The organism is Aquabacter sp. DMC10, from assembly GCF_056314145.1.
In genome coordinates, this window is sequence record NZ_JBQUYX010000001.1 from 745,438 (window position 1) to 916,348 (window position 170,911).

Genomic DNA, 170,911 nt, shown 5'->3' on the forward strand with positions numbered 1-170,911 from the left:
CGCCCCGGACGAGAAGACTGCGTCGGACGCCAGCAGATTATAGGTGCCCACGTTGGACGCTGTGGTCGCCGTGGAGCTGGTGGAGGCGCTGGAGATGGTGTCCCCATTCACCAGCCCGTCGCCGCCCACGCTCACGGCCCCGGAGGTCGGATTGGCATTGCCATAGGTGCGGGACTGGCCGTCCGCCGTCACCGTGATGGCCCGCTGCGTCACATTCAGGCCGGAGGCATTGTTGGCATAGGTGATGGCATAGTTCGACGCCGCGCCGGACGAGAAGACCGCGTTGGACGCCAGCAGATTATAGGTGCCAACGTTGGACGCTGTGGTCGCCGTGGAGCTGGTGGAGGCGCTGGAAATGGTGTCGCCATTCACCAGCCCGTCGCCGCCCACGCTCACGGCCCCGGAGGTCGGATTGGCATTGCCATAGGTGCGGGACTGGCCGTCCGCCGTCACCGTGATGGCCCGCTGCGTCACATTCAGGCCGGAGGCATTGTTGGCATAGGTGATGGCATAGTTCGACGCCGCGCCGGACGAGAAGACCGCGTTGGACGCCAGCAGATTATAGGTGCCAACGTTGGACGCTGTGGTCGCCGTGGAGCTGGTGGAGGCGCTGGAAATGGTGTCGCCATTCACCAGCCCGTCGCCGCCCACGCTCACGGCCCCGGAGGTCGGATTGGCATTGCCATAGGTGCGGGACTGGCCATCGGCCGTCACCGTGATCGCCCGCTGCGTCACATTCAGGCCCGAGGCATTGTCCGTATAGGTGATGGCATAGTTGGACGCCGCGCCAGAGGAGAACACCGCGTTGGACGCCAGCAGATTATAGGTGCCCACGTTGGAGGCCGTGGTCGCCGTGGAGCTGGTGGACGCGCTGGAAATGGTGTCGCCATTCACCAGCCCGTCGCCACCCACGCTCACGGCCCCGGAGGTCGGATTGGCATTGCCATAGGTGCGGGACTGGCCGTCGGCCGTCACGGTGATGGCGCGCTGCGCGATGTTGGCGACGCCCACGAAGGTGGTGGCGCCACCGGCGGCATAGGTGCCGGTCATACCCGAAACGAGGGTGTAGGAGACGCCGGCATTGGTTGAGGTGCTCAGCGTGGTCGTCGGCGTGCCCGAGATGGTGTTCCAGGCATTTTTGCCGAGATAGCTGACGACGGCCGTCGCGGGATCATTCCCGTAGGTGCCCGTCTGCGCCACGCCGACCACACCGGAGACGCCGTAGAGCAGCGGCAGCGACGTGACCGTGGCCGGCGCCCAGACGTGCCAGTCCCAGCCCTGATAGCTGGACCAGTCATGCATCTGGGCGGTAGTGAGGCCGGTGCCGCCGGCCGAGCTGGCCTGGCCGGAGGTCTGCGTGTCCCAATAGGAGGACGAGATCGTCCCCCCATTGGCGCCGACGAATCCACCCTGCTCCACGCCGCCGGTCACGAGGCCGGTGGAATAACTCTCGGAGATGGTGCCGGCGTTGCTTCCGACAAAGCCGCCGATCGAACCGGTCGTCACCGTCACCGAACCGGTGGCATAGGACTGAGTGATGGTGCCCACATTCAGGCCCGCGAGGCCACCGGAGGCCTCGGCTCCCGAGACATTCCCACGGCCGAAGGACTGAGAGATGGAGCCGGCGCTGGTGTTATAACCCACAAGGCCGCCCACCGACATGCCGCCGGACACGGTGCCACTGGCGAAGGACTGAGAGATGGTGCCCTCATTGTGGCCGACCAACCCGCCCGCCTGGTCCCCGGTCGCCGTGACGGCGCCCGTCGCATAGGAGAAGGTCACGGCGCCATAGGACTCGCCGATCAGGCCGCCCGCCATTGTCGCCGCATTGACCGCTCCGCTGGCATAGGACGAGGTCACGGCCGAAGAGGTGTCACCCGCCAGGCCACCGGCCGTTGAGGCGGTGGCGGTGACGGTACCGGTGGCGTAGCTCGATTTGATCGCAGCGCCGGCGGAGCCCGCCAGGCCGCCGACATATTCGTTGCCAGACACGGCACCCGATGCCCAGCTGCCGGTGATGGCGGCGGACCGTCCCGCGAGGCCGCCCACCATGTAGCCGGTGCCGGTCACGGCACCGGTCGCGTGGGATTGCGACACCGCGCCCAAGGCAAAACCGACAAGCCCACCGACATAGTTGGAGCCCTGGACGGCACCGGTCGCAGACGAGGAGGTGATCGTCGCAGAGGTGGTGTAGCCGGCCAGCCCGCCGACGCTTTCGCCGCCGGTGGTGACGTCGCCGCTGGAGGACGACCCGGTGATCGATCCGGCTTCCACATAGCCGAACAGCCCGCCCACATAAGAGGCGGTGGCGTTCACATCGATGTTGCTATGGACGTTGGAGATCGCGCCGTGGGTGAGGCTCCCCGCCAGGGCGCCCACGGTGCCCAGGCCGCTGACGCTGCCGCCGGACAGGGTCAGGTTCTTCACGGTGGCACTGGTCGCACCATCCCCGACCTGCGCGAACAAGCCCACGCCAGGGTCATCCGGCGCGTTGATGGTCAGGTTCGCAATGGTATGGCCTTGCCCGTCCAGGCTGCCGGTGAAGGTGTAGCCATTATAAGCGATGGACTGGAAGCCCTTCCCGCCCCAGACGCTGGACGAGGTCAGCGTGCTGTTGGTGGCGGCAAGGTCGATGTCGGCGCCCAGCACATAGGTGCCGGACAGGTTGGTGTTCACCAGCTGCAGTTGATGGCCATTCATGATGGTGGCCACCCCGTTCACCACCGGCGCGGCTTCCCAGCGGCCGATGGGGCGCATGTCGCCGGTCTGGTACCAGGTGGTGGTGAAATCCCAGTCATAGTTGGTGTAGTTGCGCGCCTCCGTGCTGGTCAGCCCCGTGGCGCCGCTGGCCGAGGCGCCATTCAGGGCGCCGGACTGCGTGGTGCTGTCCGTGTCCCAATAGGCCTTGGTGAAGGTCGCGGTGCCGCTGCCGACAAGACCGCCCTTCGCCGTTGTGGCGCCCGTCGCGGTCACCACGCCGGAGGCATAGACGCGCGTCAGGGTGGTGTTGGTGCTCGCTCCCACCAGTCCGCCGGCGTGGGAACTGCCCGCATTGGTCGCCGTAACCGAGCCCGTGGCATAGCCGTCGGTGATGGAGCTGGAATAGGACTCGCCGATCAGGCCTCCGGCTTTGGAGGCGCCCGACGAGACTGTGGTCGCCGAGACGGCGCCCGTGGCATAGACATTTGTGAGGGTGGCACCGGTCGCGTCGCCCACCAGGCCACCCACCCTGGCGATGCCGGAATTCGAGACCATAGTGACCGAGCCGGTGGCATAGGCATTGGTGATCTTGCCCGATCCGGTCATCAGACCCACCAGGCCACCTGCTTGGATCCACCCGCCCGTGACGGCGCCGGTGGCATAGGCATTGGTGATGATGCTGGCGCCGGTGGCCTGCCCGACCAGACCTCCCACCGGTGAGGCTCCCGTCACCGTGCCCGTGGCATAGACGTCGGTCAGCGTGCCGCCGGCATTCGTCCCGACCAGGCCGCCGATGATGTTGCGGGTGGAATCGCCGACATTGCCGGAGGCATGCGAAGACGAAATCGTCCCCGAATTATACCCGACCAACCCGCCGGACTCCCACCCCAGCACCGCGCCGGACGCGCTCGACTGTGAGACGACGCCGGTATTGTAGCCGACAACGCCGCCCGCAAAGTTGGCCGCGCTGACCGCAACGCCCGAGGTGACAGAGGAGACGGTGCCCTTGTTGTAGCCGACAAGCCCGCCCGAATAGAGAATGCTGCCGGAAACACTGCCGCCGTCCAGGATCAGGTTCTCAAGGATCGCACCCGTATCCGCATAACCGAACAGGCCGGAATAATAGCCCCCGCTGCGGACGATGGTCAGGTTCGAAATTGTGTGCCCCTGGCCGTCGAGGCTGCCGGTGAAGGGGGTGGTATTGTCCCCGATGGACTGGAACCCGCTGGCGCCCCAGACGCTGGAGGAGGTGGCCGTGCTGGCCGTTGCGGACAAGTCGATGTCGGCGCCCAGCACATAGGTGCCGGCGAGGTTCAGCTTCACCAGTTGAAGCTGGTGGGCACTGACGATGGTGGCCACCCCGTTCACCACCGGAGCGGCTTCCCAGCGGCCGATGGGGCGCATGTCGCCGGTCTGGTACCAGGTGTTGGTGAAATCCCAGCCCACATAGCTGGAGGATTGGCGCGCCTGGGTGCTGGTGAGGCCGGTGGCGCCGGCGGCGGAGGCGCCATTCAGGGCGCCGGACTGCGAGGTGCTGTTCGTGTCCCAATAGGCGTTGGTGAAGGTCGCGGTGCCGCTGCCGACAAGACCGCCCGCCTCCGTCGTTCCGCCCGTCGCTGTGACGGCGCCGGAGGCATAGACGCGGGTCAGGGTGCCGCTGATGCTGGATCCCACCAGACCGCCAGCATTGGCTGCGTCATTATTGTCCGCAGTCACCGAGCCGGTGGCATAGCCGTCCGTCACGGAGCTGGAGTACATCTCGCCAATCAGTCCGCCGGCCGCGGAGGTACCCGATGAGGGCATCGTGACCGAGACATCGCCGGTGGCATAGACATTGGAGAGGGTGCCGCCGCTCAGGGTGCCGATCAGGCCACCCGCTTTGCCCTGCGACGCATTGGAGACCACGGTGACCGAGCCGGTGGCATAGGCATTGGTGATGGTGCCCCCGGTCATGTCACCCACCAGGCCGCCGGACTGCGTCCATCCGCCGGTGACGGCGCCGGTGGCATAGGCATTGGTAATGACGCTGGCGCCGGACACCTCGCCGACGAGGCCGCCCAGCGGAGAATTCCCCTGGACGGCGCCGGTGGCGTGGACGTCCGTCAGCGTGCCCCCGACATTGCTCCCGACCAGGCCGCCGACAGTATTGTCGGTCGTCGACCCAACACTGCCGGAGGCATGCGACGACGAAATCGCGCCCTGATTCTCCCCGACCAGCCCGCCGGAATTCCACCCGGTTACCGTTCCGGACGCACTCGACTGGGAGATGGTCCCGGTATTGGTGCCGGCGACGCCGCCGGAATAGCCCGCGGCGGCGACCGACACGCTCGAAGTCACCGAGGTAATGGCGCCCTTGTTGTAGCCCACAAGGCCGCCCGAATAGAAAAGGGAGCCGGAAACACTGCCGCCATCCAGGATCAGGTTCTGGAGGATCGCACCTGTGTCCGCATAGCCGAAAAGGCCGGAATAATTGTCTCCGCTGCGGACGATGGTGAGGGCGGAGATCGTGTGGCCCTGCCCGTCCAGGCTGCCGGTGAAGGGGGTGCTGTTGTTGCCTATGGGCTGGAAGCCGCTGGCGCCCCAGATGCCGGAGGAGGTGGCCGTGCTGGCCGTTGCGGACAGGTCGATGTCGGCGCCCAGCACATAGGTGCCGGCGAGGTTCAGCTTCACCAGCTGCAATTGGTGCGCGTTGGTGATCGTGGCGACGCCATTCACCACCGGGGCCGCTTCCCAGCGGCCGATGGGGCGCAGGTCGCCGGTCTGGTACCACGTGTTGGCGAAGTCCCAGCCCACATAGCTGGAGGACTGCCGCGCCTGCGCGCTGGTAAGCCCGACGGCGCCGGTATTGGCCGCATCACTACCGATACCGACGGCCTGGCCGGTGCTGTCCTTGTCCCAATAGGATTGGGAGACGGTGCCATAGCTCTGGCCAATGAGCCCGCCGATCTTGGTGCCCGTCCCGGAGACGGCACCGGAGGCGTAGGACTGCGTGACGCTGGTCACGGCGCCCACGAGGCCGCCCACATAATCGGTGCCGGTGACGGCACCGGTGGCGTAGGACTGGGAAATGCCCGCTCCAGCGCCGGCCTGTCCCGCCAGGCCGCCCGTATAGGCGGTGCCGGTCACGGCTCCGGTGGCGTAGGAATTTGAGACGGTGAAGCTCGTGCCGGTGATGCTCCCGACCAAGCCTCCGGTTTGTTCACCGGTGCTCGTCACGGCACCGGTGGCATAGGAATTGGTGATGGTCTCACTGCCCGAGCCGACGAGGCCGCCGGTGCCGTTTCCAGTATTGGTGACCGACCCCGTGGCATAGGAGCCGGTTACGGTGCCGTTCTGAAGACCGGCCAAGCCGCCCGCGTAATTTCCCGTCGCGCTGACGTTGCCCGTGGCAGAGGAGGAGGCAATGGACGCGTTCGACGATCCAACCAAACCGCCCGCAGAGCCTCCAGACGTGGCGACCACGTCGCCGCCTGCGGACGAACCGGTGATCGAACCACCGAAGGCATTTCCAACCAGGCCGCCCACGGCGCGTTCGCCGGTCACGTCGACGCTGGCATGCACATTTTGGACGTTGCCGGAACTCAGCGCCCCTATGACGGCGCCGGCGTTTTTCTTGGCCGTGATGCTCCCCCCCGCCAGGGTGAGGTCGTGCACGCCGCTTCCGCCCGCCAGCGTCGCGATCGAGATCAGGCCGACATATTCGCTGGTCGGGGCATTGATGGTCAGGCCCGAAAGGGTGTGGCTCTGCCCGTCCAGGCTGCCGGTGAAGTTGGAGCCGAACCCGATGGACTGGAACCCGCTGGCGCCCCAGATGCTGGAGGAGGTCAGCGTGCTGGCGGTGGCGGACAGGTCGATGTCGGCGCCCAGCACATAGGCCCCGGCAAGGTTCAGGTTCATCAACTGGAGCTGATGCGCATTGACGATGGTGGCGACGCCGCCCACCACCGGCGCGGCTTCCCAGCGGCCGATGGGGCGCGTGTCGCCGGTCTGGTACCAATCGGTGGAGAAGTTCCAGCCCGCATAGCTGGAGGACTGCCGCGCCTGGGCGCTGGTGAGGCCGACGGCGCCCGCATTGGACGGCTCGTTGCCGATGCCGACGGTCTGGCCGCTGCTGTCCGTGTCCCAATAGGATTGGGAGATGGTGCCGCCGGTGCGCGAACCGATCAGCCCGCCGATATTGCTGGCCGTGCCCGAAACGGCGCCGGAGGCGTAGGATTGGGTCACATTTGCGGTCGCAAGACCAACGAGGCCGCCAACATAACTCGTGCCGGTCGCGCTTCCGGTGGCGTAGGAATTGGTGATGGAGCCTACGGAATATCCGACCAGACCTCCGACCGTGCTGGAGCCACTGACCGCACCGGTGGCATAGGAATCGCTGATGGAAGAAGACCCGTTGACTCTTCCAACCAGTCCACCTGAGAAGTTGCCGGAATTGGTCACTGCCCCCGTGGCATAGGAGCCCGTGATGGCGCCCCAGCTATCCCCCGCCAGTCCGCCCACATAATCCCCGGCCCCGCTGACATTGCCGGTGGCGAAGGAGGATGTAATGCTGGAAATGGCTTCCCCGATCAGGCCGCCCGTATACCCCGCCACCGTCGCGACCACATTGCCGCCAGCGGACGAACCGATGACGGCCCCGCCGAACGTCAACCCAATCAGGCCGCCGACGATGCTTGTGCCGGTCACGTCGGCGCTGGCATGGACGTTCAGGACGGTACCGGAATTCATCCCCCCGATGACGGTGCCGACATTGGTCTTTCCCGTGATGCTCCCGCCCGCCAGAGTGAGATCACGCACGCTGTTTCCGGCCGAAAGTGACGCAATCTGGAACAGGCCCACATAGTCGGTGCTCGGCGCGTTGATGGTCAGGTTGGAGATGGTGTGGCCCAGGCCGGCGAAAGAGCCGGTGAAGGATCCGGTCACGACGGCGCTGGTATAGGTCGTTCCCGCAGCGTCGAGGTCCGCCGCCAGCGCATATTTCCCGGCGAGCCCGGAGGTGTCGATGGCGTCGATGGCCGCCATGGAGCGCAGCAGCGTGTAGCTGGACAGCGCACCGGTGGCGCCGATCTGCAGCGTCGCAGAGGTTCCGGACAGCGTGATGGGGGCCGCGACCGAATAGTCCTTGCCCGCGCCATACTGGATCACCAGCCCGGCATTGGTGCCGGTGGCGGTGATGGCGGAATTCACGATCACATTGCCCGCCGCCGCGAGCGTCAGCACGCTGTTCGCCGACCAGGAAATCGGCGCCGCCACCGTGATGTCGCCGGCCTGCGATCCGCCCGAGCCGGTGGAGACGGTGACGTTCGCGGTGGCCAGCGCGTTGGTGAGCGTCGTCACGTTCAGGACGCTGTTATCGCCAGTGGCGGTGAAGCCGGAGACATTGCTGTCGGTGCCGGTGGAGATGGTCAGGTTGTAGGGATCGAGCAGCAGGGTGCCGAACCGGCCGGCCGCACCCCGCAGGTCCGCCGTGCCGGCATAATCCAGCACGCCCTTGCCCGAGACCTCCGCATCGCCGCCGGCCGTGGTGCCGGTGGCGGAGATGGCGCCCGCGAAACGCGTGGTGCTGTCCGACCAGACCACCACCTTGCCGCCCGCGCCCTCGCGGCCGTCGGCGCGCAGGGACGCGCCGGTAGCCACCGACACGGTCTGCGCGGTGTCCACCACCTCGGAGACGGTTTTCGAGCCGGCGCTGGCGCCGCCCTGATAATCACCGCCCACGAGCACCGTGCCGCCGATGGCGCCGGAGGCATCCAGGTCCGCGCCACAAGCCAGCGCGATGTCGCGGCCGGTCACGATGATGGTCCCGCCCTTGGCCCAGGCGCCGGCGGCATCGGCCGTGCCGGCGGCGTCGAGCTTGCCCGAAACGCTCACCTTGCCTGCGGAGACCCGGATCTCGCCGCCCGAGGACTTGCCGCCGCTCTCGGCGCCGCGCGCCACCACCTTCTGGGAGACGGTGACCGTGCCACCTTCGCCTGCCGTCAGGAACACGCGGCCGCTCTTGGTCGCGACGCCGGTGGCCTTGGTGAGGCTCTCGGTATTGCCGGCCAGCGCATAGACATTGCCGCCGGAGGCGCGCAATTCCGCCTCGGCGGCCTTGATGACGCCGGAGGTCTTCACCTCCGTATCGGCGCCGCCCACCTTCACCACGAACTTGCCGTTGGACAGCGCGGTGTCGCGCACCAGCACCTCATAGCCGGCCGCGAGCGCCACCGTGCCGTCGGGCGCTGTGATCGTGCCGGTATTCTCCACCTTGCGGGCGATGAGGGCCACATCGCCGCCCAGCGAGCCGATCTGGCCGTAATTGATGACGCTCGCCGTGCTGGAGCCGCGGAACGTCATGTCCCGGCCGGCCAGGAAATCCGCGTCCGACACGTCATGGGTAGAGGCAATGAAGCGGCCGCCGGTGGTGATAATGCCGGTCGGCCCCACCGTGATGCCGTTGGGATTGACGAGATACAGGCTGCCGCTTGCCGACAAGGAGCCGTCGATCTGCGAGCGCGTGAAGCCGGTCACCCGGTTGAGCGTCGCGCCAGTGCCGTTCTCGAACCGGACAGACCCGCCCTGGCCGATAGAGAAGCTCGACCAGTTGATGATGGCATTGGGCGTGGTCTGGGTGACCAGCATGGCCCCAGCGGAGGGCTGGGTGATGGCGGCGCTTCCGGCCGTCACCGTACCGCCTGAAGGAAGGGTCTGGGCGAAAGCGGGGCCTGCGGTCCCGGCCAGAACGGCCGCATGGGCAACAAAGGCGACACCGGTAAGAAGCCATCGCGTCCGTCGGGCCAGGACGCGCGGCGCAAGGATGCGCTCGGCCACGACACAACCCACCGCCACGCCCGCAGCCTGCTGGACGGTCGCCATCGTCTTCCCCCACACGCTCACAGCGCCCGGCGCTGCGCCCGTGCCCCCGCACGGTTAACCCAGAGCCTAACCCACCCCCTTACCAAACTCCAGAGGTCCAATCTCCAATTACGCAACGTAAAAAGCCCCACCGCAGGAGCCGTAAGCCATTGCAAAACGAGGCTTCTGAGCCCCCCCCCGCGAGGCTCGCGGGCAACATGGCCAAAACTTAGACGGCGACCCGTTGTCATCGCACAGCGGGCGTGGCCCCCCTCAGCCGGCTGGCGCGGCCGAGGCGCGGCTGCCGAAGATGGCGCTGCCGATTCGCACATGGGTCGCGCCCTGGTTGATGGCCGCGGCGAAATCCGAACTCATGCCCATGGACAGGCCCTTGAGCCCGTTGCGTGCGGCGATCTCCGCCAGAAGGGCGAAATGGGGGGCGGGCACATCCTCCACCGGAGGAATGCACATGAGGCCGGCCACATCGAGGGCGAAGTCGCGGACGCACTGGGCGATGAAGGCGTCGGCCTCCTGCGGCAGCACCCCGGCCTTCTGCGGCTCGGCGCCGGTATTGATCTGGAGGAACACCGGCAGGCGCCGGTCCTGGCGCTCCATCTCCTGGGCCAAGGCCTGGGCGATCTTGGGCCGGTCCACCGAATGGATGGCATCGAACAGCGCCACCGCCTCGCGCGCCTTGTTGGACTGGAGCGGCCCGATGAGGTGGACGGCGATGTCCGCCGCCCCGTCCCGCAGCTCCGGCCATTTGGCTTGCGCCTCCTGCACCCGGTTCTCGCCGAACAGGCGCTGGCCCGCCGCGATCACCGGGCGGATGTCAGGGGCGAAAAAGGTCTTGGACACGCACACCAGCTGCACATCCGCCGCCGGCCGCCCCGCCCTGCGGCAGGCATCCTCGATCTCCCCGCGCACCTGCGCCAGCCGGTCCGCCGGCCCGTTGCTCTCGGCCATTCCATTCCCCATTCATCATGACGCAAGGTACCCCCGACACGCCTCAGCTGCGACTGGAGGCTAGCCGGCAACCTGTGGCATCCTGCGCGGGCATAAGCTGCCGCCCCTTTTGCCCTCGCCCGGCGCGCGAGGAAAGAGGCAAGCCTGGTGCGAGGGTCTGCGGCTAAGGGCCAGCGGGCAGTTTGGAGACGTTGGTGCCCCATGGCGGATAAGAGGCAGGCCGGTGCGAGCAGGAGCCGTCAGCCAGGCGCGAGCCTGCGGCTCAGGCTGGCCGCCTTGCTGATGCTGGCCGTGCTGCCGGTGGTGGGGGAGCGGATCTGGACCCTCGTCCAGGAGCGCGAGCGGCTGATCGCCGACAATCTTGAGGAATTGCGCGAGTTTGGCGAGCAGGTGGCCCTGGTGCAGCGCGAGAGCTTCGCCGCGGCGACGGCCGTCACCCAGGTTCTGGCACGCGAGGCCTCCCGCCTGAAGGCGGACCCGGTGAGCTGCATCGCCTTCATGCACCGCCTGACCGCCGATCTCCTGGGCATCCAGGGCGCCATCATCACCGACGCGGACGGGGTGGTGCGATGCGCCACCAGCCGGGCCTTGCTGGGCATGAACCTGTCCGACCGCCCCTATATGCGCCAGGCCTCTGTCTCCAACCGGCCCATCGCCAGCGACCTCATCCGCATCCGCGGCTCCGGCATTCCCACCGTGACCATCGCCGAAGCCGAGCGGGACGAAAATGGCACGCCCATCGCGTTTGCCGCCGTGGCCATGGACCTGCAATGGCTCTCCCGCGTCAGCGCGCTGCTGCGCCTGCCCCAGGCCGCAACCGTGGAGGTGCTGGATTCGGCCGGCGTGGTGGTGACGCGCACGCCCTTCCTGGACAGCGCCGTGGGCACGAACTTTGCCGATCACGCCTTGTTCCACGCCATCTCCCGGGCCAATGAGGGTCAGTTACGGGCCGTGGGCTTCGATGGCGTGGACCGCTATTACGCCTTCCTGCGCATTCCCGGCACCGGCATGCGCACGCTGGTCAGCATGCCCGCCACCGTCATCACCTTGCCGGCGGACGAGCAGATCGCGCTCACCATGGCCCTGACCTTGTGCGTCGGCACCCTCATGGTGCTGCTCGGCTGGTGGCTGGCCGAGCGCATGGTGGTGGCCCCGATCCAGCATCTGGCGCAGGACGTGCGCGACATGAGCCTGGACGGTGGCGCAGCGCTGGACCCGCCGGAAGTGCGGGAGTTCCGCCCCCTGGTGAGCGCCATCAACGAAGTGGCCGAGCGTCTGGCCGAACGCACGGCGGAGCTGCGCAACCATAATGGCCGCTTGGCGGCCCTTGCCCGGACGGACGGGCTGACCGGGCTTGCCAACCGGCGCAGCTTCGACGTGCAATTGTCCGCCGAATGGGTGCGCTCGGGCGACCGGAGCCATCCGCTCAGCCTCATCATGGTGGATGTGGACCACTTCAAGCTGTTCAACGACACCCAGGGCCATCCCGCCGGCGACGAAGCGCTGAAGTCCGTGGCCCGCATGCTGGCCGCCGCCTGCGCGGGCACGCCCCATCTGGCGGCACGCTATGGGGGCGAGGAATTCGTGGTACTGATGCCGGACACCGACCTCCCCAGCGCCACCGAGTTCGCCGAGAACGCCCGCCGCCTGGTGGCCGCGCTGGCCATCCCCCATCCCAGCGTCCCCACCCGGCGGCTCACCGCCAGCTTTGGCGTGGCCAGCGAGATCCCGGAAGCGACGGGCTCGCCGGACAATCTCATCTCCGCCGCCGACCAGGCCCTCTACGAGGCCAAGCGCCTCGGCCGGAACCGCGTGGTGACCAGCCAAATGCAGGACGAAGCCTCGTGAGCACGGGGGAAGGTGCGGTGCCCGCCCGCCCCGGCTGTGCCGCCCTGGCCGTTCTGCGGGCCGGGCCGGCCCTGCTGCTGGTGCGCCGGGCCAATCCGCCCGATGCCGGCCTCTGGGGCTTTCCCGGAGGCCGCATCGAATGGGGCGAGACCATCGCCGAGGCGGCAGTGCGCGAGCTGTTCGAGGAGACCGGCCTGACCGCGATGGCCGGCCCCGCCTTCAAGGTGCTGGATTGCCTCGATCGCGACGCCAGCGGCGCCCTGCTCCACCATTATGTGATGGTGGCGGTGCTCTGCCATCCCGCCCACCCGGACGCCCAGCCGGTCGCCGCCGACGATGCGCTGGAGGTGGGATGGTTCACCCTGGCGCAGTTGCGGGCCGCGCAGGCGACCCTCAGCGCCGGCGTGGTGGAGACCGCCGAAGAGGCGCTCCGGCTTTCCCCTTAACGGGCGGGTTCAGGCCAGGTCCAAGGCCTTCAGCGTCGCCGCCACCTCGGCCTCGATCTCGGGCCTGAGCGGCAGGAGGGGGCGCGGCGGCAAGGCGCGGACAAGGCCCGTCAGGCCCGCCGCCGCATAGATGACGCGCAGGCTGGAATGGCGGCGGAACAGGTCCCACAGCGGCGTCAGCCGGGCATCCAGCGCCCGCGCCCGGGCGAAATCTCCCGCCGCCACCGCGCGGGCGATCTCCAGCGCCGGGGCGGGAAAGAGGCCCGCGACCACGCTGAACCAGGCATCCGCCCCGGCCATCAGCGCCTGCGCGCAATGCCAGTCGGCGCTATAGCCCACGACGCAACCGGCGGGCACCACGGCCCGCAATTCCGCCAGATGCGCGCCGACCGCCGCCGGCTCGGGGGCGGTGCTCTTGATGGCCACCACCTCCGGCAGCTTGGCAAGCCGCGCCACCAGGGCCGGGGTGAAGCGGAAATGGGTGGTGGCGGGATTGTCATAGATGCAGAGCGGCAGCCCCGCCTCCCGCGCCACGGTGGCGAAATGCGCGAACACCTCGTCGTCGGTGAGCGGGGTATAGGACACCGCCGCCAGCAGCCCCGCCGTCGCGCCGGCTGCCTTGGCATCCTGGGCGAGGCGGACCGTCTCGTCGGTGCGCAGGGCGCCGATGCCCACCAGGACCGGCACGCCTTCCGCCGCCGCAAGACCCGTTTCGAGGGCGCGCCGGCGCTCGGCGCGGCTGAGGAAGGGATAGGTGCCGGTGCTGCCCAGAAGCCCGATGCTATCCACGCCGGCCGCCGCGAGGCGGGCGACGAGGCCGTGGAGGGCGCCGGCATCCACCGTGCCACCGGCATCAGCGGGGGTGATGGGGAAGGCGGAGACACCCTTGGGCAGCACGGTCACGACCTTTCATGGCGAAGGACAAGCGCCGCCACCGGGGCGGGCGCGCCGACCCTAGCCGCCGCGACGGCCCAGCGCAGCCGGTGCCGCCTTCACGTTTGGCGACACTTTCCCGCTGGGACGAGGCCAATTCAGACGGAGAGCGCCAGCCGCTTTGCCGTGCGCAGGGACAGGCCAGCGTCCGTAATGCGTTGAAGGGCGGGGCCGAGCGGCTCGCTTGCCACCATCATGTGATGGGCATTGGCATGGAGCAGCGTGTCGGGCGCCTCCACAATGGCCACATGGCCCGGCCAGAACAGTAGGTCGCCGCGCTGGAACGGCCCGTCCAGAGGAAGGGACGCGCCGAGCGCGGCCTCCTGCTGGTGGCTGTCGCGCGGGCATGGGAGGCCGCAGGCCGTGAGCGCGGTTTGCACCAGGCCCGAGCAGTCCAGCCCCAGCGCCGACCGCCCGCCCCACAGATAGGGCACGCCGAGGAAACGGGTGGCCACTTCCACGAAGTCCGCCTCCAACGTCCCGAGCGGCTCCAGGTGACCGGCGAAGATCGCCCCCCGCTCGGTGAAGGCGAAACGCCCATCCACCCGCCGCACCGCCACCAGGCTGCCGAAGCACAGGCCCTCCATGGGCGGCAGCTTGATGTCGGGGCCGGGGAAGAGAAAGGTGCGGCCCACCTTCACCTTGTGCGTGGGCTCCGCGCCCGCCGTCCAGAGCGCGGCGGTGGGCATGTAGCCCACGTAACCGTCCGCCGCCAATTGCACCCAGGACCAACCTTCCGCATCATCCTCGAAGACGGTCACGGCCTCGCCATAGAGCGCCTCGGTATCGAGGGCGGCCCCGGCATAGGGCTCGCGCCGCAGCGGCGCCAAGGGCACCACCACCCGGCGCTCCTCTCCCGCCACATAGCGGGGCGCGTCGACGAGGCCCCGCAGGCTTTCCGCCGCAAGATCTGACCGCGCCGGGGTGAGGCGCGGATCGCGCTTCTGCTCACTCATTCCCGTACCGCTCCGCTCATGCGCCGTACCGCTCCGCTCATGCGCCGTACCGCTCCGCCAGGAGCGCATCGAGGGCGCGGATGGTCTGCGCCTCCCCGCCTTCCGGCCGGCCGGGCTTGGAGGAGGGGTTCCAGGCATAAATGTCCAGGTGCAGCCAGCTCTTGGCGCGCTCCACGAAGCGGGAGAGGAACAAAGCGGCGGTGATGGAGCCGGCAAAGCCCCCCGACCCGGCATTGTTGATATCCGCCACCTTGGACTCGAGCATGGACATGTACGGCCGCCACAAGGGCAGGCGCCAGAGCGGATCGGCCACCGCCGTCGCATGCCGGGCAAGATCCTCCGCCAGGGCATCATCGTCCGTATAGGCCGGCGGCAATTGCGGGCCGAGCGCCACGCGCGCCGCCCCGGTGAGGGTGGCAAAATCGATCAGCAGGTCGGGGCTTTCCGCATCCGCCAGATCGAGCGCATCGGCGAGGATCAGCCGGCCCTCGGCGTCGGTATTGCCGATCTCCACCGTGAGGCCCTTGCGGGAGCGCAGCACGTCGCCGGGGCGGAAGGCGTCCGCCGAAATGGCATTTTCCACCGCCGGAATGAGCACCCGCAGCCGCACCTTCAGCCCGCGCGAGAGAATGAGATGGGCCAGCCCCAGCGCGGAGGCGGCGCCGCCCATGTCCTTCTTCATGAGCAGCATGCCGGCGGAGGTCTTGATGTCGAGGCCGCCGGTGTCGAAGGCGACGCCCTTGCCCACCAGCGTCACCTTGGGCGCGTCCACGGGGCCAAACGTCAGGTCGATGAGGCGCGGGGCGCGGGCGGCGGCGCGGCCCACCGCATGGATGAGCGGGAAATTCTCGGCCAGCAGCGCATCGCCCACGATCACCCGCACCTCCCCGCCATGGCGCGCGGCGAGCGCCCGGGCGGCGGCCTCGATGTCGGCCGGGCCGAGGTCATTGGAGGGGGTGTTGACGAGGTCGCGCACCAGGCTCACCGCCTCGAAGGTGCGGGTGAGCGCGGCCACGTCCAGATTCGCACTGGGCTTCAGGCGCACAGCCTTGGCCTTGGCGGCGGCGCGGTAGCGGTCGAACCTGTAGGTGCCCAGCGCAAAGGCGAGCGCGCCCTGGGCGGGGACTTCCCCTTCCAGGCGATAGGTGCCAGCGGGCAGGAGCCCCGGCAGGGCACCGAGCGCGAAGGCATCGCCCCCCTCGCCGGGCACGCCGAACAGGAAGCCCACCACCGCGCCGCCCTCGCCCGGCACCGGCAGGAGCTTGCCGCTCTCCCCGGCAAAGCCGGCCGCCGCCGCAAAGGCGCGGGCGGCGGGGGGCAGGCCCTCGGGCGGGAAGCCGGCGGCGCTCACGCACCACACGGGCAGGCTTTGGGCATCGGCGGGGGCCAGGAAGGCGGGGCGGGACGCGTCGGACATGGGACACTCCGGGGGCCGGACCCGGCCCCGCGAAACCGCCGGGCCGGTGAATCACTGGCCCGGACTTTACCTGAGCGCGCCGCAGACGCGAGCCGTCAGGCTGCGCCCATGAGTGCGGAGGAGGGAAAAATCAGGAGCGCCGCGCCCGCCAGGGCCACGCCATAGGGCAGCGAGGGCAAGGCGGACAGGCGCAGGCCCGCCAGCCGATGGCGCCACAGGCTGGCGGCCACCAGCCCCCCGCCCAGCAGGCCGCACACGAGGAGGAACAGCGGCACCTGCCCCGGATCAAGCCAGGGCACCACCGCGGCAGCAAGCTTGGCATCCCCCGCCCCCACCACGTCGGCGGCAAACAGCAGGAAGCCGACCCCCAGCACCCCCGCCCCCAGATAAAGGCGCAGCTTCAGGTCGGGCACCCCATGAAGGGCCGCCAGCAGGGCGAATCCCGCCACCAGGGCCAGCACCACCAGATTGGGAATCACCCGGCGGGCCAGATCGGTGGCGATGGTGGTGCACAGGGCCACCGGAAACAGGCCGAGCACCAGGACATCGCCGATGAGACTGGACGCGGGCATCGGCGCGTCAGTTTCCCGCCGCCGCGGCGGACGCCTTCAGGCGCACCAACGTAAAGCCGATCTGCGTGACCACGGTGATGATGGCCACCGACAGTCCGGCGGCGATCAGACCGTATTCGAGCGCGGTGGATCCGCGTTCTTCCTTCACGAAGCGGGACAAGAGAACCTTCATCGCGCACCTCGGCCGCCTCGGCGGCACATGTCTCCCCGCGGCCGAGGCCGCTCGATGGGAGGACGCTAGGGGGCGCCCCTTGCGGGCTGGTAAAGATCCGCCCATTGGGAAAAAAGGATGCTATTCAGCGTGCCCAATTCGTTAACGCGGCCGGGCGCGGCGGGCGTCCGGCCCCGCGGGAAGGCGCGGCCTGACGGCAAGGATATAGGGCGATCCGAGGGGGCGATGAACCGCCGGGCCGCCTCCCGCGCCCCTATTCCCCGCATTCCACCGGCACGGCGCGACGGGCGGGCCGGCGGTCGAGGGTGGCGGACAGGAGGCTCGCCAGCAGTGCCGCCACGGACAGTCCCACCGAGACGAACGGCAGTTCGCCATAGGGAATGCCATGGGTGATGGCCAGGGCGCCGATCCAGGCGCCGGTGGCATTGCCCAGGTTGAAGGCCCCCTGGTTAAGGGTGGAGGCCAGGTTGGGGGCCGCGGCGGCGGTGTCCACCACCCGCAATTGCAGCAGCGGCACCAGGGCGAAGGCCAGCACGCCCCAGATCACCAGCAGCACCAGAGCCGGCGCCGGCGACCGGGCGCCGGGCACCAGGGCGAGGAGCACCACCAGCAGTGCCAGGATGGTGCCGATGAGGGAGGGCATCAGCTTCCAGTCCGCCAGCCGCCCGCCCAGCATGTTGCCGGCGGTCAGCCCGATGCCGAACAGCAGCAGCGCGCCGGTGATGGCGGGCCGGGACAGTCCCGTCACCTCCCCCAGCAGCGGCGAGATATAGGTGAAGACGCAGAACAGGCTCGCCGAGCACAGCACCGAGATGAGCATGGCCAGCATCACCTGGCCGTTCCCCAGCACCCGGAACTCTTTGAGGATGCCGCCCTGCGCCATGGGCAGGCGGCCCGGCAGCAACACAATGAGGGCCGCCAGCGCCAGGATGCCGATGCCCGCCACCGCCCAGAAGGTGGCCCGCCAGCCCAGCCACTGGCCGAAGGCGGTACCCGCCGGCACGCCCAGCACATTGGCGATGGTGAGCCCGGCGAACACGAGGGCGATGGCCTGGGCCCGCTTTTCGTGCGGCACCAGTTCCGCCGCCACCACCGAGCCGATGCCGAAAAAGGCCGCGTGGCAGAAGGCGGTGACGATGCGCGCGCCCATGAGCAACCCGTAGGCCGGCGCCAGCGCGCACAGCACATTGCCGCCGATGAAGAGCGCCATCAGCCCCACCAAGGTGGCCTTGCGTGGCAGCGCGGCGGTCAGGATGGCCATGATGGGCGCCCCCACCACCACGCCCATGGCGTAGCCGGTGACGAGCAGGCCGGCGGCCGGAATTGAGACGCCGAGATCTTCCGCCACATGGGGCAGCAGCCCCATGACCACGAATTCCGTGGTGCCGATCCCGAAGGCTGCGACGGCGAGGGCGAGCAGGGATAGGGGCATGATCGACCGGATCAGATCAGGACGGCCCCCTCTTACGATGCCCGCTGCAATGCAGCAAGGCCCCTCCAGGTGGCACAAACGTGCTGCTTCCCTGCGTGATTTGCGGGCGATCCTCTGATTGAATGGCGCCGCCCTCAAGGACGATGCCATGCCGCTCCAGTTCAAGGACGACCTGTTCGATGCGCAATTCCTGCGCACCATCGGCCACACCTTCTATGGCGGCGCCGACATCGGCGAGTGCTTTGCGGTCGCCCGGCGCATCCCCAACGGCAATGTGGAGCGCTGGTACAGCGAATGGACCGCGCTGGCCCAACGTCTCTACGATGCCGGGCAGGCGAGCCTATTGGCCGGGCGCGGCGCCAGCGCCCGCGATGCCTTCCTGCGCGCCTCCAATTATTTCCGCACCGCCGCCATCTTCCTCCTGCAAGGCCCGCCGGACCCGCGCCTGAAGGAAGCCTATGAGCGCCAGCGGGAAGCCTTCGCCCGCGCCTGCGCCCTGATGCGCACACCGACGGACAGCGTGCGCATCCCCTTCGGCGACACCACCTTGCACGGCATTTTCCTGCGCCCTTCCGTCACCGACAAGCCGCGCCGCACCCTCATCATCACCGGGGGCTATGACGGCACGGCGGAGGAGTGCTTCTTCTACAGCGGAGCGGCAGCGCTTCAGCGGGGCTATAACGTGCTGGTCTTCGACGGGCCGGGCCAGGGCGAGGCGCTGATCCGCCACGGCATGACGCTGCGGCCGGACTGGGAGGCCGTCATCAAGCCGGTCATGGACTTCGTGCTCGCCCATGATCTGGTGGACCCCGACCAGGTGGTGCTGCTGGGCCTCAGCCTCGGCGGATACCTCGCCGCGCGGGGGGCGAGCAAAGAGCCGCGCCTGGCCGCCCTGGTGCTGGACCCCGGGCAATATTCCATCCTGGAGGAGGCCCGCGCTCGCCTGCCCGGCTTCATCGGCCGGCAGGTGCCCGATGGCAATGGTCTCGTCCTGTCCTTCCTCAACTGGCGCATGAAGCGGCTGATCGCCCATCCGACCGAAGGCTGGGCGCTGCGGCGGGGCATGTTCGTGAATGGGGCGGACAGCCCGCTCGCCTTCCTGAAATCCACCGCCGCCTACACTTTGGAGCACCTCGCCTCCGAGATCGCCTGCCCGACCATGGTGTGCTCTGCGGAAGGCGACGGCATCGGGGTCACCGCCAAGCGCCTGTTCGATGCGCTCACCTGCGTGAAGCGGCATGCGGTGTTCCAGACGGCGGATGGCGCGGGCGCCCATTGCGAGGCCGGCGCCCGCACGTCCTTCAACCGCGAGATGTTCGACTGGCTGGACGCCATCCTGGACCAGATCCAGGCGGGGTGAGCTCTTTTAGAGATCCACCACCAGCCGATCCGAGGCGGACAGCGCCACGCAGGCCACTAGCTTCCGCGCCCGGTCCGCCGGGCTTAGGATGCGGTCGCGATGGATGGGCGTGCCTTCCAGATAATCCACCTTGCAGGCGCCGCAAATGCCACCCCGGCAGACGCAGTCCAGCTTGATGCCGTCGGCCTCCAGGGCGTCCAGCATTGACAGGCCCGCCGGCACGTCGATGGACCGGCCGGAACGGGCGAGCACCAGGGTGTAGGGCCGCGCATCCGGGTCCACCACCAAGGGGGGCGGCACGAAGCGCTCCACATGCACCTGCCCCTCCGGCCAGCCTTCCGTCAGCGCCTCGAAGGCATCGGTGAGGCCCTGCGGTCCGCAACAATAGACGCGGCGGCCATCCGCCGGTGCGCCGATCAAAGCAGCGAGGTCCGGCCGGCCGGTAAGCGCTGTGTCGTGATGGACCACCCGCCCCGCCGCGACCAGACCCGCCAGGTCTTCGGCCAGGGGCGCCGCCCCGCGCGAGAGGAGATGGATCACGAAATCCGTGCGCCCCGCCTCCAGCAAAGCCGCGCCCGCCGACAAGAAGGGGGTAAGCCCGATGCCGCCGGCGACGAACACAAGTGGCGCGGACCCGGGGCCGCCCTCCAGGTCCAGCCCGCCGCGCGGCAGGCCGGCACCGATCTCCGTGCCCGGCCGCGCGTCATCGCACAGATAGAGCGAGCCGCCCCGCCCCTGCGGCTCCCGCTTCACGCCGATCACATAGCGGGCCTTGTCCGAGGGCGGGTTGAGCAGGGAATAGGTGCGCTTGTCCCCGCTCGGCAAGGTGAGGTCGATGTGGGCGCCGGGCCGGAAGGGCGGCAGGTCCCACCCCTCGGGATCGGTTAGCACCAGGCGGGTGATGTCGGGTCCGGCCGGCTCGGCCGCGCGGACCACCAGTCTGAGAAGCCGGGCCATCAGGAATTGCGCACCAGGTCGCCCACACGCACCACGCCGCCTTTGAGGATCTTGCAATTGAGCCCGGAGCGGTTGATGAGCGGATCGAAGATGGCCTTGCCGGTGATTTCCTCGATATGCCGGCACGGCACCGACAGGCGGGTCGCCTCCAAGAGCGTCTCGCCGAGCAGGAAGCGCCGGCCCACCAGATGGTTGAGCGGAACGCCCTCCACCGTCACATTGCGCCGGTGATCCTGCGGACCCAGCTCGATGCCGTGGTCGCGCTTCAGCGCCTCCAGGGTCTCGATCTCGAACAGGGTCACCTGCCGGCCTTCCTCGGGCCGCTCGGAATAGAAGCCCTCCTCCCGGCCGATCATGTAGCGATCGCCCTCGATGCCCTTGCCGGCGATGAGGGTGATCTCATCCACCGCCCGCATGGGCAGGAAGGCGCGGGCGGTGATGTGCAGGTGGCGCACGATGCCGGTGAAGGCGAGGATCGGCTCTGCGGGAGCGCGGGACAGGGTCTGGGTGAGCATGGTTCCTCCTTGAACACGGGTCCGCCGGGCCGGGGAACGGCCCGGCGGGTTGCCTCAGCTGATGTCCTTGCCGGCCGTCTCGGGGGCCTTGTAGGTGGCAAAGGCGGTGATGAGGGCGCACACGATCAGATAGATGGAGATCGGCCAGGTGGCCCCGCCGCTCCAGGTCATGAGGGAGGCGGCCACAAACGGGGTAAGGCCGCCGGAAATGGCCGCGCCGATCTGGAAGCCCAACGAGGCGCCGGAATAGCGCAGCCGCGCCGTGAACAGCTCCGAATAGAAGGGCGCGCCGATGCCGAACATCACCATCTGGCCGAAGGAGATGGCCACCACCACCGTGGCGGTGACGATCCAGGGGTCCTTGGTGTCGAGCAGCGTGAACATGGGGAAGGCAAAGCCCATGCAGAACAGGCAGCTCAGATAGAACATGGTCTTGCGGCCCCACTTGTCCGACAGCCAGCCGAAGAAGGGGATCGAGAACAAGGCGATGAAGGACGAGGCCATGACGCCGTTCAGAATGGTGGCGCGCGGCATGCCCAGTTTCTGGGTGGCGTAGGAGATGACGAAAACGCTGGCGATGGAGGCGTAGGAGATTTCGGCGATCTTCAGGCCCACGGCGGTGAAGAAGGGCTTGCGGTGATGGGCGAAGATTTCCAGCACCGGCATGCGCGCCACTTCCTGCTTGGCCTTCAGCTGGCGGAAGGCGGGCGTCTCTTCCAGGCGCAGGCGGATGAACAGGCCCACCGCGATGAGCAGGATGGACAGCAGGAAGGGAATGCGCCAGCCCCAGGTGATGAAGTCGCTCTCGGGCAATTGGGAGGCGACCGCGAAAATGCCGAGCGCGGCGAGATTGCCGATGGGATTGCCCACCTGCACCAGCGAGCCGAACAGGCCGCGCTTCTTGGGCGGTGCGTTCTCCACCACCATCAAGACCGCGCCGCCCCATTCGCCGCCAATGCCGATGCCCTGGAGGAAGCGCAGCAGAATCAGCAGGATAGGGGCGGCGATGCCGATCTGCTCATAGGTGGGCAGCAGGCCGATGCAGAAGGTGCCGAGCCCCATGATGATGATGGTAGAGGCCAGCATGGCCTTGCGGCCGTGCTTGTCGCCCAGATGGCCGAAAATGGCGGCGCCCAGCGGCCGGGCGAGGAAGCCCACCGCATAGGTGCCGAAGGCGGCGATGGTGGCGAGCGCGGGATCGCCCACCGGGAAGAACAGCTTGTTGAAGACCAGCGCCGTGGCCACCGCATAGATCAGGAAGTCGTACCACTCGACCGCCGTGCCGATGACCGAGGACCAGACGATGCGGCGCATGCTCGCGGACCCCACAGAGGGCGCGGTGACCGCCATTTGTTCGGTGATAGCCATTGGAAACCCCATCTGGAAGATTGTTGTGTGGGACGCAAACTCCCGGCCACCGTCCGGCTTCTGCGTCCGGGCGGCGTCAGGCTGACGCTGGAACAGAAAGAGGTGGCCGGGCGGTCAGCCCGGCAGGGCGGCGATGACGGCCACCTCCACCTTGATGGCGGGATTGGCGAGGCGGGCTTCCACGCAGGCCCGCGCCGGCGCCGCGCCGGCGGGTAGCCACGGGTCCCACACCGCGTTGAAGGCGGCGAAATCGCCAATGTCCGGCAGCCAGACATTGGCGGAGAGGATGCGGGCCTTGTCCGTCCCCGCCTCGGCGAGAATGGCGTCGATCTTGGCCAGCACTTCAGCCGCCTGGGCGCCGATGGGGGCCTCAAGGTCATCCGGCACCTGGCCGGAAACGAAGACGAAGCCGCCATGGACGGTGGCGGCCGAGAGGCGGGTGCCGGGTTTGATGCGGGTAATCATGGTTGGACCGGACCTCTCACGGTGTCAGGATGGGCGGGACACGCACTGTCATGCGCGCGACTTTCATGGCGGACGCCGACCTCCATTCGGGACCGGCGGCGGGGCGCTCGGGCGGCCCATGGCGGTGGTGTGGGTGCATCGAACCAAGTTTACTGACAGAAATCAACCGCCCAAAGTTCAACCAAACCCGCCGATGCCCGCGTTTTGGGCTTCAATGGGGGCATTTTCGTTGTATTCTCGGCGCAAACACACGGCTTGCCCAAACTTGGGTCGGCCGCTGCAAAAAATTTCCGCGAGTAAACAGGTTTACCTCTGGGCAGCCGATCCGGTGAGCCGATGGCGCGCTGGGGCCGGGGCATTCTGCGCCCACCCGCCGCGCCTTCGGTCAACAGACCGGCGCGACTTGAGCGGCGGTTGAAGCTATAAGACGGGCCAAGAGGATGGGCCAGGAAGACGGGCCAGGAAGACGGGCCAGGAAGACGGGCCAGGAAGATGCGCCAAGCGCAGGCGCTTGCCGCGGTTTAGACCGGCCCCCGGTTCAGGGGTCAAGGAAGGACGGATCAGGTGCTCGACATGTCCCGGGCCGACCGGCTCGGCCCCAATCTGAAGGAATTGCGGCTGGAGCGCGGGCTCACCCTCGACAAGCTGGCCGGCATGAGCAGCCTGACCCGGGGCTATCTCTCTTTGGTGGAGCGCGGCCTGAAGACGCCGTCCATCACCGCCCTCCTGCGGCTGGCCGATGCCCTCCAGGTGAACATCGCCCAATTGTTCGACATGAACGCCGCCCCGGCGCCCCGCTATACGCTCCACCGCGCCGCCGACCCGGACGTCTCCCCCATCGACGGCACCTTCGGCCTCACCCCGCTGGCGGCGGGCCGGTCGCGCAAGATGATGGAGCCCTTCCTCATGACCCCCTCCACCGGCCCGGCCACCAAGACCGGACCACGCTGGGCCCATGGGGGCGAGGAGATGCTGTTCGTGGTCTCCGGCCGCGTCTCGGTCAATCTGGGCGCCGAGGAGCTGGTGATGGAGAAGGGCGACTGCCTCTATTTCTCCGGCGAGATCAAGCACGAGGTGCGCAGCCTCGGCCGCCAGAAGGCGCAGGTGCTGGTGGTCATCGCCCTTCCCGCCGAAGAGGCCAAGCCCGCCTGACCTATGCCCGCGACAGCGCCACCACCGGGTCCAGTTGCGCGGCGCTCCGCGCCGGCAGGAAGCCGAAGGCGATGCCGATGAGGCTGGAGCACAGCACCGCCGCCACGATGGACGCCAGCGAATAGATGGGCGCGAAGGGCGAGCCCGCGAGGGCAAAGCCAAGCCCCACCGAGAGCGACAGGAGCACCCCCGTGACACCCCCTGTCAGGCACACCAGCACCGCCTCGATGAGGAATTGCTGGAGAATGTCGGACCGCCGCGCCCCCACCGCCATGCGCACCCCAATCTCCCCCACCCGCTCGGAGACCGACACCAGCATGATGTTCATCACCCCGATGCCGCCCACCAGCAGCGAGATGACGGCGATGGCGGCGATGAGAAGGGTCAGTGTCTGGGTGGTGGCGGTGATGGTCTGACGGATGTCGTCGGTGTTGAGGATGAAGAAGTCCTTGGTGCCGTGGCGCTTCAGCAGGAAGCGCGTGAGCGCCTGCTCGGCCAGGTCCATGGCCGCCTCGTCGCGCACCCGCACGGTGATGGAGCGCAGTGTCGGGCTGCCCAGGAAGCGCGTCTGCACCGCCGTATAGGGCAGATAGAGGGAGAGGTTCTGGCTGCCGCCGAAACCGGCCTGCTGGGGCTGCGTCACCCCCACCACCCGCACCGGCACGTCGCCCGCCAGGATCACCTTGCCCAAGGGATTGGTGCCGGGCGTGGCGAACAGGGTCTTGCGGGTGTTCTCGTCGATCACCGCTTCCAGCGCCCGGTCGCGCACGGCGCTGGCGTCGAAGAAGCGGCCGGACGCCAGCTTTGTGCCCTTGGCGGCGAAATAGCTCTCGCTCACGCCATTCACCAGCGCGCTTGCCTCCTTGGCGCCGTAGCGCAGCGTGCTGGAGGTGGAGACGGTGGGCGTCACCGCCGCCACGAAGGGCTGCTTGGCCAGTTCGTTGGCATCGGCCACCACGAGCGTGGTGATCTTGCCCGAGCGCATGTCGCCGAAATCCTTGCCGGCGAAGATTTCCAGCGTGTTGGTGCCCAGCGCCGAGATGTTGGCGAGCACCCTTTGGCGCGAGCCCTCGCCCAGCGCCACCACGCTCACCACCGAGGCGATGCCGATGATGATGCCCAGCATGGTCAGGAAGGTGCGCAGGCGATGGGCGTTCATGGAGAGCAGCGCCATGCGCAGCGCCTCCCCCACCCGGTCGAGCCGCGCCCGCCACAGATCGAGCGCGCGGGGCGCCGCCTCCGCCGCGGGAGCAGCAGGCGCGGCGTCCGCCACCGCCGGCCGGTTGGCGCGGTCGGCGATGATGACGCCGTCGGAAATCTCGATGATGCGCCGCGCCCGCGCCGCCACCTGCATGTCGTGGGTGACGATGATGATGGTGCGCCCGTCCCGGTTGAGGTCTTCCAGGATGCGGAGCACCTCCTCGCCGCTGGCGGTGTCGAGGGCGCCGGTGGGCTCGTCGGCGAGGATGACATTGGCATCATTCATCAGCGCGCGGGCGATGGAGACCCGCTGCTGCTGGCCGCCCGAAAGCTGGCTCGGCCGGTGGAACAGGCGCGCGCCCATGCCGAGCCGCTCCAGAAGGCGTTGCGCGCGGGCGAGACGGACGACGCTGGGGGTGCCGGCATAGACCGCCGGCATCTCCACATTGCCGAGCGCGGTCAATTCGGACAGCAGGTGATAGCGCTGGAAGATGAAGCCGAAATGCTCCCGCCGCAGCGCCGCCAGTTCGTCCGGATCGAGGCTGGAGGTCTCCCGCCCCGCGATCCGATAGCTGCCGGAACTGGGCCGATCGAGGCAACCAAGGATGTTCATTAGCGTGGACTTGCCCGAGCCCGAGGCACCGACAATGGCCACCATCTCGCCCGCCGAGATGGTCAGGTCCACGTCTTTCAGCACGCACAGCGTGCCCTCCCCCGCCGGGAACTCCCGACGCAGGCCTGACAGGACGATGAGCGGCGCATCCATGGTTCAGAACCCCATGGGGCTGGGCGGCCCGGAGCGGGTGGGGGTGGTCGCGGTCCGTTCCCCCGTCACCACGCGCTCGCCGAGGGTCAGGCCCGAGCGCACCTCCACCATGACCTTGTCATTGAGCCCGGTCTCTACCTGCCGGAGCGCGAGGGTGCCATCCGCCGCCAGCACCCGCACCGGATAGCGCCCATCGGCGGCGCGCGGCCCCAGGGCGGCGGCGGGAATGACCGGCACGTCGGCCGCGCTGCCGAGCACGATATGCACCTCGGCGGTCATATAGGTGCGCAGCCGGCCCTCCGGGTTCGGCACATCGAACACGCCGATATAATAGACGGCGGAGGAGGAGCTGGAGCTGGAGGTGGAACTGGAGGACGAACTGGTGGACGTGCTGAACGAACTGTCCGACACGATATTCTCCGGCGCCGGCTCGATGAAGCCGAGCCTGGCCTCGAAACGGCGGTCCGGCTCGCCCACGATGGTGAAGAAGAGCGGCTGGCCGGGCGACACCCTCACGATGTCCGCCTCCGAAATGTCCGCCCGCACGGTCATCACGTCCAACTGGCCGAGGATGACGATGGTGGGCGTGGTCTGGGCGGCATTCACCGTCTGGCCCTGCTGGCTGACGATGGCCAGCACCGTGCCATCCATGGGCGCGGTGATGCGGGTATAGCCCAGATTCGCCTCGGCGGTGGAAACAGCCACTTCCGCCTCGATGATCTGGGCATCCAGCGCCGCGATCTGGGCGGCGGTGGTCTTCACGCTGGCCTCCGCGCTCTCGAAATCCGCCTGCGACACCGCCCGCTGGGCGACCATGGTGCGCTGGCGGGCGAGCGTCTGGGCATTCAGGACCTGGGTGGCGAGCTTTTCCTCCCGCTGGGCCCGCACATTGGCGAGAGACGCCTTGGCCGTGCGCAGCGCGTTCTCCTGGGTGATGGAATCGATCTCCGCCACCAGGTCGCCCTTCGCCACCTTGTCGCCGAGGCGCACCTTCACGGAGGTCACCCGCCCGGAGGCCTGGGACCCCACCGCCACCAGGCGCGAAGGCTTCAGGATGCCGGTGGCGAGCACCGTCTCCTCGACGTTTCCCTTCATCACCTCCGCCGTCATGAAGCCGGCGGTGGGATCGGCGGCGAGCCGGCTCCGCAGCATCAGCCCGCCGGCCGCCAGCGCCATCAGGACGAGCACGATGAGAAGGAGCCGCCGTCGCCGGGGCGCACGCGCGGGCAGGTCACTGGCCATGGGTGGCGGGGTCCTTTGGCGGCAGGAAGTCGGGCCTGGCGAAGTGGGGGGCCATCTTGTCCACCACCTCCGGCCGGGAGGTGTCGACGAAGCCATCCCAGCCGCCGCCCAGCGCCTTGTTGAGGGCCACATAGTCGGTGGCGATGGCGACCTTGCTCTGGAGCAGGGAATCCTGCGCCGAATAAAGCGAGCGCTCCGCATCCAGCACGTCGAGGAAGCTGGTGGAGCCGCTTTCATAGAGCGCGCGGGCGAGGCGCGCCGCCTCGCCATAGGAAGCGGCGCTCTGGGTGAGCTTTTCCGCGCGCGCCCGCTCCTGGCGGAGCGCCACGGCGGCATTCTCCACATCCTCCAGCGCGGTGAGCACGGCGGACCGGTAGGTGATGAAGGATTGGTCGCGCTGGGCCTGGGTCACCTCCACCGCGGCCTGGAGTTGGCCGCCATTGAAGAGGGGAACCGTCAGGGACGGCCCGAAGGACCAGCTGATGGTGGAGCCCTTGGCGAGATCGCCGAGCTTGGTGCCGGTGGTGTTGATGGTGCCGGTGAGGCTGACGCTGGGATAGAGCGCCGCCTCCGCCTGGCCGATCAGGGCGGTGGACTGGGCGAGCTGCCGTTCCGCCTGCCGCACGTCCGGGCGGGTCGTGAGGATGGCTGCGGGCACGCCGAGGGGCTGGCGCGCGGGCGGGGCGGGAATGGGCGCGGTGGCCGCCAGCCGGGCGGACAGCGCGGTGGGCGGCTGGCCGGTGAGGACGCCGAGGCGATGCACCGCCTGGGCATAGGAGGTTTCAAGGGAGGGAATGTCGGCTTCCGTGCCTGCGGCGAGGCCCTCCGCATTGGACACATCCACCGCCGAGGCCCCGCCCGCGTCGAACTTGCGGCGGGTGAGCGCGGCGGTCTCCCGCTGGGTGGCGGCCGTGCGGCGGGCGAGCGCGGCCCTGGCCTGGTAGCCCCGCGCGGAGACATAATTGGAGGCGATGTCGCCGATGAGGGTCAGGAGGGTGGCGCGCAGTTCATCTTGCGCCGCCTGCTCGGCATAGAGCGCCGCCTCCGCGCCCCGGCGATTGGCGCCGAACAGGTCCAATTCCCAACTGGCATCGAAGCCGGCCTGAAACTGGGTATAGGGGCCGGAGACGGTGACATCCCCGCCGCCGCCCACATTGGAGCCGTCATCGCCGCGCGTGACGGTGCCGCTGCCGGTGAGACTGGGCAGGAGCGCGCCGAGGGACTGACGATAGGAGGCGCGGGCCTCCCGCACCCGCGCCTTGGCGGTGGCCACGTCCAGATTGCCGGCCACGGCCGCGTCGATGAGGGCGGAGAGGGTGGGATCGTTCAGCCGCCGCCACCATCGGGCAAGGTCGGGCACCGCCTCCACGCTCTTGGTTGGCGCGGCCTTTGATGGCGCGTGCGTCGTCGCCTCGCCCCATTGGGCGGGAACGGCGAGGGCCGGGGTCTCATAATCCGGCCCCACGGCACAGGCCGACAGGGCGCAGGCAAGGCCGAGGAGAAGGAGCGCTGCCGCCGCGCGCAGGCCCTGGCCGCGCCGGCCGGCCGGACGAGGCGCCCGTGGTGGGACCCATGGTGGGGCCAAAGAAAGGGCGAAGCGGGTCGAACGGGACGCGCAGACGGCCAGAAATCTCGGGACCACGCGTCTCGGCAAGGGACCATCCACAGGAGATCATGGCAGCCGGCCACAGCCGGCGTGAGCAGGCGCCGCGTGGATGTGCACCCGGCGGCCGATCCTGTGTGCCGCCCTGCCCGCTGTGAGGCAAAGGAAGAATTGTAAGATATTTCAGCCGTTTGTTGCTGAAGGTTTCGGCCAGACCGCAGGCCCCGGCGGGCGCTGGGGAAGGCGCTCAGGCCTCCGGGCCGGCGGGCGGGGCCAGTTCGCGGGAGAGCGCGGCCAGATGAGTGGCGGCGGCCTCGGTGGCGGCCTGCTCGATGGCGCGGTAGCGGGCGATGAGGGACAAGCCGAAGGGGGTGAGCACCGCCCCCCCGCCCCGCCGCCCGCCGGTCTGCGCCGTCACCACCGGCGTGCCGAACATGCTGTTCAGCTCCTCCACCAATTCCCAGGCCCGGCGATAGGACATGTCCATGGAGCGCCCGGCGGCGGAGATGGAGCCGAAGGCGGCGATCTTCTCCAACAATTCCACCTTGCCGGGTCCCACGCGCTGGCCGGGCGCGAGGTCGATGCGTACGCTCAAGGCCGCCATGGGTCCGCCTGGAAACGAGGAAGGACGCCCGACGGGCGCTCCGGTTCCGGGTCACTCTAGTGCACGCAGCAAGCCACGGGCAATGCGGCGCAAGGGGATAGCGCCCGAGGACGACGGGCGGCATGTGGCCCGGGACGGGCGACCACAAGGTCTTGCAAGGGCGCCCTCATCGGAGCCTGTGTGTCCCTCGCGTTCCCCAAGAAGGGCCGCACCCGTTCAGAGGCGGGCTTGCCGTCGTTATATCCAGATGGGTATAATGACAAACGCAAACCGGCAGCGAAAGTCAGGCACCATGGCGGGTCATTCGCACGTGCAGACGGATCACGTCTTCCACGCCCTCGCCCATCCGGCGCGGCGGGCGCTCATGGACCTGCTGCGGGAGGGGGACCGGGCGGAGGCAGAGCTTGGCCGCGCGCTGGACCTTGGCGGCGCGGAGTTGTCCGAGCATGTGGCCCGCCTGGCGCAGGCCGGCCTGGTGGAGCGGAAGGGCGATGCGCCGGACACGGCGCGCCTGTCCCTGGCGCCGGCGGCGCTCGGCCCGGTGGATGCCTGGCTCACCCCCTACCGGCCATTCAAGCTGGTGCGCATGGCCGATTTCCAGCGCCTCGTGGAAGCCGAGCGGCGCAACGGGCGGTAGGAGCCCTCACACGCACATGAGCGGGGCGCACAGGCGCGCGCGGGCGGCGGTGGCGGTGCCGGCGGCGCCGAGATAATCGATGCGGGCGCAGATCTGGTCGAGGATCGGGCGGGCCTTCTCCACGTCCTCCACGCTGCCGGCGGCAAAGCCCAGCATGCGGCCGGATTTCATCTCGCCCAGCGTGCCCAGCACCTGGCATTCCACGAAGGCGGCACCGGCCGCCTTGATGCGCGCGGCCCGGTCGGAGGCGCGGCCCGAGGGCACCTCGCCCATTTCCACCACCAGCTTGCCCGCCAAGGGCGCGGAGAGCAGGCCGCACGGGCCGTCATAGGCCTGCAGGCCGTCATGGGCCTCCAGGCGGGTGATGACCGCGTCGCACCGGTCCGCCAGCACGCAGGCGCCGCTCTCGCAGGCGCCCGCCGCGCGGGCACGGCCGCAGACCTCATCGGAATGCACCACCTCATGCCCCGCCGCCGACAGGCGGCAGGCCAGCGCCGCGCCGGTACGGGCGGGCGCCAGGATGGCGATGCGCAGGGCCGTTCGCCCGGCCGCACGCAGGGTCTCTTGCATGGCCTTCTCTCCCTGGCACCTCCCGGCGGCCCTCGGTCTGCGCCGAGGTTCCGCGTGCCATTCCATCCGGGCGCCGCCATGATGGCATGTGGCGTCCGGGATCAGTGTTCATCGGACCGCCCCGGGGCGCAAGCCCGAAGAAGGCCGCGCGCAAGTCCCCGGAAGCGAACGGCCTCAGTCGGCGGTCCAGCCGCCATCCACCAGCACGGACGAGCCGGTCATCAGCGAGGAGGCCTCGCTCGCCAGGAACAGGACCGCCCCCGTGAGATCCTCCACCTGGCCGAGGCGCCCCAACTTGATCTTGGTGAGCACGCTCTCCTTGAAGCCGGGCTGCTCCAGGAAGGGGCGGGTCATGGGGGTCTCGATGAAGGTGGGGGCGATGGCGTTCACGCGGACCTGGTGAGGGGCCAGATCCACCGCCATGGCCTTTGTGAGCCCCTCGATGGCCCATTTGGTGGAGCAATAGACCGAGCGCCGCGCCCCGCCCACCTGCCCCATCTGCGAGGAGGTGTGGATGATGGAGCCGCCCCGTCCCGCCTCCACCATGCCCCGCGCCACCACCTGGGCGACGAAGAAGGCGGCGCGGACATTGAGGTCGACGACGGCGTCGTAATCCTCCTCCGTCACGTCCAGGAAGGAGGCCGGCCGGTTGGCGCCGGCATTGTTGAAGAGCACGTCGAACGGGCCAGCGGCGCCGATCACCTCGCGCACGCGCGCCACGTCGGTCACGTCCAGGGCGAGCGCGGTCGCCTTCTGGCCACGGGCGCGGATGGCGGCGGCGGCCTCTTCGATCTCGCCGGCGGAGCGGGCGACGAGGGTCACGTCGGCGCCGGCATCGGCCAGCACGGCGGAGGCGGCAAGGCCGATGCCGCGCCCCGCGCCGGTCACCAGCGCGCGCTTGCCGGTCAGGTCGAAGGTCGGCTTCCTGGGCAGGTCCATGCCAGTCTCCTGAAGATGGGGGGACCGCGCCGGCCGGCGGCCGGGCGCGGGAATCGGAAGGCGCCCAACCCCTTACGGGATCGGGCGGGGCGATTGAAGCCTATCCGTGAAGGGGACCCGCGCGCTGGCCGCGCGGGAAACGGCGCCTATTCGGCCGCCGAGGCGTAGGGCACGTTGCGCCCGCCATAGCGGCGCACGCGCACATTGGCCTGCTCCGCATGGCCGGCAAAGCCCTCCAGCATGCACAGGCGCGAGCAATATTCGCCGATCATGGCCGACGCCTCGTCGGTGAGCACGCGCTGATAGGTGCAGGTCTTCAGGAACTTGCCCACCCACAGGCCGCCCGTATAGCGGGCCGACTTCAGGGTCGGCAGCGTGTGGTTGGTGCCGATCACCTTGTCGCCATAGGCCACATTGGTGCGCGGACCGAGGAACAGGGCGCCGTAATTGGTCATGTTGCGCAGGAAATAGTCCGGGTCCACCGTCATCACCTGCACATGCTCGGAGGCGATGCGGTCGGCTTCCGCCACCATCTCCTCATAGCTGTCGCAGACGATCACCTCGCCATAATCCGCCCATGCCTTGGCGGCGGTCTCGCCGGTGGGGAGGATGGCGAGGAGGCGTTCCACCTCGGCCATGGTCTCCTGCGCGAGCTTTCGCGAATTGGTGAGCAGGATGGCGGGGGAATTGGCGCCGTGCTCGGCCTGGCCCAAGAGATCGGTGGCGCACATTTCCGCGTCCACGCTCTCGTCGGCGATCACCAGCGTCTCGGTGGGGCCGGCGAAGAGGTCGATGCCCACGCGGCCATAAAGCTGGCGCTTGGCCTCGGCCACGAAGGCGTTGCCGGGACCCACCAGCATGTCCACCGGGGCGATGGAGGCGGTGCCCAGCGCCATGGCGCCCACCGCCTGGATGCCACCGAGGCAATAGATCTCGTCGGCGCCCGCCAGATGCTGGGCGGCAACGATGGCGGGAGCCGGCTTGCCCTGATAGGGCGGCGCGCAGGTGATGATGCGCTTCACCCCCGCCACCTTGGCGGTGATGACCGACATATGGGCGGAGGCGAGCAGCGGATACTTGCCGCCGGGCACGTAGCAGCCCACCGAATTGACCGGGATGTTCTTGTGCCCGAGCACCACGCCCGGCAGCGTCTCCACCTCGATGTCCACCATGGACTCGCGCTGGCGCTGGGCGAAATTGCGCACCTGCGTCTGGGCGAAGCGGATGTCGTCCAGATCGCGCGCGGTGAGCTGAGCAAGGCACGCCTCGATCTCGGCGTCGGAGAGGCGGAAATCCTCCCGGTCCCAGCCGTCGAACTTCACCGAAAGCTCGCGCACGGCGGCATCGCCCCGCGCCTCGATGTCGGCGAGGATGCCCTCCACCGTGGCGCGCACCTTCGCCTGGTCGTCCGCGCGCGCGGCGGCATCGCGGCCGCGCTTGAGAAATTCAGCCATGCTGGCGTCCTCCTGCCGGGCGTTTCGCCGGCCTTACTTGATGGCCTGCGGATTGATGGGCGAACCGGCGCCGCCGGGCAAGTGCATGGGCGGGGCGCAGAAGAAGAACTCATAGACCCCGTCGGCGGCGCAATCGGCGGCCAGGTCCTTCAGATAGAAGATCTCGCCCATGGAGATGCCGATGGCGGGAATGACCACCCAGTGCCAGGGCTGGTTGGCTTCGTCCGTCTCGTTGGGGCGCACCTCGCAGCCCCAGGTGTCCGAGCAGATGGCGGCAATGTCGGTCTCGCGGATCCAGTAGCAGGTCTCGAAAGCGAACCCCGGCGCGGCGCCGCCCGCATAGCCCGACCAGTCGCCCTTGGCGAGGCAGCGCTCCTGGTGGCCGGTGCGCACGATGACGAAATCGCCCTTGCGGATCTCCACCTTCTGGGCGGCGGCGGTGTCCTTCAGATCGGCGATGGTGATGGCATAGCCATCGTCCAGGCTGTCCACGCCCTTAAAGCGGGCCACGTCCAACAGCACGCCCCGGCCCACCATCTTGTCGCGCACATGCTCGATGCCAAGCTTCCTGGCGCCGCGCGCGTCCACGAGGCGGGCGTCATAGCCGTTGTACATCTTGTCATCGAGGAAGATGTGGCAGAGCGCGTCCCACTGGGTGGAGGCCTGGCAGGGCATGTTGATGGCGTCGTCCGCATAGCGAAGATACGGCGCGGGGGTGTCCTGGTTGCCGGCGGCGGCATCCGTGCCGGTGGCCAGCATGGTGTGGATGGGGTTCCACCGGCCGCCGAACAGGCCGGACTGGATGGGCTCCTTCAGCGACAGGCCGAGCGCGAAGGTCCGGCCCTTGCGGATGAGCTTGCCGGCATTGACGACATCCTCGGGCGAGACGTTGTTCAGCGTGCCGATCTGGTCGTCCGCCCCCCAGCGGCCCCAGTTGGAGAGCTTCTCGGCGGCTTCATAAATGGCGGCGCGATTGACCTTCACGGCGTCCTCCGAAATTTGTTATCGATCGATAAATACATGATGCTAGACTGAGCGCAAGCCCCGCGCCGGGGCGCCGTTCGAGGCCGCAAGGCTTCGGGGGGCGGCGATCAGGCGTCGAGGCCGCCGAACCCGCGCCGGTTGCATCCGGCGGGCGAAGCGGCTCTATGGACGGGCGGGATGGAACGGGGAGACGTGCGGGTGGCAGGCAAGAGGACGACGCCGGCAGAACCGGGCGAACAGGACCCCGCGGCCCCTCAGCTTCCTCGCCCGCGCGCCGAGCGCAAACGCCGCCTGCCCGCCGACGACCGGCGCCGGGACATTCTGGAAAAGTCCATCGCCTATTTCGCGCAAGTGGGCTTCGACGGCGGCACGCGGGAACTGGCCCGGCATCTGGGCACCACCCAGCCCTTGCTCTACCGCTACTTCCCCAACAAGGACGCGCTGATCCAGGAAATCTACAAGGTGGTCTATCTCGACCAGTGGCGCCCCGCCTGGGACGCTTTGCTGGAGGACCGCACCCGCCCGCTGCGCGAGCGGCTCCAGGCCTTCTATGAGGACTATACGGACGTCATCCTTACCCCCCAGTGGATGCGCATCTATTTCTTCGCCGGCCTGAAGGGCGTGCCCATCAATGAGCGCTATCTGGCTCTGGTGGAAGAACGCGTCCTGTCGCGCATCATCCGGGAGTTCCACCATGATTGCGGCCTGCCGGTGCCCGCCACGGTCACGCCCGAGGACCTGGAGATCGCCTGGGACCTCCAGGGGGGCATCTTCTATTATGGCGTGCGCAAATATGTGTATCGCTCGCCCGTCCATGTGGAGAAGCCGGCCATGATCTCCCAGGCCCTAGACGTATTTTTTGCCGGCTACAAGGAAGTCCTTTCCCGGCGCAACGGCCTTTAGAGCCGGGCTGAACCCGTCTCTATTCCATAAGTGAGAGTGCGCCGCCCCGGCGCAACGGCCGGCCCTCAGTCCTTCCGGCACATGTCCTTCAGCACGCCGAACACCGCCGCCGTATCCTCCTGGTTCCGGCCGGCGGCCAGCGCCGCCACATAATAAGGCACCGCCGCCGCCATGAGCGGGATGGGCGCCTTCACCTCCTTGGCAAAGTCCGAGATGAGGGTGAGGTCCTTGAGATAGACCTCCATCTTCATGGTGGCCGGCTCGTAGCACTCCGCGATCATCATGGGACCGCGCACCTCGAACATGCGGGACGTGCCAGCGCCGTCGCGGATGGCCTCGAACACCATGGCCAGGTCGAGGCCCGACGCCTGCGCCAGCAACAGCGCCTCGGCGGCGGCCAAATTATGGATGGTCACCAGATGGTTGGCCACGAACTTCATCTTGGTGCCGGCGCCGAAGGGTCCCACATAGCGGGTGTTGCGGGAAAAGCCGTCGAAGATGGGCCGCAGCCGCGTCACCGTCGCCTCGTCGCCGGAGGCATACAGCACCAGATCCCCCACCGCCGCCTGGGCGCCGGTGCCGCTGACCGGGCAATCCAGCACGGTCGCACCCTTGGGCGCCAGCAGGTCGCGGCAGGCCTCCTTTGCCTTCAGGGGGAAGGTGCTCATTTCCACCACCACGGTGCCCGGCCGAATGGCCTGGACGAGGCCGTCGGGGCCGCCGCACACGTGTTCGAGCGCGTCCACCGCGGGCAGCGCCACGAGGATGGTCTCCGCCGCCGCGGCAATGGCCGCCGGCGTCGGCGCCACAGTGCCGCCGGCCTCCGCCAGCGCCGCCCGGGCGGCCGGCGCCACATCGCAGCCGATCACGGGAAACCCCGCCGCCAGCAGGTTGCGGGCATAGGCAAGGCCCATGATCCCAAGGCCCACAAGGCCGACGAGGGGCTTTGGCGCCGCATCCGACATGGCAATGCTCCGGTTTGCGTGGAAAGGAGAAGGCGAGGGATCGCAAAAGCAGTTGACCGCCGGGCGGGGGGCCTTAAGCGGGAAGCATCCGCAGGCGCGCACCGTCCGGCTGTGCCCTGCGGGACATCTGCGCCAGCTTAGGGCCGGCTCCGTTTATCGACCGATCACAAACACGCGACAGCGTCCGCCTTCCGCCAACCTCGGCCGCTCCGCCTCGCGGCCCCGCCGCTCCCCTCATGAGGATCTTGCCATGACCATTTCCCTGACCCAGGCCGTCGCCGTCATCGATGCCGCCCTCGCGCGCGGCCGCGAGCTCAATCTCGGCCCGCTCACCGTGGTGGTGCTGGACCCCGGCGGCCACCTGGTGGCGCTGAAGCGGGAGGACGGCTCTGGCATCCTGCGGCCCGACATCGCCACCGGAAAGGCCTGGGGCGCGCTGGGCATGGGCCTCGGATCGCGCGAGATGGGCGAGCGGGCCGCCAAGGTGCCCCACTTCGCCAACGCCATCATGGCCGCCAGCGGCGGGCGCGTGGTCCCGGTGCCCGGCGGCGTTCTGATCTGGAAGGACCGGACGCTCATGGGCGCGGTGGGCGTGACCGGCGACACCTCGGACAATGACGAAATCTGCGCCCTGGCCGGCATCGCCGCCATCGGCTGCGTCGGCCAGACCGGCGCCAATCCGCCGGCCTGAGCGGCGCACAGGGGGCGGCGTGCCGCCCCCTTCAGCCCGCGCCGGGCCTAATGGTCGTGGTGGTCGTGGCCGGCATGGTCGTCCAGGTCCGGCAAGGTGAGGCCGAAGGTCTTCACCAGGTCCGCCACCTGCTCAGGCGAGAGATGGCGCGGGTTAAGGCCGCGCAGCAGCAGATAGAGCTTGGCCGTCTCCTCCAGTTCCTCCATGGCGAACACCGCCGCCTCCAACGTGTCGCCCGCCACCACCGGCCCGTGATTGGCCAGCAGCACCGAGGAATAGCGCCCCGCCAGCCCCCGGATGGCGCCCGCGACCGCCGGATCGCCGGGCCGGTAATAGGGCAGCAGCGCCGTGCGGCCGGCGCGCATGAGATAATAGGGGGTGAGCGGCGGCAAGGCGGCCTTGGGGTCGATCTCCGGCAGGAGCGAGAGCGCCACCGCATGGGTGGAATGCAGGTGCACCACCGCCCGCGCGCCGGAGCGGGTGTCATAGAGCGCGGTGTGGAGCGGGATCTCCTTGGTGGGCGCATCGCCTTCCAGGAGGCGGCCATGGGCGTCGAGGCGCGAGAGGCGGGCGGGATCGAGGAAGCCCAGCGAGGCATTGGTGGGCGTCACCAGCCAGCCGCCATCGTCCAGCCGCAGCGAAATATTGCCGGACGAGCCCGGGGTCAGCCCGCGCTCGAACAGCGACCGGGCGAACCGGCAGATTTCCTCCCGCAGCCGCGCCTCGCTCATGCGTGTCTCCCTTATGTGGGCCTCAGGCGGTGGCGCCGGGCACCAGTTCAAATCCCACGTCCACCTTTTGTGCCGGCGCCCCGGCGCCGATGAGGCGGGCGGCGATGGCGCCCACCGCCACGCGGGGGGTGCGCAAGGTGGCGAGCGGCTGCGGGGTCAGCCGCGCCACGTCGAGCCCGTTATAGCCGAACAAAGCGAGCCGCTCCGGCACAGCCAAACCTCTGGAGAGGCAAAGGAAATAGCCGCCCAGCGCCATGTCGTCATTGCAGAAATAGACCGCCTCCAGGCCCCGGGTCCGCGCCAGCAGGCGCTCCAGCCCGTCGCGTCCCAGCTCCACCGAGGAGGGCGCGGGGAAAAGCTCGCGCTCCGGCGGCGGCAGGCCGGCCTCGGCCAGCGCGGCCTCGAAGCCCTTCAGGCGCTTGGCGGCGCGGGTGTCGCGGACCAGGTCGTGGCCCACATAGCCGAACCGCCGATAGCCCCGCGCCAGAAGGTGGCGGGCGCTGGCATGGCCGGCGGCGTGGTTGGAAAAGCCCACCACGATGTCCATGCCCTCGCCGTCTGTGTCGAGCACCTCCACCACCCGCGCGGCGCCGCCCGCCAGCAGAACCCGCGTCTCGTCGGCATGCTCCAGCCCCGCCAGCATGAGGGCGGCGGGGCGCCAGGCTAGCATCCCCGCCACATGGGCAGTTTCCCGATCGGCATCATATTCGCTGACCGCGATCACCGGCTGGAAGCCTTCCTCTTCCAGCGCGCCGCTGGCGCCGCGCAGGAGGTCGGCAAACACCACATTGGCCAGCGAGGGCACCACGATGCCCACCAGCTTCGACCCGGCCGAGGCCAGCGTCCCGGCGATGCGGTTGGGCACATAGCCCAGCTCCCGCACGGCGGCGCGCACCCGGGCGCGGGTCTTTTCCGAGACCGCCCCCTCCCCGCGCAGGACGCGCGAGACGGTGCTCTCACCCACCCCGGCCCGTTCAGCCACATGGGCGAGGGTCACCGCCTCCCGCATCCGGCCCGACGCCTGTTCAGCCACCGCATCCACCTCCGCACCGCACCACTCTTCCATGCCGGAAGGGGGCGTCGCAAGCAAATTGGCAGCGCTGCCAAAAATCCGTTGGCAGCGCTGCCAACGCCTTCTATAGCTGTCCTCCCGACGCTCCGGTGCCGGCGGCCAAGCTGCCAGGCACCTCAAGGATCGCATCGGCAAAAAGGGCGGCGCGCCCCGGCGCAGGCGGCCGCCGGGAGGATTGCGCCCGGAGCCTTTCATGTCCGCCTCGCCCCATCCCGCTTCTCCCGGCGCCCCGCGTGCCGCAGTCATCGGCCTCGGCTCCATGGGCTATGGCATGGCCACCTCGCTCCTGCGAGCCGGCTTTGCCGTCACCGGCTTCGACGTGGCGCCCGAGCCCATGGCGCGGCTTCAGGCGGAGGGCGGCTCCGCCGCCGCAAGCCCCGCCGAGACGGCTGCCGGAGCGGACGTGGTGGTGAGCGTGGTGGTGAACGCCGCCCAGACCGAGGCGGTGCTGTTCGGGCCCGCCGGCGTGGCCGAGGCCATGCCCGAAGGCGCCGTCTTCATCTCCAGCGCCACCATGGACCCGGACGTCGCCCGCCGCCTGTCATCTGCCCTGGAAGCGCGCGGCCGCCTCTATCTGGACGCCCCCATTTCCGGCGGCGCCGCCCGCGCGGCCAAGGGCGAACTGACCGTGCTCGCCTCCGGCCGGCCCGAGGCCTTCGCCAAGGCCCGCCCGGCGCTGGAGGCCATGGCCGCCAAGGTCTATGAGCTGGGGGACGCCGCCGGCACGGGCGCCGCCTTCAAGATGATCAACCAGTTGCTGGCCGGCGTGCACATCGCCGCCGCCTGCGAGGCCATAACCTTCGCCGCCAAGCAGAATCTCGACCTCGCCAAGGTCTATGAGGTCATCACCGCCTCGGCCGGCAATTCCTGGATGTTCGAGAACCGCATCCCCCACGTGCTGGCGGGAGATTACAAGCCCTTGAGCGCGGTCGAAATCTTCGTGAAGGATCTCGGCATCATCCAGGACATGGCGCGCTCGGCCCGCTATCCCGTGCCGCTCGCCGCCGCCGCCTTGCAGATGTATCTGGCCGCCGCCGGCGCCGGCATGGGGCGGGACGATGATTCCTCCCTCGCCCGGCTCTATGCCCAGTTGTCCGGCACCACCCTGCCGACCTCCCAGCCCGAGGAGGCCTGAGCCATGAGCCTGCCGCTCGCCGCCATTGCCGACGACTATACCGGCGCCTCGGACCTCGCCAACACCTTCACCCGCGCGGGCCTGCGCACCGTGCAAACCATCGGCTTGCCCCCCGGCGACCTCGCCTTGCCCGAGGTGGATGCGGTGGTGGTGGCCCTGAAAAGCCGCTCCATTCCCTCCGCCGAAGCGGTCACACAGGCGCGCACCGCCCGGGACTGGCTGGAGGCGCGGGGCGTCGGGCACATCCTGTTCAAGGTCTGCTCCACCTTCGATTCCACCGATGCCGGCAATATCGGCCCCGTCACCGATGCCTTGCGCACCGATGCGGGCGCGCCTCTGGCGCTCGTGACCCCCGCCTTTCCCGAGACCTTGCGCACGGTCTATCAGGGCCATCTCTTCGTGGGCGACCTGCCGCTCGATGAAAGCCCGTTGAAGGACCATCCGCTGAATCCCATGCGGGATTCCGACCTGCGGCGCGTGCTCGCCCGCCAGTCCGCTCATCCGGTGGGCCACTTGCCCCTTTCGGTGGTGGAAGCCGGCGACGGGGCGGTGGCCGAGCGGCTCGCATCCCTCGCCGCCGCCGGCATGGGCGCGGTGATCGCCGATGCGGTGTTCGAGCGGCACCTGGAAACGCTGGGCCGCGCCGCCCTCCGGCACAAGGTCTCCACCGGCGCCTCGGGCCTTGGCCTCGGCTTGGCCCGCGCTTTGGTGTCTTCGGGCGCGGTGGCGCCCCGCGCAGGCGCGGCCCCCTTGTCTCCCGTGGGCGGGCCGGCGGCCATCCTGGCGGGAAGCTGCTCCGCTGCCACGCTGGAGCAATTGCGGGTGGCGGAGCGCACCATGCCCGTCCTGCGGCTCGACGGTGCCCGCCTCGTCACCGATGCGGAAGCGGCCGTTGAAGAGGCCCTCGCCTGGGCCAAGGCGCGGCTCGCGGCCGGCCCGGTGGTGATCGCCGCCAGCGACACGCCGGAAGGGGTGCGCGCGCTCCAGGCCCGGTTCGGGCGGGAGACCGCCGGCCATGCCATCGAGCAGGCCAGCGCCACCCTGGCCGAACGCCTGGTGGCGTCCGGCATCCATCGCCTCATCGTGGCGGGGGGCGAGACCTCCGGCGCGGTGGTGGATCGCCTGATGATCCCCGCTTTCCAGGTGGGCCCGGAAATTGCCGCCGGCGTGCCCGTGCTGGCCGCCCTCGGCACCCCCAAGCCCCTGCGCCTCGCTCTGAAGTCCGGCAATTTCGGCGGCCCGGACTTCTTCGCGCGGGCGCTGGTGCAGGTGCGGTGAGGGGGCTCGGGAGGGATAAGTCGCGGCGCGTGTCCTGGAATGGGCCGCGAGCCGTTTGTCACGTCTCTCCCGTCACTTGCGCCATCACGCAAGGCCCGATGCACCCTCTTCAGCTGTCATGGCCGGGCTTGTCCCGGCCATCCACAGAGAATGACCGGGCGCGCCCTTTCCGGCGTCGCACGAGCGGATGGCCGTGGATGCCCGGGACGAGCCCGGGCATGACCGAGCAAGGTGTATGGGTCCGCCGCTGGTCAGTCCGGTAGCGCTCCCCCCTCACCCCGCCGGATACAGCAGCCGCGCCATGTCCTGCCCCGTCGCACGCAGGCGTTCCGCGTCGCCGTGGACGCGCTCCATCACGGCGAGGCCGCGCGTGAAGGTCACGATGAGGCGCGCCGCCTCTGGCGGCGGCAGGGCGAGGCCGGCGCGGGCGGCGGGCCGCTCCAGGGCGGTGCCGATCGCGGTCTCAAGGCGGGAGAGAAGTGCCCGCACGCGCGCGGCGACCTTGGGGCTCGCCAGATCCCCCTCGGCGGCCAGCCGGGTGGTGAGGCAGCCGCGCGCAGCGTCGTTGAAGGTCATGTTGGCGATCAGCGTCTCGAACAGGCGCTCCAGGCCGGCGGCGCCCGGCGCACCGGCCAACGCCTCCGCCACCGCGCCGATGATGCGCGCCTCATAGGCCTCGAAGGCGCGCAGGAACAGGGCTTCCTTGTCGCCATAGGCGTTGTAGAGGCTGCCCCGCTGCACGCCGGTGGCCTCGGCGAGGTCGCACATGGAGGTGGCCTCGAAGCCCTTGCGGCGGAACACCGCCTCGGCCCGCGCCAGCACCTCGTCCTCCTCGAACCGCCGCACACCCGCCATCGTCGCCCCTCGCGCGCCCGCCTTTTCGGCTGGCAGTTCATTCTTGACACAAGCGTCAAACTTGACACTCATGTCAAGCATGCCACGGGGCAAGGGACCTTCCAAGAGGGCGACATTCCGCCTCCCGAAGGCCCGATGCCCGCTCTGGGAGGACGGCATGATCGAACTGCTCTACTGGACCACGCCCAACGGCCATAAGATCGTCATCGCGCTGGAAGAATTGGGGCTCGACTACAAGATCACCCCGGTCAACATCTCTACCGGCGACCAGTTCAAGCCGGACTTCCTGGCGGTGAGCCCCAACAACCGCATCCCCGCCATCATCGACCATGCGCCGCAAGATGGGGCAGGCCCCCTTTCGGTGTTCGAATCCGGCGCCATCCTGGAATATCTCGCCGACAAGACGGGCAAGCTCCTGCCCAAGGCGCCCCGCGCCCGCTTCCAGACGCTGGAATGGCTCTATTGGCAGATGGCCGGCCTTGGCCCCATGGCCGGCCAGGCCCATCACTTCCTGCATTATGCCCCCGAGCACGTGCCCTATGCCGCCCAGCGCTATGTGAAGGAAGCCAACCGCCTGTACGGGGTGCTCGACCGCCGGCTGGCGGTGGCGGACTATATGGGCGGCGACTTTTCCATCGCCGACATCGCCGCCTATCCCTGGGTGCGCTCCCATGCCCGGCACGGGCAGAACCTGGACGATTTCCCCAACGTGAAGCGCTGGTTCGAGGCCATTTCCGCCCGCCCCTCGGTGGTCAAGACCTATGAAATCGCCGGCTCCATCAATACCGTGCCCACCGTGAGCGAGGCCTCCCGCAGCCTCCTCTTCAACCAGACCGCCCAGCTCCCGGCCGGAGGCCCCGCATGACTGCTGCCGCTCCCCTGACCCTTTATGAACTGGCCGGCGCCGACCCGCGCCTGCGCTTCAGCCCCCATTGCTGGAAGGTGCGCCTGGCGCTCGCCCATAAGGGGCTGGACGTGGACGGCGTGCCGTGGCGATTCACGCAGAAGGAGGAGATCGCCTTCTCCGGCCAGGGCGCCGTGCCGGTGCTGGTGGACCAGGGCGAGGCGATCAGCGATTCCTTCCGCATCGCCTGCCATCTGGAAGACCGCTATCCCGACCGCCCCTCCTTGTTCGGCGGCGCGATGGGGCGCAGCCTTGCCCGCTTCGTCAACAGCTGGGCCGATACCGGCCCCATGGCCACCATCGCCCCGGCCCTGATGCTGACCATCTACCGCCGCATCGCGCAGGAGGACCGCGACTATTTCCGCACCTCCCGCGAGAAGCGGTTCGGCAAGGCCCTGGAAGAGGTGCCCGGCGACCTGGAGGCGCGCATCGCCGCCTTCCGCCAGACGCTCACGCCCCTGCGCGCCATGCTCCAGCACCAGCCCTTCGTGTGCGGCGACACCCATGCCTATGGCGACTATGCCGCCTTCGGCGTCTTCATGTGGATCCGCTGCGTCTCCGATTTGGAGGTGCTGGAGGAGGCCGATCCCATCCAGGCCTGGCGCGAGCGGATGCTGGACGCTTTCGATGGCCTCGCCCGCCGGGCGCCCACCCCGAAGGACTGCGGGCTGGCCGCCTGACCTGCTACCCGCCGGGGCGCCCTGCCCCGGCGGACCGGCTGGCGGGGGGAAGAGGTTGGGGATCAGGGTTTGAAATCGGTGTCCGATGCCGCCAAGGTGGCCGAAGCGAGGCTGCCGAGGAATAGCGCACGTGTCATCGGACCTGGAAACCTTGAACCCCCTTCTTCCGCGGCATTTCCGGGACGTTCTCGGCGCCTTCGCCACCGGCGTCGTGGTGGTCACCACCCTCGGCGCCGGCGGCCGGCCGGTGGGGCTGACCATCAATTCCTTCAACTCGGTCTCCCTGGACCCGCCCCTCATCTTGTGGAGCCTCGCCCTGAAGGCCCCGAGCCTCGCCGCGTTCCGAGCCAGCAACGTCTTCACAATCAATATCTTAGCCGAGCACCAGGAAGGCCTCGGCCGCCGCTTCGCCACCCCGTCCGAAGACAAGTTCGCCGGCGTCGACCATGCCCCCGGCCTCAATGGCGCGCCCGTCCTGGCCGACACGGCGGCCCATATGGAATGTCGCGTCTATGCCCGTTATGCCGGCGGCGACCACGAGATCTATGTGGGCGAAGTCACCGCCCTACAAGATCGTGGGCATGCCCCGCTGGTTTATCACCGCGGCGGCTTTCGCCGCCTGCACGAGAGCTGACCGCCCCTCAGGCCGCCCGCTGCCCCTGAGCCGTCACCTCCGGCGGCAGGGGAAGCGGCGCATTGGCGCTGTCCAGGAACTCCACCGTGGTGAAAACGAGGTCGGTCTCCCCCGTGTTTTCCAGGTCGTGGATCATGAAGCCGCCCGCCGGAAAGGTGAAATGCCGTGTATCGCCAGCGGCATAGGTCACTTCTGCCACGCGCCCGTCCGCATAATGGGAGCGCGCCGCGCCACCGGTGACGGCCGTCCAGAAATAGTCGAGCACATGGGTGTGGAAGCCGATGCGCTCACCTGGCTTCAGGGCCAGATGCCACACCCGAACCCGCTCCGTCTGCGACACCAGGCGCGAGCCCACCTGCCCGAGCCCCGCCCGCGCCTGAAACTCCGCCCGCCGCGCGGCATCCCAGCCGCTCGGGGCCTCCGGCCAGGCTTCGATCACATGCTGCCCCATGGCGTTTCTCCCGTATTTTCAAGCGGCTATGCCAGTGGAGACGGCGGTCTCCGCCATCACGCATTCCGGCTGACGATGGTGCTCTGCGGCCGCGCGTTCCTCGGCACTCAGGGGCTCGGTCTGCATGTAGGCGCCAAGCCGCCGCGCCCGCCGCACCACCGCCGCGCCGAACGCCACGCGCCGCTGTGAGAAGTCCTTGAGGGCGCTGGACATGTCGGCATCATGCCGCTCCAGCGCCGCCACCAGCTCTGCCGCATCGCTGGCCGCCTTGGTCACGCCCATGCCCACATGGGGCCGCGCCACGAAGGCCGCATCGCCCAGAATGACCGTATGGGGACCCAGATCGAGCCTGGGGCTCTCCAGGTCGCGGATGACCTGGATGAAGGGTTGGGCGGTGCGCGCCACCACCTCGGCGAACTGCGGCGAGAGGATCTCATAGGCCGCGCGCCGGGCGGCCTCCACCAGTTCGGGGCGGATGCGGTTGGGGGGAATGGATACGGGGTGGGCGACCCCCTCGCTGTCGGTCAGCAGATCGTGGAGGACGTCGGCAGGCGCGGGGCGATACCACACGAAGTTGAAGCGCCGCTGGCCCCGCTCCATGGATTCATCGGGACCGGCAACGGGATAGCCAAGCATCTGCTCGGTGGCCGGCAAGGTGAAAGCGAAATGATCGCAGAGGTCCGCGCGGGTGGCGGCGCTCAGTTCGCTCTCGCCCACCATGCCGCGCCAGGCGATATAGCCGGCATAGACCGGTTCCACCTTCGGCAGGAACTGGGCGCGAACCGTGGAATAGATGCCGTCGGCCCCCACCAGCAGGTCCCCCTCCGCCGTGGTGCCGTCGGCAAAATGGGCGCGGACACGCTCGGGGCCGTCCTCCACGGCCGCCAGATCGAAGCCGTGGTGGTAGGCCTCGTCCGGCAGCACCGCGCGCAGCAGGGCGTAGAGATGGCCCCAGGAGGTCACGATCTGCTCCAGCGGCAGTTCGTGGGTCAGGCGCCCGTCCCGTGCGAAGACCCGGCGCCCGGCCACGTGCACGCCCACCCGGGCATCGGCCGCATCCACCCCGCAGGCATGCATGAGGTCGAGCAGTTCCGCATGGGTAACGATCCCCGCCCCGCGGGCCGACAGCTCGCTTCCAGTGCGCTCATAGACATCCACCTGCCAGCCGGCCCGGCGCAACAGCAGCGCGGCGAAGAGCCCGGCCATGGAGCCGCCGATGATGAGGGCGCGCCGGGGCGCCGCCTTATTCCCGCCCATGATGTTCTCCCTGGCGGCCGCCCTGCCGATCGGGCGGCATATTGATCGTTTGATCAATCAAAACCCACCCAAGGGCCGCCGTCAAGGCTTATTGATCGGTTGATTACTTATTTGGCGCCAGCTCCGCGAACACCTCCGGCGCCCCGGCCAGGAATGCGCGCACCCGAAGGGCGATGTCGGCGTCCAAATCCGGCGGGCGCGGCATGCCGTAGATGAACTCCCGCACCCCCAGATAGAAGATGGCGGCGTGAAGCCCCCAGATCAGTTCCACCTCTTCGTCCCGCACCGGCGGCGCCAGCGGCAGGCCGCGCTCGTGGCGGATTTCCCGCGCCACCCGGTCGAAGGCGGCACCGCGCAGGAAGGTCAGGTAACGGGCGTTGAAATCCAAGCCCTTCAGGCCCGCGAACATGAACAGCCGCACCCATTCGTGGGTCAGCAGGAGGCGGGAATAGTCCTGGTAGAAGCGCACCAGCCGGCACTCCAGGGAGAGGCTGCGATCCGCAAGTTGGGCTTCCCATTCCGGCTTCCAGGGCATGAGGAACACCTCCTCATAGACCCGGTCCAGAAGGGCCTCCTTGCTGGGGAAGTAGCGGTAGAGCAGCGATTGGGTGACCCCGGCCTCCGCGGCGAGGTCCCGCGTGGTGCCGTCAAAGCCGTGGCGCGCGAAGAAGGAAATGGCGGCGCGGAGGATGGCAGCCTCCCGCGCCTTGGGATCGAGGCGCCGAGGGCCTGGCGGACGGGGCTGCGGCATGAGGTGCGATACGGTCCTGTTTGTCCCGCCATAGCACAGGCCGCCATCGGCGCGCAGCCTCAGCCCTTGTGGGCATGCTCCGGCTTTCCGGCCCGCTTGGTGGACGCCATCTTCTCCAACTCCGTCTCGTCCATGCTGTCATACATGGACTTGGACGCACCCTTCAGGTCGGACGGCTTCTGGTCGCCGCGCTTGGCGGACAGGGCGGCTCCCGCCGCTTTCTGCTGGGCCTTGGACTTTGCGGGCATGACGGTCTCCCGGCTGGTGGGTCATGCCAAGGGAACGCGGGGCGGCGGGCTTGGTTTCAGCGCGGCGCCCGTGCCGGATATGCATGGACCGAGGGGGAGCAGGGCAACATCGTCATACCATCGACGCACAATATGGTAATAAGCTGGAATTATTACAAACTAGGCATGCCATCATGATCCCTGGCTTCGCTGCCCGCCGCCAATTCTCCGACCTGAGCGAGAAGGAAATTCTCGCCCTCGCCATTTCCTCGGAAGAGGACGATGCCCGCATCTATGCGGACTATGCCGAGGCGGTGCGGGCGGAATATCCGGCCACGGCGCGCGTGCTGGAAGGCATGGCGGAAGAAGAGGGCCGCCATCGGCGCGCCCTGATCGGCGAGTTCGAGCGGCGCTTTGGCAGCCACATTCCCCTCATCCGGCGCGAGCATGTGTCGGGCTATTACGCCCGCCGCCCGGTCTGGCTGGTGAAAAATCTGGGCATCGAGCGCATCCGCAGCGAAATCAGCCGGATGGAAGAAGATGCCGCCAACTTCTACCTGAAGGCCGCGCAGCGGGCCACCGACACCAGCACCCGCGCCCTGCTCGGCGATCTGGCCGGCCAGGAGCAGGGCCACCAGGCCACCGCCGAGGCGCTGGAAGCAGCCAACCGACCGGAAGAGGTGCGCGCCGAGGAGAGCGAGAAGGCCCGCCGCCAGTTCGTTCTCACCTGGGTGCAGCCTGGCCTTGCCGGCCTGATGGACGGCTCGGTCTCAACCCTCGCCCCCATCTTCGCCACCGCCTTCGCCACCCAGAATTCCCAGACCACGCTTCTGGTGGGCCTTGCCGCCGCCGTGGGCGCGGGCATCTCCATGGGCTTCACGGAAGCCGCGCATGACGACGGTGTCATCTCCGGCCGCGGCTCGCCCCTCAAGCGCGGGCTGGCCTCCGGCATCATGACCGCCGTCGGCGGCCTCGGCCATGCGCTGCCCTATCTGATCCCGGAATTCTGGACCGCGACGGCAGTGGCCTGTGTCATCGTGTTCGTGGAATTGTGGGCCATTGCCTGGATCCAGAACCGCTACATGGAAACCCCGTTCCTGCGCGCCGTGGTGCAGGTGGTGGTGGGCGGCGCCCTGGTTCTGGCCGCCGGCATCCTGATCGGCGGAAGTTGACCGCGTCGGTCCTCCTGAACACGGAAGGCCGGTAAGCCCCGCAAGCTCTTGAGCCACATCATGGCCCCGGCCGTCGGTCAACGTCAGGCTGGCCCGAGAGGCACAGGAGGCGGCCATGCGGGCGATGGTGTTGGACAGGGCCAGAGCGCCTCTCACCTTGCGCACCCTGCCGGACCCGGAACCAGGCCCGGGCGATGTGCTCATCAAGGTGGGCGCCTGCGGCGTCTGCCGCACCGACCTTCACGTGGTGGACGGCGAACTGACCGAACCAGCCCTGCCCCTCATTCCCGGCCACGAGATCGTCGGCCGGGTGGTGGCGCTGGGGGAAGGCGTCAGCCACCTGGCGCTTGGCGAGCGGGTGGGGGTCGGCTGGCTGGGCCGCTCCTGCCAATGCTGCCCCTATTGCCGGGCGGACGAGGAAAACCTCTGCGACCACCCACTTTTCACCGGCTATACGCGCAATGGCGGCTTTGCCAGCCTGACCGTGGCCGATGCCCGCTTTGCCTATCCGCTGGGCGAAACCGGAACGGACGCTGAGCTGGCGCCGCTCCTGTGCGCTGGGCTGATCGGCTGGCGCACCCTGGCCATGGCGGGCGAGGGCAAGCGGCTCGGTCTTTATGGCTTCGGCGCCGCCGCCCATATCATCGCCCAGGTGGCGCTCTGGCAGGGACGGGAGATCTATGCCTTCACCCGCCCGGACGACGGGGCGGCCCAGGACTTTGCTCGCCGCATCGGCGCGGTGTGGGCGGGCGGCTCGGACGAGGCGCCGCCGCAGCCGCTGGACGCCGCCCTCCTCTTCGCGCCCGTGGGCGCCCTGGTGCCGGCGGCGCTACGGGCGGTGCGCAAGGGCGGACGCGTGGTATGCGGCGGCATCCATATGAGCGATATTCCCAGCTTTCCCTATCGCTGGCTGTGGGAAGAACGAAAGATCCTCTCGGTGGCCAACCTCACCCGCAAGGATGCCCACGACTTCCTGGCCATCGCCCCGCAGGTGGGCATCAAGACCGAGGTGACGCCCTATCCGCTGGAGGCGGCCAATGCCGCCCTCGACGACCTGCGCGCGGGGCGCCTCCAGGGCGCCGCCGTTCTGGTGCCATAGGGCATTGCCGAGCGAAGCGGGACCGCTTCGCGTGAAGGAAATGGCTCTCAAAACAAAGAGTTAGATCGCTTCAGCGCTTCATGGACATGCTGAAGCGATAAAGGGGGCCTCGCTCAGCGCTGCATCACATAGCTGCCCGGCGCCGCCATGAGGGGCGGATAGCCCGCCTCCGGGGCGCCCATGGCCGGCGGTGGCACCTCGGCGGAGGAATGGCCGGACAGGAAGCCCTGCCATGCGGACCACCAGGAGCCCTCCGTGGGCGGGGTGGCGGCAAACCACTCCTCCGGCCCGATGTAAGGGTCGCTCGCCACATGGCGGCGCACCCGATAATGGCGATGGGGATGGCCGGGCTCGCTGACGATGCCAGCATTGTGCCCGCCGCTCGCCAGAACGAAGGTCACGTCCGTGTCGGTGAGGTAATGGAGCTTGTAGACCGAGTGCCAGGGCGCCACATGGTCCCGCTCGGTGCCAACCGCAAAGATGGGCACGCGGATGTTCGGCAGAGCGACGGGATGACCATCCACCAGGTAGCGGCCGGTGGCGAGGTCATTGCGCAGGAAAAGTTCGCGCAGATATTCCGAATGCATGCGGTAGGGCATGCGGGTGGAATCCGCGTTCCAGGCCATGAGGTCGATCATGGGGGCCCGATCGCCCATGAGATAGTCACGCACCATCCGTGACCAGACCAGGTCGTTGGAGCGCAGCATCTGGAACGCGCCAGCCATCTGGTCGGCGGACAGATAGCCCTGGTCCCACATCATGCTTTCCAGGAAATGCAGCTCGCTGTCGTCGATGAAAAGCTGCAATTCGCCCGGCTCCGTGAAATCGGTCTGGGCGGCGAAGAGCGAAATGCTGGCGAGCCGCTCATCCTTCACCCGAGCCATGGCGGCGGCGGCAATGGCAAGCAGCGTACCGCCCAGGCAATAGCCGGTGGCATGGACCTTCGCGCCCGGCACGATGGCGCCGATGGTATCCAACGCGGCCATCACGCCGAGGCGCCGGTAATCATCCAGGGTGAGGTCGCGATCCTCGGCGGTCACATTGCGCCAGGAAATGCAGAAGACCGTGTGGCCCTGGGACACCAGATAGCGCACCAGCGAATTCTGCGGCGACAGGTCAAGGATGTAATACTTCATGATCCAGGCGGGCACGATCAGCACCGGCTCCGCCTTCACCGTGGGGGTGGCGGGGGCATACTGGATCAGTTCGATCAGGTGGTTGCGATAGACCACTTGCCCGGGGGTCACCGCCACCTCCTGGCCAGGCACGAACTTTTCCGTGCCCACGGGCGGCTGGCCGCTGCCGGTGCGCGCCATGTCCTCGAGGAAATTGCGCGCGCCCTGGATGAAATTCTCGCCCTTGGTTTCCTTGGCGCGCCTCAGCACCTCGGGGTTGGTGAAGGGCGTGTTGGAAGGGGAGAACATGTCGAGGGCCTGGCGCGCGATAAAGGACACCACGTCCTGGTGATGCTCGGACACGCCCGGCACTTCCCGGGTGGCGTTGTGCCACCATTGCTGCGTCAGCAGGAAACTCTGCGCCATCAGGCCGTAGGGCCAGCTCTGCCAGGCCGGATCGCGGAATCGGTCATCCCCCGGCAAAGGGGTGATGCAGGGCGGCGTGGCCGGATCGAGACGGGCGCGCATGGCATAGCCCTGGAGACGGGCCACCTTGCGGGCGAGCTTGAACCACAGCTCCATCTGCTTGCCCGGCGCGGCGGCCAGATGCGCCCCCCAATCCATCAGGGACAGGCCCAGCGACACGGGCGAGAGCCCCCCGGTGCCCCGCGCCGCCAGCGCCTGCACCATGCGGTCGAAGGCGCGGAAGCCCTCCTCGCCCAGCGGTGGCTCGAAGCCGGGCGCGGATTCCGGGAGGGCGGGAGGCGCAGTGCGCACGGGTACGGACATGGATCCATCCTGCGGGTGACCATCGGGGACGAGGCCAAGGTCCACACGCAGGAAGGCGCAAATGCGGTCTTCCCGGCGCGGCGTGCCCTCGCGCCGATCAGCCCGCCCCAGTCAGCGGAGCGGGAGGATCGGATGGCGTTCTAAGTGCCAGCAGGAGATGGCGTTCACCTTGCCCCATATCAAGAAGGCGGCCGGCAGGCGGGACGTGGGCGGACGCAAAAGAGAAAGAGGCTCCAGGCTTTGCGCGGAATAATCCACCTGGAGCCTCGTCCCGCGCCGTTCCCCCGAAGGCGCGGGAAGGGGAGCGGGACGATCAGATGATGAGGTCCACCTGCGCAGGATCGAGATGGCCGATGCCGACGAAGCCGAACGACACCGCGCCGCCGGTTCCGATCGCGCCGTTCCAGTCCGCGTTGCCGATCACATAACCCGAGGAATCGTGGGAGATGATCGTGGCATTCCAGATGTTCTCAATTTGGTAGGGCATGTCCACATGGACCTGCCATCCCTTCACCGCCGCCCCCTCATTGTCGATCACGATGGTGGCGTTGAAGCCGTTGCTCCAGCTGTCCACCACCTTCAGCGCGGCATCCAGGCTGTCGGAAGGGGTGGGGTCGGTGGGCGCGGGGGTGGTGGGCTGGGTCGGGGTCGGCGCCGCCGCGTCATTGTCGACGATGGTGGCGGTGCCCTTGGCGACACCCAGGATCGCGCCATGGGCATCGGTGAGCAGGACGGTGAAGGTCTCGTCGCCCTCCGCCTTCAGGTCGGAAACGATGGGGATGGAAATGATCTTGGTCTGCTCGCCAACGGCGAACTGGAGGGTGCCGGACTTGGCCACGAAATCCGTGTCGGAGGCGGACCCCGGCATGGTGTGATAGTCGACGCTCACCGCCTGGCTCGCCGGTTCCGAAAGGCTCACCTCGAACTGGGCGAAGACCGTGGGTCCCTCATCGCTGCCGTCGGGCACGTCGGTATGGAAGTCGAATTGGATGGGCTTCAGATAAGCGAGCTTGGCGGTGTTCACCGAGGTCCAGTCGCTGTTGAGGATGCCGCCGGTGTCGCCGGAATTGGGGTTCCAGGACCAGAAGGTCCAGCCCGGCCCGGTCGTGCCGGGCGCCAGATCTGAGACGCCGTCATTGTTGAAGTCGCCGGACAGATAGGCGGTGATCGCCTTCAGCCAGGGCGTATCCTTGGGATCGGTCAGGCTGGTGCCGAACTCGCCGATGTAAACGGGGGCGATCCCCTCCTTGTAGATATAGCCCCACATCTGGTCGAACTTCTCCGGCAGATGGTCGGCAAAGTCGGACGCCTTGAACCAGGGCTGGGCATAGACCGAATTGGGATAATCGTGGGCGGAGTAGACCAGCTTGTTGCTCACATCCAGGTCGATGGGCCGGTCGCGCACCCCCATGAGGTTGCCGCCCCACCAATAGTCGTTGCCCTTGTAACTGCCGACGCCCTCGACAAAGATCAGCCAGTTGGGATTGACCGCGCCGATGGCATTGCCGGCCCGCTCGGCGGCCGCTGCCCAGTCCTTGGCGCCCCCGCCGCCCCAGGTGCCGTTATAGGGCTCATTGTGAAGGTCGGCGCCGATGACGGTGGAGTCATTGGCATAACGGGCGGCCAGCATCTGCCAGTCGGAGATCCAGCCCGCCTCGGTGTATTTGCTGTTGTACCAGAGGCCGTTGTCGGACGTTCCGGCGCCGGAATCCGAGCGGTGATGGTCCAAAATGACCTTCATACCGATCTGGCCGGCATAATCGACGATCTTGTCCATGATCTGCAGGGCGCTGAGGCCCTTCAAATCGGGGTTCTTGTAGAAGTCGATGCCGTTGGGCGCCGCCGAACTGTGCAGCATTTCGGAGGAGAACGGCAGGCGGATGGTGTTGAACCCCAGATCCACCATCTGGTCCATCATCTCCTTGTAGCTGCGGGTCCAGATGCCGTGGGGCGCGAGGTTGGAGCTCTCGAAGCCGAACCAGTTCACCCCGGCGATCTGCACCGAATGGCCCTGCGCATCCACGATCTGGTTGCCGGACGTGCTGAACCAGCCGGAGGCGGCCGCGCCCTTACCCGGATCGCCTTCGGTCACCCGCGTGTCGGAGATGTTGAGCGTCGGCGTCGTGGGCGTCGCCACGTCGTCATTGGTGATGGTGCCGGTGGCGGTGGCCTGGGCGAGGGTGGCGCCCTTGGCGCCGGACAGCGTGACCTTGAAGCTCTCGTCCGGCTCCACCGTCCCGTCGCCGATGGCCGCCACCTGGATGACCTTCTGCGTCTCCCCCGCCGCGAAGGTGAGCGTGCCGGTTTGCGCCACATAGTCCTTGCCTGCGAGGGCGGTGCCATCGGCGGTTGCAAAGGTCACGGTCACGGCGCTGGACGCCGCTTGGGACAGGCTGACCACGAAGGTGCCATGGCCCGGGCTCGCAGCGCTGCCCTCGGCAAAGCTTGCACCGGCAATGGAAAGCGTGGGCAAGGGCGCCACGTCGTCATTGAGGATGGTGCCGGTGGCCACGCCGTCGGCCAGGGTGGCGCCGGAGGGCTTGGAGAGGGTGAGCGTCAGGGTCTCGTCCCCCTCCACCACCGTATCCCCGGACACCAGGACCTTGATGACCTTGGAGGTCTCTCCGGCCGCGAAGGTCAAGGTGCCGGTCTGCGCGGCATAATCGGAGCCGGCGCGGGCGGTGCCGTCGGCGGTGGCATAGGCCACCGTCACCGGGGCGGTCGCCGCCGCCGAGAGGGAAACGGTGAAGGCCAGCTCCTTGGTGCCCGACTGTCCCTCGCTCACCGAGGCATCGGCGATGGTGAGCGCGGGGAGCACGGGCACCGGATCGCCGCCCACCGCGGCCCCATTCAGGAGAAAGCCTGAAGCCTGGTGCCCCGCGCTGCCGGAACTGGCCTGAAAGCCGAAGGCCGCCTGCTTGCCCGCGCCCAGCGTCCCGTTCCACGCGGCATTCTGGATCACATAATGATTGCCCACATGGCTGACGATCACCGCATTCCAGATGTTGGTGATGGTGAAGGCGGCATCGAACTCCACCGTCCACCCCTTCAGCGCGGTGCTGCCGGCCTCCACCTTGATGTCGGCCACGAAACCGGCACCCCAATCATCGCGCACCACATAGGCCACGTCGCCCGCGGGCACCGGCGCCCCGTCGTCATTCACGATGGTGCCGGTGGCGACGCCGTCTGCAAGCGTGGCCCCGGAAGGCGCGGACAAGGTGACCGTGAAGGTCTCGTTCGCCTCCACCTTGGCATCGCCGATGGCGGCCACCGTGATGGTCTTCTGGGTCTCGCCCGGCGCGAAGGTCAGCGTCCCCGTCTTCGCCGTATAGTCGCTGCCAGCGGTGGCGGTGCCATCGGAGGTGGCGTACTTCACCGTCACCGGCGTCGTGGACGCGGCGGAGAGGGTCACCACGAAGCTGCCCTTGCCGGGCGCCGCCGCCGAGCCCTCGGCAAAGGAGGCATCGGCAATGGACAAGGTGGGCAGAACCGGCGCCACGTCGTCATTCACGATGGTGCCGGTGGCGACACCGTCCGCCAGGGTGGCCCCGGAAGGCGCGGACAAGGTGACCGTGAAGGTCTCGTTTGCCTCCACCTTGGCATCGCCGATGGCGGCCACCGTGATGGTCTTCTGGGTCTCGCCCGGCGCGAAGGTCAGCGTCCCCGTCTTCGCCGTATAGTCGCTGCCAGCCGTGGCGGTGCCATCGGAGGTGGCGTACTTCACCGTCACGGGCGTCGTGGACGCGGCGGAAAGGGTCACCACGAAGCTGCCCTTGCCGGGCGCCGCCGCCGAGCCCTCGGCAAAGGAGGCATCGGCAATGGACAAGGTGGGCAGAACCGGCGCCACGTCGTCATTCACGATGGTGCCGATGGCGACGCCATCTGCAAGTGTAGCCCCGGAGGGTGCGGACAAGGTGACCGTGAAGGTCTCGTTTGCCTCCACGGTGGTGTCGCCGAGAATGTCCACATGCACCATCTGGGAGGTCACGCCCGGCGGGAAGGTCACGGTGCCCGTCACCGCCTTATAGTCCGAGCCGGCCTTGGCGGTGCCGTCGGCGGTTGCATATTGCACCGTCACCGTCTCGCTGGAGGCCTTGTCCAGCGTCACTGTGAACATGAAGTGCATATGCTCGCCATTGCCCTCGCTCACGGCGAGGTCGGCAATGGAGATCTTGGGCGGCGTGGTGGGGGCGGTATCCACATCGTCATTGCGGATGGTGCCGATGGCGGTGCCGTCCTTCAGCGTCGCGCCGACCGGGGCGGACAATTGCAGGGTCACCGTCTCGTCCACCTCCACCTGCGCATCGCCGCGCACGCTCACCTGAACGGTCTTGGTGGTCTCGCCGGGGGCGAAGGTGAGGCTGCCCACGGCCGACACATAGTCCGTGCCGGCGGTCGCCGTGCCGTTCAGAGTGGAATAGCTCACAGAGACCGGGGTCGCGGCGGCGGCGGACAGATGCACGGTGAAGGTCAGGAGCGTGGTGCCCGACTGGCCCTCGGCCACGCTGGCATCGTCCACCGAGAGGGTGGGCAAGGTGGCCGGAGGCGTGGCGGCATCCAGCAGGCCCTGCCATTCCTTGCGGGCCGAAGCGTCCAGGGTGACGATATTGCTGAGGTCGAGCGCGTAGAGGGTGACGCCGGGCAAGGTGTAGGTCTGCTTGTTGCCCTCAATGGTGATGATGACGGAACCGTTTGCCTCGGTGACCGAGAACTCACTGGCCTTGAACCAGCCGAAGTCCAGCTTGTCGGTGGCGGGATGGAAATCGAGCGTGGTGTTGGTGCCGTAGTGCCACGCGATGGCATAGGTGGTTCCCGCCTGCCCGCTCGGCGGCGCGCCGTGCCCGGCTTCCGTCGGCCAGGCCTCGGTGCCGGCAATGGGAATATCACGCGCCAGCACCTGCGAGGCAGGCACGGTGCCGGTGAAGCCCAGTTGCTGGGCCACCCGGTCCTCATAGACCTGGGCGGAATGGAACAGGAAATTCTGGATGGTGAGGTCGGACACCTTCACGCCCAGCAGAATCAGCGCCTGACCTGTGCCCGAATTGGAGATCACCACGCCTTCGGCGCTGTCGGTCATATAGATCTGCTCGCGGGTCCCGAAATACCGGAAGTCCACGATGTCCTGTGCGGGATCGAAGCTCACCCGGTCCACCTGGCCGATCTCATGGGAGCGGGCATAAACGGTGTGGGGCGCCTGGACGATGCCGTGTTCCCAGGCGAGCGCGCCGCTCACATCCTGACGCAGATGGTCGTTCTGGATCGGGGTGAAGCTGTCGATGGTCAGCTGGCCCAGCGACACGCCCTGCACGATGGCCACGTCGCCGGACCAGGGATTCATGAAGCCGACGCCCTGCGGGGTATCGACGATGATGAAGTTGTGGACCGAATAATCGCCCAGATCGAGCTTATCCCTGGCCGGGTCGAAGCCGACAATGTCGGGGCCGCCGGGATTGACCGCAAAGACCCGCCCGGTGGACGCCGCCTGGTTGCTCACGCTGGCCATGTGCCTTCTCCGTCAGGGTGTCTTACCTAGGGAAGGGTTCTAGACGCGGGCGTGGCCGCGGGGCACAAGCCCGGCGGTCCCATTCGACCATCCTGGCGAAATACTCGACGGAACCGGCAGACACCGAGCGCAGGATGGCCCACAGCCCTTGCCCGCCACCCGTATTGCTTTATTCCTCTGCGTCGGGCGGACGGCCCCGACGCCACCCGCACCTGGGCCCGAGGGACGAGCCTTGATTGTCGAGATGATCCGGCGCCGCTGGCTGAACACCACCCCCTTCAATAGGGTGGAACTGGCGGGATGGGCCGCCTTCATCGTCATCGACCTGGTGATCCGCCTCGTCACGTACGGCGACCCGACCATTTCCGCCGTTCTTACTTTGGTGTCCGTCGCATTGTTTGCCGGCGCAACAATCCTGCTGCGCGCCTTCTACCACCAGAGCATCTTCACCCAGGACATGTCGCTGGGCACCGCTCTGAGGGTGATCGGCGCCTCATTCCTCGCCGCCTTCTTCATCATCACCGCCATCTATGGCCTGCGCCACGCCATGGGGTGGGACATACCCGCCTGGCGGCCCATGCAGGAATATTTCGCCCCGCTTATTTATTATTTTACCGTCGTCTGCGGTGCCAGCTTCGCCTATTTCTGGGTGCGCACGGAATGGCGGCGCCGCGCCGAGCACCAGCGGGCCGTCCAAGCGGAAGCGGAAGCCCTGCGGGCGGAGCTGATGCAATTGCGCCTGCAGCTCGATCCCCACTTCCTGTTCAATGCCCTGAACGGCGTGGCGGAGGAAATTCCCGAGCATCCCGAAGCCGCCCTGGGCATGCTGAACCAGCTCTGCACCTATCTGCGCCACTCCCTGGACAGCATTGGCGAGCCCATCACCACTGTCGCCGCGGAGGCCGAGGCCCTTTCGGCCTATCTGAAGATCCAGGAGGCCCGGTTCGGGGAGCGCCTTACGGCCCGCCTCCTGGTGGCGCCGGAGACCCGGCACCGGCCCATCGTGAGCTTCCTGCTCCAGCCGCTGGTGGAAAATGCCATCAAGCACGGCACCCGCCGCCACGGCCTGCGGCTGACCGTCTCCATCCTCGCCGAGGGCGAGGCCCTGAAGGTGCGGATCGAAAACTCCGGCACGCTTGCGGAGCGCAAGCGGCCGACCCGGCTGCGGCCGGGCATCGGGCTTCCCAATCTGCGGCGCCGGCTCGCCCTCCATTATCCCGCGCGCCATCGGTTCCGGCTCCGCGAGGGCGAACGGTCCATCTCGCCGGGGCGTGCTGCGCGAGAGGGAGATCGGGTGGTGACCGCGGAACTGATCTTGGAGGGTCCGCCATGCTCCGGGTCGTGATCGTCGACGACGAACCGCTGGCCCGCCGCGCCCTGCGGCGCCTGCTCAAGCCCCACGCGCGGGTGGTCGTCGCGGGGGAAGCCGACACGGCGTCGGCCGCCGTCGCCTTGGTGGCGCGCGAGCGACCGGACGTGATGCTGCTCGACATCGAACTGGAGCAAGGGGACGGGTTCGATCTCCTCGCCACGCTCTCCCCGGCGCCGCTGGTGGTGTTCGTGACCGCCCATCCCCAATATGCGGTGGAGGCGTTCAAGGTGCGCGCCGTGGACTATCTGCTGAAGCCCATCACTCAGGAGCGCTTCGACGAGGCGCTGAACCGGGTCTGGGCGCTGGTGGCGGGTCCGCGCGAGGGGGGCGAGGAAGCCGGTGTGCTGGAGCTGCGGACGCCCTCTCGCACCGTTCTCGCCGCGCCGGCGGACCTGTGCGCCATCCGGGCGGAAGGGGATTTCTGCCGCGTGCTGCTGGCGGACCAGCCGGCCGTCATGATCCTGCGCTCCCTGTCGCAGTTCGAGACGCAACTGCCCAACCCTCCCTTTTTGCGCCTTGACCGCTCCATTCTCATCAATCGCGACCGTCTGCGTCGGATCGATGCCCGCACGCGGGATGACGTGTTCCTTTCCTTCCAGGGCCTGCCCGACCCGGTGCAGATCGGCCGCACCGCCGCCGCCCGCCTGCGCGAGGCCATGGCTTCGGCGCGCTGAAGCCGGGCATGCCCCGCCCTTGCAAGCGCCGCTGCCCCAATCCACCGGGCGCGGCTGCTAAATGCTCAATATGAGCATGCCCCCTTGACGCCCCATTATGCTCAATCTAAGCATAAAGAAAGAAAGCCGACTTCGCTTCGGCTCATTTTTTGACGCCAAATATACTCAAATTGAGCATATGGGAGGAACCACCATGCTGCACCAGGCTTCCCCGGAGCGGGCGCTGCCCTTGCCCCATCTCTATGACAAGGTGCGGCGCCACGTGCCGGCCATGGAATGGTCCCTCCTCGCCGACGACGTGGAAGCGATCCTGCGCCTCAAGCGCGAGCGCAACGCCATCCTGCTGGCGCACAATTACCAAGCGCCCGAAATCTTCCACACGGTTGCCGACATCGTCGGCGACAGCCTGGCCCTGGCCCGCGAGGCGGCGGCCACCGATGCCGACGTGATCGTGCTCGCCGGGGTCCATTTCATGGCCGAGACGGCCAAGATCCTGAACCCGCACAAGACAGTCCTCATCCCCGACGAAAAGGCCGGCTGTTCGCTCGCCGAGAGCATCACCCCCGAAGACGTGCGCGCCCTGCGTGCACGGCATCCCGGCGTGCCGGTGGTGACCTATGTGAACACCTCGGCGGCGGTGAAGGCCGAGTCCGATGTCTGCTGCACTTCGGGCAATGCCCTCAAAGTGGTGGAAGGGCTCGGCGTGCCCAGGGTCATCATGATCCCGGACGAGTATCTCGCCCGCAACATCGCCGCCCAGACGCAGGTGGAGATCATCACCTGGAACGGCCATTGCGAGGTGCATGAGCGTTTCACGCCCATGGACATTGCCGAGATCCGCGATGCCTATTCCAACGTCACCGTCATCGCCCATCCCGAATGCCCGCCGGACGTGGTGGCCGCCTCCGACTTTGCCGGCTCCACCGCCGAGATGGTCTCCTTCGTCGCCAACAACCGGCCGGAGCGGGTGGCGCTGGTGACCGAATGCTCCATGGGCGACAATGTGGCGGTTCATTATCCCGAGATCGACTTCGTGCGGCCCTGCAATCTGTGCCCGCATATGAAGCGCATCACGCTCGCCAACATCCGCCGGGCACTGGAAACACTGGCGCCGGAAGTGACCGTCGACCCCGCGCTGATCCCCGGCGCCCGCGCCTCGGTCGAGCGCATGCTGGCCATCCGGTGAGCGCCATGGCCGACCCGAACGATCGCATCCTCATCGTCGGGGCGGGCATAGCGGGGGCGGCCACTGCCCTGGCGCTGGCGCCCTTGCCCGTGCTCGTCGTGGCGCCCACCGGCGTCAGCGCCGATGCCGCCACCACCCTCGCCCAGGGCGGCATCGCCGCCGCCATCGGAGCGGACGACGACCCCACCCTTCACGCCGCCGACACCCATGCCGCCGGCGCCGGCCTGTGCGAGGCCGCGCCCGTGGCCCGCGTGACGGCGGAAGGCCCTGCCATCATCGCCCGCCTTGCCGCCCTCGGCATCAGCTTCGACACCGACGCCCATGGCGCCATCGCGCTGGGGCTGGAAGCCGCCCACGGCCGCTCCCGCATCGTCCATGCCAATGGGGATGCCACCGGGCGGGCGGTGCTGGAAGGGCTGGTGGCGCAGGCCCGCCAGGCGCCGCATATCAGCCGGCGGACCGACCTCCTGGCCGTCCGGCTGGACGTGCGGGATGGCCAGGTCCAGGGCCTCTGGTGCCGCGACGGCGGGGGCCGGCTGGTGCATCTGCCCGCTCGCGCCGTGGTGCTCGCCACCGGCGGCATGGGCGGACTCTATGCCTCCACCACCAATCCCCGTACCGCTGTCGGCTCAGGCCTTGCCATGGCGGCGCGGGCGGGCGCGGTGCTGCGGGACCTGGAATTCGTGCAGTTCCACCCCACCGCCATCGCCGCCGCGAGCGATCCCATGCCACTGGCCACCGAGGCCCTGCGGGGCGCCGGCGCCATCCTGGTGGACGAGACGGGCGAACGCTTCATGGCGGACGTACCGGGCCGGGAACTGGCCCCGCGCGACGTGGTGGCTCGCGCCATCCATGCCCGCATCCACGCCGGCCACCGGGTGTTCCTGGACGCCCGCCCGGCACTCGGCGCCCACTTTGCGCGCCATTTCCCCTCGGTCGCCCAATTGTGCCGCACCAACGGCATCGATCCCGAGAAGGACACCATCCCCGTTCGTCCGGCGGCCCATTATCATATGGGCGGCATCAAGGTGGACGGGGCGGGCCGGACTTCCCTCGCCGGGCTCTATGCCTGCGGCGAGGTGGCCTCCACTGGGCTTCACGGCGCCAATCGGCTGGCCAGCAATTCCCTGCTGGAGGCGCTGGCCTATGCCAAATGGATCGCCGACGACATCGCCCACAGGTCCGCGCCCGCCGGGTCCGGCACCCCGGTGACGCCGGCCTCGGCGGCGGCCCTCGGCGCCCCCGCGCGGTCCATCGAGCCGGTCCGCGCCCTTATGGACGGGCACGTGGGCGTGGTGCGCGACGAAGAGGGCCTTTTGCGCGCCCTCCGGCTGCTCGCCCCCCGCATGGGCGAGGACGACGCCGCTCTGGTGGCCGCGCTGGTCACCCTCGGCGCGCTGGAGCGCACCGAAAGCCGGGGCGGCCATTTCCGCGCCGACCATCCCGCGACCGGCGCGCCCCGCCATAGCGAAATCACCCTGTCCGCCGCCACCGCCCGCCTTGCCGCGCACGGGGCGCACCCGCTCCGGGAGGCCGTCTGATGAGCTCCAGAATGCTTGATCCCCTGCCCGCCCTTCTCACCGAACCCCTGGTGCGCGCGGCGCTCCTGGAAGACCTCGGCCGGGCCGGCGACATCACCACCGAGGCCGTCATCCCCGCCGACACGCGCATGGCCGTGCACATGGCCGCCCGGCAAAAGGGCGTGGTGGCGGGACTGGACCTTGCCATCCAGGCCTTTCGGCTGATGGACCCGACGCTGGCCATTGATGTGCTGAAGGGGGATGGCTCAGATGTCGCCGCGGGCGAGCCCGTGCTGCGCATCGAAGGCCGGGCGCGACCCATCCTGAGCGCCGAGCGGGTGGCGCTCAATTTCGCCTGCCGCCTGTCGGGCATCGCCAGCGCCACCGCCGTGCTGGTGGAAGCCGCCCGCCCCCATGGCCACGCCCGCATCACTTGCACCCGCAAGACCACGCCGGGCCTCCGGGCGGTGGAAAAATATGCGGTGCGGGCGGGGGGTGGTGCCAATCACCGCTTCGGGCTCGACGATGCCATCCTCATCAAGGACAACCATGTGGCCGCGGCCGGAGGGGTTCAGGTGGCCATCCGCCGCGCCCGCGCCCATGTGGGGCATCTCGTTAAGATCGAGGTGGAGGTGGATACGCTGTCCCAATTGGAGGAGGCGCTCTCCGTCGGCATCGACGCGGTGCTGCTCGACAATATGGGGCCGGACACGCTCAAGGAGGCGGTGCGGATGGTCGGCGGACGGGCCATCACCGAAGCGTCCGGACGCGTGACCGCCCAGACCGTTCCCGCCATTGCCGCCTCGGGCGTGGACATCATCTCCTGCGGATGGCTGACCCACAGCGCCCCGATCCTCGACCTGGGGCTGGACGACATCTGAGCGGCGCGGGAGCGCTGAAAACCGTCCATGGGTCGCGCCCATGGACGGATGGCCTCACATGAAGACGCCGAGGGCCTGGAGATAAAGCTCCACGATGGCCTCGTGCTCGCGCCGCTTGTCCACGTCTTCCTTGCGGATCTTCAGGATGGTGCGCAGGGCCTTCACGTCGAAGCCGTTGGCCTTGGCCTCCGCGAACACATCCTTGATGTCGTCGGCAATGGCCTTCTTTTCTTCCTCGAGGCGCTCGATGCGCTCGATGAAAGACTTGAGCTGTTCCTTGGCAAAGCCTGCCGGGGCGTCGGAAGCATCGTCCGTCACGAGGGAAACCTTCTGGTCCTGCGGACGCCCCGCCGAGCCGCAAACTGTGCACGGATCGGCAGGCGCGCCTGAATTGAGCGGGGCGGGAAAGCCGCAAGGCCCCCGCGCGAAGGCTGGATAGAGCGCAAATCGCGGCGCCCGCGTCAAGGAAGCTTCCCCGCTATCCACCCCCTGTGGGCAGCGTGGGGCGCCTCCCCCGCCCGATGCCGGCCGTCAATGCGACGGCTTGGCCTGCGCCAACGCCGCCTTTTGCTCCGGGGTCGCCTCGACCTGATGGAGCGCCTTCCAGGCCTCATAGCTCATGCCATAGACCGCTTCCCGGCTCTGCGCCTTGGTGAGCGGCAGGCCCGCCCCCTCGGCCGCTTCCAGATACCAGTTGGACAGGCAGTTGCGACAGAAGCCGGCCAGGGTCATCAGGTCGATATTCTGCACATCGGTGCGGGTGCGCAGGTGGGAGACGAGGCGGCGGAAGGCGGCGGCCTCCAGCCTCTCGCGCTCCACCTCGGTCAGAGCGCTGGGGGCGCCGGCGTGTTCGCTCATAGGCATGTCCTTTCTGCACGCAAGCTGGGGCCTCATGGCTCCCCCTGCAAGAGGGGCGAGCCCGGCCCTCGGCTTGCCACACCCGTTGCCTCTCTCTTGCCCCGATCACCGCCGACAAAGCCGGCGCGCGGGGCCCCGCGCGTGTTGTCCCGCCCTGCGCGGCCATTGACGCTCGCCCATGGCGCGGGCACATCAGGGAACCGATGCGCCTGAGACACCTGCCCTTTCCTGATTTGCCCGTCATGCCCTCGCTCCGCGCCCTTGCGGGGCTTTTTGCGCTGGCGCTCGTGCTGCTGCCGCAGGCGGCGTGGGCGGACTTCCGGCTGTGCAACCGCACCCAGAGCCGTATCGGCATCGCCATCGGCTACAAGGACAATGAAGGCTGGATGACGGAGGGCTGGTGGAACGTGGCCTCCAATTCCTGCGAGACGCTGCTGCGCGGCGATCTGGTGGCACGTTTCTATTACATTTACGCGGTAGATTACGACCAAGGCGGGGAATGGTCCGGCAAGGCCTATATGTGCACCCGTGACAAGGAATTCACCATTCGCGGCGCCGAGGATTGCCTCGCCCGCGGCTTCGAGCGCACCGGTTTCCTGGAGGTGGACACCAAGCAGCAGAAGGCCTGGACCGTCCAGCTCACCGAGCAGAACCAGACCCAGGCCGACAAGGCCCCCTTGCCCCCGCCGCTGCCCGGCGGCGTGCCGATGCCCATTCCAGCCACACGGCCCAAATAGGCGGCGCGGTTCCGCGTCCGCCCCGACCAAGAAACTGGAGGATGCCATGAGACGCCAGCGCCGCACCAAGATCGTCGCCACACTGGGCCCCGCCTCCTCCGATGCCGCCATCATCGAAAAATTGTTCGTGGCCGGCGCGGACCTATTCCGCATCAATATGAGCCACACGCCCCACGACAAGCTGCGCGCCTTCGTGGCCGCCATCCGGGCCATCGAGGAAAAGCACACGCGGCCCATCGGCATCCTGGTGGATCTTCAGGGCCCCAAGCTCCGCCTCGCCACCTTCGAGGGTGGCTTTGCAATGCTGGAGCCGGGCGCGACCTTCGTGCTCGATGCGGACCCCGCGCCGGGCAATGCCACCCGCGTCCACCTGCCCCATCCCGAAATCCTGGAAGCGCTGGAGCCGGGCCATGGCCTGCTGCTGGACGATGGCAAGATCCGCCTCGAGGTGACGGAGGTCAGCCCCGGCCGTGCGGTAACGCGCGTGGTGGTGGGCGGACGCATCTCCGACCGCAAGGGCGTGAGCCTGCCGGACACCACCATCCCATCCTCCGCCCTCACCCCCAAGGACCGGGCGGACCTGGACGCCGCCCTGGAAGTGGGCGCCGACTGGATCGCCCTGTCCTTCGTGCAGCGCCCCGAGGACGTGGCCGAGGCGCGCAAGATCGCCCGTGGCCGGGCCGGCGTGATGGTGAAGGTGGAAAAGCCCCAGGCGGTGGCGCGGCTTGCCGAGATCATGGAATTGTCGGACTCGCTCATGGTCGCCCGCGGCGATCTGGGCGTGGAGATGCCGCTGGAGCGCGTGCCCGGCGTGCAGAAGCAGATGACGCGGGCCGCCCGCCGCTCGGGCACGCCGGTGGTGGTGGCCACCCAGATGCTGGAATCCATGATTAGCTCGCCGGTGCCCACCCGCGCCGAGGTCTCGGACGTGGCCACCGCCGTCTTCGAGGGCGCGGACGCCATCATGCTCTCGGCGGAAAGCGCGGCCGGCAAATATCCGGTGGAAGCGGTCGCCACCATGAACCGCATCGCCGAGGAGGTGGAGCGCGACCCCACCTATCGGTCGGTGCTGAACGCCCAGCGCTGCGAGCCGGACGCCACCACGGCCGATGCCATCGCCGCCGCCAGCCGGCAGATCGCCGAGACTTTGGACCTCGGCGCCATCGTCTGCTGGACCTCCTCGGGCGCCACGGCCCTGCGGGTGGCGCGGGAGCGGCCCAAACCCTTGACCATCGCCCTCACCCCCAATGTGGCCACCGCACGGCGGCTGGCCCTGGTGTGGGGCGTGCATTGCATCGTCACCGCGGACGCCCACGACGTGGACGACATGGTGGAACGGGCCAGCCGCAACGCCTTTTCGGACGGCTTCGCCAAGCCCGGCCAGCGCATCATCGTGGTGGCCGGCGTCCCCTTCGGCACGCCCGGCGCCACCAACATGATGCGCATCGCCTTCGTCCGGGAAAGCTGAGCCCGGGCGCACGGACGCTGGTCGGCCTTCCGGCCGGCGCCGCCTGCGTCCAGGGAAGCCTCAACGGCCGGCCGCTTTCACAATCTGCCCGGTCTGCGGGTCGATCTCATTGCCCTTCTCGTCATGGGTTGTAGCCCATTTGAGGAAAGCGGAGTGATTGACGCACATGCCGCCCGCGGCGGCCTCGGCCGCCGCGTCGGTCAGCACGACGGCGTCGCCGGAGGGGGTATCGGGCTGGGCCTCAACCGGACCCATGGCGGGCGGTGCCCCGTCGCGTTTCATCATATGTCGCTCCTTGTCCAAGCCTGGAACGCCCCGGCCTGCCTCGCACATCCTCGTCGGGCGGGGACGGCGGAGCGAGCGGTACGAGGCCAATCAGAGCCGCGCGTCAGGGCTTATGGCCCGGCATCGTCGGTCCGGAGGGGAGAAGGCTTCGGCTTGAGAATGTCGCGCGCCTTGTCGTCCCCGAAGAAGTCGCCCCGCGCGGATCCGCGCAGAATCATCTTGGCGGCCTCCCAGATCTCCTGGAGCCCGCCGCCGGAGGCCGCCTCGGTCTCCGCGTCGGTCAGCATTGCCGGGTCCAAAGGCGCCTGCGCGGCGCCCTTTCCCGCCGGAACGATCGTGTCGGCCATTCTGTCTCTCCGGTCTCAGCCAGCCGGGACGCGCCAGCCCTGGCTCAAGGCTTGTCGAACCGCCCGCCGATGCCGCCAGACATCTGCACCGGGCACGCGCCCTCCACCATCGTGGCGATGCGTGGGGACTCAGTGGCGGGTTTGGGAGCGAGATCCTTGAAAAGCTGATTCACTTCCGAGCTATCGCCCAGCTGCGCCTTATTCATTGCCAGCATGACATCCCCGTAGCCCCAGGTCTTGCCGCCGGCCGCAGCTTCGGCGGCTTCGTCGGTGATGGGCGCAGCATCTGCCGACGCGACGGCCTCCGTGCGATCAGGCGTGGTGTCGTGTCCCATGTGCCTCTCCTTCGATGCTTGGTGGTGGAGCGGTGGCCCCCGGTCACCGATCCTTGCCGGGAAGGGTGCCCGAAAGCTGGACGGGGCAGCCCCCCTGAACAACGGTCTGAAGAGGGGTCACCGGATCGGCAGGCTGGGGGACATGCGGCTCGATGAGACCTGGACGGAGGATTGGCCCGACCGGCAAGCCGGCACCGCTCTTTGCCCACATGTCCAAGAACTCCAGAAAGCCGCCTCCGGCGGCGCCTTCCGCCATCTCGTCGCTGATCGGCCGTGCGTCAGCGGGGGCGGCGAGGACCTGCTGGCCGTCCGGTTCGTGATCCTTGCCCATCCTGCCCCCCCTTTGACGACCTGTCCGACGTGCCCCCTTTGGGTCACGTGTTGCCAATGCCCGCCTCCGAACCACGCAGGTGGACCGGGGTCGCTTGGTCAGCGCTTCTTCGCGCCGGGCGTGCTCTGAACAGCTTGCATGAACTGATCGAGCAGCATCTTGCCGCGCGATACCTTCGTGTGCGTCAGGCGATAGAAGTAATGACGCATGCTGTTGCCGCCAGACACCTGGTCCAGCTCGTCTTCATCCAGCTGCCGATTGATCTGGGCTTCGCCTGTCTTCGCGATCTTAGGGTCCGACATGGCACAACCTCCGCGGAGGCGCCGCAAAATCTTGGCGCCACCTGTGCTCGCCACAGACAATGCCGCATCCCAGCGCTTGAAATCAAGCCCGGCGCAATCAAAAATCAAGAAATGCCGCGATATGAATAAGATAAGACGACACGGAAATACATAATCTTACTTTGTATTTCCTAGTCTTTCTCTGGCGGAATCAGATGTCCCGACCATCCACGGTCACAGCCAGTTCCTTGACCATGTCCTTGGCTCCGTCCAGATGCGGATTGATGGCGAGCGCCCGGCGGGCGGCGGCGAGGGCCGCCTTGTCGTCGCCCATCTCGCGCATGATGAGCGCGAGGCCGAACAAAGCGGTGTAGTGGCGCGGCTCGCGGGCCAGCACCTCGCTGATGTCGGCGAGGGCATCGCCGTAATCATCCTGAACGTAGAAAATGGTGGCGCGGCGGGCCAGCGCGCCCAGGTGATCGGGCGCGATCACCAGCACGGAGTTCAGCAACTCCACCGCCAGGTCATATTCCTTGGCCTCCGCCGCCAGTTCGGCGCGGGCCATCAGGAGATCGGCGCTGGCGCTGCCGGACTGGGCGAAAATGGAATCGATGCGGTTGCCCACCGCCTTGGCGCTCTCGTCATCGGGGGCGATCTTCAGCGCCTCGAACAGGGCATCCAGTTGCGCCCGCCGGTCGCGCGGGGGACGCGCGCGGGGGGCCGCCCCTTCCCGCGGCCCGCTTGCCTCGGGAGCGCCGGAGCGGGCGCCCGGGCCGGTGGTCTGCGCCAGGGTGGCCGGCGCCAGCAGGAGGCAGAGGGTGGCGGCCAGGACCATGCGCCCTGGCAACCGGCGCCAAGCGGCCGGGCGGGCAGGACGGGACAAGCGGTGCGGCATGGCAGGCAGACGGCGCATGGCGCCAGTGTCGACCGCGCCCGCAAAAGCGTCAACCGCCCCGTCCCTTTCGGGCGGAGCGGCTGAAATCACGAACGCTCGATAAGGCGGACGCGGCGGCCGTCAGGCCGGCATCATCAACCCTGGCGCGCCTTGTAGCGCTTCTGGGTCTTGTTGATGATGTAGATGCGGCCCTTGCGGCGCACCAGGCGATTGTCCCGGTGGCGACCGATGAGCGACTTGAGCGAATTACGGATCTTCATGACACACTAGCCTTCGGCCGACCGCGGCGCGCTTGCCGCGCGGCTCGTCGACACGTCTTGATGGAACGAGCCGGCGTGATACGGGCCAGGGGACGTCTTGTCAACGCCCCCGGGCCGCAAAGACCGCCATTCGCCAGCCCCGCACAGGGGAAAACCCCTTTGGCGCGACTCGCTTTTTGCCGGATCGCGCCGGACCCGATAAGCGCCCGATCACTTGCCCTGCAGCAGGGGCGCCAGTTCCTTGTCCAGATCCTCCGGCGAGAGGGCGCCGGACACCTTCTTGCCGTTGATGAAGAAGGTGGGGGTGGAATCCACGCCCAGTTCCTTGTTGGCATATTGGGCGCTGGCCTGGACCTTCTCCGCCAGGTCCTTGTCGGTGAGGCACTTCTCGAAATCCGCCTCGGTCATGCCGGCCTGCTTGTAGACCGCCAGCAGGCCCTGCGCCGGATTGGGGCTGAAGGCCCAGCTCTTCTGGGTGTCGAACAGGCTCGACACCATGGGGAAATACTTGTCCTGCGGCATGCAGCGGGCCAGCATGAAGCCAGCGGTGGCCACCGGGTCGAACGGGAATTCGCGCAGGATGAAATAGACCTTGCCGGTGTCGATATATTTCGACTTCAGCGTCGGGAAAGTCTTGGCGTGGAAGGCGGCGCAATGGCTGCAGGTCAGCGAGGCATATTCCACGATGGTCACGGGCGCGGAGGGATTGCCCAGCGCCTGCACCGGCAGAGGGCTCGCCGCCGGGTCCATCAGCTTGGCCTGCTCGACGGTCTGGGCGTTGGCGGGGGTGACCGCGCCCAACAGGTGCGCCAGGGGACCGGCGATCGCCGCGAACAAAGCGATCTGGCTTGCGCCCTTCAGGAACCGGCGACGGTGCAACAGCATGGAATTCTCCGAACATGGGAAGCGCGTGACGGCCGCTTCCAGGCCGTCCCAGAGGAAGCCCACGGCGCCGCAGCCGGGTGTATCGATCCGCCCAAGGGGCTGTCCCTCGTCTCGGTCGATCACCGTCCGCCCCGTGCAGAATGCCCGGCCACCGGCCGGCACCGCGTTATCCCTCAAGGATCAGACGTGGGCGTTTAACATGGCGCTCTTGGGGCGCCAATGCGCGCGCGTTCAAGATTTCCGGCGCTCGCGCCGCACCAGGGCGCCGAGCCGCGCAAGGGAGGCGGCGAGCCCTTCATTCTCGAACGTCCCGATCTCCTGCCGCGCCTGCGCCACCAAGGCGGGGTCGGGCTCCACCGGCCGGGGCGGCAGACGGCGGGCCGGCACCGGCCCCTGGCGCAGCGCGATGCGGGTGACGCAGCGCCAGCCGAAATAGGTGTTGATCCGTTCCACGATCTGGGGCGCCGCATATTGCAGCTCGATGGCATAGGGCCCTTCCACCCGCACCACCAGGGTCGCCTCCTGATTGCCATCCCGCGGCCACTGCAGCTTCAGCGGCATGGAGCGGGGGCCAAGCTCGGGGCCGGCAATCTCGTCCCAATGGGTGACGATCTCCACGGTGGAAAACCCGGCGCGTCCGCAGGCATCTGCAATGGTGGGGCCGACCAAGTCGGCCAGGGGCCGGGGACCGAAGGGCTTCCTCATCCTCATCCTTTCCCTGCGGATCGCACACCATGCCGCCGCACACGACATCTTGCCGGCCGCGCCGACCCCGGTCAGGGTGCCGCCCATGACGCGCGCCATCCTATCCCCGTCTCCGACCGCACAGAAGGCACCGCCGGACCCCGCGGCCCTGCTGGCCTGGTATGACCGCCACCGCCGCCGCCTGCCCTGGCGCGCAGAGGAAGGGCGCACCGCCGATCCCTACCATGTGTTCCTGTCGGAGATCATGCTCCAGCAGACCACGGTGAAGGCGGTTGGGCCTTATTTCGTGGATTTCCTGCGGCGCTGGCCTCAGGTGTCGGACCTTGCCGCCGCCCCCCTGGAAGAGGTCCTCTCCGCCTGGGCGGGGCTCGGCTATTATGCCCGCGCACGCAATCTCCATGCCTGCGCGAAGGCAGTGGTGGCCCGCCATGGCGGGCGCTTTCCCGCCGACGAGGCGGCGCTGCTGGACCTGCCGGGCATCGGCCCCTACACCGCCGCCGCCATCGCCGCCATTGCGTTCGACCTGCCGGCCTCGCCCGTGGACGGCAATATCGAGCGGGTGGTGAGCCGGCTCTATGCCATCGACACACCTCTCCCCAAAGGCAAAGTGGAGATCCGCGCCCGTGCCGCCGCGCTCGTGCCGCGCCAGCGGCCGGGCGATTTCGCGCAGGCCATGATGGATCTGGGCGCCACCATCTGTACGCCCAAGTCTCCCGCCTGTGGCCTCTGCCCTTGGATGGCGCCCTGCATCGGGCGCGCGGCGGGTGATCCCGCCCGCTATCCGGTCAAGGCACCCAAGGGAGAAAAGCCCCACCGGCAGGGCATCGCTTTCCTCGCCGTGCGGGCTGACGGCGCGGTGCTGCTGCGCACCCGGCCCGACAACGGCCTCCTGGCGAAGATGACCGAGGTGCCGTCCACACCTTGGGCGGCAGACCTGGCCGATCCTGAGGAACACGCGCCGCTGGATGCCCGGTGGCGGCGCCTGCCTGGCCGGGTGGAGCATGTGTTCACGCACTTCTCGCTCACGCTTCAGATCCTGCGGGCCGACATCCCCCTCGCGGCGCCGGCTCCCTTGGGGTGCCGATGGGTGCGCCCCGAGGGCTTTGAAGCGGAAGCCCTCCCCTCCGTCATGCGGAAGGTGCTGAGCCATCTGGTCGGATAGGCCCGCAGCGCGGGGCCGCGCGACGAGCGCCATGGCCGGCGCAGGCTCGGCGGCAGCGCCGAGGTGCCGATCGATGGCCCCTGAAGACTGAAGGATCGTTATGTAGACAGTTGCAGCAGGACGTTCGTGCTGAACGAAGGTCCGGCCAATCAACCGAGGCCCGCCCCCTTGAACGCCACTGCGGACGAGGCGTTCAGCATCGTCCGCGCCGGTATCACGTATGGCTTCTGCCACTCACTCAGAGCGCACGCCCATTTCCTCGCGCAGGCGGGCGCGCAGCACGTCGATGGGATGGCGGCGACCTTCCTGTTCCACGTGCCAGAAGGTCCATCCATTGCAGGCCTCCGCCCCTTGGGCGAGGGCGCCCATGCGGTGGATGGAGCCGACCGCCTGGGCGTTGGCCAACGCAATGGTGCCGTCCGCACGCACCACGGCGCGCACCTGGCCCTTGGAATCGGTGAGTTCCAGGCCCGGCGTCACCAGCCCGCGCTCCACCAGGGCGGAGAAGGCGACGCGCGGCGCCTCGCGGGCGCTGGGCGGGGCGATGAGGGCGGATTCGGGCAGCGGCTCCACCGCATCGATGCGGTCCTGCGCGGCCTGGGCATAGGTCTCGTCGCGCTCGATGCCGATGAAGCGCCGGCGCAGGCGCTTGGCCACGGCGGCAGAGGTGCCCGAGCCCAGGAAGGGGTCTAGGATCACATCGCCCGGCCGGGAGGCCGAGAGCAGCACGCGGGCCAGCAGCGCTTCGGGCTTCTGGGTGGGATGGGTCTTGCGGCCCTGGGCGTCTTTCAGCCGCTCATGGCCGGTGCAGAGCGGGATCAGCCAGTCCGAACGGACCTGCACATCCTCATTGCCGCCCTTCAGCGCCTCATAATTGAACACATAGCCCTTGGCGCCGGGATCGCGCGCCGCCCAGATCAGCGTCTCGTGCGCATTGGTGAAGCGCCGGCCGCGGAAATTGGGCATGGGGTTGGACTTGCGCCAGATGACATCGTTCAGGATCCAGAAATCCAGGTCCTGCATCAGCGCGCCGACACGGAAAATGTTGTGATAGGAGCCGATCACCCACAGCGTGCCAGTGGGCTTCAACACCCGCTTGGCGGCCAGCAGCCAGGCGCGGGTGAACGCGTCATAGGCCGAAAAGCTCTCGAACTGGTCCCAGTCGTCGTCCACCGCATCCACTCGGCTTTCGTCGGGACGCTTCAGTTCGCCCTGGAGCTGAAGATTATAGGGCGGATCGGCGAAGATCAGGTCCACCGATCGGGGTGGAAGGCTCGCCATCTGGGCGATGCAATCGCCGATGAGGATGCGATCCAGGCTCGAAGGGTCAACGGCAGTGTCCGGCTTCACCCGAGACTGGCGGGGCGCCCGGACGGGCGCCCCTTTACGCACCACACTCATATCGCATTCCCATACGCTACGCGGAACACGAGGGCAGTGTCGGGGGGCGGAGTGAAGAAGGGGTAAAGCGTGGACGCAACGGGAGGTTTTTTTGGCCGATGCGCCGGAAACCTCTATGCCGCCTCCCCCCATTACGTCGGTCCTAGACCTCCGACCACTGGCGCAGGAGGTTGTGATAGACGCCCGTCAACTGGACGGCGGAGGGATGGTTCGGAACGTCGTGGTTCAGGCGGATGATGGCCATGTCCATGTCGAACAGGAGCGCCCGGCGCGTCACGTCCCGCACCAGGCTCTGCGTCCAGAAGAAGGAGGCCACGCGCGCGCCGCGCGTCACCGGCGTCACATGGTGGAGCGAGGTGGCGGGATAGATGATGGCATCCCCCGCCGGCAGCTTCACCGCATGGGTGCCATAGGTGTCCTCCACGACCAGTTCGCCGCCGTCATACTCGTCCGGGTCGGAGAGAAAGAGCGTGGTGGAGACATCCGTGCGCATGCGCTCGCCGCTGCCGCGCAAGGTGCGGATGGCATTGTCCACATGGGAGCCGAAGGTCATGCCCTCCTCATAGCGATTGAACATGGGCGGCAGGACGCGGCGCGGCAGCACCGCCGACATGAAGAGCGGCGAGCGCTCCAGCGCGGTGAGCACCATCTCGCCCAGTTCCGCCGCTTCCGGCCCGCCATCGGGAAGCTGGAGGTTGCGCTTCACCGCGCTCGACTGGAAGCCGGCCGTGACCCGGCCATCGGCCCAGGCGGCGCGGTCCATCACCTGGCGACAGCGCGACACCTGCTCGCGGCTCAGCACATTGGGAATATGGATCATCATGGCGGGGCATCCCAAACGACAAAGCCCGCGCCGGGGAGCCGGCGCGGGCGGGATTTTCGGGCGGGCGCTCAGAAGGTGGCGCGCGCCGTCAGCGAGGCATAGCGCCCGGCGGCGGGCACCGCGTGGCCACCATAATATTGGGCGTAATAGAGCTCGTTGGTCAGGTTGTAGACATTGAGCTGGAGCTGGAGATTCTTCGAGATCTGGTAGCTCGCCATGGCATCGAAGTTCCAATAGGACGGCACATAGACCGTATTATTGGCGTTCGCGAACGTATCGTCCGCATAGGTGATGCCACCGCCAACGGTCAGCTGGGGCGTGATGTCGTAGGTGGTCCACAGCGAGAAGGAGTTGGGCGGCGTGTTCGGCAGTTCCTTGCCCACCGTCTGGAGGCTGGCGATGGTGGGGTTGGAGCCCACCGACAGGATCTCCGACTGAAGATAGGTGTAGCTCGCGGTGAGGTTCCACTGCTTGGTGATGGCCCCGCCGGCGCTGAGCGAAATGCCCTGCACCCGCTGCTCGCCGCCGAGCACGGTGGGCGGCAGGTTGGCGGCGGGATCGGTGGGCACGCGGGTGTTGGTCTTCATGGTGCGGAAGACGGCGCCGGTGAGCGTCACCCGGCCGTCGAGGACTTCCGCCTTTACGCCCGCTTCCAGCGTGTTGTTGCTCTCGGGGGCCAGGGTGACGGTGCCCGTCTCCAGCACGCCATATTCCGAGGAGGGGTTGGAAGAGGTGCCGTAGGTCACATAGAGATTGACGGTCTTGACGGGGCTATATACCACGCCCAGCCGATAGTTGAACAGGCTTTCGCTGTTCTGGAGCGCAGAGACCACCCCCGCATTGGTGAAGGCATTATAGGTGGTATCCGCGATGTCCCAGCGGACACCGCCCATCACCTGCCACTGGTCGTTGATCTTGATCTGGTCGCCCGCATAGAAGGCGACGTCCGTCATGTCCGTATTGTTGTTGGACGGCAGATAGGTGGCAAATCCGCCCACGCCTCCGGTGGGCGATACATTGATGGGATAGGCAAGCGAGGTTCGGCACATGGCGGCGGTGGGGCTGCACAGATTGGTGCGCCACTGGTCGCGGGTTTCCTTGGTCAGCTCCATACCCGCATTGAGCGTGTGCTCGAAGGTGCCCCATTTGAACTTCGCCACCATGTCCGTGAGGTTGGTGAGCTGGGTGTTATCGGTGACGGTGTTGAACCGCTGCATGCCGATGGTCATGGCACCGACGGGATAATTGTAATAGGCCGCCGGGAGCGGGCTCGTGAAGGCGGTGTTGTTGGCTGGGCCCAGGCTGCGCGGCGCCGTCACCGTGGCGTTGCGGTCGTTGGAGGTGTAGCGGGTGCTGTTGCTCAGGGTGACGAAGTCATTGAGCTCATGCTCGATGATAAGCGTCGCCATATTGGTGTCGGTGAGCAGGCGATCGCGGAACGGGCCGTTGGTCACGCCGTACCAATTGGAGCGATTGACCGGCACCGGCGGCGTGGCCTGGCCATTGCCGTAATAGCCGCCCACGGGCTGCCCGAAAGTCGCGGGATTGGCGCTCAGCGTCGGCTGCGGCAGGTAGGGCACGCCATAGTCCGGCACGCTGTCTTCGTGCTGGTAGTAATAGGACGCCGTGAGTGTGGTCTTGTCGCTCAGATTGACGGTGATCGAGGGCGCTACGCCCCAGCGGGTGGCGTTCACATTGTTGCGGTCGGCGGTGTCCACATCCTGCGCCATCACATTGATGCGGGCATAGATGTTGTCATTGACCTTGCCGTTGGCATCCAGCGTCGCCCGCCAGCCCTGGCTGGTATAGCCGGTCACGTCACCTTCCACGAAGGTGGCGTCCTTCGGCAGCTTCGACACCATATTGATGACGCCGCCCGTGGACCCGCGCCCGAAGGCGAAGGAGGACGGCCCCATGAAGACCTCCACCGCCTCGATGTTGAACATGTCGCGGGTGTACCAGCCGGTGTCCCGGATGCCGTCCCGGAAGATGTCGCCGCGGGCGGAGAAGCCGCGAATGATGGGGGCATCGCCCTGGGTGCCGCCCTCGCCGGCGGAGAAGGTGATGCCGGAAATGTTGCGCAGCGCCTGTTCGAGCGTGGTGGCATTCTCCTCGCGGATCACCTCCTGGGTGACCACATTCACCTGTTGGGGCATGTCGAAGAGCGGCACCGGCAAGCGGGTCACGCCCGTGGTGGTGGCCACATAGCCGCCGGTGTCCGTCTGTACCTGCACGGTGGGCAATTCGATTTCCCCCGCCGCACCCGCCTGCTGGGCGAGCGCGGGGCCAGCCATGGCCGAGGCCATGCCGACGCCCAGATGTAGCGGCCCCAAAAGGCCCAAACGGCCTGCATCCGCATGCTTGGACGCGCGGATGCCTCCAGAAAATCCAGCCGAACCCATCCCCACACTCCATCAAAATCTAAAAATGCAATGGCTTGTCGTAACGTCGCCTCAGTTCCCTTCTATGCTAAAGGTTTCCTGGACATCAATAAGCAACAAATAGATACGAATTAGACATATGCTAAACTACGTCAGGTTCCAGTTTTTAGTTATTTCAATTTGGAAAAGCGCTACATCCGGCGGATCGCCACCGAGGCTGGGCGCCGGGCAGACGAAGCCAGGGCTTTGTGCGAGACTGCGCCCATGAGCCAGAGCCAGCCCCCCTCGTCCGCGCCGCTCAGCCCCTCTGCGGCCCGGAACATCCCTTCGCCCGCCGATGCCCGCCGCGCCCTGGTGGAGCGCATCGACCGCACCTTGCGCAAGATCGAGCGGACGCTTGCGGCCGAGGCCGGCACCACCGGCATCCATGACGTGCGCAAGGCGGTGAAGGAATATCGCGCCCTGTTGCGCCTCATCGCAGGCGAAGAGGCGCGCGCGGCCCGCCGGGCGGCGGGGGACGCCTCCCGCGCCCTGTCCGCCACCCGGGACCGGCAAGCGGCGCGGGATGCGCTCCAGGTGCTGCGGGGTGCCGACCGCCTGGACGACGCCGACCTCGGCGTGCTCCTCCCCCTCATCGGCAGCGACGAGACCGCCTCAGGCGATGCCACCGCGGGCCTGTCTGGCCTCATCCGCTGGGTGGCCGAGGCCCGGGCCATCCATGCCAGCACGCTCGACCCGCTCATTCTCGAGGCGGACCTCATGGGCGGCCTGCGACGGGGTTATGCCCGCGCCCGCGCCGCCGCCCACTGGGACACGCCGGAACATATTCATGACCTGCGCAAGCGCGTGGTCACGCACCGCTACCAGCTCTCCTTCTTTGCCAAGCTCCATGGCGGCATTGGCGCCCTGCGGGCGGGCCAGGTGCAGGAATTGCGCGAGCTGCTGGGCACCTGCCAGGACATCGAGGCGCTCGGCGGCGTGGTGGAGCAGATCCACGCGCAGGCCCCCGACGCGCTGCCCGACGCCCTCCGTGACCGCCTCAAGGAGGCGGGCCGGGCCCATCAGGCGCAACTGGTCCGCGAGGCCAAGCGCACCCACGGCCGGCTCTTCCACCGCAAGCCCAAGGCCTTCATGGCGCGCCTGGAGCGCAAGTGGCGGACGGCGGCGGCCCGCACTTCCGCCTGACCCCGACACGCAGCACGCAAACCCATTCGCGCGGATGGGGGGTGCGCTTGACAATAATCATTCGTGTAGAAACAATCTAATCGACGGGAAGCAATTCACGATTTCCCGCGCCGCCGACAACCAGAGGGGCGGAGCATGTCATTTCAGGGGAACGGGGCCGCGCATGCCCATGCGCGGCAACAGCATCGTTGTGCCGCGCGCGGGGCCGGGACATGCCCGCTCCGGTGAAACTGACGGTGAACGGCACCGCGCACACCCTCGCCTTGCCTGGCGACACGCCGCTCCTTTATGTGCTGCGCAACGACCTCGCGCTCAACGGCCCGAAGTTCGGCTGCGGGCTCGGCGAATGCGGGGCCTGCACCGTGCTGATGGACGGCGTGGCGACGCGGGCCTGCGTCACCCGCCTCGCCAGTGCGGAGGGTCGCCGGATCGTCACGCTGGAAGGCCTCGGCACGTCTGAGGCCCCCCATCCGGTCCAGGCCGCCTTCATCGCCGCGCAGGCCGCCCAGTGCGGCTATTGCCTGAACGGCATGATCATGACCACCGTCGCCTTTCTCGCCCGCACGCCCACCCCCTCGGAAGACGAGGCGCGCGCGGCCCTGCGGCACAATCTGTGCCGGTGCGGCACCCATGTGGAAATCCTGAAAGCCGTGCTGCTGGCGGCGGAGCGCCTCGCCCACAGCGAGGCGGCCCCATGAGCGAGCCGATCGCCGATCCCAAGGCCCTGCTCACCCAATCGGGCACTCTTGCCGTGCTGCGCCCCGCGCAGGTGGTGGGCGGGCTGGTGCGCACCGCGGCACCGGCCGAGGGGGCGCTGGACCTCTTCCTGTTCCTCGACGAGACCGGCCGCATCCTCGCCTTCAACGGCCATGTGGACCTCGGCACCGGCATCCGCACGGCACTCGCCCAGATGGTGGCCGAAGAGCTGGACGTGCCGCTGGATCGCGTCACCATGGTGCTCGGCCATACCGGGGGCACGCCCAACCAGGGCGCCACCATTGCCAGCGACACCATCCAGGTCTCGGCGACCCCGCTGCGGCGGGCGGCTGCGCAGGCGCGCCATCATCTGGTGGCGCTGGCCGCGCAGGCGCTGGACGTGGCGCCGGAAGACCTCACCGTCACCGAGGGCATCGTCCATCCCAAGGCTGGCGGCAATGCGGGCCTGTCCTACGCCACGCTCCTTTCGGGCCGCACCGAGCGGCTGATGCTGGCGGACGCGGTGGCGCTGAAGCCCGTGTCGGAGCATCGCGTCATCGGCCAGCGCGTGCCGCGCGTGGACATTCCCGCCAAGGCGCTCGGCCAGTTCACCTATGTGCATGACGTGCGGGTGCCCGGCATGCTCCATGGCCGCGTGGTGCGCCCGCCTTATGCCGGCATCGATGCGGGCGATTTCATCGGCACCAGCCTCCTGAAGGTGGAGGAAGCCTCCATCGCCCATATTCCCGGCGTGGTGGCGGTGGTCACCATGGGCGACTTCATCGGCGTGGTCGCCGAGCGGGAAGAGCAGGCCGCCCAGGCCGCGCGCGAGCTGGTGGCGCAGTGGAAGCCCACCCCGCCCTTGCCGGATCTCTCCGACGTGGCGCAGGCCCTGCGCGCCAATCCCAGCACACCCCGTCTGCTCCTCGACCGGGGCGATGTGGACACCGCCCGCGCCGCCGCCGCCCACCCCATGGACCGGACCTATGCCTGGCCCTACCAGATGCATGCCTCCATCGGCCCATCCTGCGCCGTGGCGGACGTGGGCAAGGACGGCGCCACCATCTGGGCGGGCACGCAGAACCCCTATCCGCTGCGCGCCGACATCGCGGTGCTGCTGGGACTGCCGGAAGCGAACATAGACATCATCCGCTTCGAGGCCGCCGGCTGCTACGGGCGCAATTGCGCGGATGACGTGGCGGCCGATGCGGCGCTGCTTTCGCGGGCCGTGGGGCGCCCGGTGCGGGTGCAGCTCACCCGCGAGCAGGAACATGCCTGGGAGCCCAAGGGCGCGGCCCAGCTCATGGAGGTCAGCGGCGGGCTGAATGCCGACGGCACGCCGGCGGCCTACGACTTTTCCACCCGCTACCCCTCCAACGCCGCCGTCACCCTGGCGCTGCTGCTCACCGGGCGGGTGGCGGCCAACAATCCCGTCTTCGAGATGGGCGACCGCACCGCCATCCCGCCCTATGACTATGACCATATGCGCGTGGTGGCCCATGACATGGCGCCCATCGTGCGGGCGGCCTGGCTGCGGGGTGTGTCAGCCCTCCCCAATTCCTTCGCCCATGAAAGCTATATCGACGAACTGGCCGCCGAGGCCGGCGTCGATCCGGTGGACTATCGCCTGCGCCACCTGCACGACCCGCGCGCCGTCGACCTGGTGAAGGAAGTGGCGGATCGCGCCGGATGGGTCCATCGCACCGGGCCGCGGCGCGAGAGCGTGGAAGGCGACATTGTGCGCGGGCAGGGCTTTGCCTATGCGCTCTATGTGCATTCCAAGTTTCCCGGCTATGGCGCCGCCTGGTCCGCCTGGGTGGCAGACGTGGAGGTGAACACCACCACCGGCGACGTGGCCGTGCGCAAGGTGACGGTGGGCCAGGATTCCGGGCTCATGATCAACCCGGCGGGCATCGAGCACCAGATCCACGGCAATGTCATCCAGTCCACCAGCCGGGCGCTGAAGGAAGAGGTGGGCTTCGGCGAGACGGCGGTGACAAGCCGGGAATGGGGCGCCTATCCCATCCTCACCTTCCCCGAGGTACCGGTCATCAATGTGGTTCTGATGCCCCGGCCGGACGACCCGCCTCTGGGAAGTGGGGAATCCGCCTCGGTGCCTTCAGCCGCCGCCATCGCCAATGCCATTTTCGACGCCACCGGCGTGCGCCTGCGCGAGCCGCCCTTCACGCCCGACAAGGTGCGCGCGGCACTGGCCGGCACTGCGCCCCCGAAGCCGCCCCGGCCGGAAAAGGCCAAGCGCAACTGGTTCGCGCTCGCCGGCGCGACCATTGCGGGCGCGCTCGGCATGGCCGCCGTCGCCCTGCCCCTGCGCGGCGCCATCGCGCCCATCGCGCCGCCCGATCCGGCCTCCTTCTCCGCCGCCATGATCGCGCGTGGCCGCCAATTGGCGGCGGTGGGCGCCTGCGCGGTCTGCCACACCGTGCCCGGCGGCGTGGAGAATGCCGGCGGGCGGGCGCTGGAGACGCCGTTCGGCACCGTCTATTCCACCAATCTCACGCCCGACCCGGAGACGGGCCTTGGCCGCTGGTCCTATGCCGCCTTCGAGCGGGCCATGCGGGAGGGCATCTCGCGGGATGGGCGGCATCTCTACCCCGCCTTCCCCTACCCCTCCTTCACCAAGGCCTCGGACACGGACCTCCAGGCCCTCTACGCCTATTTCATGTCGCAGCCGGCGGTGCGCGCGCCGACGCCTGAGGCGCGCATGATGGCCCCGCTCAACATCCGCCCCCTCATGGCGGGATGGAACGCGCTGTTCCTGACGCCAGGACAATTGGAAGCAGACCCGACGCAAGCCCCCCAGTGGAATCGCGGGCGCTATCTGGTGGAGGGCCTCGGCCATTGCGGCGCCTGCCACACGCCGCGCAATGCGCTGGGCGCCGAGAAGACGGGGGCCGCGCACCTGTCCGGCGGATGGGCGGATGGCTGGGAGGCCCCCGCTCTCACCAGCCTGTCCGCCGCGCCCATTCCTTGGACGCAGGACGAGCTCTTCTCCTATCTGCGCACGGGTTTCTCCCGCTTCCATGGCACGGCGGCCGGCCCCATGGCGCCGGTGGTGCAGGAACTGGCTGGTCTTCCCGACGCCGACATCCGCGCCATGGCCACCTATCTTGCCTCCTTCTCCGGCCCGGCGGTGGCCGAGCCGGCGGCGCGGGCGGCGGAGCTGGAAGCGCAGGCGCAGGCCCGTCTTCGCCCCCTCGATACGCTGGGCGGCAAGCTCTATGAGGGCGCCTGCGCCGCCTGCCATGCGCAGGAGGGGCCGACCTTGTTCGGCGTGCGCCCGGCCCTCTCCCTCAACACCAATGTGCACGCGGCCCGGCCGGACAATCTCATCCGGGTGATCCTGGACGGCATCCCCTCCCCCGCCGCCCGGGATTTGGGCGACATGCCCGCCTTCCGCGATGCCTTGGACGACACCCAGGTGGCGGCGCTCGCCCGCTATATCCGCGCCACCTTCGCCCCCGAGGCGCCCGCCTGGGAGGGCCTGGAGGCGCGTGTCACGGAGTTGCGGGCCATGAAGGTGGCCCACTGACACCCGCATCGCAAAAAACCTAGGGTCAGGCCCCCGCCTTTGGCCGGCAAGGCAATTGACAAGGCCGCCCGCATCCATTTTCATTAGTATACAAACAAATTTTCACCCCGCCGACACGGCCCCGAACCTGCCCGGAAGTCCCATGAGCAATTTGATGGAAGAGCGCGTCCTCAGCGTGCGCCACTGGACCGACCGCCTGTTCAGCTTCACCACCACGCGGGATCCCAGCTTCCGCTTCCGCAATGGCGAGTTCACCATGATCGGCCTGAAGGTGGACGGCCGGCCGCTGCTGCGCGCCTATTCGGTGGTGAGCCCCAATTACGAGGACACGCTGGAGTTCTTTTCCATCAAGGTCCCTGACGGCCCCCTGACCTCCCGCCTCCAGCATGTGGTGGAGGGCGATCCCATCATCATCGGCCGGAAAGCCACCGGCACCCTGGTGCTGGACAATCTGAAGCCCGGCCGCACCCTCTATCTGCTGGGAACCGGCACCGGCCTTGCCCCCTTCCTCGCCCTCATCCGCGATCCCGAGACCTATGAGCGGTTCGAGAAGATCGTGCTGGTGCATGGCTGCCGGGAGGTGGCGGAGCTGGCCTATGGAGAAGAGATCGTCAGCGGCCTGTCCGCCCATGAGCTGCTCGGGGAAGAGGTCTCCGCCAAGCTCATCTATTACCCCACTGTCACCCGCGAGCCCTTCCGCAATCGCGGCCGCATCACCGACCTGATCGAGACCGGCAAGCTGTTCGAGGATGTGGGCCTGCCCATGCTGGACAAGGCGACCGACCGCGTGATGCTTTGCGGCTCGCCGGAAATGATGGTGCAGCTGCGCCACATGATGGAGGCGCGCGGCTTCGAGGAAGGCAGCAACGGGGAAGCCGGCGACTTTGTGCTGGAAAAGGCCTTCGCCGAGCGCTGAATTTTTGTCCTGCCCGGTCCCAAAGGCTGCTTTCCAAGTTTTGGGACCGGGCGTAACATTCGTATGCTTACAAATAAAACAAGCCTTCCAGGAACCCGAATATGGCCCATGATGCCCCGGGCGGCCCCGCCGGCCCCACCAAGCTCGTCATCCGCAATATCGGCCTTCTGCTGTCCGGCGATCTGGAAAAGCCGATCCTCGATGCGGACACCATCGTCGCCGAGAATGGCCGCATCACCGCCATCGGGCGCCTGAAGGACGTGGACACCGAGGGCGCCACCACCACGGTGGATGCCAATGGCGCGGCGGTGACCCCCGGCCTCATCGACAGCCATGTGCATCCGGTGGCGGGGGACTGGACGCCCCGCCAGCAGCAGCTCAACTGGATCGACAGCTTCCTCCATGGCGGCGTCACCACCATGATCTCGGCGGGCGAGGTGCATTATCCCGGCCGTCCCCGCGACGTGATCGGGGTCAAGGCCCTGGCCATCACCGCCCAGCGCACCTTTACCGCCTTCCGGCCCGGCGGCGTGAAGATCCATGCGGGCGCCCCCGTCATCGAGCATGAGATGGTGGAGGAGGACTTCAAGGAACTGGCCGCCGCCGGCGTGAAGCTGCTCGGCGAAGTGGGCCTCGGCGGCGTCAAGGACGGCCCCACCGCCCGCAAGATGGTGGGATGGGCGCGCAAATACGGCATCCAGTCCACCATCCACACCGGCGGCCCCTCCATTCCCGGTTCCGGGCTCATCGACAAGGACGTGGTGCTGGAGGCGGACACCGACGTGGTCGGCCATATCAATGGCGGCCACACGGCGCTGCCCGACGGGCAGATCCGCTGCATCTGCGAGGGCTGCAAGCGCGGCCTGGAACTGGTGCACAATGGCAACGAGCGCGCCGCCCTCTATACGCTGCGCGTCGCCCGCGAGATGGGCGACCTCCACCGCGTGATCCTCGGCACCGACGCGCCCGCCGGCTCCGGCGTGCAGCCGCTGGGCATTCTGCGCATGGTCTCGCTGCTGTCCTCGCTGGGCGACCTGCCGGCGGAACAGGCCCTGTGCCTTGCCACCGGCAACACCGCGCGCATGCGGGCGCTGGACTGCGGCATCATCGAAGTGGGCCGCTCGGCCGACTTCGTCATCATGGACACAGCCCAGCATTCGGCCGGCACCAGCCTGCTGGAGAGCATCCAGCTGGGCGATTTGCCGGGCATCGGCATGACCATCATCGACGGCATCGTGCGCACGGAGCGCTCGCGCAACACGCCGCCGGCGACCCGCGTGCCCTTCCTCGTGAAGGCCTGACGGCATCTGCACCGGGCGCGGGCGGAACGGTTCCGTCCGCTGCCGCCAAGATGAGCGCCCTATAAAGCAGCATGCCTCTTCCTTGTGCTTGACACTGCGGCCCATCTTCATTTTCATTAGTACACATATGAACTGAGCCGCAGGTCCGCCTGCCCAGCTTCATGCCCGGAGCCCCGCCATGCGCGACGACACAGCCCCAGCACCAAGCCCGGCGGACGCCAAGATCCGCTGCGATGCGTGCCCGGTCATGTGCTACATCAAGCCGGGCATGACGGGCGCCTGCGACCGCTATGCCAACCATGCGGGCGAGCTGGTCCGCGTCGACCCCCATGTGGTGCTGGACCGCACCCTCGCCCAGGGCGGCACGGTGGTGCCCTTCAGCCGGGGCGACGACTGGGACGGCAAGATCCTCTCCAGCCCCGAGACCTTCGTCACCGCCATCGGCGCCGGCACCACCTATCCCGACTATAAGCCCGCACCCTTCATCGTCTCCTCCCAGGTGGAGGGGGTGGACATGGTGACCGTCGTCACCGAGGGCATCTTCAGCTATTGCGGCGTGAAGGTGAAAATCGACACCGACCGCTATCTCGGCCCCGAGCAGGCCACGGTGCGCGCCCAGGGCGAGGCGGTGGGCCATGTGACCACCAGCGAATACGGCTCCCAGATGCTCTCGCTGGGCGGTGTCCATCACCTCACCGGCGGCGGCAAGAAGGAAGGCCGCGTCACCTGCGATGCCCTGCTGGACCTGTGCAACGGCAAGGCGGTGGAACTGACCATCGACGGCGGCGCCAGCGTGGTGGTGCAGGCCGGCAAGCCGCCCATCGTCAATGGCGTCGTGGAAGAGCGCATGCGGGTGGGCTGCGGCTCGGCCACCATTGGCATGTTCGCCAAGCAGTGGCTCGGCAAGGTGGACGAAGTGGTGGTGGTGGACGACCACATCACCGGCGTCCTGTCCGAGCACCAGGCCGGCAAGCTGCTGGACATTCCCGATACCGGCATCAAGATGAAGGGCCGCCGCTCCACCCCCGGCCGCTATTTCCAGGTGGCCGAGCCCGGCACCGGCTGGGGCGGCACCAATCTCACCGATCCCCTCGCCATTATCGGCCCCTTCGACCCAAAGGTGGCCTGGCCGGGCCTGCGCCTCTTCTTCATCTCCACCACCGGCGAACACAGCGCCTACTTCGAGCTGGACGAGGCCCTCCTGCCGGTGGAGAAGCCGCTGCCGCCGGATCTGGCCGCCTCTGCCGAGCGGGTGAAGGAGAATTGCGAGCCGGCTCTGTCCACGGTCCTCTTCATGGCGGGGGCCGGCGGCTCCCTGCGGGCTGGCGTCACGGAGAACCCGGTGCGCCTCACCAAGTCGGTGAAGGATGCGCTGACCTATGTCACCAGCGGCGGCGCGCCGGTCTATGTCTATCCCGGCGGCGGCATCACCTTCATGGTGGACGTGACGCGCCTGCCGGAAAACGCCTTCGGCTATGTGCCGACCCCGGCCCTGGTGGCGCCCATCGAATTCACGCTGAAGCTCTCCGACTATGAGGCCCTCGGCGGCCATATGGCGGAGGTGCGCCCGGTGGAAAGCGTGCGCGGCCATGAGGGCCTGCTGCCGCTGGCGCCGCTGCTGGACAATCCCTGGCCTTTGGCGCCCGAAGGCGCCAAGCGCTCCCACGGGTGACGCCATGACGCACGCCCGCCCCCTCCCCACCGCTCCGCGCGCCCCCCAGGTGGCGCGGCTGGCCGATGGGCGGCGCCTGCATTTGCAGGACGGCCCCATCGATTTGGTGATCGAGGCGGACGGGCCGGACGGTGTGGTGGAGGGGGCCTATGCGGCGGCGGCCGCCCGCTTTGCCGGCCTGCTGGACGAATTGTGCGCCGAACTTCCGGCCTTGCGAGCGGCCGCCACGCCGGAGGCCTCGCGCCTCCAGGGCACTGTGGCCCGGCGCATGTGGGAGGCGGTGCGGCCCTTTGCCGGCGCGCACTTCATCACCCCCATGGCGGCGGTGGCCGGCGCGGTGGCGCAGGAAGTGCTGGCCGCCATGGTGCGGCCGGGCCTGACCCGCGCCTATGTGAACAATGGCGGCGACATCGCCCTCCATCTGGAGGCGGGCGCGAGCTTCACGGTCGGCCTTGTGGACCGGCCGGACCGGCCGCGCATCGTGGGCACGGCGCTGCTCCAGGCCGCCGACCCCGTACGGGGCGTCGCCACCAGCGGCTGGCGGGGGCGCAGCTTCTCGCTGGGCATCGCCGATGCGGTGACGGTCCTGGCCGCGACCGCCTCGGGCGCCGATGCGGCGGCCACCATCATCGCCAATGCGGTGGACCTGCCGGGCCATCCGGGCATCCTGCGGGTGCCCGCGTCTCACCTCCAGCCCGACAGCGACCTTGGCGACCGCCTTGTCACGCGCGCGGTGCCGGAGCTTTCCGCCGCCGAACGCGCCGGCGCACTGGAGGCGGGCCTTGCCCGCGCGCAGGACCTCGTCCGCCGGGGCCTCATCCAGGCCGCCGCGCTCCACCTCCAGGGCGAGAGCGCCGGCACAGGGCCGCAGCTGAATCTGAACGCCCCTCTCCCGGCCCCGGCCGGCCATCCCCTCGCGCACCGCCAACAACAAGGGCCGTCTCATGCCTGACGTGAAGATCCGCAAGCGCCTGCTCATCCTGGAGGAAATCCTGCACGAAGGCGGGCCGGTGGCCGCCGTGCCGCGCAAGCGCGGCGCCATCCTGACCGTGATCGAGAATCCCTTTGCCGGCCGCTATGTGGAAGACATTGCCGGCTTCATGGATGACCTCACTCCGCTGGGCATCGCCATGGCCGGCGACCTCCTGAAGGCGCTGGGCGGCGACAAGGCGGCGGTGGACGGCTACGGCAAGGGCGCCATCATCGGCACCGCCGGCGAATTGGAGCATGGGGCCCTGTGGCACGTGCCCGGCGGCTATGCCATGCGCGAGATCCTGGGCGATGCCAAGGCCATCGTGCCCTCCAGCAAGAAGGTGGGCGGCCCCGGCACCCGGCTCGACGTGCCCGTGACCCATGTGAACGCCTCCTATGTGCGCAGCCATTTCGACGCCATGGAAGTGGGCGTGCCGGATGGCCCCAAGGCCGACGAGATCGTGCTCGTCCTGGTGATGACCTGCGGCCCGCGCGTTCACGCCCGCGTCGGGGGACTGGCCGCCGACAAGATCAAGGGGGAGGACGGCCTGCGATGAGCGCGAAGATCCGCAAGATCCTGGTGGTGGTGGAAGAAACCCTCACCGAGATGGGCCGCCCCGTTCCCCAGCCCGCCAAGCGCGCGGCGGCGGTGGCGGTGATCGAGAATCCCTTTGCCGGCCGCTATGAGGAGGACCTCTCCCCCCTCATCGCCATGGGCGAGGAACTGGGCGGGCTGCTGGCGGAAAAGGCCGTGGCGGCGCTGGGCATTGCCGGCCCCGACGCCCAGTCCTACGGCAAGGCGGCCCTGGTGGGCGAGAATGGCGAACTGGAGCATGCCGCCGCGCTGCTCCATCCCAAGATGGGCACGCCCGTGCGCAAGGTGCTGGGCAAGGGGGCGGCGCTCATCCCCTCCTCCAAGCGCCGGGGCGGGCTCGGCGCCGAGCTCGACATCCCGCTCGGCCACAAGGACGCGGCCTATGTGCGCAGTCATTTCGACGGCATGCAGGTGACCGTGCCGGACGCGCCGCGCGCCAACGAGATCGTGGTGGCGGTCGCCGTCACCACATCCGGCCGCCCCCTGCCCCGTATCGGGGGATTGAAGGCGGAAGACATCAAAGGAGAGGACGGGTTGCGTTAGACTGGCGCCGGGTTCGGCACCAGCAGAGCGGCGGTACGTCGAATAACCAGAGGGGACGATCGCATGAAGACGTCGATTTCAGTAGCATTGGCGGCCCTTGTGCTTGCGACCGGCCTCGGCCGGGCCGTGGCGCAGGAGATCAAGGTCGGGGAGATCAACTCCTATTCCGGCCTGCCCGCCTTCACCGAGCCCTATCGCAAGGGCTGGCAGCTGGCCGTGGAGGAAATCAACGCCTCCGGCGGCGTGCTGGGCAAGAAGTTCACGGTCATCTCGAAGGATGACGGCGGCAAGCCCGCCGATGCGGTGACCGCAGCCAACGAGCTGGTCTCCAGCGACAATGTGGTGATGCTCACCGGCACCTTCTTCTCCCATATCGGCTTGGCCGTGGCCGACTATGCCGCGCAGAAGAAGATCCTGTTCCTGGCGGCCGAGCCGCTCACCGATGCCATGACCTGGGCGAAGGGCAACAAATACACCTTCCGCCTGCGGCCCTCCAATTACATGCAGGCCGCCATGCTGGCGGAAGAGGCGGCCAAGCTCCCCGCCAAGCGCTGGGCCACCATCGCGCCGAACTATGAATATGGCCAGTCGGCGGTCCAGGTGTTCAAGCAGTTGCTCTCCGCCAAGCGCCCGGACATAGAGTGGGTGAGCGAGCAGTGGCCCCCGCAGGGCAAGATCGACGCCGGCGCGGTGGTGCAGGCGGTGGCGGCGGCCAAGCCGGACGCCATCTTCAACGTCACCTTCGGCCCCGACCTCGTGAAGCTCGTGCGCGAGGGCAATACGCGCGGCCTGTTCAAGGACCGCACGGTGGTCAGCCTGCTCACCGGCGAGCCTGAGTATCTCGACCCGCTGAAGGAGGAGACTCCCGAAGGCTGGATCGTCACCGGCTATCCCTGGTACGACCTGAAGTCGCCGGCCCATGACGCCTTCCTGAAGGCCTACCAGGCCAAGTTCAACGACTATCCCCGGCTCGGCTCCATCGTCGGCTACCTGACCATGAAGGCGGCGGCCGCCATCATCACCAAGGCCGGCTCCACCGACACCGACAAGATGATCGCCGCCGCCGAGGGCCTGTCGCTGGACACCCCGTTCGGCCCCATCGTCTTCCGCGGCATCGACCACCAGTCGACGCTGGGCGCCTTCGTGGGCAAGACCTCGGTGAAGGACGGCAAGGGCGTGATGGTGGATTCCGTCTATCGCGACGGCGCCGCCTACCTGCCCTCCGACGAGGAAGTGAAGAAGCTGCGTCCGCAGAACTGACAGGACGCTAAAGCGTCAGGCGACGGCACCGCCCGCCCGGCTTGCCTCCGGGCCGGCACCTCCCCTCCGCCCGCGCCTGGGCAAGGCCACGTCATGGCCGGGCTTGTCCGAAAGTCGTCCTTTGACGACTGTCGTCTTGCCTGCGGAACCCGCAAATATGCGGGTTCCGGCCATCCACGGGGCTCCGCCAGGTGCGGGCACAAGGGAGAGGCGTGGATGCCCGGGACAAGCCCGGGCATGACGCTCACCGGTTGCTGATCCCTGACCTTTTCTGATCGCCGACCGGCTCTTTTAAGGATGGGCCCGGTCCATCGAGGGCGCGCTTTGCCCCTCCGAACCTGACGTCACAACGAAAGGCCATGCCGTGGATTTCATCGTCGTCCAGGCCCTGACAGGTCTTGCCAGCGCAGCCTCGCTGTTCCTGGTCGCCTCCGGCCTGTCGATCATCTTCGGCGTGACGCGGATCGTGAATTTCGCCCACGGCGCCTTCTACATGCTGGGCGCATACCTCGCCTACACGCTCACCGAGCGGCTTTCGGGCACGTTCGGCTTCTGGGGCGGCATCGTCATTGCCGCGCTCGTCATCGCGGTGCTCGGCGCCCTGCTGGAAATCGTGCTCCTGCGCCGCATCTACCGGGCGCCGGAGCTCTTCCAACTGCTCGCCACCTTCGGCGTGACGCTGATGGTGCAGGACATCGTGATCCTGATCTGGGGTCCAGAGGACCTCATGGGCCGCCGCGCCCCCGGCTTCCGGGGCGCCGTGGACATCATGGGCCAGATGGTGCCGGCCTATGATCTTCTCCTGATCGGCCTCGGCCCGGCGGTGCTGGGCCTCCTGTGGATCGTCTTCCACCGCACCCGCTGGGGCGTGCTGGTGCGGGCGGCAACACAAGACCGCGACATGGTGGCGGCGCTGGGCGTTAACCAGAAATGGCTGTTCACCAGCGTCTTCGCACTGGGCGTGTTCCTGGCAGCGCTGGGCGGCGCGCTCCAGATCCCGCGCGATGCGGTCAGCCATTCCATGGACCTGCGGATCATCGTGGACGTGTTCGTGGTGGTGGTAATCGGCGGCCTCGGCTCGGTCACCGGCGCCTTCATCGCCGCAGTGCTGGTGTCCGAGCTGAATGCCTTCGGCATCCTCATCTTCCCGAAGATCTCGCTGGTGCTGGTCTTCCTGGTGATGGCGGTGGTGCTGGTGATCCGGCCCTACGGCCTGTTCGGCAAGCCGGAAGGCCCGCAGCGCTCGGCCATCGGCCTGTCCGTGCGGCCCTGGCGCCCGTTCTCGCAAGCCGAGCGCCTGGCGGTGGGCGCGGCGGTGCTGGTGGCGGCAAGCCTGCCCTTCTTCCTTGGCAATTACGCGCTGACCGTAGGGTCGGAGATCCTCATCTTCGTCCTGTTCGCCGCGAGCCTCCACTTCCTGATGACGGTGGGCGGCCTCGCCTCCTTTGGCCATGCGGCCTATTTCGGCCTCGGTGCTTATGGCGCGGCCTTCATGGTCAAGCTCGCGGGCGCGCCCATGGAGGTGGCCCTCCTGGTCGGCCCGTTCCTCGGGCTTGTGGGCGCGGTGCTGTTCGGCTGGTTCTGCGTGCGCCTGTCGGGCGTCTATTTCGCCATGCTGACACTCGCCTTCGCCCAGATCACCTGGTCGGTGGCGTTCCAGTGGGTGGAAGTGACCGGCGGCGACAATGGCATGCTGGGCATCTGGCCCGCCGGCTGGGCGTCGCGCCCCGCCCCCTTCTTCTGGATGGTGCTGGCGGTGGTGACTTTGGGCGTCGGCGTGCTGCGGCTCCTGGTGTTCTCGCCCTTCGGCTTCTCGTTGCGCGCCGCCCGCGACAATGCCCTGCGCTCCGAGGCGGTGGGGCTCGACCGCAACGGCACGCAATGGGTGGCCTTCATCGTGGCCGGCACCTTCGCGGGCATCGCCGGTGCGCTGTTCGCCTTCCTGAAGGGCTCCGTCTTCCCCGACAATCTCGCCATTCCCATCTCGGTGGACGGCCTGGTCATGGTGCTCTTGGGCGGCATCGAGACGGTGTCCGGCGGCGTGGTGGGCGCGCTCGTCTACAAGGCGCTGTCCATCTGGCTCATCAGCAAGACGGAATTGTCCAAGCTGGTGCTGGGCTCCGTGATCGTGCTCCTGGTGGTGGCCTTTCCCAAGGGGATTGTGGGCTTCCTGGAGGATTTGCGCCATCGCGGGCGACCCAAGGCGCCCGACGGCACCGGCACGGAAACCGCGCCTCTCGGCGCCCAGAAGGCGGAGGCGGCCCGATGACCCGTCTGCTGGAAGTGGAAAAGCTCGCCAAGTCCTATGGCGGGGTGCATGCGGTGCGCGGCGTCTCGTTCGGGCTGGAGGCGGGGGAGATCCTGGCCCTCATCGGCCCCAACGGCGCGGGCAAGAGCACCTGCTTCAACATGCTCAACGGCCAGATCCGCCCCAATGGCGGCGCCATCCGGCTGAAGGGCGAGAATATTGTCGGCCTGCCGCCCCGTGCGGTGTGGCGGCGGGGCGTCGGCCGCACCTTCCAGATCACCGCCACCTTCCCCTCCATGACGGTGCGGGAAAACGTGCAGGTGGCGCTTCTGTCCTTCCATAAGCGGGCCTGGTCGCCGCTCGGCTATGCCGGCGCCGCCCATCGGGCCGAGGCCGACCGGCTGCTGGCCATGGTGGGCATGGAGGCCCAGGCGGGCCGGCCCTGCGGGGAACTGGCCTATGGCGACCTGAAGCGCCTGGAGCTGGCGGTGGCCCTGTCCAACGACCCCGGCCTCCTGCTCATGGACGAGCCCACCGCCGGCATGGCGCCGAAGGAGCGCGTGGACCTCATGCGCCTCACCGCCGCCATCGCGCGGGAGAAATCCATTGGCGTGCTCTTCACCGAACACGACATGGATGTGGTGTTCGAGCATGCGGACCGGGTGATGGTGCTGAACCGGGGCGAATTGATCGCCGCCGGAACCCCCGCACAGGTGCGCCAGGACCCTCAGGTGCGCGCCATCTATCTGGGCGAGGGCCTGCTCTATGACGCCCGCCACCGCGAGGGGAGCGCCGCATGAAGCTCGAAGTCACCGGCCTCAACAGCCATTACGGCCCGGCCCATATCCTGTTCGACGTGAGCTTCGAGGTGGGCGCGGGCGAAGTGGTGGCGCTGCTCGGCCGCAACGGCGCGGGCAAGAGCACCACCTTCCGCTCGGTGGTGGGGCTGGTCGCCGACCGCTCAGGGCAGATCCGCTTCGACGGCGCCGACATTTCCCGCTTGCCCACCTTTGAGATCGCCCGCCGGGGGCTGGGCTATGTGCCCGAGGACCGGCGCATCTTCACCGAGCTGACGGTGGAGGAGAATTTCGAAGTGGGCCGCCAGCCGCCACGCTCAGGCGTTGCCGCCTGGACGCCCGAGCGCATCTACAAGCTCTTCCCCAATCTGGGCGAAATGCGCCGCCGGCCGGGCGGCCATATGAGCGGGGGCGAGCAGCAGATGCTCACCATCGGGCGCACCCTCATGGGCAACCCGTCCCTCGTGCTTCTGGACGAGCCGTCCGAGGGCCTCGCCCCCAAGATCGTGGAGCAGATGGCCGACGCCATCCTCACCATGAAGCGCGATGGCATCAGCGTTGTGATTTCCGAACAAAACCTTCATTTTGCCAAGCTGATCTCGGATCGCGCCTACATCATCGAAAAGGGGCGGATGCGCTTTTCCGGGACCATGGCGGAGCTGGAGGCCAACCCGGAAATCCGCGACGCCTATCTTGCGGTGTGAGGGCGCCTGCCGCTCCCGTCGCCGGATGTCATCCAAACGGCGGCGCCAGGGCCGCCGGATCGGGAGCCGGATGAACCGGGGGCGTGAGCGCCCCGGTGCGCCGTCTCCAAGTGCAGACAGGAATGGTCGGCCCGCAGGCCAAGCGCCGGGCCGGCGTGCCGAGAAAGAGGGCGGGGAGTGAGCACCAAGCCAAAGGCCACCGCGCGCCCACACGCCCGCGGGCCCTCCTACCAGTTGGACGCCCAGGTGGGCTTCCTCCTCCGCCAGGTGACGCAACGGCACACCACCATTTTCGGCGCCCGCATCGGCGAGGACCTGACCCCCACCCAATGGGCGGCGCTCGCCAAGCTGCATGAGAAGGGGCCGAGTTCCCAGAACCTGCTGGGCCGCCTGACCGCCATGGATGCCGCCACCATCAAGGGCGTGGTGGATCGCCTGGTGAAGCGGGGGCTGGTGGAAACAAGGCCCGACCCCGAGGACGGCCGGCGTCTCGTGGCGGCCCTGACGCCGGCGGGATTGGAGACGGTGGCGCGGGCCATGCCCAATGCCCTGGCCATCACCCAGGAGACCCTCTCGCCCCTCACCCCTGAGGAGCAGGCGCAGCTTCTGGCCCTATTGGACCGCCTGCGCTGAAGGCGCCTTCTCATCGGTCACTCGCTCAATTGCCCTGGCTGGATGCAATCTTCAGGGCTTCAGCGTTGCATCTTGCTCTGGATGGGCGGGTAACCAAACTTTCGTGAGAACGCGCGCGAAAATGCTGCGGCGCTGCCATACCCGACCCTGGGGGCAACCCATTTGACGCTCCGTCCCGCGTGCAGTTCAGCCCGGCCCAGCGCCAGGCGCCACCCATTCAGATAGGCCCCGGGCGGTTGCCCGATGGTCTGCTTGAAGGCCGCGATAAACGGGCCGCGTGACATACCGGCAATGGCAGCCAAGTCCACGATCTGCCAATTCCGCATGGGGTCGTCATGCATGGCGACCAGGCTCGCATGGAGTTTGGGATGGGCAAGCCCTGCCAGCAAGCCGGCATTGACGGTGCCGATCGCGATCGCCTTGCGGATCGCCAGGACGACGACAATTTCACACAGCCGCGCCTGAATGGTGCCGCCACCGCAACGCGCGACCTGAACCTCCGCCACAATCAACTCGGACAGTCCGAGCAATTGCGGCTCGTCGGATAATGCGAAGCACAGTTCCTCGGGCAATGCGCCGACCAACGGATTAGCGCTGCCCCCAAAATCCACCTTGGCGGCAGCGCAGAGCGTCATCCCATCCGGTAGCGCGGCAGTGGCCCGTGCTCGGTAAAGCAGATGGGTCGGTCGACCGGACCAATCGGCATCGACGATCAGCAGATTGGCCGCCTCGGCTGAATCGCAATGCGTGGCGCTGAGCGCAAAGGCCTTCAGAAAAGCCGTCAGCCGATCATGCTTTCCCGGGATACGTGAACTTTCGATCATGCAACTGATCTCTTTCCTGATCGCAAATCTCCTATTCTGTCGTGGAAGGACGCACCAGCCCGCTGCCGATAGAACGGACAAGAGACCGCATGACACAGGACTCCGCCGCCAAATTCGACGCCGCCCGCGCCGGGGAATATGCCCGCCAAAGCCGGATCGCCCTGGCTGGATATGACGCATGCCATGAGCTTTCCGCTTGCATGTTGTCGGCAACCTTGGGCGAAGGAAAGCCGGCGCGGGTCCTGGTGGTGGGAGCCGGAGGCACAGCGGGCGAAATCATCGCCGCCGCACGGCTGGAGCCAGGATGGTCCTTTGTCGCCGTCGATCCGTCGCCACCGATGCTGGACCTTGCACGCACCCTTTTGATCGAGGCCGGCGTGTTCGATCGGGTGGCAACCGTTCCGGGCACGGTTGCCGATCTGGCACCCTCCCCGTTATTCGACGCTGCGATCATGATCGGCGTGTTGCACCACCTGAGGGGTGATGCGGCCAAGGAAGATCTTCTGGCGCAGATCGCAATGCGGTTGCGGCCCGGCGCGCCTTTGGTCGTTGCCGGAAATTACCGGGCCTACGCTTCGCACCCCTTATTCATGGCCGCTTGGGCGACCCGTTGGCGCATGAACGGCTCGGGGCCGGAAGAGGTGAAGGCCAAGATGAGCAGGATACTGGAGGGCGCAGAGCCGCCTCGGTCAGAGGAAGCGGTGATCGCTCTGTTGACAGAAGCAGGCTTCGAGGAACCTGTGCGGTTCTTTGCGAGCTTGTTCTGGGGCGCCTGGCTGGCGCGACGCCTTCCGACGACCAAGAGCATTTCAACGCTTCCATGAAATGCGGAAATGCCCTGACCGGCGACGCCCGTCCGGATGCAAGAAGGCGGGCATGGGACCCACGCCCGCCTCTTTGCCTCGCGTGCCAGCTCAAGCGGTGGCTGTGATCGCGGCGCCCACCTTCTCGATCAGCTCGCCCACCTGCGCCTCGGAAATGATGAGGGGCGGGGTGAGGGCGATGGTGTCGCCGGTGGAGCGCACCATGATGCCCTGGTCGTGGAAGGCGGTCTCCAGCGTCGCATAACCGCGCAGCCCGGGCGTGCCCGCCTTGGGGGCGAGGTCGATGCCGGCGGTGATGCCCACCGTGCGGATGTCCACCACGCCGGGCTTGTCGCGCAGGCTCATGACCGCATCGGCCCACAGGGGCTCCAGGCGCTTGGCGCGGGCGAACAGATCCTCGCGGGCATAAAGATCCAGCGTCGCCAAAGAGGCGGCGCAGGCCAGCGGGTGGGCGGAATAGGTGTAGCCGTGGAACATCTCGATGACGTGTTCCGGGCCCTTCATGAAGGCGTCGTGGATCTTGCCCCGCACGATGGCGCCACCCATGGGCACCGCGCCGGCAGTCACCCCCTTGGCAAAGGTGATGATGTCCGGCACCACCCCATAGCGTTCGGCGGCAAAGGCATGGCCGAGGCGCCCGAAGCCGGTGATGACCTCGTCGAAAATCAGCAGGATGCCGTGCTTGTCGCAGATCTCGCGCAGGCGCTGCAGATAGCCCTTGGGCGCCGGGATGACGCCGGTGGAGCCGGCCATGGGCTCCACGATCACCGCCGCGATGGTGGAGGCATCATGCAGGGCGACGATGCGCTCCAGCTCATCGGCAAAGTGCGCGCCATAGTCGGGCTCGCCCTTGGTGAAGGCCTGGTGGGCGCGGTCATAGGTGGTCGGCAAATGGTCGACGCCGGTGAGCAGCGTGCCGAAGGCCTTGCGGTTGGGCACGATGCCGCCCACCGAGATGCCGCCGAAGCCCACCCCGTGATAGCCGCGCTCGCGGCCGATGAGGCGGGTGCGCGAGCCCTGGCCGATGACATTCTGGTAGGCCAGCGCGATCTTCAGCGCGGTATCCACCGCCTCCGAGCCGGAATTGCAGAAGAACACATGGTCGAGATCGGCCGGCGCCAGCGCGGCGATGCGGCTCGCCACCGTGAAGGCGGCGGGGTGGCCGAACTGGAAGGTGGGGGCGAAGTCCAGCTCCGAGGCGGAGGCGCGGATGGCCTCGACGATCTCGTCGCGATTATGGCCGGGATTGGTGCACCAAAGGCCGGCGACGCCGTCCAGAATGGGTTTCCCCTCCGGCGTGTAATAGTGCATATCCTTGGCACGGGAGATCAGCCGCGGACGCTTCTTGAAAGCCCGGTTAGCAGTGAACGGCATCCAGAAGGCTTCCAGATCGTTCGGCACGACTCCCGTCACCACCCGGTCCGTCACGTCATCCAAAGCCATGATTGTCTCCTTGCCGCCCGAAGGGCAGATCCACCGGCCTCATAATCGCCGTGGTGGTGGGAAGCTATCAGGGCCGGGGACGGGAGGGAACACGTCACGTCAGCCGGGGTCCGGCCGGTGCTATGCGGCGGGCTCGAAAAATGGCATGAACTGACTTAAGGTCAGGTATCGCATCATGGCCGCCCGGCAGGGGGGCCTGTTCAGACATCGTGTGAAGAACAACGTGACGAACACGTCCCTAAGCTCAGATCTGCCCGAGGATCAGGCCACCTCTCCCGATGAGGTGCGGGCGGCATTGGCGCGGCTGCTGGGCTCGGAAGAGTTCGTTTCCTCCCCCCGCCTCGCCGACTTCCTGCGCTATGTGGTTGAAACCACGCTGTCCGGGCGGGCGGACGAGATCAAGGGCTACACCATTGCCGTGGAGGCCCTTGGCCGCCCCGCTTCCTTCGACCCCCAGTCCGACCCCATCGTCCGGGTGGAGGCCACCCGCCTCCGGCGTTCCCTTGAGAGGTATTATACAGGGGCCGGCGCCACGGATTCCATTGAGATTTTCATCCCGAAGGGGGCCTATGTCCCCCTGTTCCGCCCCCGCGCCGCACGCCCGGACCTGCCGACCGAGATCGCCCCGCCCCTCGCGCCCCAAGACACACCCGCGCCAGCCTTGCGGCAGCGCAAGCGGATTTGGCCCACCTTGCTCGGCGCGTGCGTCGCCGCCTTCGCGGTGATGGCCGGAGCCCTTTTTCTGCTCGCCCCCACCGTGGAAAGCGGCCCCTCCTCGGTCACCATCGCCTTCGGCAACCGCGCTCTGAGCCCGGCCGATCTTGCCGACCGGATGGGCATGCCGATCCTGGAAGTGCGGCCGTTCGAGATGTCCGGCAGCGCGGCCCCCGCCTCCGACGAGATCCACGCGCTCGAGGCCCGCATGCGCGACGCGTTCGCCCGCTTCGATTTCGTCGATGTGGTCACCCCCGGTTCGGACGCCTCCGTCTCCGAATGCCGCGGCGCCCCGCCCCGCTCCGTCTTCTCGCTCGGCGGCCTCGCCGAGAAGCATGACAATGGGACCCAGTCCCTCCTGTTCCGCCTGACGGACCGGTGCAGCGGCGTGATCGTCTGGTCCACCGAGATGGACGGGCTTCGGCGCAGCGCGGACCTGGAGCAGAAGGTGGTGCGCGACGTGGCCACGTCAGTCATGCAATTGCATGGCGTGCTCCCCACCCGCGCCCGCGCGCAGGCGAAGATCGACGCGCCTGCCTCCGGTTTCTCCTGCATCGCCCAGACCTTCGCCGTCATCCGCGGCGAGGACGCCGGTCAGAGGCCGGCAGCCCATGCCTGCATTGACCGGCTGGTGGCCCATGACAACGGCTATGGCGTGGTCCATTCGCTGAAGGCCTATCTGCTCTTGAGCGAAGTGCGGGCGGACCTTGACCGCGATCCCGATCCCGCCGTGCTCGCCACCATCGAGGCGGAGGCCGACATCGGCGCCGATCTTGCGCCCAACAGCGCGTTCGCCGCCCGCATCCTGGCCATCGCCGCTTTCGCACGGGGCGATGCCGAGGAGGCCCTCGCCTCCGCCGACAAGGCCCTCACCCTCAACCCCCTCGACTATGACACGCAGGCGTCCGTGGGCACGATCCTGATCGGCCTCGGCCAGCCGGAACGGGGGGAGGCCATGCTTGTCGGCGCCCGTGAGCACGGCGCCACGCGCAACGCCAATCAGGACGCCTATCTGGCCATCGCCGCCTTCCTGACCTCCGATGCGAAGATGGCCAACACCTTGCTGCCGCTGCTGTCTGCCAAGCCCTCCATCAGCAACCGCATTGGCTTGGCTCTCGCCCTGCGCACGCTCGGGCGGACGGAGGAGGAGGAGCAGGTGGTGTCCGCCCTGGTGCGCGACGCCCCCGGCGGCTTTGCCAGCGTGCGGCGCGCCATCCGCTATCTGCTCCCCAGCGAGCAGACGTCCGGCCGCGTGATCGGAGAAATCGAGGCCGCCGGCCACGTCCAGAGCGACATCGAGCCCCATATGTCGCGCGGCTGACCTCACGCGGGCGGCACAGGATCTGCGCTGCCAGGCCCGGTCCGACACACGGGATGGATACGCCAGACGCCAAAGCAATCAAGCGTTTGCCTGTGCGCAAGCGCCGCTGAAGCCGTCACGGGAGGCCCGCAGGACCTCCCGTGACGGCCCATAGGGGCCGCACGCCTCACAGGATGAAGCGGCTCAGATCGGCATTTTTCGCCAGATCGCTTACCCGCTGGCGCACGTAGTCCGCATCGATCACCACCTGTTCGCCGGAGCGGTCGGGAGCGGTGAAGGACAGATCATCCAGCACCCGCTCCATCACCGTCTGGAGGCGGCGGGCGCCGATATTCTCGACGCTGGAATTCACCTCCACCGCCGCATCGGCAATGGCTTCCACCGCATCGGGGGTGATGTCGAGGGTGACGCCCTCGGTGGCCATGAGCGCCACCTGCTGCTTGACGAGGCTCGCCTCGGTCTCGGTGAGGATGCGCACGAAGTCGGCACGGGTCAGGGCTTCCAGTTCCACCCGGATGGGCAGGCGACCCTGAAGCTCCGGCAGGAGATCGGAGGGCTTGGACACATGGAAGGCGCCGGACGCGATGAAGAGGATGTGGTCGGTCTTCACCGGTCCATGCTTGGTGGAGACCGTCGTGCCTTCGATCAGGGGCAGCAGGTCGCGCTGCACGCCCTCGCGGGAGACATCGGCGCCGGAGCGCCCTTCCCGGCCGGCGATCTTGTCGATCTCGTCCAGGAAGACGATGCCGTTATTCTCCACCGCATGGATCGCCTCCTGAGTGGTGGCCTCCTGGTCAATGAGCTTGTCCGCTTCCTCGGTCAGGAGGAGCGGATGGGCATCCTTCACCAGCACCCGGCGGGTGCGGGTGCGCCCGCCAAAGGCCTTGCCCAGCATGTCGCCCAGGGAGACCGCGCCCATCTGGGCGCCGGGCATGCCGGGGATTTCGAACATGGGCATGCCCTGGCCACCGGCCTGGACCTCGATCTCCACTTCCTTGTCGTCCAACTCCCCGGCACGCAGGCGCTTGCGGAAGGCCTCGCGGGTGGCGGAGGAGGAATTGGCGCCCACCAGGGCATCCAGCACCCGCTCCTCGGCGGCCAGATGCGCCCGGGCCTGCACGTCCTTGCGCTTGGCATCGCGCACGAGGCCGATGCCGACTTCCACGAGGTCGCGGACGATCTGCTCAACGTCCCGGCCCACATAGCCCACTTCCGTGAACTTGGTGGCCTCCACCTTCAGGAAGGGCGCGCCGGCAAGACGCGCGAGGCGGCGGGAAATCTCGGTCTTGCCGACGCCGGTCGGGCCGATCATGAGGATGTTCTTGGGCAGCACCTCCTCGCGCATATGGCCTTCGAGCTGCTGGCGGCGCCAGCGGTTGCGCAAGGCGATGGCCACCGCGCGCTTGGCCTTGCCCTGGCCGACAATATGGCGATCGAGCTCGGAGACGATCTCGCGGGGGGAAAAGTCGCTCATGGATTTTCTTTCGTAACGCGACAAGCGGTCAGCGGCGGACGCGACGCTCAGCCGCCGATGGTCTCGATGACGATGTTGCGGTTGGTATAGACACAGATGTCTGCGGCGATCTCCAGGGAGCGGCGCACGATCACCTCCGGATCCTCTTCGCGGTCGAGGAGCGCCCGGGCGGCCGCCAGCGCGAAGGAGCCGCCCGAACCGATGCCAGCCACGCCCGCTTCCGGCTCCAGCACGTCGCCCGTGCCGGTGAGCACCAGCGTAATATTGGCGTCGGCCACGATCATCATGGCCTCCAGGCGCCGCAGATAACGGTCCGTGCGCCAGTCCTTGGCCAGTTCCACCGCCGCGCGCTGCAACTGGCCGGGATACTGTTCCAGCTTGGCTTCCAGGCGCTCGAACAGGGTGAAGGCATCGGCGGTTGCCCCCGCGAAGCCCCCGATCACATCGCCCTTACCGAGGCGGCGGACCTTGCGGGCATTGGCCTTGAGCACCGTCTGGCCGAGCGTGACCTGGCCGTCGCCGGCGATGGCGACCCGATTGCCCTTGCGCACGGAAACGATGGTGGTGCCGTAGATGGTGTCGGGAGAGTGCATTTGGGGCTCCGATTGCGCCTCTTACTTAAGGCGTTCCCGCGCCGGCGCAATGTCCCGCCTCCGCCGGATGGCCAGGCTCACCCCAGGAGAAAGCCGCGCACGGCTGCGGCAAAGGCTTCGGGTGCCTCCACCATGGGGCAATGGCCGGTCTGCGGCACCTGAACGCCCCTGGCGCCGGGAATAGCGGCTATGAGCGCATCGGAAAAGGGCTGGGCAAAGAAACGATCGTCGGGGCTCGACAACACCAAGGTCGCCGCGCGGATGGCCTTGATCCGGTCGAGGGTGTCCGCATCGGCGCAGGCCTGCGCCTGGCGGGTGAAGCCCGCCACCGGCTGGAGGGGACCGGCCTCCACCGTCGCCTTGGCGATGTCGCCGAGCGGCACCTTGGCAAGCGTGTCGCGCCCAAGGGTGAAGGTGGCCAGCGTCGAGACATAGAGGATCGGGTCGGCAATCTCCGTGCGCAGGCGCACCAGAAGGCCGAGCAGTTCCCGCGTATAAAGGTTCTGCCGCCCGAGCGTGTTGCACAGGACCAGCCGATCCACCCGCTCGGGCGCCATGAGCGCCAGTTCCTGGGCGATAAAGCCGCCCATGGAATGGCCGATCACATGGGCGCGCTCAACCCCCGCCGCATCGAGCACCGCCAATGCATCGCGCGCCATGTCGGTGACGCGATAGCCAGCCGAGGCCTGCGAGCTGGCGCCGATGTCCCGGTTGTCGAAGGCGATGGAGCGCAGGCCCTTCAAATAGGGGCGACTGAAGGACCAGAACGCCCGGTCCGCCGAAAGGCCGCTGATGATGAGCAGCGGTGCCCCCTCCCCCGCCACGTCATAGGCGAGCATCAGGCCGTCATTGGTGGCAAACTGCGACATCGGAGCCTCCTCACAGGGTGTAGAGCTGTTGGGCGATCAGCAGGATCTGGCACCCCAGCGCGGTGGCCAGGAAGGCGGCGTGGAAGCGCGGGCTCTTCGTGCGCATGGCGATCAGGCACCCGGCGATCAGCAGGACCGAGACCGAGGCCTGCAGCCCCCCGACCATGCGCACGTATTCCATGCCCTTCAGCGAGGTATCGACCATGTCCAGCATGTGGGACAAGGCTAGGATACCGAAGAACCAGCGGCGTTTGGCATAAAAATAGGAACTGTAACTGCCATATTCCCCCAGATGGTCGGGGAACAGAATGACGCACATGAAATAGAAGACGCTGGCATAGACCAGGACGAAGAAATAGATGGCAAAATTCCACTCGATCCAGGACAGGCGATACTCCCACCACCAGAACATGACGGCACTCAGCAGCGTCACCACTGCCCATCCCAGGTGGATGCGGCTGATCTGATGCTCATGCGGATGCTGGATGAACTTGGCGATGCCGCTCAGGATGCGGGTCACGGACAGGCCCAGGATCATGCCCATGACCACCCGGACATGGACATAAAGCTGCGGATCGGTGGCGAGGGCCATTCTTCGTCCTTCTCTCGACGCAGGGCGCATAGAAAAGGAGGCGGTGCGGGGACTCAAGGGGAATTGACCCGCCTGTCCGAGGGCCTTGTCGCGCGCGCCCAGATTTCCTTGCACACCCGCGCGCCGCGTCATGCAATCGCCATATGGCGTTGCAGCACCCAAACTGCTAGAAGGCCCGGCCTTGGAGGAGTTCCATGCGTAAGGCCGAGATCGTCCGCGAGACGAAGGAAACGAAGGTGCGCCTGTCCGTCGACCTCGACGGCACGGGCCGTAGCCACATGGCCACGGGCATCGGCTTCCTGGACCATATGCTCGACCTCCTTGCCCGCCACGCCCGGTTCGACCTGGACATCGTGGCGGAAGGCGACCTGCATGTGGACTTCCACCACACCACCGAGGATGTGGGCATCGTGCTCGGCCAGGCGGTGCGGCGTGCGCTCGGCGACATGCGCGGCATCACGCGCTATGCCGATCTGCACCTGCCCATGGACGAGACGCTGACCCGCGTGGCCCTCGACATTTCCGGCCGCCCCTACCTGGTGTTCCGCACCACGTTCAGCGCCCCCAAGATCGGGGAGTTCGACACCGAGCTGGTGCGTGAATTCTTCCAGGCCTTCGCCTCCAATGCGGGCGTGACGCTGCACGTGGAGACGCTCTACGGCGACAACAACCACCATATCGCTGAAAGCTGCTTCAAGGGCCTTGCCCGCGCGCTGCGCGCGGCGGTGGCCATCGATCCGGCCGCGGCCGGCGAAATTCCCTCCACCAAGGGCGCGCTCGGCGTCTGAGCGCGCGCGTTCGGAGAGCGACTGCGGAGAGCGACTGCGGAGACCGACATGGCCGTCTGGAGCGTCCTGACCCTGGACAAGGTGAACGACACGCCGATGCGGAGTGCCGAACAGGTGGTGTTGGTGCGCGAGAAGGTCTCCCTTCTGGCCCTCCTGTTCGCGCCGCTGGTGCTGTTGCGCTACCGTCTCTGGCTGGCTTTTGCCGGCTATCTGGCCATCAGCTTCAGCGTCGCGGTGGGCGAATGGGTTCTCGGCATGCCTGAAGAGGTGGGGGCGGCAATCACCTTCGGTCTCCACCTCCTCGTTGCCCTTGAGCTTGGCAACCTGCGCATAATGAAACTGCGCCGACTTGGTTATGAAGAGGCGGGCGTCGTGGTCGGCCGCGACCGCGACGAGGCAGAGCGCCGCTTTTTCAAGAACTGGACGCCCCGGAGCGCCAGCGCGACCCTCATCCCGCCCCGGGCCAGCCGGCCGGGCGCATCCATCATCGGATCCTTCCCGGAGCCGCGTGCATCATGACCGTCGCCATCGTCGATTACGGATCGGGCAACCTGCACTCCGCCGCGAAAGCGCTGGAGCGGGCCGCGCTCGACCTCGGCGCGCCGCGGATTGCCGTGACCAGCGACCCCGAGATCGTGCGCACCGCCGACCGGGTGGTGCTGCCGGGCGTGGGCGCCTTCGCCGATTGCCGCCGCGGGCTTGATGCCGTGCCGGGCATGGTGGAAGCGCTGGAGGAGGCCGTGCACCAGCGCGGCCGGCCGTTCCTCGGCATCTGTGTCGGTCTTCAATTGCTCGCCGAGCGCGGCCTCGAGCACGGGGAGACGGCGGGCCTTGGCTGGATCAAGGGCGAGGTGGTGCGCATCGAGCCCTCCGACCCCGCCCTTAAGATCCCGCACATGGGCTGGAACACGCTGACGCTGGAGCGCGTGCACCCGCTGTTCGACGGCATCCCCACGGGCCGCGATGGCCTCCATGCCTATTTTGTCCACTCCTACCACATGCATGTGGCTGACCCCGCCGACCGGCTGGCAACCACCGAATATGGCGGCACCGTCACCGCGGCGGTGGCGCGCGGCAATGTGGCCGGCACCCAGTTCCATCCCGAGAAGAGCCAGAAGCTGGGCTTGGCTCTGCTCGCCAATTTCCTGAAGTGGCACCCGTGATCCTGTTTCCTGCAATCGACCTCAAGGACGGCCTCGCCGTGCGCCTGGAACAGGGCGACATGGCGCGCGCCACCGTGTTCAACCGCGACCCCGCCGCCCAGGCGGGCGAGTTCGAGGCCATCGGCTTCCGCTATCTCCATCTGGTGGACCTCGACGGCGCCTTTGCCGGGCGTCCGGTGAACGGGGCGGCGGTAGACCGCATCCTGGAAACCGTCTCCATTCCCGTTCAGCTCGGCGGCGGCATCCGCGACATGGCGACGGTGGAAGGCTGGCTGGGCAAGGGCGTGAACCGGGTCATCCTCGGCACCGCCGCCGTGCGCGACCCCGACTTCGTCAAGGAAGCCGCACGGGCTTATCCCGGCCGTGTGGCCGTTGGCCTCGACGCCCGCGACGGGCGGGTGGCGGTGCAGGGCTGGGCGGAGACTTCCGACCTGCCCGCCGAGGACATTGCCCGCCGCTTCGAGGATGCCGGCGTTGCCGCCATCATCTATACCGACATTGCCCGCGACGGCCTGCTGAAGGGCCTGAACATGGACGCCACCATCGCGCTGGCGGACGCGGTCAACATCCCCGTCATCGCCTCCGGGGGCCTTGCCTCCCTGGCGGACGTGGAAGCCCTGATCGAGCCGCGCGCCGCCAAGCTCGCCGGCGCCATCACCGGGCGCGCGCTTTATGACGGCCGTCTCGACCCCGGCGCCGCCTTGGCGCTGGTGGCCGGCCGGGGCTGAGGACCGCCATGCTGAAAGTCCGCGTCATTCCCTGCCTGGACGTGAAGGACGGGCGCGTGGTCAAGGGCGTGCAATTCGTCGACCTGCGCGATGCCGGCGACCCGGTGGAGGCCGCCCGCGCCTATGACGCGGCCGGCGCAGACGAATTGACCTTCCTCGACATCACGGCCAGCCACGAAAATCGCGGCACCATCCTGGACGTGGTGCAGCGCACGGCCGAACAATGCTTCATGCCGCTCACCGTGGGTGGGGGCGTGCGCACCGTGGACGATGTGCGCACCTTGCTGCATGCGGGCGCCGACAAGGTGTCCATCAACACCGCCGCCGTGAACCGCCGCGCCTTCGTGGGCGAGGCGGCGGAGAAGTTCGGCGAGCAGTGCATCGTGGTCGCCATCGACGCCAAGAAGGTCTCTGCTCCCGGCGAGCCCGACCGCTGGGAGATCTTCACCCATGGCGGTCGCAAGCCCACGGGCCTCGAAGCCGTGGCCTATGCCCGCGAGGTGGTGGACCTCGGCGCCGGCGAAATCCTCTTGACCTCCATGGACCGGGACGGCACCGGCCTCGGCTTCGACGTGGCGCTCACCCGCGCCATCTCGGACGCCGTGCATGTGCCGGTGATCGCGTCCGGCGGGGTGGGCAATCTCGACCATCTGGTGGAAGGCGTGCGCGAAGGCGGCGCCTCGGCGGTGCTGGCCGCCTCAATCTTCCATTTCGGCACCTTCACGGTGCGCCAGGCCAAGGACCGGCTTGCGGCGGCGGGCCTGCCCGTGCGCCTCGACGGCTGAAGCGGGGAGCCACAAGCCATGTCCGACGACCGCGTGACGCTTCTGGATCTCGAACGCATCGTCGCGGCACGCGCCTCGGCGGAGGCAGGCAGTTCCTATACCCGCACCCTGCTCGACAAGGGCGTCGCCAAGTGCGCCCAGAAGCTGGGGGAAGAGGGCGTGGAGACGGTGATCGCCGCCTTGTCCGGCAGCCATCAGGAGCTGATCGGCGAAAGCGCCGACCTCCTGTATCATCTTGCCGTCCTGCTCCATGCCCGCGGCGTGGCGCTGGATGAGGTCCATGCCGAACTGGCGCGGCGCACTGGGCAATCCGGGCTCGCGGAAAAGGCGTCGAGAAAGCAGGGCTGAGGCGCGCATGGGGGAGACACGCAGCATGGACCAGCGGCTGGACCTTCGTCTTTCACCCTATCGCACCTTCACCCGTGCCGATTGGGCCGAGTTGCGGCGCGACACGCCCATGCCCTTGCGCACGAATGAGATCGTGCGCCTGCAGGGCCTCAACGACCGGCTCTCGCTGAACGAGGTGGAGGAGATCTACCTCCCGCTCTCGCGCCTCCTGTCGCTTTATGTGGGCGCGACGCAGAAGCTGTTCCGGGCCATGAGTGACTTCCTCGACCATGGCGCGCGCGGCGAGGGCAAGATGCCCTATATCATTGGGGTGGCCGGCTCGGTGGCGGTGGGCAAGTCCACCACTGCCCGCGTGCTCCAGGCCCTGCTTGCCCGCTGGCCCAACACCCCGAAGGTGGACCTCGTCACCACCGACGGCTTTCTCCTGCCCAATGCGGTGCTGGAGAAGGAAGGTCTGATGGAGAAGAAGGGCTTCCCGGAGAGCTACGATCTGCCCCTCCTCCTGTCCTTCCTCTCCGACATCAAGGCTGGCCGTCGGCCCGTGCGCGCGCCGCTCTACAGCCACTTCTTCTACGACGTGATGCCCGACCAGACGGTGGAGGTGGACCGCCCGGACATCCTCATCGTGGAGGGCCTGAACGTGCTCCAGACCGGGCGCCTGCCGCGCGATGGCACGGGCATTCCCTTCGTCTCCGACTTCTTCGACTTCTCGGTCTATATCGACGCCGACGAGGACGTGCTGGAGCATTGGTACGTGCAGCGCTTCATGCGGCTGCGGGAGACCGCCTTCAAGGACCCCCTCTCCTACTTCCACCGCTATTCCAAGCTCACCGAAGAAGAAGCCCGCCAGACCGCCCTGTCCATCTGGCACCGCATCAACCTGCCGAACCTGCAGGAAAACATCCTGCCCACCCGCCAGCGCGCCGATCTCATCCTGCGCAAGGCGGGCGATCACGAGATCGCGGAAGTCAGCCTGCGCAAATTGTGAGGCCACGCGCCCGGCTGGGCTCCGCAATCCGGCTGCGGTCGGGTTGATCGGCTGGCCATGCCGCCGATCAACCGGATCGTGCGCGCGGACATGATCCGCCCTGCCCCCAAGGCTGCGACCAACGGATCTGAATGTCGGAAATTGGAGCGGGCGATGGGAATCGAACCCACGACATACAGCTTGGGAAGCTGTCGTTCTACCACTGAACTACGCCCGCGTTGACCGCACCATAGACGGCGGCGGGGTCGGCCAGCAAGAGGGGATGAGCCGCAATCCCCACCGCCGCGCGCAAGAGCGGTGCCCCATCGCGGGACGTCGGGACGTCCTCCAGGCGTTGCGAAGACAGCAGCCCCAGCTCCCACCGCCTGATTGCGCTCGGCCTTTGGAGAGGCCGGCAAGCACAACACCCACCGCAGGCGATTCACAGCGCGCCTGTCCGGCTCTAGACTCGGGCTTTAGCTCTCTCACCTCAGGCCTGCCTCATGTCCTCCCCGTTCAAGGCGCTCTTCCAGTCGTTCACGTCCACGGCCGACGGCACCGCCGGTGCGGCGCGGCTTACCGCCTTGCGCGGGGTGATGGCGGAGCGGGGACTTGCCGGCTACGTCATTCCCCGGGCGGATGCGCACCAGAACGAATATGTTCCGGCGCGGGAAGAGCGCCTGCCCTGGCTCACCGGCTTTACCGGCTCGGCCGGTACGTGCGTGGTCCTGGAGGACAAGGCGGCGTTGTTCGTGGATGGGCGCTATGTGCTCCAGGCCCCCGCCCAAGTGGACACCGCCGCCTTCACCGTGGTGCCGCTGGCGCAACGGACGCCAGAAGCCTGGCTGGAGGAGAACCTGCCGCGCGGCGCCTCGCTGGGCTTTGATTCATGGCGCACCACCCTCGACGGCCGGGAGCGCCTGGCCCAGGCCGTGGCGGCCGTCGGTGGCATTCTGGTGGCGGTGGAGCAGGATCTCCTCGACCCCATCTGGACCGACCGGCCGGCAGCGCCCGCCGCGCCCGTGCGCCTGCAGGACATGACCTTGGCCGGCGTGCCCGCAGCCGAAAAGCTGTCGCAGGTGCAGGCCGCGCTCGCCAAGGATCGCGAGGGCGTCGATGGCGTCCTCGTTTCAGATCCCCACAATACCGCCTGGCTGTTCAATGTGCGCGGAAGCGACGTAAGCCACACCCCGATCCCCCTGGCCTGGAGTCTCGTCCCCAAGGAAGGGCGACCCACCCTCTTCATCGACCCGGCCAAACTCGGCGGCGACGTGCGCGCCGCGCTCTGCGAGGTGGCAGACCTGTTGCCAGAGGAGGCCCTGGAGGCAACCCTTGCCGCATTCGCCCAGGGCCGGTGCGTGCGCCTCGACCAGGCCACCGCCCCGGTTCACCTGGGCAGCGTGGTGGAGCGGGGCGGCGGCCGCGTCTCCAAGGGGGCAGATCCGGTCACTCTCCTCAAGGCGTGCAAGAATGCAGCGGAGATCGCCGGAATGCGCAGCGCCCATGTGCGCGACGGCGTGGCCCTCGCCCGCTTCCTGCACTGGTTCGCGGAGACCGCGCCAAAGGGGGGCCTGACCGAGATTGATGCGGTGGAGGCGCTCGAAACCTTCCGCCGTGAGACCGGGGAGTTGAAGGACGTGTCCTTCCCCACCATTTCCGGGGCCGGCCCCAATGGCGCCATCGTTCACTATCGGGTGACGGAAGAGACCAACCGGGCCATCGGCACGGACGAATTGTTCCTGATCGATTCCGGCGCCCAATATCCCGATGGCACCACGGACGTGACTCGAACCCTTGCGGTCGGCACGCCCACCGCGGAAATGCGCACCCGTTATACGCAGGTGCTGAAGGGCCACATCGCCATTTCCCGCGCGGTGTTTCCAGAAGGCACCAGCGGCTCCCAGCTGGACCCGCTGGCCCGGCAATTCCTCTGGGCCTCGGGACTTGATTTCGAGCACGGCACCGGCCACGGCGTGGGCGCTGGGCTTTCGGTGCATGAGGGGCCGGCGCGCATTTCCAAGCTCGGCTATGTGCCGCTGAAGGCCGGCATGATCCTGTCCAACGAGCCCGGCTACTACAAGGCGGGAGCCTTCGGCATCCGCATCGAGACCCTTGTGCTGGTGGAACCACGGGCGCCGGAGGGCGGGGAGCGCCCCTGCCTTGGCTTCGAGGTGCTGACACTGGCGCCCTATGACCGCGCCCTGATCGACACCGCCCTTCTCTCCCCCGAAGAACGGGCCTTCGTCGATGACTATCACCGCCGGGTACAAGAGGAGATCGGCCCCCGCGTGGATGCGGCGACCCGCGCCTTTCTGGAGCGCGCGACAGCGCCGCTTTGAGCGGCGGAACCTTCACGGCACGCGCCTCGTTATCCCGGCAGACTTTTCGTCGGGAGGACGCTTCGATGTACACTATTTTGATCGTGATCCTGGTCTTGCTCCTGATCGGAGCCTTGCCCACCTGGGGCTATAGCCGCGGTTGGGGCTATGGCCCCGGCGGCCTCGTCGGCGTGCTGTTGATCGTGGTGATCGTGCTGGCCTTGACGGGCCGAGTGTAAGCGGGGGCCTTTCCCCGTCTCGCTTACCGGGCCATCTCCGTCCTGGCTATGGACGGCGACGCCTCTCGGCAGTTGGGCCGCGCCTGACGGTTCCCTAGGGACCGAAGGCGCGGCCTTTTTAATGTCGGGTCAGGAATCCGCGCCGCTGGTCTCGGCGGGAGCAGCGCCCCCCTCCTCCGCCCGCTCGGCACGCGAGCGGTAGCGGCGGCGGCGACGGCCGTTGGGATAGCGGTCCGGATCCTCGCTCGCCTCGGGCGCAGCGGCGTCGGCGGGCGTGGCCGGGGCCGCGTCGAGGGGCAGAGCCGGCTCGGCCTCGGGCGCTGGCGCGGCGGCGGGAGCGGCGGCCTCTTCCTCGCGGGCGGCTTTGGCACGGGATTCGGCGGAGCGGGAGCGCGGCGCCTTTTCCTTGGGCTCAGCCCGCTCCTTCACCGGCACCGGGACCGGCGCCGTGATGAAAGAGGGCAGGCCGAGGCTCGGCTGCTCTTCCTCCTGCGGGGCGGGGCGCTCTTCGCGCGGCGGCCGGGCGGCGCGGGGGGCGTATGCACCCGCATCCTCATCGCGGGAGCGACCGCGATATTCGCGCGGCGCGTAGCCCTCGCCGTTTTCCTCGTCGCGATTGCGACGCTGGAAATTGCCCTGCCGGTTGTCGCGGGGCTGGCGATCCTCGCGCGGCGCGCGGTCGTCCCGGGGCGCGCGGTCGTCTCGGAACTGGCGCTCCTCGCGAGGCTGGCGATCGTCCCGCGGCTGCCGCTCTTCCCGGGGCGCGCGATCGTCGCGATAAGAGCGCTCTTCCCGGTAGGGCCGATCCTCGCGGGGCTGACGATCGTCCCGCGGCTGACGGTCATCACGGGACTGCCGGTCTTCCCGGCCCTGACGCGGGTCGCGCTGGGCATAGGGCTCACGCACGAACGGCTGGGGCGCGTCGAGACCGCCCACATCGTCCATCTCGTCCTCGTCCATCTCGTCGTCAGCGCGGCCAAAACCGTTCTGCGGCGTATACTGGCCCTGGAGCGAGGCGATCAGGCGCAGATAATGCTCGGCGTGCTGGAAGAAATTCTCCGCCGCCACATGGTCGCCGGACGCCTGGGCGTCGCGGGCGAGCTGCTGGTACTTTTCCGTGATGTGATGGGCGGTGCCGCGCACCTTTCCGTCGGGCCCGTTCGACTCATAGACCCGAGTCGCCGGGTTGGAGCTGCGGCGATTGTTCCGGCCGCGCATGCGCTTCTGCTGACCATTTCTCATCTGGATCGTTCTCTACTGCCTCGGCGAACCCGCCGTTCTTCATCCCGCCCCGCTTGCGCGGACGGGACCGCACCCCGTTTCCCCTCCCCCCGCCGTCAGCGACGGAGGATGGGGAAAGGGCCCCTCGCTGCAGCCGCGCAGCGCCGCAGCGACATTCCACCGGCCCGGACGGGACAGAACCCGACGCCCCGCCCTCACCGCGCCCAATGACACGCGCACAGCGGCGCGTCCGGGTCTGCACGGCGCTGAGCGCAAAGCCTTGTCAGGATCAGTTCGACCATGAGCCCCGCCCCGCGCTTTCGCGCGGCCAGCACGCCCTGTCATCACGCAGCCCGGTCAAAGCCAGGCGCATGAGAAAGTGGCAAAAATGACCGAACCGTGGAGGCCCGCAATGGCGCTTCGCCCGTGCGCCTTCGCGACACCGTCTCCGACCACACCCGACCCCATATGAGATTTCGGGAGCGCGCTTCAGCCATCCCGGCCAAATGCTTCGGTTCGACTCCTGCCAGCGACACTAGCCAGTTCACCGCCCGTGTCCAAGGAATTTTTGCGCGGGCCGCCTCACATTTGCGCTGCCGCAACGCCAGTTCACACGTGGCTCGCAAGGCCGAGGACCAAGGCCCGCGCCACGCCTCCAAGGTCCCGCCGGGCAGGCCCGAGGACCTCCAGCCCGCCCGCGCGGGCGAGGGCGGCCACGTCCGCCTCCTGCCCGATCCCCAGTTCCAGCACACCATGGCCCTGCGGCGCCAGCAGGCCCGGAAGGGCCGCGAGAATCCGGCGATAGGCCTCAAGTCCGTCCGGTCCGCCGTCGAGGGCCGCCTGAGGATCGTGTGCGCGCACTTCGTGTTGGAGCGTGGCGATGTCGCGGCTGGGAATATAGGGCGGGTTGGAGACCACAAGGTCGAAACGGCCGCTCACCGCCTCCGCCCAGTCGCCCACCAGCACGACCGCGCGGCGTGACAGCCCCAGTCGCGCCAGATTGTCGCGGGCCGTGCGCGCCGCCTCGACGCTGAGATCCACCGCCACGCCGAACGCGTCCGGCTTCTCGGACAGCAGGGCCGCCAGAATCGCGCCTGTGCCGGTGCCGAGATCGAGAATGCGCGGCGCCGGGGTGGCGTTGAGCACGTCAAGCGCCGCCTCGACCAGGGTCTCCGTGTCGGGACGGGGGACCAAGGTCGCAGCCGACAGACAGAAGGACAGGCTCCAGAATTCCCGCCGTCCCAGGATGCGGGCAATCGGTTCACCCGCAAGACGCCGCGCCAGCAACGCCTCGATGCGGGCAACGCTCGCGGCGTCCACCGGCACCTGTCCTTCGGTGACGATTTCGGTCGCAGACAGCTGAAGGGCTTCCGCCATCAGCACCCGGGCGTCCAGGTCTGGCGTGTCCACGCCCGCATGGGCGAGCCGCGCCACCATCTGCCGGCGCAGGGCGCTGCGCGAGGGGGCGGCCACCGGCGTCAGTTCCCTTCCGCCGAGGCCATCAATTCCGCCTGATGCTCGGTGATGAGCGGGTCGATGATGTCATCAAGCGCGGTGCCGGCAACCACATCGTCCAGCTTGTAGAGGGTGAGGTTGATGCGGTGGTCGGTCACCCGCCCCTGCGGGAAGTTATAGGTGCGGATGCGCTCGGAGCGGTCGCCGGAGCCCACCTGTCCACGGCGGTCGGCGGCACGGCTGGCCTCGCTGCGCTGGCGTTCCTCATCCAGCATGCGGGCGCGCAGCAAGGCCATGGCGCGGGCCTTGTTGCGGTGCTGGGAGCGCTCGTCCTGCACGGCCACCACGATGCCCGTAGGCAGATGGGTGATCCGCACCGCGCTCTCGGTCTTGTTCACGTGCTGGCCGCCCGCGCCCTGGGCGCGGAACACGTCGATGCGCAGGTCCGCATCATTGATGGCCACGTCCACCTCTTCCGCCTCGGGCAGGACGGCCACGGTGGCGGCCGAGGTGTGAATGCGGCCGGACGCCTCGGTCTGGGGCACGCGCTGGACGCGGTGGACGCCCGATTCAAACTTCAGCCGCGCGAACGCGCCCTTTCCGTGCAGGGCAGCGACCACTTCCTTGTAGCCGCCCATGGTGCCTTCGCTTTCGGACAGCACCTCCACCGTCCAGCCCTTTTCGGCCGCATAGCGGGAATACATGCGAAAGAGATCGCCGGCGAACAGCGCCGCCTCGTCGCCGCCGGTGCCGGCGCGCACTTCCAGGATGACGCCGCGCTCGTCCATGGCGTCCTTGGGCAAGAGGGCGATGCGCACCGCCTGCGTGAGGCGCTCCACCTCGCCAAGCAGGCGCTGCTCCTCGCTTTCGGCGAGCGCCTTCATCTCCGCGTCCGAGGTGGGATCGGCCATCAGCTCGCGGGTGTCGGCGAGATCCCGCACGGCGGCCCGCAGGGCCCGGACCTCGTCCACCACCGGCGTCAGGTCGGAGAACTCGCGCCCCAGGCGCACATATTCCTCGCCCTCCGCGCCGGCGGCGAGCAAAGCTTCCACTTCCGCATGGCGGGCGACGAGGGCGTCGAGCTTGGCCACGGGCAGGCCGGTCTGCTGCAGGTCCGAGCTCATGGGCGCGTCCTGCGCAGGGCGGACAGCGGGAAAGACAGCGTCAAAGGGACATTCCGCTCAGTTCGGCAAAGGCCCGCAAGGTGGAGCGCACATCCACCAGGCCGGACGTATCCTCCAACAGGGGCAGCAGCACGGAGCGCGCCGCGGCCACGTCGAGCTGCAACAGCGTGGCCTTCACCGGGCCGATGGCCGCTGGGGACAAGGACAAAGAGCGGTACCCCACGGCCGCAAGGGCGATGGCCTCCAGCGGCCGGGATGCCAGTTCGCCACACAGGGTCACCGGCTTGCCATGGCGCGCGCCGGCTTCCGCCACCATGCGGAAGGCCCGCAAGGCCGGCGGCGAGAGCGGATCGAAACGATCGGCCACGCGCATGTTGGCGCGGTCCACCGCGAACAGGAACTGCACCAGATCGTTGGAGCCGACCGAGAGGAAGTCGACCCGCGAGAGCACCTCGTCGAGCTGGAACAGGAGCGAGGGCACCTCCACCATGGCGCCCACGAATACCCGCTCCGGCAGGCCATGGCCGTGCCGGCGCAAATGGGTCATTTCCCGTTCCAGGATGGCCTTGGCCTGGTCGAACTCGGAAGCGGCCGCCACCATAGGGAACATGATGCGCACGTCGCGGCCCGCCCCGGCCCGCAAAAGCGCGCGCAGCTGGCTGCGCAACAGGCCGGGACGGTCGAGGCCGAGGCGAATGGCGCGCCAGCCCAGCGCCGGATTCTCCTCCTCCACCATGCGCATGTAAGGCAGCACCTTGTCGCCGCCAATATCGAGGGTGCGGAAGGTCACGGGCCGGCTGCCCGCCGCATCCAGCACCGCGCGATAGAGCTTCAGCTGCTCCGAGATGCGCGGGAAGGTGGACGCGATCATGAACTGAAGCTCGGTGCGGAACAGCCCGATGCCCGAAGCGCCGGTCTCGGCGATGTGGGGCAGGTCCACCAGCAGGCCGGCGTTCAGGTTCAGTTCCACCGCCACGCCATCCTTGGTGACGGTGGGCTTGTCACGCAGGGCCGCATATTGGGCCTGACGGCGGGCGCGGAAGCGCGCCTTCTCCGCATAGGCGGCTTCCACGTCGCCGGGCGGGCGCAGATGCACCTCCCCGGCCTGGCCGTCCACGATCACGGGATCGCCAGGGTCGGCAAGGCCAGCGGCATTCTCCACCTGGCCCACGGCGGCAATGCCGAGCGCGCGGGCGACAATGGTCACATGGCTGGTGGTGCCACCCTCTTCCAGGACGAGGCCCCGGATCCGGGTGCGGTCATAGTCCAGCAGTGCCGCGGGGCTCATATTGCGCGCGACGAGGATGGCATTCTCCGGCAAGTCCGTGCGGTCGGAGGCGCGGCCCCGGCCGGTCAGCTCCCGCAGCAGGCGGTTGGCCAAGTCGTCCAGATCGTGCAGGCGCTCGCGCAGATAGGGGTCGGAAGCGCGCATGATGCGGGCGCGGGTGTCGGATTGGACCCGTTCCACCGCCCCTTCTGCCGTGAGGCCGGACATCACCGCCTCGCGCATCTTGTGCATCCAGCCCCGGTCATGGGCGAACATGCGGTAGGCTTCCAGGATCTCCCGGTGCTCGCCGGCCTTGGAGAGGCCGTCATCCTCCAGCAGCAGGTCGATGGAGGCGCGCAGCTTGCCGATGGCCGCATCGAGACGGGAGGCCTCACGCTGCACGTCGTCGGCAATGACATTGGTCACCACCACCCGCGGCTCGTGCAGCACCACATGGCCAAGGCCGAGGCCATCGGCCAGCGCCGTCCCCTTCAGGTGCAGGGAGCGACGCACGGCCGGCTCTGCCCCTGGCTTGGCGAGGGCGGTCAACTCGCCGGAAGCGATCATCTCCGCCAGTACCATGGCGGTGGTCTGGAGCGCCTCGATCTCCTCCTCGGCATAGGTGCGCCGGGCGCGGTTTTGCACCACCAGCACCCCGAGCGTGTTGCCGCCCCGCAGGATCGGCACGCCGAGGAAGGAATTATAGACCTCTTCGCCCGTTTCCGGGCGATAGGAGAATTCTGGATGGTTCTGGGCATCGGAGATGGCCAGAGACTCGGCCTCGCGGGCCACATGGCCGACCAGGCCCTCGCGCACGTCCATGACCGTCTGGTGGACGGCGTCCCGGTTCAGACCCTCGGTGGCGTAAAGCTCCAAGGTCTGGTCGACGCGCAGCACATAGACCGAGCAGACTTCCGCCACCATATTGGCAGCGATCAGAACCACGATCTTGTCCAGGCGGTCCTGCGCGCTGACCGGCTCCGCCATCACCTCGCGGAGCCGTCTCAAGAGCACGCGGGGGCCGCCGAGCGCGCCACGCATCGGCCGATCCTCAAAGAGTAAACCGGGGACCGCGTACCCGGATGGGTTGCAGGTGGCGCCCCCCGCGCCGGGTCATGCGCCCAGTCAGAACGTCAGCTATCCAGTCCGTATAGCGAATGCAGAGTCCGCACCGCAAGCTCGGTATAAGCCGCATCGATCAGGATGGAAATCTTGATCTCGGACGTGGTGATGGCACGGATGTTGATGCCCTTGGCCGCGAGCGCCCGGAAGGCGTCCGCTGCAACGCCTGCGTGCGAGCGCATGCCGATGCCGATCACCGACACCTTCACCACGTCGGTCTCGCCTTCCAGCGTCTGGTAGCCGATGGCCTCCCGCGCGGCGCCAAGCGCCGCCTTGGCGCGCTCGAAATCGGCGGTGGGCACGGTGAAGGTGATGTCGGTGAAGCCGTCTGCCGAGACGTTCTGGACGATCATGTCCACATTGATGTGCGCCTCGGCCAGCGGGCCGAACACGGCCGCGGCAATGCCCGGCTTGTCGGCGACGCGGCGGATCGAGACCTGGGCCTCGTCGCGGGCGAAGGCAATGCCGGTGACGACCTGGGATTCCATCTGCTTGGCCACGATTTCCTCCTCGTCGCAGATCAGCGTGCCGGCCGCTTCCACCGTCTTCATGTGCGGGGCGTCAGGGTCCTCGAAGCTGGAACGCACGAAGGTGCGCACCTTGTGCACCATGGCGAGCTCCACTGAGCGCACCTGGAGCACCTTGGCGCCCAGCGACGCCATTTCCAGCATTTCCTCAAAAGCGATGGAGCCGAGCCGTCGGGCCTTCGGCACCACGCGCGGGTCGGTGGTATAGACACCGTCCACGTCCGTATAGATGTCGCAGCGCTCGGCGCCCAGCGCCGCCGCCACCGCCACCGCGCTGGTATCGGAGCCGCCGCGACCGAGGGTGGTAATGCGCCCCGACGGCAGGTGGATCCCCTGGAAGCCGGCGATCACCGCCACCTCGCCCCCATCGATCTGATCGCCGAGCGCCTCGCCGTTGATGTCCAGGATGCGGGCGGAACCGTGGGCATCGTCGGTGGAAATGGGGATCTGCCAGCCCTGCCAGGAGCGGGCGTTCAGGCCCATGTTCTGGAGCGTGATGGCCAGGAGGCCGGAGGTCACCTGCTCGCCGGACGCGACCACGGCGTCATATTCGCGGGCATCGTGCAGCGGCGCCGCCTCGCGGCACCAGCCCACCAGCTCGTTGGTCTTGCCGGACATGGCGGAGACCACCACGGCGACCGAATAGCCCGCCTCCACTTCGCGCTTCACATGGCGCGCCACATTGCGGATGCGATCGATTGTGGCGACCGAGGTGCCGCCGAACTTCATCACCAGCCGAGCCATGGCTCGTGTCTTTCTATTCTGATCTGGGAAAGGGGTGGAACGGGCGCGATTTCGCGGCGCGCCGGGCCGCCGTCATTTTCGGGCGGTGCGCCCGGTTCGACGGCCTACGGTGCGGGAGACGGCTCCAGCGATCTCCAACCGGTCCAACATGACCCTTGTCCTCCCGGCGCCGGCTCCATCGGCCCGACGCTCGGCGTCTCCCCGCCGGCCTAGTGGCCGACGGGTCGCCTTGATGCGAATTGGTCGCCTAAATAACGGGCCCGGCGGCGGTCGGCAACCGGGGGAATTGCACAGGCGCGCCCGCCCTCACAGCATGGAGGGCAGCACGCGGTCCGGCGGACGGTGGCCGTCCATGAACGTCTTGATGTTGACGATCACCTTCTCGCCCATGTCCACGCGGCCTTCCAGGGTCGCGGACCCCAGGTGCGGCAGCAGCACCACCTTGCCCTGCTTGGCCAGGCGGATGAGCTTGGGATTGACCGCCGGCTCGTGCTCGAACACGTCGAGGCCGGCACCGGCGATCTCGCCGGCTTCCAGCATGCGCGTCAGGGCATTCTCGTCGATCACCTCGCCGCGGGCGGTGTTCACCACATAGGCGTCCGGCTTCAGGAGCTTGAGGCGACGGGCCGAGAGGAGGTGATAGGTGGCCGGCGTGTGCGGGCAGTTCACCGACACGATGTCCATGCGGGCCAGCATCTGGTCGAGGCTGTCCCAATAGGTCGCTTCCAGCGATTCCTCGATGGCGGCCGGCAGGTGACGGCGGTTGTGATAGTGGATCTGAAGGCCGAACGCCTTGGCGCGGCGCGCCACGGCCTGACCGATGCGACCCATGCCGATGATGCCGAGGCGCTTGCCCCAGATCCGCCGGCCGAGCATCCAGGTGGGCGACCAGCCGGACCATTCCTCGGGCTCGGAGGTCATCAGCTGCGCCCCCTCGGCGAGGCGCCGGGGCACGGAGAGGATGAGCGCCATGGTCATATCCGCCGTGTCCTCGGTGAGGACGCCGGGCGTGTTGGTGACCGTGATGCCGCGATTGAGCGCGCTGGCCACGTCGATATGGTCGACACCATTCGAGAACGAGGCGATCAGGCGCAGATTTTCGCCCGCCTGCGACAACACCGCCGAATCGATCCGATCGGTGACCGTGGGCACCAGCACGTCGGCGGTCTTCACCGCCTCCACCAGCGCCGCCTGGTCCATCGGCGTATCGTCGATGTTGAGGCGAGCGTCGAACAATTCACGCATGCGCGTCTCGACCGTGTCAGGCAACTTACGCGTGACGACGACGAGCGGTTTGCGGCGCCCCATGTGCTTCCCCGTCCCGAATTTTCAACACTTCTCACCCCCTCTAGCAGACCATCGGGGAAAGACAAAGGGTGTGAGAGGCCGGTGCCTTGACGCAGCCCCCCCGACAGGCGCACCTCAGGGGCCGCTTGGCGGGGCCCGCCGGCGTGAAGACAAGATTCATGTTTCTGTAAGACACATGCAGGGACGACCTGGACACCATTGAAAGGGATCCCCGGACCATGCCGATGTCGGGAAAAGCCTCCTTCCGGCCGAACACGGCCGCCGCTCTGCTGGCGACGGCGATGCTGATCGTCGCGGGCGGACTGGCGCACGGCGCCGAAGAGGGCGGCACGGGTCTGCCCGTTCCCCGTTTCGTCTCGCTCAAGGCCGACAAGGTGAATGTGCGCAACGGCCCCAACAAGAACCAGGACGTGGCCTGGGTGTTCTCCCGCGCCGGCCTGCCAGTGGAGATCACCGCCGAATTCGAGACCTGGCGCCGCATTCGCGATGCGGAAGGCTCGGAAGGGTGGGTCTATCATTCCATGCTGTCCGGCCGCCGCACGGCCCTGGTGGCGCCCTGGAACAAGACCGGCACGGTGGCCTTGAAGAGCGAGCCCAAGACCGACGCCAAGGTGGAAGCCCAGCTCGAGCATGGCGTTCTCGGCACGCTCAAGAGCTGCGACGGCAAATGGTGCCGCTTCATCGGCCCGGGCTTTGACGGCTATATCGAGCAGAGCCAGCTTTGGGGCGTCTATCCCAACGAAAAGGTGGAATAGGCCGCCGCGCGCGCACTGGCCCAGAGGGACGGCGCGCGCGAAGGAGCTGCCGCTGCCCTCAAGCGGCGGCGCTATGGGCCGGCATGCGGGAGCGGCCGAAATGCAGGGCCAGCGCCCCAGCCACGCCCGAGGCGACGGACCCCATCAGGACGCCAAGCTTCACCTCGTCCTGCAGCAGCTTCTCCACCGGGAAGGCCAGCAGGCCGATGAACAGGCTCATGGTGAAGCCGATGCCGCACAAAAGCGCGACGCCATAGACCTGGATCCAGGTCGCCCGCTCGGGCAGGCTCGCCCAGCCGGCCTTCACCGCCAGCACCACGCAGCCGAACACCCCCAGCTGCTTGCCAAAGAATAGGCCGGCGGCAATGCCGAGCGGCACCGGATCGAGCAGGGACGAGAGGCTGAAGCCGGCGAACGAAACGCCGGCATTGGCAAAGCCGAAGACCGGCACGATGGCGAAGGACACCCAGGGAACGATGGCGTGCTCCAGCCTGAGCAGCGGCGGCTCCTCCTTCTGCAAGTCGGGACCGCCGGTCACCAGCGGAATGGTCAGCGCCAGGACCACACCCGCCAGGGTGGCATGCACACCCGAGACCAGCACGAGGAACCACAGCACCGCGCCAAGGGCGAGATAGACAGGCAGGCGGACGACGCCCAGCCGGTTCATGGCGACCAGCACAGCCGTGACGATCCCCGCCCCGAGAAGCGCCATCAGGTTCAACTCGGCGGTGTAGAAGAAGGCGATGATGAGGACGGCCCCGAGGTCGTCAATGATCGCCAGCGCGGTGAGGAAGACCTTCAGCGAGACCGGCACCCGGGGGCCCAGCAGCGACAGCACACCCAGGGCAAAGGCAATGTCGGTGGCCGCGGGGATGGCCCAGCCGGCTGCCGTCTTCGGCGAAGAGGCGTTGAACACCAGATAGATCAAGGCCGGCGCCAACATGCCGCCGAGAGCCCCAAGGCCCGGCAGGATGCGGGCCTGCCAGGTGGCCAGCTGGCCGCCGATGACCTCGCGTTTGATTTCCAGGCCCACCAGCAGGAAGAAGACCGCCATCAGGGCATCATTGATCCAATGCTGGATCGACAGGCCGGCCACATAGATCTCAAGGGCTTGGAAGTAGGATGGGGCAGCCGGCGAATTGGCGATGAGGAGGGCAAGAACAGCCGCGGCCATGAGAACCAGGCCGCCGGAAGATTCACTGGCCATGAAGCGGCGCAGAAAACCCGAACCACGCTGGCTGCGGGGCTCTGCAGGGGTGTGTGAGGACATGACTTCGCGATCCTTCTTGCGAAAGGGTGAGTCTGTTCTCCGTCGGTTTTGGGGAGGCCCAAGGCGCACGCAGCACACGCCTGCACGCCCTAAGATAGGGACGATCGGCCTCGGCGGCGAGCAAAATCGGGCTGGATGGTCACGACGCGCCAACGCCAGGAGGCGCGAGGGGCCAGGATCAAGCTGGCCGGTGTCAGGCTGAGGGCAAGGAAGCGGCCGCGCCGGCGGACGCAAATTCAGCCTCACAAAAGGCGAATGCAGCCCCGTCTAAAGCGCCAGAGCGCGGGGCTGCATGCTTCAAAGGCCGGCGCGCCGCAGGCGCACCGCCGCATTTGCTGAAAATCAGGCCTTGGAAGACTTGCGGCGCAGGCGCACCACCACATCCACACGAGCCACCTCAAAGCCTTCGGGCGGCTCGGGCAGGCGGTCCACGGCCACCTGGGCGGAGGGGATGTCCACCAGCTCGTTATGGCCTTCCACGTAGAAGTGGTAGTGGTCCGACGCGTTGGTATCGAAATAGGTCTTCGACCCGTCCACGGCCACTTCGCGCAGCAGGCTCACTTCGGTGAACTGGTGCAAGGTGTTGTAGACGGTGGCCAGCGAGACCGGGAAGCGGGCGCGGATGGCCTCCTCGTGCAGCATTTCCGCTGTCACATGGCGGTCACCCTTGGCGAACAAAAGCCAACCCAGAGCCAAACGCTGGCGGGTAGGACGCAGACCAACCTCGCGGAGCATCTCGCGCACATCATGAAAAGGACAGCCGGTGCGCCGGGCAGACGTCACGTCGCGCAGCTGCGCCACCGGGAGAACCGCGTCCCCGTCGACAGTCGAGCTGCGGAGCGCCACGCCGTCGCCGATGCCGGCTCTGATACGTGTCATCTCGGTCATCGTCGTATCTACAATCTCGAATCTGGCAATCGACCTGCGGATCCCGGCACCCCGTCTCCGCGCTCATGAACATACGGATATAACGGATCGGGCGGCGATTTGCTACCGTTATAGATTGTAGTTGCACTAATGTAATTCAATGGCACCAATGCCTTGCTTGTGAATGCGGGGGTGGTGGACTCCCGCGCCCGCCTCCGCTACTCGACCCCGCGCACCGCTGCGCCGCAGCTCATTCGAGATCAAAGTCATGGACTTGCGAGCCCCGAGGACGGCCAGCCTGCTGGTATCGCTGGGCGCCACCTTCGCGCTGGCGGCGGCCTGGTTCTTCCAGCTGGTGGTGGGCCTTGCCCCCTGCCCGCTCTGCCTCGACCAGCGCATCGCCTATTATATTGCGGTGCCCGTGGCGCTCGGCCTCGCGATCCTGATCGCGCGGGGCTATGAGCGCGCGCCGCGGGTGGGGCTCGCGCTGCTGGCCCTCCTGATGCTCGGCAATGCCGGCCTGGCCATCTATCATGCGGGTGTCGAATGGCACTTCTGGCAGGGTCCAACCACATGCACCGGCAGCGCGCCGGTGGCGGTGGGGGACATCATGGCGGCGCTGAAGACCGCCCACGTGCCGCGCTGTGACGAAGCGGCCTGGCGTCTGTTCGGCATTTCCATGGCCGGCTGGAACGCCCTGATCGCCCTGGCCCTGGCGGCCATTGCCGCCCTGGGCGCGCTCCCGGCGCGCGGCCGCCGCTGAGGCGTTGCAGGACCTACGGGTCCAGCTCGGTGTCCCAGTAGAGATAGTCCAGCCAGCTCTGATGCAGATAGTTGGGTGGGAAGTGGCGGCCGTTCTGGTGCAAGTCGTGCACCGTGGGCTGGAACGGCGCCTGTGCCGGCCACATGTCCGCGTCCGCCGGCATGGCGGAGCCTTTGCGCAGATTGCAGGGAGAGCAGGCGGCGACGACGTTTTCCCAGGTGGTCTGGCCGCCGCGCGACCGGGGAATGACGTGGTCGAAGGTCAGGTCCTCGCGGGAGCCGCAATATTGGCAGGTGAAGCGGTCGCGCAGGAAAACGTTGAAGCGGGTGAAGGCGGGGTTGCGGGCGGGCCGGACGAAGGTCCGCAGCGAAACGACACTGGGCAGGCGAATCTCGAAGCCCGGACTTCGTACCGCCTTGTCGTAATATTCGACGATATTCACCCGGTCCAGGAACACTGCCTTGATGGCATCCTGCCAGGACCAGACAGACAGAGGATAGTAGCTCAGCGGGCGGTAATCCGCGTTGAGCACCAGTGCAGGCCAAGCTCCAGGCGATACGGCAGCGGTCAAGGATCGAACTCCCCGCCCCAACTTTGCCGATTCGGGACGCCCCCGACCGGCGCGCCGGCATAGTCTACATGGACCGTGTCAGTCTTGTGAAGCGCGGACGGTGCCGGGGAGGTGCGCCGCCAGGAAATCCCCGCCGAGGCTGAGGCTCTCCTCGTCGATGCCGTGCCCGAGCCCCGGGCACAGGTGCCATTGCAGCGGCACGTCGGCGGCGGCAAGGCCATTGGCAGACGCCAGCATCAAGGGCGCGGGCACCACATCGTCGTCGGTGCCATGAATGAGCAGGATGGGCGGGGGATCGGCCCGCAGCGTTTCGCCGCCCCCCACGAAGGCGCCGGAATAGCCGAGCACGGCGGCAAACCGCTCCGGGCCAGTGAGCGCCACTTGAAGCGCCATCATGCAGCCCTGGCTGAAGCCCATCAGGGCGACCCGATCCGCCGGCAACCCCAGGCGCCGGCGCTCGGCACCGATGAAGGCGGCAAGGCCGGGCGCTGCGGCCCGGGCGCCCAGCGCCAGCTCGCGCGGATCAAGGTCGGTCAGGTCGAACCATTGCCGCCCCACGGGCGCCTGCCCGCACGGCTCGGGGGCATGCGGGGCGACGAAGGCGACCCCCGGCAGCAGTTCACCCCAGGCGGCGCCCAGATCGATCAGGTCGCGCCCATCCGCGCCATAGCCATGCAGGAGAACCACCAGGGCATCGGGCGCGCCGCCGGACCGGGGCTGGAGACGGGGACCATCAATGATCGGCATGGGAAACCTTCAGGCGGGAGCGCCCAGACGGGCACGACGGACGCCATAATAGGCCCACAGGAGATGGGCCGCCACGCCCCGGAAGGGTCGCCAATCCTCCGCGATGGCTTGCAGACCCACCGCCGACGCGCGGCCGGGCAGGCCGAGCCCCTCCCCCGCCGCCACCTGCAGCGCCAGATCCCCATGGGGGAAGGCATCGCCGCGCCCCAGGCAGAACAGGAGATAAATGTCCGCCGTCCAGGTGCCGATGCCCGGCAGGCGGGTGAGATACGCCGCTGCCGCATCCGCCTCCATGTGCGCCACCTGAGCGAGATCCACGGCCCCGGACACGAGGGAGGCGGCGATGCCCTTCAGGGTGCGGATCTTGGGCGCGGAGAGGCCAGCCGCCCGCAGGTCCCCGTCCCCCGCCGCCAGCAGCGCCGCCGGCGTCGGCGGACCATCGAAGGCGGCCTCAAGCTTCTTCTGAATGGAACGGGCCGCTGCCACCGACAATTGCTGCGCCACCACCACCGCGGTGAGCCCCTCGAAGCCCGGCGCGCGCCGGCGCAAGGTCGGACGCCCCGTGAGGTCGGCCAGCGGCTGGAGGCGCGGATCGAGCACAAGCAATGCGTCGAATGCCGTGTCGAAGGTGGCCTGATCGTGGAGCTGCGGCTCCGTCAACGCCATGTTCATTGGGGTCCCTCCTGATCGACAGCGGCGCCCTGATCCGGCAAAAGACGTCGGCGAGGCGCCGGCCTCGCGCAAGGGGCGCCTTCCGAGCCACATCATGACCTTCCGCTGCCGGTTCGCTCCCAGTCCCAATGGCCGCCTGCATCTCGGCCATGCCTATTCCGCCCTCGTGAACCACGACGCAGCCCGTCGCGCGGGCGGGTCCGTTCTCTTGCGCATCGAGGATATCGACGCCACCCGATCCCGACCCGATTTCATCGCCGGCATCGTCGAGGACCTCGCATGGCTGGGCATCTTGCCCAAGGATCCGCCGCGCCACCAGAGCACCCATCGGCCCGCCTATGCGGCGGCGCTGGCGCGCCTGGAGCAGGCCGGACTGCTCTATCCCGCCTTCGAGAGCCGGGCGGAGATCGCGCAGGAGGTGAGCCGGCGAGACCGGGCGGCGCCCTGGCCGCGGGATCCCGATGGCGCGCCGCTCTATCCTTTCCGGCGCGACAGCCTGTCGGACGGCGAGCGGGAGCGACGGCGCGCGGACGGAGCGCCCCATGTTCTGCGTCTCCACATGGCCGCGGCGCTGGATCTTGCCGGGACCGGACTGTCCTGGAGGGAGGCGCCGGGCGATGCCCTCGCGCCGCCGGGGACGGTGGCCGCGGACCCGGCCGCCTGGGGCGATGTGATCCTCGCCCGCCGCGACGTGCCGGGCAGCTATCACCTGTGCGTGGTGGTCGATGATGCGGAGCAGGAGATCAGCCACGTCATCCGGGGCGCGGACCTGAGGGCCGCGACCGCGGTGCATCGGCTGTTGCAGAACCTCCTCGGCTTGCCCGCCCCCGTCTATCACCATCACCGGCTGATCCTCGGCGACGATGGCCGCAAGCTGGCCAAGAGCGCCGGCTCCAAGAGCCTGAGCGATCTGCGGCGATCCGGCGTCACCGCGGGGGCAGTGCGCGCCCAGCTTGGCTTTGCGTGAAGGCCCTCAGCCGACGCCGAGGATATAGAGCCAGAAGGCGATGGTGATGAGGCCGAAGGCGGTGGACAGCGACACCGCGCTGGCGCTCGTCTGCACGCCGGCCCCGTACCGCTGCGCCAGCAGATAGGCATTGATGCCGCACGGCATGGCCGCGAACAGCACCGCCACCCCGGCCCAGACCGGCGGCATGGGCAGAAGCAGGGTCAGAAGCAGCACCAGGGCCGGATGAACGATGAGCTTCAGGGCGGAAATGATCGCGGTGGCCTTCAGGTCGCCCGACATGCCGTAGCGATTGAGCGCCAGGCCCAGGGAGATCAGGGCGCAGGGCGAGGCGGAGGCGGCGACAAGATCGAGGATCTGCTTGGGCACCCCTGCCGCCTGGAAGCCGAACAACCGCGCGAGACCACCCGCATAAATGCCGAGCAGGATGGGATTGAGGGCAAGGGTGCGCAGCAGCTTGCGGGCGGTGGCGAGCGACATGCCGGCGCTGCCCTCCACCAGAATGGTGGCGGCCACCAGCATCACGGGCAGATGGATGGCGATGAGCAGGAACAGGGGCACCGCCCCTTCCTCGCCATAGGCCTTCAAGATGAGGGGCACGCCCAGGAAGACCGTATTGGCCTGCCCGGCGGAGAAGCCGTGGACCACCGCCTCCGTGCGGCTGCGGTGAAACACCTTGATGGCCAGCACCATGGCGATGCCGAACACCGCGAAGGCGCCGGTGAAATAGGCGATCCAATAGCCCCAGGGCTGGGCCTCGGGCAGGCGCGACTCGCTCAGCGTCTTGAAAATGAGAATGGGGACGGCGAGGCCGAACACATATTCGGCCAGGCCGTCGGAGGCCTTGTCGGAGATGAGCCGCGTCTTGGCGGAGACGAACCCCATCGCCACCACGCCGAACACCGGAAGCACCACGAGGGCGATGTCTGCGAGGATGGCACCCATGCGGAGATCTCAGGCCGCCGCGCTCAGCGTCGGCTCGCCGGACGCCAGGGCCGCGGCGCGCACCGTCACCATCGCCTCCATGCGGGCGAGGAGACGGGCCGCAAGGTCGGGAGCGGCCACAAAGGCGATCTCGATGTTCAACACCCCATGGGCGTGGTCGGAGCGGACCGAGCCGGGCAGCACATCATGGATCACGAAAGGCTCCAGGAGGCGCAGCAGCGCATTGGAAGACGGATCGGCTTCGACCATGAGACGATAGGAAGGCACAACGCCGGAAGGCGTGCCGGAAGGCAGGGACATGGAAGGACTCGCACTGCAGATGGGAAGAGAAAAAGCGTCAGTTCTCCCGGCCGACCAGGTCGACCGGGCGGAGAATTCGACGCAGCGCCGGAATGGCGATCCGCTTCTCTGCCTGCTTGGTGCACATGGTCGGCAAACTAGGCGCATGCGGGGAAGGCGTCAACCGACGAGGGCGTTGCAGGACGCGGGAAAAGCCCTAGATGAAGCGGGAGGGCGGGAACCCAACTCGGACTTTGCCGTTTGGGTCATGCCATCGCGGAGGGGCACATGGGCGTTTTGTGGACCATCATCATCGGCTTCATCGTGGGCATCATCGCCAAGCTGATCTATTCCGGGCCCAACGAACCGCAGGGTTTCATCCTGACCACGGTCCTGGGCATCGTGGGCGCCATGGTGGCGACCTATCTCGGCCAGGCGGTCGGCTGGTACGAGGCCGGCCAGGGCGCCGGCTTCATCGGTGCCGTGGTGGGTGCCATCATCGTCCTCATCGCCTGGGGCCAGTTGGCCCGACGCTGAGGACAGCTTCTGCCGGCGCGCGCTACAACATTGCGTGACGCGCGGCCGTTCCGAACCGCCGGCCGCTTGGCGCAACCGCGTGGGGCGAGCTAAAAGACCAGATGGCGGCCGCGCACCGGGAGGGGTGGACAGGTCATGTCGTCCGTATCCAGCCATAAGGGGTTCCTGCCAGCCGGCGACGGCGGGCGCGCGCCTCTATGTCCGCGGGCGGACGCGGCCGAGGAAAGAGCGGGGCTGGCCCTTAGCCCACTGCGGATCGGCCTGATGGCGGGTCTCGGCCTTCTTCTGCTTGTCGGCACCGGATGGCTTTGGGCGCGTCACGGGGGCACCGTCTTTTTCGATACGCTCACCGCGGGTCTTGGAACATGCCTGTGATGCGGTAAAGCCGACCCGTTTCCCCTTTCCGCCCGTGCCACCTCTTGTCCGTTCAAGGCCACGGGCCTTGCAAGTGCCCCGCCCGGAGCCTGTTCATGCCCCCCCGTTCCAAGCTTTTCATTCCCCTGGCGGCCTTCGCTGTCGGCGCCTTGCTACTGGTGATCGCGGCGACGGCCCTCATGCCCTCCCGCCAGACGGGCACCGCTGGCGGGACCGCGAGCGTGGGCGGGCCGTTTCGGCTGGTGGACCAGACCGGAAAGCCGGTGACGGAGGCCGATCTCAAGGGCAAGCTGACGCTGATCTTCTTCGGCTTTACCCATTGCCCGGACATCTGCCCGACCTCCCTGTTCGAGATGTCGGAAATCCTCGCCGCGCTCGGGCCGGACGCCCCCAAGGTCCAGGCCCTGTTCGTCACCGTCGACCCGGAACGGGACACGCCGGAGGTGATGAAGGCCTATCTGAGCTCCTTCAATCCCCAAGTCCGTGGCCTCAGCGGCACGCCCGAGCAGATCGACGCCATCAAGCGGGCGTATCGGGTCTATTCCCGGAAGGTCCCGTTGGACGGCGGCGACTACACCATGGACCACACCGCCGTGATCTATCTGATGGACAAGTCCGGCGCGTTCCTCGCCCCGTTCAATGCCAAGCGTGCCCCGGCAGAGGCGGCTGCCGATCTACGTCGATACCTTTGAGGCGCGGCCGGCAGCGTCCGTCCCGCGGCGGGCGCGACGCTTGGCAAGGCCATGCTCGGTCTTGTCCCAATGGTGAGGTGCCGTCAGGAGGCCGTGGACGGCCCGCCAGGTGGCAAGGCTCTGCAACAGCCAGTACAGCGGGATGAGCGGAAGCACCCACAGGTGCCGCACCAGACGCCGGCGCCAGGCCCCCAGAGCGGTGGAGGCCGCCATCACGCCATAGCCCAGCATCAGGTTGGTATAGCACATGGCTGAGGTGACCACCTCCGCCAGTGAGGCCGGCGCGCGCCAGAAGCCGCCGGCGCCCATGTCATAGGCCACCACGGCCAGACAGAGGGGATGCACCAGCACCGCAAGGATCGGAGCGGCCATCACAAGGGCGGCGCCCAGCGTGGTGAGCGGGCCAAGCTCCCGGCACAGGCGAGCCGGAGCGCGGCCGTGGACCATCAAGGTCTGCATCCAGCCCTTCATCCACCGCCCCCTCTGGCGCAGCCAGGCGCCCACAGTGACCGGCGCTTCCTCCAGCGTGGCGGAGGCAATGGTCCGCGTCCGCCACCCCATCCGTGCCAGCCGCAAGCCGAGATCGGCGTCCTCGGTGACGTTGAAGGGATCCCAGCCTCCCACGTCCTCCAGCGCCTCGCGCCGGAAATGGTTGGAGGTGCCGCCCAGCGGCAGGGGCAGGCCGAACACGGCGAGCGCCGGCACCAGCACATCGAACTGCACCGCATATTCAAGCGCGAAGCACCGGCTGATAAAGCTGTCGCCCGCATTGTCGATGGCCAGGCGCGCCTGCACGCAGCCGAGCCGGCGCCCGCCCTTGGCGAAGGCGGCGACTGCCTCGCGCAGTTGCCGGGGATGGGGCACGTCCTCCGCATCGAAGATGGCCACCAGGGCCCCGCGGGCAAAGGGGAGCGCCACATTGAGCGCCTTGGGCTTGGTGCGCGGCCCGATGTCCGGCGCCACCAGCACCTCGAAATGAGGCGGCAAGGGCACGGCGGACAAGGCGCAGCGCAGGTCGAGGTCATCGGGCTCGACCACGATCTTGATGTCGAGCTTCTCCACCGGATAATCCAGTGCCAGCATGGCGTCCCGCAGGCGAGGGAGCACTGCGACTTCCCGATAGAGCGGCAGGATGAGCGTATAGACCGGCAGAAGTCGGTCATCATCGGCCTGCCCGCTCCCGGGCATTTCCACCTCCGCCGGCACAAGGCAGGCGGCCGCCTTCAGGCCGAGCGTGGCGAGGAAAAGGGCAGACAGCAGGCCAGGAAGGACGACGGCTGCCAAGGCGGGCGCGAACAGCGCCAGACCACCGCACAGGAGGGCCAGCGCCAGCAGCCAGCCGGCCAAGACCTGAACCGGCCGCACCGTCTGCGCCGACAAATGAGGGGCCGAATCCCTGAGGGCGAAAGCCGCCCGCGCGCCCAGCCTCTCGCCGCATTCCGCCCGCACCTGGGCGCGAAAGCGTTCCGGCGACACCAGATGCAGCCGCTCCCGCAGATGCGGGTCTTCCCGGACGGCGCGGCGCACCAGCCGCAGGGACCGGCCTCGGGCGCCGAAGAAGATCCGCGGATTGTCCCGCAGGCGCTCCACCAGCGCGAAGTCCATGGCAAGGGCGGCCGACCCCGCCGCCTCCGGCAGCCCGAAGGCGGGGCCGGGCGGGGGAGCAAGATCCAGATACGCCCCTTGCCAGGCGGCGACCGTGTCGGCGTGAACGAGCCCGTGCGCCACCAGCACTTCGTCCGCGCCAACGCCCACCGCCCGGGCGCGATCAACGGCCCAGCGCAAGGTCGGGGCGTCCAGCAGCGGCGCGAGCGCCGCCAGCTCAAGGGGAAGCGCCGGTTCCTGCGCGCCCGCTCCCCCTGCCGAGGAACGTAAAGCCTCATCTCCGCGCGCCAATCGCTTGCGGCGCGCGCCCGGCTCTTCCAACATGCCCCCACACTCCCAGCCCGGGAGACCTGCCTGCCGAAGCGTAAGATGAAACAACCGATCCGAACAGCACCAAGATTGTGCAACCTCATCTCTTGCATTTTGGCGTGCGCGGCGGGCCTTCTGTTTTTGGGCGCGATGGCGGAGGCGGCGCGGGCCCAGGGCGCGGTGGTCCCCAATTTCTGGAACGTGGAGCGGCGCGTGGAGCGGCCCGATGCCACCCGGCTGCCCACCTCCATCCGCTTCCTGACCTCCGACGATTACCCGCCGTTCAATTTCGTCGGGCAGGACGGCGCTCTCTTGGGTTTCAACGTGGATCTGGCGCGGGCCATCTGCGCCGAGCTTTCCCTCACCTGCACCATCCAGGCGGTGTCCTTCGACACGCTGCTGGACGGGCTGGAGCAGAACCGGGGCGATGCGGTAATTGCCGGCCTTGCCTCCACGCCCGCGAGCCGGCAGCGAGCGGATTTCAGTGAGCGCTACCTGGGCACGCCGGCGCGTTTTGTGGCGCGCCGGGCCAATGTGCTCTCCCAGGTCACGCCTGAAGCGGTGGCCGCCAAGCGCGTGGCGGTGGTCCAGGGCACGGCGCACGAGGCCTATTTGCGGGCCTTCTTCAATGAGGCGGCCATCCGTCCCTTTCCCGACGCTGCCGCCGCCCGTGAGGCGGTCAAGGCGGGCGAGGTGGACCTGCTGTTCGGCGATGGCATCGGGCTTTCGCTCTGGCTCAACGGCACCAGTTCGGAAAATTGCTGTGCCTTCGCAGGCGGGCCCTTTACGGAGAGCCGCTATTTCGGCGACGGCCTCGCGGTGGCGGTGAAGCCCGGCAATGACCAGTTGAAGCGGGCCATCGACTATGCCCTTCAGAGGATCTGGGAGAAGGGCGTCTATGCCGACCTCTATCTGCGCTGGTTCCCCATCAGCTTTTACTGACCCCGCTTTAGCCTGACCGCCATCCGCCCCGCGGGGCATGCACGTGGTGGCAAAGGTTGGCGGCAGAGGGCGGAATGGCTACCACTCGGGGCATCGGCCGGAACGCGAATCGAGGGTGCCATGAATGCCTTGACCCTGGCCATCATCGCCTTTGTCGCCATGGCCGCGGCGGCGTGGGGCGGAGCCCTCCTGGCGCGCCGGCTGCCGCCGGAATATCTCAGCGGCGAGTCCATCAAGAGCTTGCGGGCCGCCATGGCGCTGGTCGCCACCATGACCGGCCTGATCCTCGGCCTGATGGTCAATTCGGCTCGGTTTCAATATTCGGACGCCGAGAAAGACGTCCAGATGTACGCGACCACGCTGATGCGCATGGACATCGAGCTGACAAATTTCGGCGGCCCCGCCTGCGCCGTGCGCTCCGATCTCAAGGCCTTCATTGAGCACCTGCTGGCCCAGACCTGGCCCGCACCCGCCCTTGCCGGCACCGCCACCGCCGTGCCGGACCTGGCGCGCAAGCTGGAACGGCTGAATCCGCAAGGACCCGCAGCGGCGGGCGCGGAGGATCGTGCGGACATGCGCCCGGCCTCCGCGGTGCTGCTGGATCTGACGCGCAAGCTGGAGCACCTGCCGCCGGAGAATGACATTCGCCGCACGCTGGTGTCCCTCGGCCACCAATTGCTCGAATATCGCTGGCGCATCAGCGATTTCACCAGCGACAGGGCGCCGACGGCCTTCATCGCGGCCGTGATCTGCTGGCTGGCGCTGATCTATGGGCTGCTGGGCGTGTTCGCGCCCCGCACGCCGCTGGTCCTGTGCGGTTTTCTGGCCGCCATCGCCTGTCTCGCCAGCGCCATTTATCTGGTGCTGGAGATGGATGATCCCTTCTCCGGGCAACTGCGGGTGCCCCGGGCGCCCATCAGCGAGGTGCTGACCTTCATGGCCTCGCAACCCTGCCCGTGGGAAGCCCCTGCCGCCGTCCTCTCCGCTCCGGCCCGCCCCTGAATCTTAAGCCGTCAGGCTGCCCGTAAGGGGGCTCCGCCTCGGGCGAGGAGCTGCGCCATGCGGGCGATGGCGGGGGCATCGTCGTCAATGCGTCCGGTGGTCAGGCGGAACCAGTTGAACCCCACATAAAGCCCGATCAGATCCTCCACGGCATCCGCCTCGATTTCAGCCCGCCCCACAGCCCGCTCGAACATGGCCCGCACGTCCTTGAGCCGCTCGGGGAGAAATTTCTCCCGCAGAAGGATCTGTGCCGCCTCGCCGGCTTGCGCCTCGGCAATGAGCCCCCGGAAGGCGCGGCCCGTGGGCGTGTCGCGCCAGAAGGCCCAGAGCGCCAGCGTGTAGGTGAGCAGATCCCCCGGCAAGGTGCCGGTGTCGGGCGCCGACATACGGGCGGCCTTTTCGGTCGAATAGACCTCCACCAGCATGTCGGCCCGGGTGGGCCACCAGCGATAAAGCGTGGGCTTGCCGGCGCCGGCCCGGCGCGCCACCTCGTCGAAGGAAAAGCCGGCATAGCCCCGCTCCTCCAGCAACTCCCGCGCCGCGGCGATGATGGCCGCCTCGGTGGCGGGATTGCGCCGGGCGCCGATGGACGCCCGGCGTTCGGTCTTGGCCTGAGGGTCCGGCATGTGGGTCTCCCGAGCGCCGCAGCGCACTTTCCTCTTGCATAACGAAACGGATCGTATATATCAAATCTAAATCGAAACGGATCGTTTCGTTTATGCAAGAGACCTCCCATGCCGCTGCTCGCTTTTCTCGGCCACATCCGCTTTCTCGGCATCCTGATGGCGGGGGCCTACACCCTCATCAACCTCCTGCTCGAACTGCTGGCCCCGATCACCGCCGGCTGGACCCACTGGGGCACCACGCTCCTGGCTGTGCCCTTCATGGTGGTGGGGATGGTGCATCTGGTGATCCCGCTCGCCCGCCGCCGCGCGAAGTGAGGCGGGGACCGGCGGCGGCACCTGCCATGCGTTGACGGACCATGCGTTGACGGAGTGCCGAATGGGCGACTAGAGGCTGGGACGGCGGGTCGAATCGTCCCGGCCCGCCCACTGCGCCTCTAAATCGTTGATAGAGAGCTCTTCACCACCTAAATCGAGGCGGGTGCCTCGACTTTAGGATGCAGCCTCTCGTCGCGGCCCGTTTTGGAGCCTTCCGTCATGACCGAACCCTCGTCCGCCCCCGTCGATCCGGCCGATCTTGCCCGCGAGCTGAAGACCGTCGCCGAGACCGCCGCCGCCTGGCCGTTCGAGGAAGCCCGGAAAATCGTCGAGCGGCTGAAGCGCCATCCCAAGGACGAGGTGCTGTTCGAGACCGGCTACGGCCCCTCGGGCCTGCCCCATATCGGCACCTTCGGCGAAGTGGCCCGCACCACCATGGTGCGACACGCCTTCCGCATCCTCACCGAGGACAAGATCCCCACCCGGCTCCTGTGCTTCTCGGACGACATGGATGGCATGCGCAAGATCCCGGAAAACGTGCCGGATCCCGCCGCGCTGAAGCCCTATCTCCAGATGCCGCTCACCCGCGTGCCGAACCCGTTCGGCGGCGGCTATGCCAGCTTCGGCGACCACAACAACGCCATGCTGCGGCGCTTCCTGGACACGTTCGGCTTCGCGTACGAATTCGCCAGCGCTACCGAATATTACGCCTCCGGCAAGCTCGACCCCGTGCTGCTGAAGGCCGCGGAAAAGTACGAAGCCATCATGGAAGTGATGCTGCCCACGTTAGGTGAGGAGCGGCAGGCCACCTATTCGCCCTTCCTGCCCATCTCACCCATTTCGGGCCGGGTGCTCTATGTGCCCTTGAAGGCGGTGGACGCGAAGGCCGGCACCATCACCTTCGACGACGAGGACGGCACCGAAACCACGCTGCCCGTCACCGGCGGCAAGGTGAAGCTGCAGTGGAAGCCGGATTTCGGCGCCCGCTGGGCCGCGCTCGACGTGGATTTCGAGATGTTCGGCAAGGACCATCAGACCAACGCGCCCATCTATGACCGCATCTGCGAGATCATCGGCGGCGTCGCGCCCGAGCATTTCGTGTACGAGCTGTTCCTGGACGAAAAGGGCCAGAAGATCTCCAAGTCGAAGGGCAACGGCCTGACCATTGATGAGTGGCTGACCTATGCGAGCCCGGAGAGCCTGGCGCTCTATATGTTCCAGTCGCCCCGCTCGGCCAAAAAGCTGCATTTCGACGTCATCCCCAAGGCGGTGGACGAATATTTCAACTTCCTGGCCCGCTATCCCACGCAGGACTGGAAGACCCGCCTCGGCAATCCGGTGTGGCATATCCATGCGGGCAACCCGCCGGTGGAAGAGCTGCCCTTGTCGTTCGGGCTGATGCTGAAGCTCGCCTCCGCCTCCAATGCGGAGGAGAAGGGCGTGCTGTGGCGCTTCATCGAACGCTATGCGCCGGGCGTATCGGCGGAAAGCCATCCCACCCTCGACAAACTGGCCGGCTATGCGGTGCGCTATTTCGTCGACCGGGTGAAGCCGCACCGCACCTACCGCTTGCCGGACGAGACCGAGGCCGAGGCACTCAGCGCCCTGGACGCGGCGCTGTCCGTGCTGGACGGGGAGGATCGCGAGGCGATCCAGAATGCGGTGCTGGACGTGGCCCGGGCCATTCCCCGCTACCAGGACCTCAAGAAGAAGGGGCCCAATGGCGGTCCCGGCGTCTCCTTCGCCTGGTTCAGCGCGCTCTATGAGCTGCTGCTGGGCGAGAAGGAAGGGCCGCGCTTCGGCACCTTCGTGGCGGCCTATGGCATCCCGGAGACCCGCGCGCTCATCGCCAAGGCGCTGGCCGGGGAACTGGCGGCCGCCTGACCCTTTGGACGCGCGTCGACACCCGGCGCGCGTCTTCCATGCGGCATTTCACACTTCCCGTCCCCGCACCCTTCCGAACCCGCATCCGCCGTGTTATTAATGAACTAAATCCGTAGAATTTATGTTCATTGGAGACGGTCATGACGCTTCGCCTCGGAGATGTGGTTCCCGATTTCACCGCGCAGACGACCCAGGGGCCTGTCAGCTTCCATGAGTGGCTGGGCGACAGCTGGGGCGTCCTGTTCTCGCACCCCAAGAACTTCACCCCGGTCTGCACCACCGAGCTTGGCCAGGTGGCGCACCTGAAGGGCGAATTCGACAAGCGCGGCGTCAAGGTCATCGGCCTGTCCGTGGACAGCCTCGAAAATCACCCGGCCTGGGTCCAGGACATCGCCGACGCCACTGGCGCGCAGCTGAACTTCCCGCTGATCGCCGATTCCGAGCGCAAGGTCTCCGACCTCTATGACCTGATCCACCCCAATGCCAGCGACACCGCCACCGTGCGTGCCGTCTTCATCATCGGGCCGGACAAGAAGCTGAAGCTCACGCTCACCTATCCGGCGAGCACGGGGCGCAACTTCCAGGAAATCCTGCGGGTCATCGATTCGCTCCAGCTCACCGCCCGCCATTCCGTCGCCACCCCGGTGGACTGGAAGCAGGGCGACGACGTCATCATCGTCCCCTCCGTCTCGGACGAGGCCGCCAAGGCCAAGTTCCCCGAGGGCTGGAAGACGGTGAAGCCCTATCTGCGCGTGGTGGCCCAGCCGGGAAGCTGAGGACCAGCCCTGCACCGCCGTCCGGTCCCGCCGGGCGGCGTCTGCACGGGCCGGCCTCCCTCCTCCCCCGCCGGCGTGCTACATCCGGTCGCGGATGCGCCGCCAGGCGGCGCGTGGCGGGAGTGGTCCCTGATGAACGACGGGCGCAACGACATGACGCGGTTCATCGGCGGCTCGCCGGTGATGGTCCTGGTGCGCCTGGTGCTGCTGTCGGTGGTGGTGGGCGTCATCCTGGCCGCCCTCGGCCTTGATCCGCGCAACATCCTGCGGAGCCTCACCGACTTGATCGACTATATCGGCCGCTTCGGCTTCGATGCGCTGACCCATGTGTGGCGCTATTTTCTGCTGGGCGCGGTGATCGTCTTTCCGCTGTGGCTGATCCTGCGGCTGTTTCGCGGCCTGCGCTGAATCATGTCGACGGCATCGGGCGCCGCGGGCGCCATTGAGGTGAGCCACCGCCGCGTGCTCGCCATTGCGCTGCCCATGACGGTGGCGCACCTGACCACGCCGCTGCTCGGGATCATCGACACCGCCGTGGTGGGGCGCTTGGGCGATGCGGCGCTCATCGGCGGGGTGGCGCTGGGCGCGGTGGTGTTCGACTTCCTGTTCTGGGGCTTCGGCTTCCTGCGCATGGGCACGGTGGGCCTTGCCGCCCAGGCGGTCGGGCGCCGGGACAAGCTGGAAGAGCGGGCGGTGCTCGCCCGTGCGCTGCTGCTGGCCCTTGCCTGTGGCCTGGCCCTCATTCTGTTGCGCCATCCCATCGAAGCCGCGGCGCTTGCCTTGGGCGGCGCCTCCCCCGAGGTGAACAGCGCTGTGGCGACCTATTTCCAGGTGCGCATCTTCGCCGCCCCCTTCAGCCTCGCCAATTATGCCCTGCTCGGCTGGCTCACGGGCCTCGGCCGCACCGGCCACGCTTTGGCGCTCCAGGTGGGCATCAGTCTCATCAACACCGCGCTGACCATCTGGCTGGTGCTGGGCCTTGGCTGGGGCGTCGCGGGATCTGCGGCCGGCACACTGGCGGCCGAGATCGCCGGCGCCCTGGCCGGGCTCGCCCTGTGCGCCCGGCTCCTGGGCTATCGCCTCGCCGTGCCGCGTGCGGTCCTGCTGGACCGGCGGGAGATGGGAGCAACCCTCGCGCTCAACCGCGACATCATGATCCGCACCGCCGCCCTCATGTTCGCCTTCGGCTTCTTCGCCGCTCAAGGCGCGCGATCGGGCGACGTGACGCTGGCGGCCAATGCCCTGCTCAACAATATGGTGCTGCTGGCCGCCTATTTCCTCGACGGCTTCGCGACGGCTGCCGAGCAGATTTGCGGCCAGGCGGTGGGCGCGCGGGACCGGGCCTCCTTCATGAAGGGCATACGCCTTGTGCTGCTGTGGGGCTTTGGCGTCGCCCTCGCCGCCTGCCTTGTCTATCTCGCCGTCGGGCCGCTGGTGATCGACCTCATGACCACCAATGCCGACGTGCGCGCCGCCGCGCGCACCTTCCTCGTTTTCGCGGCCGTCCTGCCGGTGGTGGGCGTCTTCGCTTATGCCTTTGACGGCATCTATATCGGCGCCCTGTGGTCGCGGGACATGCGCAACCTGATGGTGGCCGCGCTTGCGGCCTATCTGCTGGCCTTCTTTGCCTTGTCGGTGCTGGGCAATGCGGGCCTGTGGCTGGCGCTGCTGGTGTTCCTGGCCGCCCGCGGCGGCCTCCAGGCGCTGCGCCTGCCCGCTCTGGTGCGTGGAACATTCTCGCCTTGACCTGCGCGTGCATCCATCGTTCCGTAATGGGCGGTGGGACAAGCAGGGAAGATCACAGATGGCGCCCCCCTCACCCGTCCTGATTGTCGGCGCGGGCCCGACCGGCCTGACCTTGGCCAATGCGTTGCTGACGCTAGGGATTCCGTTCCGCATCATCGACAAGCTGGCAGCCCCGGCGGCGGTGTCCAAGGCGCTGGCGGTGTGGAGCGGCAGCCTGGAGGCCTTCGGGGCGCTCGGCCTGGCAGAGCGGTTCATCGCGGACGGGATGCGGATGGAAAACATCCGAATTGGTGATGGCACCCATCCCCTGGCCGCCATGCCCATCGCCGAGGGCGTGGACAGCCCCTTCCCCTTCACACTCCTGCTGCCCCAGTCGCAGACCGAGGTCATCCTCACTGAGCGCTTGGCCCAAAGCGGCGTCAAGATCGAGCGCGGCGTGGAACTGCTCGGCTTTTCAGAAGCCGGCACGGTGGTGGAAGCGCGCCTCAAGCACGCCGATGGGGACGAAGAGGAGGCGCCCTGCTCGTTCCTGGTGGGCTGCGACGGAGCGCGCAGCGCAGTCCGGCATGGCCTCGACATTCCCTTCGAGGGCTTTACGGAGCCACAGACCTTCATTCTCTCCGACACCCGCATGGACGGTCCGCTGGACCCCGCCTCCATCTATATCTGGTGGAGCCCTGCCGGCTCGGTCGCTCTCTTCCCGGTCACGCCCGGGATCTGGCGCACCTTCGCCATGCGGGAGGACCCGGCCTCCGAGGAACCGCCGACGCTGGAGGAAATCCAGCGTCACCTGACCGCGTCGGGCCTCGGCGTCGTCGCCCGCGATCCCACATGGCTCTCCGCCTTCCGCGTCAACGAGCGTCTGGCCGCTAGCTATGGCCGGGGCCGGGTCTTCCTGGCGGGCGATGCCGCTCACATCCACAGCCCGGCGGGCGGCCAGGGCATGAACACGGGCATCCAGGACGCCATGAACCTGGGCTGGAAGCTTGCGGCCGTTCTGGCGGGACGGGGCGTCGCCGATGCGCTCCTGGGCAGCTACGAAGCCGAGCGTCGGCCGGTGGCGCGACACGTGGTGGCGGGTGCCGCGCAGAAGCTGCGCTTCGGCATGGTGTCCACCAGCACGGCCACCCGCGTCGTGCGCGATGCCCTCGTCTCCGTTGCTTCGCGCCTGCCGGTGGTCCGCCGCAAACTCCAGGTGGAGCTGTCGGAAACCGACATTGCCTATGACAGCGGCCCGCTGCTGGAGGCCGTGGAACGCCTGGCGGCCGCTGGCACACCGGCGCCCGGTCACCGCGCGCGGGATGCGATCGTGGCGGGAGCCTCCCTTTGGCCCCGGCTGTCCGGCGCCCGGCACACCCTGCTTTTGCTGGGAGCACCGGAGGTCCATGGCGCGCTGCGGGCTCATGCGGCGCGCATCGGCCCCGCCCTCGGGATCGAGGAGAGCGACGCGCCGGAGCTGCTCCAGCGCTACGGCTTTTCGGGACCCGGCTGGGTGCTGGTGCGGCCCGACCAATTCATCGCGGCCCGTGGTCCGGCTGGCGACGACCGGGCCTTTACCGCCTATGCCCGCGTGGCATTGGAGCCGGCGGCATAAGGGCCCGCGCGCCGGCGGGCTATCGCCTTACTGGCGGGGTCCAATGACCGTATATTCGCCCGCCCGGATGCGGGCGGACAGGCTTTCCACATATTCGGCGCAGGCGTCCTCGCCATAGGTGGAGACCAGCCGGCGCAGGGCGGTGAACAGCGCCGCATGCACCATGCAATCCTCGTCGAGGCCATCCCGCATGGCTTCCACCCAGGCATCGTCCAGATAGGACAAGGCCGCATGGCGCTCGTCGGAAGCGGCCTCGGCGATCTCCTTGGAGGGACGGTAAGAACTGATGCTGGACAAGGGGGCCTCCGGCGCCCCGTCATTTGGGCGCGTTCCTTCCCTACCACAGCGCGACGCTGCGTCGTGCAAGTTCTAAACGAAAGGTTAACGGGCGCTGAAGCATCCCCGCACACCGGCGTGAGAACCATCAGGCGGCGTCAGTTGCCGCCGTAGCGCACCACGATCTCGTGGGACAGGCGGGCCCCCTCATCCAGCTGGCGCTGCACCGCCACGGCGGCCGCCGGGGTGCAAGTGCGATAGACCTGGGCGTAGCTGTTGTAGCCCTGGTTGAAAGCCGCCACGAGCCGCGCCTTGCGGGTATCGGAGGGCTGCTCGGTCTCGATCAGGCCCTGCATTTCGTTGCGCCAGCTCTGGGCCTCGGCGCTCATGCCGCACAGGGGGCGCAGATAATGCAGGCCGCCCAGGATTTCGGCGAGGCGCAGCAGATCGGTCTCGTAGGGCGGTGTCGAGCCTTCCGCCGCGCGCGCGCCCGTCGCGCCAATGGCAAGGCACAGGAAAGCGGGAAGCAAGGCAGCACGGCGCATGGGCGTGTCGTCGCGCGTTCCGGCCGCCGGGTCAAGCCGCTCCGGTCGAGGCCGGCAGGGCGAGGAGCTGCGCGGCGCGCAGAACCACATCGGAAAGGCCGCGGGTGGTTGCAAGACCCGCCACCTCCTCCGGCAGGAACCAGCCGATCTCGGTGGCCTCCTCCCCCACCTGGGCCTCGCCCGCCCGCCAGAGGGCGACATGGGACACCACAACGAAATGGCTCTTCAGCAGGCCCGCCGAGTCATGGGTGATGAAATCCAGCACCGCCGCGACGCCCAGCACCTGCGCTTCGACCTGCACTTCTTCCATCACCTCCCGCGCCGCCGCCTGTGCCACGGTCTCTCCCGGCTCCACCCGTCCGCCGGGCAGGCTCCACAGGCCAAGGCCCGGATTGAAGCCGCGGCGCGCCAGCAGCACGCGTCCGTCCCGGAAGACGGCGGCGCTGGCGGCGAGGGTGGGACGGACCGGCTCTGTCATGTTCGGGCCTTGCTCCTTGGACCTCATCCTTATACCCGAGCGCAGGCGACGGCGAATGCGCGTCGGACTGGAGTTGAAAGACGGCCCCATCGGGCGGACCTTTCGCACAAAGACTGAAGATTGATCGAGTTCCAGATGGCGCAGACGCCCGATAGCCCCTCCCCCGCCCGTACCGCCGCCGCCGGTAAGGCCGCCCGCCCGGCCCCGCGTGCCTGGCAGCGCATGCTCTCCGGGCGGCGGCTTGATCTTCTGGACCCGTCCCCGCTCGATGTGGAAATCGAGGACATCGCCCATGGCCTCGCCCGCGTGGCGCGCTGGAACGGCCAGACCCGGGGCGACAACATCTTCTCGGTGGCTCAGCATTCCCTTCTGGTGGAGCGCCTGGCCCGGCGCACCGCCACCAACATCGATGCCCGCTGGCGCCTGGCGGTGCTGCTGCATGACGCACCCGAATATGTGATCGGCGACATGATCTCGCCCTTCAAGGCGGTGCTGGGGGGCGACTACAAGGCGGTGGAAATGCGCCTTCTGGGCGCCATCTCCGTGCGCTTCGGCCTGCCCCCCGTGTGGCCGGATGCCCTGGTCAAGGTGGCCAAGGTGGCGGATCGGGCCGCCGCCTATCTGGAGGCCACCCATCTGGCCGGCTTCGAGGCGCAGGAAGCGCTGGCCTTCTTCGGCCGTCCGGTGCGCCTCGACGGCGACGTGGAGAAGGACTATCTCACACCCTGGACGGCGGATGAGGCAAAGGCGCGCTTCATCGCCCGATTCGAGGAGCTTGCGTCATGATCCATGTCTGCTCCCTCGCCCGTCTCCATGCGACGGTGGAGGCCACTGGCGCGCGCCACGTCATCAGCCTCATCAATGGCGGGACGGTCTTTACCCGGCCGTCCAATGTGGACCCCACCAACCATCTCTTCCTCGGCATCAACGACATCGTGGTGGAGATGGAAGGACTGGTGGCACCCGGTGAGGCGCATATGAACGAGCTGTTGGAGTTCGTCCGGGCCTGGCCGCGCGAGGCGCCGCTGGTGATCCATTGTTATGCGGGCATCTCCCGCTCCACCGCCGCCGCCTATGCCACGGTCTGCGCCCTGCTGCCGGAGCGGGACGAGGCGGACATCGCCGCCGCCCTGCGATCGGCGTCGCCGACCGCGACCCCCAATGCACGCCTGGTGGCGCTGGCGGACCGGGCGCTGCGGCGGGAGGGGCGCATGGTGCGCGCCATCGAGGCCATCGGCCGCGGCCGGGACGCCTATGAGGGCGAGCCCTTCTCCCTGGCGCTGATCTGAAGGTCAGGCGGGCAAGTCGGGAAAGGCATGTGTGCCGTCCGCGCCGAGCGGGAGCGGCTTGACCCAGCGCACCGCCGCCAGCGGCATCACGCCATAAAGATGCGGAAACAGCGCGCCGCCGCGCGAGGGCTCCCAGCGCAGTTGTTCGCCCAGGCGCTGAACCTCCACCGCCACCAGCAGCAGGTCCGCCTGGCCGGCGAAGTGCCTGCGGGCGGTCTCCGCCACTTGCGCGGCGGTGGAGAAATGGATGAAGCCGTCCGCCAGGTCCACCGGCGCGCCCACGAACTGCCCGGCCGCCTCCGCCTCCGCCCACAGGGCGGCGGGGGCGATCTTGTAAACCACGGAATCGGCGACGGTCATCCGGTGTCCTCCCTGCCCCGGCTCTACAGCAGGAGGCGCCGGGTTGGAAAGATGCAGTCACCATCCCGCCCAGTATACCCTTTTACCTCCGAAACGCGCTGCGGCTCCCCTCTGCAACTTTCTCCCGGCGCCAAGCTTAGGCAGGCGGCGGGCGCGACGGGGTAAAGTCTTGAGCGGACGCGGCAATTCAAACGAGGCCCGGCGCGGAAGAAGAAGTCGGCGTTTTCAAGACAAAATTCCTGGACATTTCCTCGATTAAACCATATTTTCCTACATCTGCGGGAAGTGCCGCCCACCGATGGTGGAGCGTGGCCCGGCCCGCGGGCGTGACGGAGGCAGGGGGAGTGGGCAGGGCGCTCCTTCCGGCTTCTCGCCTGCGCATGGGGCGTGGGCGGCGCTTTCAACGGCTCGGCTTGACGGATCACCTCATGCAGATGCTCACCCACGGCCAGGTGTGGACCGCCCTGGATCGCCTCGCCGCCTTGCACGGCCTCTCCGCGTCGGGACTTGCCAAGAAGGCAGGACTGGACGCCACGGCCTTCAACCGCTCCAAGCGCATCACCGCCGACGGGCGCCCCCGCTGGCCCTCCACCGAGAGCATCGCCAAGGTGCTCGATGCCACCGGCGCCAGCATTGAGGATTTCACCGCCCTCCTCGAAGGACGGGAGGCTACGCCCCCTGCTCCGCGCCCCGCACAGCCCGGCTTTGCCGAGGAAGCGCCGGCCCCGGCGCGCTTGCGCACCATTCCCCATCTCGGCCTCGCCCAGGCCGGCAAGGGCGGCTATTTCGACGATGCCGGCTTTCCGGTGGGCGCGGGCTGGGACGAGATCGTCTTTCCCGGCGTCGAGGATGAGCATGCCTATGCGCTGGAAATTGCCGGCGAGTCCATGCTGCCGGTCTATCGGGAGGGCGACATCGTCATCGTCTCGCCCACCGCCTCCGTGCGCCGGGGGGACCGGGTGATCGTCAAGACCCGCGAGGGCGAGGTGATGGCCAAGGAACTGGTCCGCCGCACCGCCCGCACGGTGGAGCTGCGCTCGCTCAATCCCGAACATGAGGACCGCCAGTTCGCCACCACCGACCTGTTGTGGATCGCGCGGGTGATCTGGGTCACGCAATAAGAGGCCGAGGGCGCGGGGCGGTTTCAGTCCTGCGCCACGCCCGGCTCCGTGCGTAGCAGGGCTTCCAGGGTTTCCAGCCGGTCCGCCTCGCGGGGCGGCTTGTCCCAGCGCAGGCGCGCGATGCGGGGAAAGCGCATGGCCACCCCCGAGCGATGGCGGGCGGAACGGGCGAGCCCCTCGAACGCCACCTCCAGCACCAGCCCCTCATCGGCCGTGTGCACCACCTCCCGCACCGGGCCGAATTTATTGACCGTGTGGGCGCGCACGAAGCGGTCGATCTGCAACAGCTCCGCATCGGTGAAACCGAAATAAGCCTTGCCGACGGGCACCAGCACCTCCTGCCCCTCGGCCACCGTCCAGACCCCGAAAGTGTAGTCGGAATAATAGGACGAGCGCTTGCCGTGGCCGCGCTGGGCATACATCAGCACCGCGTCCACAGAGTGCGGATCGCGCTTCCACTTCCACCACGGTCCCTTGGGCCGGCCGGGCAGATAGAGGCTGTCCGCCCGCTTCAGCATCACCCCTTCCACTGCCTCGGCATCTTCCCCCGCCCCGGCGGAGGCGGGCTCGGCGCGGGCGGCGACCAGTTCCTCCCAGGTGCCGAAGGGCACAAGCGGCGAGAGATCCAGCCGGGGTGAGGCGGTGCGCGCGATCAAAGCCTCCAGGCGCGCGCGACGCTCCAGGAAAGGCAGGTCGCGCAGATCCTGCGTGCCATCCACCAGCAGGTCATAGGCCCGCACATGAGCGGGGAAGTCCCGCAGCATCTTGGGCGTCACGGCCTTTCGGTTGAGGCGCTGCTGCAGGACGTTGAAGGATTGGACGCGCCCGTCCTTCAGGATCAGCAATTCCCCATCGATCGCGCCCTCGAAGTCGAGCGCCTCCATGAGGTCGGGAAAGGCGGGGGAAATGTCCTCGCCCGTGCGGCTATAGAGGCGGGCCATGCGGCTGCCATCCGCCATGCGCCCCGCCACCGCTTGGACGCGGATGCCGTCCCACTTCCACTCGGCCCGGAAGTCGGTGGGGGCGAGGGTGTCGAGGTCGCCCACTTCCAGGGGATGGGAGAGCATGACCGGCCGGAAGGGGGCGGGATTGTCGCTGCGGGGCGCGGGTCCGCGCCCCTCCACCCAGGCGAAGAGGTCAAGATAAGGCGGCGTGAGGCCCGGCCAGACCAGTTCCACGGCGTCCGGCTCAAGGTCGCCGAGGCTCGCCACCGCCGTCTTGGCCAAGCGTGCGGAGGCGCCCACCCGCAGGGCGCCGGTGATGAGCTTCAAGAGCGCCCAGCGGCCGGTCTCGTCGAGGCCATCCAGCCAATGGGCGAGGCGCACCGGCAGGTCGCGCTTCGGCGTGGTGTGGAGCGCCTCGATGATCTCGGAGAGTTCGGGCGCCCGGTTGGGCCGCGCCTCGGGCGCCACCGGCCACATGAGGGCCACCGTCTCCGACAGGTCGCCCACATAATCGTAGGACATGGCGAAGAGGACCGGATCGGTGCGCTCGGCGATGAGCGCGCGGATGAGGCCCGGCTTGGCATTGGCGAAGGAGAGCGCGCCGGTGAGCGCCGCCAGCGCATAGCCGCGCTCGGGGTCGGGCGTCGTGCGGAAATAGTCCGCCATCAGGCGGATCTTGGCATTGCGGCCGGCCTCATAGCCCATGCGATCGAGCAAAGCGGCGAAGCGGTTCATGGCGCCGCCTCCTTGGCTTCGGACGTGGAAGCAGGAGCCGCCTCCTCTTCCTCCTCGCCATAGCCGACCATGTGGAGCGGGCGGGCCCGAAGGCCCTTCGTGCCCGCCCAATGCACCAAGGCATCCTCCGCCCCGTGGGTCACCCACAATTCCTCGCAGCCGGTGGCGAGGGTTGAAGCGATGAGCCCGTCCCAGTCGGCATGGTCGGAGACCACCAGCGGCAGGTCGACGCCCCGCTGGCGCGCCCGCGCGCGCACCCGCATCCAGCCGGAGGCAAAGGCGCTGACGGGCTCGGGAAAGCCACGCAGGAACATATCGGAGAGCGCCATTGGCGGAGCGATGACCACAGCGCCCGCCAGATCCGCTTTCTTGAGGCCGCGCACCGGCCGCAATTCGCCGAGCGCGATGCCCTGGCTGGCATAATAGGCGCTGATGGCCTCCAGCGCCCCATGGATGAGGATCGGCGCGCTAAACCCTGCCTCCCGCATCAGCGCCATCATGCGCTGGGCCTTGCCCAGCGAATAGGCGCCCACCACGTGGGTGCGCTCCGGGAACAGCCGCACGGAGGCCAGCAGCTTGGCCGTCTCCGATGCCGCATCGGGATGGCGGAACACCGGCAGGCCGAAGGTCGCCTCGGAAATGAAGACGTGGCAGCGCACCGGCTCGAAGGGCGCGCAGGTGGGATCGAAGGCGTCTTTATAGTCACCGGACGCAACGATGGTGAGCCCGCGCCAGGACAATTCCCATTGCGCCGAGCCCAGCACATGGCCCGCCGGATGGGGCGTGAGACGCACGCCGCCAATCTCCACGCTCTCCCCATAGGCCACCGGCTGGCTGGCGCCGGCAAAATCCTCCCCATAGCGGATGGCCATGAGGCGCAGGGTTTCCTCCGTCGCCAGCACATGGCCATGGCCGGCGCGGGCATGGTCGGAATGGCCGTGCGTGATCACCGCGCGGTCCACCGCGCGGGTCGGATCGATGTAGAAGTCGCCCACGGGGCAATAAAGGCCGCGGGGCGAAGGACGCAGCAGGTCTTCCGGGCGCATGGTTCTCCGTTATATGGGGGCGCGATCCACAAGGGCGAGACCAGGTAGCGCGCCATGTTGCATTCTTCGGGACATCCCGCCCTCGACCGGCGCCTGGATTGGGCACGCTCTTATGCGGAGGGCGGGGAGCGCGAAGCCGCCGAGGGCATGCTGGCGGACTTGGTGGAAGAGGCGCCGGATTTTCTCGCCGCCTGGTTCCTCTTGGGCGAGGTGCGCGAAGGGCTCGGGCTCACCGCGCCCGCCATCGCCGCCTATGAGGCGGCCCTCGCCCGCGATGCCGCCGACCCGCTGGGCGCGGGCCTGCGCCTCGCCCGCCTCGGCGCCCGGCCGGCGGAAGGCGCCATGTCGGCGGATTTCGTGCGCACCCTGTTCGACCAATATGCCGGCCGATTCGACACCGCCTTGCGGGAGAAGCTGTCCTATCGCGGGCCGGAAGTGCTGGCGGCGGCGGTGGACGCCGCGTGCCAGCGCCTCGGCCGCGCCCCGGCCTTTGCTCGCGCGCTGGATCTGGGCTGCGGCACCGGGCTGGCCGCGCCGCTGTTCGCCCCCTGGTGCGCGGTGCTGGAGGGCGTGGACCTCGCCCCCGCCATGGTGGAGCGCGCGGAGCGGCTCGGCCTTTATGCCGCGCTCCATGTGGGGGAGATGGTGGCCTTCCTGCGCGACCAGGCCCCCCAAAGCGCCGATCTGGTGCTGGCGGCGGACGCCTTCTGCTATCTGGGAGACCTCGCCGACATCCTCGCCGCCACCCGTCGGGCGCTTGCGCCGGAGGGGCTCCTGGCCTTCACGGTGGAGACCCACGCGGGGGACGGCGTGATCCTGCGCGACACGCTGCGCTATGCCCATGGCCGCGCCTATGTGGAGCACGCGCTCGCGGCCGCTGGCTTCACGCCCCTGGAGCTTGCCGCCGTCTCCACCCGCACCGAGAAAGGCGTCCCGGTCCCGGGGCTGGTGGTGGTGGCGCGGGCAGCCTGAGCCGCCCGCACCCATCCCTTAAGACCGAGATCACGCGCGCAGCGTGGCGCCGGTCTTCTTGCTCACTTCGGCGACGATCTTGCCCGCCACCGTCTCGATTTCCGCATCGGTGAGCGTGCGTTCGCGCGGCTGGAGGGTGACCTCGATGGCCACCGACTTCTTGGCTGAGTCGATGCCCGCGCCTTCATAGACGTCGAACACGCTCGCCCCGGTGATGAGCTTCTTGTCGACGCCCTGGGCCGCCTTGAGGATGTCAGCCGCACCCACCGTCCGGTCGACGATGAAGGCGAAGTCGCGCCGCACCGGCTGGAAGGCCGAGAGGTCGATGAGGGGCTTCACCTTGGTGGCCTTGGCCTTCGGCTCCGGCACCCGGTCCAGCGTCAGCTCGAACGCCACCAGCGGGCCGGAAGCGTCGAGGGCCTCCAGCACCGAGGGGTGCAGTTCGCCGAACACGCCGATCACGTTCGGCCCCAGGCGGAAGCTGCCCGAGCGGCCGGGGTGATACCAGCCGGGCGCATCCGCCGTAACCTGGAGATTGGCCACCGGCGCGCCGCAGGCGGCGAGCGCGGCCAGCGCGTCGGCCTTGGCGTCGAACGCATCCACCGGCTTGGCGGCACCCGACCAGTGGCGGCCGGCCCCGAAGGGCCTGGCGGTCGCCCGGCGCAGGCCGGCGGCGGACATGGTCTGGTCCTTCGGCTGGTCGCCCGCGAACACCTGCCCCACCTCGAACAGGGCCACATCGCCATAGCCCCGGTCCGCATTGGCCTGGGCCGAGCGGATGAGGCCGGGCAGCAGGCTCGGGCGCATGTCGGACAGTTCGGAGGCGATGGGATTGGACAGCGCCAATTCCGGCTTGCCGCCGCCGAACAATTCCGCCTGCGCCTTGGAGACGAAGGACCAGGTCACCGCTTCCACCAAGCCACGGGCCGCCAGCGCCCGGCGCGCCTTGCGGGTGCGCAGCTGAAGGGCGGTGAGCACGGGCCGGCGGCCGCCGCCATCGCGCGGCAATTCGGTAGAGGGCACGCGGGCCAAGCCCAGGATGCGCACCACCTCTTCCACCAGGTCTGCCTTCCCCTCCACGTCGGCGCGCCAGGAGGGCGGCACCACCTGGATCACGGGCGCGGACCCGCTGACCGCAAAGCCGAGCCGCTCCAGCACGCCGACCATCTCCGCCTCAGAGGCTTCAAGGCCAGACAGGCGCTTCACCTCGGAGAGGGGGAAATCGATGGTGCGGCGGGTGTCGGGCTCCGCGCCCGCCACCACCACCTGCGAGGGCTCGCCGCCACACAAGTCCATGACGAGGCGCGTGGCCAGCTCCAGGCCCGGCAGCGCGAAGGCCGGGTCGATGCCGCGCTCGAACCGGAAGCGGGCGTCGGAATTGATGCCGAGCTTGCGGCCGGTCTGGGCGATGTTGATGGGCTCCCAGAGCGCAGATTCGATCACCACGTCGGTGGTGCCCTCGTCGCAGCCGGATTCCTCGCCGCCCATGATGCCGGCAAGGCTCTCCACGCCCTTGTCGTCGGCGATCACGCACATGGTGTCGTCAAGCGCATAGGTGCGCCCGTCGAGCGCCAGCAGGCTCTCGCCGGTCCGGCCCCGCCGCACCACCAGGTCGCCGTGGACCTTCTTCAGGTCGAAGACGTGGAGCGGCCGGTCGCGATCCATGGTGAGCAGGTTGGTGATATCCACCAGCGCATTGATGGGCCGCAGGCCGATGGCGCGCAGCTTGGCCTGGAGCCAGTCCGGCGAGGGGCCGTTCTTCACGCCCCGCACCACCCGCAGCGCGAAGAGCGGGCAGAGGGAGGGCGTATCGCCGAAGTCGAGCCGCACCTGGACCGGCGAGGGGAAGGTGCCCTCCACCGGCTTCACGTCGCGGGTCTTCAGCGTGCCGAGGCCGGCGGCGGCCAGATCGCGCGCCACGCCCCAGATGCCCAGGCAATCGGCCCGGTTGGGGGTGACGGCGATCTCGATGACGGGGTCCCCAAGGCCGAGAACCTCGGCAAAAGGAGCGCCGACGGGGGCATCCGCCGGCAGCTCCAGGATGCCGTCATGTTCTTCGGAGAGCCCCATTTCGCGGGCCGAGCACAGCATGCCGCGGCTTTCCACGTCGCGGATCTTGCCGATCTTCAGCTCCGTGCCGGTGGCGGGAATGACCGTGCCGGGGGCGGCGAAGACCGTCTTCAGGCCCGCCCGCGCATTGGGGGCGCCGCACACCACCTGAATGGGCGCGCCGCCGGTGGTGACGGTGCAGACCCGGAGCTTGTCGGCATTGGGATGCTTCTCGGCGGTGAGCACCTCGCCCACCACGAAGGGGGCAAGGGCCTTGGCCTTGTCCTCCACCCCTTCCACCTCGAGCCCGATGAGGGTGAGGCGCTCGACGATCTCGTCGAGGGAAGCGGGGGTGTCGAGATGCTCCTTGAGCCAGGAGAGGGTGAATTTCATGATCTCAGATCCTCTTCCAGCTCACGCGCTCAGCCCGCCCGCCAGGGTCGGGAAGTCCAGGGGCCGGAAGCCGTAATGGGAGAGCCAGCGCACGTCGGCCTCGAAGAAGGCGCGCAGGTCGTTCATGCCGTATTTCAGCATGGCGATGCGGTCGATCCCCATGCCCCAGGCAAAGCCCTGGTATTCGTCCGGGTCGATGCCGCAATTGCGCAGCACGTTGGGATGCACCATCCCGCAGCCCAGGATTTCCAGCCAGTCATTGCCCTCGCCGAACCGGATCTCGCCGGGGCGTGAGCGGTCGCACTGGATGTCCACCTCCATGGAGGGCTCCGTGAAGGGGAAGAAGGACGGGCGGAAGCGCATGGTGACGCGCTCCACCTCGAAGAAGGCCTTGCAGAACTCCTCCAGGATCCACTTCAGGTGCCCCAGATGCGAGCCCTTGTCGATGACGAGGCCTTCCACCTGGTGGAACATGGGGGTGTGGGTCTGGTCGCTGTCGCAGCGATATGTACGGCCGGGGCAGATGACGCGGATGGGCGGCTTCTGGGACAGCATGGTGCGCACCTGCACCGGGGAGGTGTGGGTGCGCAGCACCTTGCGCTCGCCATCGGCGCCGGGCGGCAGGAAGAAGGTGTCGTGCATCTCCCGCGCCGGATGGCCGGCGGGGAAGTTGAGCGCGGTGAAGTTATGGAAGTCGGTCTCGATGTCCGGCCCTTCCGCCACCGCAAAGCCCATGTCGGCGAAAATGGCGGTCAGTTCCTCGGTGACCTGGGCGATGGGGTGCACCCGGCCGATCTCGGCCGGTGCCTCGCGCACAGGGAGCGTCACGTCCACGCGCTCGGTGGCGAGGCGCGCCTCAAGGGCGGCGGCCTTCAGCGTCTCGCGGCGCACGGCCATGAGGCCCTGGATGCGGTCACGCAGGCCGTTGATGGCGGGGCCCATCATTTTGCGCTCGTCGGGGCTCATGGCGCCCAGCGACTTCAGGAGCTCGGAGACGGAGCCCTTCTTGCCGAGCGCGGCGATGCGCACCTGTTCGAGCGCCGCCTCGTCGCCGGCGGCCAGGATGCCGCTGGCAATCTCGCGCTCCAGCGCGTCGAGGCCGGGATGGTCGGTGAGAACGAGTTCGGACATTGACCTCAGTCCTTTAATGGCACGCGCGCGGTCGAAGCGATCGAGGCGCAGCCCCGGGGATGGCCGGACACATCCGGCAAGACGAACATCCAGGGGAAGGCGCGCTGCTTATAGCCAGCCCTTCCCCAAGACGAAAAGCCCCGAACGGAAATCCGCCGGGGCTCATCGGGTCTCGGAAAGGGCGGGGGTGAAAGGTCAGGCCAGAGCGGCCTTGGCCTTCTCCACCAGGGCCTTGAACGCGTCGGGCTCGTGGATGGCGATATCCGAGAGCACCTTGCGGTCGACCTCGATCCCGGCCTTGCCGAGACCATCGATAAATCGAGAATAGGTCAGGTCGAGATCAAGGGCGCGCACGCCGGCATTGATGCGCTGGATCCACAGGGCGCGGAAGTTCCGCTTCTTCACCTTGCGATCGCGATACGCATACTGCATCGACCGTTCGACGGCCGACTTGGCAGCGCGGATGGTATTCTTGCGACGGCCGTAAAAGCCCTTGGCGGCTTTGAAGACCTTCTTGTGCTTGGCGTGGGACGTAACGCCACGTTTGACGCGGGCCATGGGAAATCTCCTTCAGATCGCGGTGGCGTCAGCCGTTCGGCAGGAACGACTTGCGGATGATGCGCGCATCGCTCTCGCACAGGATGGTGGTGCCGCGCAGGTTGCGGATCTGGTTGTTGGTCCGCTTGATCATGCCGTGGCGCTTGCCGGCCTGTCCCGCAATCACTTTTCCCGAACCCGTCAGACGGAAGCGCTTCTTCGCTCCCGACTTGGTCTTCATCTTGGGCATTTGGCTCTCCGTGGCCGAAAGGCATCGCGCGCGGGGCGCAACCTCTCCAGCCGGTTGTTGCTGTGAGCATCATGAACCCGCGCGGCAGCCCTTTATCAGCCGGCCGGTCCGAAGGCCGCACTCGTTACAGGAGGCGCGCCCAAAAGGCAAGCCGCCTCACCGATGCCGCCAAGGCGCCCGACGCCGCCCACTTGGCGCCCACTTGGCGCCCTCATGCCGCCGCGTCACTTCGGTGAGATCAGGCCATCCAAGCGGATCAAAAGCTTGTGGCCGCGCCTTATAGCTGGTGTCGGCAAGGAGACGTCCCATGCGCAGTTCGCTGTGTGTTTCATCCGCCCTCCTCACCGCCGCCCTGATGATCCCGGCATCGGGGGCGCAGGCCCAGGCCTTGCGCCTCGGGGCGGCTCCCCACTTGAAGTCCACGGCCCTCGCCTCGCCGCTGGCGGCCGAGCCCGTCCAATATCGCGGCGGCCCCGGCTGGGGCGGCAGACCCGGCTGGGGCGGACGCCCCGGTTGGGGCCCTGGCCCGCGCCCGGGATGGGGTGGAGGCCCCGGTCCTGGATGGGGACCACGTCCTGGATGGGGACCGGGGTGGGGTCCCGGCCCTCGCCCCGGTTGGGGTCCAGGTCCTGGCTGGGGTCCCGGATGGGGGCCGCGCCCGGTCTGGAACGGCGGATGGGGCTACGCCCCCGGCTGGGGTCCGGGATGGGGATGGGGCCCGGGATGGGGCTTCGGGCCGGGATTTGCCACCGGCGTCATCATCGGGTCGGCAGCAGCGAGCGCCCCCCCGCCCGCCCCGGCCTATGGCAATTGGGTGGCGTATTGCTCGGCGCGCTTCAAATCCTACAATCCGCGCACGGGTACCTATCTGGGCTACGACGGGCGCCGCCATTCCTGCCCGTGACCGCTCGGCGACCTCGTGTCTCCATCGCCCGCCGGCGGTGGAGAGCCCCTTGAGGGCTCGTAAGGATCTCGTGAGGACGGTTCCCCCCGGGAGAGGACCGGGGGCATCCCTTTGCACCCGCCTGAGGGGCCGTTTGATACCTCCCGGCGCATCACAGGTCCGCGAGCCCGTCGATCCGTTCCGCGCGTCCGGCGTTGTTTCCGTAAGGAGACATTGCCATGAAACGCATTTCGCACAGCTTCAAGGGGCGCGTCCTGGCCATCGCCGCGGCGGGCACCTTCTTCCTGTCGGGTGTTGCAGGTGCCGCGGCCGGCGCGCTCGGCCCGGTGGCCCCGCTTCAGGGCACCACGGCACAGGCCAGTGGGGCCACCGAGGTCCAGTATCGCGGCCATCACCGTGGTGGTCCGGGGCCCGGGTGGCAGGGTCGCCCGGGCTGGCGCGGCAATCCCGGCTATCGAGGCCCGGGCTGGCGCGGCGGGCCTTATGCCTATGGTCCCGGCTACCGCAATTGCGGATGGGGCGGCTGCAACAACAATGGCGCGGCGGTGGCCGCCGGCGTCATCGGCGGCTTGGCTTTGGGTGCCGCAGCCGCAGCGGCGGCCAATTCCGCCTCGGCGGCGCCGCGCTCCAGCGATTGGGTCGCCTATTGCTCGTCCAAGTACCGCTCGTTTGATCCCTCGACCGGCACCTACATGGGGTATGACGGGCAGCGGCGCCCCTGCACCTGACGCCGGCCCTGCGGCGACAAGCCCCCAAAAGCAAAACGCCTCCGCGTGGACCGCGGAGGCGTTTTCTTTGGGCGTCCTGCGCGCGGCTCAGCGCGGCGCGAGGATCATAATCATCTGGCGGCCTTCGAGCATGGGCTCGGCCTCCACCTTGGCGATGGTCGCCACGTCTTCCTTCAGCTTCTGAAGCAGCTTGAAGCCGATGTCCTGATGGGCCATCTCGCGCCCGCGGAAGCGCAGGGTCACCTTGACCTTGTCGCCTTCCTCGAAGAAGCGCTGCATCGCCTTCATCTTGACTTCGTAATCATGGGTGTCGATGCCGGGGCGGAGCTTGATCTCCTTAACCTCGACCACCTTCTGCTTCTTGCGCGCCTCGCTGGCCTTCTTCTGGTTCTGGTATTTGAACCGGCCGAAATCCAGGATCTTGCACACCGGCGGCGCGGAGTTCGGCGAGATCTCCACGAGATCGAGCCCGGCCTCCTGCGCCAGCAGCAGCGCCTCGCGCGTGGCCATCACGCCCAGGTTCTGCCCTTCCTGGTCGATGAGCTGAACTTCGCGGATGCGGATCTCTTCGTTGACGCGCGGGCCATCCTTCTCCGGCGCGACGGGTCTCATGGGGCGGCGAATGGCGATAATCTCCTCTGCCATTGAACATGGCCGGACGTGGCACAGCCGGCGCGGATCGACGCGCCAAGGCCCGGCACCAATGTCAGGCGAAGTGGGAACATCGGTATTGTCGCGCGCAAAGTCAATGACCAACAAAGGTTTCGGCACCCGTGACAGGGTGCTTCACAGGCGGCGCCGGGGCCCCTATGGATCCGCAGCCACAGTTCAGCCGCCTTCTGGGGCCATGCGGAAGGCCATGATGCATCGCCCTGCGGAACTGCCGACGGGCCCGGAAACACGCATGATGCAAGCTTTTGCCACCTTGGGTCCGAAGTCGCTGTCGACGATGATCGGGGTGGGGCTCTGCGCCATTGCGGGTCCCGCCTTGGCGGACGGTCGCCTCGAAGCCAAATATGCCTTGTCGCTTGCGGGGATCGAGGTCGGGCGCGCGGATGTGACGGTGGACGCCACCGATAGCGGCTACGACATCATCGGCAGTGGGCGCGTGACAGGCGTGATGCGCGCCATCTCCTCGGGCAAGGGCAGTGCCGCGGCACGGGGCAGCATCGCGGCCGGCAAGTCCATCCCGCGCCTCTTTGCGGTCAGCGCCAAGGCCGACGGCAAGGACGAGGCCATCAAGTTCGCCATCACCGACAATGTGGTGAAGGACCTGGACGTCACCCCTCCGCCCAAGCCTTATCCCGACCGGATCGAGATCACCGACGCCCATCTGGTCAATGTGACCGATCCCCTGACCGGGTCCTTCGTCTCCGTTCCCGGCAAGGTGGACATGCTCTCGGCGGCCGCCTGCGACAGGACCATCCCGGTTTTCGACGGCCGCCAGCGCTTCGACGTGGTGCTGTCCTTCGAGCGGGTGGAGGACGTGAAGATCGAGAAGGGCTTCTCCGGCAAGGCTGTGGTGTGCCAGGCCCGCTATGTGCCGGTGGCCGGACACCGGCCGACCCGCAGCACCGTCAAATACATGCAAGAAAACAAGGATATGCACGTTTGGCTGGTGCCCATCGCGGGCACCCGGCTGATGGCGCCGTTCAAGGTTCAGGTGGCAACCCTGGTGGGTACCGTCCTGTTCGAGGCGACCAGCTTCACCACGGAAGCCAAGGAGAAGACCATTCCGGTGAATGCACCCAAGCCGTGAGATACCGCCGCGCGTTTGTGACCCGTGCAGGCGAACCCACGACTTTTAGTAGGGGGCGAAGCGTGAACCGGACCGTGACTCGATTCGCTCGCGATTCGTTCCGCTCTCGTTCTCCCTGAATCCCAAAATGAACTGCAACGCCCGCGTTGACACCTCACCGTGCGGAGGTGTTCCCTTGGTGGGCGTGCGTTTGGTCACGCCAGAGGACGTCATGGCGAAACGAAAAGCGGGCGATCAGGAAGCGGCTCAGGTGCCGCGCGGTGTGAAGACCCTTGCCGAAGCGAAGGCCTGGATGGCCGCGCGGGGCATCACGGAAATCGAGTGCACCGTGCCGGATCTCGCCGGGGTGGCGCGCGGCAAGATCATGCCGGCGTCGAAGTTCTTCTCCTCGCCCGTCATGAACCTGCCGCTCTCCATCTTCTTCCAGACCATTTCGGGCGAATATCCCGACTATGACGGCCTGGTGGATTCGGTGATCGCCGATTCCGACCTGGTGATGGAGCCGGACTTCTCCACCCTGTGCACAGTGCCGTGGGCGCAGGACCCCACCGCCCAGGTGATCCACAATGCCTTCCACCGCGATGGCCGCCCTGTGGAGCTGGCGCCGCGCCAGGTGCTCAAGCACGTGCTGTCGCTTTATGCCAAGCACGGCTGGAAGCCGGTGGTGGCGCCGGAGATCGAATTCTACCTGGTGGAGCCCAACACGGACCCGGACTATCCGCTGAAGCCCCCGGTGGGCCGCTCGGGCCGGCCGGAGATCGGCCGGCAGTCCTATTCGATCCAGGCGGTGAATGAGTTCGACGCCTTGTTCGAGGACATCTACGATTATTCCGAGGCCCAGGGCCTGGAGATCGACACGCTGATCCACGAGGACGGCGCGGCGCAGATGGAAATCAACCTGCGCCATGGCGACCCGCTGGAGCTCGCCGACCAGGTGTTCCTGTTCAAGCGCACCATCCGCGAGGCGGCGCTCAGCCACAAGATCTACGCCACCTTCATGGCCAAGCCCATCGCCAACGAGCCGGGCAGCGCCATGCATATCCACCAGTCGGTCGTCTCGGCGGAGAATGGCAAGAACATCTTCTCCGACGAGGATGGCGACCCGACGCCGGAATTCTTCTCCTTCCTGGCGGGACACCAGAAATACCTGCCGGCGGTGATGTGCATCCTGGCGCCTTATGTGAATTCCTACCGGCGACTGACCCGCGATTCCATGGCGCCCATCAACGTGCAGTGGGGCTATGACAACCGCACTGCCGGCCTGCGCGTGCCCCCGGCGACCCCGGCCGCGCGGCGGGTGGAAAACCGCGTTCCTTCGTCCGACGCCAATCCCTACCTGGTCATCGCTGCGTCACTGGCCTGCGGCTATCTCGGCATGATCAAGGGCTTGCGCCCCACCGAGCCGCTGGAAGGGGACGCCAAGAATCTCGACTTCGACCTGCCGCGCGGGCTCCTGGAGGCGGTGGCCGCCTTCGAGGAGAATGACGACCTGGCCGAAGTGCTCGGCAAGAGCTTCGTGACCACCTATTCGGCGGTCAAGCAGGCCGAGTTCGAGACCTTCATGCGCGTCATCTCCCCCTGGGAGCGGGAATATCTCCTGCTCAACGTCTGAGGCGCAACGCCCCGTTCTGCCGCGCGCCCCGGCGCGCGGCCTTTTGCGGCGTATGATGTCATGAAGCTCACCGGCCATCCCCCTTCCTGGTACGCCGCGACGGCGGACCTCCTGCCCGAACAGCCTGCCTTGCGCGGTTCCGTCACGGCGGATGTCGCCATTGTCGGCGCCGGCTATACGGGCCTGTCCGCCGCCCTTCACCTGGCTGAGCGCGGGCTCAGCGTGGTGGTGCTGGAGGGCGGACGCATCGCCTCCGGGGCGTCCGGCCGCAATGGCGGGCAGATCCATTCCGGCCAGCGCCGCGACGTGGACTATCTGGAAGCGGCTGTGGGCAAGGACGACACCCGCAAGCTCTGGGCCCTGGCCGAGGAGGCCAAGGCCCTGGTGCGGGACCTGGTCACGCGGCACGCCATCGCCTGCGACCTGACGGACGGCCTTATCATCGCCGACCACAAGCCCAATTACGTGCCGATGACGCAGGCCTATGTGCGGCGCCTGAAGGCCGAATATGGCTATGACCGCATCGACCTCCTGGACCGGGCGCAGCTGCGCGCGCTGGTGGGGTCGGACGGCTATTATGGTGGCATGATCGACCATGGGGCGGGGCACCTGCATCCGCTCAACTTCGCCCTCGGGCTTGCCCGCGCCGCGCTGGCAGCCGGGGCGCGCATCCACGAGGGCACCCGCGCGGTGCGCTTCCGGGAAAACGGGGCCGGCGGCGGCGTGACCGTGGAGACGGAGGGCGGCGGCTCCGTGAAGGCCGATATGCTGCTCCTGTGCGGCAATGGGCTGATGGACGGGCTCGACGGGCGGGTCGACACCCATGTGATGCCCATCAACAATTACATCGCGGTCACCGAACCCCTGGGCGCGCGGGCGAGGGAGATCATCTCCAATGGCGCGGCAGTGGCCGATAGCCGCTTCGTGGTGAACTATTTCCGCATGACGCCCGACGGGCGCCTGCTGTTCGGCGGCGGCGAGAATTACCGGCGGACGCTCCGCGAGGACGTGAAGAGCTTCGTGCGCCCCTTCATGCTGCGCATCTTCCCGCAATTGGCGGATGCGCGGCTCGATTATGCCTGGGGCGGCACGCTGGGAATCACCATGACCCGCCTGCCCTTCGTACAGAGGCTGTCGAGCCAGGTGCTGGTCTCGGCCGGCTATAGCGGCCAGGGCGTCGCCTTGGCGCCGCTCTATGGGAAAATCCTCGCCGAGGCGGTGGCGGGCCAGGTGGGTCGGTTCGACCTTCTGAGCCGGCTGCCCGTGCCCACCTTCGTGGGGGGCACGCTGCTGCGCTATCCTCTCATGGTGGCCGGGCTCACCTATTACGCCTTGCGCGACCGGCTCTGACCGGCCGCGCCCATCAGGCGCCGGCGCCTGCCAGCGGCACGATCACTTGCCGTCCAGCATCTTTCGGGCTTCAGCGACCGCCTTCAGGCAGGACTGCTCGTCGCCGGCGGCCTGGAAGTTCTGCGCGGCGTTCAGCGCGGCGGCCGGCCCCACCGGCGGGGGCAGATTGCCTTCCGCCTGTGCCACGGATGAGGGCGTGGGCTGCTGGTCCGTCTGGGCGCCGATGCTCTGCGGCTGCGTGGGGGGCTTGGGAGCGGAAGGCTCGACCGCCTTGAGGCGCTGCTGGAGGGCCACGATCTGCTCGATGCACGGCTCCGCGCGCGCCTCGTCAGCCGCGAGGCCCGAAAATGCCGCGATGACCGCGGCGGCGGCCAGACCGCCAAGCTTCGTGCCGAACATCATGCGTGTGCTTCCGCTGTTGGGTCGGGAGCATGGACGCTCCGGACAAAGGCCTGCGCGGAAAATGGCCCAGGACGCTCTCAGTCTCAAGACGTACGCGGCAAGCCGTCGCGCCGCAAAAGCCGGAACTGAGGCGTGGTCGCTCCGGCACATCTACGCAGCCGTCGCCGTCCGGCGATGAAACAACCGAGCAACGATGAACAACAACAGGCGGGGTGCTGGGGCGCTTGACCGGTGACCTGGAGGCCCTCCGCGTTCGCGGACTGCGAAGAGGGAGTAAGGGAGGGAGGAGAGCGGGGGCGGTGCTCTCCTCCCTCCGGAACGGTCGGGTCTCGGGTTGCGGTCCAAAACCTGACCGAACCGTTCAGTCAATGATGGATGTTTAGCCCCTCTTGCCGTGGCGCGCAACATCAAACCGAACGGTTCGGTCATTTTTTCGTGTCCGATCCTCCGGCCGCGCTTGCCTTGCCTCAATTTCTCCCCGACAACATTTCTTATGCTCAAAAGAGCGCTGCGAGGGGCCAGGACGGCAGGAGTTCGCCAAGTTGACGGATGTGGAGACGAGAGACCCGACGGCTGCCGGCCAGGACCCGGAAAAGCGGCGACAGATCCTCGACGGCGCGCGCCAGGTTTTCTTCGAGCGCGGCTTCGATGCCGCCAGCATGGGCGATATTGCCCGGGCCGCCGGGGTCTCCAAGGGCACCCTTTACGTCTATTTCGAGGATAAGGTTGATCTGTTCGCGTCCATGGTCAGCCACCAATGCGACGAGACGGCGGAGCGCACCTTTCAGTTGGAGGCGAGCGGACTGGATCTGGCCACCGCCCTGACCAAGCTCGGCATCTCCTATCTCGCCATGATGGTCCTGCCCTGCAACGTGGCCATCCTGCGCACCGTCATCGCCATTGCCGGCAAGTTCCCGGAGATCGGTCGTCGCTTCCTGGAGGCGGGCCCCAAGGCCGGCAATCGCCGGGTCGCCGCCTTCCTGAAGACGAAGGTGGACGAGGGTCTCCTCGACATCGAGGAGCTGGAAACGGCCGCCAGCCAGTTCCTGCTCCTGTGCAAGGACGGGGTGATGACTCCCATCCTTCTGGGCGGCTCCGAAGAGACGCCGTCGCCGGCCGAGATCGAGGCCAGCGCCCGCCGGGCGGCCACCTTCTTTCTGCGGGCCTATGGCACGCGGCCTGATTGCCCCGCGCGGCTAAAGGCCGAAGCGGAAGCGGCCAGCGCCTGACCGCTCGCTACTCGTCCTGTGCCAATTGCGGCACCGGTCCGAGCGAGACGCCGTTTAGCTGCGCCACCACGTCGGAAATCTGCGGCACGTTCCAGTCGCCCCGGCCGAGGCCCTCGGCCGTCGCATAGAGATTCTTGACGCTGGCGCCGACGAAATTGGCCGCACCCACCGCGCTCGCCAGATTGTTCACATAGCGCATGTCCTTGTGGGCATTGGACAGGGTGAAGCGGTGGGCGTTCACGTCCCGCTCCAGCACATATTTGAAGAAGGTCTGGTAGAAGCCACAATCCATGCGCGAGCCGGAAATGACGCTGTCGAACACCTGCGGCGTCACGCCCACCTTGGCGGCGATGGCCAGTGCCTCCGCATAGATGGCGCCATAGCCCAGCGACAGGAAATTATTGAGCAGTTTCATGGTGTGGCCGGCGCCCGGGCCGCCCACATGGATGATGCGCGCGGCGAAGGCCGAAATGGCCGGCTGGACCGCCCGGAACGCCTCCTCTTCCGCCCCCACCATGGCGGAAAGCTTGCCCTCGGCCGCCTGGACCGGCGTGCCGCCGAGCGGGGCGTCGCACAGGGCGATGCCTTTTTCCTTCAGCTCTCCGTGCAGAGCCATGGTCAGGGCCGGCTCGGAGGTGGAGGTGTCGACGATGTGGAGCCCGGGCTGCGCGCCGGCCAGCAGGCCCTGCGGCCCGCGCACGATGGCCTCCACCTGCGGCGCCCCGGTCACGCACAGGAATACGATGTCGGAGGCTGCGGCCAGATCGGCCGGCGTCTTCGCCTCGCGGGCGCCCCGCGCCACCAGATCCTCCACCGGCGCGCGGTTGCGATGGCCCATGACCGTGAGGGGGAAGCCCTTCTCAACGATGTTCTTGGCCATGCCGTGGCCCATCAGTCCAACGCCGATGAAACCGATCCTGGGCTTTTCCATGGGGTCGTTCCTTCCCTGCAGATTGCCTTTTGGTCGCGAGGATTAAATCGTTTAGCATGGATGAAACGCCCACATGAAACGTCTAAGAACAGCAATCGGGGGAGGGGCGATGGACGACACGGTGCATGCCGGCCGGGGCAAGGTGACGCTCCAGCGCCTGGCTCTGGAACTCGGCCTGTCCACGGCGACGGTCTCGCTCGCCCTGCGCGACAGCCCGGTGGTGGCGGAAGCCACCCGGCAGAAGGTGCAGGAGGTGGCCCGCGCCCGCGGTTATGTGGCCAATCGCGGCGCCGCCTCGCTGCGCACGGCGCGCACCAACATCATTGGTGTCGGCCTTCACGACATCATCAATCCCTCCTTCACCGAGCTTCTGGCGGCGCTGGAGGATGCGCTCAGCACCGCCGGCAAGACGGTGCTGCTGGGCGTCGGACAGGAGGATGTGGCCCGCCAGACCCAGGTGCTCGGCACCCTGGCGGAATACCGCCCCGACGCCTTCATCGTTTCGCCCGCCGCCGGCACCGGGGTGGACGATCTGCGGGCACTGGCCGCCACCGGCATCGCCGTGGTGCAGGTGACGCGCGAGGTGGAGGGCTCCGGCTTCGACTTCGCCGGCTCGGACGATGTCACCGGCGTTCGGCTCGCCGTCGCCCATCTGGTGGCGCTGGGCCACCGGCGCATTGCCATGATCGGCGGCTTCGAGGCGGCTTCGACGGGCCGCCGTCGCTTTGCCGGCTACAAGGCGGGTCTGGACAGCGCCGGCCTGCCCTTCGATCCTGCGCTGGTCATGATCGGGCGGGGCACGCGGGAGCACGGCCGCCATGCTATGGAGCAATTGCTGGCCATGCCCGAGCCACCCACCGCCGCCGTCAGCTTCAATGACTTGTGCGCTTTCGGTGCCATGATCGGCGTCCAGGCCGCCGGCCTCACCGTGGGCGAGGACGTCTCTATCGTCGGCTATGACGACATCGGCGAGGCGGCGCTGTGGCACCCCGCCCTCACCACGGTCTATACGCGCATTCCCGAATATGGCCGGGCGGCGGCGACCCTGGCGCTGGCCCGCATCGCCGACCCCACCCGGCCGGTGGAACGGGTGGTGCTGGAGCCTCAATTGGTGGTGCGCGGCTCTGCCGGACCTCCCAAGTCGGTTTCATCCCGCACGTCATGATTCTTCCCGTTACCGATCCCGACGATCCCCGCATCGCCGATTTCCTCTCCGTGCGCGAGCGCGACCTGGTGGGCCGGCAAGGCCGCTGCATCGCCGAGGGCGAGGTGGTGCTGCGCCTTCTCCTGTCCCGGCCCGAGCACCGCATCCTCTCGCTGCTGCTCTCCCAATCGAGCCTCGCCCGCCTTGCCCCGGCGCTTTCCGGCCTTGACCCGGCGGTGCCGGTCCATGTGGCCGAGCAGAAGGTGATGGACGCCATCGTCGGCTTCCATATCCATCGCGGCATCCTCGCTTTGGTGGCGCCTCGTCCGGTGCCCGACTCCGCCGCGCTTCTGGCTGAGCTGCCGGAGCGGGCGGTGGTGGCGGGGCTCGTGGGCATCACCAACCACGACAATGTGGGCGGCATCTTCCGCAACGCGGCCGCCTTCGGCGTGGACGCGGTTCTCCTGGACGGCACGTGCTGCGATCCGCTCTATCGCAAGGCCATTCGCGTCTCGGTGGGCGCGAGCCTCATCGTGCCCTATGCGCGGGTGGAGACGGGCGCGGGCATGATCGCAATCCTGGAAGAGGCTGGCTTTGCCGTCGCTTCGCTCTCACCGGCTGGCGCGACGCCTTTGCACCGCCTGACGCGGCCGCCTCGGAGTGCCGCCGTGTTCGGAACGGAAGGGCCGGGCCTGCCGGCCGACATCCTGGCGCGCACCCGCACGGTCTCCATTCCCATGGCTGCGGGATTCGACAGCCTGAACGTCGCCACCACCTCCGGCATCGTGCTCCACCATCTGGCGGTGGCGGCTCAGACGGAGAGATAGGCCGCGCGCACCTGCGGGTCCGCCCTCAGCTCGGCGGGCGTTCCGGCAAAGACGGTCCGCCCCTTCTCCAGCACGGCCATGCGGTCGGCGAAGCCCGCCAGCACGTCCACATGCTTGTCGATGACGAGGATGGAGAGCCCCTCCCCCTTCAGGGTGCCGATGACCGCCCAGATTTCCGCCCGGATCAAAGGCGCGAGGCCCTCGGTGGCCTCGTCCAGGATCAGGAGGCGCGGATTGGTCATGAGGGCGCGGCCGATGGCCAGCATCTGCTGCTCGCCGCCGGAGAGCTTGTTGCCATAGTGCCCCCGCCGCTCGGCAAGGCGCGGGAACAGGCCATAGACCCGCTCCAGCGTCCAGGCGGGCAGGCCGGGCCGCGCCGGGGCAGAGGTGGCGACGAGGTTTTCTTCCACCGTCAGGGTGGGAAACACCTGCCGCCCTTCGGGCACGAGGCCGATGCCGGCGCGCGCGATGCGGTGCGGGGGCGCCCCCGCCATGGCGGCGCCGGCAAAGACGATGTCTCCCGCCTGCGGCGTCACAAGGCCCATGATGGCCCGGACCGTGGTGGTCTTGCCCATGCCGTTGCGCCCGAGCAGGGCCAGGATGCCCCGCTCGGGCACCTCCAGCTCCACGCCGAACAGGACCGGCGCGCCGCCATAGCCCGCCTTGAGGCCGCGCACGCTCAGGAGCGGGACGGACGCGCTCATGCCTCGTCCCCCAGATAGGCGGCCCGCACGGCGGGGTCGGCGCGCACCTCGTCCCCGGTGCCGCAGGCGATGACGCGTCCCGTCACCAGCACGCTGATGCGGTCCGCGAGACGGAACACCGCTTCCATGTCGTGCTCCACCAGCAGGATGGGGCAGCGCTGCCGCACCTGCTCGATGAGAGCAACCATACGCCGGCTTTCCTCCGGGCCGGTGCCCGCCATGGGCTCGTCCAGCAGCAGGAGGCGGGGACGGCAGGCCAGCGCCATGGCCAGTTCCAGCGCCCGCTTCTCGCCATGGCTGAGATCCGCTGCACGCACATCCCCGCGCGCCTCAAGGCCCGCCAGAGCCAGCAGTTCCCGCGCCTCCTCCCTCTGCCGCCGCGCGGCGCCGAAGGCCGGCACCAGGCGGAAGGAGGGGCCGAAGGCGGCCTGGAGGGCGAAAGCGACGTTCTCCAGCGCCGTGAAGGCAGCAAAGACCGATGTGATCTGGAACGAGCGGGAGAGCCCCGCTTTGGCGCGCCGGTGCACCGGCAAGTGGGTGATGTCCCGCCCGTCGAACAGGATGCGCCCGCCATCGGGCGTCACCTCGCCGGCGATCTGCGACACCAGCGTGGTCTTGCCCGCGCCATTGGGGCCGATGACCGCATGGATTTCGCCGGCACGGACGGACAGGTCCACCCCATCCGTCACCACCAGGGCGCCATAGGCCTTGGAGAGGCCGGAAATCTCCAGGAGGGGGGCGCTCATGCCGCCCTCCCCCGCCGCATCAGCCGCGCCAGAGCCGGCGGCACCAGGACCAGCAGCACCAACAATGGGCCGAACAGGATGCGCCAATGCTCGGTGAAATGGGCGAGCCCTTCCTCCACCAGCACCACGCCCAGCGCGCCGACGATGGCCCCGGTCAGGGTGCCCATGCGCCCCATGAGCATGCCGCCGGCCACCACCATCACGATCAGCTCGCCCGAGCGGTGCCAGGAGAGATAGGCCGGTGAGACGAACTCGGTGAGGTTGGCGAACAGCGCCCCCGCCAGCCCCGCCAGAGCACCGGCGAGCGCATAGGCGATGAGGCGATAGGGATAGGGATCGAGGCCCAGCGCCCGCGTGCGCCGCTCATTCTCCTTGGCCGCCCGCAAGGTGCGGCCGAAGGGCGAGGACAGGAGGGTGAGGCACGCAAGGAAGGTGGCCGCCAGGAAGCCGAGGGTGGCATAATGGAAGGGCACCGCGCCCTTCAGCCAGCGCTGGCCGGCGAGCGTCGAGCGCACCGCGAGCGGCAAGCCGTCATCGCCGCCATAGGCGGACAGGCTCTGCGCCACGAAGAAGGCCATCTGCCCGAAGGCCAGCGTAATCATGATGAAATAGACGCCACGCGTCTTCAGCGCGATGGCGCCGGTGACGAGCGCGAACAGCCCCGCCGCCGCCATGGCCGCCGGGAAGGCCCAGAGCGCATCCGTCACGCCCTCCTCGGCGAGGATGCCCACCGCATAAGCGCCGATCCCCATCACCGCCGCATGGCCGAAGGAGACGAGCGCGCCGGCCCCCAGGATCAAATCCAGGCTCACGGCGGCGATCGCCAGGATCATGCCGCGCGCAATCAGCGACAATAGGTAATTGTCCGCCACCACAGGCGCGGCGGCGAGCAGGGCGCACAAGGCGACCGGCAGGAGGAAGCGCGCCATCATGCCGGCGCCGGGAACAGGCCGCGCGGCCGGAAGAACAGAACCCCCGCCATCAGCAGATAGATGGACATGGAAGCGAGCGCCGGTCCCGCCTGGGTGGCGGCGGAGGCGCTCATGATGAGCTTGAGGAGATCGGTGAGGAAGGAGCGGCCCAACGTATCGATCAGCCCCACCAGCAGCGCCGCCACGAAGGCCCCGCGCATGGAGCCGATGCCGCCGATGACGATGACCACGAAGGCGAGGATGAGAAGGCCATCCCCCATGCCCGGCTCCACCGACAGGATGGGCCCCGCCAGCGCCCCGGCAAAGGCGGCCAGCATGGCGCCGAAGGCGAAGATCTTGGCGAACAGGGCGCCGATATCCACCCCCAGTGCCGAGACCATGGGCGCATTGGTGGCCCCCGCCCGCAGCAGCATGCCCGTGCGGGTGCGGGTAACGAGGAGATAGAGGCCGCCGGCAACCGCAAGGCCGGCGCCGATGAGCACCAGGCGATAGACCGGATAATTCAAGCCATCCATCAGCCGCACCGAGCCGGAGAGCAAGGCGGGCATGGGGATGGACAAGGGCGCGGAGCCCCAGGCCATCTTCACCGCCTCGTTCACGAGCAGGATGACGCCGAAGGTCGCCAGCACCTGCTCCAGGTGGTCGCGGCCATAAAGCGGGCGGATCACCAGGCGCTCCAGCACCAGCCCCAGCACCAAGGCGGCCAGAAGCGCCAGCGGCAGGCCCAGCCAGAAGCTGCCGGTGAGCGCGGTGGCGGTCACCATCAGATAGGCGCCCAACATATATTGGACGCCATGGGCGAGATTGATCACGTCCATCACGCCAAAGACGAGCGTCAGCCCGGCCGCCACCAGGAAGAGGAGGATGCCGAGCTGGAGCCCGTTGAGAAGCTGGACGAGAAGCAGAGTGGTGGACATGAGGAGGCGTTGAATTTACCGGCTATGTGCGCCAGGTGCGCCGCACTTTGGGCACACGTCTGGCTATGTGCCACCAGTTGAGCCCGAGGCCACTTGATCCCCGGCGACCCTTCCGAAATCAAGTCACCCTCGCTCCAAACGCCGATGATGTCCCCAGAGGCACGTGTTGTGTGCAGTTCAAGGGGGCGAACCGCCCCCTATCATAGGGTTCGGCACCTGAAAGACGCGTCACAGGCAATGGATATGGCGCATCGGTCACTCGGGATTAAGAAACTGCTCCATGAACCAACGCAGGCGATGCACAGGAACCTTCTGTGGCTCCAACTGAAAACGCGCCATTCGCCCGGCAAAAGCCGCAGGCTTCACGATATCTTCAACCACATGGTACCAAGTGCGACCGAGATAATCGTCAAACAATACAGTGACGGGCTTGGTAATCAGGACAGCAGCGGCGAGGAAGCAGGACGGGCGGAACCGACCGTCGATCAGAATGACGTCAGGGTGCACAAAGCCTTCAGACTCCCAAATTGAAAGGGCATAGCCCGGCCACTTCAGGAACGACCCCTTGTCCGTGGGCCTGCCCCACTTTCCGGTGGGACCAATGTCAGCATGGTGCATGACGACCGGAGACAACGGCGGATTGGTCTCGAACCAATCCGCCATTCCCTTGGCCCAATTGGCATCGCTCTCGACAGAAAAAATTCGCTTATTTGGCAATTCCGAAGCAAGTACAGTTGATCCGCCGGAGCCATACTCCAATATTACACTTGCACCTGTATAGACTCGAACCAACTCGTTCTTCGCCACATCAGGCAGGGTGACTGTTGGCTTCGACGTAATGCCCGGCAACGCCATATTTTCCCCCAATCATCGCACCCCGAATACCATCGAGGCGGCGCCAGCTTATCCAAGCCAAGCTTCAGATGAAACACATTTATTTCATGGCGCACTTCTCGGCATAGGCGTCGCCATAATTGGAGAAGATCTTCTCGGCCACTTCCGTCTCCACCTTGCCGTCGGGGCGCTTGGCCACCTTGACCAGATAGAAGTTCTGGATCGGGAACTGGTTGGTGTTGAACTTGAAGTCGCCGCGCACGGAGGTGAAGTCGGCCTTCTTGAGGGCGGCGCGCACGGCCTCCTTGTCGGAGAGCTTGCCGCCGGTGGCCTTCACCGCGCTGTCGATGAGCTTGGCGGCGTCATAGGCCTGCGCGGCATAGAGCGCAGGCACATAGCCATATTCCTTCTCGAACGCAGCGACGAAGGCCTTGTTGGCGGGCACGTCGAGGTCGGGCGCCCAGGCAGCGCCGGAATAGAAGCCCAGCGCCGCTTCGCCCGTGGCGGGCAGCGTCGTCTCGTCCACGGTGAAGGCGGACAGGAAGGGGATGGTCTCGGCAAGGCCCGCCTGGCGGTATTGCTTGACCAGGTTCACGCCCATGCCGCCGGGCATGAAGGTGAAGAAGGCGTCGGGCTTGGCGGCGGCGACCTTGGCAAGCTCGGCGGAGAAGTCCAGCTGGCCGAGGGGCGTATAGATCTCGTCCACCACCTCGCCCTTGAAATAGCGCTTGAAGCCGGCGAGCGCGTCCTTGCCCGCCTGATAGTTGGGCGCCATCAGCACGACCTTCTTATAGCCCTTGGACTGGGCGTATTGGCCGAGCACTTCGTGGTTCTGGTCGTTCTGGTAGGAGGCGGCGAAGAAGAACGGGCTGCAGCCGGCGCCGGCAATGGTGGACGGTCCAGCATTGGCGGAGATGAGGAAAGTGTCGTTGGCGGTCACGGGCTTGACCACCGCGCCGGCCACGTTGGAGAAGACAAGGCCGGCGATGAAGTCCACCTTGTCGCGCTCCATCAGGCCCTTGGCCTTCTGGACGGCGACGTCTGGCTTCAATTCGTCATCCACCACGATGACTTCCGTCTCCTGCCCGCCAAGCTTGCCGCCCAGTTCCTTCACCGCCAGCAGGAAGCCGTCGCGCATGTGCTGGCCCAGCACCGCCGAGGGGCCGGACAGGGTGGCGAGGAAGCCGATCTTCACCGGGTCGGCCAAGGCGGGCGTCCCCGCGCCCATGGCGATGCCCGCGGCGGCCAGTCCCGCCAGTGTGAAGCCCCTCAACCCGACCATGGTCATCCCCATCGTGGAAGTTTCGTTGCGGCACACTTGCAGAGAGCCGCCCGGCTCACAAGAAGCCTTTCGCCGAAAGCCACTCTTTGCACATGGCGTGTGCCCGGGTCGGGCGGACATGCCGCCCTCGCGTCCGGCCCATGCATCGAGAGCGGATTGCGATCGCGCCGCGCGCACCTATAGTAAATGGAGAGAATGGCCGCCGCCTGTCCCTTGCGGTGACGCCTGACAAAGACAGAACCGGATGACCCCTTTCCTCTCCCGCGATGAGATCATCGACCTGATGGGCGCCGACCCGGCCGGGACGCGCGTGGTGGTCGCCATGTCCGGCGGCGTCGATTCCTCCGTGGTCGCCGCCTTGCTGGCCCACGCGGGATATGACGTGGTGGGCGTGACGCTGCAGCTCTACGACCATGGCGAGGCCGCCCATCGCAAGGGCGCCTGCTGCGCGGGGCAGGACATTTATGATGCCCGCACGGTGGCCGACAAACTGGGCATCCCCCATTACGTCCTCGATTATGAAAGCCGCTTCCGGGCCGAGGTGATCGAGCGCTTCGCCGACAGCTATGCCTCCGGCGTCACCCCCATTCCCTGCGTGGACTGCAACCGCACGGTGAAGTTCCGCGACCTCCTCGCCACCGCCGAGGACCTGGGCGCCGACATCCTGGCGACCGGGCATTATGTCTCGAGCCGCCGCCTGCCCGATGGACGCAGGGTGCTGAGCCGCGCGGCGGAGGAAAGCCGCGACCAGAGCTATTTCCTCTATGCCACCACGCCCGAGCAACTGGCCAAGCTGCGCTTTCCGCTCGGCGGACTGCGCAAGGGAGATGTGCGCGCGCTGGCACAGTCCTTCGGGCTCGTGGTGGCCGACAAGCCGGACAGCCAGGACATCTGCTTCGTGCCCGGCGGCGACTATGCCGAGGTGGTGGAACGCCTGCGTCCCGAGGCGGGAGAGGCCGGGGACATCGTCCATCTGGACGGCCGGGTGCTCGGCCGCCACCGGGGCGTGATGCACTACACCATCGGCCAGCGGCGCGGCCTTGGCCTGTCGACCCCCGACCCGCTTTATGTGGTGGCCATCGATGCCGCCCGGCGCGAGGTGCGCGTCGGCCCGCGCGAGGCACTGAAGGTGCGCACCATCCGCATCGAGGATGTGAACTGGCTGGGTGACCTGCCCTTTGCCGCCGCCTGCGCCTCCGAGTCGGAGGTGTTCGTGAAGGTGCGCTCCACGCGCCCGCCGGCGCCGGGGCATTTGAGCACGGATGCGGACGGCGCGCCCCTGGTTCATCTCCATGACGGGGAAGAGGGTGTTGCGCCGGGGCAGGCCTGCGTGTTCTACGACGGGGCCGAAGGCGCGGCGCGGCTTCTGGGTGGCGGCACCATTCTGCGGACGCTGCCGGCGGAAGTGGCGGCCTCCACAACGGCATCGGCCCCTGTGCGCGCACAGGTGGCGTGAGGAACGGGCGGGACGGCAACCTTCTGGGGAAGGGTCGCAAATCCGTCTTGGAAGTGTGAATAAAGAATCAGGCTCGCGCTTGGCGTCAACGCGGCGCGCAGGCGGGGCAAGCCGGCAAGGCTGGGGCGAAGAGAAAAATGGCGGTCCAGTACGATCTCGAGGGGCAGAAAAAGGTCTATGCCAAATGGGCCCCCATCTATGATGCGGTCTATGAAAAGCTCCTCGCCGATGCGCAGAAAAAAGCGGCGCATGCGGCCGCGCGCTGCGGCAACGACATTCTGGAAGTCGGCGTCGGCACCGGCCTCGTCCTGCCCTATTATCCGCGCACCTGCCATGTGACCGGCATCGACCTGTCGTTCGACATGCTCAAGAAGGCAGTGGCCAAGACCCATCGCCGGCAATTGTCCAACGTCTCGCTGCTGGCGGCCATGGATGCCTGCGCCCTGGGCTTCCCGGATCAGCGCTTCGACGCCATCACGGTGCCCTTCGTCATTACGCTGGTGCCCGATCCCGAAGGCGCGTTGGACGAGATGCGCCGCGTGCTGCGGCCGGGCGGCGAGATCATCATCGCCTCCAAGCTTGGCGCGGATTCCGGCCCCACCATGCATGTGGAAGCCGCCCTCGCTCCCCTGGTGAAGAAGGTGGGCTGGAGCATCGCCTTCCGTCCCAGCCGGCTGCACGCCTGGGCCGCGCGGCATCCCGACATGGAAGTCCTCAGCATCACCCCGGTCTTCCCGGCCGGCTTCTTCAAGCTGGCGCGCCTGCGCAAGAAGGCGGTCTGAACGCCTGTGGGCAAAGGCCTGCGTCTTTCTTGACAGCTCCGCGCGCGCGCCCCTATATGCGCGCTCCAAGCGTCGGGCGGCTTCGCCCGGCCGGTCGTGGCAGCGTAGCTCAGTTGGTGAGAGCGCCGGATTCATAACCCGGAGGTCGGCGGTTCAAGTCCGCCCGCTGCTACCACCCCGACCTGTCCCAAAATTCCGATCCCCATTCCGGTGCGCGCCTGGCCGCCGTGGCGCATAGGCGCGTGTTTTCGCCCCCTTCCCTTGGGGCCGTGGGTGCGCTCTGATGAAGGGCGGAAGGTGCACGGACCGCCTTCCGTTCCGCACCGCCGCGCGCCGGAGCGGCAGACGACCAACGGGCAAGGCTCGGGGGAAGGCTCGGGGGAGGACGAGATGGGATTCACGCAGGCGATTTCCAGCGGCCTGTCGCACTATGCCACCTTTCGCGGGCGCTCGTCGCGCAGCGCGTTCTGGTGGTGGTACCTGTTCAATTTCCTGGTCTCGCTTGCCGCCGCCATCCTGGGCGGGGCGGTGTCCGAGACGGCGGGCGAAACGCTTCACCTGCTGGTGACGCTGGGCCTTCTGGTCCCCAATATCGCCATCGCCACCCGCCGCCTCCACGATATCGGACGCAGCGGCTGGTGGCAGTTGCTGGCCTTCACCCTGATCGGCCTGCTGGTGCTGATCTATTGGTGGGCCCAGCCCTCGCAGCCCGGCCAGAACGCCTATGGCGCCGGGCCGGACCTCGACTGAGGTGTGCGTTCAGGGCCCTCAGGCCTCCTGACCGCGCACCCACTTGATGATGCCGGAGAAGTCCGTGCCACCATTCCCCTCCGCCTCGAAGGTGGAATAAAGCTCGGTCGCCTTGGCACCGAGAATGGTGGCCGCGCCAGCCTGCTCCGCCACCTCTTGGGAGAGCCGCAGGTCCTTCAGCATCAGGGCGGTGGCAAAGCCGGGCTTGTAGTCGCGATTGGCGGGGCTTGCCGGCACCGGGCCGGGCACCGGGCAATTGGTGGTGAGCGCCCAGCACTGGCCGGACGAGGTGGAGGCCACGTCGAACAGCGCCTGATGGGAGAGGCCCAGCTTCTCCGCCAGCACGAACGCCTCGGACACGGCGATCATGGAAATGCCGAGGATCATGTTGTTGCAGATCTTGGCGGCCTGGCCCGCGCCCGCCTCGCCGCAATGGACCACCTTGCGGCCCATCTGAGAGAGCAGCGGCTGCGCCTTGGCGAAAGCCTCGGCGGTGCCACCGGCCATGAAGGTGAGGGTGCCGGCTTCCGCGCCCACCACGCCGCCGGAGACGGGCGCATCCAGGCTCGCATGGCCCGCTGCGGCGGCGGCCGCATGGAAGGCACGGGCGGAGGCCACGTCGATGGTGGAGCTATCGATGAAGAGCGCGCCCTTTGGCGCATGGGCGAAGAGGCCGTCCGGGCCGTCCACGGCGCCCAGCACATGCTTGCCGGAGGGCAGCATGGTGACCACCACATCCGCCTGCGCCACCGCCTCGGCCGCGCTCGCGGCGATGACGATGCCCCGCGCCTTGGCGGCCTCCAGGGCGGCAGGGACGAGGTCGAAGCCGGTGACGGTCAGGCCGGCCTTGACCAGATTGCCAGCCATGGGCCCGCCCATATTGCCGAGGCCGAGAAACGCGACATGGGTCATGATGATCCTCCCTGGAGCATTTCCGAGCGAAGGGGAGACCGGTTCGCGGGACGGAAATGCGGTGAGAAAAAGAGAACGGCCCGGCGCGCTGCGCCGGCAAAAGATCAGTTTGAGCCGGCAATCAGCGCCCGCGAAACGATCAGGCGCATGATCTCGTTGGTGCCTTCCAGGATCTGGTGAACCCGCAGATCCCGAACGATTTTCTCGATTCCATAGTCGGCGAGATAGCCATAGCCGCCATGCAGCTGGAGCGCCTGGTTGGCCACCTGGAAGCCGATATCGGTGCCGAAGCGCTTGGCCATGGCGCACAGCTTGGTGGCGTCGGGCGTCTTGGCGTCGAGCGCCGCCGCCGCGCGCCACAGGAAGGTGCGCGCCGCCTCCAGCTCGATGGCCATATCGGCAAGTCGGAACTGCAGCGCCTGGAATTCGTCGAGCCGCTTTCCGAACGCCTTGCGCTCCGCCATGTAGCCCAGCGCCTTGTCGAGGGCGGCCTGCGCCCCGCCCAGCGAGCAGGCGGTGATGTTGAGGCGCCCGCCATCGAGCCCGGCCATGGCGATGCGGAAGCCTTCGCCCTCGGCGCCGATGCGGTTCTCCACCGGCACGCGGACGCCCTCGAAGATCACGGCGCGGGTGGGCTGCACGTTCCAGCCCATCTTCTTCTCATTGGCGCCGAAGGAAAGGCCCGGCAGGCCGGCGGGAATGACGAGGGTGGAAATGCCCTTCGGCCCCTCCCCGCCCGTGCGCACCATGGTCACGTAATAATCAGCCGCCCCGGCGCCGGAGATGAACTGCTTCTGTCCATCCACCACATAATGGTCGCCGTCGCGCACCGCCCGCGTCTTCAGCGCGGCGGCGTCCGAGCCGCAGCCGGGCTCGGTGAGGCAATAGCTGGCCAGCGCCGCCATGGTGCACAGATCGGGGAGGAACCGCTGGCGCTGGTCAAGCGTGCCGTAGCGGTCGATCATCCAGGCGGCCATGTTGTGGATGGAGATGAAGGCCGAGGTGCCCGGGCAGCCGGTGGCCAGCGCCTCGAAGATCAGCGCGGCATCGAGCCGCGACAGGCCCGACCCGCCCACATCCTCGCCCACATAAACCCCGCCCATGCCGAGCGCGGCAGCGGCGCGCAAGGTGTCGACGGGGAAATGCTTCTTCTCGTCCCACTCCACCGCATAAGGCGCGATCTCGGCGGCGGCGAAATCGCGCGCCATGTCGCGGATGGCGATCTGGTCCTCGGTGAGCTCGAACATGGAACCTCCCACGGGCAGGCTGGCGGTTCCTCCGCCATGCACTGGGACGCGGGGCGGCCGGAGGCCGCGCCCCACCCCGATTGTGCCGCACCGAAGGAGACCCGGAGTTGAAGGGGGGGGTGTCGAACGCCCCCCCCGCCATAACGCCGGCGGGGCCGCGCGGGGTGCCGGTGT

General features: G+C 68.0%; 161 protein-coding genes and 2 tRNA genes. 76 read left to right on the forward strand and 87 right to left on the reverse strand.

Features of this window, described 5'->3' with window-relative positions; translation table 11 throughout:
• Nucleotides 1-9,558 (reverse strand): GLUG motif-containing protein (locus ACT54L_RS03390; protein WP_476084122.1); only part of this gene is annotated, 9,558 nt, incomplete at its 3' end.
• Nucleotides 9,559-9,810: 252 nt separating this feature from the next.
• Nucleotides 9,811-10,503 carry a YggS family pyridoxal phosphate-dependent enzyme gene (locus ACT54L_RS03395; protein WP_476084123.1) on the reverse strand — a complete coding sequence of 231 codons (693 nt, stop codon included), beginning with the start codon at nucleotides 10,501-10,503 and terminating at the stop codon, nucleotides 9,811-9,813.
• A gap of 201 nt (nucleotides 10,504-10,704) precedes the next feature.
• Between ACT54L_RS03395 and ACT54L_RS03400 the strand changes: the two genes are divergently transcribed.
• Nucleotides 10,705-12,351, forward strand: coding sequence for a sensor domain-containing diguanylate cyclase (locus tag ACT54L_RS03400; RefSeq protein ID WP_476084124.1), 1,647 nt, complete (start codon nucleotides 10,705-10,707; stop codon nucleotides 12,349-12,351).
• Entirely contained in the window at nucleotides 12,348-12,797 is a 450-nt protein-coding gene (locus ACT54L_RS03405) for an NUDIX hydrolase (RefSeq protein WP_476084125.1), read from the forward strand. Before ACT54L_RS03400 ends, ACT54L_RS03405 begins: the two co-directional genes overlap by 4 nt.
• 9 nt (nucleotides 12,798-12,806) lie before the next feature.
• Here ACT54L_RS03405 and ACT54L_RS03410 read toward each other — a convergent pair whose 3' ends face one another.
• The 6 genes from ACT54L_RS03410 to ACT54L_RS03435 all read right to left on the reverse strand — a co-directional run bounded on the left by ACT54L_RS03410 (nucleotide 12,807) and on the right by ACT54L_RS03435 (nucleotide 18,279).
• Nucleotides 12,807-13,700, reverse strand: coding sequence for a dihydrodipicolinate synthase family protein (locus ACT54L_RS03410; protein ID WP_476084126.1), 894 nt, complete (start codon nucleotides 13,698-13,700; stop codon nucleotides 12,807-12,809).
• Nucleotides 13,701-13,828: 128 nt separating this feature from the next.
• Nucleotides 13,829-14,686 carry a C40 family peptidase gene (locus ACT54L_RS03415; protein WP_476084127.1) on the reverse strand — a complete coding sequence of 286 codons (858 nt, stop codon included), beginning with the start codon at nucleotides 14,684-14,686 and terminating at the stop codon, nucleotides 13,829-13,831.
• A gap of 37 nt (nucleotides 14,687-14,723) precedes the next feature.
• Complete coding sequence (locus tag ACT54L_RS03420; protein WP_476084128.1) at nucleotides 14,724-16,103, reverse strand: leucyl aminopeptidase family protein; 1,380 nt, start codon at nucleotides 16,101-16,103, stop codon at nucleotides 14,724-14,726.
• Between the two features lie 95 nt (nucleotides 16,104-16,198).
• Nucleotides 16,199-16,675: an A24 family peptidase gene (locus ACT54L_RS03425; protein ID WP_476084129.1), complete on the reverse strand. Its 477-nt coding sequence runs from the start codon at nucleotides 16,673-16,675 to the stop codon at nucleotides 16,199-16,201.
• 7 nt (nucleotides 16,676-16,682) lie between these two features.
• Nucleotides 16,683-16,847 (reverse strand): Flp family type IVb pilin, encoded by a 165-nt coding sequence (locus ACT54L_RS03430; protein WP_476084130.1) that lies wholly within the window; start codon nucleotides 16,845-16,847, stop codon nucleotides 16,683-16,685.
• A gap of 253 nt (nucleotides 16,848-17,100) precedes the next feature.
• Complete coding sequence (locus ACT54L_RS03435) at nucleotides 17,101-18,279, reverse strand: MFS transporter (RefSeq protein ID WP_476084131.1); 1,179 nt, start codon at nucleotides 18,277-18,279, stop codon at nucleotides 17,101-17,103.
• A 148-nt stretch (nucleotides 18,280-18,427) separates the two neighbouring features.
• On the opposite strand from ACT54L_RS03435, the gene ACT54L_RS03440 reads away from it, so the two are divergent.
• Nucleotides 18,428-19,639: an alpha/beta fold hydrolase gene (locus ACT54L_RS03440; protein ID WP_476084132.1), complete on the forward strand. Its 1,212-nt coding sequence runs from the start codon at nucleotides 18,428-18,430 to the stop codon at nucleotides 19,637-19,639.
• A gap of 6 nt (nucleotides 19,640-19,645) precedes the next feature.
• On the opposite strand, the gene ACT54L_RS03445 is transcribed toward ACT54L_RS03440, so the two are convergent.
• The 4 genes from ACT54L_RS03445 to ACT54L_RS03460 all read right to left on the reverse strand — a co-directional run bounded on the left by ACT54L_RS03445 (nucleotide 19,646) and on the right by ACT54L_RS03460 (nucleotide 22,944).
• A complete protein-coding gene (locus ACT54L_RS03445; RefSeq protein WP_476084133.1) occupies nucleotides 19,646-20,596 on the reverse strand; it encodes a PDR/VanB family oxidoreductase in 951 nt (316 codons plus the stop codon).
• Nucleotides 20,596-21,111, reverse strand: a complete 516-nt coding sequence (locus ACT54L_RS03450) for an MOSC domain-containing protein (protein WP_476084134.1) — start codon at nucleotides 21,109-21,111, stop codon at nucleotides 20,596-20,598. Before ACT54L_RS03450 ends, ACT54L_RS03445 begins: the two co-directional genes overlap by 1 nt.
• A gap of 54 nt (nucleotides 21,112-21,165) precedes the next feature.
• Complete coding sequence (locus ACT54L_RS03455) at nucleotides 21,166-22,479, reverse strand: MFS transporter (RefSeq protein ID WP_476084135.1); 1,314 nt, start codon at nucleotides 22,477-22,479, stop codon at nucleotides 21,166-21,168.
• 114 nt (nucleotides 22,480-22,593) lie between these two features.
• Nucleotides 22,594-22,944, reverse strand: coding sequence for a RidA family protein (locus ACT54L_RS03460; RefSeq protein WP_476084136.1), 351 nt, complete (start codon nucleotides 22,942-22,944; stop codon nucleotides 22,594-22,596).
• A 573-nt stretch (nucleotides 22,945-23,517) separates the two neighbouring features.
• Between ACT54L_RS03460 and ACT54L_RS03465 the strand changes: the two genes are divergently transcribed.
• Nucleotides 23,518-24,096 (forward strand): helix-turn-helix domain-containing protein, encoded by a 579-nt coding sequence (locus ACT54L_RS03465; protein WP_476084407.1) that lies wholly within the window; start codon nucleotides 23,518-23,520, stop codon nucleotides 24,094-24,096.
• A 1-nt stretch (nucleotide 24,097) separates the two neighbouring features.
• On the opposite strand, the gene ACT54L_RS03470 is transcribed toward ACT54L_RS03465, so the two are convergent.
• The 4 genes from ACT54L_RS03470 to ACT54L_RS03485 form a co-directional block, all read right to left on the reverse strand.
• On the reverse strand, nucleotides 24,098-26,062 hold the full coding sequence (locus tag ACT54L_RS03470) for a MacB family efflux pump subunit (protein ID WP_476084137.1): 1,965 nt from the start codon (nucleotides 26,060-26,062) through the stop codon (nucleotides 24,098-24,100).
• A gap of 3 nt (nucleotides 26,063-26,065) precedes the next feature.
• A complete protein-coding gene (locus ACT54L_RS03475) occupies nucleotides 26,066-27,304 on the reverse strand; it encodes an efflux RND transporter periplasmic adaptor subunit (RefSeq protein WP_476084138.1) in 1,239 nt (412 codons plus the stop codon).
• Complete coding sequence (locus tag ACT54L_RS03480) at nucleotides 27,294-28,769, reverse strand: efflux transporter outer membrane subunit (protein ID WP_476084139.1); 1,476 nt, start codon at nucleotides 28,767-28,769, stop codon at nucleotides 27,294-27,296. Before ACT54L_RS03480 ends, ACT54L_RS03475 begins: the two co-directional genes overlap by 11 nt.
• Before the next feature lie 385 nt (nucleotides 28,770-29,154).
• On the reverse strand, nucleotides 29,155-29,511 hold the full coding sequence (locus tag ACT54L_RS03485) for a winged helix-turn-helix domain-containing protein (protein WP_476084140.1): 357 nt from the start codon (nucleotides 29,509-29,511) through the stop codon (nucleotides 29,155-29,157).
• Between the two features lie 292 nt (nucleotides 29,512-29,803).
• Between ACT54L_RS03485 and ACT54L_RS03490 the strand changes: the two genes are divergently transcribed.
• Entirely contained in the window at nucleotides 29,804-30,148 is a 345-nt protein-coding gene (locus ACT54L_RS03490) for an ArsR/SmtB family transcription factor (protein WP_476084141.1), read from the forward strand.
• A 6-nt stretch (nucleotides 30,149-30,154) separates the two neighbouring features.
• Here ACT54L_RS03490 and ACT54L_RS03495 read toward each other — a convergent pair whose 3' ends face one another.
• The 4 genes from ACT54L_RS03495 to ACT54L_RS03510 all read right to left on the reverse strand — a co-directional run bounded on the left by ACT54L_RS03495 (nucleotide 30,155) and on the right by ACT54L_RS03510 (nucleotide 34,095).
• On the reverse strand, nucleotides 30,155-30,718 hold the full coding sequence (locus ACT54L_RS03495; protein ID WP_476084142.1) for an NAD(P)-binding domain-containing protein: 564 nt from the start codon (nucleotides 30,716-30,718) through the stop codon (nucleotides 30,155-30,157).
• Between the two features lie 174 nt (nucleotides 30,719-30,892).
• Nucleotides 30,893-31,657: an SDR family NAD(P)-dependent oxidoreductase gene (locus tag ACT54L_RS03500; protein ID WP_476084143.1), complete on the reverse strand. Its 765-nt coding sequence runs from the start codon at nucleotides 31,655-31,657 to the stop codon at nucleotides 30,893-30,895.
• A gap of 146 nt (nucleotides 31,658-31,803) precedes the next feature.
• Nucleotides 31,804-33,111, reverse strand: coding sequence for a histidinol dehydrogenase (gene hisD, locus ACT54L_RS03505; RefSeq protein ID WP_274776362.1), 1,308 nt, complete (start codon nucleotides 33,109-33,111; stop codon nucleotides 31,804-31,806).
• 33 nt (nucleotides 33,112-33,144) lie between these two features.
• Nucleotides 33,145-34,095, reverse strand: a complete 951-nt coding sequence (locus ACT54L_RS03510; RefSeq protein WP_476084144.1) for a cyclase family protein — start codon at nucleotides 34,093-34,095, stop codon at nucleotides 33,145-33,147.
• Nucleotides 34,096-34,272: 177 nt separating this feature from the next.
• Here ACT54L_RS03510 and ACT54L_RS03515 point away from each other — a divergent pair, with 177 nt between their 5' ends.
• Nucleotides 34,273-34,998 (forward strand): TetR/AcrR family transcriptional regulator, encoded by a 726-nt coding sequence (locus ACT54L_RS03515; RefSeq protein WP_476084145.1) that lies wholly within the window; start codon nucleotides 34,273-34,275, stop codon nucleotides 34,996-34,998.
• A 65-nt stretch (nucleotides 34,999-35,063) separates the two neighbouring features.
• Here ACT54L_RS03515 and ACT54L_RS03520 read toward each other — a convergent pair whose 3' ends face one another.
• A complete protein-coding gene (locus tag ACT54L_RS03520) occupies nucleotides 35,064-35,963 on the reverse strand; it encodes an NAD(P)-dependent oxidoreductase (RefSeq protein WP_476084146.1) in 900 nt (299 codons plus the stop codon).
• Nucleotides 35,964-36,213: 250 nt separating this feature from the next.
• Between ACT54L_RS03520 and ACT54L_RS03525 the strand changes: the two genes are divergently transcribed.
• Nucleotides 36,214-36,654: a GlcG/HbpS family heme-binding protein gene (locus tag ACT54L_RS03525; RefSeq protein WP_476084147.1), complete on the forward strand. Its 441-nt coding sequence runs from the start codon at nucleotides 36,214-36,216 to the stop codon at nucleotides 36,652-36,654.
• Between the two features lie 47 nt (nucleotides 36,655-36,701).
• On the opposite strand, the gene otnC is transcribed toward ACT54L_RS03525, so the two are convergent.
• A complete protein-coding gene (gene otnC, locus ACT54L_RS03530; protein ID WP_476084148.1) occupies nucleotides 36,702-37,385 on the reverse strand; it encodes a 3-oxo-tetronate 4-phosphate decarboxylase in 684 nt (227 codons plus the stop codon).
• A 22-nt stretch (nucleotides 37,386-37,407) separates the two neighbouring features.
• The gene (locus tag ACT54L_RS03535) at nucleotides 37,408-38,394 is read right to left on the reverse strand and encodes a LacI family DNA-binding transcriptional regulator (protein WP_476084408.1); all 987 of its coding nucleotides are present in this window, start codon (nucleotides 38,392-38,394) and stop codon (nucleotides 37,408-37,410) included.
• 256 nt (nucleotides 38,395-38,650) lie between these two features.
• Between ACT54L_RS03535 and ltnD the strand changes: the two genes are divergently transcribed.
• Both ltnD and otnK read left to right on the forward strand, forming a co-directional pair.
• Nucleotides 38,651-39,592, forward strand: a complete 942-nt coding sequence (gene ltnD / locus ACT54L_RS03540; protein ID WP_476084149.1) for an L-threonate dehydrogenase — start codon at nucleotides 38,651-38,653, stop codon at nucleotides 39,590-39,592.
• A 3-nt stretch (nucleotides 39,593-39,595) separates the two neighbouring features.
• Nucleotides 39,596-40,870: a 3-oxo-tetronate kinase gene (gene otnK, locus ACT54L_RS03545; RefSeq protein WP_476084150.1), complete on the forward strand. Its 1,275-nt coding sequence runs from the start codon at nucleotides 39,596-39,598 to the stop codon at nucleotides 40,868-40,870.
• A gap of 273 nt (nucleotides 40,871-41,143) precedes the next feature.
• On the opposite strand, the gene ACT54L_RS03550 is transcribed toward otnK, so the two are convergent.
• A complete protein-coding gene (locus ACT54L_RS03550) occupies nucleotides 41,144-41,725 on the reverse strand; it encodes a TetR/AcrR family transcriptional regulator (protein ID WP_476084151.1) in 582 nt (193 codons plus the stop codon).
• A gap of 157 nt (nucleotides 41,726-41,882) precedes the next feature.
• Here ACT54L_RS03550 and ACT54L_RS03555 point away from each other — a divergent pair, with 157 nt between their 5' ends.
• From ACT54L_RS03555 to ACT54L_RS03565, 3 genes are all read left to right on the forward strand, one after another.
• Entirely contained in the window at nucleotides 41,883-42,590 is a 708-nt protein-coding gene (locus ACT54L_RS03555) for a glutathione binding-like protein (protein ID WP_476084152.1), read from the forward strand.
• The gene (locus tag ACT54L_RS03560) at nucleotides 42,587-43,309 is read left to right on the forward strand and encodes a glutathione S-transferase family protein (protein ID WP_476084153.1); all 723 of its coding nucleotides are present in this window, start codon (nucleotides 42,587-42,589) and stop codon (nucleotides 43,307-43,309) included. The genes ACT54L_RS03555 and ACT54L_RS03560 overlap by 4 nt, the downstream gene beginning before the upstream one ends.
• A gap of 151 nt (nucleotides 43,310-43,460) precedes the next feature.
• Nucleotides 43,461-43,943, forward strand: a complete 483-nt coding sequence (locus tag ACT54L_RS03565; protein ID WP_476084154.1) for a flavin reductase family protein — start codon at nucleotides 43,461-43,463, stop codon at nucleotides 43,941-43,943.
• A gap of 7 nt (nucleotides 43,944-43,950) precedes the next feature.
• On the opposite strand, the gene ACT54L_RS03570 is transcribed toward ACT54L_RS03565, so the two are convergent.
• The 4 genes from ACT54L_RS03570 to ACT54L_RS03585 all read right to left on the reverse strand — a co-directional run bounded on the left by ACT54L_RS03570 (nucleotide 43,951) and on the right by ACT54L_RS03585 (nucleotide 46,650).
• Nucleotides 43,951-44,394, reverse strand: coding sequence for a cupin domain-containing protein (locus ACT54L_RS03570; RefSeq protein ID WP_476084155.1), 444 nt, complete (start codon nucleotides 44,392-44,394; stop codon nucleotides 43,951-43,953).
• An 18-nt stretch (nucleotides 44,395-44,412) separates the two neighbouring features.
• Nucleotides 44,413-45,651 (reverse strand): FAD binding domain-containing protein, encoded by a 1,239-nt coding sequence (locus ACT54L_RS03575; RefSeq protein WP_476084156.1) that lies wholly within the window; start codon nucleotides 45,649-45,651, stop codon nucleotides 44,413-44,415.
• A gap of 103 nt (nucleotides 45,652-45,754) precedes the next feature.
• On the reverse strand, nucleotides 45,755-46,402 hold the full coding sequence (locus tag ACT54L_RS03580; RefSeq protein WP_476084157.1) for a TetR/AcrR family transcriptional regulator: 648 nt from the start codon (nucleotides 46,400-46,402) through the stop codon (nucleotides 45,755-45,757).
• Nucleotides 46,403-46,461: 59 nt separating this feature from the next.
• Nucleotides 46,462-46,650: a DUF3008 family protein gene (locus ACT54L_RS03585; protein WP_476084158.1), complete on the reverse strand. Its 189-nt coding sequence runs from the start codon at nucleotides 46,648-46,650 to the stop codon at nucleotides 46,462-46,464.
• A gap of 173 nt (nucleotides 46,651-46,823) precedes the next feature.
• Here ACT54L_RS03585 and mbfA point away from each other — a divergent pair, with 173 nt between their 5' ends.
• Together mbfA and ACT54L_RS03595 are read left to right on the forward strand one after the other, a co-directional pair.
• A complete protein-coding gene (mbfA, locus tag ACT54L_RS03590) occupies nucleotides 46,824-47,801 on the forward strand; it encodes an iron exporter MbfA (protein WP_476084159.1) in 978 nt (325 codons plus the stop codon).
• A 115-nt stretch (nucleotides 47,802-47,916) separates the two neighbouring features.
• Nucleotides 47,917-48,900, forward strand: coding sequence for a zinc-dependent alcohol dehydrogenase family protein (locus ACT54L_RS03595; protein ID WP_476084160.1), 984 nt, complete (start codon nucleotides 47,917-47,919; stop codon nucleotides 48,898-48,900).
• A gap of 113 nt (nucleotides 48,901-49,013) precedes the next feature.
• On the opposite strand, the gene ACT54L_RS03600 is transcribed toward ACT54L_RS03595, so the two are convergent.
• Together ACT54L_RS03600 and ACT54L_RS03605 are read right to left on the reverse strand one after the other, a co-directional pair.
• On the reverse strand, nucleotides 49,014-50,804 hold the full coding sequence (locus ACT54L_RS03600) for a PHA/PHB synthase family protein (protein WP_476084161.1): 1,791 nt from the start codon (nucleotides 50,802-50,804) through the stop codon (nucleotides 49,014-49,016).
• Between the two features lie 313 nt (nucleotides 50,805-51,117).
• The gene (locus tag ACT54L_RS03605; protein WP_476084162.1) at nucleotides 51,118-56,307 is read right to left on the reverse strand and encodes a Calx-beta domain-containing protein; all 5,190 of its coding nucleotides are present in this window, start codon (nucleotides 56,305-56,307) and stop codon (nucleotides 51,118-51,120) included.
• A 232-nt stretch (nucleotides 56,308-56,539) separates the two neighbouring features.
• On the opposite strand from ACT54L_RS03605, the gene ACT54L_RS03610 reads away from it, so the two are divergent.
• From ACT54L_RS03610 to nadC, 5 genes are all read left to right on the forward strand, one after another.
• Nucleotides 56,540-57,652 carry a sensor histidine kinase gene (locus ACT54L_RS03610; protein ID WP_476084163.1) on the forward strand — a complete coding sequence of 371 codons (1,113 nt, stop codon included), beginning with the start codon at nucleotides 56,540-56,542 and terminating at the stop codon, nucleotides 57,650-57,652.
• On the forward strand, nucleotides 57,637-58,353 hold the full coding sequence (locus tag ACT54L_RS03615) for a LytR/AlgR family response regulator transcription factor (RefSeq protein ID WP_476084164.1): 717 nt from the start codon (nucleotides 57,637-57,639) through the stop codon (nucleotides 58,351-58,353). Before ACT54L_RS03610 ends, ACT54L_RS03615 begins: the two co-directional genes overlap by 16 nt.
• A 193-nt stretch (nucleotides 58,354-58,546) precedes the next feature.
• Nucleotides 58,547-59,539 (forward strand): quinolinate synthase NadA, encoded by a 993-nt coding sequence (gene nadA, locus ACT54L_RS03620; RefSeq protein WP_476084165.1) that lies wholly within the window; start codon nucleotides 58,547-58,549, stop codon nucleotides 59,537-59,539.
• A 5-nt stretch (nucleotides 59,540-59,544) separates the two neighbouring features.
• Nucleotides 59,545-61,080 (forward strand): L-aspartate oxidase, encoded by a 1,536-nt coding sequence (locus ACT54L_RS03625; RefSeq protein WP_476084166.1) that lies wholly within the window; start codon nucleotides 59,545-59,547, stop codon nucleotides 61,078-61,080.
• The gene (nadC, locus tag ACT54L_RS03630; protein WP_476084167.1) at nucleotides 61,080-61,940 is read left to right on the forward strand and encodes a carboxylating nicotinate-nucleotide diphosphorylase; all 861 of its coding nucleotides are present in this window, start codon (nucleotides 61,080-61,082) and stop codon (nucleotides 61,938-61,940) included. Before ACT54L_RS03625 ends, nadC begins: the two co-directional genes overlap by 1 nt.
• Nucleotides 61,941-61,994: 54 nt before the next feature.
• Here the strand turns inward: nadC and ACT54L_RS03635 are convergent, their stop codons facing one another.
• Both ACT54L_RS03635 and ACT54L_RS03640 read right to left on the reverse strand, forming a co-directional pair.
• Nucleotides 61,995-62,258, reverse strand: coding sequence for a DUF2312 domain-containing protein (locus ACT54L_RS03635; protein WP_209100931.1), 264 nt, complete (start codon nucleotides 62,256-62,258; stop codon nucleotides 61,995-61,997).
• 213 nt (nucleotides 62,259-62,471) lie between these two features.
• Nucleotides 62,472-62,798, reverse strand: coding sequence for a DUF1244 domain-containing protein (locus ACT54L_RS03640; RefSeq protein WP_476084168.1), 327 nt, complete (start codon nucleotides 62,796-62,798; stop codon nucleotides 62,472-62,474).
• A gap of 242 nt (nucleotides 62,799-63,040) precedes the next feature.
• Between ACT54L_RS03640 and ACT54L_RS03645 the strand changes: the two genes are divergently transcribed.
• Nucleotides 63,041-63,535 (forward strand): DUF1036 domain-containing protein, encoded by a 495-nt coding sequence (locus ACT54L_RS03645; protein WP_476084169.1) that lies wholly within the window; start codon nucleotides 63,041-63,043, stop codon nucleotides 63,533-63,535.
• Nucleotides 63,536-63,581: 46 nt separating this feature from the next.
• Nucleotides 63,582-65,003: a pyruvate kinase gene (pyk, locus tag ACT54L_RS03650; RefSeq protein WP_476084170.1), complete on the forward strand. Its 1,422-nt coding sequence runs from the start codon at nucleotides 63,582-63,584 to the stop codon at nucleotides 65,001-65,003.
• A gap of 60 nt (nucleotides 65,004-65,063) precedes the next feature.
• On the opposite strand, the gene ACT54L_RS03655 is transcribed toward pyk, so the two are convergent.
• From ACT54L_RS03655 to ACT54L_RS03695, 9 genes are all read right to left on the reverse strand, one after another.
• On the reverse strand, nucleotides 65,064-65,288 hold the full coding sequence (locus tag ACT54L_RS03655) for a hypothetical protein (protein ID WP_476084171.1): 225 nt from the start codon (nucleotides 65,286-65,288) through the stop codon (nucleotides 65,064-65,066).
• Between the two features lie 110 nt (nucleotides 65,289-65,398).
• Nucleotides 65,399-65,635: a hypothetical protein gene (locus ACT54L_RS03660; RefSeq protein ID WP_476084172.1), complete on the reverse strand. Its 237-nt coding sequence runs from the start codon at nucleotides 65,633-65,635 to the stop codon at nucleotides 65,399-65,401.
• A gap of 44 nt (nucleotides 65,636-65,679) precedes the next feature.
• Nucleotides 65,680-65,970 (reverse strand): hypothetical protein, encoded by a 291-nt coding sequence (locus ACT54L_RS03665; RefSeq protein ID WP_476084173.1) that lies wholly within the window; start codon nucleotides 65,968-65,970, stop codon nucleotides 65,680-65,682.
• 43 nt (nucleotides 65,971-66,013) lie between these two features.
• On the reverse strand, nucleotides 66,014-66,301 hold the full coding sequence (locus ACT54L_RS03670) for a hypothetical protein (protein ID WP_476084174.1): 288 nt from the start codon (nucleotides 66,299-66,301) through the stop codon (nucleotides 66,014-66,016).
• A gap of 98 nt (nucleotides 66,302-66,399) precedes the next feature.
• Nucleotides 66,400-66,603 (reverse strand): hypothetical protein, encoded by a 204-nt coding sequence (locus tag ACT54L_RS03675; RefSeq protein WP_476084176.1) that lies wholly within the window; start codon nucleotides 66,601-66,603, stop codon nucleotides 66,400-66,402.
• 190 nt (nucleotides 66,604-66,793) lie between these two features.
• A complete protein-coding gene (locus ACT54L_RS03680) occupies nucleotides 66,794-67,417 on the reverse strand; it encodes a tetratricopeptide repeat protein (RefSeq protein ID WP_476084177.1) in 624 nt (207 codons plus the stop codon).
• A gap of 194 nt (nucleotides 67,418-67,611) precedes the next feature.
• Nucleotides 67,612-67,737, reverse strand: a complete 126-nt coding sequence (ykgO, locus tag ACT54L_RS03685) for a type B 50S ribosomal protein L36 (protein WP_476084178.1) — start codon at nucleotides 67,735-67,737, stop codon at nucleotides 67,612-67,614.
• A gap of 210 nt (nucleotides 67,738-67,947) precedes the next feature.
• On the reverse strand, nucleotides 67,948-68,622 hold the full coding sequence (locus tag ACT54L_RS03690; protein WP_476084179.1) for a DsbA family protein: 675 nt from the start codon (nucleotides 68,620-68,622) through the stop codon (nucleotides 67,948-67,950).
• A 231-nt stretch (nucleotides 68,623-68,853) separates the two neighbouring features.
• On the reverse strand, nucleotides 68,854-69,327 hold the full coding sequence (locus ACT54L_RS03695) for a DUF721 domain-containing protein (RefSeq protein WP_476084180.1): 474 nt from the start codon (nucleotides 69,325-69,327) through the stop codon (nucleotides 68,854-68,856).
• Between the two features lie 85 nt (nucleotides 69,328-69,412).
• On the opposite strand from ACT54L_RS03695, the gene mutY reads away from it, so the two are divergent.
• Nucleotides 69,413-70,489, forward strand: coding sequence for an A/G-specific adenine glycosylase (gene mutY, locus ACT54L_RS03700; RefSeq protein WP_476084181.1), 1,077 nt, complete (start codon nucleotides 69,413-69,415; stop codon nucleotides 70,487-70,489).
• 234 nt (nucleotides 70,490-70,723) lie between these two features.
• Here mutY and ACT54L_RS03705 read toward each other — a convergent pair whose 3' ends face one another.
• From ACT54L_RS03705 to ACT54L_RS03715, 3 genes are all read right to left on the reverse strand, one after another.
• Entirely contained in the window at nucleotides 70,724-71,890 is a 1,167-nt protein-coding gene (locus ACT54L_RS03705; protein WP_476084182.1) for a DNA methyltransferase, read from the reverse strand.
• 142 nt (nucleotides 71,891-72,032) lie between these two features.
• Complete coding sequence (locus ACT54L_RS03710) at nucleotides 72,033-72,713, reverse strand: Fe2+-dependent dioxygenase (RefSeq protein ID WP_476084183.1); 681 nt, start codon at nucleotides 72,711-72,713, stop codon at nucleotides 72,033-72,035.
• A gap of 68 nt (nucleotides 72,714-72,781) precedes the next feature.
• Nucleotides 72,782-75,019: a TonB-dependent receptor gene (locus tag ACT54L_RS03715; RefSeq protein WP_476084184.1), complete on the reverse strand. Its 2,238-nt coding sequence runs from the start codon at nucleotides 75,017-75,019 to the stop codon at nucleotides 72,782-72,784.
• Nucleotides 75,020-75,358: 339 nt separating this feature from the next.
• On the opposite strand from ACT54L_RS03715, the gene ACT54L_RS03720 reads away from it, so the two are divergent.
• The 14 genes from ACT54L_RS03720 (at nucleotide 75,359) to ACT54L_RS03785 (ending at nucleotide 92,166) form a co-directional block, all read left to right on the forward strand.
• A complete protein-coding gene (locus ACT54L_RS03720) occupies nucleotides 75,359-76,279 on the forward strand; it encodes a CHAD domain-containing protein (RefSeq protein ID WP_476084185.1) in 921 nt (306 codons plus the stop codon).
• Between the two features lie 212 nt (nucleotides 76,280-76,491).
• Nucleotides 76,492-76,977, forward strand: coding sequence for a (2Fe-2S)-binding protein (locus tag ACT54L_RS03725; RefSeq protein WP_476084186.1), 486 nt, complete (start codon nucleotides 76,492-76,494; stop codon nucleotides 76,975-76,977).
• A complete protein-coding gene (locus tag ACT54L_RS03730; protein WP_476084187.1) occupies nucleotides 76,974-80,525 on the forward strand; it encodes a molybdopterin cofactor-binding domain-containing protein in 3,552 nt (1,183 codons plus the stop codon). The genes ACT54L_RS03725 and ACT54L_RS03730 overlap by 4 nt, the downstream gene beginning before the upstream one ends.
• Nucleotides 80,526-80,667: 142 nt before the next feature.
• Nucleotides 80,668-81,441, forward strand: coding sequence for a ferredoxin--NADP reductase (locus ACT54L_RS03735; protein ID WP_476084188.1), 774 nt, complete (start codon nucleotides 80,668-80,670; stop codon nucleotides 81,439-81,441).
• Between the two features lie 101 nt (nucleotides 81,442-81,542).
• Nucleotides 81,543-82,742 carry an amidohydrolase family protein gene (locus tag ACT54L_RS03740; protein ID WP_476084189.1) on the forward strand — a complete coding sequence of 400 codons (1,200 nt, stop codon included), beginning with the start codon at nucleotides 81,543-81,545 and terminating at the stop codon, nucleotides 82,740-82,742.
• Nucleotides 82,743-82,920: 178 nt separating this feature from the next.
• On the forward strand, nucleotides 82,921-84,414 hold the full coding sequence (locus ACT54L_RS03745) for a 6-hydroxynicotinate reductase (protein WP_476084190.1): 1,494 nt from the start codon (nucleotides 82,921-82,923) through the stop codon (nucleotides 84,412-84,414).
• A 4-nt stretch (nucleotides 84,415-84,418) separates the two neighbouring features.
• Nucleotides 84,419-85,366 carry a UPF0280 family protein gene (locus ACT54L_RS03750; RefSeq protein ID WP_476084191.1) on the forward strand — a complete coding sequence of 316 codons (948 nt, stop codon included), beginning with the start codon at nucleotides 84,419-84,421 and terminating at the stop codon, nucleotides 85,364-85,366.
• Nucleotides 85,359-85,943 carry an amino acid synthesis family protein gene (locus ACT54L_RS03755; protein ID WP_476084192.1) on the forward strand — a complete coding sequence of 195 codons (585 nt, stop codon included), beginning with the start codon at nucleotides 85,359-85,361 and terminating at the stop codon, nucleotides 85,941-85,943. Before ACT54L_RS03750 ends, ACT54L_RS03755 begins: the two co-directional genes overlap by 8 nt.
• On the forward strand, nucleotides 85,940-86,524 hold the full coding sequence (locus ACT54L_RS03760) for an amino acid synthesis family protein (RefSeq protein WP_476084193.1): 585 nt from the start codon (nucleotides 85,940-85,942) through the stop codon (nucleotides 86,522-86,524). The genes ACT54L_RS03755 and ACT54L_RS03760 overlap by 4 nt, the downstream gene beginning before the upstream one ends.
• A gap of 63 nt (nucleotides 86,525-86,587) precedes the next feature.
• Nucleotides 86,588-87,784 carry an ABC transporter substrate-binding protein gene (locus ACT54L_RS03765; protein ID WP_476084194.1) on the forward strand — a complete coding sequence of 399 codons (1,197 nt, stop codon included), beginning with the start codon at nucleotides 86,588-86,590 and terminating at the stop codon, nucleotides 87,782-87,784.
• Between the two features lie 364 nt (nucleotides 87,785-88,148).
• Entirely contained in the window at nucleotides 88,149-90,053 is a 1,905-nt protein-coding gene (locus tag ACT54L_RS03770; protein WP_476084195.1) for an ABC transporter permease, read from the forward strand.
• Entirely contained in the window at nucleotides 90,050-90,832 is a 783-nt protein-coding gene (locus tag ACT54L_RS03775; RefSeq protein ID WP_476084196.1) for an ABC transporter ATP-binding protein, read from the forward strand. Before ACT54L_RS03770 ends, ACT54L_RS03775 begins: the two co-directional genes overlap by 4 nt.
• Nucleotides 90,829-91,533, forward strand: a complete 705-nt coding sequence (locus tag ACT54L_RS03780) for an ABC transporter ATP-binding protein (protein WP_476084197.1) — start codon at nucleotides 90,829-90,831, stop codon at nucleotides 91,531-91,533. The genes ACT54L_RS03775 and ACT54L_RS03780 overlap by 4 nt, the downstream gene beginning before the upstream one ends.
• 177 nt (nucleotides 91,534-91,710) lie before the next feature.
• Nucleotides 91,711-92,166 (forward strand): MarR family winged helix-turn-helix transcriptional regulator, encoded by a 456-nt coding sequence (locus ACT54L_RS03785; protein WP_476084198.1) that lies wholly within the window; start codon nucleotides 91,711-91,713, stop codon nucleotides 92,164-92,166.
• 59 nt (nucleotides 92,167-92,225) lie between these two features.
• Here ACT54L_RS03785 and ACT54L_RS03790 read toward each other — a convergent pair whose 3' ends face one another.
• Nucleotides 92,226-92,990 carry an AraC family transcriptional regulator gene (locus ACT54L_RS03790; RefSeq protein WP_476084199.1) on the reverse strand — a complete coding sequence of 255 codons (765 nt, stop codon included), beginning with the start codon at nucleotides 92,988-92,990 and terminating at the stop codon, nucleotides 92,226-92,228.
• An 89-nt stretch (nucleotides 92,991-93,079) separates the two neighbouring features.
• Here ACT54L_RS03790 and ACT54L_RS03795 point away from each other — a divergent pair, with 89 nt between their 5' ends.
• On the forward strand, nucleotides 93,080-93,814 hold the full coding sequence (locus ACT54L_RS03795; protein WP_476084200.1) for an SAM-dependent methyltransferase: 735 nt from the start codon (nucleotides 93,080-93,082) through the stop codon (nucleotides 93,812-93,814).
• A gap of 90 nt (nucleotides 93,815-93,904) precedes the next feature.
• Here the strand turns inward: ACT54L_RS03795 and aptA are convergent, their stop codons facing one another.
• Nucleotides 93,905-95,257, reverse strand: coding sequence for an omega-aminotransferase AptA (aptA, locus tag ACT54L_RS03800; protein WP_476084201.1), 1,353 nt, complete (start codon nucleotides 95,255-95,257; stop codon nucleotides 93,905-93,907).
• A 223-nt stretch (nucleotides 95,258-95,480) separates the two neighbouring features.
• Between aptA and ACT54L_RS03805 the strand changes: the two genes are divergently transcribed.
• Nucleotides 95,481-97,292 carry a tetratricopeptide repeat protein gene (locus tag ACT54L_RS03805; protein WP_476084202.1) on the forward strand — a complete coding sequence of 604 codons (1,812 nt, stop codon included), beginning with the start codon at nucleotides 95,481-95,483 and terminating at the stop codon, nucleotides 97,290-97,292.
• Nucleotides 97,293-97,458: 166 nt separating this feature from the next.
• On the opposite strand, the gene hslU is transcribed toward ACT54L_RS03805, so the two are convergent.
• The 4 genes from hslU to ACT54L_RS03825 all read right to left on the reverse strand — a co-directional run bounded on the left by hslU (nucleotide 97,459) and on the right by ACT54L_RS03825 (nucleotide 100,820).
• Nucleotides 97,459-98,766, reverse strand: coding sequence for an ATP-dependent protease ATPase subunit HslU (gene hslU, locus ACT54L_RS03810; RefSeq protein ID WP_476084203.1), 1,308 nt, complete (start codon nucleotides 98,764-98,766; stop codon nucleotides 97,459-97,461).
• A gap of 47 nt (nucleotides 98,767-98,813) precedes the next feature.
• On the reverse strand, nucleotides 98,814-99,359 hold the full coding sequence (gene hslV, locus ACT54L_RS03815; protein ID WP_274775796.1) for an ATP-dependent protease subunit HslV: 546 nt from the start codon (nucleotides 99,357-99,359) through the stop codon (nucleotides 98,814-98,816).
• 77 nt (nucleotides 99,360-99,436) lie between these two features.
• Entirely contained in the window at nucleotides 99,437-100,228 is a 792-nt protein-coding gene (locus tag ACT54L_RS03820) for an alpha/beta fold hydrolase (protein ID WP_476084204.1), read from the reverse strand.
• A gap of 10 nt (nucleotides 100,229-100,238) precedes the next feature.
• Nucleotides 100,239-100,820, reverse strand: coding sequence for a hypothetical protein (locus ACT54L_RS03825; protein ID WP_476084205.1), 582 nt, complete (start codon nucleotides 100,818-100,820; stop codon nucleotides 100,239-100,241).
• Between the two features lie 194 nt (nucleotides 100,821-101,014).
• Between ACT54L_RS03825 and hisB the strand changes: the two genes are divergently transcribed.
• The 7 genes from hisB to coaA are packed head-to-tail and all read left to right on the forward strand — an operon-like array spanning nucleotide 101,015 to nucleotide 105,620.
• On the forward strand, nucleotides 101,015-101,608 hold the full coding sequence (gene hisB, locus ACT54L_RS03830) for an imidazoleglycerol-phosphate dehydratase HisB (RefSeq protein ID WP_476084206.1): 594 nt from the start codon (nucleotides 101,015-101,017) through the stop codon (nucleotides 101,606-101,608).
• A gap of 48 nt (nucleotides 101,609-101,656) precedes the next feature.
• Nucleotides 101,657-102,127: a DUF2628 domain-containing protein gene (locus ACT54L_RS03835; protein WP_476084207.1), complete on the forward strand. Its 471-nt coding sequence runs from the start codon at nucleotides 101,657-101,659 to the stop codon at nucleotides 102,125-102,127.
• Entirely contained in the window at nucleotides 102,124-102,771 is a 648-nt protein-coding gene (gene hisH, locus ACT54L_RS03840; protein WP_476084208.1) for an imidazole glycerol phosphate synthase subunit HisH, read from the forward strand. The genes ACT54L_RS03835 and hisH overlap by 4 nt, the downstream gene beginning before the upstream one ends.
• The gene (gene hisA / locus ACT54L_RS03845) at nucleotides 102,759-103,499 is read left to right on the forward strand and encodes a 1-(5-phosphoribosyl)-5-[(5-phosphoribosylamino)methylideneamino]imidazole-4-carboxamide isomerase (protein WP_476084209.1); all 741 of its coding nucleotides are present in this window, start codon (nucleotides 102,759-102,761) and stop codon (nucleotides 103,497-103,499) included. Before hisH ends, hisA begins: the two co-directional genes overlap by 13 nt.
• A gap of 8 nt (nucleotides 103,500-103,507) precedes the next feature.
• A complete protein-coding gene (hisF, locus tag ACT54L_RS03850) occupies nucleotides 103,508-104,284 on the forward strand; it encodes an imidazole glycerol phosphate synthase subunit HisF (RefSeq protein ID WP_476084210.1) in 777 nt (258 codons plus the stop codon).
• 18 nt (nucleotides 104,285-104,302) lie between these two features.
• Nucleotides 104,303-104,632, forward strand: a complete 330-nt coding sequence (locus ACT54L_RS03855; RefSeq protein ID WP_476084211.1) for a phosphoribosyl-ATP diphosphatase — start codon at nucleotides 104,303-104,305, stop codon at nucleotides 104,630-104,632.
• Nucleotides 104,633-104,657: 25 nt separating this feature from the next.
• Nucleotides 104,658-105,620 carry a type I pantothenate kinase gene (coaA, locus tag ACT54L_RS03860; RefSeq protein WP_476084212.1) on the forward strand — a complete coding sequence of 321 codons (963 nt, stop codon included), beginning with the start codon at nucleotides 104,658-104,660 and terminating at the stop codon, nucleotides 105,618-105,620.
• A 142-nt stretch (nucleotides 105,621-105,762) separates the two neighbouring features.
• On the opposite strand, the gene ACT54L_RS03865 is transcribed toward coaA, so the two are convergent.
• Nucleotides 105,763-105,837: transfer RNA gene (locus tag ACT54L_RS03865), tRNA-Gly, on the reverse strand.
• Nucleotides 105,838-106,102: 265 nt separating this feature from the next.
• On the opposite strand from ACT54L_RS03865, the gene ACT54L_RS03870 reads away from it, so the two are divergent.
• A complete protein-coding gene (locus ACT54L_RS03870; protein WP_476084213.1) occupies nucleotides 106,103-107,938 on the forward strand; it encodes an aminopeptidase P family protein in 1,836 nt (611 codons plus the stop codon).
• Nucleotides 107,939-108,003: 65 nt separating this feature from the next.
• Nucleotides 108,004-108,156, forward strand: coding sequence for a DUF3309 family protein (locus ACT54L_RS03875; RefSeq protein ID WP_274775765.1), 153 nt, complete (start codon nucleotides 108,004-108,006; stop codon nucleotides 108,154-108,156).
• A gap of 129 nt (nucleotides 108,157-108,285) precedes the next feature.
• Here ACT54L_RS03875 and ACT54L_RS03880 read toward each other — a convergent pair whose 3' ends face one another.
• The 6 genes from ACT54L_RS03880 to ACT54L_RS03905 all read right to left on the reverse strand — a co-directional run bounded on the left by ACT54L_RS03880 (nucleotide 108,286) and on the right by ACT54L_RS03905 (nucleotide 116,924).
• Nucleotides 108,286-109,398, reverse strand: coding sequence for a DUF4167 domain-containing protein (locus tag ACT54L_RS03880; protein ID WP_476084214.1), 1,113 nt, complete (start codon nucleotides 109,396-109,398; stop codon nucleotides 108,286-108,288).
• A gap of 588 nt (nucleotides 109,399-109,986) precedes the next feature.
• On the reverse strand, nucleotides 109,987-110,814 hold the full coding sequence (gene prmC / locus ACT54L_RS03885) for a peptide chain release factor N(5)-glutamine methyltransferase (protein WP_476084409.1): 828 nt from the start codon (nucleotides 110,812-110,814) through the stop codon (nucleotides 109,987-109,989).
• A 41-nt stretch (nucleotides 110,815-110,855) separates the two neighbouring features.
• Nucleotides 110,856-111,956, reverse strand: a complete 1,101-nt coding sequence (prfA, locus tag ACT54L_RS03890) for a peptide chain release factor 1 (RefSeq protein ID WP_476084215.1) — start codon at nucleotides 111,954-111,956, stop codon at nucleotides 110,856-110,858.
• Between the two features lie 40 nt (nucleotides 111,957-111,996).
• Nucleotides 111,997-114,264 (reverse strand): phosphoenolpyruvate--protein phosphotransferase, encoded by a 2,268-nt coding sequence (gene ptsP / locus ACT54L_RS03895; protein ID WP_476084216.1) that lies wholly within the window; start codon nucleotides 114,262-114,264, stop codon nucleotides 111,997-111,999.
• A gap of 92 nt (nucleotides 114,265-114,356) precedes the next feature.
• Complete coding sequence (locus ACT54L_RS03900; RefSeq protein ID WP_476084217.1) at nucleotides 114,357-115,616, reverse strand: aspartate kinase; 1,260 nt, start codon at nucleotides 115,614-115,616, stop codon at nucleotides 114,357-114,359.
• 306 nt (nucleotides 115,617-115,922) lie between these two features.
• Nucleotides 115,923-116,924, reverse strand: coding sequence for a 2-hydroxyacid dehydrogenase (locus ACT54L_RS03905; RefSeq protein WP_476084218.1), 1,002 nt, complete (start codon nucleotides 116,922-116,924; stop codon nucleotides 115,923-115,925).
• 224 nt (nucleotides 116,925-117,148) lie between these two features.
• On the opposite strand from ACT54L_RS03905, the gene ACT54L_RS03910 reads away from it, so the two are divergent.
• Nucleotides 117,149-117,679, forward strand: coding sequence for an SH3 domain-containing protein (locus tag ACT54L_RS03910; RefSeq protein WP_476084219.1), 531 nt, complete (start codon nucleotides 117,149-117,151; stop codon nucleotides 117,677-117,679).
• Nucleotides 117,680-117,737: 58 nt separating this feature from the next.
• Here ACT54L_RS03910 and nhaA read toward each other — a convergent pair whose 3' ends face one another.
• Complete coding sequence (nhaA, locus tag ACT54L_RS03915) at nucleotides 117,738-118,949, reverse strand: Na+/H+ antiporter NhaA (RefSeq protein ID WP_476084220.1); 1,212 nt, start codon at nucleotides 118,947-118,949, stop codon at nucleotides 117,738-117,740.
• 342 nt (nucleotides 118,950-119,291) lie between these two features.
• Nucleotides 119,292-119,828, reverse strand: coding sequence for an iron response transcriptional regulator IrrA (gene irrA, locus ACT54L_RS03920; protein WP_476084221.1), 537 nt, complete (start codon nucleotides 119,826-119,828; stop codon nucleotides 119,292-119,294).
• 256 nt (nucleotides 119,829-120,084) lie between these two features.
• On the opposite strand from irrA, the gene ACT54L_RS03925 reads away from it, so the two are divergent.
• Nucleotides 120,085-120,579, forward strand: a complete 495-nt coding sequence (locus tag ACT54L_RS03925) for a disulfide bond formation protein B (RefSeq protein WP_476084222.1) — start codon at nucleotides 120,085-120,087, stop codon at nucleotides 120,577-120,579.
• Between the two features lie 13 nt (nucleotides 120,580-120,592).
• Here the strand turns inward: ACT54L_RS03925 and ACT54L_RS03930 are convergent, their stop codons facing one another.
• The 3 genes from ACT54L_RS03930 to ACT54L_RS03940 all read right to left on the reverse strand — a co-directional run bounded on the left by ACT54L_RS03930 (nucleotide 120,593) and on the right by ACT54L_RS03940 (nucleotide 122,569).
• Complete coding sequence (locus ACT54L_RS03930) at nucleotides 120,593-121,150, reverse strand: HNH endonuclease (protein WP_476084223.1); 558 nt, start codon at nucleotides 121,148-121,150, stop codon at nucleotides 120,593-120,595.
• 78 nt (nucleotides 121,151-121,228) lie between these two features.
• The gene (locus tag ACT54L_RS03935; RefSeq protein WP_476084224.1) at nucleotides 121,229-121,897 is read right to left on the reverse strand and encodes an alpha/beta hydrolase; all 669 of its coding nucleotides are present in this window, start codon (nucleotides 121,895-121,897) and stop codon (nucleotides 121,229-121,231) included.
• A gap of 9 nt (nucleotides 121,898-121,906) precedes the next feature.
• The gene (locus ACT54L_RS03940; protein WP_476084225.1) at nucleotides 121,907-122,569 is read right to left on the reverse strand and encodes a DNA-3-methyladenine glycosylase family protein; all 663 of its coding nucleotides are present in this window, start codon (nucleotides 122,567-122,569) and stop codon (nucleotides 121,907-121,909) included.
• Between the two features lie 94 nt (nucleotides 122,570-122,663).
• Here ACT54L_RS03940 and gluQRS point away from each other — a divergent pair, with 94 nt between their 5' ends.
• On the forward strand, nucleotides 122,664-123,536 hold the full coding sequence (gene gluQRS / locus ACT54L_RS03945) for a tRNA glutamyl-Q(34) synthetase GluQRS (protein WP_476084226.1): 873 nt from the start codon (nucleotides 122,664-122,666) through the stop codon (nucleotides 123,534-123,536).
• Nucleotides 123,537-123,542: 6 nt separating this feature from the next.
• Here gluQRS and ACT54L_RS03950 read toward each other — a convergent pair whose 3' ends face one another.
• A complete protein-coding gene (locus ACT54L_RS03950; protein WP_476084227.1) occupies nucleotides 123,543-124,481 on the reverse strand; it encodes an AEC family transporter in 939 nt (312 codons plus the stop codon).
• Between the two features lie 9 nt (nucleotides 124,482-124,490).
• Nucleotides 124,491-124,781 carry a hypothetical protein gene (locus ACT54L_RS03955; protein WP_476084228.1) on the reverse strand — a complete coding sequence of 97 codons (291 nt, stop codon included), beginning with the start codon at nucleotides 124,779-124,781 and terminating at the stop codon, nucleotides 124,491-124,493.
• 267 nt (nucleotides 124,782-125,048) lie between these two features.
• Between ACT54L_RS03955 and ACT54L_RS03960 the strand changes: the two genes are divergently transcribed.
• On the forward strand, nucleotides 125,049-125,297 hold the full coding sequence (locus tag ACT54L_RS03960; RefSeq protein WP_476084229.1) for a GlsB/YeaQ/YmgE family stress response membrane protein: 249 nt from the start codon (nucleotides 125,049-125,051) through the stop codon (nucleotides 125,295-125,297).
• A 470-nt stretch (nucleotides 125,298-125,767) separates the two neighbouring features.
• A complete protein-coding gene (locus ACT54L_RS03965) occupies nucleotides 125,768-126,364 on the forward strand; it encodes an SCO family protein (protein WP_476084230.1) in 597 nt (198 codons plus the stop codon).
• On the opposite strand, the gene ACT54L_RS03970 is transcribed toward ACT54L_RS03965, so the two are convergent.
• On the reverse strand, nucleotides 126,347-128,293 hold the full coding sequence (locus ACT54L_RS03970) for a glycosyltransferase family 2 protein (RefSeq protein WP_476084231.1): 1,947 nt from the start codon (nucleotides 128,291-128,293) through the stop codon (nucleotides 126,347-126,349). The genes ACT54L_RS03965 and ACT54L_RS03970 overlap by 18 nt on opposite strands.
• Before the next feature lie 135 nt (nucleotides 128,294-128,428).
• Between ACT54L_RS03970 and ACT54L_RS03975 the strand changes: the two genes are divergently transcribed.
• Both ACT54L_RS03975 and ACT54L_RS03980 read left to right on the forward strand, forming a co-directional pair.
• A complete protein-coding gene (locus ACT54L_RS03975; protein WP_476084232.1) occupies nucleotides 128,429-129,220 on the forward strand; it encodes a transporter substrate-binding domain-containing protein in 792 nt (263 codons plus the stop codon).
• A gap of 120 nt (nucleotides 129,221-129,340) precedes the next feature.
• A complete protein-coding gene (locus tag ACT54L_RS03980; RefSeq protein WP_476084233.1) occupies nucleotides 129,341-130,222 on the forward strand; it encodes a bestrophin-like domain in 882 nt (293 codons plus the stop codon).
• Nucleotides 130,223-130,233: 11 nt separating this feature from the next.
• Here ACT54L_RS03980 and ACT54L_RS03985 read toward each other — a convergent pair whose 3' ends face one another.
• Nucleotides 130,234-130,848: a TetR/AcrR family transcriptional regulator gene (locus ACT54L_RS03985; protein WP_476084234.1), complete on the reverse strand. Its 615-nt coding sequence runs from the start codon at nucleotides 130,846-130,848 to the stop codon at nucleotides 130,234-130,236.
• Nucleotides 130,849-130,956: 108 nt separating this feature from the next.
• Here ACT54L_RS03985 and ACT54L_RS03990 point away from each other — a divergent pair, with 108 nt between their 5' ends.
• The 6 genes from ACT54L_RS03990 to ACT54L_RS04015 all read left to right on the forward strand — a co-directional run bounded on the left by ACT54L_RS03990 (nucleotide 130,957) and on the right by ACT54L_RS04015 (nucleotide 137,163).
• Nucleotides 130,957-131,163 carry a hypothetical protein gene (locus ACT54L_RS03990; RefSeq protein ID WP_476084235.1) on the forward strand — a complete coding sequence of 69 codons (207 nt, stop codon included), beginning with the start codon at nucleotides 130,957-130,959 and terminating at the stop codon, nucleotides 131,161-131,163.
• 219 nt (nucleotides 131,164-131,382) lie between these two features.
• Entirely contained in the window at nucleotides 131,383-133,047 is a 1,665-nt protein-coding gene (locus ACT54L_RS03995) for a lysine--tRNA ligase (RefSeq protein WP_476084236.1), read from the forward strand.
• Between the two features lie 140 nt (nucleotides 133,048-133,187).
• Nucleotides 133,188-133,823, forward strand: coding sequence for a peroxiredoxin (locus tag ACT54L_RS04000; RefSeq protein ID WP_476084237.1), 636 nt, complete (start codon nucleotides 133,188-133,190; stop codon nucleotides 133,821-133,823).
• Between the two features lie 132 nt (nucleotides 133,824-133,955).
• Nucleotides 133,956-134,231, forward strand: a complete 276-nt coding sequence (locus ACT54L_RS04005; protein ID WP_476084238.1) for a DUF6460 domain-containing protein — start codon at nucleotides 133,956-133,958, stop codon at nucleotides 134,229-134,231.
• A gap of 3 nt (nucleotides 134,232-134,234) precedes the next feature.
• A complete protein-coding gene (locus ACT54L_RS04010) occupies nucleotides 134,235-135,569 on the forward strand; it encodes an MATE family efflux transporter (RefSeq protein WP_476084239.1) in 1,335 nt (444 codons plus the stop codon).
• Nucleotides 135,570-135,627: 58 nt separating this feature from the next.
• Nucleotides 135,628-137,163 (forward strand): FAD-dependent monooxygenase, encoded by a 1,536-nt coding sequence (locus tag ACT54L_RS04015; RefSeq protein WP_476084240.1) that lies wholly within the window; start codon nucleotides 135,628-135,630, stop codon nucleotides 137,161-137,163.
• Nucleotides 137,164-137,190: 27 nt separating this feature from the next.
• Here ACT54L_RS04015 and ACT54L_RS04020 read toward each other — a convergent pair whose 3' ends face one another.
• The 3 genes from ACT54L_RS04020 to ACT54L_RS04030 all read right to left on the reverse strand — a co-directional run bounded on the left by ACT54L_RS04020 (nucleotide 137,191) and on the right by ACT54L_RS04030 (nucleotide 138,462).
• On the reverse strand, nucleotides 137,191-137,460 hold the full coding sequence (locus ACT54L_RS04020) for a hypothetical protein (protein WP_476084241.1): 270 nt from the start codon (nucleotides 137,458-137,460) through the stop codon (nucleotides 137,191-137,193).
• Between the two features lie 137 nt (nucleotides 137,461-137,597).
• Complete coding sequence (locus ACT54L_RS04025; protein ID WP_476084242.1) at nucleotides 137,598-137,984, reverse strand: TIGR02301 family protein; 387 nt, start codon at nucleotides 137,982-137,984, stop codon at nucleotides 137,598-137,600.
• A 31-nt stretch (nucleotides 137,985-138,015) separates the two neighbouring features.
• Entirely contained in the window at nucleotides 138,016-138,462 is a 447-nt protein-coding gene (locus ACT54L_RS04030; protein WP_476084243.1) for an NUDIX hydrolase, read from the reverse strand.
• Nucleotides 138,463-138,597: 135 nt separating this feature from the next.
• Between ACT54L_RS04030 and ACT54L_RS04035 the strand changes: the two genes are divergently transcribed.
• The gene (locus ACT54L_RS04035) at nucleotides 138,598-139,248 is read left to right on the forward strand and encodes an HD domain-containing protein (protein WP_476084410.1); all 651 of its coding nucleotides are present in this window, start codon (nucleotides 138,598-138,600) and stop codon (nucleotides 139,246-139,248) included.
• Nucleotides 139,245-139,751, forward strand: a complete 507-nt coding sequence (locus ACT54L_RS04040; protein ID WP_476084244.1) for a tyrosine phosphatase family protein — start codon at nucleotides 139,245-139,247, stop codon at nucleotides 139,749-139,751. Before ACT54L_RS04035 ends, ACT54L_RS04040 begins: the two co-directional genes overlap by 4 nt.
• 3 nt (nucleotides 139,752-139,754) lie before the next feature.
• On the opposite strand, the gene ACT54L_RS04045 is transcribed toward ACT54L_RS04040, so the two are convergent.
• On the reverse strand, nucleotides 139,755-140,111 hold the full coding sequence (locus ACT54L_RS04045; protein WP_476084245.1) for a DUF952 domain-containing protein: 357 nt from the start codon (nucleotides 140,109-140,111) through the stop codon (nucleotides 139,755-139,757).
• A 428-nt stretch (nucleotides 140,112-140,539) separates the two neighbouring features.
• On the opposite strand from ACT54L_RS04045, the gene ACT54L_RS04050 reads away from it, so the two are divergent.
• Nucleotides 140,540-141,232 (forward strand): S24 family peptidase, encoded by a 693-nt coding sequence (locus ACT54L_RS04050; protein WP_476084246.1) that lies wholly within the window; start codon nucleotides 140,540-140,542, stop codon nucleotides 141,230-141,232.
• A gap of 23 nt (nucleotides 141,233-141,255) precedes the next feature.
• Here the strand turns inward: ACT54L_RS04050 and ACT54L_RS04055 are convergent, their stop codons facing one another.
• The gene (locus ACT54L_RS04055) at nucleotides 141,256-142,911 is read right to left on the reverse strand and encodes a cisplatin damage response ATP-dependent DNA ligase (protein ID WP_476084247.1); all 1,656 of its coding nucleotides are present in this window, start codon (nucleotides 142,909-142,911) and stop codon (nucleotides 141,256-141,258) included.
• Nucleotides 142,908-143,957, reverse strand: a complete 1,050-nt coding sequence (locus ACT54L_RS04060) for a ligase-associated DNA damage response exonuclease (RefSeq protein ID WP_476084248.1) — start codon at nucleotides 143,955-143,957, stop codon at nucleotides 142,908-142,910. The genes ACT54L_RS04055 and ACT54L_RS04060 overlap by 4 nt, the downstream gene beginning before the upstream one ends.
• A 54-nt stretch (nucleotides 143,958-144,011) precedes the next feature.
• On the opposite strand from ACT54L_RS04060, the gene ACT54L_RS04065 reads away from it, so the two are divergent.
• Entirely contained in the window at nucleotides 144,012-144,929 is a 918-nt protein-coding gene (locus tag ACT54L_RS04065; protein ID WP_476084249.1) for a class I SAM-dependent DNA methyltransferase, read from the forward strand.
• Between the two features lie 30 nt (nucleotides 144,930-144,959).
• Here the strand turns inward: ACT54L_RS04065 and pheT are convergent, their stop codons facing one another.
• The 4 genes from pheT to rpmI all read right to left on the reverse strand — a co-directional run bounded on the left by pheT (nucleotide 144,960) and on the right by rpmI (nucleotide 149,289).
• Nucleotides 144,960-147,371 carry a phenylalanine--tRNA ligase subunit beta gene (gene pheT / locus ACT54L_RS04070; RefSeq protein ID WP_476084250.1) on the reverse strand — a complete coding sequence of 804 codons (2,412 nt, stop codon included), beginning with the start codon at nucleotides 147,369-147,371 and terminating at the stop codon, nucleotides 144,960-144,962.
• Between the two features lie 21 nt (nucleotides 147,372-147,392).
• A complete protein-coding gene (gene pheS / locus ACT54L_RS04075) occupies nucleotides 147,393-148,502 on the reverse strand; it encodes a phenylalanine--tRNA ligase subunit alpha (RefSeq protein ID WP_476084251.1) in 1,110 nt (369 codons plus the stop codon).
• 195 nt (nucleotides 148,503-148,697) lie between these two features.
• The gene (gene rplT / locus ACT54L_RS04080; protein ID WP_121622522.1) at nucleotides 148,698-149,060 is read right to left on the reverse strand and encodes a 50S ribosomal protein L20; all 363 of its coding nucleotides are present in this window, start codon (nucleotides 149,058-149,060) and stop codon (nucleotides 148,698-148,700) included.
• 28 nt (nucleotides 149,061-149,088) lie between these two features.
• Nucleotides 149,089-149,289: a 50S ribosomal protein L35 gene (gene rpmI / locus ACT54L_RS04085; protein WP_476084252.1), complete on the reverse strand. Its 201-nt coding sequence runs from the start codon at nucleotides 149,287-149,289 to the stop codon at nucleotides 149,089-149,091.
• A gap of 355 nt (nucleotides 149,290-149,644) precedes the next feature.
• Between rpmI and ACT54L_RS04090 the strand changes: the two genes are divergently transcribed.
• Nucleotides 149,645-150,193 carry a BA14K family protein gene (locus ACT54L_RS04090; RefSeq protein ID WP_476084411.1) on the forward strand — a complete coding sequence of 183 codons (549 nt, stop codon included), beginning with the start codon at nucleotides 149,645-149,647 and terminating at the stop codon, nucleotides 150,191-150,193.
• Nucleotides 150,194-150,411: 218 nt separating this feature from the next.
• Complete coding sequence (locus ACT54L_RS04095; RefSeq protein WP_476084253.1) at nucleotides 150,412-150,921, forward strand: BA14K family protein; 510 nt, start codon at nucleotides 150,412-150,414, stop codon at nucleotides 150,919-150,921.
• Nucleotides 150,922-151,008: 87 nt separating this feature from the next.
• Here ACT54L_RS04095 and infC read toward each other — a convergent pair whose 3' ends face one another.
• Nucleotides 151,009-151,545 carry a translation initiation factor IF-3 gene (infC, locus tag ACT54L_RS04100; protein WP_476084412.1) on the reverse strand — a complete coding sequence of 179 codons (537 nt, stop codon included), beginning with the start codon at nucleotides 151,543-151,545 and terminating at the stop codon, nucleotides 151,009-151,011.
• 280 nt (nucleotides 151,546-151,825) lie between these two features.
• Between infC and ACT54L_RS04105 the strand changes: the two genes are divergently transcribed.
• The 3 genes from ACT54L_RS04105 (at nucleotide 151,826) to ACT54L_RS04115 (ending at nucleotide 155,642) form a co-directional block, all read left to right on the forward strand.
• The gene (locus ACT54L_RS04105) at nucleotides 151,826-152,680 is read left to right on the forward strand and encodes a DUF3108 domain-containing protein (RefSeq protein WP_476084254.1); all 855 of its coding nucleotides are present in this window, start codon (nucleotides 151,826-151,828) and stop codon (nucleotides 152,678-152,680) included.
• A 211-nt stretch (nucleotides 152,681-152,891) separates the two neighbouring features.
• Entirely contained in the window at nucleotides 152,892-154,292 is a 1,401-nt protein-coding gene (locus tag ACT54L_RS04110; RefSeq protein ID WP_476084255.1) for a glutamine synthetase family protein, read from the forward strand.
• 60 nt (nucleotides 154,293-154,352) lie between these two features.
• Complete coding sequence (locus ACT54L_RS04115) at nucleotides 154,353-155,642, forward strand: NAD(P)/FAD-dependent oxidoreductase (RefSeq protein WP_476084256.1); 1,290 nt, start codon at nucleotides 154,353-154,355, stop codon at nucleotides 155,640-155,642.
• 42 nt (nucleotides 155,643-155,684) lie between these two features.
• Here the strand turns inward: ACT54L_RS04115 and ACT54L_RS04120 are convergent, their stop codons facing one another.
• Complete coding sequence (locus tag ACT54L_RS04120) at nucleotides 155,685-156,044, reverse strand: hypothetical protein (RefSeq protein WP_476084257.1); 360 nt, start codon at nucleotides 156,042-156,044, stop codon at nucleotides 155,685-155,687.
• Between the two features lie 551 nt (nucleotides 156,045-156,595).
• Here ACT54L_RS04120 and ACT54L_RS04125 point away from each other — a divergent pair.
• The gene (locus ACT54L_RS04125) at nucleotides 156,596-157,273 is read left to right on the forward strand and encodes a TetR/AcrR family transcriptional regulator (protein ID WP_476084413.1); all 678 of its coding nucleotides are present in this window, start codon (nucleotides 156,596-156,598) and stop codon (nucleotides 157,271-157,273) included.
• Nucleotides 157,274-157,280: 7 nt separating this feature from the next.
• Here ACT54L_RS04125 and ACT54L_RS04130 read toward each other — a convergent pair whose 3' ends face one another.
• A complete protein-coding gene (locus tag ACT54L_RS04130; RefSeq protein ID WP_476084258.1) occupies nucleotides 157,281-158,204 on the reverse strand; it encodes an NAD(P)-dependent oxidoreductase in 924 nt (307 codons plus the stop codon).
• A gap of 109 nt (nucleotides 158,205-158,313) precedes the next feature.
• Between ACT54L_RS04130 and ACT54L_RS04135 the strand changes: the two genes are divergently transcribed.
• Both ACT54L_RS04135 and ACT54L_RS04140 read left to right on the forward strand, forming a co-directional pair.
• Nucleotides 158,314-159,369 (forward strand): LacI family DNA-binding transcriptional regulator, encoded by a 1,056-nt coding sequence (locus ACT54L_RS04135; RefSeq protein WP_476084259.1) that lies wholly within the window; start codon nucleotides 158,314-158,316, stop codon nucleotides 159,367-159,369.
• On the forward strand, nucleotides 159,366-160,175 hold the full coding sequence (locus tag ACT54L_RS04140; RefSeq protein ID WP_476084260.1) for a TrmH family RNA methyltransferase: 810 nt from the start codon (nucleotides 159,366-159,368) through the stop codon (nucleotides 160,173-160,175). Before ACT54L_RS04135 ends, ACT54L_RS04140 begins: the two co-directional genes overlap by 4 nt.
• Here the strand turns inward: ACT54L_RS04140 and ACT54L_RS04145 are convergent.
• From ACT54L_RS04145 to ACT54L_RS04170, 6 genes are all read right to left on the reverse strand, one after another.
• Nucleotides 160,160-160,879, reverse strand: a complete 720-nt coding sequence (locus tag ACT54L_RS04145; RefSeq protein ID WP_476084261.1) for an ABC transporter ATP-binding protein — start codon at nucleotides 160,877-160,879, stop codon at nucleotides 160,160-160,162. The two genes, ACT54L_RS04140 and ACT54L_RS04145, sit on opposite strands and share 16 nt — an antisense overlap.
• Entirely contained in the window at nucleotides 160,876-161,625 is a 750-nt protein-coding gene (locus ACT54L_RS04150) for an ABC transporter ATP-binding protein (RefSeq protein WP_476084262.1), read from the reverse strand. The genes ACT54L_RS04145 and ACT54L_RS04150 overlap by 4 nt, the downstream gene beginning before the upstream one ends.
• Entirely contained in the window at nucleotides 161,622-162,557 is a 936-nt protein-coding gene (locus ACT54L_RS04155) for a branched-chain amino acid ABC transporter permease (RefSeq protein WP_476084263.1), read from the reverse strand. The genes ACT54L_RS04150 and ACT54L_RS04155 overlap by 4 nt, the downstream gene beginning before the upstream one ends.
• Nucleotides 162,554-163,474, reverse strand: a complete 921-nt coding sequence (locus ACT54L_RS04160; RefSeq protein ID WP_476084264.1) for a branched-chain amino acid ABC transporter permease — start codon at nucleotides 163,472-163,474, stop codon at nucleotides 162,554-162,556. The genes ACT54L_RS04155 and ACT54L_RS04160 overlap by 4 nt, the downstream gene beginning before the upstream one ends.
• A gap of 255 nt (nucleotides 163,475-163,729) precedes the next feature.
• Entirely contained in the window at nucleotides 163,730-164,329 is a 600-nt protein-coding gene (locus ACT54L_RS04165) for a phosphoheptose isomerase family protein (RefSeq protein ID WP_476084265.1), read from the reverse strand.
• 79 nt (nucleotides 164,330-164,408) lie between these two features.
• Nucleotides 164,409-165,590, reverse strand: coding sequence for an ABC transporter substrate-binding protein (locus ACT54L_RS04170; RefSeq protein WP_476084266.1), 1,182 nt, complete (start codon nucleotides 165,588-165,590; stop codon nucleotides 164,409-164,411).
• Nucleotides 165,591-165,834: 244 nt separating this feature from the next.
• Here ACT54L_RS04170 and mnmA point away from each other — a divergent pair, with 244 nt between their 5' ends.
• From mnmA to ACT54L_RS04190, 4 genes are all read left to right on the forward strand, one after another.
• A complete protein-coding gene (gene mnmA / locus ACT54L_RS04175) occupies nucleotides 165,835-167,046 on the forward strand; it encodes a tRNA 2-thiouridine(34) synthase MnmA (RefSeq protein WP_476084267.1) in 1,212 nt (403 codons plus the stop codon).
• A 137-nt stretch (nucleotides 167,047-167,183) separates the two neighbouring features.
• Nucleotides 167,184-167,828, forward strand: coding sequence for a class I SAM-dependent methyltransferase (locus ACT54L_RS04180; RefSeq protein WP_476084268.1), 645 nt, complete (start codon nucleotides 167,184-167,186; stop codon nucleotides 167,826-167,828).
• 98 nt (nucleotides 167,829-167,926) lie between these two features.
• Nucleotides 167,927-168,003, forward strand: a tRNA-Met gene (locus ACT54L_RS04185).
• Between the two features lie 215 nt (nucleotides 168,004-168,218).
• Complete coding sequence (locus tag ACT54L_RS04190; protein ID WP_476084269.1) at nucleotides 168,219-168,578, forward strand: DUF805 domain-containing protein; 360 nt, start codon at nucleotides 168,219-168,221, stop codon at nucleotides 168,576-168,578.
• An 18-nt stretch (nucleotides 168,579-168,596) separates the two neighbouring features.
• Here ACT54L_RS04190 and mmsB read toward each other — a convergent pair whose 3' ends face one another.
• Nucleotides 168,597-169,490: a 3-hydroxyisobutyrate dehydrogenase gene (mmsB, locus tag ACT54L_RS04195; protein ID WP_476084270.1), complete on the reverse strand. Its 894-nt coding sequence runs from the start codon at nucleotides 169,488-169,490 to the stop codon at nucleotides 168,597-168,599.
• Between the two features lie 104 nt (nucleotides 169,491-169,594).
• Nucleotides 169,595-170,737 (reverse strand): isobutyryl-CoA dehydrogenase, encoded by a 1,143-nt coding sequence (locus tag ACT54L_RS04200; RefSeq protein ID WP_476084271.1) that lies wholly within the window; start codon nucleotides 170,735-170,737, stop codon nucleotides 169,595-169,597.
• Nucleotides 170,738-170,911 lie beyond the last annotated feature (174 nt).

Excerpts from the sequence above, each read along its gene's own strand:
- ACT54L_RS03395 (WP_476084123.1), bottom strand. The coding sequence starts at position 10,503 with ATGGCCGAGAGCAACGGGCCGGCGGACCGGCTGGCGCAGGTGCGCGGG.
- ACT54L_RS03400 (WP_476084124.1), top strand. The coding sequence starts at position 10,705 with ATGGCGGATAAGAGGCAGGCCGGTGCGAGCAGGAGCCGTCAGCCAGGC.
- ACT54L_RS03415 (WP_476084127.1), bottom strand. The coding sequence starts at position 14,686 with ATGAGTGAGCAGAAGCGCGATCCGCGCCTCACCCCGGCGCGGTCAGAT.
- ACT54L_RS03420 (WP_476084128.1), bottom strand. The coding sequence starts at position 16,103 with ATGTCCGACGCGTCCCGCCCCGCCTTCCTGGCCCCCGCCGATGCCCAA.
- ACT54L_RS03425 (WP_476084129.1), bottom strand. The coding sequence starts at position 16,675 with ATGCCCGCGTCCAGTCTCATCGGCGATGTCCTGGTGCTCGGCCTGTTT.
- ACT54L_RS03430 (WP_476084130.1), bottom strand. The coding sequence starts at position 16,847 with ATGAAGGTTCTCTTGTCCCGCTTCGTGAAGGAAGAACGCGGATCCACC.
- ACT54L_RS03435 (WP_476084131.1), bottom strand. The coding sequence starts at position 18,279 with ATGCCCCTATCCCTGCTCGCCCTCGCCGTCGCAGCCTTCGGGATCGGC.
- ACT54L_RS03440 (WP_476084132.1), top strand. The coding sequence starts at position 18,428 with ATGCCGCTCCAGTTCAAGGACGACCTGTTCGATGCGCAATTCCTGCGC.
- ACT54L_RS03445 (WP_476084133.1), bottom strand. The coding sequence starts at position 20,596 with ATGGCCCGGCTTCTCAGACTGGTGGTCCGCGCGGCCGAGCCGGCCGGA.
- ACT54L_RS03450 (WP_476084134.1), bottom strand. The coding sequence starts at position 21,111 with ATGCTCACCCAGACCCTGTCCCGCGCTCCCGCAGAGCCGATCCTCGCC.
- ACT54L_RS03455 (WP_476084135.1), bottom strand. The coding sequence starts at position 22,479 with ATGGCTATCACCGAACAAATGGCGGTCACCGCGCCCTCTGTGGGGTCC.
- ACT54L_RS03460 (WP_476084136.1), bottom strand. The coding sequence starts at position 22,944 with ATGATTACCCGCATCAAACCCGGCACCCGCCTCTCGGCCGCCACCGTC.
- ACT54L_RS03465 (WP_476084407.1), top strand. The coding sequence starts at position 23,518 with ATGTCCCGGGCCGACCGGCTCGGCCCCAATCTGAAGGAATTGCGGCTG.
- ACT54L_RS03470 (WP_476084137.1), bottom strand. The coding sequence starts at position 26,062 with ATGGATGCGCCGCTCATCGTCCTGTCAGGCCTGCGTCGGGAGTTCCCG.
- ACT54L_RS03475 (WP_476084138.1), bottom strand. The coding sequence starts at position 27,304 with ATGGCCAGTGACCTGCCCGCGCGTGCGCCCCGGCGACGGCGGCTCCTT.
- ACT54L_RS03485 (WP_476084140.1), bottom strand. The coding sequence starts at position 29,511 with ATGGCGGCCTTGAGCGTACGCATCGACCTCGCGCCCGGCCAGCGCGTG.
- ACT54L_RS03490 (WP_476084141.1), top strand. The coding sequence starts at position 29,804 with ATGGCGGGTCATTCGCACGTGCAGACGGATCACGTCTTCCACGCCCTC.
- ACT54L_RS03495 (WP_476084142.1), bottom strand. The coding sequence starts at position 30,718 with ATGCAAGAGACCCTGCGTGCGGCCGGGCGAACGGCCCTGCGCATCGCC.
- ACT54L_RS03500 (WP_476084143.1), bottom strand. The coding sequence starts at position 31,657 with ATGGACCTGCCCAGGAAGCCGACCTTCGACCTGACCGGCAAGCGCGCG.
- hisD (WP_274776362.1), bottom strand. The coding sequence starts at position 33,111 with ATGGCTGAATTTCTCAAGCGCGGCCGCGATGCCGCCGCGCGCGCGGAC.
- ACT54L_RS03515 (WP_476084145.1), top strand. The coding sequence starts at position 34,273 with ATGGAACGGGGAGACGTGCGGGTGGCAGGCAAGAGGACGACGCCGGCA.
- ACT54L_RS03520 (WP_476084146.1), bottom strand. The coding sequence starts at position 35,963 with ATGTCGGATGCGGCGCCAAAGCCCCTCGTCGGCCTTGTGGGCCTTGGG.
- ACT54L_RS03525 (WP_476084147.1), top strand. The coding sequence starts at position 36,214 with ATGACCATTTCCCTGACCCAGGCCGTCGCCGTCATCGATGCCGCCCTC.
- otnC (WP_476084148.1), bottom strand. The coding sequence starts at position 37,385 with ATGAGCGAGGCGCGGCTGCGGGAGGAAATCTGCCGGTTCGCCCGGTCG.
- ACT54L_RS03535 (WP_476084408.1), bottom strand. The coding sequence starts at position 38,394 with ATGCGGGAGGCGGTGACCCTCGCCCATGTGGCTGAACGGGCCGGGGTG.
- ltnD (WP_476084149.1), top strand. The coding sequence starts at position 38,651 with ATGTCCGCCTCGCCCCATCCCGCTTCTCCCGGCGCCCCGCGTGCCGCA.
- otnK (WP_476084150.1), top strand. The coding sequence starts at position 39,596 with ATGAGCCTGCCGCTCGCCGCCATTGCCGACGACTATACCGGCGCCTCG.
- ACT54L_RS03550 (WP_476084151.1), bottom strand. The coding sequence starts at position 41,725 with ATGGCGGGTGTGCGGCGGTTCGAGGAGGACGAGGTGCTGGCGCGGGCC.
- ACT54L_RS03555 (WP_476084152.1), top strand. The coding sequence starts at position 41,883 with ATGATCGAACTGCTCTACTGGACCACGCCCAACGGCCATAAGATCGTC.
- ACT54L_RS03560 (WP_476084153.1), top strand. The coding sequence starts at position 42,587 with ATGACTGCTGCCGCTCCCCTGACCCTTTATGAACTGGCCGGCGCCGAC.
- ACT54L_RS03570 (WP_476084155.1), bottom strand. The coding sequence starts at position 44,394 with ATGGGGCAGCATGTGATCGAAGCCTGGCCGGAGGCCCCGAGCGGCTGG.
- ACT54L_RS03575 (WP_476084156.1), bottom strand. The coding sequence starts at position 45,651 with ATGGGCGGGAATAAGGCGGCGCCCCGGCGCGCCCTCATCATCGGCGGC.
- ACT54L_RS03580 (WP_476084157.1), bottom strand. The coding sequence starts at position 46,402 with ATGCCGCAGCCCCGTCCGCCAGGCCCTCGGCGCCTCGATCCCAAGGCG.
- ACT54L_RS03585 (WP_476084158.1), bottom strand. The coding sequence starts at position 46,650 with ATGCCCGCAAAGTCCAAGGCCCAGCAGAAAGCGGCGGGAGCCGCCCTG.
- mbfA (WP_476084159.1), top strand. The coding sequence starts at position 46,824 with ATGATCCCTGGCTTCGCTGCCCGCCGCCAATTCTCCGACCTGAGCGAG.
- ACT54L_RS03595 (WP_476084160.1), top strand. The coding sequence starts at position 47,917 with ATGCGGGCGATGGTGTTGGACAGGGCCAGAGCGCCTCTCACCTTGCGC.
- ACT54L_RS03600 (WP_476084161.1), bottom strand. The coding sequence starts at position 50,804 with ATGTCCGTACCCGTGCGCACTGCGCCTCCCGCCCTCCCGGAATCCGCG.
- ACT54L_RS03605 (WP_476084162.1), bottom strand. The coding sequence starts at position 56,307 with ATGGCCAGCGTGAGCAACCAGGCGGCGTCCACCGGGCGGGTCTTTGCG.
- ACT54L_RS03615 (WP_476084164.1), top strand. The coding sequence starts at position 57,637 with ATGCTCCGGGTCGTGATCGTCGACGACGAACCGCTGGCCCGCCGCGCC.
- nadA (WP_476084165.1), top strand. The coding sequence starts at position 58,547 with ATGCTGCACCAGGCTTCCCCGGAGCGGGCGCTGCCCTTGCCCCATCTC.
- ACT54L_RS03625 (WP_476084166.1), top strand. The coding sequence starts at position 59,545 with ATGGCCGACCCGAACGATCGCATCCTCATCGTCGGGGCGGGCATAGCG.
- nadC (WP_476084167.1), top strand. The coding sequence starts at position 61,080 with ATGAGCTCCAGAATGCTTGATCCCCTGCCCGCCCTTCTCACCGAACCC.
- ACT54L_RS03640 (WP_476084168.1), bottom strand. The coding sequence starts at position 62,798 with ATGAGCGAACACGCCGGCGCCCCCAGCGCTCTGACCGAGGTGGAGCGC.
- ACT54L_RS03645 (WP_476084169.1), top strand. The coding sequence starts at position 63,041 with ATGCCCTCGCTCCGCGCCCTTGCGGGGCTTTTTGCGCTGGCGCTCGTG.
- pyk (WP_476084170.1), top strand. The coding sequence starts at position 63,582 with ATGAGACGCCAGCGCCGCACCAAGATCGTCGCCACACTGGGCCCCGCC.
- ACT54L_RS03655 (WP_476084171.1), bottom strand. The coding sequence starts at position 65,288 with ATGATGAAACGCGACGGGGCACCGCCCGCCATGGGTCCGGTTGAGGCC.
- ACT54L_RS03660 (WP_476084172.1), bottom strand. The coding sequence starts at position 65,635 with ATGGCCGACACGATCGTTCCGGCGGGAAAGGGCGCCGCGCAGGCGCCT.
- ACT54L_RS03665 (WP_476084173.1), bottom strand. The coding sequence starts at position 65,970 with ATGGGACACGACACCACGCCTGATCGCACGGAGGCCGTCGCGTCGGCA.
- ACT54L_RS03670 (WP_476084174.1), bottom strand. The coding sequence starts at position 66,301 with ATGGGCAAGGATCACGAACCGGACGGCCAGCAGGTCCTCGCCGCCCCC.
- ACT54L_RS03675 (WP_476084176.1), bottom strand. The coding sequence starts at position 66,603 with ATGTCGGACCCTAAGATCGCGAAGACAGGCGAAGCCCAGATCAATCGG.
- ACT54L_RS03680 (WP_476084177.1), bottom strand. The coding sequence starts at position 67,417 with ATGGTCCTGGCCGCCACCCTCTGCCTCCTGCTGGCGCCGGCCACCCTG.
- ykgO (WP_476084178.1), bottom strand. The coding sequence starts at position 67,737 with ATGAAGATCCGTAATTCGCTCAAGTCGCTCATCGGTCGCCACCGGGAC.
- ACT54L_RS03690 (WP_476084179.1), bottom strand. The coding sequence starts at position 68,622 with ATGCTGTTGCACCGTCGCCGGTTCCTGAAGGGCGCAAGCCAGATCGCT.
- ACT54L_RS03695 (WP_476084180.1), bottom strand. The coding sequence starts at position 69,327 with ATGAGGAAGCCCTTCGGTCCCCGGCCCCTGGCCGACTTGGTCGGCCCC.
- mutY (WP_476084181.1), top strand. The coding sequence starts at position 69,413 with ATGACGCGCGCCATCCTATCCCCGTCTCCGACCGCACAGAAGGCACCG.
- ACT54L_RS03705 (WP_476084182.1), bottom strand. The coding sequence starts at position 71,890 with ATGAGTGTGGTGCGTAAAGGGGCGCCCGTCCGGGCGCCCCGCCAGTCT.
- ACT54L_RS03710 (WP_476084183.1), bottom strand. The coding sequence starts at position 72,713 with ATGATGATCCATATTCCCAATGTGCTGAGCCGCGAGCAGGTGTCGCGC.
- ACT54L_RS03715 (WP_476084184.1), bottom strand. The coding sequence starts at position 75,019 with ATGGCCTCGGCCATGGCTGGCCCCGCGCTCGCCCAGCAGGCGGGTGCG.
- ACT54L_RS03720 (WP_476084185.1), top strand. The coding sequence starts at position 75,359 with ATGAGCCAGAGCCAGCCCCCCTCGTCCGCGCCGCTCAGCCCCTCTGCG.
- ACT54L_RS03725 (WP_476084186.1), top strand. The coding sequence starts at position 76,492 with ATGCCCGCTCCGGTGAAACTGACGGTGAACGGCACCGCGCACACCCTC.
- ACT54L_RS03730 (WP_476084187.1), top strand. The coding sequence starts at position 76,974 with ATGAGCGAGCCGATCGCCGATCCCAAGGCCCTGCTCACCCAATCGGGC.
- ACT54L_RS03735 (WP_476084188.1), top strand. The coding sequence starts at position 80,668 with ATGAGCAATTTGATGGAAGAGCGCGTCCTCAGCGTGCGCCACTGGACC.
- ACT54L_RS03740 (WP_476084189.1), top strand. The coding sequence starts at position 81,543 with ATGGCCCATGATGCCCCGGGCGGCCCCGCCGGCCCCACCAAGCTCGTC.
- ACT54L_RS03745 (WP_476084190.1), top strand. The coding sequence starts at position 82,921 with ATGCGCGACGACACAGCCCCAGCACCAAGCCCGGCGGACGCCAAGATC.
- ACT54L_RS03750 (WP_476084191.1), top strand. The coding sequence starts at position 84,419 with ATGACGCACGCCCGCCCCCTCCCCACCGCTCCGCGCGCCCCCCAGGTG.
- ACT54L_RS03755 (WP_476084192.1), top strand. The coding sequence starts at position 85,359 with ATGCCTGACGTGAAGATCCGCAAGCGCCTGCTCATCCTGGAGGAAATC.
- ACT54L_RS03760 (WP_476084193.1), top strand. The coding sequence starts at position 85,940 with ATGAGCGCGAAGATCCGCAAGATCCTGGTGGTGGTGGAAGAAACCCTC.
- ACT54L_RS03765 (WP_476084194.1), top strand. The coding sequence starts at position 86,588 with ATGAAGACGTCGATTTCAGTAGCATTGGCGGCCCTTGTGCTTGCGACC.
- ACT54L_RS03775 (WP_476084196.1), top strand. The coding sequence starts at position 90,050 with ATGACCCGTCTGCTGGAAGTGGAAAAGCTCGCCAAGTCCTATGGCGGG.
- ACT54L_RS03780 (WP_476084197.1), top strand. The coding sequence starts at position 90,829 with ATGAAGCTCGAAGTCACCGGCCTCAACAGCCATTACGGCCCGGCCCAT.
- ACT54L_RS03790 (WP_476084199.1), bottom strand. The coding sequence starts at position 92,990 with ATGATCGAAAGTTCACGTATCCCGGGAAAGCATGATCGGCTGACGGCT.
- ACT54L_RS03795 (WP_476084200.1), top strand. The coding sequence starts at position 93,080 with ATGACACAGGACTCCGCCGCCAAATTCGACGCCGCCCGCGCCGGGGAA.
- aptA (WP_476084201.1), bottom strand. The coding sequence starts at position 95,257 with ATGGCTTTGGATGACGTGACGGACCGGGTGGTGACGGGAGTCGTGCCG.
- hslU (WP_476084203.1), bottom strand. The coding sequence starts at position 98,766 with ATGAGCGACTTTTCCCCCCGCGAGATCGTCTCCGAGCTCGATCGCCAT.
- hslV (WP_274775796.1), bottom strand. The coding sequence starts at position 99,359 with ATGCACTCTCCCGACACCATCTACGGCACCACCATCGTTTCCGTGCGC.
- ACT54L_RS03820 (WP_476084204.1), bottom strand. The coding sequence starts at position 100,228 with ATGTCGCAGTTTGCCACCAATGACGGCCTGATGCTCGCCTATGACGTG.
- ACT54L_RS03825 (WP_476084205.1), bottom strand. The coding sequence starts at position 100,820 with ATGGCCCTCGCCACCGATCCGCAGCTTTATGTCCATGTCCGGGTGGTC.
- hisB (WP_476084206.1), top strand. The coding sequence starts at position 101,015 with ATGCGTAAGGCCGAGATCGTCCGCGAGACGAAGGAAACGAAGGTGCGC.
- ACT54L_RS03835 (WP_476084207.1), top strand. The coding sequence starts at position 101,657 with ATGGCCGTCTGGAGCGTCCTGACCCTGGACAAGGTGAACGACACGCCG.
- hisH (WP_476084208.1), top strand. The coding sequence starts at position 102,124 with ATGACCGTCGCCATCGTCGATTACGGATCGGGCAACCTGCACTCCGCC.
- hisF (WP_476084210.1), top strand. The coding sequence starts at position 103,508 with ATGCTGAAAGTCCGCGTCATTCCCTGCCTGGACGTGAAGGACGGGCGC.
- ACT54L_RS03855 (WP_476084211.1), top strand. The coding sequence starts at position 104,303 with ATGTCCGACGACCGCGTGACGCTTCTGGATCTCGAACGCATCGTCGCG.
- coaA (WP_476084212.1), top strand. The coding sequence starts at position 104,658 with ATGGACCAGCGGCTGGACCTTCGTCTTTCACCCTATCGCACCTTCACC.
- ACT54L_RS03870 (WP_476084213.1), top strand. The coding sequence starts at position 106,103 with ATGTCCTCCCCGTTCAAGGCGCTCTTCCAGTCGTTCACGTCCACGGCC.
- ACT54L_RS03875 (WP_274775765.1), top strand. The coding sequence starts at position 108,004 with ATGTACACTATTTTGATCGTGATCCTGGTCTTGCTCCTGATCGGAGCC.
- ACT54L_RS03880 (WP_476084214.1), bottom strand. The coding sequence starts at position 109,398 with ATGAGAAATGGTCAGCAGAAGCGCATGCGCGGCCGGAACAATCGCCGC.
- prmC (WP_476084409.1), bottom strand. The coding sequence starts at position 110,814 with ATGGTGGCGCGGCTCGCCCATGCGGGCGTGGACACGCCAGACCTGGAC.
- prfA (WP_476084215.1), bottom strand. The coding sequence starts at position 111,956 with ATGAGCTCGGACCTGCAGCAGACCGGCCTGCCCGTGGCCAAGCTCGAC.
- ptsP (WP_476084216.1), bottom strand. The coding sequence starts at position 114,264 with ATGCGTGGCGCGCTCGGCGGCCCCCGCGTGCTCTTGAGACGGCTCCGC.
- ACT54L_RS03900 (WP_476084217.1), bottom strand. The coding sequence starts at position 115,616 with ATGGCTCGGCTGGTGATGAAGTTCGGCGGCACCTCGGTCGCCACAATC.
- ACT54L_RS03905 (WP_476084218.1), bottom strand. The coding sequence starts at position 116,924 with ATGGGGCGCCGCAAACCGCTCGTCGTCGTCACGCGTAAGTTGCCTGAC.
- ACT54L_RS03910 (WP_476084219.1), top strand. The coding sequence starts at position 117,149 with ATGTCGGGAAAAGCCTCCTTCCGGCCGAACACGGCCGCCGCTCTGCTG.
- nhaA (WP_476084220.1), bottom strand. The coding sequence starts at position 118,949 with ATGTCCTCACACACCCCTGCAGAGCCCCGCAGCCAGCGTGGTTCGGGT.
- irrA (WP_476084221.1), bottom strand. The coding sequence starts at position 119,828 with ATGACACGTATCAGAGCCGGCATCGGCGACGGCGTGGCGCTCCGCAGC.
- ACT54L_RS03925 (WP_476084222.1), top strand. The coding sequence starts at position 120,085 with ATGGACTTGCGAGCCCCGAGGACGGCCAGCCTGCTGGTATCGCTGGGC.
- ACT54L_RS03935 (WP_476084224.1), bottom strand. The coding sequence starts at position 121,897 with ATGCCGATCATTGATGGTCCCCGTCTCCAGCCCCGGTCCGGCGGCGCG.
- ACT54L_RS03940 (WP_476084225.1), bottom strand. The coding sequence starts at position 122,569 with ATGAACATGGCGTTGACGGAGCCGCAGCTCCACGATCAGGCCACCTTC.
- gluQRS (WP_476084226.1), top strand. The coding sequence starts at position 122,664 with ATGACCTTCCGCTGCCGGTTCGCTCCCAGTCCCAATGGCCGCCTGCAT.
- ACT54L_RS03950 (WP_476084227.1), bottom strand. The coding sequence starts at position 124,481 with ATGGGTGCCATCCTCGCAGACATCGCCCTCGTGGTGCTTCCGGTGTTC.
- ACT54L_RS03955 (WP_476084228.1), bottom strand. The coding sequence starts at position 124,781 with ATGTCCCTGCCTTCCGGCACGCCTTCCGGCGTTGTGCCTTCCTATCGT.
- ACT54L_RS03960 (WP_476084229.1), top strand. The coding sequence starts at position 125,049 with ATGGGCGTTTTGTGGACCATCATCATCGGCTTCATCGTGGGCATCATC.
- ACT54L_RS03965 (WP_476084230.1), top strand. The coding sequence starts at position 125,768 with ATGCCCCCCCGTTCCAAGCTTTTCATTCCCCTGGCGGCCTTCGCTGTC.
- ACT54L_RS03970 (WP_476084231.1), bottom strand. The coding sequence starts at position 128,293 with ATGTTGGAAGAGCCGGGCGCGCGCCGCAAGCGATTGGCGCGCGGAGAT.
- ACT54L_RS03975 (WP_476084232.1), top strand. The coding sequence starts at position 128,429 with ATGGCGGAGGCGGCGCGGGCCCAGGGCGCGGTGGTCCCCAATTTCTGG.
- ACT54L_RS03980 (WP_476084233.1), top strand. The coding sequence starts at position 129,341 with ATGAATGCCTTGACCCTGGCCATCATCGCCTTTGTCGCCATGGCCGCG.
- ACT54L_RS03985 (WP_476084234.1), bottom strand. The coding sequence starts at position 130,848 with ATGCCGGACCCTCAGGCCAAGACCGAACGCCGGGCGTCCATCGGCGCC.
- ACT54L_RS03990 (WP_476084235.1), top strand. The coding sequence starts at position 130,957 with ATGCCGCTGCTCGCTTTTCTCGGCCACATCCGCTTTCTCGGCATCCTG.
- ACT54L_RS03995 (WP_476084236.1), top strand. The coding sequence starts at position 131,383 with ATGACCGAACCCTCGTCCGCCCCCGTCGATCCGGCCGATCTTGCCCGC.
- ACT54L_RS04000 (WP_476084237.1), top strand. The coding sequence starts at position 133,188 with ATGACGCTTCGCCTCGGAGATGTGGTTCCCGATTTCACCGCGCAGACG.
- ACT54L_RS04005 (WP_476084238.1), top strand. The coding sequence starts at position 133,956 with ATGAACGACGGGCGCAACGACATGACGCGGTTCATCGGCGGCTCGCCG.
- ACT54L_RS04010 (WP_476084239.1), top strand. The coding sequence starts at position 134,235 with ATGTCGACGGCATCGGGCGCCGCGGGCGCCATTGAGGTGAGCCACCGC.
- ACT54L_RS04015 (WP_476084240.1), top strand. The coding sequence starts at position 135,628 with ATGGCGCCCCCCTCACCCGTCCTGATTGTCGGCGCGGGCCCGACCGGC.
- ACT54L_RS04025 (WP_476084242.1), bottom strand. The coding sequence starts at position 137,984 with ATGCGCCGTGCTGCCTTGCTTCCCGCTTTCCTGTGCCTTGCCATTGGC.
- ACT54L_RS04030 (WP_476084243.1), bottom strand. The coding sequence starts at position 138,462 with ATGACAGAGCCGGTCCGTCCCACCCTCGCCGCCAGCGCCGCCGTCTTC.
- ACT54L_RS04035 (WP_476084410.1), top strand. The coding sequence starts at position 138,598 with ATGGCGCAGACGCCCGATAGCCCCTCCCCCGCCCGTACCGCCGCCGCC.
- ACT54L_RS04040 (WP_476084244.1), top strand. The coding sequence starts at position 139,245 with ATGATCCATGTCTGCTCCCTCGCCCGTCTCCATGCGACGGTGGAGGCC.
- ACT54L_RS04045 (WP_476084245.1), bottom strand. The coding sequence starts at position 140,111 with ATGACCGTCGCCGATTCCGTGGTTTACAAGATCGCCCCCGCCGCCCTG.
- ACT54L_RS04050 (WP_476084246.1), top strand. The coding sequence starts at position 140,540 with ATGCAGATGCTCACCCACGGCCAGGTGTGGACCGCCCTGGATCGCCTC.
- ACT54L_RS04055 (WP_476084247.1), bottom strand. The coding sequence starts at position 142,911 with ATGAACCGCTTCGCCGCTTTGCTCGATCGCATGGGCTATGAGGCCGGC.
- ACT54L_RS04060 (WP_476084248.1), bottom strand. The coding sequence starts at position 143,957 with ATGCGCCCGGAAGACCTGCTGCGTCCTTCGCCCCGCGGCCTTTATTGC.
- ACT54L_RS04065 (WP_476084249.1), top strand. The coding sequence starts at position 144,012 with ATGTTGCATTCTTCGGGACATCCCGCCCTCGACCGGCGCCTGGATTGG.
- pheT (WP_476084250.1), bottom strand. The coding sequence starts at position 147,371 with ATGAAATTCACCCTCTCCTGGCTCAAGGAGCATCTCGACACCCCCGCT.
- pheS (WP_476084251.1), bottom strand. The coding sequence starts at position 148,502 with ATGTCCGAACTCGTTCTCACCGACCATCCCGGCCTCGACGCGCTGGAG.
- rplT (WP_121622522.1), bottom strand. The coding sequence starts at position 149,060 with ATGGCCCGCGTCAAACGTGGCGTTACGTCCCACGCCAAGCACAAGAAG.
- rpmI (WP_476084252.1), bottom strand. The coding sequence starts at position 149,289 with ATGCCCAAGATGAAGACCAAGTCGGGAGCGAAGAAGCGCTTCCGTCTG.
- ACT54L_RS04090 (WP_476084411.1), top strand. The coding sequence starts at position 149,645 with ATGATCCCGGCATCGGGGGCGCAGGCCCAGGCCTTGCGCCTCGGGGCG.
- ACT54L_RS04095 (WP_476084253.1), top strand. The coding sequence starts at position 150,412 with ATGAAACGCATTTCGCACAGCTTCAAGGGGCGCGTCCTGGCCATCGCC.
- ACT54L_RS04105 (WP_476084254.1), top strand. The coding sequence starts at position 151,826 with ATGATGCAAGCTTTTGCCACCTTGGGTCCGAAGTCGCTGTCGACGATG.
- ACT54L_RS04110 (WP_476084255.1), top strand. The coding sequence starts at position 152,892 with ATGGCGAAACGAAAAGCGGGCGATCAGGAAGCGGCTCAGGTGCCGCGC.
- ACT54L_RS04115 (WP_476084256.1), top strand. The coding sequence starts at position 154,353 with ATGAAGCTCACCGGCCATCCCCCTTCCTGGTACGCCGCGACGGCGGAC.
- ACT54L_RS04120 (WP_476084257.1), bottom strand. The coding sequence starts at position 156,044 with ATGATGTTCGGCACGAAGCTTGGCGGTCTGGCCGCCGCCGCGGTCATC.
- ACT54L_RS04130 (WP_476084258.1), bottom strand. The coding sequence starts at position 158,204 with ATGGAAAAGCCCAGGATCGGTTTCATCGGCGTTGGACTGATGGGCCAC.
- ACT54L_RS04135 (WP_476084259.1), top strand. The coding sequence starts at position 158,314 with ATGGACGACACGGTGCATGCCGGCCGGGGCAAGGTGACGCTCCAGCGC.
- ACT54L_RS04140 (WP_476084260.1), top strand. The coding sequence starts at position 159,366 with ATGATTCTTCCCGTTACCGATCCCGACGATCCCCGCATCGCCGATTTC.
- ACT54L_RS04145 (WP_476084261.1), bottom strand. The coding sequence starts at position 160,879 with ATGAGCGCGTCCGTCCCGCTCCTGAGCGTGCGCGGCCTCAAGGCGGGC.
- ACT54L_RS04150 (WP_476084262.1), bottom strand. The coding sequence starts at position 161,625 with ATGAGCGCCCCCCTCCTGGAGATTTCCGGCCTCTCCAAGGCCTATGGC.
- ACT54L_RS04155 (WP_476084263.1), bottom strand. The coding sequence starts at position 162,557 with ATGATGGCGCGCTTCCTCCTGCCGGTCGCCTTGTGCGCCCTGCTCGCC.
- ACT54L_RS04160 (WP_476084264.1), bottom strand. The coding sequence starts at position 163,474 with ATGTCCACCACTCTGCTTCTCGTCCAGCTTCTCAACGGGCTCCAGCTC.
- ACT54L_RS04165 (WP_476084265.1), bottom strand. The coding sequence starts at position 164,329 with ATGGCGTTGCCGGGCATTACGTCGAAGCCAACAGTCACCCTGCCTGAT.
- ACT54L_RS04170 (WP_476084266.1), bottom strand. The coding sequence starts at position 165,590 with ATGGTCGGGTTGAGGGGCTTCACACTGGCGGGACTGGCCGCCGCGGGC.
- mnmA (WP_476084267.1), top strand. The coding sequence starts at position 165,835 with ATGACCCCTTTCCTCTCCCGCGATGAGATCATCGACCTGATGGGCGCC.
- ACT54L_RS04180 (WP_476084268.1), top strand. The coding sequence starts at position 167,184 with ATGGCGGTCCAGTACGATCTCGAGGGGCAGAAAAAGGTCTATGCCAAA.
- ACT54L_RS04190 (WP_476084269.1), top strand. The coding sequence starts at position 168,219 with ATGGGATTCACGCAGGCGATTTCCAGCGGCCTGTCGCACTATGCCACC.
- mmsB (WP_476084270.1), bottom strand. The coding sequence starts at position 169,490 with ATGACCCATGTCGCGTTTCTCGGCCTCGGCAATATGGGCGGGCCCATG.
- ACT54L_RS04200 (WP_476084271.1), bottom strand. The coding sequence starts at position 170,737 with ATGTTCGAGCTCACCGAGGACCAGATCGCCATCCGCGACATGGCGCGC.